This window comes from Actinomyces ihuae, assembly GCF_001457875.1.
GTDB classification, from domain to species: Bacteria; Actinomycetota; Actinomycetes; order Actinomycetales; family Actinomycetaceae; genus Pauljensenia; species Pauljensenia radingae_A.
Map to the genome: position 1 here is coordinate 519,042 of NZ_CZPX01000004.1, position 230,686 is coordinate 749,727.

The 230,686-nt window shown below is 59.2% G+C and carries 200 protein-coding genes, 4 tRNA genes and 1 riboswitch (2 of these 205 only partly in view); of the genes, 121 read left to right on the forward strand and 83 right to left on the reverse strand.

Annotated elements, in window-relative coordinates; all coding sequences use genetic code 11:
- Together BN3002_RS03535 and BN3002_RS03540 are read left to right on the forward strand one after the other, a co-directional pair.
- Nucleotides 1-1,825: the 3' portion of a DEAD/DEAH box helicase gene (locus BN3002_RS03535; protein ID WP_058236618.1), read on the forward strand. It extends 1,337 nt beyond the left edge of the window; only the last 1,825 of its 3,162 coding nucleotides appear in the window; the start codon falls outside the window, past its left edge; it ends in the stop codon at nt 1,823-1,825.
- A gap of 41 nt (nt 1,826-1,866) precedes the next feature.
- Nucleotides 1,867-5,040 (forward strand): error-prone DNA polymerase, encoded by a 3,174-nt coding sequence (locus BN3002_RS03540; protein ID WP_058236619.1) that lies wholly within the window; start codon nt 1,867-1,869, stop codon nt 5,038-5,040.
- Here the strand turns inward: BN3002_RS03540 and BN3002_RS03545 are convergent.
- From BN3002_RS03545 to BN3002_RS03555, 3 genes are all read right to left on the reverse strand, one after another.
- Entirely contained in the window at nt 5,023-6,438 is a 1,416-nt protein-coding gene (locus BN3002_RS03545) for an AI-2E family transporter (RefSeq protein WP_058236620.1), read from the reverse strand. The two genes, BN3002_RS03540 and BN3002_RS03545, sit on opposite strands and share 18 nt — an antisense overlap.
- A complete protein-coding gene (locus BN3002_RS03550; protein WP_058236621.1) occupies nt 6,435-7,094 on the reverse strand; it encodes an HAD hydrolase-like protein in 660 nt (219 codons plus the stop codon). Before BN3002_RS03550 ends, BN3002_RS03545 begins: the two co-directional genes overlap by 4 nt.
- 69 nt (nt 7,095-7,163) lie before the next feature.
- Nucleotides 7,164-7,249 (reverse strand) — tRNA-Leu (locus BN3002_RS03555).
- A gap of 69 nt (nt 7,250-7,318) precedes the next feature.
- On the opposite strand from BN3002_RS03555, the gene BN3002_RS03560 reads away from it, so the two are divergent.
- From BN3002_RS03560 to BN3002_RS03575, 4 genes are read left to right on the forward strand one after another with little or no spacing between them, the layout of a single operon-like run.
- A complete protein-coding gene (locus tag BN3002_RS03560; protein ID WP_227469308.1) occupies nt 7,319-8,092 on the forward strand; it encodes a DsbA family oxidoreductase in 774 nt (257 codons plus the stop codon).
- 24 nt (nt 8,093-8,116) lie between these two features.
- Nucleotides 8,117-9,193: a GNAT family N-acetyltransferase gene (locus BN3002_RS03565; protein ID WP_058236622.1), complete on the forward strand. Its 1,077-nt coding sequence runs from the start codon at nt 8,117-8,119 to the stop codon at nt 9,191-9,193.
- A gap of 42 nt (nt 9,194-9,235) precedes the next feature.
- Nucleotides 9,236-10,333 (forward strand): NAD(P)/FAD-dependent oxidoreductase, encoded by a 1,098-nt coding sequence (locus BN3002_RS03570; RefSeq protein WP_058236623.1) that lies wholly within the window; start codon nt 9,236-9,238, stop codon nt 10,331-10,333.
- Nucleotides 10,334-10,375: 42 nt separating this feature from the next.
- Nucleotides 10,376-10,714, forward strand: coding sequence for a hypothetical protein (locus BN3002_RS03575; protein ID WP_058236624.1), 339 nt, complete (start codon nt 10,376-10,378; stop codon nt 10,712-10,714).
- Here BN3002_RS03575 and BN3002_RS03580 read toward each other — a convergent pair.
- A complete protein-coding gene (locus BN3002_RS03580) occupies nt 10,711-11,655 on the reverse strand; it encodes an aldo/keto reductase (RefSeq protein ID WP_058236625.1) in 945 nt (314 codons plus the stop codon). The genes BN3002_RS03575 and BN3002_RS03580 overlap by 4 nt on opposite strands.
- A 73-nt stretch (nt 11,656-11,728) precedes the next feature.
- On the opposite strand from BN3002_RS03580, the gene BN3002_RS03585 reads away from it, so the two are divergent.
- Nucleotides 11,729-12,580 (forward strand): undecaprenyl-diphosphate phosphatase, encoded by an 852-nt coding sequence (locus BN3002_RS03585; RefSeq protein ID WP_058236626.1) that lies wholly within the window; start codon nt 11,729-11,731, stop codon nt 12,578-12,580.
- A gap of 10 nt (nt 12,581-12,590) precedes the next feature.
- Here BN3002_RS03585 and BN3002_RS03590 read toward each other — a convergent pair whose 3' ends face one another.
- Nucleotides 12,591-13,436 (reverse strand): RecB family exonuclease, encoded by an 846-nt coding sequence (locus tag BN3002_RS03590; protein ID WP_058236627.1) that lies wholly within the window; start codon nt 13,434-13,436, stop codon nt 12,591-12,593.
- Nucleotides 13,437-13,506: 70 nt separating this feature from the next.
- Between BN3002_RS03590 and BN3002_RS03595 the strand changes: the two genes are divergently transcribed.
- The 15 genes from BN3002_RS03595 to BN3002_RS03665 all read left to right on the forward strand — a co-directional run bounded on the left by BN3002_RS03595 (nt 13,507) and on the right by BN3002_RS03665 (nt 28,976).
- Entirely contained in the window at nt 13,507-14,553 is a 1,047-nt protein-coding gene (locus BN3002_RS03595) for a tRNA (adenine-N1)-methyltransferase (RefSeq protein WP_058236628.1), read from the forward strand.
- A 50-nt stretch (nt 14,554-14,603) separates the two neighbouring features.
- Nucleotides 14,604-16,163 carry a proteasome ATPase gene (arc, locus tag BN3002_RS03600; protein WP_058236629.1) on the forward strand — a complete coding sequence of 520 codons (1,560 nt, stop codon included), beginning with the start codon at nt 14,604-14,606 and terminating at the stop codon, nt 16,161-16,163.
- Nucleotides 16,160-17,683, forward strand: a complete 1,524-nt coding sequence (gene dop / locus BN3002_RS03605) for a depupylase/deamidase Dop (RefSeq protein WP_058236630.1) — start codon at nt 16,160-16,162, stop codon at nt 17,681-17,683. The genes arc and dop overlap by 4 nt, the downstream gene beginning before the upstream one ends.
- Before the next feature lie 9 nt (nt 17,684-17,692).
- Nucleotides 17,693-17,872, forward strand: a complete 180-nt coding sequence (locus BN3002_RS03610; protein ID WP_058236631.1) for a ubiquitin-like protein Pup — start codon at nt 17,693-17,695, stop codon at nt 17,870-17,872.
- Between the two features lies 1 nt (nt 17,873).
- The gene (gene pafA / locus BN3002_RS03615) at nt 17,874-19,262 is read left to right on the forward strand and encodes a Pup--protein ligase (RefSeq protein WP_058236632.1); all 1,389 of its coding nucleotides are present in this window, start codon (nt 17,874-17,876) and stop codon (nt 19,260-19,262) included.
- A 4-nt stretch (nt 19,263-19,266) separates the two neighbouring features.
- The gene (locus BN3002_RS03620) at nt 19,267-20,214 is read left to right on the forward strand and encodes an FKBP-type peptidyl-prolyl cis-trans isomerase (protein ID WP_058236633.1); all 948 of its coding nucleotides are present in this window, start codon (nt 19,267-19,269) and stop codon (nt 20,212-20,214) included.
- Nucleotides 20,215-20,256: 42 nt separating this feature from the next.
- On the forward strand, nt 20,257-21,030 hold the full coding sequence (gene hisF / locus BN3002_RS03625; RefSeq protein ID WP_058236634.1) for an imidazole glycerol phosphate synthase subunit HisF: 774 nt from the start codon (nt 20,257-20,259) through the stop codon (nt 21,028-21,030).
- Nucleotides 21,027-21,380, forward strand: coding sequence for a phosphoribosyl-AMP cyclohydrolase (gene hisI / locus BN3002_RS03630; protein ID WP_058236635.1), 354 nt, complete (start codon nt 21,027-21,029; stop codon nt 21,378-21,380). Before hisF ends, hisI begins: the two co-directional genes overlap by 4 nt.
- Nucleotides 21,377-22,930, forward strand: a complete 1,554-nt coding sequence (locus BN3002_RS03635) for a chorismate-binding protein (RefSeq protein WP_058236636.1) — start codon at nt 21,377-21,379, stop codon at nt 22,928-22,930. Before hisI ends, BN3002_RS03635 begins: the two co-directional genes overlap by 4 nt.
- A 76-nt stretch (nt 22,931-23,006) precedes the next feature.
- Nucleotides 23,007-23,861: an indole-3-glycerol phosphate synthase TrpC gene (gene trpC / locus BN3002_RS03640; RefSeq protein WP_058236637.1), complete on the forward strand. Its 855-nt coding sequence runs from the start codon at nt 23,007-23,009 to the stop codon at nt 23,859-23,861.
- Nucleotides 23,862-23,873: 12 nt separating this feature from the next.
- Nucleotides 23,874-25,151: a tryptophan synthase subunit beta gene (gene trpB / locus BN3002_RS03645; RefSeq protein WP_058236638.1), complete on the forward strand. Its 1,278-nt coding sequence runs from the start codon at nt 23,874-23,876 to the stop codon at nt 25,149-25,151.
- Nucleotides 25,148-25,951 carry a tryptophan synthase subunit alpha gene (trpA, locus tag BN3002_RS03650; protein ID WP_058236639.1) on the forward strand — a complete coding sequence of 268 codons (804 nt, stop codon included), beginning with the start codon at nt 25,148-25,150 and terminating at the stop codon, nt 25,949-25,951. Before trpB ends, trpA begins: the two co-directional genes overlap by 4 nt.
- A gap of 18 nt (nt 25,952-25,969) precedes the next feature.
- Entirely contained in the window at nt 25,970-27,004 is a 1,035-nt protein-coding gene (gene lgt, locus BN3002_RS03655) for a prolipoprotein diacylglyceryl transferase (protein WP_058236640.1), read from the forward strand.
- 9 nt (nt 27,005-27,013) lie between these two features.
- Entirely contained in the window at nt 27,014-28,471 is a 1,458-nt protein-coding gene (gene pyk / locus BN3002_RS03660; protein WP_058236641.1) for a pyruvate kinase, read from the forward strand.
- A 280-nt stretch (nt 28,472-28,751) separates the two neighbouring features.
- Complete coding sequence (locus tag BN3002_RS03665; RefSeq protein WP_058236642.1) at nt 28,752-28,976, forward strand: hypothetical protein; 225 nt, start codon at nt 28,752-28,754, stop codon at nt 28,974-28,976.
- A gap of 497 nt (nt 28,977-29,473) precedes the next feature.
- On the opposite strand, the gene BN3002_RS03670 is transcribed toward BN3002_RS03665, so the two are convergent.
- A tRNA-Leu gene (locus BN3002_RS03670) sits at nt 29,474-29,547 on the reverse strand.
- A gap of 65 nt (nt 29,548-29,612) precedes the next feature.
- On the opposite strand from BN3002_RS03670, the gene BN3002_RS03675 reads away from it, so the two are divergent.
- Complete coding sequence (locus tag BN3002_RS03675; protein ID WP_058236643.1) at nt 29,613-30,218, forward strand: ANTAR domain-containing response regulator; 606 nt, start codon at nt 29,613-29,615, stop codon at nt 30,216-30,218.
- A 76-nt stretch (nt 30,219-30,294) separates the two neighbouring features.
- Here BN3002_RS03675 and BN3002_RS03680 read toward each other — a convergent pair whose 3' ends face one another.
- A complete protein-coding gene (locus BN3002_RS03680) occupies nt 30,295-31,152 on the reverse strand; it encodes a YsnF/AvaK domain-containing protein (RefSeq protein WP_058236644.1) in 858 nt (285 codons plus the stop codon).
- A gap of 154 nt (nt 31,153-31,306) precedes the next feature.
- Nucleotides 31,307-31,789, reverse strand: coding sequence for a PaaI family thioesterase (locus BN3002_RS03685; protein WP_257525456.1), 483 nt, complete (start codon nt 31,787-31,789; stop codon nt 31,307-31,309).
- An 18-nt stretch (nt 31,790-31,807) separates the two neighbouring features.
- Here BN3002_RS03685 and polA point away from each other — a divergent pair, with 18 nt between their 5' ends.
- Nucleotides 31,808-34,669 (forward strand): DNA polymerase I, encoded by a 2,862-nt coding sequence (gene polA / locus BN3002_RS03690; protein ID WP_257525457.1) that lies wholly within the window; start codon nt 31,808-31,810, stop codon nt 34,667-34,669.
- Between the two features lie 185 nt (nt 34,670-34,854).
- Nucleotides 34,855-36,312 (forward strand): 30S ribosomal protein S1, encoded by a 1,458-nt coding sequence (rpsA, locus tag BN3002_RS03695; protein ID WP_058236645.1) that lies wholly within the window; start codon nt 34,855-34,857, stop codon nt 36,310-36,312.
- A gap of 83 nt (nt 36,313-36,395) precedes the next feature.
- Here rpsA and BN3002_RS03700 read toward each other — a convergent pair whose 3' ends face one another.
- Together BN3002_RS03700 and BN3002_RS03705 are read right to left on the reverse strand one after the other, a co-directional pair.
- Entirely contained in the window at nt 36,396-37,727 is a 1,332-nt protein-coding gene (locus tag BN3002_RS03700) for an alpha-L-fucosidase (RefSeq protein ID WP_058236646.1), read from the reverse strand.
- Nucleotides 37,728-37,767: 40 nt separating this feature from the next.
- The gene (locus BN3002_RS03705) at nt 37,768-38,934 is read right to left on the reverse strand and encodes an ROK family transcriptional regulator (RefSeq protein WP_141757395.1); all 1,167 of its coding nucleotides are present in this window, start codon (nt 38,932-38,934) and stop codon (nt 37,768-37,770) included.
- 237 nt (nt 38,935-39,171) lie between these two features.
- On the opposite strand from BN3002_RS03705, the gene BN3002_RS03710 reads away from it, so the two are divergent.
- The 7 genes from BN3002_RS03710 to BN3002_RS03740 are packed head-to-tail and all read left to right on the forward strand — an operon-like array spanning nt 39,172 to nt 45,587.
- A complete protein-coding gene (locus BN3002_RS03710) occupies nt 39,172-40,449 on the forward strand; it encodes an ABC transporter substrate-binding protein (protein WP_058236648.1) in 1,278 nt (425 codons plus the stop codon).
- Nucleotides 40,450-40,460: 11 nt separating this feature from the next.
- On the forward strand, nt 40,461-41,378 hold the full coding sequence (locus tag BN3002_RS03715) for a carbohydrate ABC transporter permease (RefSeq protein WP_058236649.1): 918 nt from the start codon (nt 40,461-40,463) through the stop codon (nt 41,376-41,378).
- Complete coding sequence (locus tag BN3002_RS03720) at nt 41,368-42,291, forward strand: carbohydrate ABC transporter permease (RefSeq protein ID WP_058236650.1); 924 nt, start codon at nt 41,368-41,370, stop codon at nt 42,289-42,291. Before BN3002_RS03715 ends, BN3002_RS03720 begins: the two co-directional genes overlap by 11 nt.
- A 26-nt stretch (nt 42,292-42,317) precedes the next feature.
- Nucleotides 42,318-43,775 carry a M81 family metallopeptidase gene (locus BN3002_RS03725; protein ID WP_058236651.1) on the forward strand — a complete coding sequence of 486 codons (1,458 nt, stop codon included), beginning with the start codon at nt 42,318-42,320 and terminating at the stop codon, nt 43,773-43,775.
- Nucleotides 43,776-43,780: 5 nt separating this feature from the next.
- Complete coding sequence (locus tag BN3002_RS03730; RefSeq protein WP_257525470.1) at nt 43,781-44,707, forward strand: ROK family protein; 927 nt, start codon at nt 43,781-43,783, stop codon at nt 44,705-44,707.
- A complete protein-coding gene (locus BN3002_RS03735) occupies nt 44,682-45,377 on the forward strand; it encodes a copper homeostasis protein CutC (protein ID WP_058236653.1) in 696 nt (231 codons plus the stop codon). The genes BN3002_RS03730 and BN3002_RS03735 overlap by 26 nt, the downstream gene beginning before the upstream one ends.
- 9 nt (nt 45,378-45,386) lie before the next feature.
- The gene (locus tag BN3002_RS03740) at nt 45,387-45,587 is read left to right on the forward strand and encodes a DUF6199 family natural product biosynthesis protein (RefSeq protein ID WP_058236654.1); all 201 of its coding nucleotides are present in this window, start codon (nt 45,387-45,389) and stop codon (nt 45,585-45,587) included.
- Nucleotides 45,588-45,591: 4 nt separating this feature from the next.
- On the opposite strand, the gene BN3002_RS03745 is transcribed toward BN3002_RS03740, so the two are convergent.
- Nucleotides 45,592-47,298, reverse strand: coding sequence for an alpha-glucosidase (locus BN3002_RS03745; RefSeq protein WP_082628511.1), 1,707 nt, complete (start codon nt 47,296-47,298; stop codon nt 45,592-45,594).
- Nucleotides 47,299-47,427: 129 nt separating this feature from the next.
- On the opposite strand from BN3002_RS03745, the gene uvrB reads away from it, so the two are divergent.
- From uvrB to BN3002_RS03765, 4 genes are all read left to right on the forward strand, one after another.
- Nucleotides 47,428-49,536 carry an excinuclease ABC subunit UvrB gene (uvrB, locus tag BN3002_RS03750; RefSeq protein ID WP_058236656.1) on the forward strand — a complete coding sequence of 703 codons (2,109 nt, stop codon included), beginning with the start codon at nt 47,428-47,430 and terminating at the stop codon, nt 49,534-49,536.
- Between the two features lie 169 nt (nt 49,537-49,705).
- On the forward strand, nt 49,706-50,809 hold the full coding sequence (locus tag BN3002_RS03755; protein WP_082628512.1) for a TerC family protein: 1,104 nt from the start codon (nt 49,706-49,708) through the stop codon (nt 50,807-50,809).
- Nucleotides 50,809-53,208 carry an HAD-IC family P-type ATPase gene (locus BN3002_RS03760; protein ID WP_058236657.1) on the forward strand — a complete coding sequence of 800 codons (2,400 nt, stop codon included), beginning with the start codon at nt 50,809-50,811 and terminating at the stop codon, nt 53,206-53,208. The genes BN3002_RS03755 and BN3002_RS03760 overlap by 1 nt, the downstream gene beginning before the upstream one ends.
- Before the next feature lie 32 nt (nt 53,209-53,240).
- The gene (locus BN3002_RS03765) at nt 53,241-54,026 is read left to right on the forward strand and encodes an alpha/beta fold hydrolase (protein ID WP_058236658.1); all 786 of its coding nucleotides are present in this window, start codon (nt 53,241-53,243) and stop codon (nt 54,024-54,026) included.
- Between the two features lie 13 nt (nt 54,027-54,039).
- On the opposite strand, the gene BN3002_RS03770 is transcribed toward BN3002_RS03765, so the two are convergent.
- The gene (locus tag BN3002_RS03770; protein WP_058236659.1) at nt 54,040-54,357 is read right to left on the reverse strand and encodes a YciI family protein; all 318 of its coding nucleotides are present in this window, start codon (nt 54,355-54,357) and stop codon (nt 54,040-54,042) included.
- A gap of 116 nt (nt 54,358-54,473) precedes the next feature.
- On the opposite strand from BN3002_RS03770, the gene uvrA reads away from it, so the two are divergent.
- Genes uvrA through BN3002_RS03785 form a run of 3 tightly spaced genes read left to right on the forward strand, consistent with a single transcriptional unit; the run spans nt 54,474 to nt 59,341 of the window.
- On the forward strand, nt 54,474-57,320 hold the full coding sequence (gene uvrA, locus BN3002_RS03775) for an excinuclease ABC subunit UvrA (RefSeq protein WP_058236660.1): 2,847 nt from the start codon (nt 54,474-54,476) through the stop codon (nt 57,318-57,320).
- A 4-nt stretch (nt 57,321-57,324) separates the two neighbouring features.
- The gene (locus BN3002_RS03780; RefSeq protein WP_074026160.1) at nt 57,325-58,311 is read left to right on the forward strand and encodes a Gfo/Idh/MocA family protein; all 987 of its coding nucleotides are present in this window, start codon (nt 57,325-57,327) and stop codon (nt 58,309-58,311) included.
- Nucleotide 58,312: 1 nt separating this feature from the next.
- Nucleotides 58,313-59,341, forward strand: coding sequence for a Gfo/Idh/MocA family protein (locus BN3002_RS03785; protein WP_058236662.1), 1,029 nt, complete (start codon nt 58,313-58,315; stop codon nt 59,339-59,341).
- On the opposite strand, the gene BN3002_RS03790 is transcribed toward BN3002_RS03785, so the two are convergent.
- On the reverse strand, nt 59,338-61,182 hold the full coding sequence (locus BN3002_RS03790) for an AMP-dependent synthetase/ligase (RefSeq protein WP_257525471.1): 1,845 nt from the start codon (nt 61,180-61,182) through the stop codon (nt 59,338-59,340). The two genes, BN3002_RS03785 and BN3002_RS03790, sit on opposite strands and share 4 nt — an antisense overlap.
- A gap of 151 nt (nt 61,183-61,333) precedes the next feature.
- A complete protein-coding gene (glnA, locus tag BN3002_RS03795) occupies nt 61,334-62,758 on the reverse strand; it encodes a type I glutamate--ammonia ligase (protein ID WP_058236663.1) in 1,425 nt (474 codons plus the stop codon).
- A gap of 146 nt (nt 62,759-62,904) precedes the next feature.
- On the opposite strand from glnA, the gene uvrC reads away from it, so the two are divergent.
- The 9 genes from uvrC (at nt 62,905) to secG (ending at nt 72,908) form a co-directional block, all read left to right on the forward strand.
- A complete protein-coding gene (gene uvrC, locus BN3002_RS03800; RefSeq protein WP_058236664.1) occupies nt 62,905-64,929 on the forward strand; it encodes an excinuclease ABC subunit UvrC in 2,025 nt (674 codons plus the stop codon).
- A complete protein-coding gene (gene purT, locus BN3002_RS03805; RefSeq protein ID WP_058236665.1) occupies nt 64,922-66,187 on the forward strand; it encodes a formate-dependent phosphoribosylglycinamide formyltransferase in 1,266 nt (421 codons plus the stop codon). Before uvrC ends, purT begins: the two co-directional genes overlap by 8 nt.
- Complete coding sequence (rapZ, locus tag BN3002_RS03810; protein ID WP_058236666.1) at nt 66,184-67,149, forward strand: RNase adapter RapZ; 966 nt, start codon at nt 66,184-66,186, stop codon at nt 67,147-67,149. The genes purT and rapZ overlap by 4 nt, the downstream gene beginning before the upstream one ends.
- A gap of 2 nt (nt 67,150-67,151) precedes the next feature.
- Entirely contained in the window at nt 67,152-68,159 is a 1,008-nt protein-coding gene (locus BN3002_RS03815; RefSeq protein ID WP_058236667.1) for a gluconeogenesis factor YvcK family protein, read from the forward strand.
- Between the two features lie 43 nt (nt 68,160-68,202).
- Nucleotides 68,203-69,183, forward strand: a complete 981-nt coding sequence (whiA, locus tag BN3002_RS03820) for a DNA-binding protein WhiA (protein WP_058236668.1) — start codon at nt 68,203-68,205, stop codon at nt 69,181-69,183.
- A gap of 191 nt (nt 69,184-69,374) precedes the next feature.
- On the forward strand, nt 69,375-70,382 hold the full coding sequence (gene gap / locus BN3002_RS03825) for a type I glyceraldehyde-3-phosphate dehydrogenase (RefSeq protein ID WP_058236669.1): 1,008 nt from the start codon (nt 69,375-69,377) through the stop codon (nt 70,380-70,382).
- A 133-nt stretch (nt 70,383-70,515) separates the two neighbouring features.
- The gene (locus BN3002_RS03830) at nt 70,516-71,706 is read left to right on the forward strand and encodes a phosphoglycerate kinase (RefSeq protein ID WP_058236670.1); all 1,191 of its coding nucleotides are present in this window, start codon (nt 70,516-70,518) and stop codon (nt 71,704-71,706) included.
- Nucleotides 71,707-71,709: 3 nt separating this feature from the next.
- On the forward strand, nt 71,710-72,489 hold the full coding sequence (tpiA, locus tag BN3002_RS03835) for a triose-phosphate isomerase (RefSeq protein WP_058236671.1): 780 nt from the start codon (nt 71,710-71,712) through the stop codon (nt 72,487-72,489).
- A gap of 167 nt (nt 72,490-72,656) precedes the next feature.
- Nucleotides 72,657-72,908 (forward strand): preprotein translocase subunit SecG, encoded by a 252-nt coding sequence (secG, locus tag BN3002_RS03840; RefSeq protein WP_058236672.1) that lies wholly within the window; start codon nt 72,657-72,659, stop codon nt 72,906-72,908.
- A gap of 111 nt (nt 72,909-73,019) precedes the next feature.
- Here the strand turns inward: secG and pgl are convergent, their stop codons facing one another.
- The 4 genes from pgl to tkt form a co-directional block, all read right to left on the reverse strand.
- Nucleotides 73,020-73,769, reverse strand: coding sequence for a 6-phosphogluconolactonase (gene pgl, locus BN3002_RS03845; RefSeq protein WP_058236673.1), 750 nt, complete (start codon nt 73,767-73,769; stop codon nt 73,020-73,022).
- Nucleotides 73,766-74,716, reverse strand: coding sequence for a glucose-6-phosphate dehydrogenase assembly protein OpcA (locus tag BN3002_RS03850; RefSeq protein ID WP_058236674.1), 951 nt, complete (start codon nt 74,714-74,716; stop codon nt 73,766-73,768). Before BN3002_RS03850 ends, pgl begins: the two co-directional genes overlap by 4 nt.
- Nucleotides 74,713-76,251, reverse strand: coding sequence for a glucose-6-phosphate dehydrogenase (zwf, locus tag BN3002_RS03855; protein WP_082628513.1), 1,539 nt, complete (start codon nt 76,249-76,251; stop codon nt 74,713-74,715). Before zwf ends, BN3002_RS03850 begins: the two co-directional genes overlap by 4 nt.
- A gap of 147 nt (nt 76,252-76,398) precedes the next feature.
- A complete protein-coding gene (gene tkt, locus BN3002_RS03860; RefSeq protein WP_082628514.1) occupies nt 76,399-78,480 on the reverse strand; it encodes a transketolase in 2,082 nt (693 codons plus the stop codon).
- A 150-nt stretch (nt 78,481-78,630) separates the two neighbouring features.
- Here tkt and xerD point away from each other — a divergent pair, with 150 nt between their 5' ends.
- Genes xerD through cmk form a run of 7 tightly spaced genes read left to right on the forward strand, consistent with a single transcriptional unit; the run spans nt 78,631 to nt 84,506 of the window.
- Nucleotides 78,631-79,566 carry a site-specific tyrosine recombinase XerD gene (gene xerD / locus BN3002_RS03865; RefSeq protein WP_257525458.1) on the forward strand — a complete coding sequence of 312 codons (936 nt, stop codon included), beginning with the start codon at nt 78,631-78,633 and terminating at the stop codon, nt 79,564-79,566.
- A gap of 27 nt (nt 79,567-79,593) precedes the next feature.
- Entirely contained in the window at nt 79,594-80,466 is an 873-nt protein-coding gene (locus BN3002_RS03870) for a ParA family protein (protein WP_193600039.1), read from the forward strand.
- Nucleotides 80,450-81,271, forward strand: coding sequence for a segregation and condensation protein A (locus BN3002_RS03875; protein ID WP_257525459.1), 822 nt, complete (start codon nt 80,450-80,452; stop codon nt 81,269-81,271). Before BN3002_RS03870 ends, BN3002_RS03875 begins: the two co-directional genes overlap by 17 nt.
- Nucleotides 81,268-81,849 (forward strand): SMC-Scp complex subunit ScpB, encoded by a 582-nt coding sequence (gene scpB, locus BN3002_RS03880; RefSeq protein WP_058236676.1) that lies wholly within the window; start codon nt 81,268-81,270, stop codon nt 81,847-81,849. The genes BN3002_RS03875 and scpB overlap by 4 nt, the downstream gene beginning before the upstream one ends.
- Nucleotides 81,846-82,595: a pseudouridine synthase gene (locus tag BN3002_RS03885; RefSeq protein WP_058236677.1), complete on the forward strand. Its 750-nt coding sequence runs from the start codon at nt 81,846-81,848 to the stop codon at nt 82,593-82,595. The genes scpB and BN3002_RS03885 overlap by 4 nt, the downstream gene beginning before the upstream one ends.
- Nucleotides 82,595-83,737, forward strand: a complete 1,143-nt coding sequence (locus BN3002_RS03890; protein ID WP_058236678.1) for a prephenate dehydrogenase — start codon at nt 82,595-82,597, stop codon at nt 83,735-83,737. The genes BN3002_RS03885 and BN3002_RS03890 overlap by 1 nt, the downstream gene beginning before the upstream one ends.
- A 10-nt stretch (nt 83,738-83,747) precedes the next feature.
- Complete coding sequence (gene cmk, locus BN3002_RS03895; protein ID WP_058236679.1) at nt 83,748-84,506, forward strand: (d)CMP kinase; 759 nt, start codon at nt 83,748-83,750, stop codon at nt 84,504-84,506.
- Here cmk and rarD read toward each other — a convergent pair.
- Together rarD and BN3002_RS03905 are read right to left on the reverse strand one after the other, a co-directional pair.
- A complete protein-coding gene (rarD, locus tag BN3002_RS03900; protein ID WP_058236680.1) occupies nt 84,458-85,444 on the reverse strand; it encodes an EamA family transporter RarD in 987 nt (328 codons plus the stop codon). The two genes, cmk and rarD, sit on opposite strands and share 49 nt — an antisense overlap.
- Nucleotides 85,445-85,571: 127 nt before the next feature.
- Entirely contained in the window at nt 85,572-86,180 is a 609-nt protein-coding gene (locus tag BN3002_RS03905) for a sugar O-acetyltransferase (protein ID WP_058236681.1), read from the reverse strand.
- Nucleotides 86,181-86,308: 128 nt separating this feature from the next.
- Here BN3002_RS03905 and BN3002_RS03910 point away from each other — a divergent pair.
- Nucleotides 86,309-86,382, forward strand: a tRNA-Pro gene (locus BN3002_RS03910).
- Between the two features lie 172 nt (nt 86,383-86,554).
- On the opposite strand, the gene BN3002_RS03915 is transcribed toward BN3002_RS03910, so the two are convergent.
- Nucleotides 86,555-87,592, reverse strand: a complete 1,038-nt coding sequence (locus BN3002_RS03915; RefSeq protein ID WP_058236682.1) for a DUF2804 domain-containing protein — start codon at nt 87,590-87,592, stop codon at nt 86,555-86,557.
- A 165-nt stretch (nt 87,593-87,757) separates the two neighbouring features.
- Between BN3002_RS03915 and BN3002_RS03920 the strand changes: the two genes are divergently transcribed.
- Both BN3002_RS03920 and BN3002_RS03925 read left to right on the forward strand, forming a co-directional pair.
- Nucleotides 87,758-88,381: a TetR/AcrR family transcriptional regulator gene (locus tag BN3002_RS03920; RefSeq protein WP_257525460.1), complete on the forward strand. Its 624-nt coding sequence runs from the start codon at nt 87,758-87,760 to the stop codon at nt 88,379-88,381.
- Entirely contained in the window at nt 88,365-91,661 is a 3,297-nt protein-coding gene (locus tag BN3002_RS03925; protein WP_058236684.1) for an ABC transporter ATP-binding protein/permease, read from the forward strand. Before BN3002_RS03920 ends, BN3002_RS03925 begins: the two co-directional genes overlap by 17 nt.
- Here BN3002_RS03925 and BN3002_RS03930 read toward each other — a convergent pair.
- The 3 genes from BN3002_RS03930 to BN3002_RS03940 form a co-directional block, all read right to left on the reverse strand.
- Nucleotides 91,648-92,505, reverse strand: a complete 858-nt coding sequence (locus tag BN3002_RS03930; RefSeq protein ID WP_257525461.1) for a hypothetical protein — start codon at nt 92,503-92,505, stop codon at nt 91,648-91,650. The genes BN3002_RS03925 and BN3002_RS03930 overlap by 14 nt on opposite strands.
- Before the next feature lie 74 nt (nt 92,506-92,579).
- Nucleotides 92,580-93,632 carry a D-2-hydroxyacid dehydrogenase gene (locus BN3002_RS03935; protein WP_257525462.1) on the reverse strand — a complete coding sequence of 351 codons (1,053 nt, stop codon included), beginning with the start codon at nt 93,630-93,632 and terminating at the stop codon, nt 92,580-92,582.
- Nucleotides 93,633-93,647: 15 nt separating this feature from the next.
- The gene (locus BN3002_RS03940; RefSeq protein WP_058236687.1) at nt 93,648-94,607 is read right to left on the reverse strand and encodes an acyl-CoA thioesterase; all 960 of its coding nucleotides are present in this window, start codon (nt 94,605-94,607) and stop codon (nt 93,648-93,650) included.
- A 74-nt stretch (nt 94,608-94,681) separates the two neighbouring features.
- On the opposite strand from BN3002_RS03940, the gene BN3002_RS03945 reads away from it, so the two are divergent.
- The 3 genes from BN3002_RS03945 to BN3002_RS03955 all read left to right on the forward strand — a co-directional run bounded on the left by BN3002_RS03945 (nt 94,682) and on the right by BN3002_RS03955 (nt 97,760).
- Nucleotides 94,682-94,975: a PTS sugar transporter subunit IIB gene (locus BN3002_RS03945; RefSeq protein WP_082628516.1), complete on the forward strand. Its 294-nt coding sequence runs from the start codon at nt 94,682-94,684 to the stop codon at nt 94,973-94,975.
- 52 nt (nt 94,976-95,027) lie between these two features.
- The gene (gene malQ, locus BN3002_RS03950; protein ID WP_058236688.1) at nt 95,028-97,202 is read left to right on the forward strand and encodes a 4-alpha-glucanotransferase; all 2,175 of its coding nucleotides are present in this window, start codon (nt 95,028-95,030) and stop codon (nt 97,200-97,202) included.
- Between the two features lie 114 nt (nt 97,203-97,316).
- Nucleotides 97,317-97,760: a Dps family protein gene (locus BN3002_RS03955; protein ID WP_058236689.1), complete on the forward strand. Its 444-nt coding sequence runs from the start codon at nt 97,317-97,319 to the stop codon at nt 97,758-97,760.
- Between the two features lie 26 nt (nt 97,761-97,786).
- On the opposite strand, the gene BN3002_RS03960 is transcribed toward BN3002_RS03955, so the two are convergent.
- The 4 genes from BN3002_RS03960 to BN3002_RS03975 form a co-directional block, all read right to left on the reverse strand.
- Nucleotides 97,787-98,257, reverse strand: coding sequence for a PTS sugar transporter subunit IIA (locus BN3002_RS03960; RefSeq protein ID WP_058236690.1), 471 nt, complete (start codon nt 98,255-98,257; stop codon nt 97,787-97,789).
- A complete protein-coding gene (locus tag BN3002_RS03965; protein ID WP_058236691.1) occupies nt 98,254-98,484 on the reverse strand; it encodes a PTS sugar transporter subunit IIB in 231 nt (76 codons plus the stop codon). Before BN3002_RS03965 ends, BN3002_RS03960 begins: the two co-directional genes overlap by 4 nt.
- Before the next feature lie 163 nt (nt 98,485-98,647).
- Nucleotides 98,648-101,230, reverse strand: a complete 2,583-nt coding sequence (gene pepN / locus BN3002_RS03970; protein ID WP_058236692.1) for an aminopeptidase N — start codon at nt 101,228-101,230, stop codon at nt 98,648-98,650.
- A gap of 143 nt (nt 101,231-101,373) precedes the next feature.
- Nucleotides 101,374-103,386, reverse strand: a complete 2,013-nt coding sequence (locus BN3002_RS03975; protein WP_058236900.1) for a M13 family metallopeptidase — start codon at nt 103,384-103,386, stop codon at nt 101,374-101,376.
- 148 nt (nt 103,387-103,534) lie between these two features.
- Here BN3002_RS03975 and BN3002_RS03980 point away from each other — a divergent pair, with 148 nt between their 5' ends.
- From BN3002_RS03980 to BN3002_RS03995, 4 genes are read left to right on the forward strand one after another with little or no spacing between them, the layout of a single operon-like run.
- Nucleotides 103,535-104,857 (forward strand): glycoside hydrolase family 125 protein, encoded by a 1,323-nt coding sequence (locus BN3002_RS03980; protein ID WP_257525463.1) that lies wholly within the window; start codon nt 103,535-103,537, stop codon nt 104,855-104,857.
- Complete coding sequence (locus tag BN3002_RS03985) at nt 104,850-105,815, forward strand: carbohydrate ABC transporter permease (protein ID WP_082628517.1); 966 nt, start codon at nt 104,850-104,852, stop codon at nt 105,813-105,815. The genes BN3002_RS03980 and BN3002_RS03985 overlap by 8 nt, the downstream gene beginning before the upstream one ends.
- Nucleotides 105,802-106,719, forward strand: a complete 918-nt coding sequence (locus BN3002_RS03990; RefSeq protein WP_058236693.1) for a carbohydrate ABC transporter permease — start codon at nt 105,802-105,804, stop codon at nt 106,717-106,719. Before BN3002_RS03985 ends, BN3002_RS03990 begins: the two co-directional genes overlap by 14 nt.
- Nucleotides 106,720-106,754: 35 nt before the next feature.
- Nucleotides 106,755-108,077, forward strand: a complete 1,323-nt coding sequence (locus BN3002_RS03995) for an ABC transporter substrate-binding protein (RefSeq protein WP_082628518.1) — start codon at nt 106,755-106,757, stop codon at nt 108,075-108,077.
- Nucleotides 108,078-108,150: 73 nt separating this feature from the next.
- Here BN3002_RS03995 and BN3002_RS04000 read toward each other — a convergent pair whose 3' ends face one another.
- From BN3002_RS04000 to BN3002_RS04015, 4 genes are all read right to left on the reverse strand, one after another.
- Nucleotides 108,151-109,236, reverse strand: coding sequence for a substrate-binding domain-containing protein (locus BN3002_RS04000; protein WP_058236695.1), 1,086 nt, complete (start codon nt 109,234-109,236; stop codon nt 108,151-108,153).
- Nucleotides 109,237-109,319: 83 nt separating this feature from the next.
- Nucleotides 109,320-110,858, reverse strand: coding sequence for a glycoside hydrolase family 76 protein (locus BN3002_RS04005; protein ID WP_058236696.1), 1,539 nt, complete (start codon nt 110,856-110,858; stop codon nt 109,320-109,322).
- Nucleotides 110,859-110,979: 121 nt separating this feature from the next.
- Nucleotides 110,980-112,077 carry a GntR family transcriptional regulator gene (locus BN3002_RS04010; protein ID WP_058236697.1) on the reverse strand — a complete coding sequence of 366 codons (1,098 nt, stop codon included), beginning with the start codon at nt 112,075-112,077 and terminating at the stop codon, nt 110,980-110,982.
- Nucleotides 112,078-112,157: 80 nt separating this feature from the next.
- Nucleotides 112,158-112,466, reverse strand: a complete 309-nt coding sequence (locus BN3002_RS04015) for a hypothetical protein (protein ID WP_154955698.1) — start codon at nt 112,464-112,466, stop codon at nt 112,158-112,160.
- Nucleotides 112,467-112,953: 487 nt separating this feature from the next.
- Between BN3002_RS04015 and BN3002_RS04020 the strand changes: the two genes are divergently transcribed.
- The 12 genes from BN3002_RS04020 (at nt 112,954) to BN3002_RS04075 (ending at nt 129,902) form a co-directional block, all read left to right on the forward strand.
- Nucleotides 112,954-113,733: an SDR family oxidoreductase gene (locus BN3002_RS04020; RefSeq protein WP_058236699.1), complete on the forward strand. Its 780-nt coding sequence runs from the start codon at nt 112,954-112,956 to the stop codon at nt 113,731-113,733.
- A gap of 289 nt (nt 113,734-114,022) precedes the next feature.
- Complete coding sequence (gene ileS, locus BN3002_RS04025) at nt 114,023-117,277, forward strand: isoleucine--tRNA ligase (protein ID WP_058236700.1); 3,255 nt, start codon at nt 114,023-114,025, stop codon at nt 117,275-117,277.
- Nucleotides 117,278-117,293: 16 nt separating this feature from the next.
- On the forward strand, nt 117,294-118,958 hold the full coding sequence (locus BN3002_RS04030) for a glutamate ligase domain-containing protein (protein ID WP_058236701.1): 1,665 nt from the start codon (nt 117,294-117,296) through the stop codon (nt 118,956-118,958).
- Nucleotides 118,959-119,044: 86 nt separating this feature from the next.
- Nucleotides 119,045-120,037, forward strand: coding sequence for a dihydroxyacetone kinase subunit DhaK (gene dhaK, locus BN3002_RS04035; protein WP_058236903.1), 993 nt, complete (start codon nt 119,045-119,047; stop codon nt 120,035-120,037).
- Between the two features lie 14 nt (nt 120,038-120,051).
- Complete coding sequence (gene dhaL / locus BN3002_RS04040; protein ID WP_058236702.1) at nt 120,052-120,705, forward strand: dihydroxyacetone kinase subunit DhaL; 654 nt, start codon at nt 120,052-120,054, stop codon at nt 120,703-120,705.
- Nucleotides 120,702-121,412: a dihydroxyacetone kinase phosphoryl donor subunit DhaM gene (gene dhaM, locus BN3002_RS04045; protein WP_058236703.1), complete on the forward strand. Its 711-nt coding sequence runs from the start codon at nt 120,702-120,704 to the stop codon at nt 121,410-121,412. Before dhaL ends, dhaM begins: the two co-directional genes overlap by 4 nt.
- 79 nt (nt 121,413-121,491) lie before the next feature.
- Nucleotides 121,492-121,959 (forward strand): nucleoside-diphosphate kinase, encoded by a 468-nt coding sequence (gene ndk, locus BN3002_RS04050; protein ID WP_058236704.1) that lies wholly within the window; start codon nt 121,492-121,494, stop codon nt 121,957-121,959.
- Between the two features lie 26 nt (nt 121,960-121,985).
- Nucleotides 121,986-125,507, forward strand: coding sequence for a chromosome segregation protein SMC (gene smc, locus BN3002_RS04055; protein WP_058236705.1), 3,522 nt, complete (start codon nt 121,986-121,988; stop codon nt 125,505-125,507).
- A 76-nt stretch (nt 125,508-125,583) separates the two neighbouring features.
- On the forward strand, nt 125,584-125,952 hold the full coding sequence (locus tag BN3002_RS04060) for a hypothetical protein (protein WP_070727205.1): 369 nt from the start codon (nt 125,584-125,586) through the stop codon (nt 125,950-125,952).
- A gap of 18 nt (nt 125,953-125,970) precedes the next feature.
- Nucleotides 125,971-127,125, forward strand: coding sequence for a signal recognition particle-docking protein FtsY (ftsY, locus tag BN3002_RS04065; RefSeq protein WP_058236707.1), 1,155 nt, complete (start codon nt 125,971-125,973; stop codon nt 127,123-127,125).
- A gap of 66 nt (nt 127,126-127,191) precedes the next feature.
- Nucleotides 127,192-128,784 carry a signal recognition particle protein gene (ffh, locus tag BN3002_RS04070; RefSeq protein ID WP_058236708.1) on the forward strand — a complete coding sequence of 531 codons (1,593 nt, stop codon included), beginning with the start codon at nt 127,192-127,194 and terminating at the stop codon, nt 128,782-128,784.
- Between the two features lie 8 nt (nt 128,785-128,792).
- The gene (locus tag BN3002_RS04075; RefSeq protein ID WP_058236709.1) at nt 128,793-129,902 is read left to right on the forward strand and encodes an amidohydrolase family protein; all 1,110 of its coding nucleotides are present in this window, start codon (nt 128,793-128,795) and stop codon (nt 129,900-129,902) included.
- Here BN3002_RS04075 and BN3002_RS04080 read toward each other — a convergent pair.
- Nucleotides 129,858-130,853 (reverse strand): inositol monophosphatase family protein, encoded by a 996-nt coding sequence (locus BN3002_RS04080; protein ID WP_092649102.1) that lies wholly within the window; start codon nt 130,851-130,853, stop codon nt 129,858-129,860. The genes BN3002_RS04075 and BN3002_RS04080 overlap by 45 nt on opposite strands.
- A 262-nt stretch (nt 130,854-131,115) precedes the next feature.
- On the opposite strand from BN3002_RS04080, the gene rpsP reads away from it, so the two are divergent.
- The 12 genes from rpsP (at nt 131,116) to BN3002_RS04140 (ending at nt 140,399) form a co-directional block, all read left to right on the forward strand.
- Nucleotides 131,116-131,643, forward strand: coding sequence for a 30S ribosomal protein S16 (gene rpsP, locus BN3002_RS04085; RefSeq protein WP_058236711.1), 528 nt, complete (start codon nt 131,116-131,118; stop codon nt 131,641-131,643).
- Nucleotides 131,643-131,882: an RNA-binding protein gene (locus BN3002_RS04090; protein WP_058236712.1), complete on the forward strand. Its 240-nt coding sequence runs from the start codon at nt 131,643-131,645 to the stop codon at nt 131,880-131,882. Before rpsP ends, BN3002_RS04090 begins: the two co-directional genes overlap by 1 nt.
- Nucleotides 131,883-131,961: 79 nt before the next feature.
- Nucleotides 131,962-132,471: a ribosome maturation factor RimM gene (gene rimM, locus BN3002_RS04095; RefSeq protein WP_058236713.1), complete on the forward strand. Its 510-nt coding sequence runs from the start codon at nt 131,962-131,964 to the stop codon at nt 132,469-132,471.
- Between the two features lie 4 nt (nt 132,472-132,475).
- Nucleotides 132,476-133,840, forward strand: a complete 1,365-nt coding sequence (gene trmD, locus BN3002_RS04100) for a tRNA (guanosine(37)-N1)-methyltransferase TrmD (protein ID WP_058236714.1) — start codon at nt 132,476-132,478, stop codon at nt 133,838-133,840.
- A 171-nt stretch (nt 133,841-134,011) separates the two neighbouring features.
- Nucleotides 134,012-134,365: a 50S ribosomal protein L19 gene (rplS, locus tag BN3002_RS04105; RefSeq protein WP_058236715.1), complete on the forward strand. Its 354-nt coding sequence runs from the start codon at nt 134,012-134,014 to the stop codon at nt 134,363-134,365.
- 64 nt (nt 134,366-134,429) lie between these two features.
- Nucleotides 134,430-135,158 (forward strand): signal peptidase I, encoded by a 729-nt coding sequence (lepB, locus tag BN3002_RS04110; protein WP_257525464.1) that lies wholly within the window; start codon nt 134,430-134,432, stop codon nt 135,156-135,158.
- Nucleotides 135,158-135,841, forward strand: coding sequence for a ribonuclease HII (gene rnhB, locus BN3002_RS04115; protein ID WP_058236716.1), 684 nt, complete (start codon nt 135,158-135,160; stop codon nt 135,839-135,841). Before lepB ends, rnhB begins: the two co-directional genes overlap by 1 nt.
- A gap of 7 nt (nt 135,842-135,848) precedes the next feature.
- Nucleotides 135,849-136,151, forward strand: coding sequence for a DUF2469 domain-containing protein (locus BN3002_RS04120; protein WP_058236717.1), 303 nt, complete (start codon nt 135,849-135,851; stop codon nt 136,149-136,151).
- 144 nt (nt 136,152-136,295) lie between these two features.
- Nucleotides 136,296-136,736 (forward strand): YraN family protein, encoded by a 441-nt coding sequence (locus tag BN3002_RS04125; protein WP_074026163.1) that lies wholly within the window; start codon nt 136,296-136,298, stop codon nt 136,734-136,736.
- A complete protein-coding gene (locus BN3002_RS04130; RefSeq protein ID WP_058236718.1) occupies nt 136,733-138,310 on the forward strand; it encodes a YifB family Mg chelatase-like AAA ATPase in 1,578 nt (525 codons plus the stop codon). The genes BN3002_RS04125 and BN3002_RS04130 overlap by 4 nt, the downstream gene beginning before the upstream one ends.
- A complete protein-coding gene (gene dprA, locus BN3002_RS04135) occupies nt 138,285-139,457 on the forward strand; it encodes a DNA-processing protein DprA (protein WP_058236719.1) in 1,173 nt (390 codons plus the stop codon). Before BN3002_RS04130 ends, dprA begins: the two co-directional genes overlap by 26 nt.
- Before the next feature lie 9 nt (nt 139,458-139,466).
- Nucleotides 139,467-140,399 carry a tyrosine recombinase XerC gene (locus BN3002_RS04140; RefSeq protein ID WP_058236720.1) on the forward strand — a complete coding sequence of 311 codons (933 nt, stop codon included), beginning with the start codon at nt 139,467-139,469 and terminating at the stop codon, nt 140,397-140,399.
- Nucleotides 140,400-140,408: 9 nt separating this feature from the next.
- Here the strand turns inward: BN3002_RS04140 and BN3002_RS04145 are convergent, their stop codons facing one another.
- Nucleotides 140,409-140,915: a M23 family metallopeptidase gene (locus BN3002_RS04145; protein ID WP_074026184.1), complete on the reverse strand. Its 507-nt coding sequence runs from the start codon at nt 140,913-140,915 to the stop codon at nt 140,409-140,411.
- Between the two features lie 372 nt (nt 140,916-141,287).
- Here BN3002_RS04145 and rpsB point away from each other — a divergent pair, with 372 nt between their 5' ends.
- The 13 genes from rpsB (at nt 141,288) to BN3002_RS04210 (ending at nt 153,995) form a co-directional block, all read left to right on the forward strand.
- Nucleotides 141,288-142,205 (forward strand): 30S ribosomal protein S2, encoded by a 918-nt coding sequence (gene rpsB, locus BN3002_RS04150; RefSeq protein WP_058236721.1) that lies wholly within the window; start codon nt 141,288-141,290, stop codon nt 142,203-142,205.
- Nucleotides 142,206-142,250: 45 nt separating this feature from the next.
- Nucleotides 142,251-143,081: a translation elongation factor Ts gene (gene tsf / locus BN3002_RS04155; RefSeq protein WP_058236722.1), complete on the forward strand. Its 831-nt coding sequence runs from the start codon at nt 142,251-142,253 to the stop codon at nt 143,079-143,081.
- Between the two features lie 60 nt (nt 143,082-143,141).
- On the forward strand, nt 143,142-143,876 hold the full coding sequence (gene pyrH, locus BN3002_RS04160) for a UMP kinase (protein WP_371935764.1): 735 nt from the start codon (nt 143,142-143,144) through the stop codon (nt 143,874-143,876).
- A 2-nt stretch (nt 143,877-143,878) separates the two neighbouring features.
- Nucleotides 143,879-144,436: a ribosome recycling factor gene (gene frr / locus BN3002_RS04165; RefSeq protein WP_058236723.1), complete on the forward strand. Its 558-nt coding sequence runs from the start codon at nt 143,879-143,881 to the stop codon at nt 144,434-144,436.
- Nucleotides 144,436-145,338 carry a phosphatidate cytidylyltransferase gene (locus BN3002_RS04170; protein ID WP_058236724.1) on the forward strand — a complete coding sequence of 301 codons (903 nt, stop codon included), beginning with the start codon at nt 144,436-144,438 and terminating at the stop codon, nt 145,336-145,338. The genes frr and BN3002_RS04170 overlap by 1 nt, the downstream gene beginning before the upstream one ends.
- Entirely contained in the window at nt 145,335-146,567 is a 1,233-nt protein-coding gene (rlmN, locus tag BN3002_RS04175; protein ID WP_058236725.1) for a dual-specificity RNA methyltransferase RlmN, read from the forward strand. Before BN3002_RS04170 ends, rlmN begins: the two co-directional genes overlap by 4 nt.
- On the forward strand, nt 146,560-147,111 hold the full coding sequence (locus BN3002_RS04180; RefSeq protein WP_058236726.1) for a DivIVA domain-containing protein: 552 nt from the start codon (nt 146,560-146,562) through the stop codon (nt 147,109-147,111). Before rlmN ends, BN3002_RS04180 begins: the two co-directional genes overlap by 8 nt.
- Nucleotides 147,111-148,343: a 1-deoxy-D-xylulose-5-phosphate reductoisomerase gene (dxr, locus tag BN3002_RS04185; protein WP_058236727.1), complete on the forward strand. Its 1,233-nt coding sequence runs from the start codon at nt 147,111-147,113 to the stop codon at nt 148,341-148,343. The genes BN3002_RS04180 and dxr overlap by 1 nt, the downstream gene beginning before the upstream one ends.
- A complete protein-coding gene (locus BN3002_RS04190) occupies nt 148,343-149,596 on the forward strand; it encodes a M50 family metallopeptidase (RefSeq protein WP_058236728.1) in 1,254 nt (417 codons plus the stop codon). The genes dxr and BN3002_RS04190 overlap by 1 nt, the downstream gene beginning before the upstream one ends.
- 50 nt (nt 149,597-149,646) lie before the next feature.
- A complete protein-coding gene (ispG, locus tag BN3002_RS04195) occupies nt 149,647-150,810 on the forward strand; it encodes a flavodoxin-dependent (E)-4-hydroxy-3-methylbut-2-enyl-diphosphate synthase (RefSeq protein ID WP_070727237.1) in 1,164 nt (387 codons plus the stop codon).
- Nucleotides 150,811-150,887: 77 nt separating this feature from the next.
- The gene (locus BN3002_RS04200) at nt 150,888-151,760 is read left to right on the forward strand and encodes a carbohydrate ABC transporter permease (RefSeq protein WP_058236729.1); all 873 of its coding nucleotides are present in this window, start codon (nt 150,888-150,890) and stop codon (nt 151,758-151,760) included.
- A complete protein-coding gene (locus BN3002_RS04205; protein WP_058236730.1) occupies nt 151,747-152,601 on the forward strand; it encodes a carbohydrate ABC transporter permease in 855 nt (284 codons plus the stop codon). Before BN3002_RS04200 ends, BN3002_RS04205 begins: the two co-directional genes overlap by 14 nt.
- Nucleotides 152,602-152,630: 29 nt before the next feature.
- Nucleotides 152,631-153,995: an ABC transporter substrate-binding protein gene (locus BN3002_RS04210; RefSeq protein ID WP_070727242.1), complete on the forward strand. Its 1,365-nt coding sequence runs from the start codon at nt 152,631-152,633 to the stop codon at nt 153,993-153,995.
- Between the two features lie 39 nt (nt 153,996-154,034).
- Here BN3002_RS04210 and BN3002_RS04215 read toward each other — a convergent pair whose 3' ends face one another.
- The gene (locus tag BN3002_RS04215) at nt 154,035-155,105 is read right to left on the reverse strand and encodes an aldo/keto reductase (RefSeq protein WP_058236731.1); all 1,071 of its coding nucleotides are present in this window, start codon (nt 155,103-155,105) and stop codon (nt 154,035-154,037) included.
- A gap of 110 nt (nt 155,106-155,215) precedes the next feature.
- Here BN3002_RS04215 and BN3002_RS04220 point away from each other — a divergent pair, with 110 nt between their 5' ends.
- From BN3002_RS04220 to BN3002_RS04230, 3 genes are all read left to right on the forward strand, one after another.
- On the forward strand, nt 155,216-156,991 hold the full coding sequence (locus BN3002_RS04220) for a proline--tRNA ligase (protein ID WP_371935765.1): 1,776 nt from the start codon (nt 155,216-155,218) through the stop codon (nt 156,989-156,991).
- Nucleotides 156,991-157,482 carry a peptide deformylase gene (gene def, locus BN3002_RS04225; RefSeq protein ID WP_058236733.1) on the forward strand — a complete coding sequence of 164 codons (492 nt, stop codon included), beginning with the start codon at nt 156,991-156,993 and terminating at the stop codon, nt 157,480-157,482. The genes BN3002_RS04220 and def overlap by 1 nt, the downstream gene beginning before the upstream one ends.
- A 138-nt stretch (nt 157,483-157,620) precedes the next feature.
- Entirely contained in the window at nt 157,621-158,349 is a 729-nt protein-coding gene (locus BN3002_RS04230) for a class I SAM-dependent methyltransferase (protein WP_157843504.1), read from the forward strand.
- On the opposite strand, the gene BN3002_RS04235 is transcribed toward BN3002_RS04230, so the two are convergent.
- On the reverse strand, nt 158,336-159,091 hold the full coding sequence (locus BN3002_RS04235) for a DUF981 family protein (RefSeq protein ID WP_058236735.1): 756 nt from the start codon (nt 159,089-159,091) through the stop codon (nt 158,336-158,338). The two genes, BN3002_RS04230 and BN3002_RS04235, sit on opposite strands and share 14 nt — an antisense overlap.
- A gap of 213 nt (nt 159,092-159,304) precedes the next feature.
- Between BN3002_RS04235 and BN3002_RS04240 the strand changes: the two genes are divergently transcribed.
- The 5 genes from BN3002_RS04240 to aspA all read left to right on the forward strand — a co-directional run bounded on the left by BN3002_RS04240 (nt 159,305) and on the right by aspA (nt 165,166).
- Complete coding sequence (locus tag BN3002_RS04240) at nt 159,305-159,805, forward strand: DUF3145 domain-containing protein (protein ID WP_058236736.1); 501 nt, start codon at nt 159,305-159,307, stop codon at nt 159,803-159,805.
- Nucleotides 159,806-159,808: 3 nt separating this feature from the next.
- A complete protein-coding gene (locus BN3002_RS04245) occupies nt 159,809-160,126 on the forward strand; it encodes an acyl carrier protein (protein WP_058236737.1) in 318 nt (105 codons plus the stop codon).
- Nucleotides 160,127-160,179: 53 nt separating this feature from the next.
- Entirely contained in the window at nt 160,180-162,894 is a 2,715-nt protein-coding gene (locus BN3002_RS04250; protein WP_082628521.1) for a fumarate reductase/succinate dehydrogenase flavoprotein subunit, read from the forward strand.
- Complete coding sequence (locus BN3002_RS04255; RefSeq protein ID WP_058236738.1) at nt 162,891-163,646, forward strand: succinate dehydrogenase/fumarate reductase iron-sulfur subunit; 756 nt, start codon at nt 162,891-162,893, stop codon at nt 163,644-163,646. The genes BN3002_RS04250 and BN3002_RS04255 overlap by 4 nt, the downstream gene beginning before the upstream one ends.
- A gap of 62 nt (nt 163,647-163,708) precedes the next feature.
- Nucleotides 163,709-165,166 carry an aspartate ammonia-lyase gene (gene aspA, locus BN3002_RS04260; RefSeq protein ID WP_227469364.1) on the forward strand — a complete coding sequence of 486 codons (1,458 nt, stop codon included), beginning with the start codon at nt 163,709-163,711 and terminating at the stop codon, nt 165,164-165,166.
- Between the two features lie 91 nt (nt 165,167-165,257).
- Here the strand turns inward: aspA and aceE are convergent, their stop codons facing one another.
- Entirely contained in the window at nt 165,258-168,008 is a 2,751-nt protein-coding gene (gene aceE / locus BN3002_RS04265; protein WP_058236740.1) for a pyruvate dehydrogenase (acetyl-transferring), homodimeric type, read from the reverse strand.
- A gap of 301 nt (nt 168,009-168,309) precedes the next feature.
- On the opposite strand from aceE, the gene BN3002_RS04270 reads away from it, so the two are divergent.
- Both BN3002_RS04270 and BN3002_RS04275 read left to right on the forward strand, forming a co-directional pair.
- The gene (locus BN3002_RS04270) at nt 168,310-168,711 is read left to right on the forward strand and encodes a DUF3052 family protein (protein ID WP_058236741.1); all 402 of its coding nucleotides are present in this window, start codon (nt 168,310-168,312) and stop codon (nt 168,709-168,711) included.
- 81 nt (nt 168,712-168,792) lie between these two features.
- Nucleotides 168,793-168,866: transfer RNA gene (locus BN3002_RS04275), tRNA-Val, on the forward strand.
- A 3-nt stretch (nt 168,867-168,869) separates the two neighbouring features.
- Here BN3002_RS04275 and BN3002_RS04280 read toward each other — a convergent pair.
- The 4 genes from BN3002_RS04280 to BN3002_RS04295 form a co-directional block, all read right to left on the reverse strand.
- The gene (locus BN3002_RS04280; RefSeq protein ID WP_227469359.1) at nt 168,870-169,745 is read right to left on the reverse strand and encodes a Cof-type HAD-IIB family hydrolase; all 876 of its coding nucleotides are present in this window, start codon (nt 169,743-169,745) and stop codon (nt 168,870-168,872) included.
- Between the two features lie 45 nt (nt 169,746-169,790).
- On the reverse strand, nt 169,791-170,024 hold the full coding sequence (locus BN3002_RS04285; RefSeq protein WP_058236743.1) for a hypothetical protein: 234 nt from the start codon (nt 170,022-170,024) through the stop codon (nt 169,791-169,793).
- 84 nt (nt 170,025-170,108) lie between these two features.
- Nucleotides 170,109-171,569, reverse strand: a complete 1,461-nt coding sequence (gene der / locus BN3002_RS04290; RefSeq protein ID WP_371935766.1) for a ribosome biogenesis GTPase Der — start codon at nt 171,567-171,569, stop codon at nt 170,109-170,111.
- Between the two features lie 5 nt (nt 171,570-171,574).
- A complete protein-coding gene (locus BN3002_RS04295) occupies nt 171,575-173,137 on the reverse strand; it encodes a UDP-N-acetylmuramoyl-L-alanyl-D-glutamate--2,6-diaminopimelate ligase (RefSeq protein WP_058236745.1) in 1,563 nt (520 codons plus the stop codon).
- A gap of 66 nt (nt 173,138-173,203) precedes the next feature.
- Here BN3002_RS04295 and pepN (BN3002_RS04300) point away from each other — a divergent pair, with 66 nt between their 5' ends.
- The 7 genes from pepN (BN3002_RS04300) to BN3002_RS04330 all read left to right on the forward strand — a co-directional run bounded on the left by pepN (BN3002_RS04300) (nt 173,204) and on the right by BN3002_RS04330 (nt 179,647).
- Nucleotides 173,204-175,768 carry an aminopeptidase N gene (gene pepN, locus BN3002_RS04300; RefSeq protein ID WP_058236746.1) on the forward strand — a complete coding sequence of 855 codons (2,565 nt, stop codon included), beginning with the start codon at nt 173,204-173,206 and terminating at the stop codon, nt 175,766-175,768.
- The gene (locus tag BN3002_RS04305) at nt 175,765-176,577 is read left to right on the forward strand and encodes a DUF881 domain-containing protein (RefSeq protein WP_058236747.1); all 813 of its coding nucleotides are present in this window, start codon (nt 175,765-175,767) and stop codon (nt 176,575-176,577) included. Before pepN (BN3002_RS04300) ends, BN3002_RS04305 begins: the two co-directional genes overlap by 4 nt.
- A 2-nt stretch (nt 176,578-176,579) precedes the next feature.
- Nucleotides 176,580-176,912, forward strand: coding sequence for a small basic family protein (locus BN3002_RS04310; protein ID WP_058236748.1), 333 nt, complete (start codon nt 176,580-176,582; stop codon nt 176,910-176,912).
- A 10-nt stretch (nt 176,913-176,922) separates the two neighbouring features.
- Complete coding sequence (locus BN3002_RS04315; RefSeq protein ID WP_058236749.1) at nt 176,923-177,660, forward strand: DUF881 domain-containing protein; 738 nt, start codon at nt 176,923-176,925, stop codon at nt 177,658-177,660.
- Nucleotides 177,661-177,766: 106 nt separating this feature from the next.
- The gene (locus BN3002_RS04320) at nt 177,767-178,204 is read left to right on the forward strand and encodes an FHA domain-containing protein (protein WP_058236910.1); all 438 of its coding nucleotides are present in this window, start codon (nt 177,767-177,769) and stop codon (nt 178,202-178,204) included.
- Nucleotides 178,201-178,968, forward strand: coding sequence for a transcriptional regulator FtsR (ftsR, locus tag BN3002_RS04325; RefSeq protein ID WP_058236750.1), 768 nt, complete (start codon nt 178,201-178,203; stop codon nt 178,966-178,968). The genes BN3002_RS04320 and ftsR overlap by 4 nt, the downstream gene beginning before the upstream one ends.
- Before the next feature lie 154 nt (nt 178,969-179,122).
- A complete protein-coding gene (locus BN3002_RS04330; protein WP_058236911.1) occupies nt 179,123-179,647 on the forward strand; it encodes a MerR family transcriptional regulator in 525 nt (174 codons plus the stop codon).
- 2 nt (nt 179,648-179,649) lie between these two features.
- On the opposite strand, the gene BN3002_RS04335 is transcribed toward BN3002_RS04330, so the two are convergent.
- The 4 genes from BN3002_RS04335 to BN3002_RS04350 are packed head-to-tail and all read right to left on the reverse strand — an operon-like array spanning nt 179,650 to nt 187,499.
- Entirely contained in the window at nt 179,650-182,151 is a 2,502-nt protein-coding gene (locus BN3002_RS04335) for a YhgE/Pip domain-containing protein (protein ID WP_058236751.1), read from the reverse strand.
- A complete protein-coding gene (locus tag BN3002_RS04340) occupies nt 182,152-184,818 on the reverse strand; it encodes an MMPL family transporter (protein ID WP_058236752.1) in 2,667 nt (888 codons plus the stop codon).
- A gap of 36 nt (nt 184,819-184,854) precedes the next feature.
- Nucleotides 184,855-186,375 (reverse strand): Hsp70 family protein, encoded by a 1,521-nt coding sequence (locus BN3002_RS04345; protein WP_058236753.1) that lies wholly within the window; start codon nt 186,373-186,375, stop codon nt 184,855-184,857.
- Between the two features lie 5 nt (nt 186,376-186,380).
- On the reverse strand, nt 186,381-187,499 hold the full coding sequence (locus BN3002_RS04350) for a hypothetical protein (protein ID WP_058236754.1): 1,119 nt from the start codon (nt 187,497-187,499) through the stop codon (nt 186,381-186,383).
- Between the two features lie 137 nt (nt 187,500-187,636).
- Here BN3002_RS04350 and BN3002_RS04355 point away from each other — a divergent pair, with 137 nt between their 5' ends.
- The gene (locus tag BN3002_RS04355; protein WP_058236755.1) at nt 187,637-188,002 is read left to right on the forward strand and encodes an RNA polymerase-binding protein RbpA; all 366 of its coding nucleotides are present in this window, start codon (nt 187,637-187,639) and stop codon (nt 188,000-188,002) included.
- On the opposite strand, the gene lnt is transcribed toward BN3002_RS04355, so the two are convergent.
- The 28 genes from lnt to BN3002_RS04495 form a co-directional block, all read right to left on the reverse strand.
- Nucleotides 187,999-189,570 carry an apolipoprotein N-acyltransferase gene (gene lnt, locus BN3002_RS04360; RefSeq protein WP_058236756.1) on the reverse strand — a complete coding sequence of 524 codons (1,572 nt, stop codon included), beginning with the start codon at nt 189,568-189,570 and terminating at the stop codon, nt 187,999-188,001. The two genes, BN3002_RS04355 and lnt, sit on opposite strands and share 4 nt — an antisense overlap.
- A complete protein-coding gene (locus BN3002_RS04365) occupies nt 189,555-192,314 on the reverse strand; it encodes a DEAD/DEAH box helicase (RefSeq protein ID WP_058236757.1) in 2,760 nt (919 codons plus the stop codon). The genes lnt and BN3002_RS04365 overlap by 16 nt, the downstream gene beginning before the upstream one ends.
- Before the next feature lie 14 nt (nt 192,315-192,328).
- Entirely contained in the window at nt 192,329-193,246 is a 918-nt protein-coding gene (locus tag BN3002_RS04370) for a helix-turn-helix transcriptional regulator (RefSeq protein ID WP_058236758.1), read from the reverse strand.
- The gene (locus BN3002_RS04375; protein WP_058236759.1) at nt 193,239-194,183 is read right to left on the reverse strand and encodes a helix-turn-helix transcriptional regulator; all 945 of its coding nucleotides are present in this window, start codon (nt 194,181-194,183) and stop codon (nt 193,239-193,241) included. Before BN3002_RS04375 ends, BN3002_RS04370 begins: the two co-directional genes overlap by 8 nt.
- A 222-nt stretch (nt 194,184-194,405) precedes the next feature.
- Complete coding sequence (gene hisG / locus BN3002_RS04380) at nt 194,406-195,251, reverse strand: ATP phosphoribosyltransferase (RefSeq protein ID WP_058236760.1); 846 nt, start codon at nt 195,249-195,251, stop codon at nt 194,406-194,408.
- Between the two features lie 32 nt (nt 195,252-195,283).
- On the reverse strand, nt 195,284-195,547 hold the full coding sequence (locus BN3002_RS04385) for a phosphoribosyl-ATP diphosphatase (protein ID WP_058236761.1): 264 nt from the start codon (nt 195,545-195,547) through the stop codon (nt 195,284-195,286).
- Between the two features lie 21 nt (nt 195,548-195,568).
- Nucleotides 195,569-196,612: an ABC transporter substrate-binding protein gene (locus tag BN3002_RS04390; protein ID WP_157843505.1), complete on the reverse strand. Its 1,044-nt coding sequence runs from the start codon at nt 196,610-196,612 to the stop codon at nt 195,569-195,571.
- A 22-nt stretch (nt 196,613-196,634) separates the two neighbouring features.
- The gene (locus BN3002_RS04395) at nt 196,635-197,369 is read right to left on the reverse strand and encodes an ABC transporter permease (RefSeq protein ID WP_058236912.1); all 735 of its coding nucleotides are present in this window, start codon (nt 197,367-197,369) and stop codon (nt 196,635-196,637) included.
- 125 nt (nt 197,370-197,494) lie between these two features.
- Nucleotides 197,495-197,621, reverse strand: a riboswitch (FMN riboswitch).
- Between the two features lie 47 nt (nt 197,622-197,668).
- The gene (gene rpe / locus BN3002_RS04400) at nt 197,669-198,331 is read right to left on the reverse strand and encodes a ribulose-phosphate 3-epimerase (protein WP_058236763.1); all 663 of its coding nucleotides are present in this window, start codon (nt 198,329-198,331) and stop codon (nt 197,669-197,671) included.
- Between the two features lie 4 nt (nt 198,332-198,335).
- Entirely contained in the window at nt 198,336-199,781 is a 1,446-nt protein-coding gene (locus BN3002_RS04405) for a transcription antitermination factor NusB (protein WP_058236764.1), read from the reverse strand.
- A gap of 1 nt (nt 199,782) precedes the next feature.
- The gene (fmt, locus tag BN3002_RS04410; protein WP_058236765.1) at nt 199,783-200,727 is read right to left on the reverse strand and encodes a methionyl-tRNA formyltransferase; all 945 of its coding nucleotides are present in this window, start codon (nt 200,725-200,727) and stop codon (nt 199,783-199,785) included.
- Between the two features lie 9 nt (nt 200,728-200,736).
- Entirely contained in the window at nt 200,737-202,332 is a 1,596-nt protein-coding gene (locus tag BN3002_RS04415; protein WP_058236766.1) for a GTPase family protein, read from the reverse strand.
- Entirely contained in the window at nt 202,332-204,026 is a 1,695-nt protein-coding gene (locus tag BN3002_RS04420; protein ID WP_058236767.1) for a dynamin family protein, read from the reverse strand. Before BN3002_RS04420 ends, BN3002_RS04415 begins: the two co-directional genes overlap by 1 nt.
- Nucleotides 204,027-204,033: 7 nt before the next feature.
- On the reverse strand, nt 204,034-205,380 hold the full coding sequence (gene hisS / locus BN3002_RS04425; RefSeq protein WP_058236768.1) for a histidine--tRNA ligase: 1,347 nt from the start codon (nt 205,378-205,380) through the stop codon (nt 204,034-204,036).
- Nucleotides 205,381-205,412: 32 nt separating this feature from the next.
- A complete protein-coding gene (locus BN3002_RS04430) occupies nt 205,413-206,132 on the reverse strand; it encodes an MBL fold metallo-hydrolase (protein WP_058236769.1) in 720 nt (239 codons plus the stop codon).
- A 3-nt stretch (nt 206,133-206,135) separates the two neighbouring features.
- The gene (locus BN3002_RS04435) at nt 206,136-207,467 is read right to left on the reverse strand and encodes a DUF349 domain-containing protein (RefSeq protein WP_082628523.1); all 1,332 of its coding nucleotides are present in this window, start codon (nt 207,465-207,467) and stop codon (nt 206,136-206,138) included.
- Nucleotides 207,468-207,550: 83 nt separating this feature from the next.
- Complete coding sequence (locus BN3002_RS04440) at nt 207,551-209,884, reverse strand: RelA/SpoT family protein (protein ID WP_307781416.1); 2,334 nt, start codon at nt 209,882-209,884, stop codon at nt 207,551-207,553.
- A 73-nt stretch (nt 209,885-209,957) separates the two neighbouring features.
- Complete coding sequence (locus BN3002_RS04445) at nt 209,958-210,503, reverse strand: adenine phosphoribosyltransferase (protein WP_058236772.1); 546 nt, start codon at nt 210,501-210,503, stop codon at nt 209,958-209,960.
- Entirely contained in the window at nt 210,500-211,606 is a 1,107-nt protein-coding gene (secF, locus tag BN3002_RS04450) for a protein translocase subunit SecF (RefSeq protein ID WP_058236773.1), read from the reverse strand. The genes BN3002_RS04445 and secF overlap by 4 nt, the downstream gene beginning before the upstream one ends.
- On the reverse strand, nt 211,603-213,444 hold the full coding sequence (gene secD / locus BN3002_RS04455; RefSeq protein ID WP_058236774.1) for a protein translocase subunit SecD: 1,842 nt from the start codon (nt 213,442-213,444) through the stop codon (nt 211,603-211,605). The genes secF and secD overlap by 4 nt, the downstream gene beginning before the upstream one ends.
- A 46-nt stretch (nt 213,445-213,490) precedes the next feature.
- Complete coding sequence (locus BN3002_RS04460) at nt 213,491-213,949, reverse strand: preprotein translocase subunit YajC (protein ID WP_070727300.1); 459 nt, start codon at nt 213,947-213,949, stop codon at nt 213,491-213,493.
- A gap of 152 nt (nt 213,950-214,101) precedes the next feature.
- Nucleotides 214,102-215,130 carry a Holliday junction branch migration DNA helicase RuvB gene (gene ruvB / locus BN3002_RS04465; RefSeq protein ID WP_058236775.1) on the reverse strand — a complete coding sequence of 343 codons (1,029 nt, stop codon included), beginning with the start codon at nt 215,128-215,130 and terminating at the stop codon, nt 214,102-214,104.
- A 1-nt stretch (nt 215,131) separates the two neighbouring features.
- On the reverse strand, nt 215,132-215,725 hold the full coding sequence (ruvA, locus tag BN3002_RS04470; RefSeq protein ID WP_058236776.1) for a Holliday junction branch migration protein RuvA: 594 nt from the start codon (nt 215,723-215,725) through the stop codon (nt 215,132-215,134).
- A 35-nt stretch (nt 215,726-215,760) separates the two neighbouring features.
- A complete protein-coding gene (gene ruvC / locus BN3002_RS04475) occupies nt 215,761-216,390 on the reverse strand; it encodes a crossover junction endodeoxyribonuclease RuvC (RefSeq protein ID WP_058236777.1) in 630 nt (209 codons plus the stop codon).
- Entirely contained in the window at nt 216,381-216,974 is a 594-nt protein-coding gene (gene pdxT, locus BN3002_RS04480) for a pyridoxal 5'-phosphate synthase glutaminase subunit PdxT (RefSeq protein WP_058236913.1), read from the reverse strand. The genes ruvC and pdxT overlap by 10 nt, the downstream gene beginning before the upstream one ends.
- A gap of 7 nt (nt 216,975-216,981) precedes the next feature.
- A complete protein-coding gene (gene pdxS / locus BN3002_RS04485; protein ID WP_058236778.1) occupies nt 216,982-217,905 on the reverse strand; it encodes a pyridoxal 5'-phosphate synthase lyase subunit PdxS in 924 nt (307 codons plus the stop codon).
- Nucleotides 217,902-218,666: a YebC/PmpR family DNA-binding transcriptional regulator gene (locus tag BN3002_RS04490; protein ID WP_058236779.1), complete on the reverse strand. Its 765-nt coding sequence runs from the start codon at nt 218,664-218,666 to the stop codon at nt 217,902-217,904. The genes pdxS and BN3002_RS04490 overlap by 4 nt, the downstream gene beginning before the upstream one ends.
- 113 nt (nt 218,667-218,779) lie before the next feature.
- The gene (locus BN3002_RS04495) at nt 218,780-219,274 is read right to left on the reverse strand and encodes a SixA phosphatase family protein (RefSeq protein ID WP_058236780.1); all 495 of its coding nucleotides are present in this window, start codon (nt 219,272-219,274) and stop codon (nt 218,780-218,782) included.
- 35 nt (nt 219,275-219,309) lie between these two features.
- On the opposite strand from BN3002_RS04495, the gene BN3002_RS04500 reads away from it, so the two are divergent.
- A complete protein-coding gene (locus tag BN3002_RS04500; protein ID WP_058236781.1) occupies nt 219,310-219,525 on the forward strand; it encodes a hypothetical protein in 216 nt (71 codons plus the stop codon).
- Nucleotides 219,526-219,551: 26 nt separating this feature from the next.
- Here BN3002_RS04500 and BN3002_RS04505 read toward each other — a convergent pair whose 3' ends face one another.
- From BN3002_RS04505 to carB, 10 genes are all read right to left on the reverse strand, one after another.
- The gene (locus BN3002_RS04505) at nt 219,552-221,162 is read right to left on the reverse strand and encodes an ABC-F family ATP-binding cassette domain-containing protein (RefSeq protein ID WP_058236782.1); all 1,611 of its coding nucleotides are present in this window, start codon (nt 221,160-221,162) and stop codon (nt 219,552-219,554) included.
- 19 nt (nt 221,163-221,181) lie between these two features.
- Nucleotides 221,182-223,179 carry a primosomal protein N' family DNA-binding protein gene (locus BN3002_RS04510; protein WP_058236783.1) on the reverse strand — a complete coding sequence of 666 codons (1,998 nt, stop codon included), beginning with the start codon at nt 223,177-223,179 and terminating at the stop codon, nt 221,182-221,184.
- A gap of 6 nt (nt 223,180-223,185) precedes the next feature.
- The gene (locus BN3002_RS04515; RefSeq protein ID WP_058236784.1) at nt 223,186-223,803 is read right to left on the reverse strand and encodes a vitamin K epoxide reductase family protein; all 618 of its coding nucleotides are present in this window, start codon (nt 223,801-223,803) and stop codon (nt 223,186-223,188) included.
- Nucleotides 223,804-223,807: 4 nt separating this feature from the next.
- A complete protein-coding gene (gene metK, locus BN3002_RS04520; protein ID WP_058236785.1) occupies nt 223,808-225,010 on the reverse strand; it encodes a methionine adenosyltransferase in 1,203 nt (400 codons plus the stop codon).
- On the reverse strand, nt 225,007-226,227 hold the full coding sequence (coaBC, locus tag BN3002_RS04525; RefSeq protein ID WP_058236786.1) for a bifunctional phosphopantothenoylcysteine decarboxylase/phosphopantothenate--cysteine ligase CoaBC: 1,221 nt from the start codon (nt 226,225-226,227) through the stop codon (nt 225,007-225,009). Before coaBC ends, metK begins: the two co-directional genes overlap by 4 nt.
- A gap of 2 nt (nt 226,228-226,229) precedes the next feature.
- Entirely contained in the window at nt 226,230-226,496 is a 267-nt protein-coding gene (rpoZ, locus tag BN3002_RS04530; protein WP_058236787.1) for a DNA-directed RNA polymerase subunit omega, read from the reverse strand.
- A 43-nt stretch (nt 226,497-226,539) separates the two neighbouring features.
- Entirely contained in the window at nt 226,540-227,112 is a 573-nt protein-coding gene (gmk, locus tag BN3002_RS04535; protein WP_082628524.1) for a guanylate kinase, read from the reverse strand.
- Nucleotides 227,113-227,121: 9 nt separating this feature from the next.
- On the reverse strand, nt 227,122-227,433 hold the full coding sequence (mihF, locus tag BN3002_RS04540) for an integration host factor, actinobacterial type (protein ID WP_058236788.1): 312 nt from the start codon (nt 227,431-227,433) through the stop codon (nt 227,122-227,124).
- Between the two features lie 101 nt (nt 227,434-227,534).
- Nucleotides 227,535-228,383 (reverse strand): orotidine-5'-phosphate decarboxylase, encoded by an 849-nt coding sequence (gene pyrF / locus BN3002_RS04545; protein ID WP_058236789.1) that lies wholly within the window; start codon nt 228,381-228,383, stop codon nt 227,535-227,537.
- A protein-coding gene (gene carB / locus BN3002_RS04550) for a carbamoyl-phosphate synthase large subunit (protein ID WP_058236790.1) crosses the window boundary here: on the reverse strand, nt 228,380-230,686 show its 3' portion. Its footprint extends 1,008 nt past the window's final position; the window shows 2,307 of its 3,315 coding nt (coding positions 1,009-3,315); the start codon falls outside the window, past its right edge — the gene reads right to left on this strand; its stop codon occupies nt 228,380-228,382. Before carB ends, pyrF begins: the two co-directional genes overlap by 4 nt.

The following is a 230,686-nucleotide window of genomic DNA, read 5'->3' on the forward strand; positions in this document are numbered from 1 at the left end:
TGTGCGGGCACTGAGCATCAGCAATGAGGAACTGACGATCCACACGGACGCTGAACCGTCCTCATCCACCGACTGGTTTGATGTCCATATACGCATCCGCATCGGTGACAGTGATGTCGCCCTATCTGATGTCCTCACCGCACTTGCCGATGGACGCGATCATATGCTGGTTGAGGGGACGTGGGTCGCCCTCGACAGCGCTCGTATCAACAGGCTGCGCGCCCTGCTCCACAACGCGCAGGAACTGGGCGGCAGCTTCACTGAATCTGACCTGCAGCTATCGAGCATGCATGTGGGGCTGTGGGAAGAATTCGACGACCTGACGGACTCGCTCACCGTGCCCAACTCCCTGCGCCGCGCTATCGACGTGCTTACTGCCCGAGGTGCGCGCGATCCGTTGCCGCTGCCTGACACCCTTAATGCGGATCTTCGGCCCTACCAGGTCGACGGTCATCAGTGGATCACCTCCCACATTCACAACGGATTGGGCGGCATTGTCGCTGACGATATGGGCCTGGGCAAGACCCTGCAAATCCTCGCCTCGATCGCGTCGCAACGCGCTGGTGGCACCGAGCCGCCAGTTTTGGTGGTGGCACCGACCTCCGTCGTCGGCACATGGGTTGAACAGGCCGAACGCTTCCTACCCGAGCTGCGAGTCGTCGACATTACGTCAACCTCCAAACGTCGCGACGAATCACTTGACAGTGCCATCCGCGATGCCGACATCGTCGTCACCACATACACCATTGCGCGCCTGGAATCAGACCAATGGGCAGCGCGCGAATGGGGCGGCCTGGTGATCGACGAAGCGCAGCACGTGAAGAATCCGCGCACTGTCATCCACCGCCTGCTCATGCAGCTGTCCCGGCCGTGGACACTCGCAGTGACCGGTACACCCGTGGAAAATTCCGCAGCGGATCTGTGGGCGCTCGCAGCCCTGGTTGCTCCCGGCTTGTTGCCCGGCTGGAAAACGTTCAGCACACGTATCTTGCGGCCCATTGACGAGGGGGACGTGAACGCCGCCGCAGCGTTGAGCGCAGCGATCCGACCGTTCATCATGCGACGCACCAAGGAAGCAGTGGCACCTGATCTTCCCGCCAAGACTGAAACAACCGTCGGTGTGGAGCTGGGAGTTGAACACCGCCAGATCTACGACCAGTATCTGACGCGCATACGCGTCCAATTGCTCGATCTGCTTGACGACGCTTCACGGCACCGCATCGACATTCTGGCCGCGCTGACGCGACTGCGCCAGCTGGCCCTTGACCCGGCATTGGTCGATGAACACTACCAAGGTATTGGGTCGGCAAAGATCGACGTGCTGGTGGACCACTTGACGCAGATTCTGCCTGCAGGTCACAAGGCTCTGGTGTTCAGCCAGTTCACGTCCTACCTGGCACGAATCCGGGAGGAGCTGAAGCGGCGCTCCATTTCCTGTGTCCAGCTCGACGGTTCAACCCGCAATCGCCGCTCAGTGATTCAACAGTTTCGCGAGGGGGACGCTGACGTGTTCCTCATCTCCCTGAAGGCTGGGGGGACAGGACTGACATTGACGGAAGCGGACTACGTGTTCGTCATGGATCCATGGTGGAACCCGGCCGTGGAAGAACAGGCAGTGGATCGTGCGCACCGCATCGGGCAGGAACGTCCTGTCAGTGTGTACCGTCTGGTCGCCCTCGACACCATTGAACATAAAGTCGTCGAACTGCAGGAACGCAAACGTGAACTTGTGACATCCCTGGTTGATGCGGCTGTTGATCAGAAGGACGCGGGGCAGTGGACGCGCCTTAACGTGGCTGACCTGCGTGCGCTGATCGACGGATAAGACCGCTACAGAATCGAACAGATGTTCGATATAATGGTGGAGTGGTCGAACCTGCTCGTTACGCGGAATTACATGCTCACTGCGCATTCACATTCCTCGACGGCGCCAATACGCCCAGTGAGATGGTCGATGCTGCCTGCGCGCTGAACCTGGAGGCGCTCGCGGTACTGGATGTCGATGGTATGTATTCTGCAATACAGATGGCCACTGCCGGTCGAGCGCGCGGACTGCCGATTGTGTGCGGGGCGGAACTGACCCTGGATCCGCAGCAATTTTCAGCCCAGCCTGGATGGGGATTGATTCCCGGAGCCGAAGAACCCGGCATCCGTCTTCCCATCATCGCCACGAATCCGTGTGGATACACGCAGCTGTGTGCGGCAATGAGTCGGCACACCCTTTCTCATCCAGGTCGGCGCACGCCGATACACATGCTGGACGAACTGGGTGCAGGGGAGTGGATAGTGCTCACCGGCACGTCGCGTGGCCCGCTGCGTCGAGCGCTGCGGGCGGGTGGCATGCCGGCCGCCCGCTCCATGCTGACACGCCTGATCAGTATCTTTGGACGTGACCGCGTCGCCGTCGAAAGCGCGCTGAGCCCCACGGAGCCACCTGAGACTCTGCGTGCACTCAGTGAATTGGCCACAGGTGCCCACGTGCCGCTGGTTGCCACAACGGCCGCGCGATGTGCCACCCCGGCATCCGGGCCCCTCGGTGATGTCCTGGCTGCCACCCGACTGGGAATGTCACTGGAAGAAGCTGAACCGCATCTGCCGGCTTTTCGCTCCTTCCTGCGCAGCGCAGAAGAAATGCTGCTGATGTACCACGACTACCCGGATGCTGTTCGCATGGCGGCTGACATCGGATCTCACGCAAGTTTTGACCTGCGCCTCGTTGCCCCCCAACTGCCTGAAACGAAGGTGCCCGAGGGATTTACGTCCGCGACATGGTTGCGTCATCTGACTGAACAGGGCGCCCTCGAACGTTACGGAACGCGGGCAGACAACCCCCATGCGTGGGAGGTGATTGACCACGAACTGTCCATCATCGAACGCATGGATTTTCCGGGATATTTCCTGATCGTCAAAGAAATCGTTGACTTTTGTGCCTCCCGCAACATCCTGTGCCAGGGACGAGGATCAGCCGCCAATTCAGCCGTATGTTTCGCCCTCGGCATCACTGCGGTTGACGCGGTGCGTCACTCAATGCTTTTTGAACGCTTCTTGTCGCCTGGACGTTCCGGCCCTCCTGATATCGATGTCGACATCGAGGCAGGGCGGCGCGAAGAAGTCATCCAACATGTCTACGAGCACTATGGGCGTGAACGCGCCGCACAGGTTGCCACCGTCATCACCTACAGGCACCGCTCAGCGATCCATGATGCTGCTCGCGCATGCGGATATGCCGCCGGTGTTGCGACGAAGTGGAGCAAGAGCGAGGGCGACCCGCCCCCTGATCAGGTCACTCGAATCGCACAGAAAATGTCCGACCTTCCGCGTCACATGGGAATCCACACCGGAGGAATGGTGCTCACACGCACACCGGTCAGTCATATCTGCCCCGTGCAGTGGGGAGCCATGGAGGGCCGTTCCGTTCTCCAGTGGGACAAGGACGACTGCGCTGATGCCGGACTGGTGAAATTCGACTTGCTGGGATTAGGAATGCTCACCGCCATTCGCCGGGCATTCGACTGGCTGGGGGAGCGCGGCATTACCGGCAGGAACGGGCGCGCGCTGGGACTGCATAATCTGACAGAAGAGGATCCACGTGTCTACGACCTGCTGTGCGCAGCTGACACGGTGGGAGTGTTTCAGGTGGAGTCGCGCGCGCAGATGAATACATTGCCACGCCTTCGGCCGCGCTGCTTCTACGACATTGTGGTGGAGGTGGCGCTGATCAGACCTGGCCCCATCCAGGGGCAGGCAGTGAATCCGTATCTGCGTCGAAGACAGGGCGCAGAAGCGGTGACGTATCTGCACCCGCTGCTCAAGCCTGCGTTGGAAAAGACTCTGGGTGTTCCGCTGTTTCAAGAACAGCTCATGCGCATCGCGCAGGATGCGGCAGGTTTCACCGCGGCGCAAGCTGACCGCTTGCGCAAGGCGATGGGGTCGAAGCGTTCACTCAAACAGATGGACATGCTCAAACCTCCGCTGATGGAAGGAATGCGTCAACGCGGAATCTCTGAGCAATGCGCACACAGGATTTTTGATCAACTCCGAGGCTTCGCATCGTTCGGTTTTCCTGAGTCGCACTCCTTTTCCTTCGCTCACATCGTCTACGCGTCAGCCTGGCTGAAAGTGCACTACCCGGAGTTCTTCTACGCAGGTATCCTGTCCAGTCAGCCTATGGGGTTTTATTCTCCGGATAGCCTGATCCACGACGCGCGGCGTCACGGCGTAGCAGTTGCTCGGGCCGATGTGCAGTTTTCTGACGTATCCGCATGCGTCCAGCCCTACGACCCGGCTGTTGAGCGATGTGCAAACGAACGCGTTGAACTGGACATGGATGACGATGCCATGATTCGGATCGGGCTGGAATCGATACGCGGACTGGGGGAGGGTGCCCACCGCATCGTCGATGCGCGAGCTGACGGTCCGTTTTCCAGTATGAGTGACGTGGCGCAGCGTGCTCACCTCACCGAGCGCCAGGTGGAAGCATGCGCGCGAGCCGGTGCTTTCGATTCGCTGGCAATCAGCAGAAGAGACGCACTGTGGGGTGCCGAGCGAGTGGCAGAAGAACACGCGTATCAGCCGTATATTCCCGGTATCGAGGTGGGCACGACGCCAGGGAACCTGCCGCAGATGAGCGATGTTGACCAGATGCGCGCCGACTATCAGGCCACCGGCCTGACCGTGGCAGAACATCCGCTGGCCCTGATCCGCTCATTCCTTGATGATCGCGGCGTCGTGAAAGCGCGTGACCTGATGGAGAAAGGTGACGATGGGTCCATCGCGTCAGTCGCTGGTATTGTCACGCACCGCCAACGTCCCCACACAGCGCGCGGCCTGATTTTCGTGTCTTTAGAAGACGAAAGCGGGTTTGCCAACATTGTGTGCTCACCGGGACTGTGGACGCGTTATCGCACCACCGCCACGACAGCGCAGGCGCTGATCGTCAGTGGCACTGTCGAAAGAGGCGAGGGTGTCGTCATGATCCGGGCACATTCGCTCAAAGAGCTGCACATGCCGATGCGCGTCCGATCACGAGACTTCCGCTGAAGCCTCGGTTTTCTGGCCGTCAGCCTCGGATTCGCCGTCGCCGCGGTTGCGGAAAAAACGCACAATTCTGGTGCCGATCTTGTTCTCGTGCTCTTCCTCAACGTCGGGCGCATTGCGGCGTTCAGGCAACGGATCTTCGATCGGTGCATCACGCTCATACAGTTCAGAGAAGACAGACCAGATCACGCCGATAATCGGGATCGCGATGACGGCACCCAGCAGGCCGGCCGTGAGTGTACCGACGGTGACGCCGACACCGACAACCACCGGGTGCAAAGACACCTGCTTGCCCATGATGAGGGGCTGGAGGACGTGACCTTCGAGCTGGCCGATGCCGGCGATGCCGAGGCCAACGATGGCGGCCTGCATCAAACCGCCGCTTGCAGCAGCCACGATCATCGCAATGATCATCGCTGCGGGCGCACCAATCAGGGGAATGAAGGCACCAATGAACACCAGGACGCCCAATGCGGGCGCAACCGGTACGCCCAGGATCTGCAGGAAGATCCCTGCCAACAGACCATCGGTCGCGGCCACGATCATCGTGCCGCGCGCGTAGCCCGAGAAAGTGTCCCATCCTGCCAGAGCTGCGCGATGGATAGGCTCACGCCTGCGTGCCGGTGTGACATCCAGGAACCAGCGCCACATTTTTTCTCCCGACAGCAGGAAGAAGATCGTGATGAACAAGCCCAGTGCGGCGATTGTGAACGTGATGGCAGCGGCTGAGACATTTGACAGGAGGTCGGATGCCAGCCTGCTCCAGTTTTGCTGGACGTATTGCTGGCCTTTGGCGATCATGTCGTTCATCCATGCGGACACATCCTGCGGCGTGACCTTGATGTCGAATGGCAGGGAGGACAGGAAATCGGAGATCACATCCAGACCGCGTGAGAACTGATTGGCCAGCCTCGTCCACTGTCCCATCACGGAGTTGACGACCAATGCCATCAAACCTGCGAAGATGCCGAAGAATCCCAGCAATGTCAGAACCACTGACAGGCCACGCGGAATGAAGCGCGAAAGGAAATTGACCACGGGATTGAGAATCGCAGTGACCACCAGTGCGACGAAAACAGCGATGAAGACCGGGGTGACGCGTGCCAGAGCATAGACGACGGCGGCGACGATGATCATGATGCCGATCAGGGCCCACGCTGCCAGGCCGGATTTACGCAGCCAGTCAGGAAGCTCAGGTCGCTTCACGGCAGTATTGGCCCGCGAATGCTTGGTCGGAGGTGAGGAGACGCGTCGCCGTCGGGGTGTGTGATATGAGGCAGGGTGCGCCGGCGTGGATGTGCGCGTCGTGGCCGGCACCTGAGTGACGTGCGGAGAACGTACGAACCGGCTCAGGTTCTGCTTCAGATTGCCGAACTTTGAGGTGCGTGATGAATCAGTCATGAGTGATCTCCCATCAGCAGCTGGCGCAGTTCGTCGGCATCGTGGGCAACTGCCAGTGCCTGATCGAACTCGCCAGGATGCGAATAGCCCCAGCCTGCCCCGATCGCCGGCAGACCGACTTCCAGAGCACCTTCCACGTCCCATGAACGGTCACCTACCACGACGGGGCGAGAAATGTCGAGGCCTTTTTCCTCCAGGCGCTTCAGTGCATCGCGGATCACATGAGCTTTCGAATAGGCGGGATCTGGGATGGCTCCCGCAATGACATCGATGAAGCGATCAAAACCCAGATGAACCATCTGGTCGCGCGCCATGTATTCCTGTTTTGAGGTAGCCGTAGCCAAGGCGTATCCGGCGGCATGCAAATCTTCCAGAAGCTGTCCAATGCCGGGATACGGTTCTGGCTGAAGGAACAGTTCACGATAGTAGTGACGGTAGATGGTGGCAGCATTGTCAGCCTGCTCAGCATCCATCCCCAGATCCATGAAGGAGTCCCACAACGGTGGGCCGACGTATTTCCCCAGCTCATCGCGTGAACGAGACGGATAGTTCAAGTGTGCAAGTGTGCGTTGGAACGAGTCGATAACGACACTTGCCGAATCGACAATTGTGCCGTCCACGTCGAAAAGTACACAGGTCCAGCGAGAAGTTTCCACGTCTCTACTGTAGAGCAGAGTTAAAAATAATCGCGACACCGCAAGGTGTCGCGACCATTCTGCTCATTGTGCGCGGAGGGGGACTTGAACCCCCACCCTCTAAAGCGAGGACTAGCACCTCAAGCTAGCGCGTCTGCCTATTCCGCCACCCGCGCAACGCTCAATGAGAGCGGATAGAACTTTAACACGACAATGGTACCTGTCGGCAAATCGAAACGTCCAATATGAACGAGCGACACGTCACATTTGCTCATGAGTTAGGTGACAAAGGCCCGGGCACCCTGACAATCGAGCAAAGTTATGAGACAGTTGCCAACATGCACATCGACATTTGGTCTGACGTGGCATGCCCGTGGTGCTATCTGGGTCTTCACCACCTGCGCACGGCCCTGGGCTCATTCGAGCATGCTGACGAGGTTGAGATTCGACTTCACGCCTACTTCCTTGACCCTGACTTAGCAGAACCGTTGGAGCTATCTCAAAGCGAATACCTGACAGCACATCGTGGAATGTCAGAAGAAGATGCAGACAAGAGCCTGGCTCAATTCACTGAGTTGGGGATGGCTGAGGACATCACCTTCAACTTCGAAACGATGGTGGTGGCGCCCACCTCGAACGCACACCGGCTCCTCGCCGCAGCCTACGAACACGACCTTGCGCACGACACGCTGACAGGTGCGAATACCACTCAGCTTGCTCTGGCTGAAGCGCTTGATCGTGCCCACTTCGAAATGGGTCAGGACGTCTCCGATCCGGAGGTGTTGATTCAGTGTGCGAAGCGAGTCGGTATGTCAGCAGAAGATGTGGTGGCCGCCCTCGCTGATGAGCAGCGAGCAGCAGATGTAGTTTCCGACTACCAGATCGCCGTTGAAATGGGTGTTGAGTCGGTTCCCACCATGCTCATCGATCAGAAGTTTGTGATCCAGGGCGCACAGAATGCGCAGGCCTTGGGGACTATGCTGGCGACCGCGTGGGAACACACTCACGCTGAAGCCTGAAGCGATCATCCAAAGGAGGATTCAATGTCGCTCGCTCCCTTCACGGTCACCGGCGCGCGCATCTCCCTGGTGCCACTAGCTTGTGACGATGCCAACGATATCTACCGTCTGTGCCAGGACCCTGCCATCATGCAGTGGACGACGGTTCCCTCGCCATATTCGCGTGACCAGGCCAGGGAATTCGTTGAAAAAGTCGCGAACGCTGGCTGGGAGAAGAACGAACCACACTGGGCGATCCGCACCGTGGCCACCAACACGCTCGTGGGCACCCTGTCGATGCGGATTCAATCCGAGGACGGGACGCTCGATGTGGGCTACTGGGTAGGCGCCGACAGCCGTGGATCAGGCTACGCTACCGAAGCACTTATCCTGGCTGCGCGCGTCGCATTCGATACGCTGAACGCGCCGCGCCTCGTGTGGCGCTCACGGGTCGGCAACTGGCCATCGTGGCGCGTGGCGTGGCGACTGGGCTTCCACGCAGGCAAACGAGGGCGGCAAGTCGAAAACGACAAGGGTGAAGAAATCTGGGAAGCATTCCTTGAACCAGATGACACGATGGAGCCTGCTGCACCGTGGGACGGGCCGGCTGCACCCGCACCGGTGATGGGGCGGCACAGTGGCACCTCGCACACACCGGGCCGCAGCACGCGTAGCCCCCAGGAACTGGTCAGCGAGTTCCACTCGACCTACCACATGCCCAACCGTGTGGCAGACGGCGGGGAACCCACACTGGACTACGACCGTGTCATGATGCGCATGAGCCTGATCGCTGAGGAATTCAGCGAACTGATTGGAGCCATGTGGGGACCTGACGCGAGGACACTCATCGAGCAGGCCTATCAGCAGGCAGCTGAAGGCGATCATGCCACCTCGGATATCGTCGAGACCGCTGACGCTTTGGCCGACCTGGTCTACGTCATCTACGGGATGGCACTGGAATCAGGCATCGACCTGGATGCGGTCCTGGAAGAAGTTCAGGCATCGAACCTGTCCAAACTCATGCCGGATGGGTCGGTGAAGCGTCGTGAGGACGGAAAAGTTCTGAAGGGACCGAACTTTTTCCCACCCAATATTGCTCGCGTGCTCCACCTGGACGACTGACACGTGAGATGATGGCATCATCATCAACGAAGGAGATCAACTGTGACCAAAGTGGTAGTTGTCGGCGGTGGGTACGGTGGTGTCACCGTCGCGAAAGGACTGGATCCAGTCGCTGACGTGATCCTCATTGAGCAGAAGGACCAATTCGTTCACCACGCGGCCGCACTTCGGGCAGCAGTCGACGAGGTGTGGGAGCACGCCATTTTCATGCCGTACTCGAACCTGCTGAAGAATGGGCAGGTGATCCAGGGCGTCGTCTCGTCAGTGACGGGGACGACGGTGCATGTCTTTGGACACGACCCCATCGAAGCGGACTACGTGATCCTGGCAAGTGGATCAACGTATCCGTTCCCCGCAAAGTACTCCTCCTCGAAAGCGACTGTGGCGAAAGCGCGCCTTGAACAGCTCCACGACGCACTGACATCGGCCGGCTCGGTCATGTTGGTAGGCGGAGGCACCGTCGGCATTGAGATGACAGGTGAGTTGGCCAGCGCGTTCCCTGATCTGGAGATCATTCTGGTTGAATCCGGTGACTCCATTCTGTCCACGCCCGGCTACACGCAGGAGCTTCGCGACGCGATCACGGAACAGCTCGACGAACTGGGTGTGCGCGTGGTGACAGGCTCCCCGCTGGCATATTTGCCGCCGATTCAGGCCGGCCAGCTAGGACGCTTCAGTGTTCAGACGCATAACGGTGACCAGATCGAGGCAGATATATGGTTCCAGTGCTACGGCGCGACAGCGAACTCCGGATACCTGGCGGGAACGGAATACGAAGAACTACTTCACCCGAACGGAACAATTCGTGTTGATCCCACGCTGCAGGTCAAGGGACACTCCAACGTGTACGCCATTGGTGATATCACCGACGTGCGTGAATCCAAGCGCGCAGATGCGGCACGTCAGCAAGCCCGAGTTGTCATTGCCAATATCACGCATCAACTGGAAGGCGGAGAGCCCGATATCTCCTACCAACCCACCAAGGAGTGGGTCATCTTGCCGCTCGGGCCGTCGATGGGTGCATCGCAGCTGATCGACGCAGACGGGAATATGCGTATCCTCGGTGCAGAACAGACAGCGGAGATCAAGGGCACTGATCTGATGGTTTCCGTTATCCGCTCGCAACTGAATCTTCCCTGAATTGAGCACGTCAATTTAGGCGTGAACAGGTAGGCTGGGAGCATGACACAAGATCCTCGCGACGCGCTGAACTTACTCATCGCAGCATTTGAGCACCACTTTGATGTCGTCCAGGGCGGCACAGCCGCGTCGGATGCCGTCATTTCGCAGGCAGAAGAACGCCTCCGTGATGCGTTCTTCACCTACGACGACGTTCTCTTCACACGATTCGACGCTGAACTGCCGTTCGACATTCTGGATGAAGATGATGACGACGACGATGATGACGACTATGAGGACGACGGCGAAGACGAAGATGATGACGATGACAGCTTCGACGGCTTCGACGATGACGAGTACGACCAGATCGACCTGGACGACGATAACGACGAGGACGACTAATCTACGCGCGGATCAGATACTTCGCTGAGTACCGTTCGGATCTGCTCAGGAAGTGGATCCTGACATTCGAGCAGCTGATCGAGCTGTCGGACCGTGCGCGGACCGACGATCGCGCTTGCCACACCCTCAGCGTCACGCACCCATGCCAACGCCACATCCATACTCGTGCGATCAAGCCCCTGAGCAGCGCGTTCGAGGGCGTTGACCGTGCCAGACAAAGCAGGATCCAGGTAGCGTTCAACGGTATAACGCAAGTGCGGTGACGCGGCGCGTGAATCTGGGGGAGTGGCATGACGATACTTCCCGGTCAGGACGCCGCACGCCAGTGGCGAATGCGCCAGGATTCCCATCCCGGCTGAGCGTGCCGGTGCAAACACCTGAGACTCGAGGCCGCGATCCAGCAGTGACCAGGCATCTTCCAACGCAACCACAGGCATCCCCGCCAGGGCCGCCCTCGTCGATGCTGATGCCGCCGTCCACGCCGACGCGTGAGCGATCCCTACGTAGCGCGCACGACCCGAACGCCAGGCGACCTCCAGCGCGGACAGTGTTTCGTCGACCGGAATGTGCGGCGTGAACTCCGCGAGCCACAGGTCAACGAAATCGGTGTGCCACCGGGCCAGCGCATCGTCCAGACTGGCGAGCATGTCGCCGCGCGCCGCACTGGCACGCCACTTAGTGGACGCATCCAGGTGTGCGCCCCCTCGAAGTGCGATCACGAGCTGATTGCGACTGACTGTGCTGATGAGCGACCCGAGGACGTCCACCGCCGCGCCGTCTCCGTGCGTTGGTGCAATTTCGATCAGGTTCCCACCGGCATCGACAAAATGGCGCAGCATGTCTTCAGCTTCGTGCTCATCGGTGTCGCGGCCCCACGTGAGTGTGCCGAGTCCAACATCAGAGACGCTCAGGCCCGAACGGCCGCAAAAACGAGTGCGCATACTGTAACCGTAGTGTGGTGGTGACCGGGTGGCGCGGTAGGGGAATCGGCGTGGTGCCCGTACAGTAGGCCTCATGAGTTGGCTTGATGCAATCATCCTGGGGCTGGTTCAGGGCCTCACGGAGTTTCTTCCTATTTCCTCATCTGCTCACCTGCGCATTGTGGGAGAGCTGATCGGACAGGCAGATCCGGGAGCTGCCTTCACCGCGATCACGCAGATCGGAACTGAAACCGCAGTGCTGGTGTTCTTCTGGAAAGACATCGTGAGGATCGTGTCGAAATGGGCGCGTTCCCTTCCCGTAGTCGGCCCCGCCAAGCGCGTCAGCGGTGCCGATCCCGATGCGCGCATGGGGTGGATGATCATCGTCGGATCCCTGCCGATCGGAATCCTTGGACTGCTGCTCGAAGATTGGATCGACACATCATTCCGTAACCTGTGGATCACGGTGGCCATGCTTGTTTTCTTCGGTCTGCTGCTCGGCACGGCTGATCGCTTGGGGCGCAGGGAACTCACCCTTGACCGCATGAGCTGGCGCGATGCCATTGCTTACGGCTTTGCTCAGGCGATGGCTCTCATTCCCGGCGTCTCCCGTTCAGGTGGCACCATCACGATGGGGCGCGCGCTGGGCTACACGAGAGAAGCCGCAGCGCGCTACTCATTCCTGTTGGCCATGCCCGCCGTCTTCGCATCGGGGTTCTACAAGATGGCCAAGGTGATCGGCGGTGGTGACATTGTTGCGGTCGGACCGACGATCCTGGCCACGCTCATCGCTTTCGGCGTGGGATACGTGGTGATCATGTGGTTCCTCAAGTTGATCTCCACCCGCTCGTTCAGCCCCTTCGTCGTGTACCGCCTGGGTCTGGCCACCCTCGTCGCGATCCTGCTGCTGACCGGCGTCCTGACGCCCGGGGGAGTCGCAGCCTGACGAGAGTGACTTACTGACTCGCACGCATGGACAGTACACGCTCGATGCCTTCTTCAGGAATATCGGGCACCTGACCGCCAAAGATGGGGCACATGGACTGCACGTGGCACCAGTTGCACAGCGGGTTTTTTGTCGGAACAAAACGACGTTGGCGAGCCGCGCTTTCGATGCGCTCCCACAGCTGTGCCACATCGGCGCGAATGTCCACCATGTCGGCGTCGGTGGGGTCCAAGGTGAGAACCTGACCGGACTTGATGTACACCAACTGCGTGCGGGCCGGAAGTTCGCGTGTGAGCTGAAGCAGCAATGCGTAGAAGCGCATCTGGTAGAGAGCTTCGTCCTGGAAACGTGGACTGGGAGCCTTGCCTGTCTTGTAGTCCACAACGCGCAGCTGGCCTGTGGGAGCCTGATCGATGCGGTCGATGAATCCGCGCAGACGAATGCCTTCGGGCATCACCACAGTGATCAGTTCTTCACGTCCAACCGGTTCAAGCCACCGTGGATCCTCGATATGGAAGTACTGCTCGATTACGGTTCGCACGTCACGCATCCATGACTGCAAATCCTCTTCAGAATCGAACAGATCCATCACTGTATGATCGTTGCTGCGTAACACTTCCCATTGCGGGGCAACCAGTTCCTGAGCATGCTCAGGGGTGCGATCGTGCTGCGGCACGTTGAAGAGATGCTCGAGGACAGCGTGTACGAGGGTGCCCATCGCCGTGGCACGTGTGGCGGGCGAGGGAATGCGATCCACAACCAACAGACGGAACTTGAGAGGGCATTTCATGAAATCGCGGGCGCGCGACACCGACAGTGCTGGCGCCCACTGTTCAGACGATGATGAAGACGGCATGTGCCTACCGTAACGCCGCGCACCGGCATCTGCGTGCTCGCCTGCTCCGGTTGTGGATACAATCCCAGCGATGAGTACTCATAGTGAACTAGGTCAGGAAAACCGGCGCGGGCCACTGCGCGAAGGCGATCGGGTGCAGGTACGCGACCCAAAGGGACGATTCCACACCATCACGCTGGTGGCGGGCGGACGCTTCCAAACCAATCGCGGGTGGCTCGATCACGACGCCGTGATCGGTCAGCCCGACGGCCAGGTGATCACCACGCCTGAAGGACGCTCATTTCAGGTGCTGCGACCCCTGCAAAGCGACTACGTCATGTCGATGCCGCGCGGCGCAACGGTGATCTACCCCAAAGACACCGGCACCATCATTCATATGGGGGACATTTTCCCCGGCGCACGCGTAGTGGAAGCAGGTGTGGGATCAGGTGCATTGACACTGGCACTGCTCAACGCGGTAGGCGAACACGGCCACCTCCACTCAGTGGAACGCCGCGAAGGCTTTGCGGACATTGCGCGCGCCAATGTGGATCTCTGGTTCGGCTCTCACCACCCCGCGTGGACCCTGGAAGTAGGCGAGGTGGCTGATGTGCTCAATCGATGCGAGGCGCATAGCGTGGATCGCATCGTCTTCGACATGCTGGCCCCGTGGGAAAACCTTCAAGCCGTGGAACACGCATTGAACTACGGAGGAGTATTGACGTGCTACGTCGCCACAGTGACCCAGATGTCCCGTCTGGTCGAAGACATCCGCGCATGCGAACGATTCACAGAGCCACTGGCGTGGGAAACGATGCAGCGCGAGTGGCATCTCGAAGGGCTGGCCGTGCGTCCCGAACACCGCATGGTGGCCCATACCGGCTTTCTGGTCACCACGCGTCTGCTGGCACCGCACACCCGTCCGCAAACCGCCCAACGCCGCCCCGCTCCGGCTGCTGAAGGACAGGGTGGAATGTGGGACGACGAGGATGGGTGGACACCCTCGTCAATCGGGCAGCGAGTGCCCAGTGACAAGAAAGTACGGCGAGTGCGTCGTGACGCAACTGCGCGCAGCGAACATTGGGTGGGAGAAACATTACAGACCACGGTTCGGAAGGATCTGGAGGAATCCCACTGATCGTCATAGTGTTGAATGACCACTAAAACTGACTCGCGAGGAGGGTACGAGTGAGCACGTCTGCCGACCAACAGACCGTTGACGCGTTGCGGCGATCTGTCGCTTCTTTGGAAGAGAAGAACGAACGCCTCTCACGTGCCCTGTCGACGGCCCGCGGACAGCTTGTCCAACTCAACGAGAAAATCCACCGCTCTCAGCAGCCTCCACACACATTCGTCTCAGTTCTCGCGGTCGATACCGCCGCGCGTCAGATCGATGCGATGGTGGGCACCAAACGCATGCGCCTGACCGTTGACTCCAGTGTTGACCTGTCAACGGTGGCCGTCGGACAGCTGGTACGCCTCAACGAGAACATGGTCGTGGTGGGTGTGGACCACTTCGAGCGCACCGGGACACTGACATCGGTGCTGGAAGTACTGGGCGCCGATCGCGTATTGGTGTCCCTGGAAGGCGGCGCGGAACAGGTTCTGACGCTGGCCGGACCACTGCGGCACGGAAGCGTACGGGCAGGCGATTCCGTCATGGCGAATCTGCGCGCCGGTCAGGCCATCGAACGCGTCACCCGCTCGGATGTCGAGCAGCTGCTCACCCCGCAGATCCCGGACGTCACCTACGATGACATCGGCGGACTGGATCAGCAGTTGGCCAGTGTGCGTGACTCGATCGAGATGCCGCTGCGTCACCCGCAGCTTTACCGCGATTACGGCTTGCGTCCGCCCAAAGGCATCCTGCTGTACGGGCCGCCAGGTTCGGGTAAAACACTCATTGCCAAAGCAGTGGCAAACGCCTTGTCGCAGACCGAATCAGGCGTGCGCGGCCACTTCCTGTCTATCAAGGGCCCCGAACTGCTCAACAAATTCGTGGGGGAGACGGAGCGCCAGATTCGGGCAATTTTCTCCCGTGCTCGTGCACTGGCGGCAACCGGGATCCCTGTTGTCGTGTTCTTCGATGAGATGGAAGCTCTGTTCCGCACGCGCGGCGCAGGTATCTCCTCTGACGTGGAAACCATGATTGTCCCGCAGCTTCTGGCTGAAATGGACGGAGTGGAAGCCCTCGACAATGTCATCATCATTGGCGCATCCAACCGAGCCGACATGATCGACCCTGCTGTACTGCGGCCCGGACGCCTCGACGTGCGTATACGCATCGACCGACCCGACCGGACGGGCGCGCGCGACATCTTCACGAAGTATCTGACCACGCACGTCCCGATTGCAGCGAGCGAGATTTCCCGCTATGGGAGCCACGAGGAGGCCCTCAATCAGATGATCGACGCCGCCGTGGAGCGTCTGTATGCACGCGATCAGTCCACTGCACTGTTCCACGCGACGCTGACCTCAGGCGCGCAGACGACGCTGTACCTGAGTGACATCGTTTCAGGCGCATTGATCGCCTCGAGCGTGGAGCGAGCCAAGAAACACGCTATCCGCGCCACGCTTGGCGGGAGCGAGCAGGGGCTGAGTCAGGAACACGTGCTGCGCGGCGTGGAAGAAGAGATGCGCGAATCAATGGAGCTGGCTGCTACGTCTTCGCCAGTGGACTGGGCACGCACCGTGGGAGTGCGTGATGATATTCAATCCGTGACCCCCATTCAAGGAGATCCACAATGAGCGTCCACCGCATCATGGGCACCGAAACAGAATTCGGTGTCTATCAGCCAGGCAACCCGTGGGCAAATGCGGTCGCACTGTCCACGCAGGCAGTCGCTGCAGGCGGACAGCTGTCGCGCGAGGGCGACCCTGTTGGATGGGATTACACGGGTGAGGATCCGCTCAATGATCTGCGCGGTATGCGCCTGTCCCGTGCCGCAGCCGACCCGTCACTGTTGACCGATGATCCCTACCACCTGGCACCGTCAGGGGGCGTGGAAGCGTTGGAACGCCCCAGTGACAGTGAGCGCGCACTGCCAACCCCGACGGTGGCGGTGCTGACCAACGGTGCGCGCCTGTACGTCGACCACGCACATCCGGAGTATTCCGCACCTGAAACCTCGTCACCGCGCGAAGCAGTGCTGTGGGACAGGGCCGGTGATGAGATTGCGCGCCGAATCATGGCACATATCGATGCCAGCTCGGAGGTGCCGCTCGTCCTGGTCAAGAACAATACCGACGGTAAAGGTGCGGCCTACGGCACTCATGAGAACTACCAGGTGGAGCGTTCAGTTGATCTGGATGACCTGATCCGCGGCCTCATCCCATTCATGGTGACGCGCCCCGTCACCTGTGGTTCGGGTCGGGTCGGGCTGGGTCAAAAGTCACAGGCTCCCGGCTTCCAGCTCTCGCAGCGCGCTGACTTCGTGGAAAACGAGGTCGGCCTGGAAACCACTTTCAATCGCCCGATCATCAATACGCGCGACGAACCTCATGCCAATCCCGCACGGTTCCGTCGCCTGCATGTCATCGGAGGCGATGCCAGCCTCTTCGACATCTCGGCCTACCTCAAGATGGGGACGACCTCGATTGTCCTGTGGGCCATTGAACAGGGCACGTCGATGCACTGGGATGGACTGAGCATTGACGATCCGGTGCAGGAAACATGGAACGTCAGTCACGACCCGACGCTGAGCCACAAAGTTCCGATCGCTGCCGGACGCGCACTGAATGCCGTTGATATTCAGCAGATCTACCTGGATCTGGTGCTCGAAACACTCGACGAGACTGGCCAGAATCCGGATGAGGACACACGCGACCTGCTTGACACCTGGCAGCGAGTCCTGGACGGTCTGCGCACCGACATGTTCTCGGTGGCCAGCGACGTTGAATGGGTGGCAAAATACCAGCTTTTCGATCGCCAGCGTGAGCGGCTGAACACCGACTGGGCCGACCCACGTCTGGCGGCAATGGATCTGCAATGGGCGGACCTGCGAGAAGAACGCTCCCTGGTGAGCCGCCTCGACCGTGCGGGACGAGTCCGCAGACTCTTCACACCTGACGACGTGATCCGTGCGGCCGATACGCCGCCGCAGTCAACCCGCGCCAGAGTACGCGGACACGCTGTTGCCTCGATGCCGAACGTCGTTCGGGCATCATGGACATCAGTGGTAGTCGACGACCCCGAACACAACCGCCTGGTCCGCATCTCACTGCCTGACGCATCTGATACCACAACCGACATCTCTGACCTTGTCTAAGGAGCATCCATGGTTCAGTCACACACACATTCACCTCACTCAGACCCGCTCGACGAGGACGACGCCCAGGCCGGGCAGGTTCAGGCGAACACCGATTCCCTCGATGACCTGCTGGATGACATCGACACCGTCCTGGAAGAAAACGCGCAAAGCTTCGTTCAGGGCTTCGTGCAGAAGGGCGGCCAATAAAGTGAGGCGCCGAGTCGTCGGAATCGAAACGGAATACGGGCTGACCGCAGCTTCTACCACCTCCGCGCCCTCACCAGTGGATGCGGATCAGGCGGCGCGGTACCTGTTCGCCCCGCTCATTGACCAGGGACGTTCCTCGAACCTGTTCCTGCGCAACGGCGGGCGCCTGTACCTCGACGTCGGCTCACACCCCGAATATGCGACAGCCGAATGCGACCTGCTGGAGGACCTCCTGGCCCAAAATCGTGCAGGTGACCTTCTACTGGCTGACCTCGCCTCTCGCGCAGACGAGCAGCTCCAGTCCGAGGGCGTCCCAGCCCGACTCCACCTGTTTCGCAACAACGTGGACTCCCAGGGAAACTCCTACGGCTGCCACGAGAACTATCTGCTGCACCGCCGACGTGACTTCAGAGAAGTCGCGGACGCCCTCGTCGCATTCTTCATCACCCGACAAATCGTCGTCGGAGCTGGACATATCCGCACCATTTCAGGACGCAGCACGTACGTCTTTTCCCAACGTGCAGACCAGATGTGGGACGCAGTTTCGGCAGCAACCACTCGTTCGCGCCCAATCATCAACACGCGCGACGAACCACTGGCAGATTCAGGCTCCTACCGGCGTATGCATGTGATCGTGGGGGATACGAACGTGTCCGAGCCGACAACCGCCCTGAAGGTCGGGGCAACCGAGCTGCTGCTGAGCGCGGTCGAAGATGGTGTGAAGCTGGCAGACCTGGCGCTGGCCGATCCCATGTCGGCTATTCGCTCCATCAACGCGGACCTGACGGGACAGGCACCTATCCCATTGGCCTCGGGAACATCCATGTCACCTGTGGCAATCCAGCGGGAAATCCGGCGCAGGATCCTCGACCACACGGACACCAGCGCCCTCGATCCCATGCACACCTACGTTCTGGACCTGTGGAAGCGTGGACTGGATGCGATCGAATCAGGAGACTGGTCCGGCGTCGAGACCGAACTGGATGTGGCAATCAAGCGCCGCCTGCTGCGCCAGTACTGTGAACGCCGCTCAGTGCCGCTGTCCGACACGCGCGTGGCGCGCCTGGAGCTCAGCTACCACGACATCACGGCGACAGGCCTGCGTGACCGCATGGAAGGCGGCGGATTGATGCGCCGGCTTATCGCGGCCGACCAGGTGTCAGGCGCAGTCACCACGCCTCCTGCCACAACGAGGGCGTCCCTGCGCGGCCGGATCATCGGTGCAGCACAGGACGCGCGCCGGGATCTGTCGGTCGACTGGGTGCACGTGCGGCTCGGAGATATTTCAGCCACACCACTGACACTCAATGACCCGCTCTCGAACGAGGATGCGCGAGTGGATGCGCTGATCGAGCACATTAACCAGTCAGCTCCTGACTTGCCGGCGTGATCACATGACACTGTCTTCGCGCAGAACGGTTGCCACAGTGACTGTGCTGGTGGTCGTCGTCCTCATCATGGTCGGGTGGTGGACCCTGGGGCGCAGCAGCTCACCTGACGTGGTGCAGAGCGCTGATGACGCACAGTCAGTGGGCAATCAGGTTGAAGTATTCGGTAACCACGGCGCCATACCGACTGTGACCATTCACGGTACCTTGACGGTGACGGCACCTTTCGTGAGAACGATTATCGAGGGGCAAGGACGGGAAATTACCGAGGGGTCGCCCGTGATCGCCGCGATCACACCGTTTGACGGAGACACGGGGGAAGTCATCACTGCCGACGGGCAGCCCGCGATCTTTACGGAGCGTGCAACGAGTGACGAACTGGATGCCACGCTGGTTCAGGCCCTGATCGGGTCTCGCGAAGGGACGCGCCTCCTGTTCGTCAGACCACTGACACCGGCGGCGGATAAGGACGGGGAGACACTTGCCGGAACGACCCCTGCGCAGCCGCGCATTGAAATTGACGTCGTCGATGTGATCTCCTCGACTGCTACTGGCACACCGATTGATCCCGAACCAACCCAGCCATTCAGCGTCGAATTCGCAGAAGATGGCTTCAAGGTCACTCACACGGGGGAGGCCCCCAGCCAGATCGTCATCGCCCCACATATCAAAGGCGACGGTCCTCAGGTCGGGCCCGATGACCGGGTCCTGGTGCAATACGTGATTGCGGGGTGGAACAATCCGGACAAGCGTCGATCAACGTGGAACGACGGAATGCCGGAACGGTTGGACATGGCGACCATCATGCCGGGCCTGCAGCAGGGGCTGGTCGATCAAAGAGTCGGCTCACGCCTGGCGATCACCATTCCTCCTGATCTGGCCGAAGGTGACGACACGCTGTGCGTCCTGGTCGATATCCTTGCCACCTACCCGCCGTCGTCATCCACTTCCTGAGCCGGTGTCAACCAAGTGCGTGCACATGGCTACGATGGAAGCATGTCAGTGACCTGCCGAATCATTCCATGCCTGGACGTCAACGCCGGACGCGTCGTTAAAGGTGTCAACTTCGCAGATTTGAAAGATGCGGGCGATCCTGTTGAGCGTGCCCGTCACTACAGCGACGAGGGCGCTGATGAAATCACTTTGCTGGACGTATCCGCCTCGACCGAGCAGCGCTCGACAATGCTCGATGTCGTCTCTGCCGCTGCGAGTCAGATTTTTGTGCCGCTCACTGTCGGTGGCGGTGTACGCAGTGTGGACGACGTGTCACGCCTGCTGGACTGCGGAGCCGACAAAGTTTCAGTCAATACGGCGGCGATCGCTGACCCGAGCCTGATCGAACGGGTCGCCTCACGCTATGGCGACCAGATCATCGTGCTGTCCCTGGACGCACGGCGCACGCCCGAGGGTGTCTCAACGACCTCCGGATTCGAAGTCACGACACACGGTGGAACGCGCTCAACCGGCATCGACGCGGTCGAGTGGGCAAACCGGGTCGCCGAACTGGGAGCAGGCGAAATCCTGTTGAACTCGATGGACGCAGACGGGGTTCAGGGCGGATTCGACCTGGAAATGCTCGGCGAGATTCGATCCACAGTGTCCATTCCTCTGATCGCTTCGGGCGGGGCCGGCACAACTGACGATTTCGTTCAGGCAGCTCAGGCAGGTGCGGACGCAGTTCTGGCTGCCTCAGTGTTCCACTTCGGTACCTTGACGATCACGCAGGTCAAGGATGCGATGGCGCGTGCCGGAATCGCGGTGCGACTGTGAACCGGTCGGCTGAGAACCTCGATCCGCGCATCGCGCATCGACTGAAGCGAAATGAGCAAGGTCTCGTGGCAGTCATCGTCCAGCAATACGACACTGACGAAGTTCTGATGCTGGCATGGATGGACGACGAAGCACTGCGACGCACACTGGAAAGCAGGCGTGCGACCTACTGGTCACGTTCCCGTCAGGAGTACTGGCGCAAAGGCGACACGTCAGGACACGTGCAGCACGTCAAGAGCATTCAGATTGACTGCGACGGGGATGCTCTGTTGATGAAAGTCGATCAGATCGGTGCTGCGTGCCATACGGGGACACATTCATGTTTTGAAGCGGGAGGAACAATTCAATGACACGTCACGCCACTGACCTGCCTCTGGGACAGATATGGCCATCGCGCGAAGAGTTCCATGAGCTGGCGGCCAACCGACGGCTCATTCCCGTGGCACGGAAAGTCCTGGCGCCCGATATTACACCGGTGGGCCTGTACCGCCACCTGTGCGGCTCGAAGCCGGGGACGTACCTGTTTGAATCAGCCGAACACGACGGCAGGTGGGGACGCTGGTCATTCATTGGAGTGGATTCCGCCTCGTCAGTGATCACCCGTGATGGCGTCACGTCCTGGCAGGGGGTGTGCCCGAGGGGCGCAATGGAGACCGGATCATTTCGCGAGGTGATGCACTCGGCTCTCGAGGTGCTGCGAGCTGATCCCATCGAAGGTCTGCCACCCTTGACGGGCGCTTTTGTCGGCTCGATTGGCTGGGCAATGGCCCGCGAATGGGAGCCGAGCATCACGATGTCGGCTCCGCGCGAGATGGACGTACCGGATGCATCGCTCATTTTGGCGCGCGACGTGGCTGCTATCGATCACAGTGACGGCTCACTGTGGCTGGTGTCGAATGCGTGGAACATGGATGGTACCGATGAACGAGTCGACTGGGCGTATGACGAAGCGTGCCGTCGAGTGGGCGACATGTGTCATCGCCTGGAATCCAGCATGAATCCAGCTGTATGGGTCAGTGCATCCCCCTCGTCGGATGATCTGGCGATCCAGCACCGCACACCGCAGGACGATTTTGAACAATCCGTCAGGGATGCGAAAGAGGCGATCGGGCGAGGCGACGCTTTCCAGATTGTGCTGTCGCAACGCATGGATGTGTCCACCCAGGCGGATGCGCTGGACGTGTACTCGGTGCTGCGCACCCTCAATCCTTCGCCGTATCTGTACCTGCTGCGCCTGCCCGATGGCGTGGGCGGTGACTTCGACGTGGTGGGTTCCTCGCCTGAAACACTGGTGCGTACGCAGGGACAGCGCGTGTGGACCTATCCGATTGCCGGGTCACGCCCACGCGGAGCGAACGGGAGCGAGGACCACGACCTGGCCGTAGACCTGCTGAAGGATCCGAAGGAGCTGGCCGAACACGCCATGCTGGTGGACCTGGCGCGCAACGACCTGTCGAGAGTCTGCAGGCCTGAATCGGTGGAAGTGTCTACGCTGATGGAAATCAAGCGCTACTCCCATATTCAACACATTTCCTCCACCGTTACGGGCATCGTGAACGAGGGGGTGGACGCGCTGGATTGCTTGGTGGCAACGTTCCCGGCCGGAACACTGTCAGGTGCGCCCAAGACGCGCGCCATTCAACTGATCGACGAGCTTGAACCGTGTGCGCGCGGCGTGTACGGGGGAGTGGTCGGCTATTTTGACCTGGGCGGCGACACAGATTTTGCGATCGCGATCCGCACGGCATGCCTGAAAGACGGCCGCGCCAGCGTGCAGGCGGGAGCTGGAATTGTGGCTGATTCGGTTGAACACACGGAGTATGTGGAGACCCGTAATAAAGCGGCCGCGGCACTGGCATCCGTACTGACCGCAGCGAAGCTGACGGGGGACCTGGACTGAGCCCATCATGTGAGCCAATTGGGGAAAACACCCTGACTTTGGTTAGCATCACAGTAGGCAACGGTGAGGAGGAGCGATGGCAACAGTCCTCGATGGGATCATCGCGGGAGTGCTGGAAGATCTGCGTGAGCGGGAAGCACGCGTGCCGATGGATGACATCAAGAAGCGTGCGCAACGCTGCGCCGACGCGAAGAACGCGGTGTCAGCACTGCGCAGCAGTGGTGCCGTCTCGCTGATCGCGGAGGTCAAGCGGTCCTCGCCCTCGAAGGGCGCGCTGGCGCATATCGACGATCCGGCAGCACTGGCCCACATCTACGAGGCGAACGGTGCGGCTGCAATCTCGGTGCTTACTGAACAGCGTCGCTTCTCGGGGTCACTGTCCGATCTTGACTCAGTGCGCGCAGCAGTCGATATCCCTGTGCTGCGCAAGGATTTCATTGTCACCCCGTATCAGGTCCATGAAGCGCGCGCTCACGGCGCTGACATTGTGCTGCTGATTGTTGCCGCACTTGAACAGCCGGCGTTGGTGTCGCTGCTGGAACGAACGGAATCACTGGGAATGACGGCGCTGGTCGAGGCGCATTCGCGTCTGGAAGTGCTGCGGGCGCTCGATGCCGGAGCGCGCGTCATTGGCGTGAACGCACGCGACCTGACCACCCTGGATGTCGATCCAACTGTTGTCGAGCAGGTGATCGATGTCATCCCGCCCGACGTGATCGCTGTAGCCGAATCCGGTGTGCGCGATCGCCACGACGTCATCCAGTACGCCAACTGGGGCGCTGATGCTGTGCTGGTCGGAGAAGCACTGGTAACGTCCGGTGATCCAGCGACCGCCGTCAGCGATATCGTCAGCGCCGGCCAGCATCCGGCACTGCTCACCGATAGAAAAGCTCGCGTGCGCATGGCACGCAATGAATCATCTGACGAGTAAGGAGGAGTCGGCATGTCGAGTACCGCATCGCCGCGCTCGGACGACCTGAGAGGCCCGTATTTTGGAGCCTTCGGTGGTCGTTTCGTGGCCGAATCGCTGATGGCTGCACTGGAAGAACTTGATGAAACGTGGCAGCGTCTGTGGCATGATGACGGTTTCCAGAAACGACTCCATGACCTGTTCGTCAACTATGCCGGACGCCCCTCATTGTTGACCGAAGCATCGCGCTTTGCTGCCGATCTGGGGGGAATCCGAGTCTTCCTCAAGCGCGAGGACCTTAACCATACCGGATCCCACAAGATCAACAACGTGCTGGGACAGGCGTTGCTCACACAGGAACTGGGCAAGACCCGTATCATCGCTGAGACCGGAGCCGGACAGCATGGCGTTGCCACCGCAACGGCCGCGGCGCTGCTGGGCCTGGACTGCACGATCTATATGGGCGCGGAAGACACCGAACGTCAGGCACTCAACGTAGCCCGCATGCAGATGCTCGGCGCGGAAGTCATTGGTGTGACTCAGGGGTCTCAAACGCTCAAGGACGCCATTAACGAAGCGTTCCGTGACTGGGTGACGAATGTGGAGACCACGAACTACATTTTCGGCACTGCTGCAGGTCCGCACCCGTTCCCCAGCCTCGTCCGTGACCTCCAACGCGTCATTGGTGACGAAGCCCGCGAGCAGATCCTGGAGCGCGAGGGGCGCCTGCCGGATGCCGTGACCGCGTGCGTGGGCGGTGGTTCAAATGCGATTGGATCCTTCACTGCTTTTATCGATGATGAGGACGTCGAGCTGATCGGATGTGAAGCCGGAGGCGACGGCATCGAGACCGGTCGCCACGCTGCATCGATTTCAGCGAACGAAGTCGGTGTTCTGCACGGTGCGCGCACATTCGTGCTGCAGGAACGCGACGGGCAGACCAAGGCCTCCCATTCGATTTCTGCGGGCCTGGACTACCCGGGTGTGGGACCCGAACATGCATGGCTGGCCCGTTCCGGACGAGCACGCTACATTGCGATTGACGACACGCACGCCATGGACGCATTCGTGCGCCTGTGTCGCACCGAAGGTATCATTCCCGCCATCGAATCGGCACACGCACTTGCAGGGGCAATTCAGTGGGCCCACGAGCGACTCGAAGCAGGACCGATCGAAAAAGGCAAGGAACCCATTATCGTGGTGTGCCTGTCTGGGCGCGGCGATAAGGACGTGACAACCGCTTCGAAGTGGTTCGGCCTGGGTGAACCCACATACCAGAACATTGATCCGAGCAGGGAGGCCGACAAATGATGCACAGCGCAGATGCGATTGATCGCGCCAATAATGCCGGGCACGCCGCCCTGATCGGATATTTGCCCGTCGGTTTCCCCACTGTGGAAGACTCGGTGCGTGCAGCGAAAGTGCTGGCAGATAACGGCGTTGATGTCCTTGAATTTGGTTTCCCGTATTCCGACCCTGGGATGGATGGCCCCACGATCCAGCGCGCAACCGTGGCCGCCCTCGAACATGGAACACACCTGGAGGACCTGCTGGAAGCGACCAGGGAAGTCGTGGACTATGGTCTGACCACCGTGTGCATGACGTACTGGAACCCGGTCGAATGGTACGGCGTGAACCATTTTGCCCGTGACTTTGCCCAAGCCGGCGGATCAGGCCTGATCACGCCGGACCTGCCACCCGACGAAGGCGAGCAATGGGAAAATGCAGCTCGCGAAAATGACCTGGAATGCATCTACCTGGTGGCACCGTCGTCAACTCGCACGCGTTTGGAACTAATCAGTTCCCACGCACGCGGATGGGTGTACGCCGCGTCAACGATGGGCGTGACAGGGGCGCGATCCTCGGTCGACACTCACGCGCGCGAACTGGTCGCACGCACGCGTGAAGCCGGTGCCGAACGCGTGTGTGTGGGTCTGGGCGTTTCCAGCGGCACGCAGGCACATGAAATAGGCTCCTACGCCGATGGCGTTATTGTGGGTTCTGCACTTGTGCGCACACTTTTTGACGAGGACAGGGAACAGGCTTTCGAAGCGCTCGGAACTCTGGCCCGTGAACTCAGTGATGGCGTTAAGAACTCACGAACTGTCTAACCGGAAGGCGCGGTGACGATGAACGATCTGACTGTGGCAAGCTCACTGATTGGCTCAGCGATACCGTCTCCGCCGCAGGGAGCGTGGAACATTGGTCCACTGACCATCCATATGTACGGCATCCTCATTATGGTGGGGATGGTCGCTGCAGTGTGGATCACCGGCCGGCGGTACGAGCGGCGCGGTGGCGTGGCCGACTTCATGTACGAAATTGCGTTGTGGGCGATCCCGCTGGGAATCATCGGAGCGCGAATCTACCACGTGGTGTCCTCACCTGATGCCTACTTCGGCCCCAACGGCAATCCCATTGACGCGTTCAAAATCTGGAATGGCGGTCTTGGAATCTGGGGCGGCGTAGCTCTGGGCGCTGTTGGTGCCTACATTGCGCTGCGACGCGCCGGCCAACGAATGGGACCTCTGGCTGACTCCATTGCACCGGCCCTCCTGGTGGCACAGGCAATAGGCCGGTGGGGGAATTGGTTTAACCAGGAACTGTTCGGCGCGCCGACGACACTACCGTGGGGGCTGCAGGTCGACGCGGCTCACATGCCTGTCCAGTATGCCGCCGGCACGCTCTTTCACCCGACATTTCTCTATGAATGCCTGTGGAATTTGGTTATTGCCGCACTGATCGTGTGGGTGGATCGGCGCGCACGGTTCGCTTCAGGTCAGGTCTTCGGGCTGTATCTGATGGGATACACGCTCGGGCGTGTGTGGATCGAGATGCTCCGCGTTGACGAAGCGCAGCACATTCTGGGGCTGCGTCTGAACGTGTGGACATCGATCGCGGTCTTCCTCGCGGGCCTGGCCGTTTTCTGCGTGGCAGGACGCCTCGGCAGGTCAACGACTGTCAGCGAAGACGAGCATGAGCACCTGCGGGCACACCTGGGCCTCGACAAGTCGGATGGCGCAGATAATGAAGCCGACGAATCTTTAGATGAAGAGGATGTATCGAAACTCGCGGACGAATCGGGCAGCGCGCAGGGCGCGAAAAACGTCTTTGAAAGCGTCGAAGCCGGTGAGGGTTCCCCTGAATCGAGATCGGCACTGTAGAGTAAGAGTATGCGTCGAGCAAAAATCGTGTGTACGTTAGGCCCAGCCACTGAATCTGCCGAACAAGTACAGGCACTCGTGGACGCGGGCATGGATGTGGCCCGTATCAACTGCTCACACGGAACTCACGAAGGACACGAACGTGTCATTGAGCGTGTGCGTCGTGCAGCGATGACGTCGGGCCGGGCCGTAGCTGTTCTTGCGGACCTCCAGGGCCCGAAGATTCGTCTGCAGACATTCAAGGACGGCCCGCAGTTCCTTGAGATGGGAGACACCTTCACGATCACGACTGAAGATGTCGAGGGCACCAAGGAACGCGTCGGCACGACGTTCAAAGGCCTGCCGGGGGATTGTCGTCCTGGTGACCGTCTCCTGATCGACGATGGAAACGTCGCCGTGCGTGTCATGAAAGTAACGGACACCGACGTAACCACCAAGGTAGAGGTCCCCGGATTTGTGTCCGATCACAAGGGCCTGAACCTTCCGGGTGTTGCGGTGTCAGTGCCGGCGCTGTCGGAAAAGGACCGCGATGACCTGCGGTGGGCACTGAGGATCGGTGCGGACTTTATTGCGTTGTCCTTTGTGCGCAACGCCCGCGACATTGACGAAGTGCACGCGATCATGGACGAGGAAGGCCGCAGGCGCCCTGTCATCGCGAAGATTGAAAAGCCGCAGGCGGTTGAGGTGCTCGAGGAGGTCGTCGACGCCTTCGATGGCATCATGGTGGCGCGCGGTGACCTGGGTGTGGAGATGCCGCTTGAAGCTGTGCCGCTGGTTCAAAAGCGCGCCATTGAGTTGGCACGCCGGGCAGCCAAGCCGGTTATCGTTGCGACCCAGGTACTGGAGTCGATGATCAAGAACCCGCGTCCGACCAGGGCTGAGGCATCGGACTGTGCGAACGCGATCCTTGACGGTGCTGATGCCGTCATGCTGTCGGGTGAAACGTCGATTGGTCAGTATCCGATCGAGGCTGTACGCACGATGGCACGCATTGTGGAGAACATCGAAGAAAACGGTGGTGAGCGCATCGCGCCGTTGGGTGGTTTCATCGCAGACCGCTCGGCCGTGATCTCCCAGGCCGCCGTGTCAGTGGGAGAGAAGCTCGATACGAAGTTCCTGGTGACCTTCACGCAGGCAGGAATGACGGCGCGCTATATGGCGCGTCTGCGTAGCCCTATCCCAATGCTGGCTTTCACGCCGCTCGAAGAGACACGCAGGCAGTTGGCACTGACGTGGGGAGTGCAGACCTACCGTGTGCCCTCGGTGATGCACACCGATGACATGGTCTGGCAGGTCGATCAAATCTCACAGACAGCCGGGCTGTGTAAGCAGGGTGACCAGCTGGTCATCGTGGCCGGTATGCCGCCGGGCGTGTCGGGCTCGTCGAACCTGATTCGTGTTCACTCAGTGGGTGACGATATTGATTACTCCATTGGTGGCCGAGTCGGAATGCTGGGCAGACAGTAGATGATCGCGTCGAGCCGTCAGCATCAACGGCGATGCTGCGGGGAGGACGTTTTCTCTAACGGCCGCCGAGGCTTATTCTCACGCGACCCGATGATGTGTTATCGTTGACGTGGATGCAAACTGTCAACCTGGTGTTGAGAGTTGCGCTGATATGACTTCACACTTTCCACCTGATGAGGGGTGGGCGAGTGTGATTGAGAACTGAATGCCTGACGGGGCGGCCTGTGCGCAAAGAGTACATACCCCGTTATGGCGTGAGGAAGAAGAAGAGGATAGAAATATGACAATTGAAGATCGCAATGCAAAGACCGTGTCAGTCCATGACCGGAATTCGGATCGGCAGGCAAACAACGTTCTGCTTGATCAACTTTCCAATGCGGTACGCCCGTGGTTTGCTGATTTCACGAACGGCGACGTACGTCGCGCCATCGAGGCTCTGCGTGTGCCTGCCAGCCGCATCGCTGCAGCAGACTTTCTGGGTCTTGAACTCATTGAAGCTGCATAAGGGAAAGCTACCACAGACGCAGTGTTGGGGGTCGGCCACATGTGGCCGACCCCCAACACTATCCCATCAACACAGTGCGAGTCCTTCGAAAACAGAGCCCCTTCCTTCAGATCCCCGAGCGTAACGGCCAGTCGCACCAGCACGTGTCGTGCTTCATGTTCTGTCCGGCTCGGATAGCTTGAGCATAAGAAACGATTCTTGGGAGATACTTCATTCCACCTGTCAGTTTGCTGGGAATGAGACCAGGCGCAGCGGTTGTGTTCCATTGGTCCACGGCGCTGCCCTGCTTCTCGGCCGTATCGAGTGAGATCTTTCTTGCTTCGGGGGTGAAAAGACATTCACATTGTCGTAGCCTGCTGCAAAACTTTTTCCATCCCATTACGAGCGGATACTGCAGTGAAACACAGCTCAGAAGGGTGATTCCAACTGGTGTGATAAACGCACCCCAAACGCCCTCGTCGAGGGAGTTTTCAGCCGAATAATGCCGAATACTTCTGTACCCCGGGTGGGATTCGAACCCACAACAAGCCGGGTTTGAGCCGACCGCCTCTGCCAATTGGGCTACCAGGGCACACGCGAACGTGCTCATCAAGGATAAGATATTTATTGATCAGACACCAATTGAAGGAATTTCAGATGAGCACAGACGAAAACAAGCCGCGAAAAGTGTTAGTAGCTGAAGACGAATCCCTGATCCGCCTTGATATTGTCGAGACGCTGACCGCAGCAGGTTTCGACGTCGTCGCAGAGGCAAGTGACGGAGAAGAGGCTGTTCGGCTGGCACTGGAGCCCGACAACGAGGATGACACTCCTGATCTGTGTGTGATGGATGTCAAGATGCCCAAAATGGATGGCATCACAGCTGCAGAGAAGATTCTGCGAGAGCTCTCCTGCGCTGTTGTCATGCTGACTGCCTTTTCACAAAAAGAACTGGTCGAACGTGCGCGCGACGCAGGAGCTATGGCGTACGTCGTGAAGCCTTTCAGCCCTGCCGACCTGATTCCCGCAGTTGAAATCGCCCTGTCCCGTCACCGTGAAATCGAGTCACTGGAAGAAGAAATCTCCGACATGTCGGAGCGTTTCGAGACGCGCAAGCGCGTTGACCGCGCCAAGGGACTCCTGATGGAAAAGATGGACATGACTGAGCCTGAGGCGTTCCGATGGATCCAGAAGACGTCCATGGATCGTCGCCTGTCCATGCGTGAGGTCGCAGACGCAGTGATCGATCAGGTGGATGACTGAGACTGCTTGAGATATGTGTATGCGGGTCTTGCACGAAGTTGCAAGACCCGCATTGTTGAGTGAGAGTCGCGCTCAATCAGTCGAGACGCTCTTCGCCGTCGACGTTGCTTTCAATGCGCTCCTTCTTGAGGTCTTCTGACACGGTCTGCGTGTCCTGAACGGTTTGCGTCTCGAGTGACACGCGCTCAACAGGCACGCTCTCCTTGGAGACAACGACACGGTCCTCATGCAGGGTCACGGAAGCAGCACCCTCGGAGATGTCCTGGCCATCCAGGTTCTTTGCCTCTTCCTCACTGATGGGGGTGCGAACCACACGTACTTCCTCGCGCTCGACGGGAACCTCGACAGTCTCGGTTTCGGTGACGACCGTCTTGCGGAGCTGAGCTTCACCAGTCGCGACGCGTTCCTTGGCAACGTTGAGCTGTTCTTCGGAACGAATGATTTCGCCTTGGTCTGCTTCGTCGTGGATCGGCTCCTGGTCAGCCAGGTGACGAGCCTCAGCGGCGCGATCCTCCTCGTGAACTTCCTCGTCTGCCACAGGCGCAACGGGGGCGGCGGCAGGAACGTCTGATTCCGGTGCAGTGCGCGGAGCTTGGTCCTCGATCGGTGCTGCACCATCGGCCAGAGAACCGACACCGTAGTGGCGGTACAGTGTGTCCTGATCCTCAGGAGTCAGGTGACCTTCATCAGCGAGGTCAGGCGCATCCTTGATGCGATCCTTTTCAAACGCGAGGTGCAGGCCTTCCTCGTCGAGGCGGTATCCACGCAGTGGGACAAGGCTGGAGCCCATGCCAAAGAGGCCGTGAGCAACTTCGATGAAATCGGGCTCACCCGTCGCATCGTTGGTAAATACCTGCTTCACGTCGCCCAGCTTGTCGCCGTTGGAGTCGAAAGCTATTGCGTTGGCAAGTTCTTCGATTGAGTGTGTGGTCATGACAATGTCCTCTCAATTGGAGTTTAGGTAGGTGTGACGTAAGTCCCTATCCCAAAAATGAGATTAACAGTGTCTGTGGCATTCGTCTCAGTGAACTCAAGAGGTGTAGACCGCGTAATTTCGTCGCTTTTGTCAGTCTCGCTAAAGTTCGAGGTCAGCGTCGCTTCAGCACACGATTGGAAATACGTGCGGTTCCGATGAGGCGTTCATCTCCATCGGTGATCGAGACCAGATGAACCGTTGATGAGCCACCCAGATGGGCCGCACGGGTCGTCGCCGTAATCGGCCCCTTGGTGCCTGCTCGAAGATGCGAGATGGACAGCTCCACGCCCACCACGTAGGCATCCGGGCCGCCCACACTGTAGGCATGTGCTCCCGCCGCAAGCGATCCCGCTGTCTCAGCCAGAGCCGCCGATGCGCCGCCATGCAGGATTCCGATTCGCTGCGTATTGCCCTCAAGCGGCATTGTGATCGACGTGCAGTCAGGGCCATACTGTGTCACTTCCATGCCCATCGCTTCCATCAGCGTCCCTGGCCAATGCTGACCCACCATCGTCGGCCCATAGTCACTGTGAGATTCCTGATGGTCATCAGATTGATGTGAATGTGTGTCATTGGCGTGATTCGTCTCGCTCATACCTCTAGGGTGTCATGTGTGGACGGAAAACTGCTGATTATTGATGGACATTCGATGGCCTACCGCGCGTTTTACGCGATGCGTTCGGGTAATTTCCAGACCTCGACCGGTCAGGACACCAGTGCTGTGTTCGGATTTATCCGCATGCTCACGAAGATCCTCAAGGATGAGAATCCGACACGTGTCGCTGTTGCCTTCGACGTCTCGCGTCATTCGTTCCGCACGGATAAGTACCCGGAGTACAAAGGCACGCGCGATGAGACCCCTCCTGAATTTCACGGACAGGTTGATCTGATCGACGCGTTCCTGGAAGCCATGGGTATCTGCCGTCTGCGCAAAGACAATATAGAGGCTGACGACATTCTGGCCACCCTTGCACATACTGCGTCTCAACAGGGGCTGGATGTTGTCGTGGCATCAGGTGACCGCGACGCCTTCCAGATGGCGAACGAACACGTCACGATTCTGTACCCCGGTCAGTCGATGTCGGACCTGCGTCGCATGACACCGGAAGCCATTGAGGAGAAGTACGGCGTGCCGCCTCAGCGTTACCCGGAGCTTGCCGCGCTGGTGGGGGAGACCGCCGACAATCTGCCAGGAGTGCCTGGCGTCGGCCCCAAGACCGCTGCCACGTGGATTAACAGATTCGACGGACTGGAAAATGTCCTGGCTCGCGCAGATGAGATCGGTGGCAAACGCGGAACAGATCTGCGCGCCCATATCGATGACGTGCGCCGCAACCGCTCGCTGAACCGCCTGCTCACTGACGTTGATCTGGGAATCACCCTCGATGACCTTTACCGTCGTCCCACCGAGCATTCAGAGGCGATGAGTCTGTGCGACAGCCTTGAATTCGGACCCGGCACGCGCCGCGAGATCGTCTCGGTCGCATCGATCGCACTCAACCCCTCTGCTCCGGACGCCCTCGTCAATTCCGGGGGCAGCACGGCCGACGAGGGTGGCGCGGAAGAATCACTCATCCTTGATGACGTGGAAATTATCCGAGCCGATGCGAACACGAATGTCCAGCAGGTCCTTGCAACCTTTGAGGCAGAGACGTCAGTGGGAATCTGGTGCGAAGGCGTCGCGAACCCGCCCCTGCCTGACCTGGAACATCTTGCGATCGCGAGCGGCATGAAGGTACTCCTCATTGATGCTCGAGAGGTCACCACCGAGCAGACGGCTCAGTGCACGCAATGGCTGGCGCACCTGACACGACCCCTGATTGCCCATGACCTCAAAACACTGGTGCATATGATGCGCGCCTGGGACGTGGAGACCCTGCCGGTGACCTTCGACGTTGCATTGGGCGCCTACTTGCTGCGGCCCGAGCAGCGCTCCTACGCGATCGACGATCTGGCTGAGCAGTATCTGGGCGTGCACATCACGGCCCTAGAAGAGGAAGAATCCGGTCAGCAGATGCTGGATCTGGACGGTGAATCGGAGGAGAAACAGGCTGCGGCGCGTAGACAGATGGCGCAGCGCGCAGCCGTCCTGCCGTATGTGGCTGATGCTCTCAGGCGGGCGATGAATGATGATGAACGAACATTGCTTGACGATGTGGAACAGCCTGTCGCGCGCATGCTGGAACGCATGGAACACGTGGGGATCGCGATTGACAGTGAGGAACTCGACCTGCAACGTCAGGAGCTGTCGAAAGCTGTTGAAGGTGCTGCGCAACGCGCCTATGACGCAATCGGCCACACGGTGAACCTGTCGAGCCCCAAGCAGCTCCAGCAGGTCCTGTTTGATGAACTCGATATGCCCAGGACCAAGAAGACGAAGACGGGGTACACGACGAATGCGGAAGCGCTGGAGACACTGTTCGCGAAGACGCGCCACCCGTTCCTGGAGCATTTGCTCACGCACCGCGACCGCATCAAGCTGTCCCAGATGACGCAGTCCCTGCACAGCGCGATTGCTGATGACGGCAGGATTCACACGACGTTTTCTCAGATTGCGACTGCCACGGGGCGGCTCGCCTCGTCGGAACCGAACCTGCAGAATATCCCCGCGCGCACACCCGACGGCATGCGCATCCGGCACGCGTTCGTTGCAGGGGAGGGGTGGCAGTCCCTGATGAGCGTGGACTATTCGCAGATCGAGATGCGCATCATGGCGCACCTGTCCAACGATGAAGGACTGATTGACGCATTCAACTCGGGTGAGGATTTGCACCGCACGATGGCGTCGATGGTGTTCGACACGCCTGTCGATCAGGTGACATCCGAGCAGCGTTCGCGCATCAAGGCCACCTCCTACGGTCTGGCCTACGGGCTGTCATCGTACGGTCTGTCTGCGCAGCTCGGAATCGGTGTGCCGGAGGCGGCGGAGCTGCGCGAACGCTACTTTGAGCGTTTCGGCGGCGTGCGTGACTACCTGGACGGCATCGTGGAGCAGGCCCAGAAGGATGGCTTTACCCAGACAATGTTCGGTCGTCGCCGCTACCTGCCCGATCTCATCTCCGACAACCGTCAGCGCCGTGAAATAGCCAAGCGTGCCGCACTGAACGCGCCGATCCAGGGATCGGCAGCCGACATCATCAAGATCGCGATGGTTGGAGTCGACAGTGCCTTGCGCGACGAGAAACTACGCTCGCGCATACTGCTGCAGATTCACGATGAATTGATTCTTGAAATAGCCGAGGGAGAAGCTGTGCACGTGGAAGAGCTGGTACGTGAGAACATGGCCTATCCTCCATTGCCGCATGGCCTGCAGACTGCTCGCGCCCCGCAATCCGATGACGATGGCGATGTGGAACCCACCGGCCAGGAGGAAGCCACCGACCATACGCGCGCCGAACACCCGGTGCTGGCGCTGCGCGTGCCGCTGGATGTAGCGGTGGGGATCGGCCATTCATGGAAAGAAGCTGCTCACTAAGTGCACCAGTTGTGAGATTGGTCAAATATGTCACTGCTCACACATCTTTTCAGGAGCTGAGGGTAGATCTTTGATCCTGAACTGGTAAACTTTCTCGGGTGTGTGTCAGTTGCCTTCGCGGTGACTGACGGACACACTCAATTTTGTCCATCTACTAGATCGTCCGTTTCGGAGTACATAACTACATGACCACCAGCACCGAGCAGCCGAGCATCTCTACGCCTCAGGTTGCAGTGAACGACATTGGGTCTGAAGAAGACCTGCTCGCCGCCATCGACAAGACCATCAAATACTTCAACGATGGGGACATTGTCGAGGGAACAGTCGTCAAGATTGACCACGATGAGGTCCTCCTCGACATCGGCTACAAGACCGAAGGAGTCATCCTTTCACGCGAATTATCCATCAAGCATGACGTCGATCCTGATGACGTCGTCGCGGTGGGTGATCAGATCGAAGCTTTGGTACTCCAGAAGGAAGACAAGGACGGCCGCCTGCTTCTGTCGAAGAAGCGCGCACAGTACGAACGCGCATGGGGCCAGATCGAAAAGGTCAAGGAAGAAGAAGGTGTAGTCACCGGCACTGTCATCGAGGTCGTCAAGGGCGGCCTGATCCTCGACATCGGCCTGCGCGGCTTCCTGCCCGCATCCCTGGTTGAGATGCGTCGCGTGCGTGACCTGCAGCCCTACATCGGCCGCGAGCTTGAAGCCAAGATCATCGAGCTCGACAAGAACCGCAACAACGTGGTCCTGTCGCGCCGCGCATGGCTCGAGCAGACGCAGTCCGAGGTTCGCACCAACTTCCTCAACACCCTGCAGAAGGGACAGGTCCGCAACGGCACCGTCTCCTCGATCGTCAACTTCGGCGCATTCGTCGACCTGGGTGGCGTGGACGGCCTGGTGCACGTCTCCGAACTGTCCTGGAAGCACATCGATCACCCGTCAGAGGTTGTCGAGGTCGGCCAGGAAGTCACCGTCGAGGTCCTCGACGTCGACATGGACCGCGAACGCGTCTCCCTGTCCCTGAAGGCCACCCAGGAAGATCCGTGGCAGGCATTCGCCCGTACCCACGCAATCGGCCAGGTTGTGCCCGGTAAGGTCACCAAGCTCGTTCCGTTCGGTGCGTTTGTGCGCGTCGAGGACGGAATCGAAGGCCTTGTCCATATCTCCGAGCTCGCCCAGCGCCACGTTGAGATGCCGGAGCAGGTCGTCAAGGTCGGTGAAGAGGTCTTCGTCAAGGTCATTGATATTGACCTGGAACGTCGCCGCATCTCGCTGTCGCTTAAGCAGGCCAACGAGGGCGTCGACCCGAAATCGGAAGACTTCGATCCGTCACTGTACGGAATGGCTGCCGAATACGACGAAAACGGCAACTACAAGTACCCTGAAGGCTTCGATCCGGAAACCCAGGAATGGATGGAAGGATACGACGAGCAGCGCGAGGCCTGGGAAGCCCAGTACGCCGAAGCGCACGCCCGTTGGGAAGCCCACCGTGCCCAGGTTGCCAAGGCGCTGGAAGAAGACGCAGAGGCTGCTCCGTCAGTCGAGGAACAGGCGTCCTACTCCTCGCCGGTTGACAACTCCGGCACGTTGGCATCGGATGAGGCACTCGCCGCTCTGCGCGAGAAGCTGACGAACAACTGATGCTGATGCGGTAAGAAGCTGCACGAAAGATCCCGACTCGCGAAGCGAGTCGGGATCTTTCTATATGACAGCGACGGTGGTGCCTACTTCATGCGCACTGCGCACACCGCGAGGGAACCTGAACGTAGGCTGTCCGGAATCTGTACCGCGAGACCGTTGCGCTCAGCCGGTGACGAATTACCGAGCCAGCGAACAGACGCATCGCTCGGGCACCCTGACGGAATCTCAACGTCGCTGCGCTGAGAAGGATCCACGAAGATGAAGAGTTCACCATCATTGCGCGTGTAGCGTTGCGAGGCTTTCCTACTGTCAGCATCGATAAAGACGCGCGTGCCGTAGATCGCCTCGCCGTTCGTCTTCAACCACTGTCCCAGGCCGCGCAGCGAGTTTTGCTGGAGCTCCGGGATCGTGCCATCGGCGCGTGGTCCGACATTGATGAGCAGATTGCCGTTCTTGGAGACAGTGTCGACGAGAAGATCAATCAGGGCTGGTGCCGACAGGGTGTTGTTCTCGTCTTCATTGGTGTTGTAGCCGAATGAATGCCCCAGACCACGTGTTGCTTCCCACGGCTCGGGGATCACTGAGTCGATGATGCTGTACTCGCGCGTCAGGTAGCCATGGTAGGGAATACCCCAACGATCGTTCACGACACCATCGGGAACAGTCGAGAAGTATTTGCGGAAAAGCGAGGCCAGAGCGTAATCCTCATTCGATTTTCCGCTGTCGGGCCATTCGATGTCGTTCCAGAGAATGTCGGGATGGAAGCGGTCAATCAGCTCGCGCAGCTGATCGGCCGCGTAGCGCGCAAATTCAGGGTCATTGCGACGGTAGACGAACAGATCTCTGTCCGATTCGATCGGCGGGAAATGCGCAACGTGCCAGTCATGGGCGCCCGAGAAGTAAACGCCGAACTTGAGTTTCGCCTCGCGCGCACTGTCATGAAACTCCTGAATGATGTCGCGCTGGGGGCCTCGCTGCGCGGCTGAGAAGTTCGTGGTGTCCGTGTTCCACAGGCAGAAACCGTCGTGGTGCTTGGTTGTGGGAACGAGGTAGCGCGCACCTGCCTCAACGAAAAGATCCACCATCGCGCGCGGATCGAACTTCTCCGCGTGCCACATGTGCGCAAAATCCTCGTAGGAGGTTCCGATTCCGTACTTCTTGTTGTGGCGAATATGCGCCGGGCTGTGCGGAATCCGCACTGTATTGGCATACCACTCGGCGTAGGAATGCATTGCGTATTCGTCATCGGGCTGTACGCCTTCTTCAGGCAGCGATGCCCAGGCGGGAACAGAGTAGAGACCCCAGTGAACGAAAATGCCGAGTTTGGCATCCTGGAACCAGTCGGGCACATCGCGTTGTGGGTAGGTTGGCTCAGGAGAGAAAACCGGGCCGGTGCGATGTTCGAAATTAATCATGGACACTATCCTTTGTCATTTGTTGATTTCTTCGGTGGTCTTAATGAATGAGGTCAGGAAGATGAAAGACGGTATCTCGAATCAGCTCAAAGCCGCCGTAGATACCGGCGTCAGCGCCCAGAGTTGCCTGCGATATCAGCAAGTTGCGAGTGACGAGGGGGTGGCATCCGCCGTACAGCTCACTGCGTATGGAGGCGATGAAGATCTCCAGCGTGGAAAGCCTGCCGCCGACAAACAGTGCATTAGGATTGGCAAAACCGACCACGCTGCACAGAACTTCACCGAGCGCGCGACCGGCATCGCGTATCAAAGTGGTCGCCGCTGAATCACCCTCGTGCGCACGCGCGACAAGTTCGGGTAGCGAGGTGATCGACATCCCGTTGGCGCGTGCACGCTCCACGAGGGCGACTCCAGAGGCGATCGTTTCGAGGCACCCGATATTTCCGCATCCACACGGCCGGTCAGTACTGCGATGGGAGCGCACGTGTGAAATGTCACCTGCCATGCCGGAGGCGCCGTGATAGATCTTTCCGTCCACCACGATGCCGCTGCCGATGGCGGCACCAGCTTTAACGGTAATGGAGCGCTCGATTTCCGGATGGTGACGGGCTTCGCCCAATGCCATGAGGTTCGCGTCGTTCTCGACCGCGACGGGCACATCGATGTGAGATTCCATCCATTCGCGAATAGGGAAGTGAGTCCACCCTGCCATGCGTGCCCCGACGTCGATGCGTTGGAGTTCCTGGTTCACAGGTGCCGGAACGCCAAGGCTGATGCCACGAAGCGTCGCGTCAAGGTCGACGTCCAGATCGGCCCCTGTAAGTGAGTCAAGGGCGCTGGACAGAACATCCCGGGGCGGTAAAGACAGGTCAAGAGACGCTTCCCACGAGGCCAGAAGGTTCCCTTGCGTGTCGAACACTCCGAAGCGAACATGGGCGCCGCCCATGTCAATGGCGGCGAACGTGCTGGGGGTGCCAGCCGTCTCAAGAACCTGAGGACGCCTGCCACCTTTGGACTTACCCGCTCCGGCCTCACGTAACACGTTGTTCTCGAGAAGTGCCTGCACTCGCACCGAAACGGTAGAAGGCGATAACTTAAGGAGAGTCGAGAGGTCTGAACGTGTCGTCGCAGAACCACTTGCAACCGCTTCGATAATCATCGCATCAGTTGTGCTTGTCTCCTGTGGAGTAAATGTCTGGTTCGTCAAGAGGACGCTTCTTTCGGTTTGAAGGATCGGACAGCGGGACTACGTCATCGATTTGTTACCTGTCTGGTTCGAATTTTACTAGAAAGTCATATATAGTTCTATTGGAAACGATGATAGTTTCTTCGATGCCGTTAAAAGAAGGCTGAAGTATCGTTGACGACGCGAAGACTTCTTGGAATCAGCATCTCGATACACAGGTCAAGTCCTATGTGGGACTCACCGAAGAAAGGTCTCTTAATGCAATCTCTACAGAAAAAAGCAGCAGCGGCGCTACTTGCTACAGGTATGACATGTTCCCTCGTTGCATGTTCTGGGGGCGGTGACAACGCATCGGCATCTGGGAATGGATCAGGCGGATCGATCACATGGGATATGTGGGGCGGCTCCGACGATGATCTGGACTGGATTAGCCAAACTGCCGACATCGTCCGCAAACAGAATCCGGATATTGAGCTGAAAACACAGACCGCTTCATGGGGCGACTACTTCACCAAGCTCACCTCGAACATGTCGTCAGGAAACCTGGCGTGCATCACCTCAATGAACGGGCAGAAGCTGTCGGGCTTCTATCAGGCACTGTCACCGCTGACAGATGAAGACCTTGAAAAAGCAGGTATCAAGAAAGAGGACTTCACCGACGGAGCCCTCGACATCATGACCTTCAACGACAACCTGTACGGCATTCCCTACGACGTGTCAGCGATGATGGTCTTCTACAACAAGGACATGTTCGCTCAAACCGGTGCGAAGGAACCGACCCTGGACTGGACCTTCGACGACTTCAATGAAGCTGTGAAGAAGACCACGACCGACCAGCACAAGGGCTTCGGTATCGGCATGGGTGAATTCCAATGGATGGCACTGCCGATCGCACTGTCCGGCACCCAGCCTGTGACCGCTGATGGCAACATCGACCTGACGAACCCTGACTTCGTCAAGGCCGCTGAATGGTATGCCGACCTTGTTCTGACGGAAAAGGTTGCCGATCCGGTCCCGTCAGCATCTGAAGCTGGCTGGGGCGAAGAACAGTACCAGAACGGCAACGTTGCAATGGCTGTGGACGGCACCTGGAACGCCTACGGCTACTTCAACAACGAAGCAGGCTTCAAGGCCGGCGCAACACGTCTTCCTCAGGGAGACAACGGATCTCTGGGCCTTATCCTTGGCTCCGGTTTCGGTATCTCGGCCAACTGTGACAACCGTGACGCCGCACTGAAGGTACTGGGCTCACTGGTGTCGAAGGAAGCACAGGACCTCCTGAGCTCCTCGGGCCGTTCTTACCCCTCACGTATCGAATCTCAGGCGCAGTACTTCGATTCCTTCGATGAAGCTGTCCGGGAAGAAGTGAAGGCCGCATTCGACGCTGCATTCAAGGATCAGCAGGGTCAGAACTCCGCCCCTGTGTGGTCGCAGGTTAACAACTACATTCAGCCCAACCTCGTGTCGGTCTACACTGGCCAGACGCCAATGTCTCAGATGCTTGAGCAAGCTCAGGCACAATTTGGCAATAAGTGAGGTTGACCGCAATGACCGCACAACCTGCCGTCACGAATCGGCGGAGTTCACTGCGGAAGATTGAGTCCCGTCAAGCGCTGGGCTTTGTCAGCCCAGCGCTTGCGGGCCTCTGCCTCTTCACAGTCGTTCCCGTCGTCCTGTCGGTCGTGATGAGTCTGTTCAACTGGCCAGCCTTTGGCGAACGGACCTTCATTGGCCTTGAGAATTATCGCAACCTGCTGTCAGGTCAAAATCCTGACTTCTATCCTGCTCTGCGAAATTCCATCATCTTCACGGTTACCTACGTACCTGTCAACATCGTTGTCGCACTGACGCTGTCACTGCTCCTCGGCCCGAGAATCAAGGGACGCAACGCTTTCCGCGTTCTCTTCTTCATTCCGGTCGTCACGCCAATGGTTGCCAACGTCCTGGTCTGGAAGATGCTGCTCCAGCCTCAGGGTCTCTTCAACGGCATAGCGGTATCAGTATTCGGTTTCCAACTGCCGAACTTCCTTGCTGATCCCGTATGGGCAATGGTCATGATCGTTGTCATGTCGGTATGGCAGGGCGTGGGCTACAACATGCTGATCTTCTCAGCAGCACTCGAGCAGCTTCCCGAACCCGTTATCGAGGCAGCACGCCTCGACGGAGCCAAGGGAGCGCAGATGCTCTTCCGCGTCATCCTTCCCATGATGTCGCCGTCAATTTTCTTCGCTGCAGTCATGACGATCATCACCTCACTTCAGGTCTTCGTCCAGCCGCAGATGCTCACCGGTGGTGGGCCTGGAAACGCAACGCTGCCGCTGGTCATGTTCATCTACAACCAGGGCTTCAAGTTCCAGCAGCTCGGTGTTGCAGCTGCCGGCGCATGGATTCTGTTCATTCTGGTCATCCTGGTCACAGCTTTCCAGTTCAAGGCTCAAAAGAGGTGGGTCCACTATGAGTACTGATGTCGCAACAACCACGGCACCCCAGAAGGGGACACAGAAAAAGCAGGTTGCCAACAGGCACAGTCAGCCCGGACTTCTGGGCGGTGAACCCTCGCGCGTCAAGGACATCGTGGCAAATGCGACCGTATGGCTCGCAGCCATCCTCTTTGCGTCCCCACTGATCTACGCATTCTTCTCATCACTGAAGTCGAAGGACGAGATTTTCTCGATGCCCCCGACTTTGGTTGGTGAGAAGCTGCGGTGGAGCAATTACCTCGAAGTTTTCACCTACGGCCCGTTCCTGACCTACATTAAGAACTCCTTCATCGTCTCAATCGCAGGAACGCTGCTGGTGCTGTTCGTATCCGCGACAGCCGGTTACGCATTCAGTCGACTGCGCTGGCGCGGGCGAGAACTCGTCTTCGTCCTGTTCCTCGGAACCATGATGGTTCCGCAGGAAGTTCTGGTCGTTCCGATGTTCACCGTGATGAAATGGTTTGGCTGGGTTGACACCTATCAGGCATTGATCTTCCCATTCGCATTCGGCGCATTTGGCACATTCCTGATGCGTCAGTTCATGCGCGGTATCCCATTCGAACTGGAAGAAGCGGCACGTGTTGATGGTGCCGGTCCGATCCGCACGTTCGTTCAGATCATTCTTCCTTTGACCAAGTCGGCAATCGCCGTGCTGGCGGTCTTCACATTTATGTCTTTCTGGAACTCATACCTGTGGCCGCTGATTGTGACCGTCGACTACTCGCGCTTGGGAACTTTGCCAATTGGTCTTGCCTCGTTCTCAAGCCAGACCGGGACGCGATGGGATCTGCAGATTGCTGCAGCGATTATTTCAATGATCCCGACAACAGTCCTGGTCATGATTCTTCAGAAACACCTGATTAAAGGTATCGCCATGTCCGGCATGGGTGGTCGCTAAACAGAACTGGTGAAATAGGAAAAAACATGACTCTTCCGCGAATAGCAATTTGTGGGCTCCACATCGAGTCCTCGACTTTTACCCCATACGTTTCAACTGAAAAGGATTTCCAGGTCAGCCGTGGTGACGAGCTGCTCGCACGTTACACGTGGATGGACGAGGACTGGGCGCGCCAGGTCGAATGGATCCCGATCCTTCACGCCCGCGCACTGCCGGGCGGCCAGGTGCTGCGTTCAGACTACGAAGCCTGGCGGCAGGAAATAGTTGACGGCTTAACCGCCGTTGCACCTGTCGACGCAGTCTTCTTCGACATCCACGGCGCCATGACCGCTCAGGGATACGACGATACCGAGGGTGACCTGATCACAGCCGTCCGTGCAGTTGTCGGAGATAAACCCCTGATCTCGACCTCCATGGATCTGCACGGAAACGTGTCCCGAGCCCTGTTCGCAGGATGCGATCTGCTCACCTGCTACAGGATGGCACCCCATGAGGATGCGTTCGAATCGCGCAAGCGAGCAGCGGTGAACCTAGTGGAACGACTGGTCAGTGGCAAAGGCAGGCCGGCTAAGGCACTGGTTCACGTGCCGGTGCTGCTGCCTGGTGAGAAGACATCGACACGTATTGAACCAGCCAAGTCGCTGTATGCCATGATTCCGGAGGTTGAAAAGCGTCCCGGTATTCTTGACGCGGCAATCTGGGTCGGATTCGCATGGGCGGATCAGCCACGCTGCCAGGGGGCCGTTGTGGTCACAGGCGATGACGCTGAGGACGTGAAGGCTCAGGCTCTGCGTCTGGCTCAGCATTTCTGGGATGTACGCGATCAGTTCGAATTCGTTGCACCCGTGGGGACCATGAGCGAGTGCCTTGAGCACGCCCTCGACGCTCCGCGTCCGTTCTTCATTTCGGATTCCGGAGACAACCCCGGTGCCGGCGGTGCTGATGACTGCACTGCGGCGCTGTCGGAGCTCCTGGAGTGGGCACCGGTAAAGGATGAGGCGCTCAACGTTCTGTATGCATCGCTGGTTGATCCGAATGCCGTGAAGATGGCGGATCAGGCCGGTGAAGGGGCACAGGTCGATGTTGAGCTGGGCGCGCACATCGATACGCGTGAACCCGGACCGCAAAAGGTCCACGCGACAGTGCTCCGAGTAATCGACGATCCGGAGGGTGGTCGCACCTGTGCGTTGAAGATCAATAGCCTGACTGTCATTGTGACCTCTCAGCGCATGCAATACCATTCTCGCGTGCAATATGAGCGACTGGGGCTGTCGATCGATGATCCCGATGTCGTGGTAGTCAAGATCGGCTACCTGGAACCGGATCTGTACAAGGCGCAGGCCGACTGGATGATGGCACTGACTCCAGGCGGAGTTGATCAGGATCTGATTCGTCTGGGACATCGCCGCATTGACCGACCGATGTTCCCATTCGATGAGGATGTGACCGACGCCAAACTGGACGTAGAGGTGTTTATCTCTTGAACACCGTGGTTGCGGGGGTTGATGTTGGCGGTACGTCCATCAAGTCATTCCTGGTGGACTCAGCTGGACACGTCACCGATGCTGTACACCTGGACACGCGTCCGGGCAACGTGGTCGAACAAGCGTGCCACGTCGCCCGGACCATCGTGGACAAGTGGCCAGAGGTCGCCGGAATCGGTGTCATCACACCTGGTGTGGTGGACGAAGAGGCCGGCGTTATCAAGTATGCGTCTAACCTCGAACTGAAGAACGTGAACCTTGCCCAGCGCATGCAGGAAGCATGCTTACGGCCGGTGCGCCTCGGACATGACGGGCGGGCAGCAGGATTGGCTGAAGGTCTCCTGGGCGCTGGCCAGGGCGCACCCACCTTCATCATGGTTCCCATCGGCACCGGCATTTCGGCAGCCATCTGCCACGGTAACCGACCGTGGGCAGGTGATGCCTTCAGCGCCGGAGAAGTTGGCCACACGCCGGTCATTCCGAATGGTGAAACATGCACGTGCGGACAGCGAGGCTGCACGGAGGTGTACGCATCAGCAAAAGCCATCGCGCGACGCTTCACGCAGAAGACCGGCAAAGAGGCAACAGCTCGCACGGTAGAGGATCTGCTGGGAATCGACCCCATTGCAGATGAAGTATGGGATACCGCCACTTACGCGCTGGCCCTGTGCTTCGCGCACCTCACCTTCGCCCTCGACCCCACCCGCTTCGTTGTCGGCGGGGGCCTGTCCAACGCCGGTGAGACGTTGCTGGAACCGGTGCGCCGTCACCTGCGTGACCTGATGGCGTGGCGAACACCTCCCGAAATTGTGACGGCCCGCCTGGGCGCAGAGGCAGGGAAGTGGGGAGCCGCGATCCTGGGTGCCCAGGCTGCGAACCGGCAGATGTGGAACGACTGGAAGATCAATGACGGTTATCGAGTTATGTGTTGAAGACACTGAGGGAGTGCAGATTGCCTCACAGATGGGCATCGACAGAGTCGAACTGTGCGATGACCTGAGCTGCGGAGGCCTGACTCCTTCTGATCGAGTGGTGGACAGCGCGCTCAGCGTCGCACCGTCAGGCGGGATGCAGGTGCTGATCCGCCCCCGTCCCGGCACATTCGTGATGCCCTCCGGTGAGGAACGCGACATTGCCGAGGCGATGCGACGCCTGCGTGAACGCACCGACCACACCGACATACCGGTGGGTTTTGTCGTCGGTGGGCTGACCAGTGACCACGAGATCGATCAGGATGTGCTGTTACTGTGGCGCGACGCGGCCGGGGAGAGACCACTGACTTTCCACCGTGCCTTCGACACCGTGCAGGATATGGACCGAAGCCTCGACCAGCTTATTTGTGCGGGATTCGATCGAGTGCTTACCACCGGCGGTGATGCGTCTGTGGTCAACGTGGAGAATATTCGCCACCTGACAGACCGCGCAGCTGGAGAGATGATCATCCTCGTGTCGGGCGGTTTGCGCTCGCACAATGTCGCCTCCGTGATCCATAGCACCGGAGCGACTGAAGTGCATATGCGTGCTCCGGCACAGCAGCCAGGACGCACCGATCCTGACGAGGCGCAGCGAATCGTCGCTGTGGTTCGCGGGCAGAATTTGTAAAATCACCTTATGTTGTGGTTTTTCGTCGTCCTTTTTGGCGCCCTTGGCCTCCTGATGGTCATCCGCCCGCAGATCATCTGGAAGCTTCTGGTACGCGGCACGCAAGCATCGGAACAGCCCGCCCCCTCGCGAGCACTGATCTCTCAGCGCATCGCCGGGGTCGGGCTGATTCTCGTGGCCGTTTACCTGGGCAGCACCCTGGTCGGGTGAGCACTTAAGCTGGGTGGATCACCCACCGGACTTCCCACGGGGCCAGAGCCGCGTACTCCCAGTCATCCCCGTTGTCGTGACGACGGTTCGACAAGATCACGTCGCCGTCGGGGACAGCGCAGGCAATGGAATGCGAGGACATATTCGCCACCGCATCGAGCACCTGGCCGCCCAGGGTGCGCCGCACCCACCACATCGATGGATCATCTGGCTCGACCAGCTCGAAGTCACCCTCGACCAGAATCGGATACTCCTTGCGCAGCGCGATCATCGCGCGGTAGAACTCGAACGTGGAGCCTGCCTGATCAACCTGTGCCTGCGCGTTGACCGTCTCATAATTCGGGTTCACCGGCAGCCACGGTTCACCGGTCGTGAATCCGGCGTTCTCGGTCGCATCCCACTGCATCGGGGTGCGGGCATTGTCGCGGCTCATCTTCACGATCGCCGGCCACACTGCCTGAGGATCCTGGCCGTCGAGGGTGACTGACTGGCGCCACTGACCAATCGTTTCCACATCCTTGAACTGGTCGATACCGGACCACGGGTAGTTCGACATGCCGATCTCTTCGCCTTCGAACACGAACGGTGTGCCCGGGTGAGCGTGCAGCATCGCGCCCCATGCGGTGGCTGAATGGTAGCGGTGATTCTCCTCATCGCCATAGCGCGACAGGGGACGCGGCTGATCGTGGTTCGACAGGTACAGGGAGTTCCAGCCCTTTCCAGCCAGTTCCTGCGACCAGCGCGCAAGGTTGCGCTTCATGTCAGGCAAATGCAGATCGCGAATGTGGTACTTGTCCCCGTCAGCACTGTCCAGCCCCATGTGCTCGAACTGGAAGATCATATCCAACTCGCGGCGCGCCGGATCAGAGGTCAAAATCGCATCATGGGGTGTGGCACCCGGTGTCTCACCGACGGTGAAGAACACGCGGTCGGGATAGCGGTCGAACACCTCGCGGTGCATTTGCTGGATGTACTCGTGGAAGTGCGGGCCGAAAGCGGCCGATGTGATAGAGCCTTCGCCAGGCTGGTCGAATCCTTCAGGCTTGGAAATCAGGTTGATGACGTCCATGCGGAAGCCGTCAACGCCTCGGTCAAGCCACCAGCACATCATCTCGAAGATCGCCTGGCGCAGCTGAGGGTTGTCCCAGTTCAAATCCGGCTGCTCAGGCGCAAACAGGTGCAGGTAGTATTGCTGGGAGGCTTCGTGCCACGTCCATGACGGGCCGTTAAATGCCGCAGTCCAGTCGTTAGGCTCATCACCGCGGCGCTGCCCTGCCGGCACCTCGTGGGCGGTTGCTCCCGGGCGCGGGTCGCGCCAGATGTACCAGTCGCGCTTGTCTGATGCGGGGTCGAGCGCCTCCTGGAACCAGGGGTGCCGGTTGGAGGTGTGATTAACTACAAGATCCATGATCAGGCGCATGCCGTGAGAATGCAGCTGCGCGATCAGCTCATCAAGATCATCGAGGGTACCGAACATCGGATCAACATCCTGATAATCCGCAATATCGTATCCCATGTCGGCCATAGGGGAGCGGTACAGGGGAGACAGCCACACGATGTCAACACCGAGTTTCTTCAGATACGGCACCCGCGATGTAATGCCGGGAATGTCACCGATGCCGTCACCGTTGGAGTCTTGAAAAGACCGAGGATAGATCTGGTAAACAGTCGAGGACTTCCACCATTGGGGCTGATCAGCAGTATGTGTCACAGTAATCCACCTTCATCGAAGACAACTCTGGTCTTATGGCGCATGCAGGCACTCATATAGATATGAGTCTAGGACACTTGCTCCATGGGCGGGAAGCGGTAGCAGTCTGCAGCGACTACGGTGGGACGTATGAGCGGGCAACGAATCTTACGCCAGGAACATCCTTTCGAAGTGATCGCGGAGTATTCCCCTTCAGGCGACCAGCCACACGCGATTCGTGAGCTTGCCGAACGCATCAACGGTGGGGAACAACATGTCGTGCTGTTGGGCGCGACCGGCACCGGCAAGACGGCAACGGCCGCGTGGCTCATCGAACAAATTCAGCGTCCCGCCCTGATCATGGAGCCCAACAAGACGCTGGCCGCTCAGCTCACCGCCGAGTTCCGCGAATTCCTGCCCAGGAACGCGGTCGAATACTTCGTGTCGTACTACGACTACTACCAGCCTGAAGCATACGTGCCTCAGACAGACACCTATATTGAAAAAGACTCCTCCATTAATGACGAGGTTGAACGCCTGCGACATTCGGCAACCAACTCATTGCTGACGCGTCGGGACACGGTTGTGGTCTCGTCGGTGTCCTGCATTTACGGCCTGGGCACGCCTGAAGAATACGTGGCACGTATGGTGGATTTGCAGCGAGGAATGGTCATTGACCGCGACGATTTGCTGCGCGCCTTCGTGGATATGCAGTACGTGCGCAACGACATGTCATTCACCCGCGGCACGTTCCGTGTGCGCGGGGACACCATCGAGATCATCCCGGTGTACGAGGAACTCGCTATCCGCATCGAAATGTTCGGTGATGAAATCGACCAGCTCGCCGTATTGCACCCGCTGACAGGTGACGTAATACGTGACGTTGACCAGGTCTACCTGTTTCCGGCCTCTCACTATGTCGCTGGCGAAGAGCGTATGAAGCGTGCGATCAAGTCGATTGAGGATGAACTGGCCGAACGCCTCGAATGGTTCGAATCTCAGGGCAAACTTCTCGAAGCGCAGCGACTGCGCATGCGCACAACCTATGATCTGGAAATGCTCAAGGAAGTCGGCACCTGCTCGGGTGTGGAGAACTATTCACGCCATATTGACGGTCGCGGCCCCGGCACGCCGCCGCACACTCTCCTGGATTATTTCCCGGACGATTTCCTGCTCATTATCGATGAATCTCACGTCACGGTTCCGCAGATCGGTGCCATGTTCGAGGGCGACATGTCGCGTAAGCGCACCCTCGTCGATCATGGTTTCCGTCTTCCCTCGGCAATGGACAACCGGCCACTGAAGTGGGATGAATTTGTTGAGCGCATCGGGCAGACCATGTATCTGTCGGCCACACCCGGCCCCTACGAGCTCGAGCGTTGCGACGGAGTTGTTGAACAGATCATTCGCCCAACTGGCCTGGTCGATCCGAAGGTGATTGTGAAGCCTACCTCGGGACAGATTGATGACCTGCTCGAAGAAGTCCGGGTGCGTGTGGAACGCAATGAGCGCGTCCTCGTCACCACATTGACCAAAAAAATGGCAGAAGACCTCACCACGTATCTGGCCGAACGCTCCGTTCGCGTCGAATATCTGCACTCGGATGTCGACACGTTGCGCCGCGTGGAACTGTTGCGGGAACTGCGTCAGGGCAAGTTCGACGTCCTTGTCGGGATCAACCTGCTTCGAGAAGGCCTCGACCTGCCCGAAGTATCGCTCGTGTCCATTCTGGATGCGGACAAGGAAGGGTTCCTGCGCTCAACGCGTTCCCTCATTCAGACGATTGGCCGCGCAGCCCGTAACGTGTCGGGCGAGGTTCACATGTACGCCGACAACATCACCGATTCGATGCGTGCGGCGATTGAGGAAACCGAAAGGCGCAGAGCCAAGCAGATTGCCTATAACGAAAAACATCACATTGATCCGACACCTCTGCGCAAGAAGATCGCTGACGTGACAGACATGCTCGCACGCGAGGACATTGACACGGAATCACTGCTGGAAGGTGGGTACCGTCAGGAACGCTCCGGCAAGCCCATCGGACATGCCCGAGCCAGCGACGACGTGTTGCGCCACGCCAGGGATACCCGTGAACGACTGGGACTTCAGGCTGAAGCTGAACTGGCGCAGCTCATTGACGACCTGTCAGCGCAGATGCATGCGGCGGCAGGCGATCTTCAGTTCGAGCTGGCCGCCCGGCTGCGTGACGAGGTGGCGGATCTCAAACGTGAGCTTCGACAGATGAAGGAAGCAAACTGATTCCGGGGCGTCTGAACGCGGTAGTATGAGATCCACGAGGGGAGTAATCCTTTAACCCGGTATCGTCATCTCGGGACGCTACGTGCGCGCAGCGAACCCGGTACCGAGGCCTGTCGCAGACAGGCGGACCAGACCTCGGCTGTATCACCCCGAACACGGAAGGTTTTACGTGGACGTTCACGCGCTCGGCTGGGTCGGCCTAGGCCTCGTCGTCATTGTGCTTATTTCTATCGACATCATCGGTCATGTCCGTACACCGCACGCCCCCACCATGAAAGAGGCGGCATTGTGGACTGTGGGCTACGTTTCTCTCGCGATGCTATTCGGAATCGGGATCTGGGCGATTTATGGCGGCCAGTATGCCGGAGAGTTCTACGGCGGCTGGATCACCGAATGGTCCCTGTCGCTCGACAACTTGTTCGTCTTTGTCATCATTATGAATTCGTTTAGAGTGCCGCGAGAATATCAGCAAAAAGCGCTGCTCAGCGGCATCATCATTGCGCTCATCATGCGCCTGATCTTCATCCTGATCGGTGCCGCACTGATTGAGCGCTTCTCCTGGGTCTTCTTTATCTTCGGTGCATGGCTGCTATGGACGGCATACTCTCAGGCACGCCAGGGGACCGGCGGAGACGAGGAAGAATCCGAACAGGGTGAAAACGGGTTCATCCGCCTCGTGCGCCGCATCGTTCCCGTCACCGACGGGTATTACTCGGACCGGTTCCTCTATCGCCATGGCGGAAGGACTGCTGTGACACCGCTGCTGCTGGTGGTCCTCGCTCTGGGGTCAGCCGACCTCATGTTTGCGTTTGACTCCATTCCGGCAATCTTCGGCCTCACGAAAGAGCCGTACCTGGTCTTCGCGTGCAACGCCTTCGCCCTGCTGGGCCTGCGTCAGCTCTACTTCCTGATCGACGGACTGCTTGATCGTCTCGTGTACCTTCACTACGGCCTGGCCGTCATTCTTGGCTTCATCGGCGTGAAGCTCATTTTGCACGCCCTGCATGAGAACACGTTGCCGTTCATTAACGGTGGACAGGGCTTCGAAAGCGTCCCCGAGGTGGGCACACCGCTCTCACTTGCCGTCATCGCCGGAACGCTGATCATCACGGTGATTGCCTCGATCCTGAAGTCACGCCACTCAAACGCCCAGCGGGCACCTCAGCCGATTAATCGCAGTGCCAAGGCCGAGCAGGATGCGGCACGCTTCTCGGTGCGTGAGGTCGCTGACTCCGACGAGCAGCATACTGAGCCGCGTCCGTCAGTGGACTGATGCCAGTACCCGGGCCATCCGGCCTCACGGCCGCGCAAGTGGAAGAACGCACCCGTCAGGGTGAGGTCAACCATCACCATACGAAGACGTCCCGCTCGCTCGGATCAATAGCGCGAGCGAATGTTTTCACCCTGTTCAACACGATCCTTACCACCGCAATTGTTGTGGTACTGATTGTGGGGGACTGGCGGGACGCAGTGTTCGGCGGCGTGATGGTACTCAACGCCATCATCGGTATCGCGGCGGAATACCGCGCGAAGAAAACGCTCGATTCTCTGGCGATTGTCGACGCGCCGCATTCGCTGGTGTGGCGGGATGGTGAAGAGCGCGAGGTCCTGTCGGAAGACGTGGTACGCGGCGACATCATCGAGCTGCGCCTGGGGGACCAGGTTCCCGTCGATGGAATCGTGCAGTCTTCCCACAGCCTCGACATTGACGAATCTTTGTTGACGGGCGAATCCGTACCGATCAGAAAAAAGCAGGGTGACCGCGTCCTGGCCGGCACCGCCGTCGTCTCAGGCGGCGGCCTTATCGAAGCCACTGTTGTCGGCAACGCCGTTTACGCCCACACACTCACTGAACAGGTCCGCCGGTTCACGCGCACCACCTCCGAGATTCAGCAGGGCATTAACCGCGTCCTGCGGGTCATTTCGTGGCTGATTGTGCCCGTCACCGCGCTGATCGTATGGTCGCAGATCCGCCTCGATCCACTCAGTGGTGGATGGCGGCACGCACTCGTCCTGGCGGTCGCGGCAGTTGTCGGTATGATCCCGCAGGGCCTGGTTCTGCTGACCTCCATGAACTTCGCCCTCGGCGCGGCAACACTGGCACGGCGCAAAGTCCTCGTCAATGAGCTTCCCGCGGTGGAAGTCCTCGCGCGTGTGGATGCCCTTTGCGTTGACAAAACGGGAACGCTGACCACTGGCGGAGTGAGCGTCGATTCCATGATTCCCCTAGGCGCGGGTGACAGCGGTGACCGAATTGACGAGGGTGCCGTCCGCGCACTGTTGACACTCAATGCTTCCACACACAACGCAACTGCGGAAGCGATCGTTGCTCATCTGAAGGCGCAGGCACTCGAGGTGGAGCCAGCTGACCTGTCTGCCAACTGGAGCGTCCCATTCAATTCGACACGCAAATGGTCGGGATTCAGTGATGGAGAGCAGGCCTGGGTGCTGGGCGCTCCGGAAATGACGGTGACTGACGCGAATGTGCTGGATCACGTCACGCGCGTTGCCGACCAGGGACTTCGCGTTGTGGTGCTCAGCTGTGCGCCGGCAGCGCCCTCGTTAATGGGGGAGGAACTGCCGCAGGGACTTCAGCCGAACACGCTGATCGTCCTGCGTGAACAGATCCGCCCCGACGCTGCTGACACAATGGAGTATTTCCGTCGGCAGGGCGTGCGGGTACGTGTGATATCAGGTGACAATCCCGCGACTGTGCAGGCTATTGCGAACGTGGCCTCATTGCGTGAGGACCAAGCGACGATTCGCGGGATTGATGCGCGCACCCTGCCTGAGGACATGGACAGCGACGCGTTCGTGCAGGCCGTGATGGATCATGATGTGTTCGGACGTGTCACTCCGGAGCAGAAACGCGCAATGGTGCGGGCATTACAGTCTCGCGGGCATACTGTCGCGATGACGGGTGACGGCGTCAATGACGCACTTGCCCTGAAAGATGCCGACCTGGGAATCGCGATGGGCAGCGGTGCCCGCGCCACGAAAGCGGTGGCGCAGATCGTGCTGGTCGATGGAGCGTTTGCAGCTCTGCCAGGGGTCGTCGCTGAAGGGCGGCGCATCATGGCGAATATGGAACGTGTCTCCGCGCTCTTCCTGGCCAAGACGGTCTACGCCAGCCTCATTGCCGTCATCTGTGCCCTTGCCGCCTGGCACTACCCGTTCCTGCCCCGTCACTTCACTTACATTGATGCGCTGACCATCGGAATCCCGGCATTCTTCATCGCGCTGGGACCGAACAGGCGACGATACGTCAGCGGATATTTGAAGCGCGTGCTCGGCCTGGCCGTTCCATCAGGGTGCGTGTTGGCTGCAGCTGCGTTGATTGCGTACTGGATGGTGGGCGTAGGACAAGTGGAGGGCCAAACCGCTGCCGCGTTGTCGTTGATGTGTGGTGCACTGTGGCTCCTGTCCATTACCGCACGCCCGGTCAATTCGTGGCGCGCCGGACTGATTGCATTCATGCTGACCTGCGCTGTCGCGGGAATATTCATCCCATTCGTCCGCAATTTCTTTGCGCTGGAGTGGCCGGCAGCGCACGACGGATGGGTGATCCTCGCGTGCGGCCTCACCGCCTGTATCCTCATCGAAGCGGCGCATCGCGCATACTCATTGCGCCACCAGCGAAAGGCTGAAACGGACGGTGCGCCACTAGACTGACAGTGCGGAGATACCACGTGAAGGAGTTGAAGATGACTGCATGGAAGCTGCCGCTGACGATCCTGGGAAACGAGGATGCTCCGGCGTTGGTGCTGGGACATTCACTGGGATCAAGCCACGACATGTGGGAGAGCGTCATCCCCTTGATTCGCGACGATTTTTATATTGTCCTCTACGATCTGCCCGGGCACGGGGGAACACCGATTGCTCCGGTCGACCGTGAACTGAAGATGACCGACATTGTGGAAGCATTGCTTGGCGCGTTGGATGATCACGGCGTCGATACGTTTCATTGCGCCGGACTGTCACTGGGTGGCATGGTCGCCATGGCTACTGCAATCACACATCCTCAGCGGGTGCGCAGCCTCACCGTCATGAGTGCCGGGCCGATCAATGGTCAGCCTGATCAGTGGTACGACAAAGCTGGGGCTGTGCGTCGCGACGGCACAGCAAGCCTGGTGGACGCAACGTTCGAGCGCTGGTTCATGCCTGAATTTGCTTCGGGGGAGGGTGCTGACCGCGTTGAGGCGATTCGCAGGATCTTCGAAAACTGTGATGACGAGGGATACGCGCAGTGCTGCGAGGTCCTCGCCAGTACGGACATGCGTGGCGACGTTGCGAGCATCCACACTCCAACCCTCCTGATCAGCGCTGAAGAGGACGGTTCACTGAACTGGGCGGGCGCTGACGAACTGGCCCGCACCATCCGCAGTGGAGGGGCGACTGTGCAGGTGGCACGCATCCCTCAGGCGCGGCATATGAGCGCCGTTGAGAAGCCGGAGCTGGTGGCTCGGGCTCTCAAAGGGCTGGTCGACTAGAGGCAGCCGAAATCTACGAGTACGGGAACTTCGTGTCGAATTCTTCGGCCAGGCTGCCGATGGTCGGTTCCCACTGCATGATGCGCCGATCAATGATGAACCCCTGAACGTAGAACGGATCATCCTCGAGGATCTTCAGCGCCACATTGGCGGACTCTGCCTTCAAGATGATGAGGGCACCCTCATGCATCGCATCGCGGAGCCAACCTGAGGACAGCAGAACATCTTTCGCATACAGATCCCGCAGGAAACGGCGGTGCGCCGGGCGGAAATCCTGCGTCAGAGAATTCAACTTGGTGTCATACGTGTACTCAACGACATAGATACGCATAGGTCAATTATCCCAGCATTGCGATCGCGGCGCGCCTGAATGCATGAACAGATCCTGCGCACCCACCCACATGGAACAGATGTGCGAGAATCGCGCCGGAGCCGTAGGATCGAGGGGTGTCAGACCAGTTGATCGTGCGCGGAGCGCGCCAGCACAACCTCAAAAGCGTCAACCTCGAGTTACCTCGCGACGCGATGATCGTCTTTTCCGGCCTGTCCGGCTCCGGAAAGTCATCCCTCGCATTCGATACCATTTTTGCCGAGGGGCAGCGCCGCTACGTTGAATCCCTGTCGTCATATGCGCGCCAGTTCCTCGGTCAGATGGACAAACCTGACGTTGACTTCATCGAAGGCCTCTCTCCGGCAGTGTCCATCGATCAGAAATCCACCTCACGTAACCCGCGATCAACGGTGGGCACGATCACTGAAATCCACGACTACCTGCGTCTTTTGTTCGCACGGGCGGGCACTGCGCACTGTCCGACGTGTGGCGCTGAAATCACCGCCCAGACCCCGCAGCAGATCGTGGACAGTGTGCGCTCGATGGAGGAGGGCACCCGCTTCCAGGTCCTCGCACCCGTCGTGCGTGGCCGCAAGGGTGAGTACCGCGAATTACTTGACGATCTGCGCGCTGCCGGCTATTCACGCGCATTGATTGACGGTGAAGTGGTGCGTTTGGAGAACGCGCCGACCCTTGAGAAGAAGCTGAAACACACCATCGAAGTCGTCATCGACCGACTGGTGGTGCGCGACGGTATGAAGCAGCGTCTGACTGACTCGGTAGAAACAGCGCTGGGGCTGTCGGAAGGCCTGGTCGTCATTGACGTCGTGGATCTGGACGCGGACGATCCGAACAGGCGGCGCCGCTACTCTGAAAAGCGCGCCTGCCCGAACGACCATCCACTTGCACTTGAAGAGATCGAGCCTCGCACATTCTCATTCAACGCTCCTTACGGTGCATGTCCTGAATGTATGGGAATCGGCTCGCGGCTGGAAGTCGACCCTGACCTCGTCGTTCCCGACGAAGAACTGTCCCTTGAGGATGGGGCTGTCGCACCGTGGAGCCGCAACGTTAAGTATCACGTACGCTTGCTGAAATCCCTCGGTAAGGAGCTCGGCTTTTCGACCAGGACTGCGTGGAAGGAGCTGCCCAGTGAGGCGCGCCAGGCGATCCTGTACGGCAAAGACTACGAAGTGAAAGTCAAGTTCCGTAACAGGTGGGGGCGCGAGCGTTCCTACACGACTGGCTTCGAAGGCGCTGTCAACTACATCGAACGCAAGCGTGAGGAAACTGAGTCGGATCGAACGTTGGAACGCCTGGAAGCGTACATGCGTGAGGTGCCATGTCCCGTGTGTCAGGGTGCCCGCCTGAAGCCGGAAGTGCTGGCTGTGCGCATCGGTGGCCTGAACATTGCCGAGGTGTCGAACCTGTCGATTGCTGATCTCGAGCGTTTCATGAGTGAGCTCGAGCTCGACCAGCGACAGCAGTTCATTGCGCGCCCCATTTTGCAGGAAATCATCGCCCGCTTGAAGTTTCTCAACGATGTGGGGTTGACGTACCTGACATTGTCAAGGGCGGCCGGAACCCTTTCCGGTGGTGAAGCTCAGCGTATCCGGCTGGCCACCCAGATCGGGTCGGGACTGGTCGGGGTTCTCTACGTCTTGGATGAGCCATCTATTGGCCTGCATCAACGTGATAACCAGCGCCTGATCGCCACCCTGAAGCGCCTTCGCGACCTCGGCAACACGCTGATCGTTGTCGAACATGACGAAGAAACGATTGAATCGGCCGACTGGGTCGTGGACATTGGACCGGGTGCCGGAGAAAACGGCGGATGGGTCGTGTACTCCGGAAGCGTGGAGGAGTTGAAGAAGAATCGGAACTCGTTGACAGGGGAGTACCTGTCGGGGCGCCGGTCCATTGCCATTCCAACCGAACGCAGGCCGGTGGACCGCTCCCGCGTCATCACAGTGAAAGGCGCGCGTGAAAACAACCTCGATAACCTCACCGTGTCATTCCCTCTCGGAGTGTTCATCGCCGTGACGGGCGTGTCAGGATCGGGCAAATCCACTCTGGTTAACCAGATTCTGTATCGGTCCCTCGCATCCCGCCTCAATGGGGCGCGCATGGTTCCGGGACGCCACCGCGCGATCACCGGTCTGGATCACCTCGACAAGGTGATCCATGTGGACCAGTCACCCATTGGACGCACTCCGCGTTCGAATCCGGCCACTTACACCGGGGTGTGGGATCTGATTCGCCAGCTTTTCGCACAAACGCATGAAGCCAAGGTTCGCGGCTACATGCCGGGACGTTTCTCCTTCAATGTCAAGGGCGGCAGGTGCGAAGCCTGCAAGGGCGACGGCACGATTCGCATTGAAATGAACTTCCTGCCCGACGTGTATGTGCCGTGCGAGGTGTGTCACGGCAAGCGGTACAACAGGGAGACACTGGAAGTCCACTACAAGGGCAAGACAGTGGCAGATGTTCTGGATATGTCCATCTCGGAAGCGGCGGAGTTCTTCCAGTCGCTGCCGCGTATCGCTCGTCATCTCAACACGCTCGTCGAGGTTGGCCTGGGGTACGTGCGGCTGGGACAGGCCGCCACGACACTGTCCGGTGGCGAAGCTCAGCGTGTAAAACTGGCGTCCGAACTGCAGCGACGCTCCTCAGGACGATCAGTGTATGTTCTGGACGAGCCGACGACGGGTCTGCATAGCGAAGACATTCGCAAGCTCTTGATGGTGTTGCAGACACTGGTTGATAAAGGCAATACGGTCATCGTGATTGAGCACAACCTGGATGTCATCAAGTGCGCGGATTGGATCATTGACATGGGCCCTGAAGGGGGATCCGGTGGTGGTCAGGTCGTGGCTGAGGGCACACCTGAAGATGTTGCCGCCGTCGATGAATCATTCACTGGTCAGTATTTAAGAAAAATTCTCGACTTCAGCGTAGAGTAGATCTATGAGTGGTGACCGGCGCATAACAGTAGGTTTGGTCGGAGCTGGCGGCATTGCGCGATCCCACATGTCAGCGTGGCGGTCACTCGGCGTTGACATCCTCGTCTATTCGAAGGAAGACGCCAACGAGCTGTGCGCGGAGTTCTCCACCGGACGCGTCGTTGCCACGCTCGAGAACCTGGTCGCACAATCCCAGGTGATCGATGTCCTGACACCAACATACGCACACGAGGAAGCTGTGCGCGCCGGTCTGGACGCCGGGCGCCAGGTCATCTGTGAAAAACCGCTGGCACTGGACGCGCCGACAGCACAGCAGCTGCTTGAATTGTCACGCGCACGCGACAACGCACTGTACGTCGCGCATGTCGTGCGGTATTTCCCGGAATATGCCACCCTCCACGATGCCGTCTCCAGCGGATATATCGGCCGCCCGGCGGTAGCACGTCTGAACCGGACCGGCACGTTCCCGCAATGGGCCTCGTGGTTCGCTGACGAGGAAAAATCCGGTGGAATTGTCGATGATCTCATGATCCATGACCTTGATATTGCCCGATGGGTGCTGGGAGAGGTACGCAGCGTGTATGCAACACTGCGCCATGCCACTGCTCCCGATGGACGGCGCGTGAGCGTTGCTCAGGCGACATTGCGTCATGAGGACGAAGCGATCTCGAATGTGCGCGCGACGTGGGGGCCGGTGGGCACACCATTTCGCACTTCATTCTATGTTGCGGGAACCGACGGGTGTCTGGAGCACGATTCAACAGCTCACCCACCTCTGCAGGTCCGCAGCGACGCACCAACTGACGTATCAATGCTGCCGACCACATCAGGATCCCCGGCCGACCCCTACTACGCAGAACTGAGCGAGTTCATGGAGTCCATGTCCACCGGCTCAACGCCGAGGGTGAGTGCAGAAGACGCGGTCGAAGCGCTGAAGCTGGCAGACGCGGTTCGCCTGTCAGCCCATCGCGATGCGGTAGTGGAGTTGTGAGATGAAAACCATACGTATCGGATTGTTGTCGTTCGCACACATGCATGCCGAGGGATACGCCACAGCCCTCATGGGCATGGACGGCGTCGAATTGATGTGCACCGACCCGGATTCACACAGGGCAGGACGCCCCAGCCCTGCATGGCGCGGCAGAAAAGGAGCCCGCGCGCTCGGTGTGCCCTACGTCGACACGTGTGAGGAGTTAGAGCAATGGGGGCCAGACGCAGTGATCGTCTGCTCCGAAAATACCGAACACAGGCGCATGGTCGAATGGGCGGCTGAGCGTGGATATCACGTCCTGTGTGAGAAACCGATCGCCACCAGTCATGACGATGCTGTCGCCATGTGGGATGCATGCCGTCAGGCAGGAGTCTTCCTGATGACCGCTTATCCGGTGCGTTTTTCAACAGCGTGCCGAGAACTCAAGACGCGAGTTGATCACGGCCAGTTGGGCGATCTGGTGGGCTTCGCCGGCTCGAATAACGGGAAAATCCCCAGTGGTGGCCGCACCTGGTTCACTGATCCGGATCAGGCCGGTGGCGGTGCCCTCGTCGACCATGTCGTCCACATCGCTGACATTCTGGACATGCTGCTCGACGGTGAACAGGCATCATCCGTGTGGGCTGCCGATAACCGGATTCTGGGCGCAGATAATCCCGACGTTCATGTAGAGACCAGCGGACTCGTCACGGTGCGCTATCCGTCAGGTCTGGTCGGCACAATTGACTGTTCATGGAGCATGCCGGAAGCGGCGCCAACATGGGGTGGCCTTGCCCTCGACATTATCGGCACAAGAGGTACCGCGCGTTTCGCCCCCTTGGATGCGCGGGTGTCTGGTGCCGTCTGTGGGCAAGCCGCATGGCTGGGATACGGTGAAGATATGGATGGCGTCATGCTGCGCACGTTCACTGACGCTGTGCGCACCGGTCACACACCTCAGCCGGACGCAGCATCGGCTATCCGGTCACTGGACATCATGCTGGCAGCACAGCAATCGGCACGCAGGGGTGCGGTAGTCCACCTCAACTAGCGCCGCAGCCAGGACCGCAGTTTCCTGCTCACCGTGGACGCAGGTCTCGCGTGCGGCTGACGTGCACGTACAGTCGCATTACGCTCGGCCAGGCCTTCCTCGTACAGGGCATCAACTTCCTGTGCGTAATCCTTCAGCACTTTCGAGCGACGAAGTTTCAACGAGGGGGTCAGGTACCCGTCCTCAACGGTAAACACGGTGTCGACGAGGCGGAAGCGACGAATCGACTCGGCTCGCGAAACAGCGCGGTTGGCTCTGTCGATGGCCCGCTGCAAAGAATGCTGGACTTCCGGCATGCGCATTGCAACCGAGGGATCAACAACTGGCAGATTATGTGCGACCAGCCAGTTGGCGAGCATATCTGAATCGAGGGTGATGAGTGCACCAATGTAGGGCCGATTATCGCCCACTACGATCACATGTCCGATCAGCGGATGTGTCTGAAGCTGTTCTTCGAGTACCTCGGGCGACACGTTCTTGCCACCGGCCGTTACCAGGAGTTCCTTGCGGCGCCCCGTAATCGACAGGTGACCAGTGTGCGGGTCAATCGTTCCTAGATCGCCCGTGTGGAACCACCCATCCTCAAACGATTCAGCAGTCTCATCAGGCAAGTTGTGATAGCCGGTTGAAACAGATACGCCGCGCACCAGAATTTCACCGTGCTCGGAGATCTTGATTTCGTTTCCGGGAACAACACTGCCGACCGTGTTAAACGGCGTGTAATCGGCATGCTGCACGGCGATCGGGCCGGTTGTCTCGGTCAGCCCGTAGCCCTGAACCAACGTGAGATCGAGGCCTGAGAAGAACTCAGCAAGTTCCGGTGCCAGGGGCGCGCCACCGGAAATAATCAGCTCAATATTGGGACCCAATGCCGCCTGGATCTTGCGCAACGCCAAAGCCGTCGCGATCCCATGATTGAGTCTCAGCGACAGGGGAGTGCTTGTTTCCGAGCGCTCTGCACGTGCATACAGGCGAGACTGTTTGGCCGACCACTGGAAGATACGCAGCTTTGTGCCCTTCGCCGCCTTTGCTGACGCCGCGCTGTAAACCTTTTCAAGGACGCGAGGCACCGCCAGAAGGATCGATGGTTTAAAGGCCTGAATGTCGGGAAGCAGGTTCTTGATGTTTGGTGAGAAAGCAAGTCGCCCTCGGCCGGCCACGAAGGCATGCATGACCAGGCGCGCCAGGACGTGCGCGACTGGGAGGAACAACAGGAGGCGTGAGTTCTCGTTGTACTGGTACTGCGGCAGGACTTGCCCCAGACCCAGCGTCGTGCCGACGAAGTTGTGATGCGTCAGCTCGACACCTTTCGGGGTGCCGGTCGTGCCCGACGTGTAGACCAGAGTGGCCAGAGAATCACCACGTACATCGCGGAAACGCTCCTCAACCTTGTCCGGCACGATGCGGCCCGCCGCGCGCGCCAGGTTACGCATTGCTCCGCGATCGAGGGAATGGATCGACTCGACGCATTCGGGGCGAACAGTTTCCACCAGATCCGCCTGCTGCACGGTTGCCGTGATGACGTGTCGGATATGGGCATCGGTGAGGATGCGCTCGATCTGTGCGGTTGAATCCGATTCGTAGATGGGCACAACTACGCCGCCCACAGTCATCACTGCCAGGTCAAGGACCAGCCAGTCAAAACTGGTGGGAGACAAAATCGCCACCCGTTCACCGGCCTCCAGACCCCACGCAAGAAAACCTCGTGCGATTACCTCGACGCGATCCAGCAAGTCAGACGCGGTGATGGGAAGCATTGCGCCCACCGAGGAGCGATCTTCAACCACGACATCAAAGGGGAACTCGTCGGCACGCTTGCGCAGCATTGCTGGAATCGTCATCAATGGATCCACCGGCTGGGTGAGGTCAGCTCGATATACGGTCTGATCTCGGTCAGGCATTGTGATTCCCTTTCACGTGGACAGTCATGATGGACGACGGGGCGGCCATCATCTATGTTTCAGACAAGCTTACCGCAGGTGGGCGAGCACCTTACACGTTGAAGTACATGTCGAACTCTGCCGGGTGCGGGTAGGCACGCATCGGCGCGATCTCGTTGGCGGTCTTGTACTCAATCCACGTGTCAATCAAATCCTGCGTAAAGACGTCGTTTTCTGTCAGGAAGTCTGAATCGGCACGCAGGTGATCCAACGCCGCTTCAAGAGAGTGAGGCAGCTTGGCGATATCGGTGTATTCCTGCGGAGGCAAGTCGTACAGATCCTTATCGATGGGGGCGGCAGGCTCCACGCGGTTGCGAATACCGTCCAGGCCGGCCATCAGGCACGCCGAGAAGGACAGGTACGGGTTCGCTGACGGGTCAGGTACGCGGTACTCGACGCGCTTGGCTTTCGGTGAGGTTCCTGACACCGGAATTCGGATACACGCCGACCTGTTGCGCGCCGAATAAACGAGGTTGACCGGCGCTTCGAAGCCCGGCATGAGTCGACGGTAGGAGTTAATCGACGGGTTCGTAAAGGCGAGCAGGGCGGGCGCGTGCTCCAACAGGCCTCCGATGAACCAGCGCGCCAGGTCGGACAGAGAACCATATCCTCGTTCGTCATAGAACAGCGGGTCGCCGTCTTTCCACAGGGACAGGTGGGTGTGCATGCCAGAGCCGTTGTCACCGAAGAGCGGCTTAGGCATGAACGTGGCGGTCTTGCCGCATTCCCACGCGGAGTTGCGCACAATGTACTTGAACTTCATCATGTCGTCGGCGGCCTGGCACAGAGGCGCAAAACGGTAGTTGATCTCATGCTGGCCGCCTGCACCGACCTCGTGGTGCGCGCGCTCAATGACGAGGCCCGCTTCAGCAAGATTGTGTGTCATGTGGTCACGAACATCAGCAAACATATCTATCGGGGAAACCGGCGCGTACCCGCCTTTCAGTGGCGTCTTGTAGCCCAGGTTCATGCCGTCCTCGTTGCGCGCGGTGTTCCAGTAGGCATCATCGCTGTCCAGTCGGAACATGCTGTGGTGAGGCTCGACTTTGTACTGCACGCTGTCAAACATGTAGAACTCGGCTTCAGCGCCGATGAAGCACGTATCGGCAATGCCGGTCGACTTCAGGTAGGCCTCAGCTTTTTGCGCCACCTGCCGCGGATCGCGGGAGAACGGTTCAGAGGTGAACGGATCAACGACCGAAAAGACGACGACCAGTGTCTTGGCAGCGCGGAAAGGGTCGACGTAGGCGGTGGTGATGTCGGGGACGAGCTTCATATCGGACTCGTGAATCGCGGAAAAGCCGCGCACAGATGAACCGTCGAACATCAGGCCGTCTGACAACGCGCCGTCGATGAACTCATTGGGAGGAACAATCATGTGTTGCTGAATGCCGAAAAGATCGCAGTAGCGTACATCGATGAATTCAATCTCTTCACGCGTGATGAAGTCGACTATTTCTTTCTCGCTGGTGAACATTCGTGTGCCCCTTCCGGGTCGATTCATGAGATCACGGCAGTCGCCATGTCTGAGTGTACTCATTTGAACGCCCGCACTCACATCGCGTCCGTCCTGCGTCGTGCCGTTCAATTGGCGCCGTCGCTGCCGGAAGCTAGGCTAAAGGAATGGCGAAGTTGGATCAGTGGCGCCCTCGGACGAGCGACATTCCCACGCAGCCGGGAGTGTACCGATTTCGTGACGACCAGGGCCGCGTCATCTATGTCGGTAAAGCGAAAAACCTTCGCAACCGGCTGACCAACTATTTTCAGGATCCTCAGGTTCTGCACCCGCGCACCCGCCACATGGTTGCAACAGCTGCCAGCGTGCAGTGGACAGTTGTGTCCAACGAGATCGAGGCGCTCTCCCTGGAATTCACGTGGATCAAGGAATTCGACCCGCGATTCAACGTGATGTATCGCGATGACAAGTCCTATCCGTACCTTGCGGTGACGATGTCAGAAAAGTTTCCGCGCGTCCATATCACGCGGCAGTCACGCAGAAAAGGCACACGCTATTTTGGCCCCTACACGCAAGTGTGGGCGATCCGCGAAACCATCGACATGCTGCTGCGAGTTTTCCCTGTCAGAACATGTTCACCTGGTGTCTTCAAACGCTACCAGGCGCAGTGCAGGCCGTGTCTGCTGGGCGATATTGGCAAATGCTCTGCGCCGTGTGCCGGGCGCATCAGTGCCGACGCTCATCGCGAACTTGCGCAGAACCTGTGCGAGTTCATGCAGGGCAAGGCTGCGCCAGTCATTCGCTCCCTTGAGGCGCAGATGAAGCAGGCTGCCGCCGAACTCGACTTTGAGAAAGCCGCCAGGCTGCGTGACGATTTGAAAGCCATAACGACGGTGCTGGAGCGTAACACGATGGTCCTCGAGGACGGAACCGACGCTGACGTATTCGCCCTGGCGTGTGATGAACTGGACGCTGCCGTGTATGTCTTCCACGTGAGGGGAGGTCGCGTACGAGGCACACGCGGGTGGGTAGTGGACCGCGTCGACGATGCGAGCGAGGCAGATCTGATGAGCGCTCTGCTCGAGCAAGTCTACGGAGACGTTCCTCGCGCCGAACAGCCTTTACGAGGGCGGCCGCGCGGCCAGGCTGAAGCTCGATCCGTGGACGATGTGGCACATACTCCGACATCAACGCTTCCCCGGGAAGTTCTGGTGTCAGTGGAGCCTGCGGATCGCGACGCCCTGGAGAAGTGGCTCACCACGTTGCGCGGTGCGCGTGTGCGTGTGCGTGTGCCTCAGCGCGGAACCGCGGCTTCCTTGATGAAAACGGTGCAGGAAAACGCGCAGCAGTCGCTGGTTCTTCACCGCACGAAACGTGCCAGTGACCTCACCCAGCGGTCCCGGGCGCTCGAAGAACTGGCTGAGAACCTCGGCCTGGAAGCAGCACCGCTGCGTATCGAGTGCTACGACATTTCCCACACAGCCGGTCAGCAGCAGGTTGCTTCGATGGTGGTATTTGAAGATGGTGCCCCGCGTAAGTCGGACTACCGCACGTTTAACATCCGACCGCGCTCCGACGGCACACCGCCTGACGATACGGCGGCAATGACGCAGGTATTGCAGCGGCGCTTCACCCGCCTGCTGGCGGAAGAGGCCGGCATCGAAGGTGAAGACGATGATGGTGTGGAGTTCGCTACTGGGCCGATCGATCCGCACACGGGACGCCCTCGTCGATTTTCCTACCGGCCGGATCTTGTGGTGGTTGACGGCGCACTGGCGCAGGTGAACGCGGCCGAAAAGGCTTTAACGGGGGTGGGGGTTGACCTGCCGGTTGTAGGACTGGCCAAACGTCTGGAGGAAGTGTGGGTGCCTGGTGATGAGTTTCCACTGATTTTGCCTCGCACCTCGGCTGCTCTGTATTTGCTGCAGTATTTGCGCGATGAATCTCACCGTTTTGCGATTACGCACCATCGGCGTCGACGCACGAAAGCGCAGACGCGGTCTGTCCTGGACGGAATTGAGGGACTGGGGCCCGTACGTCAAAAAGCGTTGCTGGCTCATTTCGGCTCGGTGAAGCGCCTGCGGGCTGCCAGCGCTGAGCAGATTGAACAAGTCCAGGGTATCGGACCAGCATTGGCCGCTACTATTGTGGAATCGCTTGGCACTGACCGTGAGGAGACTCGCAATGACTGAATCGACGTCGCCCCTTCCTACACCGCTTCCGGCGCGGGTATTGCTGCTGGGATCGGGGGAACTGGGGCGTGAACTGACGATTTCGCTCAAGCGCCTGGGCGCCCATGTGACTGCGGTCGATGCCTATGCGCATGCTCCCGCGATGCAGGTTGCGGATGACTATCGTGTGATCGACATGAGCGATCCGGACTCTTTGCGTGACGTGCTCAGCAGCGTGCACGTTGACCTGATTGTGCCCGAACTGGAAGCAATTGCCACGCACGTGCTGGCCGAATTTGAACAGGCTGGGAGCGCACGCGTCGTTCCGAACGCGTTCGCGGTGCAGGCAACGATGGATCGCGAACGCATACGGAGCGTGGCGAGTGCTGTTCCAGGAGTGCGCACATCGAAGTTTCGCTTCGCATCCAGTGTCGACGAGGTGCGCAGCGCGCTGGAATATACGGGCGTACCGGCCTTCATTAAACCCACGATGTCCTCGTCGGGACATGGACAGTCGCGAGTTGAATCCGTTGACGAGGCTGAATCGGCGTGGACATGTGCCCAGGACGATGCGCGGGCCACCACAGGGCGCGTCATCGTTGAGGAGGGCGTGACATTCGACTGTGAAATCACTCTGCTCACCGTGCGGTGGTGGGACGACGAGGCAGGCGAGGTTCGAACCAGCGTGTGTGAACCGATCGGTCACCGGCAGGTCAGCGGTGACTACGTCGAATCGTGGCAAAGCGCCGACATTTCACCACGTGCACGTGAGCGAGCTGAGGAGATGGCTGTTGCCGTCACCGACGCTCTGGCAGAGCACGGGGCGGAGCCATGTCTGGGACTGTTTGGAGTGGAGTTCTTCATTCAGGGCGATGACGTGTGGTTCTCCGAGTTGTCACCGCGCCCACATGACACCGGCATGGTGACCATGATGACGCAGGACCAATCTGAATTCGACATTCATGCTCGCGCGATCCTTGGCCTGCCCGTCGACACGACGATGCGCCGCACTGGAGCATCTGCAGTTGTGAAGGCGCCACGAGCGTTTTCCCTTGCTGGTTACGAGGGTGTCGCCCGCGCGCTACGTGACGGAGGAGATTTGAGAATCTTCTCGAAATCCGCCACGCGTGCCGGCCGCAGGCTGGCGGTGGCGCTGGCATGGGGCGACTCGGTGCCGGAGGCACGTGAACGTGCTCAGGCGATTGCGAGCGACGTGACGGTAGTCGAACGTGATGACTCAGCACAAAATACCGATGAAGATGGCATCCTAGTTTCATGACGACAACGCACAACAGTGACGACGTGGATCCGCTGACAGTTCCTCAGGGCATTCCACTGCTAGATCGTGACACGCCTCCGCCGGAAGAAGCGGAGGAGGACACGAACGAAGTCCTCATTATCACCGGCCGTTCAGGTGCTGGCCGCTCTCAGGCTGCACGTGCATTAGAGGACCTCGACTGGTACGTGGTCGATAATCTGCCTCCCTCGATGCTGCCGGCACTGGTCGGCATGATGTCTCCACGCGGAGGTGCGGGCGTACACCGCCTGGCCGCCGTGGTAGATGTGCGCTCAGGCGCCTTTTTCGCTGACTTGACATCCACACTGGAAAAGATGCGCGACAGCGGAATCATGTACCGCCTCATTTTCCTGGAAGCCAACGAACCGACACTGGTGCGCCGATATGAGTCGAACAGGAGGCCGCACCCTCTTCAAGGGGACGGGACACTACTGGACGGCATCACACGTGAAATGGAGTTGTTGGCACCGCTGCGCGAACACGCGGATGAAGTGATCGATACGTCCGCTATGTCAGTGCATGACCTGTCGCGACACATCCGCGACGTCATTGCAGGGGAAGGAGAGCGTCCCCTGCAGCTCACAGTTGAATCTTTCGGATTCAAGTACGGACTGCCGCTGGATGCCGACCATGTCGTGGACGTCCGCTTCCTGAAGAACCCGTACTGGGTGGGGGAGCTGCGCCACTTGACGGGGCGCGACGAACCGGTCGCACAGTATGTGCTCGATCAGCCCGGAGCTCGCGAATTTGCTGAGAATTATGTTGACCTGCTGCTGCCCATCATGGAGGGCTATGTCAGTGAGCTGAAGCCTTTTGTGACGATTGCCGTCGGGTGCACAGGTGGTCGGCACCGGTCGGTCGCGATCGCAGAACTGATCGCTCAGCGTTTCCGTAGCCACCAATTGACGGTGCGAGTCCTTCACCGCGACATAGGCAGGGACTGATTATGGCGGGATATCTGGATGCAGAAGGATGGGCACAGCGCGGTGAATCCGGCTCACGTGTCGTTGCTTTGGGGGGTGGACACGGACTGTCCGCAACCCTGCGGGCTCTGCGACACATCACGCATCAGCTCACAGCGATCGCCACAGTAGCCGACGACGGGGGATCCTCAGGACGTCTGCGTTCTGAAACAGATCTTCTACCTCCAGGAGATCTGCGAATGGCTCTGGCCAGTTTGTGTGAGGAAACCGAATGGGGACTGACCTGGCGCGATGTGATGCAGCTGCGTCTGCGTACCAACGGGCCATTGAATGGCCATGCCCTTGGGAACCTGCTGATTTCCGGCCTGTGGCAGCTTCTGGGCGACCCCGTTGAGGGTTTGGAATGGGTCGGCCGGCTCCTGGGCGCTCAGGGCCGGGTCCTGCCGATGGCATCAGTTCCACTGGACATTGAAGCCGATATGGAAAACGAAGGCGAGCTGTACACGGTACGGGGCCAGTCACGCGTCGCCGTCGCGCCCGGACGTGTGCGCCACGTGCGCCTTATCCCTGAGGATCCGCCCGTCCCAGAGGCTGCAATGCACGCCATCCAGGAAGCTGAATGGGTCGTGCTCGGTCCAGGGTCGTGGTACACCTCGTTAATTCCGCACCTGCTGGTTTCACAGTTGCACCGGGCACTGGTCACAACAGATGCCCACAGGGCACTGGTCCTGAATCTGGCCCGCCAGCGTGGTGAAACAGACACGATGAGCGCTGCCGATCACGTGCGCGTCCTACGCGACCATGCACCTGATCTCAAGCTGGACGTTGTCATTGCCGACCCGACTGCCACGGATGATATTGATACGCTCATTCAGGCAGCGCAGGACGTGGGCGCTCGAGTCATGTTGCGCCAGGTGCGAACGGGCGACGGGAAGCCCCATCATGATCCGTTGCGTCTGGCTGCGGCTCTGCGAGATGCATTCGATGGATTCATGGGAGAGGTGGGACGATCGGAACCGTGGTTAGCATGAGCAGTTGTCATCAAGGCGCTCTACACGACACGAGGAGGCGATCATGTCTTTAACGATGGACATGAAAGAGGAGCTTGCTCACCTGGTTCCTGCACGTCAATCGACAATGGCAGCCGAGGCTGCTGTGATGCTCCGATTTGCCGGAGGTCTGCACCTCGTGTCTGGTCGAATTATCATCGAGGCTGAACTGGATTCCCCACTTGTCGCTCGACGCCTGCGAGCCTTCCTCACGTCGCTGTACGGTACGGAATCATCTGTCGTTGTCGTGTCAGGTGGTGCGCTGCGTCGCGGTGACCGATACGTGGTGCGCGTCGTCAAGGAAGCAGACGCCCTGGCACGCGTGACAGGACTGGTCGATCAACTGGGACGCCCGGTCAGAGGCTTGGCACCGCACCTGGTCAGCGCCGGAAAAGACGAAGCAGCAGCAGGATGGCGAGGAGCCTTTCTGGCACGAGGATCCCTGCTGGAACCGGGTCGATCAACGTCGATGGAAGTGACCTGTCCCGGCCCTGAAGCGGCAATGGCCCTTGTCGGGTGTGCACGACGACTGGGAGCGACGGGGAAGTCGCGCGAAATCCGCGGAGCTGATCGGGTTGTCATCCGGGAGGCGGACTCGATTTCCACGCTCATCAATGCGATGGGTGCCGTCAAGACGTTTGAGGTGTGGAAAGAACGCCGCGAACGTCGCGAAGCGCGAGGCAGCGCCAACCGCCTGGCCAACTTTGATGATGCGAACCTTCGGCGCTCGGCTCGTGCGGCAGTAGCCGCAGGTGCCAGGGTTCGACGTGCCTTTGAGATTCTGGGCGACTCCGTGCCGCCGCATCTGCGTGAGGCGGGCGAACTGCGCATCCAATACCGCCAGGCTTCATTGGAAGAACTGGGTAAGCACATTGATCCACCCTTGACTAAGGACGCCGTGGCGGGGCGCATCCGTAGACTGCTGGCAATGGCCGATAAGGCTGCACACGAGCAGGGGATACCGGACACTGAGTCTGCACTCACGCTCGAAATGTTCGATGATTAGAAGTGTCACGAACAGCCTGTTCGCTTGACGCAAACTTCTTGTAGGCCATTCGACCCTGACTAAATGGCCTATGGGGTGTACATTGAAGAGTGCTTGAACCGCAGAAGTCTGCGGGCTGGATTGTGGTACCGAGCCCTATCCGGTTGCACGAAATACGTGCCCCTTTATGGGGTACAAGCAGGAGGACTATAGTGACCATCCGCGTTGGAATCAACGGCTTCGGCCGCATCGGCCGCAACTTCTTCCGTGCCGCTCGTCAGCAGGGTGCGGATTTTGAAATCGTGGCAGTAAACGATCTGACCGATAACAAGACCCTCGCTCACTTGCTCAAGTTTGACTCCATCACGGGTCGTCTTGACGCAGAGGTGACCTACGACGAGGAGTCAATCTCCGTCGATGGAAAGAAGATTGTTGCTCTCGAAGAGCGCGATCCGGCCAACCTGCCGTGGAAGGACCTCGGCGTAGATGTCGTCGTCGAGTCCACCGGATTCTTTACAGACGGTGAGAAGGCAAAGGCCCACATCGAAGCCGGTGCCAAGAAGGTAATCATCTCCGCGCCTGGCAAGAACGTTGACGCCACATTCGTCATGGGCGTGAACAGCGACGACTACGACAACGAGAAGCACAACATCGTGTCGAACGCCTCGTGCACCACCAACTGCCTTGCTCCTCTGGCCAAGGTTCTCGATGAGGCTTTCGGAATCGATAGCGGCCTCATGGTGACCGTGCACGCCTACACCGGCGATCAGCGCATCCACGACGCACCGCACAAGGATCTGCGTCGCGCCCGCGCAGCAGCTCTGAACATCGTCCCGACCTCGACCGGTGCAGCCCGCGCCGTGTCCCTGGTTCTTCCTCAGCTGAAGGGCCGTCTGGACGGCTACGCAATGCGCGTCCCGGTTCCGACCGGCTCCGTCGTCGACCTCACCTTCATCCCGAAGAAGGAAGGCGTCACCGCCGAAGACGTGAACGCAGCATGCAAGGCAGCCTCGACCGGCGAATTTGCCGAAGCGTTCAAGTACTCCGAGGATGAACTGGTTTCGACCGACATCACCGGCGATCCCCACACCTCCATCTTCGACTCGAAGCTGACCAAGGTCATTGACAACCAGATCAAGGTTGTCTCCTGGTACGACAACGAATGGGGCTACTCCAACAGCCTCGTTCGCCTGACCTCGAAGGTCGCGGCCGCGCTCTGAGCACGACGTTAGAATGAGGAGAGGCGCCCGCATGCATATCTCTGCGTGCGGGCGCCTTTTCCATGGTGGCTTAACGAGCCGCCCCCATCGACGAATTTGACATACCCTGCACTGCACAATCAAGGGAGGTTCAATGAGGACCATAGAAACATTGGGTGACCTGCGCGGCAAGCGCGTCCTCGTCCGCTCGGACTTCAATGTCCCGATCAAGGACGGCGAAATCACCGACGACGGACGTATCCGGGCAGCTCTACCGACACTGAACAAGCTTGTTGACGAAGGAGCACGCATCCTCGTCATGGCACACATGGGTCGACCGAAAGGCGAAGTGAAGCCTGAATTCTCACTCAAGCCCGTTGCCGCACGTCTGGCAGAGCTGATCGATGCCCCCGTCAGCCTCGCAGAGGACACAACGGGCCCCTCGGCACACGAGGCGGCAGAAAAGATCAAGGACGGCGAGATCGTCCTGCTGGAGAATGTTCGATTCGACCCCCGCGAAACCTCGAAGGATGACGCGGAGCGTGAAGCCTTCGCCAAGGAAATGGCTGAACTGGCCGACGCATTCGTCTCCGACGGATTCGGCGTAGTCCACCGCAAGCAGGCATCCGTATACGACATCGCCAAGCTCCTGCCCTCCGCAGCCGGCCTCCTGGTCGTCAAGGAAATTGAATCCCTGTCACGCGTGACAGGCGATCCTGAGCGTCCCTACGCCGTTGTGCTGGGAGGCTCGAAAGTCTCCGACAAGCTCGGCGTCATCGAGAACCTGCTGACCAAGGCCGATATGCTGCTCATCGGCGGTGGCATGTCGTTCACCTTCCTGGCCGCGAAAGGCTACGAGGTGGGCAAGTCCCTGCTCGAGGAAGATCAGATCGATACAGTCAAGGAATACATCGACGAGGCCGACAAGCGCGGCGTCAAGCTGGTTCTCCCAGTCGACGTCGTTGCGGCGCCCGAATTCAAGGCTGACGCGCCGGCAACGGTTGTTGACGCCGACAAGATGCCCGCCGACCAGATGGGTCTGGACATCGGTCCGAAGTCCGGCGAATTGTTCGCACAGACACTGGCCGAGGCCAAGACTGTGGCGTGGAACGGCCCGATGGGCGTATTCGAGTTCGAGGCATTCGCAGAGGGCACCCGCGCCGTGGCGCAGGCACTGTCATCAGGCTCAATGTTCTCGGTGGTCGGTGGCGGCGACTCGGCAGCGGCCATTCGTCAACTCGGATTCGACGAATCCACTTTCTCTCACATTTCCACAGGCGGTGGAGCGTCCCTCGAACTCCTCGAAGGCAAGACTCTGCCCGGTATCGCAGTTCTGGAGGACTGAAACATGGCACGTACACCTTTGATGGCCGGAAACTGGAAGATGAACCTCAACCACCTTGAGGCTGTTCATTTGGTCCAGGGCCTCGCAATGGCGTTGGATGACGCGAATTTCACCTATGACGACGTTGAAGTTGTGGTCATCCCACCGTTTACCGATATCCGCTCCGTTCAGACTGTCGTTGAGGGTGACAACCTCAAGATCAAGTACGGCGCGCAGGACATCTCAACGCACGAATCCGGCGCATACACCGGTGAAGTGTCAGCTGAAATGCTCGCCAAGCTGGGTGTCAGCTATGTTGTCGTCGGCCACTCCGAACGTCGCGAATACCACGGCGAAAGCGATGCATTGGTGGGCGAGAAGGCCCGCGTTGCACTGGCAGCCGGGATGACCCCGATCATCTGCTGCGGTGAGGGCCTCGAGGTCCGCAAGGAAGGCCGTCACGTCGAGCACGTCCTGGCTCAGATCGACGGTGCACTCGATGGGATGGACGCCGAGCAGGCTGCCAAGATCGTCATTGCCTACGAGCCCATCTGGGCGATCGGCACCGGCGAGGTTGCGACACCTGAAGATGCCCAGGAGGTGTGCGGTGCGATCCGCGCACGTCTGGCAGAGCTGTACACACCGGAACTGGCTGACAGCGTCCGCGTTCTGTACGGCGGCTCCGTGAAGTCGACGAACGTTGCTGACATTATGGCTCAGCCTGATGTTGACGGCGGACTGGTCGGCGGCGCCTCTCTGAAGGCGGAGGAGTTCTCGAAGATCGCTCTGTACAAGAACGCCTGATCGGCTCGCGCCGGTCTTCTGTTAGTTTGCCTGGCGCGCCCTACTCAGGACGGCCAGGCGAACTGCGGCAGAGATGTGAGGTAACGCGCCGCGCGCCCAACTGGTGTTGGACGGCCTTATGCCACTACACTGCCTACTGTTATCCCCAGCATGTGAATGGAAAACCAGTGACTGCTCTGAAAATAATCCTTGTCGTACTGACCGTTTTGGCCAGCATCCTGCTTGTATTGACAGTGCTGATGCACAAAGGGCGCGGCGGCGGCCTGTCAGATATGTTCGGCGGCGGCATTTCCACCACTGCGGGATCATCAGGCGTGGCAGAACGTAACCTGAATCGCATTACCTTGGCAATTCTGATCGTGTGGGTGGTGTGCATCGTAGCCTACGCGCTCCTGACCAAGATCACGGTCGCCAGCTAAGATACGGCCTTACGCTCAAGCTTTCGGTAATCGCACGTGAGACGTGAACGTCCCACGTGCGATTTCTCTATTGACTGTGCGCGCAGTGGACTGAGACCACGACCCGGTGATTCAGCGAATTTCCAGGCCGCGCGCCGAATCCGTATCAAGCCAGAACGTGGTTCGATCGCGTGGAAGACCGGCAATCGGCCGGTCCTGCTCGTGTGCGGCGTACACCAGTGCCTCCGTGAGCGCATCAGCCTTCGAATCACCGGGCGCGACAACCCAGATATCACGGGCACTGGCAATAGTCGACATCGGCAGCGACAGCCTCAACGGCGGCATTTTCGGTGAATCGCGCACGACCAGAACAGGCGCGCCATCAGCTTCGTGCGCGCGGCCCGGGAAGAGGGAGGCAATGTGCCCATCCGGTCCCATCCCGATCAGCGCAAAGTCAAGCACCCCGTCACCGATATCTGAGCGCCACAGATCTGCATAGTCCTCAGCCGCCTGATCGAGTCCCTGACCGCGGTCGGAGGGCATGGGGCGCAGCTGAATGCCGGGCAGTTGCGCGAACAGCGCGGATACGGCCTGCTGGTCATTACGCTCGGAGTGGGTGGCCTGAACGAAGCGTTCATCGACCCACCACACTCGAATATGCGACCAGTCGGCATCGAGGTCGTCCTCGTCAGCGATGATCGAAGCGAGATCGGCGAGAACGTCGTGCACGACGCCGCCTGCGATAGCCCACTGGAAGGGACGGTCAGCGCTGTGTTCACGTGCGCCGTGCACGAGGATTGGCAACAATTCGCGCGCAACAGCGCTGGCCAGATTCTTACGGTCAGAAGCGGTGACGATACGGGGCAGGGGAGAAGAAGTCATGACTGGCCTTTGCACTCGCGATGCACATCGTGCAGGAAATTGCCGATCACGTGCTGATACATGAGGTCAGGATCCAAGCGTCTGAGTTCTTCCATCACGCAGTCCTGAATACTGCGCCGCGGAAGACTAACCGCAACAGGATCAAGACCCGAACGCTTGACATGCGCGACAGACGAGCCGGCAGGGCGCGTTAACGAGGCTTCCTCGGCATCATCAAACGTGAAGTGCACACCCGTAATGGTTTGAGCTGTCGGATCGGTGTCGACGCGCGAGGGAATACCCATCACATCGGCAAGCCACGCTGCCACTAAATACGACGAAGGATGAGTGTGGTGGCCGCGAACGGTCACAGCAGTGGGTACCGACTTGAACCCTTCGACCATTGTGGCGATCAGTGCGCGCCACAACGTGACGCCAGACCACGCCAAGTCAGTGTCCCCCGGGGTGTACACCTCGGACAGGCGCAACAGTGTATCGATGGGCGTATCGGTCTCCCGTGAATCCGAAATGCGACGCACGGCCAGTCGCCCCAGCGGATGCTCGGCAGGATTTTCAGGCGGTATGCTGGGCCAGAACGTCACCACCGGCGTATCGGCCAGTAACAGCGGCATAACCAGGGTATCCAGATCCTGACCAGCGTCGCCGCGAGGCTCCAGGACGATGACTTCAGACGGCCCCTCGTCCTTGCCCATGCGAATCTGTGCATTGACCCGCGGGGAGCTGGAGCGTTCTGCCTGCACCGGCTCCACCACCACGATGACGCGGCAGGGATGCTCGTGAGAAGCAGCTTGCGAAATTTCAATCGCATGGTCGACGTCGATCAGGTCGTCCACCACGACGATCAGCGTTAACACACGGCCCAGCGCCGAAGCCCCCTGTTCCTGGCGAATCTGCAGAAGCTGTGAGGCGATATCGAGGGCAGATGTGTCTTTGAGGGTGATAATCACGGCAACCTCCAAGCGCGGCCGGAGCGGGCGAGCATCTGGTGAGCTGATTCAGGTCCCCATGTTCCGGGACGATACTGGTCGGGAAGGCCCTGTTGCGTCCAGAAATCCAGCACCGGATCGAGGATTCTCCACGAGGCCTCAACCTCATCCTGATCGGGGAACAGTGGCGCGGAACCGACCAGCGCATCAAGAATCAGGCGCTCGTAGGCTTCTGGGGAATCTTCAGTGAACGCGTGACCGTAGCCAAAATCCATCGTCACGTCACGCACCTGCATTTCTGTTGCGGGGACCTTCGCACCGAAACGAATCGTCATTCCCTCATCGGGCTGGATACGGATGACGAGGACATTGTGCCCGGTTTCTCCCATCTCAAAGTGCTGGAACGGGACGTGCGAGGCACGTTTGAAGACAACTGCAATCTCCGTGACGCGTTTGCCCAGGCGCTTGCCCGTTCGCAGATAGAACGGAACACCGGCCCACCGGCGCGTATCCACGTGCAATGTCAATGCGGCATATGTTTCGGTGTGCGAATCGGCGGGAATATTGTCCTCTTCGAGATATCCCTTAACATATTGGCCGGCTTGCCAGCCGGATTGATATTGACCGCGCGCTGTTGAGGTCGCCAGATCCTCGGGAAGACGAATAGCGGACAGGACCTTCTGCTTTTCAGCCCTGAGCGCCTCAGGCGACAAGTTGATGGGCTCCTCCATCGCGGTGAGCGCCACGAGCTGAAGCAGATGGTTCTGGATGACGTCCCGCGCCGCGCCGATACCGTCGTAATAGCCGGCACGAGTACCGATGCCGATATCCTCCGCCATCGTGATCTGCACGTGATCCACATAGTGCGCATTCCACAGCGGTTCGAACATCGTGTTGGCGAAACGCATCGCCAGAATATTCTGAACGGTTTCCTTGCCCAGGTAGTGGTCGATACGGAACACGTCCTGCTCATCGAAGACGCGCGAGACTGCGTCCGACAGTTCGCGGGCAGATTCGAGGTCGTGACCGAATGGCTTTTCGATGATCACCCGGCGCCACTCACTATCCTGACGCTCGTTCAGACCAGTGTTCGCTAGGTGCTGACAGACAACCGGGAACCACTTGGGGGGAATGGACAAGTAGAAGGCGTGATTACCGCCGGTGCCGCGGGATTCATCAAGTTCACGCACCGTCCGCGCCAACTCCTCGTATGCGTCAGTGTCGTCGAATGAGCCGGACACGAAGCGCAAGCCGGATGCAAAATGCTTCCACGTTCCCTCGTCGAACCCTGTTCGAGAGTGCTGCTCAATGGAGGTGCGCACGAAATCTTCAAAATCTTCACGATCCCACTCACGTCTGCCGAATCCGGTCAGCGCGAACGCAGGGTTGAGGAGGCCGCGGTGTGCCAGGTCGTAGATAGCGGGCAGCAACTTCGTGCGCGCCAGATCGCCGGTAATGCCGAAAACGACCAGGCCGCAAGGAGGCGCAATTCGGGGCAGCCTCCGATCCATGGAGCTTCGTATCTGCATCGTCGCGTCATCCGATGAAGGGTCCATGCACACTCCTCAATCGATCATGTGTCAGGTCACCATCGTATCGAGATCGCCGTGATTCAGCTTGTCATGCTCACGACATGATCGACGCGGGGCTTCGGCCATGTGCCGTCACCCCGCGCCGATACCTCATGTCAGCAAAAAGCAGTCTTACTTCGCTGCAGCATCCAGTGATTCGTGAGCAGCGCTCACCACTGCCTCAGCTGTGAAGCCGAACTCCTCGAACAGGCGGGCGCCATCAGCTGACTCACCGAAGTGCTCGATGCACACGGCTCGGCCTGCGTCGCCGATCCAGCGGTGCCACGGCATCGCAATGCCAGCCTCGACGGAGACGCGGGCACGCACACTGCTGGGCAGGACCGATTCCTTGTAATCCTCGTCCTGCTCGTCGAACCATTCCATGCAGGGAACCGACACGACGCGCACGCTGCGACCTTCTTCGCGCAACGTGGCAGCAGCGTCAAGGGCGATTGACACCTCAGAACCCGATGCCAGGAGGATGACATCCGGATCGCCGTCACAGCTCAGCACATAGGCGCCGCGATCCAGGCCCTCCGCAGCGGCCAGGCCGGCCTCGTCGCCGCGGGCAGGGTTTGGCAGACCCTGACGCGACAAGATCAGCGCGGCGGGGTGCTGACGTTCCAGGATCGACTTCCATGCCTGAGCCGTTTCTGCAGCATCCGCCGGGCGTACAACCGCGAGGTTCGGGATCGCGCGGCAGGCTGCCAGATGCTCGATGGGCTGGTGCGTCGGGCCGTCTTCGCCCACACCGATCGAATCGTGGGTCCACACGTAGGTCACGGGCAGATCCATGATGGACGCCAGGCGCACCGCACCGCGCATGAAATCCGAAAAGACGAAGAATGTCGCACCGTACACGCGGGTGAGGTGATCGGCGGCAATACCGTTCATCACGGCACCCATGCCGAACTCGCGTACACCGAAGTGCAGGTTACGGCCAAACGGGTTGCCCGGGAACTTCTCAGAGGAGCGATCCTCGGGAAGGAATGACGGGTAGCCGTCCATGTAGGTGTTGTTCGATCCTGCCAGATCAGCGGAACCGCCCCACAGTTCAGGCAAAACGTCCTTGATGGCATTGAGTACCTGACCGGAGGCTGCGCGGGTGGCCAGTGCTTTGCCTTCTTCGAACACGGGCAGGGCTGATTCCCACCCATCCGGAAGGCCGCCCGCCAAAACACGGTCCAGCATCGCTGCGCGTTCAGGCTGGGCCTCACGCCACGCGTTGAAACGCTCATCCCACTGCTCACGTGCCTCACGTGCGCGCTTCGCGGTGGCTTCCCGCACTGCCTTGACGGCTTCTTCATCGGCGGCAAACATCGCCTCTGGATCAAAGCCGAGCGCTTCCTTCAGGCCGCGCAGCGCTTCATCCCCCAGCTTGGATCCGTGGATCCCGCCGGTGTTCTGCTTCTTCGGAGTCGGCCAGCCGATGATGGTCCGCAGCGCAATGATGGAGGGACGGTCGGTGACCTTCTCAGCTTCATTCAGTGCATGATCCAGGGCCTGGATGTCTTCGACGTAGGAGCCATCATCCTTGAGCCAGTCAACGCGCTGGACATGCCAGCCGTAGGATTCGTAGCGCGCCAGAACGTCCTCGTTAAACGCGATATTTGTGTCGTCTTCAATCGAGATGTGGTTGTCATCGTAAATAACCGTCAGGTTGCCCAGGCGCTGCGTTCCGGCCAGTGAGGCAGCCTCAGACTGGACGCCTTCCTGCATGCAACCGTCACCGGCAATGACGTACACGTTGTGATCGAAGACGGATTCACCCATCGGTGTTTCCGGATCATACAGGCCGTGGCTGCGGCGAGCCGACATGGCGAAACCGACGGCCGCACCGATGCCGGTACCCAGCGGTCCAGTGGTCACTTCCACGCCCTTGGTGTGCTTGAATTCGGGGTGACCGGGCGTCTTTGACTTGAACGTGCGCAGTGACTTCAGATCCTCCAGTTCCAAGTCCATGCCAGCCAGATACAGCTGCACATACTGTGTCAGCGATGAATGGCCTGCTGACAGGACGAAACGGTCGCGGCCCAGCCAATGCTGGTCAGTTGGGTCAAACTTCATATGGTGCTGGTAGAGCAGATATGCGGCAGGTGCCAGCGAAATAGCGGTGCCTGGGTGGCCATTGCCCACTTTCTCCACGGCATCGGCTGCTAGCACGCGGGCAGTCGCAACTGCTCGATCATCGATTGAGTCCCACTTCAATGTCACAACATCCTCCAGAATTTCTGCGCCCCAACGTTGAGCGACGCAGGTCAGAACAATACTGATATTGGCTGCAGGATTAGTCTACGTGAATACTGCGACCCCTGACGAGGACTTTCAGCCGCGCACCTGGGCCTGATCGTCTAGCATTCACACGTGGACGCTTTGGACAGTATTGCCGAGGATTGGCTGAGCTACCTGCAGGTGGAAAAAGGCGCATCGGTGCACACGGTGACGAATTATCGCCGGGACATCGAGGGCTATATTCGGGCCTTGCACCAGCGTGGGGTCACGGATCTGAAGGCGGTCACCCCCGACAACGTCGCAGATTATCTGTCCGCCCTGTCCCATCCTCACGGTAAAACGGCACCGAAGGCTCCCTCGTCAATTGCGCGCGCACTGGCAGCGATTCGAGGGTTTCATCGTTTCGCGATCCGTGAAAAATACGGTGCGGTCGACCCGACGCAGGATGTGCACTCACCGCAAATGGGGGAGCGCCTGCCCAAAGCCCTCAGTATTGACGAGGTGACACGCCTGCTGGATATGGCGGCGCGCGACGACTCGGCGCGCGGCATTCGAGACCATGCGCTGCTCGAAGTCCTCTACGCCACCGGGGCACGCGTGTCAGAGGCTTTGGCAATGGCTGTCGATGACATCGACCTGGATGAGGAACTACCGGTCGTGCGTCTGTTCGGCAAGGGACGCAAGGAACGCCTGGTACCGGTGGGACACGCTGCACGTCAGGCAGTGGGCAATTATCTGGTGCGTGCTCGCCCGGAGCTTGCCTCCCGAGGACGAGGCGATTCGCATTTGTTCCTGAATTTACGAGGGCGACCCATGTCGCGCCAATCGGCGTGGGAATCGATTCAACGGGTCGCTCGTGAGGCCGGCCTGGAATCGAAAGTATCGCCCCACACTCTGCGTCATTCCTTTGCCACGCATCTGCTGGAGGGTGGAGCGAGCGTGCGTGACGTGCAGGAACTGCTCGGACATGCCAGCGTTCAGACCACGCAGATCTATACCCGGTTGACGGCGACGACGCTGCGTGAAGTGTACCGATCCGCTCATCCACGTGCCCAGCTGCGCAACTGACGCGGCACAATGAACTAGGCTAAGAGCGTGACTCATGATGATCAACCTGCATTGGTAACGGATTTGGGTGGCACCACCAACGAGGAAGAAGATTTCCCTGTTCCTGAGCCGCTCAAAGGGCACGGCCCTGCACGCATTATTGCCATGTGCAACCAGAAGGGCGGCGTCGGTAAGACCACGACGACCATCAACCTGGGTGCCGCGCTTGCTGAATACGGCAGGCGTGTGCTGATCGTCGACTTTGATCCGCAAGGTGCCGCATCGGTGGGTCTGGGCATCAATGCCCTGGAACTGGACCAGACGATTTACACGCTGCTGATGGCGTCCAAACCGGATGCACATACGGCGATCGTGCCCACGGCGGTGGACAATCTTGACGTCCTGCCGGCGAATATCGACCTGTCTGCTGCGGAAGTCCAACTGGTCAACGAAGTGGCGCGCGAATCCGCTCTTGCACGTGTGCTGCGTTCGGTGGCTGATGAATACGACGTCATCCTCATTGACTGCCAGCCGTCACTGGGCCTGCTGACCGTGAACGCGTTGAGCGCTTCCCACGGCGTGATCGTGCCGGTAGAGGCTGAGTTTTTTGCCCTGCGAGGTGTGGCGCTACTGGTCGAGACCATTGAGACGGTGCGTGACCGGATCAACCCGCGGCTGAACATTGACGGAATCGTGGCCACGATGGTCGATACCCGCACGCTGCACACGCGTGAGGTTCTGGAGCGGCTCAGTGAAGCATTCGGTGACCTGGTGTTTTCGACCAGGATCCGTCGCACGGTGAAATTCCCTGACGCGTCGGTGGCGACTGAACCGATCACCACGTATGCACCAACGCATCCTGGAGCGCAAGCGTACCGCCGCCTGGCTCGAGAAGTGGTTGCTCGTGGTGGCGTCGCCTGAGATCATTGACGAAGGGACCATCGATCAATTTCGAGTCACACTGGACGTATTCGAAGGTCCCTTTGATCTGCTGCTGCAGCTGATTTCACGCAAGCGCCTCGACATTACCGAGGTCGCCTTGGCAGAAGTGACCGACGAGTTCATCGCTCACATGAGCGCATTCCCGGACCTGTCACGCACCACGGAATTCCTCGTCGTGGCGGCCACGCTGCTTAACATGAAGGCGGCACACCTTCTCCCGCGTGACGTCGATGAAACAGATGTCGACCTGGAAGATCTGGAAGCACGCGACCTGCTGTTTTCGCGCCTGCTGCAATACCGGGCATTCAAAATGGCCGCCGGTAGCATCGCTTCACGACTGGGAAATTTCGACGGGTCATACGCCCGGGACGTCGCACTGGAACCGCATTTCGCTGCACTGCTGCCTGAACTGGTGTGGACCATTAGTGCCGAAGATCTTGCGCGCCTAGCGGCCGATGCGCTCAGCAACCGCCCACCTGCTGTGCAGATCGCCCACCTGCACGACCCGGTGATCCCGGTCGCCACGCAGGTTCCGATCCTCATGAATAAACTGCGCGCCCAGCCGGTGATGACGTTCCACGCGCTCATCGCAGATGCTGAGAGCACAGCTGTCGTGGTGTCGCGGTTTCTGGCGGTCCTGGAACTTTTCCGCCGCACTATTATTGAGTTTGATCAGGCCGAAGCACTGGGCGAACTGACGGTGAAATGGAACGGAACCACATTGGACGAGGTGCCGATCGATGACTACGAGGGGGAGACGCCCTCGTCAATGGAGGAACAATGAGTGAGCCGTCCGACGCGCTGTACTGCGCACTGGAAGCGATCTTGATGGTCGCCGACGCACCCGTCAGTGCCGCTCAACTCGCTGATGCGTTAGACACTGATGAAGATGATGTGACCACCGCGCTGGAACACCTCGCCCACGAGTATGCGGGCCGAATCCCCGGCACGAGGGCGCGTGGATTCGAACTGCGCCACGCCGCTGGAGGGTGGCGCATCTATTCCTCATCTCAGTGGGCATCCATGGTGGGCCGCTTCATCGTCGGCTCCGAATCATCCAAACTCAGTCAGGCCGCATTGGAAACACTGGCGGTGGTGGCATACCGCCAGCCGGTGACGCGGGCGCGAATCTCACACATTCGAGGCGTGAATGTTGACTCGGTTGTGCGTACGCTGGTGGCACGCGGGTTGATTGAAGAAGTGGGGCTGGCGCCGTCAGGTGCCCGAATGTACGGGACAACTGACATGTTCCTGGAGCGCATGGGGATGAACTCTCTGGACGAGCTGGTGCCCTTGGCACCCTACCTGCCCGAAAGCGACGAGCTTGACGAATTGGCTCATGACATGGAGGAGACACTGTGAGAAACGATCCACACGTACAAGGTGGAATTCGGCTGCAAAAGGTCTTGTCTCAAGCAGGAATCGCCTCGCGGCGCGCTGCCGAAGAGCTGATCCGCGAGGGACGCGTGAGCGTGGACGGCCATGTAGTAACTGCGATGGGCACTCGTGTCGACCCCGGCCATCAGGTCATCCACGTAGACGGCGATCTGGTGATCACAGACGAGTCGAAACACATCGTCATGGCGCTGAACAAGCCGGTCGGCATGGTCTCAACGATGGATGACCCTGAGGGGCGTCCCTGTCTGACCGACATCATTGGAGACTACCCGGAGCGCCTCTATCACGTCGGACGCCTGGACATTGATACGTCAGGACTGTTGCTGTTGACCAATGACGGTGAGTTGGCCAACCGTTTGACACATCCGAGCTATGAGGTGCCCAAGACATACGTGGCGCGCGTCCACGGTGAGGTCAAGCCTCAGGTGCGCAAGCAGCTGCTCAAAGGAATTGAACTCGAAGACGGTCCGATTGCCGTTGACGGTTTCAGGGTTGTTGAAACCTTCGGCGACATCACGGCTGTTGAGATCCGCGTGCACGAGGGGCGCAACCGTCTGGTGCGTCGACTCATGGATGCGGTCGGCTTCCCAGTGCGCGAACTGGTACGCACCGAGTTCGGCCCTATTCGCCTCGAGCGCCTGCAACCAGGCACGACGCGCCGCGTGAAGGGGAACATGCTCGTCGGCCTGTACTCCTGCGTAGGCCTGTAATGGCAGGCGCAGTCGGGACGCATGGCCCAGTTCTGATTATTGGATCTGGTCTGTTGGGCGCCTCCCTCGGCCTGGCGTTGAGCAGGGGAGGGATCGACGTATTTCTCAGCGATGCATCTCCCACCTCTGAGCAGCTTGCCGTTGACATGGGAGCGGGCCGAGCCCTGCAGACGGTGAGGACCGCCGAGCCGCGCCTTGTCGTCGTTGCCACCCCACCTGACGTGGCAGGGGAGTGCGTGGTGCGCGCTTTGCAGGACTACCCTGAAGCCGTTGTCACGGACGTGGCGTCCGTTAAGAGCGCCGTGCAGCAGGAGGTCCTGGAGCTGGCCACATCCACAGGTGATGCCACGTTGGCAGCGCGATACGTTGGTTCGCACCCGATGGCAGGTCGTGAACGCTCCGGCGCGGGGGCGGCAGATCCCGACCTGTTTATCGGCAGGCCCTGGGTGGTGGTCGCGCACGAGGCCTCATCGAACAAGGCGATCGTCGCGGTCCGCACGTTGGCGACAGATGTTGGGGCGGTTGTTGTGCAGCTGGATGCTTCCACCCATGATCATGCAGTTGCTCTGGTGTCTCATGTGCCGCAATTGGTGTCCTCGCTGCTTGCCGCGCGCTTGGCGGACGCGCCCAGTGAAGCATTGTCCCTGGCTGGCCAGGGATTGCGTGATACGACCAGGATTGCAGCGTCGGACCCTCGGTTGTGGACCGTCATCCTGGCTGGCAACGCTGGTCCAATCACGCAGGTTTTGGATGCACTCAGTGACGATTTAAACGCCCTTCGCGAGCATCTGCATCGCGCCGCCCAAGGCGGTCCGCTGACGGGTGGATCGGTCGGTGCGGTAAACCGCGTCATGGAAGCAGGCAACCGTGGAGTCGAACGTATTCCGGGCAAGCACGGTGGCGTTCCTGTCCATTTCGCCGAGGTTGAGGTTCTGGTGCCAGATGAGCCTGGCGAGCTTGGGCACCTGTTTACGGAACTGGGGTCGATCGGCGTGAACATTGAAGACTTCACGGTTGACCATGCTGCCCGCCAGCGGGTTGGTGTGGCTCGCATCATGGTGGATCCGACGCGTGCGCGTGAGGCGGAGGTCGAGTTGGTTAAACGCGGATGGCGCATTATTGCGCATGCGAGTACAGAGTAGGAGCAGTGTGATGGGCGACCAGGACGCACCAGTTGTTACAGATTTCGATGCAGCGTTGCGTGAGGGAATTGAACGTGTCGGCGTCACGGTTGCCATCGACGGCAGCGCAGGGTCTGGAAAATCAACTGTCTCCAGACGCGTGGCGTCGCGCGTGGGCATCGGATACCTCGACACGGGTGCGATGTATCGTGCGCTCACGTGGTTCGCCCTGGAATCTGGGGTGGACCTGGCTGACCGTCACGCAGTCACGGCTGCAGCAGACCAAATGCCGCTTCGTATGGACTCTGATCCACACGATCCCCACTTCTTCATGGGGGAACGGGAGATTACCCTCGATATCCGCACGCCCCGGATCTCTGGCGTGGTGTCCCAGGTGGCAACCAATATGGAAGTGCGTCACTGGATGGCGCGTGAGCAGCGCCGCCGCATGATGGAAGCACGCGCAAACGGTCACGGTATGGTCGCTGAGGGCCGTGACATCACAACGGTGGTGTGCCCGGATGCCGATGTCAGGGTGCTGCTGAGTGCCGACCCCGAAGCACGGCTGCGCAGGCGGACACTGGAACTGTATGGTCGTGTGGATGCGGAGGCTTTGGAAGCAACGCGTGCACAGGTCCAGGGGCGCGACGCCGCGGATTCAACAGTGTCGGAGTTCATGACACCGGCGGCCGGTGTGACGCCGATCGACACCTCTGATCTGACAATTGATCAAGTGGTCGATCAGTTGGTTGAGTTGATCGACCGGGATGTGCGATCGCGCCTGAAGTGACGGGAACGCGGCGACTTTCTGCGGCGACGTTTGATCCATGGACGAGCTGGGAAGGCACGCCAGCGTTCACGGTGCACAATTGCCAACAGGCCGTCCACACCCAACAGGCCAACAGCGGTGTAGATTCCGATATACAAGATGATTTCGCCAGGACTGATGCGCTCTCCAGCTGCCATAGCGAGCAGGGAGACCAGGACGGGTTCGACGTAGGTCATCAACCCGAACACACTGTACGGCAGCATCCGCGCAGACAATGCGTACACGATCATGGCGACCACTGAGACAGCGCCGATCAGCAGAATGATCCAGATCAGTCGGGGATTTTCTCGTGGGACATTGACGCCACCGCGCGCCAGTGCGAACCATAGTGCCAGTGGAGAGGCGAGGATCATTTCCCACGTGAGCGCGGAGACACCCTCGGTATGGAAATACTTATGAACCATGAAGTACAGGGGGTATCCCAGAGCGACGATGAGAGCGACCCACCCGAGCTGCCCTGTCGAGACGACCTGATAGATGACGGCGCATCCGGCCAGTACAGCCGCAAGAGCCGAGAGGGGACTCATGCGTTCCTTGTACACGAAACGCCCCGCCAACACCATAACAACCGGCATGAGGAAGTATCCCAGTGCCAGTTCAAGCGTCCTGCCCATTTGTGGTGCCCACCCAAAAAGCAGCATTTGCACTGCCAGCATGGGCGCGCAAAAGGCGTAGCTGAGCAGTCGAGATGGGTTCTCCCGTACGATCTGTATCTCACGCACGAGGGAGCGTCCGCGACCGCTCACGATGAAAGTGAGGATGATTCCGGGTACCGTCAGCATGATGCGCCAGCCCCACAACTGTGTGCCGCTCAATGGCGGCGTAAATTTGGCGACATACGTGAAAGCGGCGAACGTGACGGATGCCAATAAGGACACACCGATGCCAACCTTATTCATGCCAGTGGACTCCTCAAACCAAGACGCGCGACCATTCCCGCTATGGAGTCTAGGGACAACAGCGGCGAATTGGCAGGGCACGCGTCGACATGTGATGTACAGATCGTTTGTGCTGGAAATATGGGGTCTATTCCAGGCGGGTATCCTCCGGATCGAGGTGTTTCACTACGCGTGCAGGTGTCCCCACTGCGACGACATTCGCCGGCAGATCTCGCGTCACAACCGAACCGGCACCAACAACTGTGTTATCGCCAATTGTCACTCCTGGACACACGATGACACCGCCTCCGAGCCAAACATTGTCGCCCAGTCGGATGGAGCGCGCGGCCTCTAGTTTGTCGCGCCGAGGAATGGGTGCCAGTGGGTGAATGGGCGTCAGGAGTTGAACGTTCGGGCCAATTTGACAGTCATCACCGATGTAGATGGCGGCAACGTCGAGGGCAACCAGATTCATATTGATGAATGTGCGGTCACCGACATGCAGGTTCTCACCATAGTCGACGCTCAGAGGCGGCTTAATGTAGGAACCTGCGCCAAACGAGCCGAGTAATTCGCACAAAATCTCACGTGCCTGTGCGTTACCCGCAATGATCGCGAGGCGATACTGCTCAGATAGCTCAATGGCTTTCTGGGCGATTCGAGCGTTCTCCGGATCGTCGCCAATATAGAAGTCTTCATCAAGCATACGTTGGCGGTTCGTACGCGAATCGTTGGCAAAGTAATCTGGCGATGACATGAGTGGAGCCTATCGAACGGTGCGGGGCTGAACAAGACACCGCGCGATGTGATCGGCATCAAGTCGGTCAACTTGGAAAGGACTGCTTTCGTGAGCTAAAGTAGTCAGGTCGCCGTGACGGCGAACTTCGGGCTGTGGCGCAGCTTGGTAGCGCACTTGACTGGGGGTCAAGGGGTCGTGGGTTCAAATCCCGCCAGCCCGACAATTTTTCCCGGAAATTGCAGGTTTCCGGGTTTTTCTTGTCGTGGATTGTGCTCATACGTGCGTCAATGGGCTCCGAGCCACTAACGTGGAATAAGAGCCGCTTGGTGCGAGAATGCTTTTGATCAGTAAGGATCGGTGAACTGACCGACTGGCCTAGATCGACGAATGAGTCAGTAGCGGTTGTGGACGTCCTCGGCAAAACACACGATATTGCGCAGTTCGAGGTCTGTGCCATCGTCGAGTACGACGTGTCCGCTCATGCGCCCGAAAATCTGGTGCTGCTCGGTGGCGACAGGGCCAACCGACATGCTCGCGCTGCGATCGATGATCGGCTCAAAGACTGTTTCGAAGCGGTGGTCGCTAGACGTGAATTGCCACGGATCGGTGTAGGAATGAGGTATCTGGAATAACACGTCATCAAGTTTGTGCGCGACGCCATCATAAAATATGACGTTTTCGCTGGCGGCCGAGGTATCGCCGAAACCATAACCGATGTTGAATCCGAAGGGAACGCCGTCGATGCGTGCATTCCCTGAACCCCAGTACCAGCGATTGTCGTAGGTCCACACCCCGCGCCCCCAGTCAAGGGTGCAAAAATCCGTTGCCGCATCGAAGTCGACGCGGCGCGAACCCCATGTTGCGCTTCCACGAACCGGCATACAGTTGACCTTCTGGTTGTAGTAGAAGGCACGGGGATCTTCAGCCCAGGGCGTGGCAATCACCAGTGAATCCATGCCCGGTTGCTCCATGGTCAGCACGCACTTGAAGTCCTCACTCTCGCTGAAGTTCTTCATGTGGCAGCGAATCTTTCGACCTGTAGAAGTCGTCTCGAAGCGTATCCGGACGCGAGAATTGACAAACTGGCTTACCCCTGCAGTGGAGGAGTGGGGAAGTTTGAGCCGTCCCATGGGCAGAGGTATCAGAACGGTTTCAGTGTGTTCACTTGGAGCAGTCAGATCCACCCACGACACCGACACCATGCCGAAGTAGCCGCCGTCGCACACAGTGAAGGCAAGGGCGGTGGTATCTGTGAGCGCAATGTAGTAGTCCCATTCCTTGATGCGCCACCGGGGAGCAGCGATTGCCTGCCGGTCGTAGGCCAGTAGAGGGGAGCGTGCCCAGCCCGGTTCTCGCACCGTACCGTCAGGCGTAAGCAGCGGTCCTGAAGCGGTGATTTCATGATTGCGCGTATCGACAGGGGGAGTCATTCGTTCAGTCTATGCAGTGCGCGTCGCGCGTGCGGATAAACGAGCCTGCAAGGAGAGGCTGCCCACATTCGGAACGCTCACTATGCGTGGAGCGCACTGCACTCATAACATGAACCTAGATTCACCTTCACCGACATGATCACGACATGGAAGAGAAACCACATCATGCACACGGCAGCGTCAACTATTGACGAGGGCGGCCCGACCCGTTCGGACGCGCGCCTGAATCTGCAGCGCATCTTGTCAACGGCCGGTGAACAGATCAAGAAACACGGTCCAGGTGTTTCCATGAAACAGATCGCGAGGGAAGCCGGAGTGGCAGTTGGAACGCTTTACCGGCATTTCCCGACAAAAGAGGCGCTTGTCCGCGCCGTTGCAGTGCAGGCTCTGACCCATCTATGTGATCTCTTCACTGAGACTGCCAAGCGTGTCGCAGATGGCCAGGTCCGTGGGGGAGACGCCCTGTCCCATCTGCTCTCTGTGATTGTGACTGAGGCGGCCGGCAACGGCGCCAACCGGCAGGCAGTTGCCGAATATCTCCAATCTTTTTCAGATCTACGCGATCGGGAAATCGCCCACACACGTGAAAGAATTGTTCACAACCTCACTGAAATCATTGACGCCGGGCGCCGCGACCACTCGCTGCGTACCGACTTCATGGTCAAGGATTTCGGCATCCTGCTGTGCAGCGCCCCCATCGCTTTCGACCACTCCATCCGCTCGCGCTGGCTCGAATTGGTCAGCACCGGCCTGATGCCCCAGGAGGCAGACAATGCTTCAGCTCAATAACGTCACCAAGTCCTACACGACAGGCGACTTGACGCAGCAGGCGCTCGACGATGTCTCAATTGAGTTCCGCGACAACGAATTCGTCGCGATCCTGGGTCCGTCGGGTTCAGGCAAGACGACGCTACTCAACATTGTCGGCGGCCTGGATCATTACGACAGTGGCTCCATCATCGTTGACGATGTTGACACATCCACCTATTCCGACCACGACTGGGACACGTACCGCAATAACCGGATCGGCTTCGTTTTTCAAAGCTACAACCTCATCACACACCAGAGCGTGCTCGCTAACGTGGAGTTGGCGTTGACCCTGTCCGGTGTCTCCCGTTCCGATCGGCGTCAACGCGCTTTGGCAGCGCTTCGCGATGTCGGCCTCGAGGAGCACGCCCACAAACGCCCCAACCAGCTGTCAGGCGGCCAGATGCAGCGCGTGGCCATCGCCCGTGCATTGGTCAACGACCCGGAGATTGTTCTGGCTGACGAGCCGACAGGCGCCCTGGACTCGGTGACGAGCGAACAGATCATGCATCTGCTCACCGGCATTGCACAAGACCGCCTGGTGATTATGGTGACGCACAATCCCGACCTTGCTGACCGATACGCAACCCGCATCGTGACACTCAAGGACGGCACAGTATCGGACGACTCCAACCCGATTGAGGAGCATACTCGCAGTCAGATCACTCAAAGTAGCGAGAATGCGAAGACCTCGATGGGGTTCCTCACCGCTCTGGGACTGTCCTTCAACAACTTGATGACCAAGAAGGGCCGTACCCTGATGACATCCTTCGCCGGCAGTATCGGCATCATTGGGATTGCATTGATTTTGGCTCTTGCCAACGGCGTGAACAGTTATATCAAGAACGTCGAGGAAGACACGCTCTCCGTCTATCCTCTCCAGATCTTCAACCAGGGACTGAACATGTCGTCCATGCTCGAGGCGTCCGCGGAAATGTCAGAAAAATCAGACAGCGCGGACAGTGTGCAGAGTGGACACGTGGGCGAAATGCCGATGGTGACCAACATGTTCAAAACGGTTGACTCAAATGATCTGACCGCGCTCAAGAGATACCTGGATTCCGATCCAGACAACCTCGATCAGTACGCCCGCTCCATCGAGTATCGCTACAACCTCAGGCCTCAGATTTTTGCGGACGATATGGAATCGGGGCCACGCCAGGTCAACCCGGACACAACTTTCGCTTCCCTCGGCATCGGCGCAGGCACCACCTCGAATGCCTTCATGAACCAGGCGATGAACACTGACGTATTCAACGAACTGGGCGACGACCTCTCCCTCATCGAGCAACAGTACGACATGGTTGCCGGTCACTGGCCAACGGAATCGAACGAGGCGCTGGCCGTCCTCACTCCCTCAGGAAAGATGAGCGACTTCGCGCTGTACGCGCTCGGACTGCGCGATCCGGAAGAACTCAAGACAATGGTGGCACAATTCGCCAACCAGGAAGACATTGATGCTCCTGATGACCCAATCGACGTCAGCTACGACGACATCATGAATGTCACATTCAAGGTCGTGAACGCTGCCGACTACTACGTCTATGAGGAGACGCACAAGGTGTGGACCGATAAGCGCAAGGATCAGGATTTTGTGTCCGGTCTGGTCGACAAGGGGAAGGATCTGCGAGTTGTCGGCATCGTGCAGCCCGCTGAATCAGTCACGGCCACAGCCCTGCAACCCGGCATCTACTACACGTCGAGCCTGGTCAGGGACCTGATGGACGAGGCGGCCGGCTCCGACGTGGTCGCCGCACAACTGGACCAGCAGTCAGTCAATATTCTCACGGGGCGTACCTTTGCCGATGAACAGAACAATCCGCGCAACAGCGGGGTGGATTTCAAGTCATTGATCAGCGTGGACCGGGACGCCCTGGCCGAGGCGTTCACATTTGACGAATCGCAGCTGGCAATCGATCCGTCGGCACTGAACCTGAACCTGAATATGCCGGGACTGACTATTGACCCGTCGATGCTGCCGACTCTCAGTATCGAGGACATGCTCGGATCAGTGGACATGAGCTCACTGATGGACGGTATTGACATTGAGCGCGCGATGGCCAGCGTGGACTGGCAGAACCTGGGCATGGATGCGGCTAGTGCGATCGAGCCTGAACGCTTGAACTCACTGGTCGAGCAGGTGATGACAGGCTACTTCCAGTACTGCATGGTGCATGGGCTCGACGCCAGCGACGTGGCAAGGAACTTCGCCGTCTTCCTCGACTCGGAGGAGGGAAAGGCATTGCTCGCCCAGAACGAGGACAACCTGAACGGAACACAGGCCGATCTGAGCGGCGTGGCGGACTCGGCCATTGGGCAGATCAGCGAGTCGATCGGGCAACAGATGGACGAACAGATGGCAGCTCAAGGCCCGGCCCTCGCTGAGCAGATGAATGCCGCCATGAGTGCCTACATGAACGACGCCATGACGGCTGTGTCGGACCAGATTTCAGCGCAGGTGGGCTCCATCCTCGAAAATTCAATTGGCACTGCCATCTCCAACCAGATGAGCCAGCTCAGTCAGAACATGTCGGCAGCGATGGAAATTGACGAGGACGCTCTAGCTCGCGCCTTTAACTTCAACATGGATGAGAAGGAACTGAGCGAGCTGATCGCTCAAATGATGATGACCGAGCCAACTTCATACGATGCGAATCTGTCGAAGATGGGGTATGCCGATCCGGCCAGTCCCTCACGTATCGACATTTTCCCGGCGGATTTTGAATCCAAGGGTGAAATCATCACCATTCTGGATAGCTACAACGAGCAGCAACGAGCCGACGGACATGAGGAAAAGGTCATCCACTACAGTGACCTGGTTGGCACGCTTATGTCATCGGTGACCACCATCATCAACGTGGTGAGTTACGTGCTGATCGCATTTGTGGCGATTTCACTGATTGTCTCGTCCATCATGATCGGCGTGATCACCTATATTTCGGTGCTCGAACGCAAGAAAGAGATCGGCATTCTGCGCGCCATCGGCGCATCCAAGCGGGATATTCGTCGCGTATTCAATGCGGAAACCCTGATCGTGGGTCTGGTTGCGGGCCTGCTGGGTATCGGCATCTCCGCGCTGCTGACCATACCGGCCAACCTCATTGTGGGCGCGAACTTCGGGATCTATAATGTGGCGATCCTGCCGGTGGGTGCGGCAGCGATACTGGTGGCGATCTCCATGTTCCTGACCTTCATTGCAGGCTTGATCCCGTCCTCAGCAGCCTCACGTAAGGACCCGGTGGAAGCACTCAGGAGTGAATAGCGGTCAGGACTTCGATGCACTGATCGCACTGGTCAGGCGTCATCACCAGCGGTAGGCACAGCAGGTCGCTCGGCCACTCGAGCCGGCTGCTGGCGGGGCGATCCCAATGAATTGGTCCGACAATGCCGCGCGAATACAGTGCGTCGGCCGCCTTGCCGGCGTGATTGGTGCGCACAACGAGGGGAGCGCACACGCCCTCATTGACTACTGTGCACCCCGGTGGCAGACCCACTTCCACTCGTGTGCGCGTGCGGCGCACATCTGCACGGAGCCCGGCCATATCGACCGCTTCCAGCGCCGTCATAGCGTCCTGAGACGGCGACACCGGCGTCCACAGCTCATCTGCCAGATCCTCAACGGCTTCAAACGTTGCAACCGACGGAGTGGAAAGAAACTGTTGGCGAGCTCGCGTCAGCGCATTGTCAGCCTCGCTTCGTCGAGAGGGCTGGTCGACCGTGCCATCGACCCACGCGATCTCCGGAATCGACAGGAGCTTGCGGGCAGAAACAAGTTCCATGTCAGCGGCGCACACCGAATCGCACAGCATACTGTGGGTTCTGTCTGCAACAACTCGGACACCGCGCCCGCGTGTTTCACCGAGTACATCGCTGAGCGCGCGCGAGGGCTGACAGCCGAAAGTCTCGCAGTAGAACACCACTGTTTCGTCAGCTGAGCACTTGGCAAGGGCTCGTTCAAGATCTGCGGGATCCATCATCACCGGATCGCACGCCACCTGTTCGATGCGCATGCCTTCCAATTGCCACGGCACGATCATCGTCAGGCAGGCATAGGTCGGAACAATGACAGTACGGCGCCCCTCGCGAACCATCTGGCGTGCTATCAAAGCGATGGCCTGACGGCCCAGAGCTGTGAAAGTCCGGGGCCTACGTGGTGGAGGGGCGTGCATGGGTCGGGGTGCTAGTAAAACTCGATGGTGTTGACAACGTTGCGGAGCGGACGACCATCCAGGAAGCGCACCGCATTGTCCATGAAGAGTTCAACGATACGCTCTCCTTCATGCGTTGAGAGCGCAGCCGTGTGAGGACTGATCAGGACACGGGGATGATCCCACAGGGCAGAGCCATCCTGAAGAGGTTCGGTCTCCGTTACGTCAAGTGCAGCAAAAGCGACGCGTTGTCCATTCAGGGCATCGACGAGGGCGTCCTCGTCAATCACCGTTCCTCGACCCACATTGACCAGGATCATCCCCGGTTTCATTGACGCGAACGCGGCGGCGTCAATCATATGGCGGGTGGCTGATGTGCCAGGCAGAGTGATCACCAGGCCATCGCACTGACCCAGAGCATCGTGCAGGTCATCCATCGCGATGAGCCGTTCCACGCCTTCGACCGGTGTGCCCGAACGCGAGGTTGCCCATACGGTCGCACCGAGAGCGTGAAGGCGGTGCGCGACAACGCGGCCGATGCCACCTGTGCCCATGATCAGAATGGTCATTTCAGATAAGTGGCGCATCGGGTAGCGGTCAGGCCAGTGGTGCGCGCGTTGATCAGAGTGCAGCCGGGGCAGATCTTTCGCGCCGGCGAGAAGGCCAAACAGTGCGAACTCAGCGAGCGTCGTGCCGTGCACACCTGCGCTGGTGGTGAAGGTGACGCGCTGGAGGTCATCTTCAGACAGGCCGGCAGCCTTGACTTGTGCGCCGCCTCCGGCAGCCATTGTGTGCACCCAGCGAAGTCTCGGGTTGTGTTCGACGACCTCGCGCAGCAGGCGAGCGGAGGAATCAGGAATACCCAGAAGAATGTCAGCGTGGGTGAGCATCTGGACGTACTCGGCGTGCTCTTGGTCGGTGCGGGTGACGCTCGTGTCGCCACCCCAGTCACCGACCCAGCGCTGAGGCAGCAGCAAATGGGGGCGGTAATCCACCAGCAAGCGCGGATCGCACTGCATGAGTGGTTCAACCAGGTCAGAGGGCAGCGGCGTGGCGACCGCAATGGTCAGGGCAGAGATGCTCATATTGGACTCCATTTCTTAAGCAGGTGCGACCGTGGCCCTGTCGCCATCCATGAACTCCCATCGGCCTGAGCCATGCACACCGCCGCGTGGCACACGCATCATGCCCTGCTGGTTGGCATCGGCAACGAGCCTGCCGTTGGAGGAGAAAATCTGCATATGGGTCAGGACTCTACCGTTATTGACACTGGTGCACGTGCCGTCAAAAAGCAGCCAGTCGTTGATATCAACATCGTGATGGAACCACATGGCGTGGTCCAGGGAAGCGGCCGACAAACCTGGAGTCATCCAGCACAATGAGGTGGCGCGCATGGCTGGTTCCAACATGACTTGGTCGACGACGTATGCCAGAAGCGCGCGGTGAATGAGCTGACTGACCTGGGAGGGGATCGGAGAGCGCGGACGCATCCAAAGCTGCTGGCGATTCGTGGGGTGAGGGTCGGGTTTGACATACAAACTGTCCTGGACATGACGAACATCGAATGCAGCAGTCTTGCCGAGGAATCGGCCCACTGGGTGATTCATCATGCGGAAGAGCTCCAATGCTGAGTCGCAGGAATCGGGGCCGGGCACATCCGGCGCTTCAATCTCGTATGTCAGACTGGATTCAGGGCTCTGGAAGGATGCGGCGAGTGTGAGAATTTCGCGTTCAGACTGCCTGCATGTCACGGAACGCGACGAAAAGGAACGGCCATTGCGCAAACGGTTGACGTGCAGTGTAAATGGAGCTTGCGGGTCGCCGCCGCGCAGAAAGTAGGCATGGAAGGAGTGGGGAAGCCGATCGTCCTGGTCAATGGTGGCCATTGACGCCAGCAACGACTGTGCGATGACCTGTCCTCCGTATACGCGCCTCACCTGCGGCAGGGAGTGAGCAGTGAAGGTGTCCTCGTGCTCGGCATCTTCGGTCAATCGCAGAATACGCAGGACAGATGCCACGGGCTCATCGGTGGTCAACGGTACGTCGATCGGTGTCGTCATAATTCTATTGTCCGTTCATGCGGCGTTTTGTGCACAGCAGGTGCGCATCGTGGGCAATCTTCTACGATGGACACATGGTGCACAAAAATCGTCAGGCAGGCGTGGATCGCGAATGGACAGCTGAGCCATCCTTGCCGCAACGATGCCGGGAAATACTTCAGGGGCTGGGCGGATGCGACAACGTTGTCGATCTTGAACCGTGCGCATTGAGAATCCGCGTGCAGGTCCGCGACCAAGATAGCATCGATGAACACCTACTGAGACAACCGCCGGTTATCGCGGTGGTGCGCTCAGGCGATGTCGTGCAGCTGGTCACTGGAATAGATGCGGAACGTGTGATGGGCGAACTGCGTCAACTGTGTTCATGACGTGTACGATCGGTAGCAGTACCGCTGTGGATGAGATGAGTCGGAGACCTTCATGGATCTAGCTGCACCAGCACACACCGAGATTGACCTGCTGCGCTCGGTGGCCGAAGCCAATGGAGTGGCGACGCACTTTTGGGATTGGTATGGCAACCTTGTTGACGTCGAAGCCGCATCTTTGCTGAAGGTTCTACACGCACTGGGATTGCCTCTCGATGAGGATTCCACCGTCCAGGACCTTCAACGCGCTGTTGAATTCACTGAGGATCAACACTGGTCCACGATCCTGCCTGACTGCACCGTTGTGCGCGAGCATTGCACCCGGGACGTACCCGTTCACGTGCCGCACGGCCGCAGGGTGACAGTCAGCTACGAACTCGAAAGTGGCGAGGGGGGACAGTGCCCCCAGCTCGACCGATGGGTGCCGCCACGTCAGATTGACGATCAGCTAGTGGGACGTGCAACGTTCGAAATCCCAGCCTCACTGCCATTGGGATGGCACCACCTTGTCGCAACCGTTGAGGGCGGAACAGTGTATTCCGCGCCGCTGATCGTCGTTCCCGACCGAATCGATCCACCTGCGCTGACGCAGTCCGATCAGCAGTGGGGCACCTCCGCGCAGTTTTATTCGGTACGTTCTGCCTCCTCGTGGGGTATCGGCGACACCGCGGATCTGCAGGACATCGTGTCGGTCAGTGCTGCGCACGGTGCGCAGTTTGTGCTGATTAACCCCGTTCACGCGTGTGCGCCCATCTCGCCATTGGAGAACTCGCCCTATCTGCCGGTGACACGCAGGTGGGTGAACCCGCTGTACATTCATCCTGAATCGCTGCCGGAATATGCGCAGTTGTCTGAACGGGACCGCAGCCGAGTTAATGCTCTGCGCGAGGAATCTTGGGGCGCATCACGCACGGATCTGATTGACCGTGACACTTCCTGGCGGGCGAAGGTTCAGGCACTCGCAATCCTCCATGCGCAACCCATGCGCCCATCGCGCCGCGCACAGTTCCTCCGTTTCACGAACGAAGGAGGCGATGCGCTGGCGGACTTTTCCTTGTGGTGCGCGCTCATCGAATCGTCCGGGTCGTTTGTGGCAGGCGATCTGGAGCGCGACGATAAGCCCTTGATTCCTGAGATGCTCACTGATACTGATCAGATTGAGCGCGCACGCTTTGAACTGGCTGACCGCATCGACTTTTATTCATGGTGTCAGTGGGTCGCCCTCGAACAGTTGCGAGATTCGCAGACCTTGGCCACCGAACTGGGCATGAGCATCGGCATTATGGCTGACCTGGCCGTTGGCGTTCACCCGAAAGGCTCCGACGTGTGGGCCACGCCGACGTTGTTTGCACCGGGAATGACGGTGGGAGCACCGCCGGATATGTATTCTCAGCAAGGCCAAAACTGGTCGCAGCCTCCGTGGTCTCCACGTGAGCTGGCGCGGTGCGGGTACCAACCGCTGCGCGACATGATTCGAACCGTGCTGTCCCACGCCGGAGCGGTGCGCATTGACCACATCATGGGATTGTTCAGACTGTGGTGGATTCCCGAGGGAGAGCCAGCTTCGCATGGAACATACGTGTCCTGCGACCACGAAGCGATGGTTGGCGTGCTGCTGCTTGAAGCCCAGCGCGCCGGAGCAGTGCTGATCGGTGAGGACCTTGGCACGGTTGAACCGTGGGTGCGCGGCTACCTCAATGATCGAGGAATCCTGGGAACATCGGTGCTGTGGTTCGAAAAGGAGGACTCTGGCTGGCCGCTGCATGCGGATCAATACCGGCGCGACGTTCTTGCGACAGTGAACACTCATGATCTGCCACCCACTTCGGGATACCTTGACGGCGTGCAGACCACGCTGCGTGACCAGTTGGGCTTACTGGTCGATCCTGTTGATGTGGTGCGCGCGGGGGAGGAAATCGAGCGCGAACGCATGCTGGTGCGTCTGCGCGAATACGGATTGCTGGACTCGCCAGAGCCCAGCAAGGAAGAAATCGTCACAGCTTTGCATCGCTTCATTACGATGACACCTTCGCGTCTGGTGGGTGTGGCATTGGTGGACGCTGTGGGAGATATCCGCCCTCAGAATCTACCCGGCACCAATACGGAATACCCGAACTGGTGTGTCCCGCTGTGCGATGGTTCGGGCAGGGAAGTCAGTACTGAGCGCCTGGCATCCGACCATCACATGACTGAACTGTTCGATGTGGTCAACGAGGCGTTGCCCAAGTAGGAGCGTTCGCGTTCGTACCGTCTTTGTCTGGCAGCGAACGTGGCAGCGGAAGTCTTTCAAATGAGGGTGCGCCCTTGTATGTTAGAAGAGTCACTGAGCAGAAAGGACTCCAAAATGGCTGAACAACTCGTGATCGATGCGCTCCAGCGCGCACTGGTGGACCTGACCGACCTGTCATTGCAGGCAAAGCAGTACCACTGGAATATTCAAGGCGATCGTTTCCGCGCTCTTCACCTGGCGCTCGATGAGATCGTCGATCAGGTACGTGAAGACCTCGACGAGGTTGCCGAACGTATTTCGACCCTGGGTGGTACTCCCGATGGCCGCGCCGCCACGGTTGCCAGGGACTCCGGAATCGGTGACGTGGCTGAAGGCACCATTTCGGTTGCCGACGCCTACAAGCAGATGGAAAGCAAGCTGATGGCTGCATCCGAGCGCATCAAGTCGGATCTTGAAAAGGTCGATGATGCCGATTCACTCAGTGGCGACATCCTGGTCGGTGCTGCACGCGGACTCGAAAAGCAGGCGTGGTTCCTGCGCGCCGCGATCGAGAAGTAACGTAACAGGCGCTCATCACCGCACGTTCAGGCGGGGAGAATTTCAAACAGGAAATCTCCCGCTTGGACGTGCGTTCCATATTCAGCGTGTGACCCGATCATCGCGTCCGAACTGTCCATGACAATGACGGGGGTGGTCAGGTCGAAACCACCGTCGACAAGATGCGCGGGCCTCCATGAAACAACTGGCTGAGCGGTCTCTACAGTGCTGTGGTCACCCTCGACGACCATGAATGACGAGGTGTCGGCCTTGACGGTATCGAGCCCCACGTGAACCAGAACAGCGGGGCCGTCGGCTGACCGGACGACAAATGCGTGGGGGAGAGCCTTAATGATTGTTCCCGCGATCGGACTGACCACGTCTGAGTGCCCATGCGCGGTCAAGGTATCGGGAATAATTGCCAGACCTGAGCCGACGATTTTCTCTGCGAAGACGGGGTCATTCACGTCAGATAAGGGAATCACTTGCCCAGCAAGTGGAGCAAGTACACGGGTCACTTGAGTTTCTCAATCTCCTCAACGATGCTGTCAGCCTGCGGCCCCATGACAACCTGGATGGACGTTCCCACCGACACGACACCAAAGGCGCCCGCATTCTTCAGGGCATCCTCATCCACGAGCTCTTCGTCACCAACCGAAACACGGATGCGGGTGATGCAGGCTTCGAGATCCTTGATATTGTCCCAACCGCCTAATGCTCCCAGTATTTGTTCTGCCTGGCCCATGGGGAACTCCTCTGAACGTCCTGTGTACTGATGCACTTACTCGAAGATTAACACGCACCAGCTGTTTACGGCCGGGCAACTGGCCGCTATGCAGACAAAATGTCGGTAGGGCTCATGATGGAGCCCTACCGACACTCGGTCGTTCAATCCGGAAGAGGAAGGGTTAGATGTCCGCTTTCTGTGCCGCCGTCATGCGCTCAACAACCGCGACGCGTTCACGAATAATACGCGTGAGTGCGGCAGAGACATCAGGATGATCGTTCATCCACTGGCGACCGCGTTCAGCCAAGTCGAGCCCATCAACGTAGCCTGCCAAGGCGGTCGGGAACATCAAAGTGACGATGTCCTCGGCCATGTGGAAGGTGAACTCTGACCAGACCTTTTCGATCGAGGCGAAATAGTCGTCGACAAAGGCGGTGTAAGTATCCGGTGCAGTGTGTGCCTGAGCCCAGAAACCGGAGACCAGTGCCCAGCGCGTATCGTTCGCGATTGACACGTTGTGCATGACTTCGTCCCACACGCGAGCCTTCACTTGCGGGTCTGGAACCGCTGCGCGAGCCTGAGCTGCGCGCTGCCGGCCTGTCATCGTGTCATCCGCCTGCTCACGTTCGGCAATATCTGCCTCTGAGGCGTGTCCGGTTCGGACCTGAGCGGTGAGCAAATCCCACATCACATCGACATCGAGATCAAGGCCGGACAAGGTCTGCTCGCCTGTGTACAGAGCCTTGATAGCACCCACCTGATCGTCGGTCACTGCGTGGCGGGCTGCCGCCTGGATCAGGATCTGCTGCTGGTCACTGCCGGACGCTGCCGAACGGGCCTGCAGGAGCAGGCGGCTGCCGACCATCGCTTGCGCGTCGGCACGATCAGCAGGAGCAACATAGCTCGACACTGCGGTGGCAATGTGTGCCAACGTCAGACGCAGCATCGACATATTGTTCTCGACGGGCAGCGCAGCAAGCGCCAGGTCGATGAAAGCGCGCGCAGGCATCGTGGCATCGCGCGTCATATCCCATGCAGAAGCCAGGATCACATTGCGCAGCAGAGAATCGGTGCACCGCGTGATATTTTCAGTGGCGAACGCAAGGGAGCGATCATCGAGGCGGATCTTCGCATAAGCCAGATCGCCATCATTAATAACAATGAGGTCGGGGCGAGGCTGGCCGACGACACTGCTGACCTCGGTCAGCTCACCGTCGACATCGAGCTCCTCGTGGAAAACCTGCTCAACAGGTGTCGTTCGGTTCGAGCCGGAATCATCCTGTGCGGCAGAACGCGAATAGCCTGCCACTGCTAGGCGGTGAGGACGCAGCGAGGAACCCGGCGTGAACGGCTCTTGGCGGATTGCCAGTCGGGTCATGCGGTCTTCGTCATCTGTTTCGACGACCGTGCTCAACGTGGTGATGCCCGCTTCTTCGAGCCATACGCGGGACCAATGGTCAAGGTCGCGTCCGGATGCTGCTTCGAGTTCGCCCAAAAGGTCATCCAGCGTTGCATTGTCGTAGGAGTGCTTGGTCAAATACTCGTGCAGCCCGGCGAAGAACTCGTCACGGCCGACGTAGGAGACTAGCTGACGAAGAACGGATGCACCCTTGGCGTAAGTGATGCCATCGAAGTTCACTTCCACGTCAGCAAGGTCGCGAATCTCAGCCTTGATCGGGTGGGTCGTGGGCATCTGGTCTTGACGCATACCCCAGTCTTTACGGGACATAAAGCCGGTCCAGGCGTCGGTGTATTCGGTTCCTTCTGCCAGGCAGTAGTGAGACATGAACTCAGCGAAAGACTCGTTGAGCCACAGGTCATTCCACCACTTCATGGTGACCAGATCACCGAACCACATATGAGCCAGTTCGTGCAGGATCGTATTGGCACGCTTCTCCAGGTCATCGTGGGTAGGGCGTGCACGGAAGATGTACTGATCGCGGAAGGTAATGCATCCGGCATTTTCCATCGCGCCTGCATTGTATTCGGGAACGAAAATCTGGTCGTACTTGGTGAAGGGGTAGGGGATGCCGTAGTTGGCTTCATAGAATGCAAAGCCCTTGCGGGTGACGTCGATGACGCGGTCGGCGTCCAGGAATTCGCGCAACGAGGCGCGGCACCACACACCGAGCGGAATTTCGCGCCCATCACTGCTGGTCAGAGAATCAGTGACACCCTCGTACGGTCCGGCAATGATCGCCGTGATGTAGGTGGAAATACGCTGAGTTTCCTCAAAGTGATAGGTCCATTTTCCATCGCGTTCTTCCGGTGAGGGTGTGACGGAGTTGGAGAACACTTTCCACCCTTGCGGAACTGTCACGGTGAAGGTAAATGTTGCCTTGAGATCGGGCTGCTCGAAGGTTGCGAAGACTCGTCGGGCATCGGGAACTTCAAACTGCGAGTAGCAGTACGCCTTGTTATCAGCGGGGTCAACAAAGCGGTGCAGTCCCTCGCCGGTGTGCATGTACTGGCAGTCCGCGTCGACGATGAGCGTATTGGACTGAGCCAGTTCCTGCAGGTCGATGCGGTTGTCCTGATGTGCTCCGACTGACACGTCGCGTCCATTCAGCGTGATGGAATGGACATTGTTGGAGACCAGATCAACGAACGTTGAGGCGCCTTCAGTGGCATCAAACGTCAAGGTGGTGCGGGAGCGGAAGTCAGTGTCACCGCACGTCAAATCCAGTTCAACGTCATAGTGGTGAACTGAGATTATGCGTGCCCGCTCAGCCGCTTCATCACGCGTGAGGTTAAGACCCGGCATTGAGTAGCCTTTCTCATGTAACTCAGGGATAGCGCAACAAGCGCATATGACAGTTCTTAGTCTTTCACTAATTGGACCCAAACGCCTAAGTGAGAGGCCACAAATGGCGTCGAATGCGTAAGAGGTTACATTTCAGGGGGCTGCTACGACCAGATTTCCACCGTCTGACTCGGATCTAACCACATGCCGTCCGACTCCGTGACATCGAATGTTGTCGCAAATTCCGGAAAATTGCGAAGCACCTGGTTGCATCGAAATTCTGCCGGCGAATGAGGGTCAATAACGAGCATCTGCTGGGCGAACTCGTCGCGCGACTTGGATCGCCAGATTCGAGCCCATGAGTAGAAGAATCGCTGCGGCCCGGTCAGGCCGTCGATAACGGGCGCATCTTCAGGGCGATCAATGCCCTGATCGCGAAGCGAAGCACACCACGCCCTCCACGCGATTGCCAGACCACCCAGATCTCCGATATTTTCACCGATGGTTAAGGCGCCGTTGACGTGTACCTCGGCGGGAGCTGCTTCTAGCTGGCGGGGGACAAGAGCCTCGTATTGTTCGATGAGGTGGTGCGTGCGCGATTCAAATTCGTTGCGATCTTCATCAGTCCACCAGTTACGCAGTGCGCCGTCTGCGTCGTAGCGCGATCCCTGGTCATCGAAACCATGTCCGATTTCGTGGCCAATGACGGCACCGATTGCACCGAAGTTCACTGCGGCATCAGCATCTGGATCAAAGAAGGGAGGCTGCAGGATAGCGGCGGGGAATACGATCTCGTTGAGTGACGGGTTGTAGTAGGCGTTCACCGTTTGAGGCGTCATAAACCATTCGTCGCGGTCCACCGGCCGTGACAGCTTGGCCCATTCATAGTCCAGTTCATATGCGTCTGCCTTGCGCACGTTGTCCACCAGTGACGCATTCTCATCAAGATCGAGACCTGAATAGTCACGCCATGTGTCGGGGTAGGCAATCTTGGGATTGAAGGTATCGAGCTTTGCCAGCGCCTTGGTGCGCGTCTCCTCGCTCATCCAGCTCAGTGTGGAAATAGACGTACGGTAGGCCTCCAACAGGCGTTGGACGAGTGCTTCCATCTGTTCCTTATAGTCAGCGGGGAAGTGTCGCTGAATATACAGGCGTCCCAGGGCGTCACCCAGTGTGCCCTCCACCAGGCCCAAACCGCGCTTCCATCGCTGTCGGAGTTCTTCGGTGCCGGCAAGCGTGCGTGAGTAGAAATCGAAATTGGCTTCAACGAACTCGTGTGACAGCAGTGAAGCGTGGGCGCTGATGATCTTGCGGCTCTGCCACAGTTTGAGTGTGCGCAGGTCCTCCGATGCCCACATCGACGCCGCGGTGGCCAGGTAATCAGGCTGATTGACGTTGACATTCGCGATTGATTCGAGTTGAAGGCCAACCTGTTGCGCCCAGTTACGCCAGTCGAAACCGGAATTGTCGTCAATGAGTTCCGAGACGGTGCGAGGGTTGGTTGTCTTGTGAGGATCTCGGTTTGTGACGGAATCCCAGTGGTGTGCGGCTAAGCGTGTCTCCCAGTCCATGACGCGCTGAGCGCATGAAGCAGCGTCGCCCTCGTCGTCGCCAATGTGGGCGAGGGTAAACAGGCGCTCAATGTGAGAGCAGTAGGCTTGGCGGATTGGCTCGTACTGGTCTTCGCGATAGAAGGATTCGTCCGGAAGACCCAAACCGGCCTGCTGGAAGTAGAGCATGTAGCGTGAGGTGTCATCGGTGTCGGTGTTGACGTAAGGCACAAAAAACGTGGAGATGCCTCCGCGCATGAGCTGGCCGCTGAGTGTGGCGAGCTCGTCGTGGGATGTCGTGGCGGCTACCGCCTTGAGCAGTGGAATGATGGGGGAGGCGCCCTGTTCCTCAATGCTGTCCTCATCCATGAATTGGCGGTACATGATGGCGATCTTGTGAGCTTCCGGATCGTCGATCTGTCCGGCCAGCGCATCCTCAACAATTGCGCGTCCACGTTTTTCCGACAGATCGCGCAGCGTGTAGAAGGCGCCATCGATGGGGCGGTCAGCTGGAATGTTGTGGTCCGCGAGCCAGGCTCCATTCACATGGCCGTAGAAGTCATCCTGCGGGCGAACGCTGGGATCGGTCAGGGACTGGTCGAGGACGTGTGCAAGAAGTTCAGTCATGTCTGACACTGTACGTGCCGACAGTGTGATGATCCAGTGCCAGAAGCTGCGGCGCCCATCAAATAAGTATATGCAATACATAACTTGTGTTCATAATGGTATTAGCTCTATACTGATTGATGTCATCACACAAGTGAGGGAGAGCATAGTGGCTCGAGCAGATTCGACGTGGATGGAGCACATCATTGCCACCGTGAAGGAGCGCGTTGATGCGCGCGTTGGCGAGGTTTTTGAGGACTGTTTCGTCAACACCATCAGTTCGACAATTGAGCGTTACGACGACGGCAGCGCATTCGTTCTGACCGGTGACATTCCGGCGATGTGGTTGCGCGATTCCACATGGCAGATGATTCCGTACGTGCATTTCTCCGGTGATTACCCCGAGATTGCCGAGCTGATCGGTGGGGTGCTCCAACGTCAGTTGATGTATATCGATATGGATCCGTACGCAAACGCCTTCAATGCCGAGCCCAACGGCGCCGGCCATCATGACGATCTCACCGAGATGAGCCCGTGGATCTGGGAACGCAAGTACGAGGTTGACTCTTTGAGCGCTCCCTTGTTCCTGGCTGGTCATCTGTGGGACCGAACCCATGAGGACGCGCATCTGGGTGGCCTGGAGAAGGCTCTGGAAACAGTCGTCGATGTCTTTGCACGCGAACAACGTCACGAAACATCTGACTACCGTTTTGAACGCCCCGGCGCTCAGGTAGCGACCGAAACTCTGTCTCACGGTGGAAAAGGCGCTCCGGTGGGATACACCGGAATGACGTGGAGCGGATTCCGTCCCAGTGACGATGCGAACAGCTACGGATATAACGTTCCGGGCAATGCATTTGCTGTGGTTGTTCTGCGAACGGCGGCCAGGGTTCTTGAACAGATGAATGCTGCAACTGGCGCCACTTCAAGCCCGGTTATTTCTCGGGCTCGTGACCTTGCTGACCAGATCAGCGCCGGTATCTACGAGCACGGCGTCATTGATCATCCGCAGTGGGGGAAGGTATTTGCCTATGAAGTAGATGGTCTGGGACAGACTTTGATCATGGATGACGCCAACATGCCCAGCTTGTTGTCGCTTCCGTATATTGGCTTCCTCGAAGCGGATGATCCAATTTACCTCAACACTCGAGCCATGGTGCTCTCCGATACCAACCCGTTCTACTTCAACGGGTCGCGTGCGCAGGGAATTGGCAGCCCTCACACGCCGCACGAGTACATCTGGCCAATCGCATTGGCGGTGCAGGCACTGACAAGTACGTCAGCTCACGAAGTTGACCAGATAATCGACACTCTGATTCACACGACGGGCGGAACTGGCCTGATGCATGAATCTTTCCATAAGGATGACGATGCCCTGTTTACCCGTGAGTGGTTCTCGTGGGCAAACGCCATGTTCTGCGAGTTGGTTCTGGCCTACTGCTCGCTTACCCAGTCGAACGATATTTCGAGAAAGGAGGCAAGCAATGGATGAGGCTCAGACAACGCAGGCAACCGTTTCTGCCAAAGAAGACGCGCCGACGCGCAAGAAAAAGGACAGAGGAGCCAATCGCGATCTCAAAGCTGCTTTGGCGTTCATGGCTCCCGCAATCTGCGGTTTCAGCATTTTTGTTGTCTACCCGCTCATCAGCGCAGCCTATTTATCACTGACCCGGTACAACGGAATCACCCCGCCGAAATTTGTGGGTCTGAAGAACTTTATCCGAATGTTCACCGCTGATCCGTCGTTCCTGAAGACGCTGTCGGCAACTGGATATCTGGTTCTTCTTTACGTACCCGCATCGATGGCACTCGGACTTGCGCTGGCTGTCTTTGTCAACGTCAGGCTCCCAGCCGTATCCGTGATCCGAACAATCTTGTACTTGCCGGCAGTTCTTCCCATCGTCGCCACGGTCACGCTGTGGAAATTCATCTTTGACCCGCAAGTCGGTCTGGCTAACCAGGTGCTGGGATTCTTTGGAATTCCACCAATTGCATGGCTGAGTAATGAGCACACAGCGATGCCGTCGATTGTGATCGTCATGCTGTGGGGCGTAGGGTCAACAATGATCATCCTGCTCGCAGCATTGCAGGCAGTGCCCAACGAAATCTACGAGGCAGCCAAAGTTGATGGTGCGGGACCATTCCGCATCTTCTTTTCGATCACTCTGCCGTCGATTGTCCCGATCCTGATTCTCCAGTTCGTCATGCAGATGAACGGTGCTATGCAGACCTTCGTTCAGCCGCAGATCCTCACCGGCGGTGGCCCCAGCTGGGCGACAAATACGCTCATGCTGTCGATCTACAACCACGGTTTCCCGCCGCTGGGACGAGTTCCGGAACTGGGATACGCGACCGCTCAGGTGTGGATTCTGTTCTTCCTGATCATTATCTGCCTGGCTTTCGCAGCTCGATTCACCAAAGCCTGGAGGTACGACGATGTCCAAGTCTGAGCTGGTTGAAGCACCTGAACTCGTGACAAGTGTTGCGAAGAAGCCTCGGCGCGCACAACTCAAGAAGCGTCCTGGGCGTGCGGTGATGTGGTATGCATGCGCAATTGTCGCATGCTCCACGATGCTGCTTCCGCTGTTGTGGATGATCACGATCTCGCTGAAGTCGAATTCCACTGTTTTCGAAGTTCCACCTTCATTCCTCCCGGATGAATGGGTCTGGTCCAACTTCATCGAAGGCCCACGAATCATCAAGTTCCCACGCCTGTTCGTCAATACGCTGATCATTTCCCTGCTCAGCACCTTCGGCGGCGTTCTGACCTCGATGATGGCTGGCTACGCGCTGGCACGCCTGCGCTTCAAGGGCCGCAGAGTGTTCTTCTACATCTTTGTTGGTTCCATGCTGCTGCCCGGAATAGTTGGCATCATCCCCTTGTTCCAGCTGTTCAGGGACATCGGATGGTATGACACGTGGTTCCCGCTGATCGTGCCTGCATTCCTAGGTGGTAACCCACTCTTCATCTTCCTGGCTCGCCAGTACTTCCTAGCGATTCCCATGCAGATTGATGAATCTGCAAAGGTCGATGGAGCAGGACACATTCGAATCTTCTTCTCGATCATGTTGCCCATGACGAAGCCGGCGTGGATCGCAATGGTCATCATGGCCTTCCAGGGAGCATGGAACGATTACCTCAATCCACTCATCTACCTGAACTCCACTGACAAGTGGACACTGGCGCTGGGCATGTCATCATTTGTGTCCGGTTTCGCCAGTGAAGCTCCGGACTGGTCGAAGTACATGGCAACCAACCTGTTGTACATGCTTCCACCTCTTCTGATCTTCCTCTTCGCTCAGCGTTACTTCATTGAAGGCTTGAGCGCCCTCGGAAACACATCTCAAAAGTAGAAGTCCAATCACAGGAAATATGAAAGGAGTCGACGATGACAATCCGACGCACAGGACGGAGGATGGCCGCTGTCGGCACAGCCATCGCTCTTCCACTCACCATGGTTGCCTGCAGCTCAGGAGGCAGTGAATCCGGCGAAAGTGGTGAACCGCCTGCATCAGCTGAAGGCACCGTCAACTACATGACGTGGGAATCCATCGAAACCAACAACTTGTTCGACAAGATCGTGGCAGAAAAGTGGGACAACCCGGACATCACAATCAACCGTGTTGACGCACCTTCCGGCGACTACTCGCAGAAACTTGGTTCACTGGCTCAGGCCCAGAAACTGCCCGATATCTTCTGGTGCGGTAACGATACTGAGCAGCAGTACACTCAGATGGGAATTCTGACGGACTGGACCGACAAGATTGCGTCCGACTTCAAGGAAGGCGAGCTGGGCTTCCTCGATACGTGGAAGACTCCCGAGAACGGTATTGGCGGCCTGCCCTCACTGATTAACGTCACAGGTATCTGGTACAACCAGACGCTGTTTGAAGAAAACAACGTTCCTCTGCCCACGCAGGACTGGACGTGGGATGACCTCTACTCAGCTGCCGCCGCTTTGAAGGGTGCCGGCGGGTCAACCTACCCGCTGCTCCTTGATGGCCTGACCAGCACGAGTGGCCCGGTCGCGATGGGACAGTACGCGATGTCAGCAGGTGGCCAACCGTTTGTTGACGATGTCAACAATCCGACGAAAGCCGTGGCCGATGACAAATTCATGGAGGGCCTCGACAAGCTGGTGAAGGCCATTGGAGACGGCCTGGTGAATCCTCCGGACTTCAACCTGGACAACTCCACCTCACTGTTTGCTGCAGGCTCGCAGCCGATGATGTCGAGCGGCCAGTGGTTGGCTCAGTCATTCGGTAACGATGCGAAGGGCTTTGAGTGGGGATGGGCGCCGCTACCCAGCCAGTCCACTCCTGCCACGTTCTACGATGCAATCGGCATGTGCACACCTCAGAGCACGGCCAACGCTGATGATACGTGGGAAGTTGCCAAGTTCCTCGAAACTGAAGTGATTCCGGAAGTTATGGCACAAACACCCGTTGCACCTCCGGCATACGAGCCCGGACGTCAGGGCTATCTGGATTCGATCAAGGATCTTGCCGGCTCGACGATCTCAGACACCCTGGAATACTCACTGGGCATTGAGAACACCACAGGCGTTCGCCTGACAACCACGTGGGCATCGCAGGCCGGCGACCTCGCGGTTCAGATCTGGACGCCGATCCTCAAGGGTGAAAAGCCAATCGAGGAAGTGTCCGAATACGTTGACGGCGTCAACCAGTTCATCGAAACTGGCGGTCAGTAAACGTCACGAGATAAGAGCCTCCGGAGTTCGCTCCGGAGGCTCTTTCTTTGTCCTGTGCGTGGCGCCGGTTCAATTAGATCGGACGAACAGAGTCACCCGGTACGAGAGTGGTAGGGAGCACAATCTTGTCAGCAGTTGCCCCGCCATCGATTTGCTGCAACGTCACATCCAGCGCGCGCGCCCCGATCGCTTCTTGCTGCTGAGCAATGTGTGTCAGCTGTAGCGTGGAGCCCAGAGTTTCGGAAGGTTGCTCGTCAAAGCACACGAGCGACAGGTCGCGGGGAATGGACTTGCCGAGGTTGGCTAACGCTTCTTCAAGGAGCACCGCGATAGCGAATTCACATGCAACCGCAGATGTGACTTCAGGGTGGTCGCGAAGGAACGACCCGATACGCTTGATATCGTCCTTCCGTGTTCCTGCGTTGCCTGGCGTCGTGGACGTGATCTGATCGCATGCGAGCGATTCATCCAAAGCGACATCGTTGATAGCATGGGCAGCCACCCACCCGTGGTGACGGTCGGCATTCGAGGTCAGTGACCTGCTGGCACCAAAGAGAGCTATGTGGCGGTGCCCGGCTTCAATCAGACATGTGGTGGCCTGGATGCCGGCATTCATGTGATCCGATGTGACTGCGGCTACAGGAATCGAGTCGTAGCGTCGGTCGATGATGGTCAGCGGATATTCGGCGCTGACAAGTTTGAGTACCGATGAATCAATCATCTGCGAGCTGGATGGCAGCAGGATCAGGCCACGGGCTCCTGCGCCCAGCGCGCGTTTAATCGCCTCGCGCTCTTTCTTGGTGTCGCCGCCGGTCCGCATCAACATGATGTGCGCACTGTCCTGAGCGCGGTCGAGGACACCCTCGACAATGCGGGTGCCGAATGCATCGTTGAAGCTGGTCATAATGAGAGCCACGACGGGATCTTTGGTGGCGGGGGAGACCTGCTGAGGTGATTGTGCGATGACCGTCGTGCCGACGCGCGGGCGTCGACGAACAAAGCCATCATCTCGAAGCATGCTGAGAGCGCGCCGAATCGTAATGGAGGAAACTTCGTACTTGTCGCGCAGCGCCGATTCTCGTGGAAGCGTGGAACCTATGGGAATCTCTCCGCTTTCAATTGCGGCCCGTAGATCGTCATAGACGCGTTGATACAGCACTGCTGCGCGCTCCCTTCACGAAAGGTGACAGGCCAGTGACGCGCGAAGAGCGCCGTCACCAGCCTGCCGTAATTTTGCGTTGACTAGCCCTTCTCGATCGTGATCGAGTCGATGTTGGCATAGTTCGTTGCAACGAGCCGATCAAACTTCAGCTCGACAGTATTTGTCCCGGGTACCAGCAGTACGGGGATTGACACGGTCTGCCAGTCCTGCCATCCGTCGGTGGCAGGCATCTGTGCACTGACAGCGGGGAAACCGTTGACCAGAACGGCTCGCGCAGCGTCGCCATTTCCTGCTGCATAGCGAATATTCAGGCGGTGCAGTCCGCCCCACTTCGACTGGAAGGCAACTGTGGCTGATGTGTCGACCGAGTTCCACCCGGCCAGGTAGCCGCGGCCTGTGTATTCACCATTGGCCTCAGTGTCGATGCCATCGTGGGCGCCGTTTTCGATTTCAACTGTGCCGACTTCAGGAAACGGAACGTGAGTGAAACCAGGTTGCGCTTGATGGACGATGGACACTGCAGATGCGGCGCTCACTGACGCGCGTGCTTCCGTGGTGAGCAGGGGAGCCTTGAAGGCCCAGTCTGTCCATCCGATCGAGTTCAGGCCAGTGTTTTGAGCCGCGGCCCTGGCGTTGACACTGAGGAAGTTCTCATAGGAGTCATCGCCGGTGACGTTGATGTAGTCCCGCAGGTGGCGGGTGAAAATCGCCTTGAACGCCTGGCCGTCGCCGCCCCGCTCGCCGGTGAAGATGCCGCCAATGGTCAGATTCTCGATTGCCCAGTCAAATGCTGCGCGAGCCTCGTTGAGGTATTTTTCATCATTGGTGATCTGGTACAGGCGGGTAGCCGCTCCAGCAAAAGCGCCGTTGTTGTAGGTGAAGTCCCAGGAGTTGACGACGCCGTCCTCTTTGATGTTGTCTTTCAGGTGTCCGCCGTTAAAGAAGATTTCTTCAAGGAAAGCGATCAGACGCTGTGCAGTGTCCTTGTACGCGCTGTCACCAGTGGCCATGTACAGTTCAGCTGCAATCCAGGCAGCCGTTCCATTGGTTGCAACGTTCTTCTCATTGCGGTAGGGGTTGCCGACATTGGTGTTCTTCCACCAGATGCCGCCTCCGAAATGGTCATCTTCGAACTGTGAGATGAAGTCGAAGATCGATACGGCTTCTGTCAGATATTTGTCATCACCGGTGAGTTTCCATGCGCGGAGGGCGCCCTGTGCCCACCAGCCCATGTCGTCGTTGAAATCGTTGCGTGAAAAGTCAGGGTAGAAGGCTCGCCAGCCGTCAAAGACCTGATCAATCATCTGTCGCGACTGGTCATCGCCCACCCGCTCGTAACGATCCATCACGGTGTTCCACAGCTGAGCTTCCCACCAGTAATCGGTGTACAGACCGTTCCTGGGGCCGGCATGGTGTCCGGCGTGAACGTGGTGGTCTGAATAGGTATAGAAGTACTGGGCTTCTGGATCCCAGTATTTGTCGACAAAGGCGTTCCACATTTTCGTGGCCTTGTCGGGGATTGACGGCGCAGCCTGCGTAGGCGCACTCACGCAGAAAACGGCGAGAAGCGCTGCGATAATCGGTGCCGTCAGGAAGCGGGCGATCTTGCGTATTCTCATTGTTCATCCTCGAATCAATGCGTATTTGGAGATCATGATGATTGATCGAAATATGTACAATATACAGTGACACTGATCCTGCGGCATGTCAAGGGCGTCGGCAAAATTGCCGCGTTGAGAATTAGTCGTTCAAGTGAGCGACTGTCTCGCCTTCCACCAGCGTCAACGGTAAAGATATCTTCTCTGTGGATGCACCTTCGCGAATCTGCTGGATCGTCGTTTCAACAGCCAGTCGGCCCAGTTCCTCCTGCTCCTGCTTCATATGCGTGAAGTGTGACAGCGTGTGGTCGAAACCCGCTGGACGGTGATCAAAGCAGATAATGGACTTATCCTCGGGAATACGCAGACTCATGTCGTCGAGGGTGTCACGCAGGATAAGCGCAATATTGTATTCGCACGCGACGAACGCAGTGACTTCCGGGTGCTGCTCAATAAAGGCGCGCAGCTGGACCTGATCGTCTTCCACCGACACGTTCGTGCCCGGTGTGGTCGAACGAATCTCGTGATAGGACAGTGACTGATCCAAGCTGATATGGCGCAGTGCGTGTGCCTTAACCCAGCCGGAGTGGCGATCGGCATTGGATGTAACTGTTCGCGGCGCACCGATAATGGCAACATGGCGGTGACCTGCATCAAAGAGATACTCCGTTGCAGTAATAGCGCCTGCCTCGTGGTCCGAACTCACCGCAGCCACCGGAATCGTCTGGTAATGGCGGTCAAGGATCGTTAACGGGAAATGCTCTCCGATAAGCTTGAGGACAACCGGATTGATCATCTCGGAAATGAGCGGCATCAGGATAATGCCCTGCACGCCGGCCCGGATCACTGATTGAATCGCTTCGGTTTCGCGGCCAGCCTCGCCTCGCGTCAATTTGACGATCAGATTCGCGGTCCCAAAAGACGCCTCAAATGCTCCGGTCAGAATATGCGCACCGAACGCTTCGTCGAAATTCGTGACAATCAGGCCGATCAGCGGTTCTTTCTGCCCTTCGCGAGGACGGGTTGGAGTATTCGACACGACCGTGGTCCCGATGCGAGGCTGACGCGTGATGAAGCCGTCCTCGCGCAGCATGTCCAGTGCGCGGCGAATGGTGATGGAACTGACGGAATAGTGTTCGCGCAGCTGAGCCTCGCGGGGAAGGCGTGAGCCGATCTTCAGATCACCACGGACGATGCGGTTCCGAATGTCATCGTAGACCCGTTGATATAAAGCACTCACGGAGCGTCCTATCCCGTTGATTCTAAAAAGTATTCTTATTCAGTATAGCGAGCTACAGGAAGACCCTTTGAAGGTTGGCTCTATTCTAGCTCACTGCCGCTGCGAACAGGCCATTCGCGAGGCGCAACCAACGGGACACATAGAGCGAATACCAGGGGTACGACTGCACTGATCAAAAGGGCAGCACGCAGTCCTGACCCGCCATCGTCAGGTAAAATCCGCGCGACCGGCTCGAAGAAACCGGACGAGGCTAATGTCCCTTTGGGCACACCGACGCCTTGCTCGGCAAAGAAGGAAGACCACTGCACCATCGTCAGTTCAGCAGCTCCGCCGGTCATCATCAACACCAGCGCAATGAGGAAAGCGGGCATCCCGAGTAGTGATTTCACGGGTGTGCGATCCTCATCGGCCACAGTGGGCGGCAAGGGGACACGCAGGAAGAGCAGAAGATTCACGGCAGGAATGACCGCCCACAGCAGTGGCAGCAGTGACTACTACTGCGTGCCGATAAGCGAGATGAGAGCTGTCGTACGGATCGGACGCAACCTGGGGGAGTACCGCCAGTAGCACAAGGCCGACCGTCGCTGCCGTGTGGGCGCATACCATAGGCGGCCTGTAGCCGACCTTGTCCACGATGAACATCGCGATGAAATCAATGAGCAATTGGATGCAGAAGTTAAACGATGACAGGATTCCCAGTTGTGCGACGGAAGTATCGAGCTACTCGTTAAAGATGACAAAGAGCAGGGGAGCCAGGGTGTTGATGACCGCCTAAACAACGTACCCCGTGTAACAGGCACGCACAGTGGCCCGCTCACTGACTTGACGCGATGCCATCGGACCTCGTTTCGCGTCCAGAGAGACCATAATGGAGTTATGACAACTTCACCATCTGCAGGCCGGCCCGCGCGCCGCGCAATCGTGACGGGCGCATCCAGTGGCATCGGACAGGAAACAGTTCGCCAGCTTCGTGACCGTAACTGGGAGATCATTGCTGTTGCCAGACGCGGTGACCGTCTGAAAGATCTTGCACACGAATGCGGATGCATTCCCTTCGCTGCAGACCTGGTGGATGAAGGCCAGGTTGACGCTCTGGCCAGGTTCGCTGACGAGAAAGGTGCGGTGGATGCCCTCGTCAATTGTGCTGGAGGGGCCAGAGGGGTTGAAACGATCGCTGACGCCGTTGTGGACAAGTGGCAGCACATGTTCGACATCAATGTGAAGACCACGCTGCAACTGACCCGGGCACTGCTGCCACAGATGCGTCAGCGCGGCGGCGACATCGTCTTCCTGACATCGACAGCCGCCCATGACACCTATCCCGGCGGGGGAGGATATGTGGCCGCCAAACACGCCGAACGTATCATTGCCAATACTCTGCGCATTGAATTAGTAGGCGAGCCGGTACGGATCATTGAGATCGCACCTGGCATGGTCAAAACGGAGGAATTCTCCCTGCGTCGCCTGGAGTCACAGGAAGCCGCCGATTCGGTGTACGAGGGCGTCGCGGAGCCACTGACAGCTGCTGACATTGCAGATGCGATTGTATGGACCCTGACCAGGCCCTCGCATGTCAACATCGATTCGATGATTATCCGCCCACGCGCCCAAGCCAGCAATACGCTTGTCGCCCGCGAAACAGACGGGTCGAATTAGGGCAAACGCCACATGGACGCGCATGAGCCTTGCGCCTCAAGTCGGCTACTATTGGCAGTGGCGATGATCCGACCCGGAAATTCCGGGATATCAGCGGGGAGTCTTCTGGAAGAACGAGGCTTCGGCCTTCAGTAGAACCGGACGGGTGGGCCCGACACAGCCCCAAACGAGTGGTCGCTCGGGGATCCTGATAACGGAGCGCGAGCGTCAAACGGGGTGGTACCGCGGAAGCTGGCGACGCCAGGATCCGTCCCTGTATTGCTACGCAGGAGACGAAACGAGGACCATCATGGCGCAGGGACATTACCCTCTGAACGGGAACACCCATCCAACCGGTAACCCCTCTTTCCCAGATATGGAAGAGGCGACTCTCAAGTACTGGGATGAGCACGATATTTTCGCCAAGTCCGTCAATGAGCGTGCTGCGGGCAATCGCGGCGACAATGAATTCGTCTTCTATGATGGTCCGCCCTTTGCCAACGGCCTGCCACACTACGGCCACCTGTTGACCGGCTATATCAAGGACATCGTCGGCCGCTACCAGACGATGCTGGGGCATCGCGTGGAGCGACGCTTCGGATGGGATACACACGGCCTGCCCGCCGAACTGGAAGCACAGCGCCTGCTCGGTATCGACGACGTCTCCGAAATCACCAAACCAGGCGGACTGGGCATCGAAAAGTTCAACGCTGAATGCCGATCCTCCGTCCTGCGCTACACGGATGAATGGCAGGACTACGTGACGCGCCAGGCACGCTGGGTCGACTTCGACGACGACTACAAGACTCTTGACATCACCTACATGGAATCGGTGCTGTGGGCGTTCAAGACGCTGTATGACAAGGGTTTGGCATATGAGGGATACCGCGTGCTGCCGTACTGCTGGCACGATCGCACCCCGCTGTCGAACCACGAACTGAAGATGGATGACGACGTCTATCAGGACCGCACCGACCAGTCAGTCACCGTCGGCTTACGCATGGAAAGCGGCGAGCTGGCCCTGATCTGGACAACAACCCCGTGGACACTGCCTTCCAATCTCGCCATCACTGTTGGGCCGGACATCGAATACGTTACGGTTGTTCCTCAGGAAGGCGAACTGGCGGGTGAACGCGTCATCATCGCGCATGACTTGCTGGCGTCCTACAGCAAGGAACTGGGCGAAGGTCCGACGATCGAAGCCACCTATCCTGGCTCTGAGCTGGTCGGACGGCGCTATGCACCGATTTTTGACTACTTCGATACCGATGAACGCCGCGCTGAAGGCCAGACGCCCGGACCGAACGCATGGACCATCATCGCTGGCGACTTCGTCACCACTGAGGACGGCACCGGCCTGGTGCACACAGCACCGGCATTTGGTGAAGACGACATGATCGCCTGTCAGGAAGTCGGCATCAGGCCTGTCGTCCCTGTCGATGAGGCAGGATGCTTCACCTTTGAGGTGCCCGACTACGAAGGCGTGCAGGTGTTCGACGCGAACAAACTCGTGCTGGCTCACCTGCGCGAACAATCAGGGCCCATCGCACGTCGCCCTGAAGAGGTGCGTGCGAAGATGGTGCGTCAATCCTCATTCACCCATTCCTACCCACACTGCTGGCGCTGCCGTAAACCGTTGATCTACAAGGCGGTCAGTTCATGGTTCGTCAAGGTCAGTGCTTTCCGTGACCGAATGGCGGAGCTCAACCAGCAGATCACATGGGTACCTGAGCACACCAAGGACGGGATCTTCGGAAACTGGCTGGCCGGCGCCCGCGACTGGTCCATTTCGCGTAACCGCTTCTGGGGTGCGCCGATCCCCGTGTGGGTCTCAGATAATCCGGAATACCCCCGCGTTGACGTCTACGGCTCGATTGCGGACCTCGAAGCTGATTTTGGGGTCGAGGTCACCGATCTGCACCGCCCATTCATCGACACGCTGACACGACCAAACCCCGACGACCCGACCGGCACATCCACAATGCACCGCATCAGCGATGTGTTCGACTGCTGGTTCGAGTCGGGCTCCATGCCGTACGCCCAGGTGCACTACCCGTTTGAAAACCGCGACTGGTTCGAAAGCCACTACCCGGGCGACTTTATTGTCGAGTACATCGGGCAGACCCGCGGCTGGTTCTACACACTTCATGTTCTGGCCACCGCACTGTTTGACCGGCCCGCATTCACGCACTGCGTCTCCCACGGAATCGTGCTGGGCGACGATGGCCGTAAGATGAGCAAGTCCTTGCGCAACTTCCCGGACGTCAACCGCGTCTTCGATGAGTACGGGTCCGACGCGATGCGGTGGTTCCTCATGAGCTCACCGGTTGTGCGCGGCGGCAACCTCATTGTTCACGAGGGTGGCATCCGCGACACGGTGCGCCAGATCCTGCTTCCCCTGTGGAATGCCTACCACTTCCTCGCCCTGTACGCAGGTGCGTCCGATCATGGCAATGGATATGTGGCTGAGCCGCTGGCCTTGGACGATCCGAAAGTGCTTGACGGCCTCGACGTCATGGATCGCTACCTGCTGGCACGCACCCAGTCACTGGCTGACGCTGTTCACACCGCTTTGGATGCGTACGATATCGGCACGGCGTGTTCACTGGTTCAGGATCATATGGATGTTCTGACGAACTGGTATGTGCGCACTCAGCGTCAGCGCTTCTGGGATGAAGATGCGCGCGCATGTGACACATTGTCATCAGCCCTGGTGACCCTGTGCGAGGTTACCGCCCCGTTGTTGCCCCTGCTGACCGAGGAAATCTGGCGGGCACTCACAGGTGGAGAATCGGTCCACTTGCAGGACTGGCCGACAATGCCCGAGGCAGTGCGCAACGACGAACTGGTCGCCGTGATGGATGCAGTGCGTCAGGCCGTATCAGGTGCTCACGCATTGCGCAAGACGCATAATCTGCGCGTGCGCCAGCCTCTGCGTCAGCTTTCCGTCGTCTCGGAGGCGGCGCCCTCCCTTGAACCCTTCGCTTCTCTCATTGCCAGTGAAGTGAACGTCAAGAACGTCACTTTAGTGGATCCGGATCACTCGGGTCTGAAAGTGACGACGCAACTGGCATTGAATCCTCGCGAATTCGCCCCCGAGGTCCGTAAGGTCACCTCTCAGCTTTTCGCAGCCCACAAGCAGGGGCAGTGGGAGCTGGACGAATCAGGTCAGACTGTGACGTTCCCCAACGTCGAGGTGGGCGGGCAGCCCGTTCAACTGGGCGAGGGACAGTTCTCTGTGTCGACTACCGTCGAAGCATCAGAAGGTGAGGTTGCATCCGTTCTGGCTGACGGCACAGTGGTCGTCCTCGACACGGACATCACCGCCGAACTTGCTGCCGAGGGATACGCGCGCGACGTCATCCGCATCGTACAGGACGAGCGCAAGCGAGAGGATCTGAATATTTCAGACCGCATCGACCTGGAGCTGACCGTGCCAGAGGAACACGTGGCGGATGCGGAAACGCATCGAGACATGATCGCGCACGAAACACTGTCGCTGTCCGTTTCCATCGTTCCAGGCGATACGCTGGCAGCGCACGTCAGCGTGCACGCAGATAACTGAAGGAGAACCCTGTTCCATGAGTGACCATCCCGCCTTCTTTGGCTCCGACGAGGAACCCAGCGGCATTCCTGCGGATTTGCTGCCCTACCTTGAGGCTGCAGATGAGCCATCTGAGGCAGACCGTCAGGCCGAACAGGCTCGTCAGGAAGCCGAAGAAGCGGCGGATCGGGCAGACCGGGAACGAACCGAGGCATTGCGTGCACTGGTAGAGAATTCGCTCCTGCTCGGACCCGATCCGTCGATCCTGGCTGAAATCGAATCAGATGAGGACGAGGACGGGACACCCTCGGACGAAGAAGATCACGAACGCATGCTCGACGACGCGCAGCAGGCTGCCCAGGAACGCGCGGAAGTGGCACGCATCTACGAATCAATTGTGGCGCGCGCCCCGGAACACAAAGTCCAACCCAGCCTGGAGCGCGTGCGGAGCGTGATGGATATTCTGGGCGATCCCCACACGTCTTACCCGAGCGTGCATATCACGGGCACGAACGGCAAAACGACAACTGCACGCATGATGGATGCTCTGCTGGGAGCGCTGGGCCTGCGCACGGGCCGTTTCACGTCGCCGCACCTGCTGGACGTTCGCGAACGCATCTGCCTGGACGGTGAGCCCATCTCGCACCGGGCCTTCATTGATGCCTACCACGATGTGCAGCCCTATATCGACATGGTTGACCACAGCTCGATCGAGCAGGGTGGCCCGACACTGTCGTTCTTCGAAGTTTTCACTGTCATGGCGTTGGCTGCATTCGCAGACTATCCGGTCGACGCGGCTGTGGTGGAAGTCGGTATGGGAGGCACGTGGGATTCCACCAACGTGGTGGACGGTCAGGTCGGTGTCATTATGCCGATCGACGTTGATCACCAAAAGTGGCTGGGCAAGACGGTCACGGACATTGCCCATGAAAAGGCCGGCATCATCAAACCCGGCCAGATCACTGTTGTTGCCCACCAGCGTGACGAGGTGCTCGAGATTCTGCGCGAGCGCGCCGACCAGGTGGGTGCGCGCCTCCTGGTGGAGGGCACAGACTTTGAGGTCGTGACTCGTGAAAGGGCAGTAGGCGGGCAGCTCATGTCACTGCGCACTCCGCATGCGATGTACACCGATATTTTCCTTCCCCTTCATGGCGAGCACCAGGCGCACAATGCCGCGGCCGCTTTGGCAGGTGTGGAAGCGTTCATCGGTGAGCGCGCATTGGACGCGCAGGTGGTCGAGCAGGCATTCGGTGCAGTGACATCACCGGGCAGGCTGCAGGTCGTGCGACGCTCACCCATGATCATCGTGGATGGAGCCCACAACCCGGCAGGTGCGCGTACCGTTCGCGCCGCCATCGACGATCTCGGTCTGGCTCACGTGGTCGGCGTGTTCGCGGCGATGGCGGATAAGGACGTGGACACGATGCTCGGCGAAGTTGAACCCGTGATGGACGAGCTGATCGTCACCCAGATGGATTCTGAGCGGGCGATGGAACTCGACGACGTGCAGGCCATTGCTGAGGATGTCTTCGATGATACGAGGGTGAGTCGGATTCCTGACATCGCCGAAGCAATAGCGGAAGCTGCCACCCGTGTGGAAACACGCGCTGAGCCGGGTGAAAATGTGGCCGTCATCGTGTTCGGCTCGATTGTACTGGCAGGGCAGGCCACGCAGATCGTCTCCCAGGCTAACGGCCGCTGACTTCCACGAGTGTCGCCGTTTCCGTGGTTAAAATCCATGAAGGATGGCACCATGGATGTGAGATTGATTGGTTCAAGGAGGCACTGGTGAAAAAACTGGTCAACGACGTTCATCAAGTAGTTGAGCAGGCTCTGCAAGGCTTCGGTGGTGTGTACGCCGACCTCGTCACCGTCCATACGAATCCAGCCTATGTCACTCGTGCACAGGCGAAGGATCAGGGGAAGGTTGCCATCGTCTCTGGTGGTGGGTCGGGCCACGAACCATTACATGCGGGATACGTTGGGAAAGGCATGCTGGATGCCGCTGTGCCCGGTGCCGTGTTCACGTCACCGACACCTGACCCGATCGCGCAGGCCGCATTGGCTGTCGAACGCGGAGCGGGCGTGCTGTTCATCGTCAAGAACTACACGGGCGATGTCCTCAACTTTGAAACCGCTGCCGAACTGGTGCAGATGGACGACATCGACGTTGCCACCGTTACCGTCAATGATGATGTCGCAGTGGAGGACTCGCTTTATACAGCCGGACGACGGGGCGTGGCAGGCACGGTTCTAGTGGAGAAGATCGCTGGCGCAGCAGCCGAACGCGGAGACGATCTGGACACTGTCACCCGCATCGCTCAGCACGTGATCGACAATGTCCGATCGATGGGATTGGCACTGGGGCCCTGCACCGTGCCACATGCAGGACGCCCGTCCTTTGAACTGGGTGACAACGAGATTGAACTGGGGATCGGAATCCACGGCGAACCGGGATACCGGCGCGGTCAGATGGAAACTGCGGACACGCTGACTGAGGAACTTTACGACAAGGTTCGCTCCGATCTGGCCCTCGAAGCAGGCGAATCCGTGATTGCGCTGGTCAACGGCATGGGCGGAACCCCGCTCAGCGAGCTGTACATTGTGTACCGTCACGTGGCCGAATTGCTGCAGCGTGACGGAATCAATCTGGCACGCAGCCTTGTCGGTGACTACGTGACGTCACTGGAAATGCCGGGTGTTTCGGTTACCCTATTACGGGCGGACAACGACATCGTGGAGCTTTTCGATGCTCCCGTATGCACGCCGGCCTGGAAATGACATCAGGAGCATAGATGAGTGAGACGCTAAACGAGCAGTGGATCCGCGAATGGATGATGACTGCTGTGCACACGATCGCAGACAACAGAGAATATCTGATTGACCTGGATCGACACATCGGGGATGGCGACCACGGTGAGAATATGGATCGCGGTTTCAGTGCCGTTCGCGACGCGATGGAGTCCGATGACCATGCGCACGAAGCTGCAGCGGCCCTGCTCAAAACAGTTGCGAAGACCCTGATGTCCACGGTTGGCGGAGCTGCCGGCCCACTGTATGGCACAGCGTTCCTGCGCGCATCACAGGCACTGACAGGACAGGAAATCTCCGCCCGGGACGTGGTGGCCATGTTCGACGCAGCATTGGAAGGCATCCAGGCCCGAGGCAAGGCAGAAGAAGGCGAAAAGACGATGGTCGATGCGTGGGCACCGGCCGCTCGCGCCGCTCATGATGCTGCCAAAGTGGAGCGCCCGATCTGCGAGATTCTCGAGGCCGCCGCGCGCGCTGCCGAAGAAGGCGTTGAAGCCACGATCGACATGCAGGCCACGAAGGGGCGCGCATCATATCTGGGGCCGCGCTCAGTAGGCCACCGCGATCCTGGAGCCGCCTCCTCAGCGATGATTATTCGAGCTGCGGCTAAGGGCGCAAAGTCGGTGGATAACCGATGAGCTCAAGAGTCGCCCTCGTAATCGTGTCCCACAGTGACCTCCTGGCGAGGGGCGTGCGGGAAGTAGCAGAGCAGATGGCACCCGACGTGCACATCGAATGCGCGGGGGGAATGCAGGACGGCTCGCTGGGCACCTCCTACGACAAGGTTGCCTCTGCGATTACCCGCGCACTCGGAGCAATCGAGACCGGCCATGACGGTGCAGGCGTCGTGTGTCTGACCGACATGGGCTCAGCAGATCTGACCGTGGAATCCGTCCAGGAAATGGAAGACTTCGAGGCGTTGGAACACGCGCATGCTCCACTCGTTGAAGGCACCATTGCTGCTGCGATCAGTGCGCAATCAGGCAGTAGTCGCAGTGAGGTGCGCGCCGCAGCTGAACGGGCTGGCGCTCCTGACACGCCGCGTTCTGCCGCCTCCCCGGTGGGACGCGTCGTGATTCACGAAAACGAAGACACCGCTGACCACGTTGTGACGGCAACTGCGCGAGTGGCCGACCCGGTAGGGCTCCATGCGCGTCCGGCTGCATTGTTGGCTCGCTTAGCTGGCTCATTCGATGCAGAAGTATTCGTCAACGGAGCCGATGCAGGGTCAGCGTTGGAAGTGATGGCGCTGGGAGTGCGTCAGGGTGACATTGTGCAGCTGCGTGCCACAGGACCGCAGGCACAGGAAGCAATAGATGCACTGGTCGACAAGCTCGAAGAGTGACTGCATAATAATGTAGGTCTTTTGACCTAGTGGCCGAAAGGCTGCATGAAGTGCACGATCATCTACGAGGGGGAATGCTATGTCGGCACACGAACGCACAGACGGCTCCCATGAACGCACACTGGTGCTGGTCAAGCCTGATGGATACAGGCGAGGATTGACAGGCGAAGTGCTGCGACGGATTGAATCAAAGGGATACAAGCTGGTTGGTCTGAAAGTTCAGCAAGCCTCTGAAGAATTGCTTCAGGAACATTACCATGAACACCGCCATCGCCATTTCTACCCTGCATTGATCGAATTCATGTCGTCTGGACCGCTCGTGGCTGCCGTTGTCGAAGGGACACGCGTTGTCGACGGAGTGCGCCGACTAATCGGCTCAACCGACCCGACTGACGCCGAGCCAGGAACAATCCGTGGCGACTTGGGCCGCGCGTGGGGACGCGCAACCGCGGAAAATATCGTGCACGGATCAGATTCGCCGCACTCTGCCCAACGCGAGATTGCCCTGTGGTTCCCGGAGCTTGCCGACGATGCAATGCACGCTTAACTGCCTTTTTACGTATTCTTAAAGACGTGCACCTGAAAAATTTAACGTTACGAGGCTTTAAATCCTTTGCTTCGGCGACAACGCTGCGTTTAGAACCCGGCATCACGTGTGTAGTCGGCCCGAACGGGTCGGGCAAATCGAACGTCGTCGATGCTCTTGCCTGGGTCATGGGCGAACAAGGTGCCAAAACGTTGCGCGGTGGACAGATGGCGGACATCATCTTCGCCGGAACATCCTCGCGAGCACCGTTGGGGCGTGCTCAAGTTGATCTGACCATCGACAACACCGATCGGGCCCTGCCCATCGACTACTCAGAAGTGACGATCTCGCGCACATTGTTCCGCGGTGGGGGATCAGAGTATGCCATCAACGGCACCCCAGCGCGCCTGCTCGATGTTCAGGAACTCCTGTCCGACACGGGTATGGGCAGGCAGATGCATGTCATCGTGGGTCAGGGACAACTCGATCAGATCCTTTCGTCAACACCTGAGGAACGTCGAGGTTTCATCGAAGAAGCCGCCGGTGTTCTCAAGCATCGCCGACGTAAGGAACGCGCCCTGCGCAAGCTTGAGCAAATGGATCAGAATCTGGTGAGGGTCCTCGACCTCACGCAGGAAATCCACCGCCAGCTTGGCCCACTGGCACGCCAGGCTGCAACGGCCCGCCGTGCACAATCGATACAGGCTCGTGTTCGTGACGCAAAGGCACGCCTGATTGCAGATGAGATCGTTGACCTTCGCGACCGCCTGAATGCGCACGACGAATCCGACCAGGTGCGTACCCAGAAGACTCAGGAATTGCGTGTTCACGCGCGCGAGCTGACAGAAAGTATTCAACTTTGTGAACAGCGCGAACGCGAAGCCGATCCGCGTTTGACTGAGGCGAATACCGCTTGGCGTGACCTCACTGCGATCGGGGAGTCCTTGCGCGCAACAGTTCTGATGGCCCGCGACAAGATTGCCTCCCTCGAACGTCCACTTGATGCGCCCTCCGGTGACGATCCTGACGAACTGGACAGGCGTGCCGATGAGGCCAGTGCCGAGGACGCCGAGCTTCTGCGCACAGTAGAAGAGTGCCGACGGCGCCTGCAGGAGGCTATCAGTGCTCGTGAGGAGGCGGAGCAGCGTGATGAAGAAGCCCACGGGACGCTGTCCGGCATCACGCGCCAGATAGCGGATCGACGTGAGAAGATCGCACGTCTGACAGGCGACGTCGAATCTGCGCGCTCACGCCTCGTAGCTGCCGAAGCTGAGGAAAATCGAGCAGAAGAACTGGTGCGCGCCGCGCGCAAACGTCAGGAGGAAGCCGAGAAAGCCCTCCGAAAGACGCCTGCTCCCGATGGCGAGGGTAGCGAAGACACTGCTGCGCGCAACCACTCGCAGGCTTCCGTCAAACGCGATGAAGCCCGAAGTCAGGTTGACGCTTTGGTGGCGCGTGAGCGGGAAGCACGCGCCGAGCGAGCCAGGTGGGAGTCGCGCCGTGACACGTTGGCTGAGCAGCTCGCACCCGACGACGCAACTTCGACATTGGCAGGCCGCTCCGGTGTCCTCGGAACGGTCCCTGAAGCCTTGACCATTGAGCCGGGCTGGGAAGATGCCATTGCCGCAGCACTGTTCCCACTGGCTGATGCCGCGATCGTCGACGGAACGGCGAACGGAATAGACTGCCTGCGTCACGCCCGCGAACACCAACAAGGACAGATGCGCATGATGCGCGCCGGTGACGGCGACGGCAATAACGAGGTGGAACCGCAGCCACGTGGTCCCCTTCCGTCTGGAGCGCGCTGGGCGCTGGACGTCATCACCCACGCGCACTCGGTTTCGCGCAGCGTCACGAAGCTGCTCGAAAGCGTCGTCGTGTGCCGGGATCTCGACGAAGTGCAGGACTTGCTGGAGCATCCCGACGTTCGAACAGTGGTCACGTCCAACGGTGATGTTGTCACGGGGGAGTCACTGATCGGATCTGGCCACTCCACTTCCTCGGTGTTGAGTGTGCGCGCTCAGTACGAACAGGCCGTTGAGGGAGCGCGCCACGCCCTCGATGACGAACAGAAGGCCTCTGAACAGCTGGTTCACGCAAATAAGGTACTCGATCAGGCGATCCGCGCTGCCAACGAAGCGCTCAAAGCCTTGCGTGCCCAGGACTCGCAGCGCGCAAAGCTCGCTGAAGCATACGCGCGCGCCCAGTCGGCAGCCAAGGCTGCTCAGGCAGAGACACAAAGGTGCGAGGCGACCGCACGTAAAGTCGCCGAGCATGTTCAATGGGCACGCAGCCAGGTGGATACCGCCGACGAGCGGCTGAGCACCTCCAAAGACATGGAACCGGCTCCCGACGCTGAGCCGGCTCAACAGAGAGCAGGCGAAGCCGCGCGCATAGCCCGCGAAGCTCGCGAACATGAGACGGCCACGCGTCTGGAACTTCGCACCAATGAAGAACGGTCGAGACAAAGCGGAGGAAGGGCTCGAGCTCTCAGGCAGGCAGCAGCGCGCAGCCGTGAGGAGCGCAGCCGATACGCCCAACGTGAGGACCAGCGCCGGCGCAAGCTGCTCATTGCCCAACGCGTTGCCGAACAGGCTCAGTACGGCGTGGACGTTGCCGCTCGAATCGTTGAGCACTGGGAACACCTGCGCGCCGAAGCTGAATCACTGCGTCAGCAGTCAAGCCATGAGCGCATCGAATTGCGCGCCGCGCTCGATGCCGTCAATGCTGAAATTGCCGAGATCACCGGCCTGGCACACCAGGACGAAATCGCACGTGCACAGACCATGATGCGCTTGGAACAGGCGACCGCCCGGTCGATGGAGGAACTCAGCCTGGAAGCTGACCAGCTCATCGAAGAATTCGGCCCCCATAACCTCGTGCCGGATTTTTCAGGCGAGGGCGACCCGACTGCCTTTTCGCGCCCCGAACAGGAAAAGGCACTGGCGGCTGCTGAACGTGACCTGGCAAAACTTGGCCGCGTGAACCCACTGGCACTGGAGGAACACGAAGCACTGTCCAAGCGCCACGAATTCCTGGTTTCCCAGGTCAATGATCTGAAATCGTCGAAAGCCGATTTGCTGCATATCATTGACGACGTCGATCGCCTGGTCGAAGACGCATTCACCACCGCGTTTAACGACACGCGCGAACAGTTTGCCCACACCTTCGAGGTCCTTTTCCCCAACGGCGAGGGCAACCTGACGCTGACGGATCCAGATTCGATGCTGACAACGGGCATCGAGATCGAAGCCAGGCCGGCGGGCAAGAAGGTCAAGCGCCTGTCACTGCTGTCCGGCGGAGAACGCTCCCTGGCAGCTCTGGCATTCCTCATCGCCATCTTCAAGGCGCGTCCCTCACCGTTCTATGTCATGGACGAGGTTGAGGCCGCCCTCGACGATGTGAACCTGACGCGATTGCTCGAAATCTTCCGGGAGCTGCAGGAAGAAAGCCAGCTGATTGTTATCACCCACCAGAAACGCACGATGGAAATCGCTGATGCGCTCTACGGCGTGACGATGCGTGACGGGGTCACAACCGTCGTCTCGCAGCGCCTGGCAGATGCTTAGGAGATCACAGATAACAAATTGAGCATGTGCGGCGTTTACTGTGGCTCTCGCTGGCGTCACACATGACAATGAAGACATGTTTGGTTCTCTTGTGGTCATCGTGCTGACAACGTTGGTTGTTGTGGCTCTGGCAGGAGGCGTCCTGGCAAGCTTGGCCTTGTCACGCCGAGGCGCCCAATCATGGCAGTCTCTTTGGAAAGACCAGTCGAAACGCTGGGCTGACCCGGCGCGAACAGATGAGGACGCGGATATCGATCCTCAGCTTGTCAGCCTGGACACGATGCTCCGGAGCAATGGGCGAGACGGCTCGGCGTATGTCGATGCGACCGACCTGCCTGGATATGAACGCCTCGAGGATGCAGCAGTACGTGTCGAAGAGGCGGCCACACGCATGGAGGCTGCATCGCGGCGCGGACGCGTGCGTAAAATGCAACTCACGCATTAAATAGGCCATGATAGGACTATGAACACTTTCACCGATTTTGTGACAAGTCCGATCGGTCTGGTATGCCTGTTGGTTCTCGTTGCCCTTGTGGGCGTGGGAATCTGGTGGGGCGTACGAGGACGACAGTCCAGCCCCGAACTTGAAGAACGCCGCACACCCACTATTGAGAGCGGTCAGACCACTGCGGCTCCTGACGTTGAGACGCAACCGCGTACCGAAACCCCTGAATCCGTTCCCTCCCGCATGCAGCGTCTGCGCGGACGCCTCGCGCAGTCTGGCGCTATCGGACATGCGCTCCTTTCAGTTCTCTCGCGCGCGCAGCTCAACGCGGCAGACTGGGAAGAGATCGAAGATTCACTTCTGATGGCCGACCTGGGATTGCCGGCCACCGAAGAACTCATGGAGCGGCTGCGCACCCGCGTCAAGGTTGAGGGACATTCAGATGCCGAGTCAGCCCGCACGATTGTACGCGAAGAGCTTCTGGCACTGGTCGACCCGACTATGGATCGTTCCCTGCATTGCGAGCCGCACATTGATGAAAACGGCACCAAGGTCAGTGCGTCTGTGCTGGTGATCGGCGTCAATGGAACAGGTAAGACGACGACGATTGGCAAACTGGCCCGGTTGCTTGTTGCACAGGACAAGACAGTCCTGCTCGGTGCTGCTGATACATTCCGCGCCGCAGCGGCTGACCAGCTGGAGACGTGGGGCAACCGCGTGGGGGTTGACGTGGTCCGATCCGACCGTGAAGGCGCCGATCCCGCATCCGTCGCTTTTGATGCCGTACACCGCGGTGTCGACGACGGCGTTGACGTCGTGATTGTGGACACGGCGGGCCGACTGCAGAACAAGTCAGGTCTGATGGATGAGCTCGGGAAAGTCAAGCGCGTCATGGAACGTGTCAGTCCCGTTGACGAGGTCCTCCTGGTCCTCGATGCGACGACCGGCCAAAACGGTATGCGCCAGGCGGAAATTTTCGCAGAAGTGGCTGGAGTGACAGGAATCGTCCTGACGAAGCTGGATGGCACCGCAAAGGGCGGAATCGTGGTGTCGGTCCAAAGGGAACTCGGAGTTCCTGTCAAGCTGGTGGGGCTGGGAGAGGGCGTCGACGATCTGGCGCCCTTCGATGCCGAGTCATTCATTCAGGCAATTGTGGGACAGCCTGCCACGTAAGCACACGGCGCCGTGGGTGCGCTAGTGTAAGACCATTGCGTCCACATCGGAGAAGGAAGGGATCCAGTGTTCTCCAACCTGTCAGATCGTCTCACTGAATCGTTCAAACAACTTCGCGGGCACGGTATTCTCAGCGAATCTGACGTTGATGAAACAGTCAGTCAGATCCGACGCGCCCTGATTGACGCTGACGTTGCCCTTCCTGTCGTCCGCGAATTTACCGCCGCAGTGCGTGAACGCGCTTACGGAGCGACCCGCTCACAGGGTCTGAACCCCAGTCAGCAGGTTGTGCGTATCGTGCGCGACCAGCTGGTCGAAACCCTCGGCGGCGAAACGCGTGAACTCCACTTCGCTGACCGGGGGCCGACCGTGTTCATGCTGGCCGGCCTTCAGGGTGCCGGTAAGACAACCCTTGCCGGCAAGCTCGGCAAGTGGCTGACGGAAGAAGGCAAGAAGGTCATGCTGATTGCATCGGACCTTCAGCGCCCAAATGCCGTCCAGCAGCTGCAAGTTCTGGGCGAGCGTGCCGGAGTCAAGGTCTGGGCTCCGGAGCCGGGGAACGGAGTCGGTGATCCTGTCTACGTGGCGCGAACCGGCGTCAACTACGCCATCAACAATGGTTTCGACGTGGCAATCGTCGATACCGCTGGGCGCCTCGGTGTTGACCGGGAAATGATGGATCAGGCAATCGCGATTCGTGACGCCGTCAATCCGCACGAAATCATGTTCGTCCTGGACGCAATGGTTGGCCAGGATGCCGTGCAGACATCGACCGCGTTCAGGGATGGCGTCGGCTTTACCGGTGTCGTCTTGTCGAAACTTGACGGCGATGCCCGAGGCGGCGCTGCGCTGTCCGTACGCGGCGTGACCGGTGCGCCGATCCTCTTTGCCTCAACGGGCGAAGGCCTTGACGATTTTGAACGATTCCACGCAGACCGCATGGCCGGCCGAATTCTTGATATGGGTGACGTTCTGACCCTGATCGAGCAGGCCGAAAAGAAGATGGATCAGGAGGAAGCCGAGAAGGTCGCTGAGAAGGCCATGAGTGGCCAGCTCACCCTCGAAGACTTCCTCAACCAGCTCCAGCAGGTCCGCAAACTCGGATCCATGCGCAAGGTTCTGGGAATGATTCCGGGAATGGCGCAGATGAAGGACCAGCTCGCCAACTTCGATGAGTCAGAAGTCAACCGTGTCGAAGCAATCGTCCGTTCCATGACGCCCGCCGAACGCAACGACGTCAAGATTCTCAACGGATCGCGCCGTGCCCGTATTGCCCGCGGTTCAGGTACCACGGTGACGGAAGTCAACGCACTGGTCAAGCGCTTCGAAGCAGCCCGCGAGATGATGGGTCAAATGGGCGCTGCCGGCGGCTTCCCCGGAATGGGGAATATGCCGGGACATGGTGGCCGCGCCAAACAGCGTGAAGATGCACGCCGTGCCAAGGCTCAGCGTGCGCGCGTAAAGAAGAAGGCGCGTTCAGGAAACCCAGCTAAGCGTCGCCAGCAGGAACTCGAAGCAATGCTTCCAGCCAGTGAACGCAGGAACAATGCGTCCTCGTCGGGTAGCGCATTCGGCATTGGTCAGGGCCAGGGCGCTGCCCAGCGCCCCTCTATGGACCAACTCCCCGAGGATATTCAGCGCATGCTCAACGGATTCTGACGGATATCATGCGCCTGACAGGAACAGCTCTGTGGCGTCCCTCCTCAGACGGGTCGCAGCCCGCCGCATGGACGCAAGGCTCCTGGTCGATTTGTGACGGCAGAATCTCCACGGCCGCGCAGCCTCCGGCCGCGGATGAAGAGGAACTGATCGGGTGGATCATTCCCGGCCTCGTTGACGTGCATTGTCACATTGGCCTGGGTCCTCACGGTCCTGTCGATCAGGAAACACAGATTCGGCAGGCTCAAGCAGACCGTGACAGCGGAGTTTTGCTCATGCGTGACTGCGGCAGTCCTGTCGATACGTCGCATATTCAACACGATCCCACATTGCCGCACTTGATCCGCTGCGGCACACACCTGTCACGCCCTAAACGCTACATTCGTGGCATTTCGCGCGAACTGGCCACGCCCTCGCAACTGCCTGAAGCGGTCGCACAGGAAGCGGCCCGCTCGGATGGATGGGTCAAAATCGTGGGGGACTGGATCGACCGCAGTGAAGGATCAGAATCGGATCTGCGCCCCCTGTGGCCAGGTGAGGTCCTGCGTGACGCAGTTGCCGCCGCGCACGAATCTGGCGCGCGCCTGACCGCTCACACGTTTTCTCACGCAGCAATCGATGATCTGCTGGCAGCCGGCGTCGACGGAATCGAACACGGTTCCGGTATGGACGATGATCAGCTCAGTGAGGCCAGACGGCAAGGTGTTGTCATCACACCCACGCTCTGCCAAATCGAACTCTTCGAATCCTTCGCGCAGGCTGCCGACGGCAAGTTCGCGCGCTACGCGCAGACCATGCGCACGCTTTACGAGGGACGACACGACCATTATGAGCGCCTCTTCGATTCAGGAGTCCACCTGCTTCCCGGAACAGATGCCGGCGGCTACCAGGATCACGGATCCCTTCCAGCAGAACTTGCCCGATGGCACACGGCAGGCATGCCGCCAGCCAAGATTCTCGACATCGCGACCTGGCAGGCTCGCGACGCCCTCGGCTATCCCAGTCTGTACGATGGCGCGCCAGCTGACTGCGTGGTCTACGAGGCTGATCCTCGTGCAGACATTACCGAACTGTCACGACCGGTCGCCGTCATCTTGGGCGGGACGCGCGTCGCCTGAGCGCCGGCTGTCAGCCTGGTGAAGAAGCTCCTGGAGGACGGGGGCCTCCATCGAGCCGACCCACGCTGCCACGCCTGGACGCACTCCGTCGGGAAGATCAGTGCCCATCGGGGCATTCACGACGTTCCCGCCTGCCACCTTGACCATGTGGATACCGGCTGCCACATCCCACGGCTTCATCGTCCCGGCCAGCATTGCACCAGCCCTTCCAGACGCGACCATCGCCAGGTCGAGGGCTGCGGCACCTGGCCGACGAACAGCCTGATATGTTGACGCTAGGCGAGTGTATTCTTCAGCTGAACCGGCAGGATCGTTAATGAATGAATGCAGTGACGGGTGATATGACAGCACGACCGCGTCTCGCTCGCTCGTGGGACCCTGGGCGTGAATGTCGATGTCTTCCCCGTCAGTGCGCAGCCACGCATGAGTGAGATCAGCGAGGAACAGGTGATCCATGATCGGAGCATTGATTGCTCCAGCAACGACTGCGCCGTCCAGCTCAGCAGCGATTGACGTGTTGAAATAAGGCATTCCGGCTGCGAAATTCGCCGTCCCGTCGATGGGGTCGACGATCCACCTGACGCGCTCAGCCAGCGACATACAGCGGCGCCTGGCACCCTGAACCAGGGGGGATGTGGGAAATTCGAAGTCCTCGGTGAACTCCTCGGTCGGCCCGTCGAATTTTCGGGGCAGGGTGCGTTCACCAGTTTCCTCACCCAGTACGCGTGAGCCCGGAACAAAATAGCCCAGGAGAACATGCAGCGCAGATTCCACGCGCTTGTCATGTACAGTGACCGGATCGTGGTGGTCAGCTTTGAAGTCAACGGATTCAACGTGGCTGACAGCGCGCCGCAGATAGCTGGCCACGGCGCGCGCTGCAGCCCCCGCCAGGATCGCCAGGTCGTGAGCAATGCGCTCATCATCATTCGTGACGTCACCATGTGTGCTCATAAGGCTATTGTGGTGTTTCACCCACTGAATTTCCACTTCTCGTGAGCCCTCGTCGTGATCGATCACACGCCAGGAAACAGAGGATGAGAGGAACAAGATCTGGGAATTGAGACCGATGCGTGGCACAATGGAGTGCTGTACCCGGTCGAGGGTTGGTCCCTCTCACCACTCGAGACTGTGTCCAGGATCTATCGTGACATCGTGTTTCCCACCGATACCATGTGCGATCCAACCCGAGTTAGAAACAGGAGTGACCACACAAGTGGCAGTTCGTATTCGTTTGAAGCGCATTGGTAGGATCCATGCGCCCTTCTACCGCGTCGTTGTCGTTGACCAGCGTAAGAAGCGCGATGGTCAGGTCATTGAAGAGGTCGGCATCTATGATCCGACCCGCGACCCCTCTATCATTAAGATCGACTCCGAGCGCGCGCAGTACTGGCTTTCAGTGGGTGCGCAGCCCTCGAACACGGTGCGTAACCTGCTCGTGCTGACCGGTGACATTGCCAAGTTCAACGGCAAGAAGGACGCCGTCTCGCGCGTCAAGGTCGCTGAGACCGATCAGTCAGCAGAAGCCGAAAAGGCCATTAAGGCCGCTGAGGAAGATGCTGAAAAGCGTAAGGCCAAGGTTGCAGCTGAAAAGGAAAAGGCCGAGGCTGAAGCCAAGGCTCAGGCCTCGGCTGAAGCAGCCGAGGCAGCCGAAGCTAAAACCGACGCCCCAGCCGAAGAATCCGCAGAAGAACCGGCTGCCGAGGCAGCCGAGGCTCCAGCTGAGGAAAAGGACGCTGAGTAATGCTGGCCGATGCCTTGGAACACCTTGTCAGCGGAATTGTCGACAATCCTGACGATGTGCGTGTCACGCGGCGGTCGATCCGGCGCGGGCAGCTGCTGGAAGTTCGGGTTAACCCGGATGATCTGGGTCGCGTGATCGGCCGGTCGGGTCGCACCGCACGCGCACTGCGCGCCGTGATGAACGGCCTGTCGACTCGCGGCTCCGTCAGGGTTGACGTGATTGATACTGACCAGGAGTAACAGCGCCAAGGCTGTATATGGCATAGGTGTGGGGTCCGCTCAACATGAGCCGGACCCCACAATACCGTGAGGAGCAAAGATGCAGCTCAGAGCGGCAGTGGTGGGGACGGCCCACGGCCTGAAGGGCGAAGTGTACGTGACAGTCACGACGGACCGGCCCCAGGCGCTGGCTCCCGGCACCACTGTGCACACCTCTCACAGCGAATACAGCACTTTGACGATGCGATCTTTGCGTGCACACAAAGACCGCGTCCTGGCGGGCTTCGAAGAGATTTCCACCCGCGAACAGGCTGAGGACCTGCGCGGCACGGAATTAATGGTGGATGCCCTCGATGAGGATGACGCGTGGTATCCCCACCAGCTCACCGGACTGGAAGCCGTCACTTTGCTGGGCGAACACCTGGGAACAGTCACCGGTATGCAGCCCGGAGCTGCGCAAGATCTCATCATTGTCGATGCCGATGGCCGGGAAGTACTGGTGCCATTTGTCAGCGCCCTGGTACCGGAAGTCAACGTCGACGAGGGAACCATGACGATTGATCCGATCCCGGGTCTGTTCGACGATAACTACGACATGGACGGAGAATAGCGGCGTGCGAATTGATCTGCTCACCATCTTCCCGCACTACTTTGACGTCCTGGACCTGTCCCTTCTGGGCAAGGCCCAGGACGCGGGTCTACTCGACATTCACACCCATGATCTGCGTCAATGGACAACGGATCGTCATCGCACTGTCGATGACGCGCCGTACGGCGGGGGAGCAGGAATGGTGATGCGGCCCGACGTGTGGGGCCGCGGCATCGACCAGGTTCTGAGTGTCGACCTGGCTGATTCCCACTCTGACTCCGCCCGAAGAGTCCTCGCGATTCCGACCCCGTCCGGCACGCCGCTGGATCAGCGCCGTGTGGAAAAACTTGCCGAAGTCGACCAGATCATCCTTGCCTGCGGACGATATGAAGGTATCGATCAACGCGTTGCCGACTTCTACCGCGAGCAGGAAGTGGAAGTCCTCGAATACTCCATCGGCGACTACATCCTCAATGGCGGCGAGGCCGCAGCACTCGTCCTGATCGAATCCGTGTCACGACTGCTCGAGGGTGTCCTCGGCAATCCTGAATCTCTTGACGAAGAATCCTATGGGCCCGATGGTCTGATCGAATATCCTGTGTATACCAGGCCCAGATCGTGGCGCGGCATTGACGTGCCCGACGTGCTCACCAGCGGCAACCACGCCGAGATTGACCGGTGGCGCCGTGATCGATCACTGGTCAGAACTGCTCACCGTCGGCCCGACCTCATTGATCGGCTCGATGCACAATGCCTGTCAACCCGCGACAAGGAAGTGCTGGCCGGTGCCGGCACGATCATCACCCCCAGGCGACGCGATGTCATGATACGGCTGGCGCGTGAAGGGGAAGCAGAGGCTCTTTCTGAGCTTGCAGCCAACACGTTCCCACTGGCATGTCCGGACTACGTCAGTCAGGACGATATTGCAGCCTTCATTGGGGAAAGCCTGTCTCCCAGCGAATTTGAACGCATGCTCGCGTCCCCGTCCGTCTACCGGATCCTGGTCGCGCAGTTGCGCGGTGCTTCATCGGAGCTGATCGGCTACACCCTGACTATTCTGTCCGGGCCCGACGGAATGCCTACCCAGATGGTGCGGCCTGGGAAGCTTGAGCTAGGGGCGGCATATCTGTCCAAATGCTACGTGAGAGAATTCTGGCAGGGGTCAGGTGTGGCCGGAGCGATGATCGAGCGTGCGGTCGCAGATGTGGAAGCTCAGGGGCGCAACTCACAGATTGCCCTGGGAACCTCGATCGCCAATAAACGCGCGCAGACGTTCTACAAGCGTCATGGTTTCTCAGTTGCCGGCAGGCGCACGTTCATGGTGGGGGAGAAAGCCAATATCGATGACGTATTCGTGCGTAACATCACGCCGCGATCACGCCACGAATAGCTCACAGGACTTGGGAAGCACCCGATTCTTGTGGCACACTAGAACGTCAGATCAGCTGGGCGTAGCCTGCCGCGGGGGGAGCGCCAGAAAGCACGATCTGCTCAAGAATTGCGGACCAAGATCCGCCGTATAAACGGGACTGACCTGCGGCAGAAACGTTGAGGAGTAAAAATGCAGAAACTGGATGCTGTTGATGCACCGTCATTGCGCGATAACATTCCGGTTTTCCGTGCTGGAGACTCGGTGAAGGTTCACGTACGAGTCGTTGAAGGTAACCGTAGCCGTATTCAGGTCTTCCAGGGGATCGTTATTGCACGCCGTGGTCACGGCGTGTCCGAGACGTTCACCGTCCGAAAGATCTCATTCGGTGTCGGCGTTGAGCGTACCTTCCCGATCCACACGCCTACCATTGACCACATTGAGGTCACTTCCCGCGGTAATGTGCGCCGCGCGAAGCTGTACTACCTGCGTGATCGTCATGGCAAGGCGGCGCGTGTGCGCGAGCACCGCGAGTTCACTGAGTGAACGAGACTCACGAGCGCCCGGTACCTCCACGGTACCGGGCCTCAGTTTCAGAGGAAGTCAACGCGTGAACTACCAACCGATCCAGCACAGGAAGCGCTACCACGACTCCGACCAGGATGACTCTTTGCAGAAGAAGTCAAGCGGTTTCTCATGGTTGAAAGAGTGCGTCATCATCGTGGTGGGTGCACTCGTCCTGTCCACCGTCATTCGCGCTTTTATTTTCCAGATGTTCTGGATTCCCTCGCCCTCGATGCGTTCCACGCTCGTCGAAAATGACCGCATCGTCGTCTCACGAATTTCGGCCTTCCGAGGCGATATCGAGCGCGGTGACGTGATCGTGTTCAACGATGCAAAAGGATGGCTTCCTCGCGCAGAATCAGAAGGTGCAGGGAGAATCCTGCGTTCGGTGGGAGAATTTATCGGCATCCTCCCAGCCAACGGCGAACAGACGCTGGTCAAGCGCGTCATCGGAGTAGGCGGAGACCGTGTCCAATGCTGTACCGCGAACGGCGCACTCACCGTCAATGGCCAGGAGATCACCGAACCGTACATTCCTGCAGGCGAACCAGCATCGCGTATGGAATTCGACGTCACCGTCCCCGAAGGATCAGTGTGGGTGATGGGGGACAATCGCCCGAATTCCGCTGACTCACGTTTCCATATGAACCCGCTCGAGAACGCATTCATTGACACTGACGAGATCGTCGGCCGCGCAACGATGGTGCTGTGGCCCCTCGGTCACTGGAGCTGGCTAGGCGATCGTGATGTTTTCTCAGCCGTCAAAGATTCGTGATGCGTCAGCTTCGCCGCTTTGCCACACGTGACGTCGAGTGCGAATTGCTGCAGTCGTATCCCACCGTTTTAGGTGTGGACGAAGTGGGACGCGGCGCAATTGCTGGTCCCGTTGCCGTGGGAGTCGCCCTCGTGACTGAAAAATCGGGACCTGCTCCTGTTGGACTTGCAGACTCAAAGATGCTCTCTGCGCGCGCTCGAGAAGAGCTCGTTGACCCTATTCACCAGTGGGTCGCCGCCTCGGCAGTCGGCATGGCCAGCCCCGCAGAAATTGACGAGGGTGGCATCATCGGCGCTTTAAGATTGGCAGCATCGCGGGCGATTGAAGCGGTGAGAGGGGATGGAGCCACTATCGGGGTGACGTTACTTGATGGTGTTCATAACTGGCTCGCTGCAGATCTTCTCGGTGTTTCTCCCGTCGGCACTGACGTTTCCATCATGACGCGCGTGCATGGAGATGCAGAATGTGCAGTCATTGCCGCTGCGTCCGTTCTGGCGAAGGTGGAGCGAGACAGATTGATGTGCTCGTTGGAGGATCCAGGATACGACTGGATTCACAACAAAGGGTACGCGTCGCGCACCCATATTGACGCCCTGAGCCGCATGGGTGCGTGTGACCAGCATCGGCGTTCGTGGAAACTTCCCGGCGTGGAGCCCAGCACGAATTTGACGAACAGGGCATGATGATACCGTGAGCGCAGATGATCTGGAAGGCTACGAGAATAGCCTCGAACTTGACCTGTTTCGTGAGTACCGCGACGTGATCGGACTGTTTTCGTACGTGGTGGAAACCGAGCGACGCTTCTATCTGTGCAACAAGGTTGATGTGCAGGCCCGACCGATGGGCGGCGACGTTTTCTTCGAGCTCACGTTGACTGATGCATGGGTGTGGGACATTTACCGCTCTTCTCGCTTCGTGAAGTCAGTGCGGGTCATTACGTATAAGGATGTCAACGTCGAAGAGCTGTCGAAGCCTGAGCTTGACATTCCGTAGGTCCTACGACCTGTTCAAATAGCTCTATCCACAGGATTTTTCCCGGAAGAGATCCTTCCACAGATGCCGTGTGTACAGGCATCGCATCCACAGATACTGAAGCCGCGATAGCCACTGACTCGACCTCGTTGGCATGGTTGCACTATGACAGCAACCGACGAACGCATCGACTGGCGAGGCACACTGGGCCGCGCCGGAGAAGACTGCGCTTCCCGCGTCGTACAGGAGTGTGGATACGAGGTCCTCGCACGTAACTGGAGAAACGGGACTCGCGGCGAGATTGACCTCATTGCGCGTAGCGGCACGAGGATGACCACCTTTATTGAAGTGAAAACGCGTATTGGTGACAGGTTCGGCAGTGGCCTCGAAGCCGTGACACACGTTAAGTTCACGCGCATCGCGCAGGCAGCGGCCGCATGGTGCGCGGCCAACCGGCCGGAAGCGCCGATCAGATTTGATGTGGTCTCAATCGAGGTCAGCCCCAGCCGGGCAGCATGCTTGAGTCGCGCACTTGAGAGCGGCCACGGCGCTCAATGGCTGCGTCGCAATGCGGATATCACCTGGTGTCAGGGCATTCAGCTATGAGTGGGCAGACGGCCTCGATCCGCACGATTGCGTTGATCGGCATGGATGGTCACATAGTCAATGTGGAGACATCTGTCGCGAACGGTGTGGTCTCATTTACTCTGGTCGGTTTACCGGACGCGTCTTTGCGTGAATCCAAGGACCGTGTGCGCTCCGCACTCAGTGCCTGCGGGCTGGGCCTTCCCAACCAGCGCGTCACCGTCAACCTGTCACCGGCCGGCCTACCCAAGTCAGGATCAGGGTTTGATTTGGCGATCGCACTGTCTGTTCTGCTGGCCAGTGGACAGATCCCGCCCGACGCTGTGGTGGACACGCTTTTCTTGGGCGAACTGGGTCTGGATGGGTCGCTGCGGCCTCCGCCTGGCCTTCTCGCAGCTGTCATAGGTGCTGCACGAGGCGGCACCACCGATATCGTGGTCCCAGCAGCAAGTGTCGCTCAGGCGGCGCTGGTGCCGGGTGTATCCGTCCACGGCTACGAGCATCTGGCGGATTTAGTCGAATCTGTTGGCGGCATTGCCCAGCGCAGCGGAAGCGTAGGCTTCTCCCATCCTTCCGAGGGCGAGTGCGATCACTACAGTTCCAGCGCGCAGTGTCCGTCCTTACTTGATTTGAGCGATGTACGAGGCCAGTCTTATGCCCGGACAGGCCTTGAGATCGCCGCAGCAGGGGGACACCACATCATGTTGATAGGGGAGCCAGGAGCCGGAAAGACCATGCTTGCGCGCGCGTTGCCGACCATCCTGCCACCTTTGGATACTGACACATCACTCACGACGACCGCGCTGCACTGTCTGGCGCAGGCGTGGAGCGCAGAGCACGGACTGATCACTCAGCCTCCGATCGAAGCTCCACACCACTCGGCATCGATGCCGGCCCTCGTGGGTGGGGGACAATCAGTGGGGCGACCAGGCGCCATCTCCCTTGCACATGGGGGAGTGCTGTTTCTTGATGAAGCTGCTGAGTTTGCCCCCTCAGTGATGGATGCCTTACGTGAACCGTTGGAAAACGGTGTGATGACGATTCACCGCTCGCGCGCAACCGTCACGTTCCCGGCATCTTTTCAGCTCGTCTTGGCGACCAACCCGTGCCCCTGTGGTAACCGGAACTCCAAGCATGCTCGATGCACATGTACCTCCATGCAGCAGCGCCGCTACTTGTCGCGCCTGTCTGGACCGCTTCTTGATCGTGTCGACATTCAATTGAATGTGTCCAGACCTACCGCGGGAGACTTCGCGATGGATACGGGGGAGACTTCGGCATGCGTTCGCGAGCGTGTGGAGGAGGCCCGCCAGCGACAACGCCGCCGCTTCGAGGGGACACCCTGGAGACTCAACCGAGAAGTTCCTGGCTCCGTCCTGCGGCGGGATTTCATGCCCGACGAGGCAATCGCATGCGCAATGTCGCGCGCAGTGGATTGCGGCTCACTGTCAATGCGCGGCGCGGACAAAGTCCTGCGAGTGGCATGGACGATCGCTGATCTGGCAGGTCACAACCATCCCACCATGAATGACTTCACGATGGCGTATTCACTTCGAACAGGAGAAGATTATGACGATCCCCCTACTGCCCGATGAGCATCATATTGCTGCCTGGTGGTCCAGTGTGATCGAACCGGGTGACGTGTACGCCCATGCGCTTCGCCTCGCTCTGGGCGATGATGAGGCGATCGCCTGGGTGTGTGCAGACACGCCGGGCAGCTTGCCACTTGCACTTGAGCGAACTGCGCAGGGAATTCCTCGGGATTGGGAGACTGTCTGGAAGCGCTGGCATCCACGAGCCGTGGTCGCCGACCCGGCCGGGGACCTTGAATGGATTGAACGCGTCGGTGGTCAGCTGCTGATTCCGAGCGATAGCAAATGGCCTGAGGCTTTGAACGACTTGGAACACGAGCGGCCGGTGTGCCTATGGGTGCGAGGCCACCTGCTCGATCGCCCTACCGTCGCCATTGTCGGATCACGAGCCTGCACCCGGGTTGGTGAGAAGACTGCTGCCGACATGGGATACGAGCTGGCGTCCAAAGGTATGTGCGTGGTGTCCGGAGGCGCGTTCGGCATTGACATCGCAGCACATAGGGGAGCACTCGCCTCGCCTCCGGGCCCCACTATTGCCGTGATGGCTGGCGGACTCGAACGGCCGTATCCCGTAGCACACCGTCAACTTTTTGACGAGATAGTCAGCCATGAGGCGGGTGCGCTGATGAGTGAGGTACCGCCACGGTGGCGCCCTGCACGCTGGCGTTTTCTCACGCGTAACCGCGTTATCGCGGCGTTGGCACAAGCGACCATCGTCGTTGAAGCCGATCAACGATCCGGAGCGCTGGCAACAGCGCGGCGCGCCATGGAGCTGGGACGGCACGTCGGAGCTATTCCAGGCCCTGTTACATCAGCAATGTCACGAGGCTGCCATCGGTTGATTCGTGAGGGCGGCACGCTGATCCGCGACAGCGCAGATGTTATTGAGATGGTCAGCACCCTTGACCTGAACATCGGAAACACAGAACCGCTCTTCGACCAGCCTCAATCACCCGACCACGGCATCGACGCCCTGCCTTGCCACCAGCGCAGAGTGTGGGAAGCGCTGCCCAGGCGCGCCGCTTCCAGCGTGGATGCCATAACCGTCACGGCAGGGATGAGCATAGAGGATGTGATGAGCGCATTGGGCGCTCTCGAGCTTGCAGGGCTCGCAGCGCACACACACGGTCGGTGGAAGCGCACCGCGTAAAATAGGCGCGTGAGTGATGCTAGGACACAACCGGTACGGGAGCTCATCGACGTGTGGATTGATGAGCTCGCGCACTCGCGTGGCCTGTCAGCCAACACTGCGCGCGCCTATCGAACTGACCTGAATGAGTTTGCAGATTTTCTGGACCAGCGCATCGCAAACGGCACCACACTGGACCAGGCAGTGACCACCAGCTCGATTCGTCAGTGGCTCGCCCACATGGCCAATGATGGGATGAGTCGGGCGACCCTGGCTCGACGCATCGCCTCCATCCGCGGATTCACCAGCTGGGCGCACCATCACGGGCATCTGAGCGCAGACCCCGCCCTTCTCGTCACCGCACCTTCGCGTGACCAGCGCCTACCACATGTCCTCGACATTCAGGCGGCGCGCGCACTCATGGACTATGCACGTCAGGAAGCGCGCGACGGCGATCCGGTCCATATCCGTGACTGGGCAATGGTGGAAACCCTCTATTCGACCGGCATACGCGTCTCCGAGCTATGCGGTTTGGATCTGGGGTCCTTCGCATTCGACCGGCAATGCCTGAGAGTACTCGGCAAGGGCAACAAGGAACGCGTTGTTCCCCTGGGCGATCCGGCAGCTCAGGCACTGCATATGTGGTTGGACCGTGGTCGCGTCGCCCTCGTCGATGCGCGCGTGACAACGAACGCCGCATTTTTGGGTGAGCACGGCAAACGTATCGACCCGCGTGTTGTTCGAGCTCGCCTGCATCGACTGGCAGCCAGGGCAGGTGTGCGGGACGTCGCGCCGCACGCGTTGCGCCACAGCGCCGCCACGCATCTTCTTGAAGGCGGCGCCGACCTGCGCGTTGTTCAGGAAATCCTGGGGCACTCATCATTGCAGACCACGCAGCGCTACACGCATGTCGATGCTGCGCGTCTGTCGGCGATCTACCGTCAGGCACATCCGCGTGCGTGACCCCTAGCGTCACTCCCACGGCTTCAAGACAATCGGTCCAACGAGGAATCTGAGCGGGTCATGGTAGGTCCGGGGGCCAGACTTCACGCCCCAATGCAAAGCGCCGGGGGAGTGGCCACTGGCAACATGGCCGATCACATCACCCTTGCGAACCTCATCGCCGGGCGTTACCGTGGCTTCAACCGGCTCGAACGTTGAACGCACCGATCCGTGCGACACAGAGACCACCGGCCGATCGACAATGACGCCTGCCACCACAACTGTGCCGTCCGCTGGCGCGTAAACCGGTGAGCCGACCAGCACATCCAGATCGACCCCTCGATGTCCCGGCAGCCAATTGTGCTTTAGGTCGTCGAAAGCGCGTGCGACCGGCACAGGATCTCCACTGGGCCATAACCACGGCTCGCGCGCATCGCTCAGTGGCTGCGCTGCACCCGCCCATGCGGCGACCGATACGGATAGCGCCCCTGCGAGCATGCATAGCACCCGACCCGCGCTTTGACCTCTTACTCTCATGCCGACACTGTCACCTACCTGTGCTTTGCACGCAATCGCTTGCCGCGCTCCTGTGGACACGTTGACGCGACGCATCTACCTGTGGACACGTTTTGAAACGGACGTTTAGGGACGGGCTTCACAGTTCCGGAAGGTGGAGATGCCCACCACGTGGACTACAATGTGGGGAGCGTCCGCATCAGCGGGCGACTTCGCGTGTCATTTCCGCACTCGAGTTTTCACACGAAAATTGACGAGGGTGGGGCGCGGATGCCACGGTCCCTACGGGGCGGCATCCGGTCATGGCACCAGGGTCGGCATAATGCCGATAACAACCGAGAACCGGTACGCATCTGCGTGCCCCGACCTGCGCATTGCGCAGAAAGGACGATCATGGCAGTCGTCACCATGCGCCAGCTGTTGGAATCTGGCGTTCACTTTGGCCATCAGACCCGTCGCTGGAACCCGAAGATGAAGCGCTTCATCCTCACGGAACGCAACGGCATCTACATCATTGACCTTCAGCAGACAATCGCTGACATCGACATTGCATACGACTTCGTGAAGGAAACCGTTGCTCATGGAGGCAACATTTTGTTCGTCGGCACGAAGAAGCAGGGCCAGGAAGCTATTGCAGAGCAGGCCTCACGTGTTGGCATGCCGTATGTCAACCACCGTTGGCTCGGCGGTATGCTGACCAACTTCTCCACCGTTTCCAAGCGCCTGCAGCGTCTGAAGGAACTCGAGCAGATCGATTTCGAGGATGTCGCATCCTCCGGACACACCAAGCGCGAGCTGCTCATGATGAGCCGCGAAAAGGACAAGCTTGCCCGTACCCTTGGTGGTATCCGCGACATGTCCTCCCTGCCGTCAGCGCTGTGGATCGTTGATCCCACGAAGGAGCACCTGGCAGTGGCAGAGGCTCAGAAGCTCAACATCCCGATCGTTGCCATCCTCGACACCAACGCTGATCCTGACGAGGTCGACTACCGCATCCCCGGTAACGATGATGCGATCCGCGCCGTGTCCCTGCTGACCCGCGTAATTGCTGATGCAGCAGCCGAAGGCCTCCTCGCACGCAACTCGCGCCGCCAGAAGGATGCTGAAGCTGACGACAGCACCGAGGGCGAACAGTCCGAACCGCTGGCAGAATGGGAACGCGAGCTGCTTGAGGGCAACAAGCCTGCTGAAGAAGCAACCAAGGACAAGGCTGAAGAAAAGGCCGACGACAAGGCTGAAGAAAAGGCCGAAAAAGCCGCACCCGCGTCAGAAGAAGCATCCGAGAAAGAAACCTCAGCTGACGCTCAGTGAGAGCTTCAGCAGACCACTACACTTTTTGCGAAAGGACTGACAGCAATGGCGAATTTCACCGCTGCTGACGTCAAGGCTCTGCGTGAACAGACCGGCGCAGGCATGATGGACGTCAAGAAGGCACTGACCGAAGCTGACGGCGACCAGGCCAAAGCTCTTGAAATCATCCGACTCAAGGGCCTCAAGTCCCTGTCCAAGCGCGAAGACCGTGTTGCCTCGGCTGGACTGCTTGTCGGCACCGTTGTCGATGACAAGGCCGGCATCCTGGTTGAGGTCAACTCTGAGACCGACTTCGTTGCCAAGAACCAGAAGTTCATTGACTTCGCCCATTCGGTTCTCGAATCGGCAGTCAACTCCGGCGCAGCCACCCTCGAGGATCTTTTGGCTGCTTCCCATGAGGAAGGAACCGTGCAGGATGCGCTCAACACGATGGGCGCCGTGATCGGCGAAAAGCTTGAGATTCGCCGTATCGTCCGTCTCGAAGGCGAACTGGTCACCCTGTACCTGCACCAGACCAGCCCTGACCTACCTGCGCAGGTCGGCGTTCTCGTCTCCACTGACGAAGCTGGCCGCGAGATTGCACACGACGTTGCTATGCACATCGCTGCCTACCAGCCGACGTACCTTGACCGCGACCACGTTCCGGCCGATGTACTGGCACAGGAGCGCTCGACTCTCGAGAAGATCACGCTGCAGGAAGGCAAGCCTGAGAACATCGTTCCCAAGATCGTTGAAGGCCGCCTGAACGCATACTTCAAGGACAACTGCCTGGTTGACCAGGAGTACGCTCGTGACCCCTCCAAGACCGTTGGACAGGTTCTCAAGGAAGCCGGCGCAACTCTGACCGACTTCGTTCGTCTCCACGTCGGAGCCTAAACAGTAGCCATGATGGCCCCGCCCACACGGACGGGGCCATCATCACAATAAGGAGAGTGCATGGCGATGTCTCAGCGCCGAGTATTACTGAAACTGTCAGGAGAAGCATTCGGCGGTGGCAAAGTAGGTCTCGACCCTACCGTCGTCAGACAGATTGCCGAACAGGTCGCGCAGGCAGTTCACCAGGGCATCCAGGTCGCCATTGTGGTGGGCGGGGGCAACTTCTTCCGAGGTGCCGAATTGTCACGCTCTGGACTGGACCGTGCACGCGCCGACTATATGGGGATGCTCGGTACTGTCATGAATGCCCTGGCATTGCAAGACTTCATCGAACAGGCTGGCGTCGCCAGTCGTGTGCAGACCGCCATCTCCATGCAACAGGTCGCTGAGCCCTATATTCCGCTGCGCGCCATTCGTCACATGGAAAAGGGCCGCGTGGTCGTCTTCGGTGCTGGTGCCGGAATGCCGTACTTTTCGACCGACACTGTCTCCGCTCAGCGCGCACTGGAAACCCACTGCGACGAACTGCTCGTCGCGAAGAATGGGGTCGACGGTGTTTACGATGACGACCCGCGTTCCAATCCGAATGCCCGTCGCTTCGATTTTCTGACATACTCGGATGCACTGGCTCGCGGCTTGAAAGTTGTAGATGCTGCCGCATTTGCTCTGAGTCGTGACAACGGACTGACCATGCGCGTGTTTGGAATGTCCGAACCAGGAAACATCACTAAGGCACTGATGGGCGAATCAATCGGTACGCTAGTGACTGCAACACCTTCAGATGACGAGGAGTAAACGTGATTGATGATGTTCTGCTCGAAGCAGAAGACAAAATGGACAGCGCCATCGAAGTGGCGAAGGAAGACTTCGGCAATATTCGCACTGGACGCGCCAACGTCGGCATGTTCCAGCAGATCATGGTGGACTATTACGGCGCACCCACACCGATGCAACAGCTGGCCTCGTTTCAGATTCCCGAGGCGCGCACCGTCCTGATCTCTCCTTATGATCGCAATTCGACCGCAGAGATCATGCGCGCTATCCGCGAATCTGACCTGGGTGTCAACCCCTCGGACGACGGCAACGTCATCCGTGTGGTGCTGCCATCGCTCACCGAGGAGCGTCGCCGCGACTATGTCAAGCAGGCTAAGACCAAGGCTGAAGAAGCTCGCGTGTCCGTGCGCGCTGTGCGACGCAAGGCCATGGATCAGCTCAACAAGATGAAGAAAGACGGAGACGCTGGGGAAGACGAGATCGAACGCGCGGAAAAGTCTTTGGAAAACACGACCCGCGAACACGTCAGCCAGATCGACGAGCTTCTCGAATCGAAGGAAAGCGAACTGCTGACGATCTGATGGCACACGCCTCGACACGCACCATCATCACACAGGTTTTTCGTCCAGGGCCCACCCAGGATCACAAACCTCTGTCAGTGTCCGGACGCGCCGGACGTAACCTTCCAGCTGCGATCGCGACGGCAATCGTCCTCATCACGATTGTCGGCGTAGCTGTCGCTATTGGCCGGTGGGCCGTCACCGCAGTCGTATGCGTGATGTCCTTGGTCGCCATCTGGGAACTGGCCGCTGCTGTGCGCCGTGACGGCATTATCGTCCCGACTGCACCCCTGTATGTCGGTGCTGTTGCGATGATCGTCTGCGCCCGCCAGGGCGGGATTGGAGTAAGCGCCGGAATTCTGGCTCTGACTGTTGCCATCGCCAGCGCATGGCGTCTGCTCGACCCCGACGGTGACCGCCCGCACGGACGAGACCTCGTCTACACGGCTTTTATCGCCGTATACGTACCGTTCTTTGCCTCATTCGTTGCCACAATGATCTCGGGTCAGTCTTGGCGCTGGGTTCTGGTGATGTACCTGGCGGTGACCTGCTCGAACGATCTGGGCGGCTGGGCCTGCGGTGTTCTCGTCGGCCGTCACCCGATGGCTCCGCGCATCTCTCCCAAGAAGTCGTGGGAAGGTTTTATTGGTTCGGTCGCCATGTGTATGGCTGTGGCAGCGTGTTTCATTGTGCCTCTCGGCGGACGCTGGTGGTGGGGTCTGGTTGTGGGTCCGCTCATTGCTGTGGCTGCCACCGTGGGTGATCTGACCGAATCCATGCTCAAACGCGACGTGGGACTGAAGGATATGTCGGGTATCCTGCCAGGCCACGGCGGAATGATGGATCGCCTCGATTCAGTGCTGATGTGCGCCCCGGTCTTCACGTTCATTGTCAGCTATGCATTGCCGGGGACACTGCTATGAGCACCCGAGAAGTACGCCCCACCGATCAGGCACCGGAAGGCGCGACGCATCCTGATGCCAAGCCGGTCCTGTCTTTCACCGCGCGCCGTCGCGGCAAGGCGCCGCGTCACCTCGTTGACCTGGACCTTGCTGAACGTAAGGAAGCTGTGGCAGCGGTTGGTATTCCTGCGTTCAGAGCCGATCAGCTGTCGCGCCACTATTTTGAGCACATGCTCGGTGACACTGCGCAGATGACGGATCTTCCTGCATCACTGCGTCCGAAGCTGGGGGAGGAACTCTTCCCGAAGCTCCTGACGGAAGTCACAGCGCAGCACGCTGACAAGGGCCAGACGATTAAGACTCTGTGGGAGCTTTTCGACGGCGCCCGCGTCGAATCGGTTCTCATGCGCTACCCTCACCGCACGACGCTGTGCCTGTCTTCTCAGGCCGGCTGCGGGATGGCGTGCCCGTTCTGCGCGACCGGGCAGATGGGGCTGACACGCAACCTATCCACCGGTGAGATGGTCGAACAGGTGCGCGTCGCCCGCTTGGCATGTGCCCGAGGCGACATTGGTGATGGGCCGACACACCTGACTAACGTCGTTTTCATGGGGATGGGGGAGCCGCTTGCCAACTGGCGTCACCTGGTGGGCACGCTGCACCGACTCGTGCGCGATGTGCCTAAGGGATTCGGCATGTCCGCCCGTAACATCACCGTCTCAACTGTCGGCCTGGTTCCTGCGATCGACAAGCTGTCAGGCTTGGGAATCCCGGTGACACTGGCAGTGTCCCTGCATGCACCCGACGATGACCTGCGCGATGACCTCATTCCGATTAATTCACGCTGGAAGGTCGGTGAACTCCTGGATGCTGCGAGGCGGTATTTCATGGCGACCGGCAGGCGCGTGTCAATCGAATACGCGTTGATTCGCGATATGAACGATCAGCCGTGGCGCGCGCAGCTCCTCGCTGATGAGCTCAATAAACGAGGGCGCACGTGGGCCCATGTCAATCCCATTCCGCTTAACCCCACGCCCGGGTCCATCTGGACGGCATCGACACAATCCGCCCAAAATGAATTTGTTGACACGTTACGTCGTGCAGGGATTTCGACCACGATACGTGATACACGTGGATCCGACATTGATGGGGCGTGTGGTCAACTCGCAACCGCCGTCGAGAAGGTAAGCTCATCTCGTAAGAAGCGGCCCGTCCCGGTTCACATCGAACGCAGGAGTGAGAATGAGTGACTCTTTTCCGAAAGTGAGTGTCTTCAAGCGCGGTTACGACCCGAAGCTCGTTGACGAATTCTTCACCGAAGCGCGCAGTGCTTACGAGGGCGGTGTTCCTGCAGAACAATTCAGCGCCGAGCAAGTCCGCCAGGCGACCTTCCTGCTCAAACGCGGCGGATACGCGTGTGAAGCAGTGGATGCTGCGATGAGCCGTCTGGAAGATGCGTTCATTCAGCGTGACCGTGCCGACCATATTGCCGTCAACGGCGAATCCGCTTGGTATGAACGCGTGGCAGACCGTGCAACGACTCTGTACCCCCGCATGCTTCGCCCACGAGGGGAGCGCTTCTCCCATCCTGCATCCGGCCGAGGCTACAACGCACAGGAAGTGGACGATCTTCTGGACCGCTTGGCTGACTATTTCGATGACCGCGGTGAAGTCACTGTCGAGGACGTACGCCTGGCAACGTTCCGTGATGCAAAAGGCACGAAGGCCTATTCTGAAGGGCCTGTGGATGCCTACCTGGGGCGCGCCGTTGAGATCCTCCTCGCTGTCAACTGATGCACACCGATCCTTTTGTGCGCGATGTCGTAATCCTCGGGTCCACCGGGTCGATCGGCACGCAGGCCCTTGATGTCATCGAACGCCACGAAGAGGCGTTCCGGGTGCGCGCGCTGGCAGCAGGTGGCAGCAACATTGACCTGTTCGCCCGTCAAATCAGGTATTTTCGCCCCGAACGCGTCGCCCTCGCCCAGCCCGTAGCACACCAGCTTGCCGCTGCCTTGGACGAGATGGGTACTGCGCGTCCAGACATTGCCGAGGGCGCCGACGCCGTCGCACAGCTTGCCGGAGCTTACCCCAAGGCCACAGTCCTCAACGGGATCACAGGCCAAGCCGGCCTGGAATCCACACTGGCCGCGCTGACCGCCGGATCCACGTTGGCACTGGCTAACAAAGAGTCCCTCGTTGTCGGTGGCTCCCTCGTCCGGAAAGCAATGCAGCGCCCCGGGCAGATCATTCCCGTCGACTCGGAGCATTGCGCGATCGCACAGGCCCTCAGCTCGGGGATCCATGAGAAGGGTCTAACGGCGCCGCGAGTGACCGGCCGAAGCGAAGTTGCCGAACTGGTGCTCACCGCCTCAGGAGGCCCATTCCGCGGGCGCACCCGCGCTGAACTGGCACACGTCACCGCGCAGCAGGCTCTGGCTCACCCGACGTGGGCAATGGGGCCGGTGGTGACGATTAACTCATCAACCTTGATGAACAAGGGGCTGGAGCTGATTGAGGCGCATCTGCTCTTCGATATAGCGCCTGAAAGCATTATTCCCGTCGTTCACCCACAGTCGATCGTGCACTCGATGGTGACGTGGCGTGATGGCGCCACCATTGCTCAGGCCAGTCCGCCTGATATGCGCCTGCCGATCGGCTGGGCACTGTCGTACCCGGAAAGGCTAGGCGACATCGCCCAGCCGCTGACGTGGTCAGCATCGCAGTCATGGACCTTTGAACCCGTTGATTCTGATACGTTTTCCGCTCTTGACCTGGCTCGCCAGGCCGTGGCCGCTTCACCGACGCACCCGGCCGTATTAAACGCCGCCAATGAAGTCATGGTCGATGCATTCTTGCGCGGCCAGGTGCGGTGGCTCGACATTGTGGACACTGTTGGGGCTGTCCTTGACGCGCACGAGGGCGTCAGCGATCCAACACTGGATGATATCCATGAGGCCGAACGGTGGGCTGCTGACCGTGCCCGTGCCGTAGCGGGTCTGGGATCTGAACGAGGGGACCACTAGTGGCGGGAGCCGTTGGCATTATCGTCGTCATCATTGGGCTTCTGCTCTCGGTTGCCTTGCACGAGATCGGTCACATGGTGCCAGCCAAACGCTTTGGAGCTGCCGTCAGTGAGTATTCCGTTGGTTTCGGGCCGGTAATCGCTCAACGCACTTGGCGCGGTACGCGCTACGTGATTCGGTGGATTCTGCTGGGAGGCTACGTGCGCATCCTGGGCATGCTGCCTCCCGCGCGGCCTGGCACACGCACGCACCGCGGCTCGAAGCTTACTTTGGCCGAACAGGCACGTCGCCAGTCCGCCGAGGAAATGATTGACGAGGGTGCAACCGGCATTCCGTTCTATCAGCTGTCTGTGCTGCAGAAAATCACTGTCATGATGGGCGGACCGGTTATGAACCTGCTGATCAGTGCTGTTCTGACGGCAGTGGCACTGATGGGAATTGGCATTCCGACCGCATCCCTGACACTGGCGGACGCGCCACAGACCATCACGATGCGCGACGGGGAAGAATTCCCCGGCCCTGCCTATCAGGCCGGGATCCGCGCAGGCGACACGGTGCGTTCCTGGGGTGACACGTCGGTTCACCAGTGGGATGATCTGGTCGGCGCGATCACGCACACAGGATCTGAACCCACCGCCGTGACAATTGAACGCGACGGCGTGGAGCAGACGATGACCGTGACGGCCCACCAGGTGTCTGATGGCTCGTATATCACCGGAATTGTTGCCGGGGTGGAGCGACGCTCAGCTCAGGTTTCAACCGTGGGCAGTGTGTGGGCACAGATGGGTATCGGCACAGCGGCAATTGTGGTCAAGCTCCCTGTGGCAGTGTGGAATGTCGTGGAGTCTCTTGTCACGGGCAAGGACCGTGGCGAGGACTCTGTCATGTCTGTTGTGGGGGTGGGTCGCGTCGCGGCTGAAGTCTCCTCCAGCGCAGCGCACGACGCACAATCAGGTGGAACGGATTTTGCCGGTGCTGCTGGAACGCTGCTGATGCTGCTTGCTTCACTGAATATGGCGTTGTTCGTGTTCAATCTGATTCCGCTGCTACCGCTCGACGGCGGCCACATCGCAGGCGCCCTGTTCGAGGGGACCCGTCGCATGTGGGCGCGCCTTCGCAATCGTCCAGATCCCGGACCGGTTGACACGGCGCGTATGCTGCCTGTGACCTACGCTGTGATGCTGATTCTGGTGGTTATGACGATTGTGCTGGTGATTGCCGACATTGTTGTCCCTGTCACGTTGCCCCTGTGAGATCGTCGTTAATCGCTGCCAACTGCCATGCTTCGGGAGATAATGAGCCCATGAGCCAGCCAATTGCATTGGGAATGCCCTCCACTGCGGATGTGGGATTTCCTCGGAAGAAGACTCGTCGCATCCACGTAGGGTCAGTCCCTGTGGGGGGCGGCGCGCCGATTTCTGTTCAGTCCATGACCACCACGAAGACGCATGACATCGGGGCGACACTTCAGCAGATCGCGGAGCTGACTGCAGCTGGGTGCGACATTGTGCGTGTGGCATGTCCGACTGATAAGGACGCTGCTGCGCTCAAAGTAATCGCGCAGCAATCCACCATCCCTGTTATTGCGGACATCCATTTCCAGCCCAAGTACGTGTTCGCGGCAATCGAGGCGGGATGTGGGGCAGTACGTGTCAATCCAGGCAATATTCGTCGGTTCGACGATCAGATCGAGGCCATCACTCAGGCTGCTACAGAACACGGGACCTCGATCCGCATCGGTGTCAACGCCGGCTCGCTGGACAAACGTATGTATGAAAAGTTCGGCGGCCCAACCGCTGAAGCTTTGGCTGAATCAGCTGTCTGGGAAGCCTCGCTGTTTGAGCAATACGACTTCCACGACTTCAAGATTTCTGTCAAGCACCACGATCCTGTCACGATGATCCGTGCCTATGAGCTCTTGTCCGAACGAGGGGACTGGCCGCTCCACTTGGGTGTCACGGAAGCTGGACCGGCCTTCCAGGGCACCATCAAGTCGGCTACCGCCTTTGGCGCCCTGTTGCGTGAGGGCATCGGTGACACGATCCGCGTGTCCTTGTCGGCACCGCCCGTCGAGGAAGTCAAGGTTGGCATTCAAATTCTGCAGTCAATGGGGCTGCGCGAGCGCACACTGGAAATCGTGTCATGCCCGTCATGCGGCCGCGCGCAGGTCGATGTGTATTCCCTGGCTAACAGTGTGACTGAGGGGCTGAAGGATTTGACGGTTCCCCTGCGCGTCGCCGTCATGGGATGCGTCGTGAACGGACCAGGTGAAGCACGCGAAGCCGACCTGGGTGTGGCATCCGGCAACGGGAAAGGCAAGATCTTCATCAAGGGTGAAGTGGTCGAAACAGTGCCGGAAGATCAGATTGTTGAAACACTGATTCGCCGCGCAAACCTGCTCGCCGAAGAAATGGGCCTTGAAGAAGGCGACGGTCACGTCGAGGTCATCCCTGCCGGAGCACGGTGATCACCGTGAGGTGCGCGTCGAGCGGGGATATTGTGTACCGTTGAAAGATAGCCTGGAAGTGCGGAAGGGAGCGGCTCGTGGGTAGTAATCGCCTGGGTCGAACCGTGACAGGTTATGCGCTCTTGGTGCCCAGTTTGATCGGTGTGCTCGTTTTCCTTCTGGCACCCATCGGCATTGTGATCTGGCTGAGCTTTCAGCGCTGGGATTTGATCGCACCGCGCCAATTCGTCGGATTCGACAACTGGGTATCTGTCCTTACCGGACCTGACCTGGTGAACTCCCTGATCGTCACTGCACTCCTGGTGCTGTTGGTAATTCCCATTCAGACACTCCTCGGCCTGCTGATGGCTGCTCTCATGGTGAAAGGACTACCAGGCTCGGGAGTGTTCCGCGTTATCTACGTCATCCCGTGGGTGTGTGCGCCACTGGCTCTGGGCATCGTGTGGAAGTGGATTTTTGCCCCCACCGGCGGTGCCCTGAACGCACTGATCGGCGCCCGGGTCGAATGGCTGACCGATCCGACATTAGCCCTGCCAGCAGTCGCATTCGTATCCATCTGGTCCCAGGTCGGCTACGTCGCCCTGTTTTTTATGGCCGGTCTGGCAGCGATACCAGAAGACATCATTGAGGCAGCGCGCGTCGATGGAGCATCCGACACGCGCATCTTCTGGTCAATCAAGGTGCCCCTCATCCGCCCGACGATGTTCTTCGTACTGGTTACGTCCACCATTTCCGTCTTCCAAATGTTCGACCAGATTTTCGCGCTGACCGAGGGCGGCCCGGCCAAGCGGACAGAGGTACTGTCCTACCGGATCTACAACCTGGCGTTCACGAACTTTGATCTGGGCAGAGCGTCGGTGACGGCGTTGGTTCTCTTCGTCATCCTGGTGGCAATCACGCTGATTCAGAATCGCTACTTTTCCCGGAGGATGACCTATGAGTACTCCTAGGAAGCGTGGCGTTGCCGCGGTGTGGACGAACACCCTTGTCTACGCAATCTTGGTCATCGGTGCGGTTCTGGTTCTGGCACCGTTCGCGTTGTCTGTCATGACGTCGTTGAAGACACCAAGGCAGTTCGCTACCTCGTCGCCTCTTGAACCTCCCGCACCGCCGACTCTGGACAACTTCACGAACCTGTTTGCAGGTGGAACGAAGGTCGACTTCAGCCGCGCCTTCGGCGTAACGTTCGCCGTCGTGATAGTTGTCCTTGTGGGCCAACTTCTTTTTTCCATCATGGCCGCCTATGCTTTCGCGCGTATCAGTTTTCCTGGTCGTGACGCCGTCTTCTGGGTGTATCTGGCTACGCTCATGGTGCCGCAGGTCGTCACGATCGTTCCGCTGTATCTGATGATGGCGCAAAGTGGGCTGCGCAATACGTTCTGGGCATTGGTGCTGCCGTATGTCTTCGGCTCCCCGTATGCGATCTTCCTGCTTCGTGAGTATTTCCGCTCCATTCCTCAGGACCTGATCGACGCAGCGCGCCTCGATGGTGCTGGAACTATCCGAGTATTGACTCGGATTGTCGTGCCTATGTCCCGCCCGATTATCGCAACTCTTGCGTTGATCACGGTAGTGACGCACTGGAACAACTTCATGTGGCCGTTGATTGTGACAACCGGCCAGGACTGGGCAGTGATCACCGTGGCGACCTCGAGCCTGCAGTCCCAATACACCAATAACTGGACGCTGGTCATGGCTGCCACCACGATTGCAATGGCACCGTTGATCCTCATATTTGCGCTCTTCAATCGTCGTATTGTCGATTCCATTGCGATCACGAGCTTTAAGTAGACCCCACCACAACACGAAAGGATGAAGCGATGACACATCTGCGAAAGCCGCTTCTTGCAGGAATTCTGGGCATGGCATTGGCTCTGGCTGCCTGCAGCTCAGGAGGATCCGGTCAAAGCGGCGAAAGCGGGGGGACCGCTTCGAATTCAGGAGCTGCCACCACTGTGACCTTGAGGCTGTGGGACGAGGGGGCCGCCGGCGCCTACGAAGAATCACTCGCTGCATTTCACGAACAGAATCCTGACATAGCTGTGGAGATTTCCGTCGTCCCGTGGAGCGACTACTTCACCAAGTTGCGCACGGATATCGCTGCCGGCTCGATGGATGACCTGTTCTGGATTAACAACTCGTCCTACACGTCCTACGCCAAGAGCGGCAACATGGTCAATATCGACGAGGCATTGGGCGCCGAAGCGCGCGACCAGTGGGATGCCAATGTTGTCAAGGCCTTCACCCTCGATGACACATTGTGGGGCGTGCCGCAGCTGTCGGACGCTGGAATTGCGCTGTACTACAACAAGACTCTCCTCGATGAAGCTGGCGTGACACCGGACGACCTCGCCAATGCGAAATGGTCACCGCAGGGCGGCGACGACACGCTGATCAACCTGCTCAAGAAGCTCACGAAGGATGACAGCGGCAATACTGCTGATTCAACCGACTTCAACGCAGATTCGATCAGCCAGTACGGCTACAACGCGGCTCAGGATCTCCAGGCAATCATGCTGCCCTTTATTGGCTCCAACGGCGGCACGTTCCAGAACGGTGACCAATTCACCTTCTCTGACGCCAGGACCACACAGGCCATGCAGTACGTTGTCGACCTGATTACCAAGGAACACGTGGCTCCCTCGGCAGCCGATACGAACATGGACGGAGAATTCACTCGTAACCAGTTCCTCCAGGGCAACATGGCGATCTTCCAGTCCGGCCTGTACAACTTGGCCACCATTGCGGAAAGTGCCGATTTTGAGTGGGGGACAGCGCTTCTGCCGGAGGGTCCCGCAGGCCGTGTCTCTGTCACCAACGGCATCGTCGTTGCGGGCAATGCGAAGAGTGAGAACCCCGAGGCTGTTGCCGAGGTTCTGGAGTGGCTCGGTTCCCAGGAAGGCAACGAATATATCGGAAAGAACGGCACGAATCTGCCTGCGGTCACAGCGGCGCAGCAGGTCTACTTCGATTTTTGGAAGGACAAGGGGATCGACATTCAACCGTTCTTCGACGTTGTCGCCGATGGTGCGCCCACCATTGATCCGCCTGTAGGCGACAACTTCACGGCCGCGTCAGCCGCGTACACCGAAGTCCTTAACGAGGTCTTTCAGGGACGCGTTCCCGTCGCTGAGGGTATGAAGACAGCGGACGAGAAGGCGAACGCCGCCATGAACGGCGAATAAGACGTCTACCGCTTGCGCGGCCGTGAGGCAGTCGGTGCCTCACGGCCGCGTTTCAGTTGCGCCCCACCATTGGTTGATGCCTGAATCCACCGCATGCACGTCGATGGCCTGCAGTTCCTCGTCGCTGAAGTCAGTGGCATCGAGTGCTCCGAGAGAATTCGACAATTGCTCCACGCTGGAAGCTCCGACCAATGCGGTGGTCACGGTGCGCGCTCCCTGATCTCGCAGCACCCACGCGATAGCCATTTGAGCCAGATCCTGTCCACGCTCATGAGCTATATCGTTGAGGGCGCGAATGTGATCGAGCGTCTCATCGGTGAAGAATTCGCGCGAAACTTTACCCACGCCGAGCCGTGAATTCTCAGGAATGCCGTCCAGGTACTTGTCGGTGAGCATTCCCTGCGCCAGAGGAGAAAACGCGATGACGCCCATCTTCTGTTCAGCGGCAGTATCCAGCAGCGAGGGCTCGCCTTCTTCAACCCATCTGTTCAGCATCGAGTACGACGGCTGATGAATCACGAGGGGAACGCCGAGTTCACGCATGATCGACTGCGCCTGAATGGTTGCGTGCGCGCTGTAGGACGAAATCCCGACGTAGCGTGCTTTGCCCGATGCCACAGCATCACGCAGCGCCATCATCGATTCTTCCAGGCGCGTTTCGCCTTCAGGACGATGGTGGTAGAAGATGTCCACGTAATCGAGCCCCATACGGGTCAATGACTCATCCAGAGATGACAACAAGTAGTTGCGGGAGCCGCCCTGGCCATAGGGACCTTCCCACATCTCCCATCCCGCTTTCGTTGAAATGACGAGCTCGTGGCGATGTGCCCGCAAATCCTTCGCGAAGATCCTCCCGAAGTTCTCTTCCGTGCTCCCCGCTGGAGGACCGTAGTTATTGGCTATGTCGAAGTGGTAAATACCGTGATCGAATGCGAAGCGAATAATGTCACGCTGTGTCTGGAACGGGCGGTCGTCACCGAAGTTGTGCCACAGTCCCAGTGCAATGCGAGGGAGCTGCAAACCTGAGTCCGCGCAACGCGCGGTCGGCATGGTCGAATAACGGTCCGTCGAAGGCAGCCAGGGAGTACCGGTTGGAAGAAAATTCATCATGGTTCTATTGTCTCGTGCTGCTGGTCGCCTCGCTTGGATTCCGACATCTCAGGGACAGGATCTGACAGGAAGCGCAGTGGTGAACTAATCTGGAAGACGTGCTGAAAACTATGTCATCTTTCTTTGTCCGCACGTTGCGTGAAGATCCCGCCGACGCGGAAGTCACCTCTCATAAGCTCCTGGTGCGCGCTGGTTACATTCGTCGTGCCGCACCCGGTATCTACACGTGGCTCCCGTTGGGCCTGCGAGTGGTGCGCAAGGTGGAGCAGGTTGTGCGTGAGGAAATGGACAGGATCGGTGCGCAGGAAGTGCTGTTCCCAGCTCTGCTTCCAGCCGACCCGTACAAGCAGTCCCACCGCTGGGAGGAATACGGCCCTACGCTCTTCAAACTGCGTGACCGCAAAGAGGGGGACTATCTGCTTGCCCCCACTCACGAAGAGATGTTTACCCTGCTGGTCAAGGATATGTACTCCTCGTACAAAGATCTTCCCGTCACGCTGTACCAGATTCAGACCAAGTACCGTGACGAGGCTCGTCCTCGCGCCGGTCTGATCCGCGGACGCGAATTTATCATGAAAGATGCCTACTCTTTCGACCTTGACGATGACGGGCTGGATGCCTCCTACGACCTGGAACGTTCGGCATACGAAGCGATCTTCAAACGTCTGGACCTTGAATACGTCATCTGTTCGGCAATGTCCGGCGCAATGGGCGGATCACGCTCTGAAGAGTTCCTGCATCCGTGCACGATTGGCGAAGATACATTTGTTCGCTCTGCAGGTGGGTATGCGGCCAACGCGGAAGCTGTCAAGACACCGGCACCGGACCCGCTGCCAATCGAAGGTCAGCGCCAGGCAGTTGTCTATCCGACGCCGGATTCCACGACGATCGACGCACTCGTGACGTTCGCGAACGACGAGCATCCGCGTGAGGATCGCCCGTGGGAAGCATCCGACACATTGAAGAACGTGGTAGTGGCGTTGACGCATCCTGACGACACGCGTGAAGTCGTGGTGATCGGTGTGCCAGGTGACCGAGAAGTCGATATGAAGCGCCTAGAGGCCGCTGTTTCACCGGCGCGTGTTGAGATCGCGACCGGCGAGGATCTGGCGCAGCATCCGGAGCTGGTCGCCGGTTACATCGGCCCCGACGTCCTAGGCCCCAATGCACGGGGCATTGAACACCCTGTGCGCTACCTGCTCGATCCGCGCATCGTGGATGGCACGTCGTGGATCACAGGCGCCAATGAGGTCGAACGGCACGTCTTTGGCCTTGTCAAGGGGCGTGACTTTACTGCAGATGGCTGGATCGAAGCGGCCGAGGTACGCGAGGGCGACCCCGCACCTGACGGCTCCGGTCCGTTGCACCTGGAACGCGGCATCGAAATCGGCCATATTTTCCAGTTGGGACGCAAGTACGCCGAGGCGTTGGGCCTGACCGTTCTGGATGAGAACGGCAAATCCCGCATCGTCACGATGGGCTCCTACGGTATCGGCGTGTCTCGCGTGATGGCGGCCTTGGCTGAATCGACCAGCGATGAGAAGGGCTTGTCATGGCCCGCACACATCGCACCCTTCGATGTTCATGTCCTCGCCACGGGCAAGGGCGAGGAGATCTTCACGACGGCGCGCGATTTGGCCACTCAGTTGGATGCTGCAGGTCTCGATGTGCTCTACGATGACCGTCCGAAGATGTCGGCAGGCGTCAAGTTTGCTGACAGTGAGTTGATCGGCATTCCGATCACCCTCGTCGTTGGGCGTGGCCTGACTGACGGTGTCGTGGAAATCCGTACGAGAGCGACAGGTGAGCGCCATGAAGTTCCCGTGGACGAAGCGCTCATGCGTGTCAGTGAACTTCATCAAGACCTAATGAATCAGGGGCAATAATGGCAATTCGTGACATTCGCATAATCGGAGATCCCATCCTGCGTACGCCGTGCGAGGAGATCACGACGATTGATGACCACGTGAAGATGCTGGTCGAAGATTTGCTTGAGGGCGTTGATATGGACGGGCGTGCGGGTCTCGCGGCCAACCAGATCGGCGTTGGTCTGCGTGCGTTCTCGTGGAACATCGATGGGGAAGTGGGCTACATCCTGAACCCCCGGATCGTCGAGTTGTCCAAGGACGAATATCAGGATGGCGATGAGGGTTGTCTGTCAGTTCCTGACTTGTTCTTCCCAACTGAGCGTGCCTGGTATGCCCGTGCCGAGGGGATTGACCTGGATGGCAAGCCAGTTGTCGTCGAAGGCGAGGAGCTGATGGGTCGGTGTATTCAACACGAATGCGACCACCTGGACGGCAAGATTTACATTGATCGCCTTGACCGCAAGAACCGTAAGGAAGCGATGCGCGCGATCCGCAAGATGGGTCTGTAGCTGATGCGTGAGCACGGTGACGCACTCTGCCTCAATCACGCCTTCTGGCAGGAGCAGGCATCACGTCACGCTCAGTCACCGTTTTACGACGTTAACACTCTGGTGAACGATCGCGCGAAGATTCCTGAGGCTATACGCTTGGATCGACCGTACCTGGAGGGCGCTGGCATCGAGGGCGGCGACGTCATCCACCTTCAATGCCATATCGGCACCGACACTGTAGGACTGGCACGCTTGGGGGCGCACCGTCTGGTTGGCCTTGATTTTTCCGAAGAATCCCTGGAGATTGCACGCGGCATTGCCGACCGAGCAGGCCTCCACATCGACTACGTGTGCTCGGATGTTTTGTCTGCCCATGAGGCGGTAGAGGAACGCTTCGACATTGTGTACACCTCGGAGGGTGCCCTTGCATGGGTGCCTGACATACGCCGGTGGGCTCATGTTGTCGCTTCCTTGCTGAAACCAGGCGGCACTCTGGTTGTACGTGACGTGCATCCTCTTGTGGGAACGTTGAAGGACCCGGTGCAATGTGACGCCCTCGAACTTCATTTCCCGTACTTTGAAACCCGTGAGGGAATCACATGGGACGACGACTCAAGCGAAGCCGACTACGCAGGCTCTTCTGTGACCCCAGGCAAGAACGCGACGGTGGAGTGGAACCACTCACTTGGGCAGATTGTCAATGCGCTCAGTGACGAGGGCGTCTTTGTTAAACGCCTTGACGAGATTGATGAGTTATTCTTCCCGATGTCGCCCGATATGAAACGGTGCGGACCCAGCAGCTGGAAGCTACCGGAATCCGCACCGACATGTGCCCTTCCTCTGTCATTCAGAATCGTGGCAACTGCAGATCTCACATCGTGTTGACGATCAGACCGATGTGCGTGTAGAAGTTCAGGCATCCGAATAGGCCGATTGCAACGCCGCATGCCAGCCACAGCCACATGACAGCGTTAAGAATGCCGCCTCCACGCGATTCAGATGTGCCTTCTTTATCAGCGCGGAACACGCCGATTGGGAACAGGACGCAGCCCAAACCGATGACAAAGAAGAACAGTGACATGAAGATCGCTTCGAACCACGGCCACTGTGCAAACCAACCGGAAATGGGCTCCTGCGGGGGAGCGGTGAAGAGTCGGTACATCACGCCGGCGAAGGCGATGCCCCACAGTCCCAATCCCAGTCCGCCGGCGAAAATCGACAGCGGCTTTGCGGCGTGGAGCAGTTCGCTCAGAGCCTTCTGTGAACGGGCAATGTGGTCACGCTGCTTCCAGAGATAGAAGCACGCGAACAGTAAGAGTGATCCAAAGCCCAGGCAGGTTTCACCGAAGATCACATTGTCGTAGGCGAAACCGCCAGCGGCCAGCGGCCACGTCGTCGTCATGTGCAAGCCGGTGGTTGTCAAGATCAAGCCAAGAGCACCGAACGCCATGGCGTATCCGTCGACCCGCACGGCAGTCTTGCCGGAGTTCGAGCGAACTTCCCTGAAGAACATCGCAAGCCCGATGAGCGCTGCACCGGCTGCGACTGCCATTAACGTGTTGTAGGTCGGCATGCTCGGCCAATCGATCATGCCGGGGCTTTCGACACCTCTGAAAAAGTCGTCCATCTATTCTTTTCTTTCCTCGACCCATGTCTCCACACAAAATGGAGCCGCGCCGTCTGCGCAGTGGGGACACTACGATGCTAACAGGCTTTCACGGCGTGGCACTGGAATAGTCGGCGTAGACGCGTCATAATGGGTGTAACGCCACGAATCAGCGTGTCTGTTTCCGGTTGAGAACGTAGGGGAAGACGATTCTCACGCGAAATGGAGGTCACGATGAGTAGGTCTTACACCCGTGGTGTACTTTTCGTGCACTCAACTCCGCCAGCGCTGTGTCCACACATCGAGTGGGCCGTTGGAACAGCGCTCGGACAGGAAGTGCACCTGCAGTGGACTGATCAGGATGCTGCACCCGGGATGGTACGCTCCGAATTCTCATGGGTAGGCCAGACCGGGTCTGGCGCCCGACTCGCGTCGGCACTTCGCGGCTGGGAACACCTGCGTTACGAAGTCACCGAGGAAGCCACCGCGATCACTGACGGTGGCCGCTGGTCTCACACGCCGTCACTGGGCATCTTCCACGCCCAAATGGACACGGCAGGCAACGTTGTCGTGCCGGAAGGAAGGATTCGCGCAGCCCTCGACGAATCACATTCCCCGACAGAGATGATCGACAAACTCAATCTTGCGCTCGGACAGGCGTGGGATGATGAGCTCGAACCATTCCGCTATGCCGGTGCCGGAGCTCCGGTGCGCTGGCTCAACCGCGTGGGGTAAGACATGGGATCGATCGGCGACCAGCTTGGCATCGACTTGACCGAACTCCTCGACATGGACGAACCGCCTCAGAGCGATCAGGAGGACAACGATACGGTCGGTGAAGCCGTCATGAACGCACTGCTGGAAGAAACCTCCATCGAACCAGACCGGATGCGCGCAGACCTGACACTCGAAGGTGACCTCGACCTGGACACCCTCGGACGCTACTCTGTGATCAGCCAAATCGAGCACGAACTCGGCATCACCTTGATCGACCGGGACGTGGATGCACTCACAACGGTCGAGGACCTGCTCAACCTAGCTCGCTCGACGTCCTGAACCGCACACGAGCCCTCCCGAACCCGATAGGCTGGATATGAGGAGGATCGGACATGACGATCAACGGCACGTTGACGCCCACCGCGCGGCGCGTCACGATTCCAACATGGGTGTGCAAAGTCGTCATGGCAATCACAGGCCTGATCATGGCGGCGTTCGTCTTCATCCACATGGTCGGCAACGTCAAGATCCTGACCGATCCTGCTCAGATGGATCACTATGCGCAGTGGCTGCGCACGATCGGTGAACCGGCTCTTCCGTATGGGTCCGTTTTGTGGATCCTGCGCGTGATCTTACTGTCGTGTGTTCTGCTGCATATCTGTGGCGCACTCATCTTGTGGCGCCGCGGCGCGTTGACCCACACGCCCGGTGTGCGCAGGCTGAAGCATCGCGGCTGGGCTGCAAAGCTCATGCTTCCGACCGGACTTGTCCTCATTGCCTTTATCGTGATCCATATCCTTGACCTCACCATTGGCACAGTGGTCGAATCGGCCGCTTTCCGCCATCCCGACTCTCGTTTCTACGCCGCTGCCAATGTGGTGGCATCGATGAGCAGGCCTGTCATGTTCGCGGCATATGTCATCGCCCTTATTGCGATAGGCCTTCACCTCAGCCACGGCATTGAGCGAGCCTGGCAGGATCTCGGTGGGCGCTCACCACGTATCGGCACCGTTGTGCGCATCGCTGGCTATGCGATCGCTTTGGCAGTTGTGATCGGAGACCTCACCGTCATCGCCGCTTCGCACATGGGAGCGATCAGCGTCGCCCTCGCGCTTCCGCTCGCTGCCGGACGCACGCATCTGCGCATTGACGAGGGCGCCCCTGTTGACGCCCATGAACCTGAAGTCGAACCCGAACGCATGTGGGACGAATTTGTCTCCCACGCGCGCCTCGTCTCACCCGGGAACAGGCGTACATTCAGGGTGGTTGTTGTGGGGACCGGTCTGGCGGGCGCCAGTGCCGCAGCGGCTCTGGCTGAACTGGGCTTTGGGGTAGATGCGATCACAACTCTGGATACGCCGCGACGCTCCCATTCAGTGGCAGCTCAAGGCGGTATCAATGCGGCGCGGGCACGACGAGTCGACTCGGACAGCGTGCAGCGGTTCGTCACCGACACGATTAAGGGCGGTGATTTCCGCGCCAGAGAGTCTGAAGTATGGAGACTGGGTATTGAATCGGCGCGCGTCATCGACCACATGAACGCGCTGGGTGTGCCGTTCGCCCGAGAATATGGCGGATCGTTATCCACACGATCATTTGGCGGCGTGCAGGTTTCGCGAACGTACTACTCGCGAGGGCAGACGGGCCAGCAACTTCAGGTGGCAGCGTCCTCGTCCCTCATGCGTCAGGTGGCTGCAGGCCGCGTGACGTTATGGGTGCGCCACGAAATGCTCGACGTCGTCGTTGCTGACGGCCGGGCCGCCGGTGTGATCACGCGTGACATGATCACCGGACGCACCCGCTTCCATCCCGCACACGCAGTTGTGATTGCCACAGGCGGATACGGCAACGTCTACTACTATTCGACGCTGGCAAAGAACTGCTCGACAACAGGCATATGGCGAGCTCACCGTGCCGGCGCCGCCCTCGCTTCACCGAGCATGATCCAATTCCACCCCACCGCATTACCTGTCTCATTCCCGTGGCAATCCAAGACCACGCTCATGAGCGAATCTCTGCGTAACGACGGACGCATCTGGGTGCCACGCAGCCCTGGCGATGACCGAGACCCGAACACCATTCCCGAAGAGGAACGCGACTACTACCTGGAGCGCAAGTACCCCGCGTTTGGAAACCTCACGCCTCGCGACATTGCCTCTCGCGCTGCGCGCGAGCAGATCGAATCGGGGCATGGGGTCGGTCCCGAACGAAACAGCGTGTACCTGGATTTTAGGGACGCACTGGAGCGGGTGGGCCGACGCGTCATCGCTGAGCGCTACGGCAACCTCCTTGACATGTACCTCGATGCAACAGGGGAGGACCCCTACACTCGCCCCATGCGCATCGCTCCCGGCGCGCATTTCACAATGGGTGGCTTGTGGGTCGACTTCCGCCTCATGACCACCATCCCGGGACTGTTTGCAGCCGGCGAGGCGAACGCGGCCTACCACGGGGCCAACCGTCTGGGAGCCAATTCCTTGCTTGCCGCCTGCGTCGATGGTGCTTTCACAATCCCGCGCACAGTACCCGACTATTTGGCAGGCATTTTAGGCCAGGAGTTGCTCTCCGTCGATGATTCCCGCGTGATCGCTGCCCGTGAGGGGGTCGAATCGCGACTGCAGGGCCTGCTCCACATCGATGGAGCTACTCCGACGGACAGTTTTGCCCGCAAGTTGGGCGATATCATGTACCAGGGGTGCGGCGTTGTGCGCAGTAAGGAGAGCCTGGAGGCTGCGCTCAGCGACATCGACGCACTCCAACAGCGCATGGGTGCCGACCTGCGTGTCAGTGGCGAGACAGGACACTTCAACACCGACTTGGTTGCAGCTGCCAGGCTTCAGGACAGCATTCAGATGGCCACACTCATGTGTGTGGACGCGTGGCATCGCGAGGAATCCTGCGGCGCGCACTTCAGAAGTGAATACCAGACGGAGCAGGGGGAGGCGCAGCGCCGCGACGACCAGTGGATGAACGTATCCGCCTGGACCACTGACGGGTGGCATGACCTGAGGACAGATGGCGCAGCTCCCTTGGCAATTACCTGCACTCACCACGCCGAAGAGCTGACGTTTACTACCGTCCCCCTGGCAACGAGGAACTACCAATGAAACTGATCGTCGACGTGTGGCGGCAAAAAGCCCCGGAAGCTGTCGGAACATTCCACTCCTACGAACTGGACGGGTGCGATGAACGCATGTCGATTCTGGAGCTCCTCGATCACCTCAACCGCAACCTGAGTTCCCGCGGCGTCGAGCCGGTTGCGTTTGATTCGGATTGCCGCGAAGGAATCTGCGGTGCATGCGGCATTCAAGTTGATGGAAGGCCCCACGGATTCAGTGAGAATCTGCCGGCTTGCATGCAGAGGGTCGGCGCTCATGCCGATGGCACGCATGTGCGCCTGGAACCGTTGCGATCGGGCGCCTTTCCAGTGATCCGTGACCTTGTGGTAGATCGCAGTGTCCTCGACCGGATCACGATGGCGGGAGGATTTGCTTCCGTTGATACCGGTCTGGCTCCTGATGCGGACGCGATTCCGATTCGTCATCAAGATGCCGAAGGTGCACTTGACCTGGCCGCGTGTATCGGCTGCGGCGCGTGTGTTGCGGCGTGTCCGAACGGCTCAGCCGCGTTGTATGCGGGTGCACGGATGGGTCACCTGGCAGCGTTGAACATTCCGGGGTTGGAGCGGGCAGAGCGTGCCCGGCGCATGAATGAGGCGATGGATCAGTACTTTGGCTCGTGTTCTGGCTACGGCGAATGCATCAGAGTGTGTCCTGCGAATATTCCTTTCGACGTTGTTGCCGTTGCCTCACATGAACGTCTCAGGGCACTATGGTCGAGGTGGCCTCAGCCTCGCTAAAGCACCACTACTATAGACATTGAGATGAGATGCCCGACGATGGGCTGACATGAACGGAGGATATTGTGGGAAATCGGTCCGAAGAAGATCTTTTGGGAAGTCGCGACGTTCCGCAGGAAGCCTACTGGGGTATCCACTCCTTGCGCGCGCAGGAAAACTACCAGATTTCCGGTAGGACGATCAATGAAGTGCCTGAGCTGATTCGGGCATTCGCTCAGGTCAAGAAAGCCGCCGCGCTGGCGAATAAGGATTTGCGAGTGCTCAAGCCCGCCACGGCAGATGCAATTGTGCAGGCCTGCGATGCCATCATCGACGAGGGCGCGTGCCTCGACCAGTTCCCGATCGACCAGTTCCAGGGTGGTGCGGGCACATCGGTGAATATGAACGCCAACGAGGTGATCGCCAATCTCGCTCTCGAGATGACCGGTCAGGAGCGAGGGCGCTATGATCTGATTAATCCCAACGACGATGTCAACCACTCCCAGTCCACCAACGACACGTATCCCACAGCTTTTCGACTGGCCGCCTACGAGAAGGTCGACCAGCTGCGGCACGCCGTGAATGATCTGGCCGACGCGTTTGAGCGCCTCGGTGCCCGCTATCAGCATGTCCTCACTATGGGGCGCACACAGTTGCAGGATGCCGTCCCCATGACGATTGGTCAGGAAATGACCGCGTTCGGCGTGACTTTGCGTGAAGAGGACCCACGTCTGGTCAACGTAGCCAACCTGCTTCTGGAAACAAACCTGGGCGCCACTGCGATTGGCACTGGGCTCAATACGCCTCCGGGCTACCAGAAGGCAGTGGTCGCTCATCTGCGTGAGATCACGGGCCTGGACGTGACAGCCTCCGAAGACTTGATCGAAGCGACATCGGATGCCGGGGCGTATATCTCCATGCATGCCACGATGAAGCGCACCGCTGGCAAGCTGTCCAAGATCTGCAACGACCTGCGTCTGCTCTCATCGGGTCCGCGAGCCGGCTTGAACGAGATCAACCTTCCGCAAAGGGCTGCCGGATCCTCAATCATGCCCGCGAAGGTCAACCCGGTGATACCCGAGGTGGTCAACCAAGTCTGCTTCAAAGTCATCGGCAACGATGTGACGGTCACGATGGCAGCCGAGGCCGGCCAGCTTCAGCTCAACGTCATGGAACCGGTGATCGCCCAGTGCATGTTTGAATCGGCCACGTTGCTCACCCACGCATGTGACACGCTGCGTGAAAAGTGTGTGGACGGTATCACCGTCAACGAAGAAAACTGCCGAAACATGGTGATGAATTCGATCGGTATCGTCACCTATTTCAACGATGTCATCGGGCATCATGCCGGTGACGTGGTGGGTAAACGAGCTGCGGCAGAAAACAAGAACGTCGGTGATCTGATCGTTGAGATGGGCTTCCTGTCTCAGGAACAGGTCGATGAGATCCTGTCTCCGGAGAACCTGGCGAACCCGCAGTATCGTGGCGCCAAGATCAGCGATGATCCTGAAACCCCCAAGCAGGCGTCAAGTAAGCACTAGCGCGTAATTCTGCCAATTGCAGACACACGAAGACGCCCTCGTCACTCTCACTGAGTAGCGATGAGGGCGTCTCCACGTCTGCGTTCACATCTTATTCGTCTGAAGCTGCAGCCTCATCGGCACCGATGCGCACATTGTGCAGCTGGTACTTCTCGATGGCCTGTTCGACGACTGCGCGGTCAACCTGGTTTTGATCGGCCAGTGCCTGCAGCGTGCGCACCACCATTGATTCTGCATCGATGTGGAAGTAGCGTCGTGCTGCGCGGCGCGTGTCGGAGATGCCGAAGCCGTCTGCGCCCAACGTGTACAGGTAGCCGGGAACCCACGGACGGATCTGATCAATGATCAGGGCATCGTAATCGGACGTGCCAATGAAGGGGCCTTCAGAGCCCGACAACTTGGTTGTCAGGTAGGCGTAGCGCGGATCCTCATTCGGATGCAGGAAGTTGTGCTCGTCAGCTTCCACGCCATCGCGACGCAGTTCGTTCCATGACGTCACCGACCACACGGCGGCGTCCACGCCCCAGTCCTCGGCCAGGAGCTTGCGGGCCTCACGTGCCCACGGCACCGCCACACCTGATGCCAAAAGCTGAGCCTTCGGGCCCTGCCCTGTATGGTCATCAACCTTGTAGATGCCCTTGATAATGCCGTCCACGTCCACATTTTCAGGTTTTGCGGGCTGATGAATCGGCTCGTTGTACACCGTCAGGTAATACATGACATTCGGGTCACGCGTATCCGAGGGATCGTGCTCGCAGAACATGCGCTTAATGCCATCCCACATGATGTAACGGATTTCGTAGGCGTAGGCGGGGTCGTACAGCACGAAACCGTGGTTGGCTGCACCCAGGATCGGGGAATGGCCGTCCAAATGCTGAAGACCCTCGCCGGTCAGGGTGGTACGTCCAGCTGTCGCGCCCACGACGAAGCCACGAGTCAGCTGGTCGGCAGCAGCCCAGAACTGGTCGCCGGTGCGCTGGAAACCGAACATCGAGTAGAAGATGTAGAACGGAATCATCGGCAGGTTGTGCGTCGCATACGAGGTGCCCACGACCTGCAAGGCAGCCGCAGATCCAGCCTCGGTAATACCGGTGTGCATCACCTGCCCCTGTTCGGATTCCTTGTAGGACAGCATCATGTCCGCGTCCACGGCAGTGTAATTCTGACCGTGCGTGTTGAAGATCCTGGCTGACGGGAAGATAGCGTCCAGACCGAACGTGCGTGCCTCATCGGGAATGATCGGCACGATGTGCCGACCAATATTCTTATCACGAAGCAGGTCTTTGAGCAGTCGGACCAGTGCCATTGTCGTGGCCACTTCGAGTTTTCCTGAGCCCTTCGACAAAGCCTCGAACGGCTTCATCGCAGGTTCAGGCAGGTGTGCATCGTCATGGGCACGACGCTCAGGCAGGTATCCGCCCAGCTTCTCCCGACGCTCCTTCATGTACAGCAACGCAGGATCGTCTGCCGGTGGCATGTAATACGGCGGCTTGTACGGATCTTTCTCGAGCTCCTCGTCGCTGATCGGGATCTGCAGACGGTCACGCAGCGCCTTCGCATCCTCCAGAGTCAGCTTCTTCATCTGGTGCGTCGAGTTGCGTCCTGCAAAATGCGTGCCGAGCGCGTATCCCTTAATGGTGTGCGCCAGGATGACGGTAGGCTGTCCGGTGTGCTCCATCGCAGCCTTGTAGGCGGCGTACACCTTGCGGTAGTCATGGCCACCTCGGCCCAGAGCCCAGATCTGCTCATCGGTCCAGTCCTTCACGAGCGCCTTGGTTCGCGGATCACGTCCGAAGAAGTGTTCACGAACGTATGCACCATCTTTGGCCTTGAACGTCTGGTAGTCACCGTCGAGGGTCTCATCCATCAGGTGAACGAGGGCATTGTCCTTATCTGCTGCCAGCAACTGATCCCAGCCGCGTCCCCAGATCACCTTGATGACGTTCCAGCCGGCGCCCTTGAAGAAGGCTTCGAGTTCCTGAATGATCTTGCCATTGCCACGTACAGGCCCGTCGAGGCGCTGCAAGTTGGCGTTGACGACGAAGGTGAGGTTATCCAGGCCCTGCTGTGCGGCGAGCTGCAGCATGCCGCGCGCTTCCGGCTCGTCCATCTCGCCGTCACCCAGGAATGCCCAGGTGTGCTGCTGAGAAGTGTCCTTGATGCCGCGCAACTGTAGGTAGCGGTCAAACCACGCCTGGTAGATTGCCTCGGCCGGTCCAAGTCCCAGTGACACGGTGGGGTATTCCCAAAAGTTGGGCATTTGGCGTGGGTGGGGGTAGGAAGGTAGTCCGCCGTCCACACTGACCTGCTGACGGAATCCGTCCATCTCTTCTTCGGTCAGGCGGCCTTCGAGGAATGCGCGTGCGTAAGGGCCGGGGGAGGCGTGTCCCTGGAAGAAGATGTGGTCGCCGCCGCCCGGGTGGTCTTTGCCGCGGAAGAAGTGGTTGAGACCCACTTCGTACAGGGTAGCGACTGATGCGTAAGAGGAGATGTGGCCGCCTACTCCGACACCGGGGCGCTGAGCGCGCGTGACCTGAACGGCGGCATTCCACCTGATCCAGCGGCGGTACTGACGCTCCATCGCTTCATCGCCGGGGAAGTAGGGTTCCTGGTCAACGGGGATCGTGTTGACGTAGGGCGTGGTGTATTCCTGAGGCAGCTGCACATCGCGTTTGCGAGCCTCGTCCATCATGTGCAGCAGGATGTAGCGTGCGCGAGGTCCGCCTTTTTCATCGATCAGGCTGGTGAGCGAGTCGATCCATTCCTGGGTTTCGTCAGGATCGTTGTCCGGAATTTGACTGAGCAATCCGTTGATGACGGGATGCTTTTGGTTTGTGCTCACAGATACCCCTTTTTATCTCGTGCTGACAGACCTGTAGGTCGCCAATGTCCTGGTGGTTCTATTCTCACCCGAAAGTCCCAGATTTGCGACTTCTTTAGGGCTTAAGACCCATGAGAATCGCCTCAATTTTGATTCATTGACGAGGGTGACGCCTTCCGACCGTACTCGCAGGTCCCGTCAAGCCACATCGGCGGCGACTTTCGGCGCAAATATTCTTCCCAGGTGCAGATCTGCTCTACTATAGTGCCGTTAGATAGTTCACGAGCCCAGCGGGTTCGCGTGTGGAAGGTGGTTACACAACGTGGCGATCAGCCTCGGATTCACCCAAAATCAGGTTGTCCAGGAATTCTACGTAGACGATGACAGCGATGAAGCTGTTCGCGATGCTGTTGCACGCGAGACTGGTCACGAACTGGTCGATGTCGATTATGGCGACGTTGTCGACGGCGCACTGGTATGGTGGCGCGCTGACGACGCTGAAGAGGAAGACCTCGGTGACGTTCTGGTCGATGTTGCGTCAAACCTTGACGACGGCGGCATGATCTGGGTTCTTTTCCCCAAGCCTTCTGATCCGAACACTGTGCCCGTGGCGGACATTGCCGAAGCAGCCAGTGTGGCAGGTCTTCATTCTACGTCCGCGTTCTCAATGGGGGACACGTGGACCGGAATCTGCGTCACGGCTCGTCCGCGCGCACACCGGTAAGACATCTCACGCACGTCTCAAGTGCGTCTGCGTACCTGTGTGCGTTAAAGTATCCCTCGTGCCACGTCAGTGGCACGTGTCGGGCCTGTAGCTCAGTTGGCCAGAGCGCTGCGTTTACACCGCAGAGGTCGTCGGTTCGAGACCGGCCGGGCCCACCGTTAAAGCGCCAGTAGCGCGCGTACCACAGTCATGACACCGTGATCAATATTTGACGGCGCGCGGTATCGGGCTCGTGCTGTCACATCCGGATGAGCGTTAGCCATCGCGTACGAATAGTCGGCATGGTCGAAGAGCTCCAGGTCGTTCAGGAAGTCGCCAAACACAACCGTGTGCTCCGGACCGATCCCCAGCGATTCCTGCAGGGCAGTCAACCCTCGTCCTTTATTCGCCACAGGATTCATCATATCGACCCAGTGGCGCGAAGATTCTGCCACCTGATGCGATTGACGCAAGTGGGGAACCTGATCATCAACGAAGGCAGAAATATCCGTGAAGTCATACGTTGCGAGTTTCAGGACGTTATCGTGCGCCGCGGCCTGCTTCAAGTCGTCGACGACTTCCAGTTGTGCATAGTATTTGTGGGCTTCAGCGTAAAACTCGGCATCTGTGCGTTCAACGTACGCGCTGTTCTGCCCGCACACGACCAGACCGAGGTTGTAGCTTCCGTCAGAGCTCACACGCCGCGTCACATCGATCATTTCATTGACTGTCGGCATGTCGATGCAAGTGGTCGACACAACCTGCCCGTGGAACGTGACGATGGAGCCATTTTCAGCAATGTAGGAGTGACCGGCGTCTGTGCCGGAAAACATGGTGTCGAGGGTGGCGAGCTGACGGCCTGACGCGGGCACGAACGCAATGTCACGTACAGCCAGTTCATGCATGAGCGGCCAGAACTCGTCCGGTAGATTCGAGTTGCCATCCAGCAGCGTCCCGTCCATGTCGCTGGCGATCAGTCGAATGTCAATTGGCCCATCGGGCAGTGTCATCATGGGCGTATCGTTCACGTCGGCTCTCCGTTCTTGTCCGGTCATGACTGTATCATCGACCGGCCTCCCGCACGGGTCACCCTCGTCAATTCACTCCTTCATGCGCGTTGCGTGACGACGCTGCACATAGCAGATCGACAGATAGATGCCATACATGCCGAAAACAACAGTCAGGACGACAAACCAGCGCCAAGTCAGGTAGGCCATCAGAGCCCAAAAAGCGGCGAACGCAAACGTCCATATAACCTGCGCACCCAGTGGCAGCTTCTTCGTCGCCAAGAGAGGCGCGACGGGCAGTTGATTCGAATTTTCGCGTCGAGACATGGCATCCTCACCTAGTAGCGAATGAAAGGTACGTTATCCGCCTGTTCGACCGAAGTCAAGAGTAAATAGAGCATCGCCCTGAGTTTATTTCCTGCGCCGCTCCCGCACGCGCACAGATATCTGAACGGGGGAGCCGGCGAAACCGAAGTCCTCACGCAGACGCCTCTCAATGAAACGTCGATATCCGGGGTCGAGGAAACCGGTCGTGAAGAGCACGAAGCGTGGGGGAGCGGATGACACCTGCGTTCCGAACAGGATCCTGGGCTGTTTGCCACCGCGCAGCGGATGCGGGTGTGCGGCCACAAGCTGCCCCAGAAAAGCGTTCAGCTTACCTGTCGAGATTCGTGTTTCCCACCCGGCAAGAGCCGTATCCAACGCCTGCACGATTCTGTTCGTATGCCACGTCGTTGCCGCCGAAATATTGATGCGCGGCGCCCACGCGACCTGCACGAGTTCGCGTTCGAGTTCAGATTTGAGTTCCTTTTGGCGTTCCTCGTCCACCAGGTCCCACTTGTTGTTGACGATCACGAGTGCCCGCCCGGCATCAACAACCTGCTGCACGACGCGCACGTCCTGCTCGGTCAATACTTCCGAGGCATCAAAAAGGACGAGGGCGACCTCGGCTTTTTCAATCGCAGCCTGTGTTCTGATCGACGCGTAGAAATCAGCTCCCGTTGTTCGGTGCATTTTGCGGCGCACACCGGCCGTATCCACAAATTGCCACTGGCGGTCGCCCAAAGTGACGATCTCATCGACCGGGTCACGCGTAGTGCCAGCTGTTGAGTCTACGACGACGCGCTCATGTCCAACGAGCGCATTGAGCAGTGAGGACTTGCCGACGTTCGGTCGTCCCACCAGAGCCACGCGGCGAATGTTGGGATCGCGTGGTTGACCGGCTCGTGCCGAGCGCTCAGGGAGAACTGCCAGCACTCGATCCAGCAGGTCACCCGTGCCTCGACCGTGCAAAGCGGAGATGGCGTATGGTTCGCCCATACCCAAACCCCACAGGTAGGCAGCGTCTGCTTCCTGCATGGCGGAATCCACCTTGTTAGCCGCCAGAATGACCGGCTTGCCGCTGCGGCGCAGCAACTCCACGATACGTTCATCAGTGGTGGTAATTCCCACCGTCGCGTCGACCACCAGCAGCACTGCATCTGACAGGTCGATCGCCACCTCGGCCTGGTCGGCCACATTGCGATCCAGTCCGCGCACGTCGACTTCCCAGCCGCCCGTGTCAACGACGAGGAATTCGCGACCAGCCCATTCGGCCTGGTAGGTGACACGGTCACGTGTGACACCCGGCGTGTCCTGCACAACCGCTTCGCGACGCCCCAGGATACGGTTCACCAGCGTGGACTTGCCGACGTTGGGTCGCCCGATCACAGCAAGGACCGGTAAGCCGTCCATCTCAGTGCTGGAGGGCAGGTCGCCCTCGTGATCGTCAAGGATCTGCAAGTCGGATTCACTGAGCTCATAGTTGTCCAGTGACGACCGCATCGAGCGTGCGCGGGCTTCACCTGTGTCAATATCCTGCTCTTCGCTCACGTTTGTCATCCTCGCTTGCGGGGTTCACTGTATTCCAGCACTTCGCGTGCAACCGGCACGTCATTGTATCGGTGATAGACATGATCTATCTCCTGATACCACTCGGCACCCTTCCCGGTGATCAGGACGATGTCATTCGCACTGGCGTCCTGAATCGCGCACCGTACCGCATCCCGGCGGCACGTTGTAACCTCCGTGACGTTGGTCAGGTCGGGACGCACGTTGCGGATTCCCTCCATCAGCTCGGCGCGAATTGCCGCCGCGTCCTCGGTTCGGGGGTTCTCATCTGTCACCCACAACACGTCCGCGTGTCTCGCCGCAACTTCAGCCAGCGGTATGCGTTTGGAGGCATCCCGGTCACCGTCCGTGCCAAAGACCAGGACGACGCGGCCGCCAGCCAGTTCGCGCGCATCCTTGAGAATCCATTCCAGAGCTTCGGGGGTGTGCGCGTAATCAACGATCACGAGCGGCTGATCGTCACAGTCCGGATTGATTTTCTCCATACGCCCAGGAACCTGCGGTGCCCGCTCGAGGGCAGTGACCGCCTGATCTGAATCCGCACCCACTGCCGTCGCCGCTGCGATTGCCACAGCGCAGTTTTGCACGTTCACTTCTCCGAGTACCGGGCTGTGAACCTGGTGGGTGTGCCCCGCCGGATCGGTCAGGGAGAAAACGGTTTGTGCGGTCTGCGGATCCGGATGAATATCACTGACGTGCCAGTCTGCCTGTTGCGAGCTCAAGGCCGCAACAGTCGTGATCGGGATCGTGGCCTCACGTGCCAGTCGCTGGCCCCATTCATCGTCCACGCACACGATTCCACGCAGGGCATGCTCGGGCGTGAACAGGGATGCTTTGGCCTGGAAGTAGTGCTCCATGTCGTGATAGAAGTCCAGGTGATCGTGCTGCAGATTCGTAAAAATGGCGACGTCAAAGACAATGCCGTCAACACGATTCAAGCTCAATGCATGAGAGGACACTTCGATGACCGCATTGTCAGCGCCTTGTTGCTGTGCGCAGGCAAGAAAGCGATGCAGGACCGGTGCCTCGTTCGTGGTGCGCGTCGCCAAGATCGTCATGTCACCGATGCGGGTTTCCACGGTGCCGCACAGCGCAGGAACATCGTGTATGGCGCCCAACGCGGCGCTGACCAGATAGGTTGTGGTGGTCTTTCCGTTTGTGCCGGTCACTGCTGCGGTCGTCAGTGACTGATCGGGGTTTCCGACCACTCGTGCAGATACGAACGCTGCCGCCTGGCGAGGGTCGTCGACAACTGCAATAGGGACGCTCGCGCCACTGTCACGCAGGATCCGCGCACCTTTCTCATCAGTGATGACGCCGGCCGCGCCAGCCTCAAGCGCACCTGCGGCAAATTCGGCGCCGTGGTGGGAGTATCCGGGGATTGCCACGAACACCCATCCGGCATCAATGTCGCTGGAAGAGACCGTCACGCCAGTGACGGGACAGTTGGCCTTGTCTTCATTCACCCATTGATGAACATCGAGGTCGCGGACCAGTTCACGAAAAGTAATCGCTGATGTGCGAGGACGCAGTTCATTAATGGTAGTCATGGCGCACACTTTACTACTCGGGCGCGCCCCAATGCCTCAACTCGCGCGCGCTCTTACAATCGAGACATGTTTAACCTCACGCGATCCCAGGCACGTCAGCGTGCTCAGACAGTCTCAGTGTCCCACATTGACGTGACGGTGGATCTGACGCGTGCAGGTGATCTTGACGAGACACATTATCCTGTCACCTCTGTGTTCACAATGACGCTCAACCGTCCCTCAACATTTGTTGACGTGGTGGGAACGGTGGACGAGGTTCTGGTCGATGACGCTCCGCATGCGTTCCACCATGACGGATCTCGCCTTGACCTTGATGACCTTCCAATATCACGTCCGATCACGCTCACCGTGCGCGCCCACTGCAGCTTTTCACGCACAGGGGAGGGGCTCCACCGCTATCTCGATCCTGAAGATCACCGCATCTACCTGTACACACAGTTTGAGCCCACCGATGCGCGCAGGGCCTGGCCGTGTATGGATCAGCCCGATATCAAGCCGCGCTGGACCTTCCACGTCCTCGCGCCGAAAGAATGGACTGTCACGTCCAACGGCATCGACACACCGACGGATGCCGGCACCTTCATTCGGCACGACTTTTCCACCACACCACCTCTGTCCTCCTACATCACCGCAGTTGTTGCAGGCCAGTGGGCCGTAGTTGACGGCGGTACCTGGGAAGGTGGAGCCGGCGACGGCACACATGTCGCGATCCCGCTGCGTCTGATGTGTCGCGCCGCCCTCGCGCCTTTCATGGACGACGACGATATTCTGACTGTCACCCGACAGGGCCTCAACTTTTATCATCAGCACTACGGTGTGACATTTCCGTGGGGATCCTACGATCAGGTGTTCGTGCCTGAATACAACCTTGGCGCAATGGAGAATCCCGGGTGCGTCACGTTCAACGAACATCTCCTGTCGCGCGACACCCCCACATTCGCGCAGCGTCAGCACCGTGCCAACACGATCCTTCACGAAATGTGCCACATGTGGTTCGGTGATCTCGTCACGCCCGCATGGTGGGATGACCTGTGGCTCAAAGAATCCTTTGCTGACCACCAGGGCACCAACACGGCTGCTCACGCCACCGCCTACACAGGGGAGTGGACGTCATTCGCCATTGGCCGCAAAGCCTGGGCCTACGAGCAGGACCAGTATCCAACCACCCACCCCATCGCTGCAGATATCCCGGACGTGGAGGCAGCCAAGAACAATTTCGACGGCATCACCTACGCCAAGGGTGCAGCCGTTCTCAGACAACTGTTCGCCGCCCTTGGTGAGGACGCGTTTTTTGCCGGTGCACGACTCTACTTCACCCGCCACGCCAACGGTGCGACGAAGCTGACCGACCTTCTGAAAGCCCTGGAAGAAACGTCCGGGAAGGATCTGACTGAGTGGAGCAGGCTATGGCTGGAAACCAGCGGCCCATCCAGGCTCTCCGTCGACGTGCAATTCGACCATTCGGGCCGTCTTTCCCGCTTCGACCTGGTCCAGGACCGCCTCGTTCGTCCACACACACTTGAGGTATCCACGTGGGCGATTGACGAGGGAGCCCTGAGGCGCACCCACACCTATAGCCTGCATACTGAGGCCGCCCGTATCCGCATCACAGACGACACACTTTCACGCGGGGAATGCGATTTGATCGTGTTGAACGACCACGATCTAACGTATGCGATCTGCAGGTTTGATGCGCACAGCGCGGACACGGCATTGGCTTACATCGGAACCTGCCCTGATCCGCTCACGCGCGCCGTTGTGTGGGCGAACCTATGGAATATGGTGCGCGATGGGCTCATGCGCGCAGACCGCTATGTTCGCGCAGTACTCACGCAGGCACTCACCGAAGATCACGACGCGGTTGTGGACAGACTGCTGTCCAGTGTTCAGTACGCCATCGCGCATTACTGCCCGCGCTCACAACGTGCAGCATTGCACGAACAGGTCGTCGCCACTGCACTCGACATCCTCTCACACACCACTACCGTGGACCACCAGCGTCTGTGGCTCGGAGCGTTGCTCAGCTCAGCACCCTGGTGCCCCTTGTCACCTGCAGCGACCAGCACGATCACAGCCGTGGCGGGCCGGCACAGTATTCATGGACTGGAAATCGGTCCCGAACTTGCCTGGCGTGCACGCCGCGCGCTTGCTGCGCGCGGCGATGTCGACCGCGCTCGCCTCGACCAGTGGCTGGACAACGAACGCACAGGGGAGACTACCATTTTCCACGCTCGCGCTGTGGCTGCTCTGCCCACAGCCACTATCCGTGAACAGTCATGGAAACGAGTTCTCACCGGGGACATTTCCAACGAGGAAACCTCAGCGATCCTCTTCGGCCTGGCGGAGTCCACGTGGGAGGGCGATGAGCTCGACCGTGAGTTCTTCGCGCACCTCGCTGATTTTTGGGCCACCCACTCCATCGGCATGGGTATTCGCTTCGTGCGTGCTGGCGCTCCACATCACGTCGACTGCGATGATCCGGATGCGGTAGCCACCCTCGTCAATGAATATGAACAATGGCTGGAGGGCAATACGGATGCACCTGCTGCCCTGCGACGGCTCGTAATCGAGAACTTTGACGACGTTCAGCGTGCTCAACGCGTCCAGGAACTTTGGGAGGAGACGCTATGAGCACTGCCTCGCCCCGAAAGGACCCTGCCGCATCGATGTCGCAGCTCAACCAGCTTCTTCGCAATCCGCTCGATGCTGCCTACCACGCATACGCAGCCGATCCGAATGCCCGCCGATCCGGCCCGGCAATGCGCGTCCTCGTCATCATCATGGCGATCGCGCTGGGGATCGCCTCCGGAATCGCAGTGCGATACTTACGCGCCCCCGCTGATACGACAGTGCGAAACTCATTGACCTCGCGCATCGAAACCGTCCAGACGCAGGTTGACTCGCTCAGCCAGGAAGTGTCCGACCTGTCCTCCACGATGCGCTCAGCTGCCGATATCGCCCCGACATCTGCACCGCAACTGGAGGCAAGCGTGGCGATGGCCAGCGCGGCTCACTCCGTGCACGGACCGGGTCTGACTGTTGCCCTCAGCGACGCCACAGATTCCAAAACTGAACGACCCCAGGCGGTTGTGCGCGATCAGGACTTGCGAATGGTGGTCAATGCCATGTGGGCGGGCGGAGCTGAAGCCATTGACGTCAACGGCATTCGCATCGGGTCGGGCACCTTCATCCGCACCGCAGGTTCAACGATCCTGGTCAACACCACGGCCATCCAGTCTCCCTACGTCATCAATGCCATCGGAGACGGGTCGGATCTGTCGGTGGCACTGGTGCGTGGCGGCACCGGTGATTATCTGTCTACCGCCCAGTCAGCTCGAGGTATACAGATCACGACACGGGCCGCAAACTCCATTGAGATGCAGGGCGTTGATCAGCGCTCGACGCGCTACGCTGAAACTCGAGATGGTGCTGGAGGCTAAACATGATTGCTGTCCTTGGACTGATTGCAGGAATCGTCATTGGATTCATGGTCGATCCCACGATCCCGGTGTGGATTCAGCCATTCCTTCCCGTTGCCGTTGTCGCTGGGCTTGACGCTCTTTTCGGCGCCGGGCGCGCGTGGCTCGAAGGTGTCTTCTCCGACCGTGTCTTCATCATGTCGTTCTTCTGGAATGTCCTCGTAGCCTGTCTGTTGGTATTCCTAGGACAGCAGCTCGGCGTCGGATCCGCCATGACGACCGCTGTCGTCGTCGTTCTCGGTATCCGTATCTTCTCCAACGCCGCGTCCATCCGTCGTCTTATTTTCAAGGCGTAGGTGCACGACAATGGCACGTAATTCTGCGAACAAACCCCAGATATCGCGCGGTTCACGGCTGCGAGAGGCTCTTTTGGCCAGTCCGAGGCCGATCCATATTCTTCTTGTCGTCATCTGCATGATGCTCGGTATCGCATTGGTAACTCAGGTGCGCGCCCAGCGTGCCGACCCGCTCGACCAGATGACCGAGCAAGACCTGGTGGTGCTGCTCGATGAGCTGTCTGGACGCGAGGAAACACTGCGCGGCGAGAAGGCTGAGCTCGAGTCTGAGCTGGCTGACCTGGAGAATGCTGTCTCCCAGCAGCAGGCTGCCGACGAAGCGGCCCGCAAGAGTGTCGAGCAGGCACGTATCAATGCCGGAACGGTCCCTGTTGAAGGCGAAGGCCTCACCATGATCGTTACCGATCCGCAGGGAGGTGTCAATGCAGTCCAGTTCGTCATGACCCTTGGGGAACTGCGCAACGCCGGAGCTGAAGCTGTGAGCATCAACGGTATCCGTGCCAACGCGCAGACCTGGTTTTCCATGTCGGATGTGGGCATCATCATGAACGGTCAGGTGATCCACTCGCCCTACCAGTGGAAAGTGATTGGAGATTCGGACACGATTGCCACTGCACTGGAGATTTCTGCAGGTGCGGCTTGGCAGATGCGTTCCAAGAATGCGGACGTGGAGATCATCAAATCCCAGCAAGTCGTGATCGATGAAGTTGCTCCTACTCCGATCCCTCAATATGCGGCAGAAAAATAGAGGCGTGACATAATTGTTATCAATGAAACAGCAATGCGCCGGCGTACCTTTTTTGCGTACACTGGGGTGCATCTGAATTCCGGTGTACTCGCGGAAGAGGGAAATGATGGAAGATCACAGTGACTTTGACCCGACGGCAACCTCGGTCTTCGGCCTGCCAGGCTCGGAGGAAGAAGAGGAAACTGCTCAACCGCTGCCGTTGTCTGCTCGCGACCGCGAGGCAGTCGAGGCCCTTCCTGCCGGTTCCGCACTGCTCATCGTTCAGCGTGGCCCGAACTCCGGTGCGCGCTTCCTGCTCGATCCAGGCACAACTAACGCCGGACGCTCACCCAAGTCGGACATTTTTCTTGACGACGTGACTGTGTCCCGCAAACATTGCCAGTTCATCGCACAGGACGGTGGCTACATTGTCCGCGATTCAGGCTCCCTGAACGGCACTTATGTCAATCGTGAACGTGTCGATGAGGCACATCTGCAAGAAGGCGATGAAGTCCAGATCGGCAAGTACCGCATGACCTACCAGCCGTCCCCGCAGCAGGCATGAACACTGCCCACGCATACGCACTCGAGGAGAATCCACAACAGGGACAGTGGCCACGTGGCTTGAGTGCAGAGCCGACAATGGCCATCGGCCAGGTCACAGAAGCTCTGCAAAAAGAGTTCCCCACCGTCTCAGTGTCAAAGATTCGTTTTCTGGAGGATCAGGGACTCATCTGTCCGAGCCGTACGAGTGCGGGTTACCGAAAGTTTTCCGAGTCCGACCGTGAGCGACTGCGCTATATCCTGCGGCGCCAGCGCGATTCCTATTCGCCCCTCAATGCCATTCGCGATGAGCTGCGGGCATTGGACGCCGGCCATGACGTGGATCCTGCTCCGAGCGCACGCATTGTTGCTTCCGATGGGGAAGTGGTTGTCCCTGCGAACCAGTCAACGATTTCCACGCGTGACTTGGCTGATCTGACAGGCGCCACTGTCGAGACTCTTGAACGCTACACTGCACTCGGATTGATCGCTCCAGACATTGCTGGCTATTTTCCATCTCGCACGGTTCACGTCGTGCACCTGCTGGTGGCCCTTGAAGCTGAGGGCATGAATGCGAGGATCTTGCGTTCTGTGCGCACAGGTGCCGAGCGCAGTGCGGATGTGATTGATCAAGTCGTGTCCTCACAGCTGTCACGCCAACGCGCCACCGATCGTGAGCGTGCACACGCACGCTCAATGGAATTTGGTGAAAAGCTCGCTGACCTGCACCGGGAACTATTGCGCATTTCATTGTCGAGGCTCAACGGCGACTCACCTTCAAGTTGAACTTGAGGCTCGCCGTTTGAATTGTTGACCGACGACCGTTCGGGAATTAGCGTTAGAGAGTACACACAGTGAGCCCATCCAGTGGCTAAGAGTCCGAGGAGCATACGTGAGCGCGAATCCGGCTGATTCAGTAGCCCCACAACCACGACAGGCCATGCTCTTCGGCGACCCTCTTGAAGGCCTCAACGAAGACGAAACCGGCTATCGCGGCCCGGTTGCGTGCTCCGCGGCCGGCATCACCTACCGTCAGCTCGACTACTGGGCTCGCACAGGGTTACTGCAGCCTTCGGTGCGCGCTGCGCGTGGATCCGGTTCACAGCGCTTGTACTCATTTCGCGACATCCTCGTCCTGAAAGTCGTCAAGAAGCTCCTTGACGCCGGCGTGTCACTCCAGCAAGTCCGCCAGGCAGTCACGCAGCTCGGTAACCGTGGAATCGATGACCTCGCGTCGATCACGCTGATGAGTGACGGCGCATCCGTGTATGAATGCACGTCATCCGATGAGGTGATTGACTTGCTCCAAGGCGGACAGGGCGTGTTCGGTATCGCAGTGGGGCGCGTGTGGCGCGAAGTTGAAGGCTCCCTGGCTGAACTGCCAGTCGAGCGGCGCGACGAAGATGACACGGTTATTGACGATCTAGCTGAACGCCGTCGCCGCAGGCACCGTTCCGTTTCCTAAGTTCACATCGGAACAACGTTCAACGCTTCGCGAACCTTCTCGGGCGAGAGCGTTCGGCGCTGCGTAACCGCCACCGCCGAACCAATGAAGCTCACCAGGCCCCATCCGATCAGCGACAGGAGCGGGGGCACCCACGAGGATCCCACACCCAGAACGCTGGTCTGCAGGCCTCCGGCAAGTTCTCCCAACGGCAGCAGCGCGTTCATTGTAGATAAGGCGTCAGGTGAATCCTGGTAGGGCATCAGCCCGATGAGGGCAACGACCTGCAATGTGAAGAACAGGAGCGAGACGACACGCCCGATCCGGGCACCGCACACTGCCAATAGCATCTGGTGGACCAGGACTGCCACAATTGCGCCGACTATGATCAGTGCACCTGTACCAGCGAGACTGACAGGAAAGACCTTGAACAGCAGCGCTACACAGATCACGCCCAGCACGGAGATTGCCACTACGCCGGACGGGGCGCGCAGCGAATCAATGACCGCCCGAACTGCACCAACTGGACGAGCCAAGACGCGACCGCGAAGGCCCGGCATCATCAAGAATGCACCAAACGCACTGATCCAGATCAGGACTGCAGCGGTAAACGGGAAAGCTGTTCCGATGGTGCTCTGCGTCGTGGCATCCTGCTCTGTTTGCACCGGACGCATCGCCATGGACACAATCCGAGTGCGTTCCGCATCTGAGTAGACGGGGATTTGCGAGACGCCCTCGTCCAGGCCATCCGCGAGCTGGGACGATCCGTCGCGTAGCTGGTCGATGCCTGTGGAAAGCTGATCGGCTCCGTTTCCGAGCTGTCCGAGTCCGTCTGCCAGTTGGCTGGAGCCGTCAGCCGCTCCCTGGGCTCCGTCGTTGAGCTGGCTAATGCCACCCGAGAAGCGACCCACTCCAGCCGACAACTGTTCCAGCCCGTCGGCAAGGCGATCGGCTCCGGTGACCAGTCCAGGCTGGCCTTCTGTGCCGTCAAATCCGCCCTGAAGCTGATGCACCCCATCCTGAAGTTGCGTGATGCCCTGAACGAGGCCTATCGTCGAGTCTGTTCCATTGATGCCATCCGCCATTTGACGCGCTGCACTGGCAAGCTGTTGGGATCCTGTGGCCAGTTGGCTCACCCCTGCGAGTAAACCATCCGGACCGACAATCTGGGCGATGTACTCGTTGTAGTGGTCAACGAAATGTTGCGCGTCGGCAAGGCCGTCCGCGAATTCGTCACTGGAAATCTTCGCCAGGAAATCGTCGAGGGCAGCGAGGGAATCGGTTGCAACCGTGGGCAGGCCATCAATGAAAGGCACAATCAACTGCCCAAACTCCTTCATATCGGCACAGTATTGTGGGAACGTTTCAGCGGGGCATCGATCGATAAGGCCGAGCAGCGAGCTACGTAGCTCGTTAATGACATCCTGATCGGTCATGATTGGTTCAAGCCTGCTGAGCACATCGCGCGCATCCCGAGCCACCTGTTTCATCACATCGACAATTTGCTGAAGATCGATGGTGATCGTTGGCAGGTCAGCAGGATCGAAATCCTCGGGAATGAGGGCACGGATCGTGTCCAACCCGTTGTCAAGTCGCGCGATACCGTCGGCCAGCTGTTCGGTTCCTTCTGCCAGCTGGAGTGAGCCACTGGCCAGCCCCGGCGTCGTACCGTTTCCCAGGATGCCGTCCGCCAGCTGGTCGACGCCGCCGGTCAGACCGGGGGAGGAGGCTGATCCGGCGATTCCGTCGCGCATCTGGTGGATGCCGCCTGACAGTTGTTCCGCACCGGCATGGAGCTGTCCGATACCGCCCGAAAATCCTGCCACACCGCTCTCCAGTGCTGCCGTGCCGTCGGCAAGTTGGGCAAGTCCTCCGGCAAGTTCATAGGTGCCATCCGTGCTCTGGTGGACGCCGTCGGCCAGCTGATGGGCACCCTGTCCCAAGGACCCGATACCGGAATCGAGTTGCCTGGCTCCGTCTGCAGCTGCTCCCAGCTGGTCTTTCAGCTGGTCGAATCCCAGATAGACACCGTTGAGAACCTGCGTGCCCAGCGTCTGGCCCAAGGATCGCGCGGCGGCTTCCGTCACCGCATGGGCCAGTTCGTTCATCATAGGTGCAGTCGCATCAGAACTGGTCAGTGAGACAATGCCGGGATTTGCGTCAGTTTGCCCGATCGTTGCCACCGCTGTCGAGAAGTTTTCCGGAATGGTCACGATTGCAGCAACGTCACCGTTCTTAATTGCGTCGTGCGCACTGTTGACCTGCATCAGCTCCCATTGGAACGTTGCGGTTCCATCGTGCGGTTTGAGCAGTTCGGCGGACAGTTGGCGTCCGAAAGGGACAAATTGGGTTGAGCCGTCGGGCAGCGTCATTTCCGCGCCCTTGTCCAGGTTTACGATCGCCGCTTTCAGGCGTGTAATGTCCGAGCCTGTACTGTTTCCACCGATTGACCACATGGACAACGCGGCGAGCAAGATCGGTACGATGACGGCGACCAGCAATAGGCGTGCATCTCGTAATCGCATTTATGCGTCGCCTCCAACCTTGACGGTCCGTGTGATCACAAAGCCACTGTTGCCGGCCTGAGGTCCCACAATCAGTGCACCTTCTTGTTCCACTGTCGCACTGATGAGCTGGTCTCGCACCTGTTCGGTTACCGGGCAGTCCACGAGTACCAGGTTCTTGTCCGACTCTTCAGCATCCGACGCAATCATGTGGGCCCATGAGGCTCGCAACATGATCGGAATGTTAGCGCGCATCCAGCTGGATCGATCGCGCGCGTCGTTATCGCGCACCACGATAATTCCCTGGTCAGCGCGGATAAGGCCCGCAGCCGCGCACATGAGTGTGCGCACCTGGCTGGGTGGCCCGTCCAGTTGGATGACCTCACCGGGCCAGACAATCAGCTCATCGCACGAGGCCACGGTCTGGCCACCCTCGTTAATGCGGACATCTTCCATGCGCAAGATTGCCGGTCCGTTGACACGTTTCCACTCCATGTGATCGCTGAGGTGATCCATAGCGACGCCCTCGACGTCGACGTGAGGCACCACCCGGTCCAGTGCGCGCGGAAAACGCCAGGCTCGCTTACCAAGCACCATCATGACCGCTGGAATGAGCGTCATGCGCACGATGAATGCGTCAATAGCAACGCCAACCGCCAGCGCCAGTGCGATGGGCTGGACGTAGAAGGAACCTGAGGGAATGAATCCGAAGAAAACCGACACCATGATCAGCGCTGCAGCCACCACAACAGGTGCGGAGGAGGCGAATCCCTTCTTGACTGCCTGCCGTGCATCCTCGCCGTGAGTCCAGTACTCGCGCATGCGGGTGACGAGGAAGACCTGGTAGTCCATCGCCAGGCCAAAGAGCACACCCAACGCCATGATCGGCATGAAGCAGATGACCGGCCCGGTATTGGAGATGCGCAGCGGTCCGGTGAACCATCCCCACGAGAAGATCATGGACGTGACGCCGAATGCTGCGCCGATCGACAGGAGGTATCCGATCGTTGCGATCAGCGGCACCCACAGTGACCTGAAGACTACTGTCAGCACAATCAACGCCAGCCCCACCACCAGTGAGGCAAACGGCACCAGCGCATCCGTCAGGCGAGCGGTCACATCCATTCTGGCGGCAACCATGCCGGTCACATGAATATCCTCGACGCCCAGTTCACGCTCCCACGTGTCGGCAGCTTCGCGCAGGTTCTCCAGTGCTTTTTCGGTTGCAGGATCGTTCGACGCGGCCTCGGGGATCGCAATGACGGCAGCAAGGTCAGCGTTCCTGTTCGGGGTGGCTATCTGAATTGACCTGATGCCATCAACCTGTTCAACCCGGTCGGCAAGTTCATCGACCAGACCGAGCGGGTCCTCAGACTGGATGATGCCACCGATGATCAGCAGGGGAGCGTTGGCTCCGTCTCCGAATTCGTTCGCCACCAGCTCGTATGTGTCCCGTGCGGGAGTGCCCACCGGCTCGGTTCCATTGTCGGGAAGGGACAGGCGCAGATCTTTGGCAGGAATGACGACGGCGGACAGGAAAACCAGGACGACAGCGATCGTGATCCACGGGCGGGCAGTGATCACTGATACCCACCATTGGGAAGCACTCTGCTTCGAGTGCTTCGCTGCATGTCTGCGAGTCTCTTCCTGACCGGAGCGCCGCGATGCGCGTGCGTGGCGTGGGCGCAGTCGCTCACCCATCAAACCCATCAGAGCCGGGATGGCCGTCACCGCAATCACAGCGGACACGGCCACAGCGGCCGCGGCACATAGACCCATCACTGCCAGGAAGGGGATGCCGGAGACGATCAGACCGCATAGTGCGATCACAACGGTGATGGCGGCGAAGATTACGGCACCACCTGATGTCGCATTGGCCATCGCAATGGAATCAACGACGTTCCAGCCGTGAGCCAGCTGGGAACGATGGCGGGAGACGATAAAAAGACAGTAGTCAATGCCGACCGCCAGACCGATCATGATCGCCAGCGTGGGAGTAGTGGTGGAAATGTCCACCCACTGCGCAACAATGAGTACACCTGTCATCGCGATGCTCACGCCGAGCAGTCCGGTGATCACGGGCAGGACTGCAGGCAGCAGTGCGCGGAAGGTGATCGCAAGGATGATGAGCGCAATGGCCACACCAGCCAGTTCAAGAGGGGAGAGGGGCACTGATGTTAGCTGGTAGATCTGGCCTCCGACCGATGCCGGCATCCCGGCCTTGGTGCTGTCGGCAGCGACCGTTTCGATAGTGTCCAGTGCGCCGTCGTCATCTTGCCCGAGCGCCAGGTCAAGTTGGACGTTGATCAGCGCGAATCGTCCGTCCGTACTGATTGTGGGAGTGCGCAGCAGTTCTGACCACGGGTCGGCTGCCTGAGTGACGTGAGGGACGGCGCTCAACTGATGGACGACGCGCTGCACCTGGTCGCGGTGTGTCTCGATGGGGTGGTCATCAGGAGATTCCACGATGACCTGTGCGGTCAGTCCGGCCAGTTCGGGGAATCGTTCCGAAATAATGTCGAGGCCGTCTTGGGCCTCTGTGCCGGGAATCTTGAAATCATTGGACAGTTGCGGGCCTGCCTGCCACACCCCGATTCCGCCAATCAGCAGGACGGCAATCCACACGAGGAGCGTGCGGATCCCGTGGCGCGCGCAGGCGGCACCTAACTGACGCAGAAAAGTAGACACATTACATTGTCTAACGTTTGAGGAGCTCCTGCAGTGTTATTTACTTCCCAGTGATTGCGAGACAGTGTAACCCGTGTCGCAGTCGGTGATGGCGACGTGAACGATACCGTGCCGATCCACCGTGTACTTTTCTTCGATTAAGGGTCCGTCCTCCGTGCGGCGCACACTCACGGCATGGGGGTCGAGGGCGTCGCCCATATCCTGCAGTTCGCGGGCGAAGGGGAAAATCAGCTCGCCATACGGCAAGACGTCGCCTCGCGGCACGCCCTGGTCGTCGGTTGCAGTGTATTCAACGAAGCGGAACCACCCGATATTGTGAGCGGCACGGTAGCGACGCGTGACGCTGACGGAGTCCTGTGTGGAGACTCTCAGGTGAGCATCCAGCAGAGGATCAAACGACACCATCTGCCCTGACTGCATTTCGCGGAATACGCCGACTCCACGTGAAAGCTGTTCACGCAGGGTGAAGCCGGACTCGGGATCAGCTGCGATGGCCAGGCCGATCGCGGTTGATGCTGCGGTGTGAGGGGAGCGGTGGACACGTCGCCCGAAGCGGCGTCGCAGTTCGCGCAGGACGTGCGGCAGTTGGGACCCACCACCCACGACGTACAATCCCGCAACGTGGGGTCCCAGTTCCTCTCCGCCTTCTGAATCAATGGCGAGCAGCGGCTTCATTGTTTCGACGGTGGAATCGATCAGGTCGATGCAGTGAGCATAGAAGTCCGCGACCGGCACTGTTACATCGCGTGCGCCCACCGTCAATGAGATTCGCCTGGTCTGAGGTGTCAGTGCTTCCTTTGCGTCGCGTGCCTGTTCGAGCAGGTCGTCCATATCGGAGTCGCTCAGATCGGCAGAGGTTGCGCCGGCTGCGGCCAGTGCGCACTGGGCGAGTACCTGATCAAAGTCGTCCCCGCCGAGCAGGTTATTGCCGTGTGATCCGAGGATCTCGTGAGAGGTTCCTTCCACGCTGACCAGTGAGGCGTCGAAGGTTCCGCCACCGAGGTCATATACGAGGATCTGTTGCCGGTTGGTCGATAGCGAAGCGCGATGTCGACTGGTGTATTCGAAGCCTGCTGCTGACGGCTCGTTGATCATGGCAAGAGTGGTGAAGCCGGCTGCCCGGAATGCTTCCAGCGTCAGGAAACGTTGTGCCGAGTAGGCGTGGGCGGGAATACCGATGACGGCTTCCAGTGGTTCTTCGTCTGGGATCTGACTCACTGACGAGTTCGTGCGAATTTCGTGGGCCACGTAGGTGAGGAACTCGGTCAGGAGCGTCAGGACGTTGATGTCGCGGCGGTCAACCCGCACCGTTGTTTCGCTTGTGACAGCTGGATCGGAGATCAGGCGTTTGAAGGAGCGCAGATGCGGAGCACCCTGGCGCGCCAGTTCCACCGCGTCGAAGCCGTAGACGCGATGGTCACCGTCAAGCGCCATGAGGGAGGGGATGTATTCACACACGTCGTCGTCGACGTCACTGAAAGCTACAATAGGGTAGTTGCCTCGATCAGCTGCCGCAACAGTGGTGCGTGTCGTACCGAAATCTACTCCGAGTCTCATATTTCCTACTGTAGTAGTTGATCGGCAGAATTCGAGCGACGCCACATGATGATCACCGACATTGACACCGATAGGTAGGCGGCGATCGCCAGGATGAAGAATTGGTTGGTGTAGGAGGCAAGCGAGTTGACCACAACGAGGTCAATGCCTACCGCCGCGAAGGCGATGCCGAATGGAATCTTGATGGAGGAGCGCTTCGGGAGCATCATGACTCCTGCAACCACGGCAAGCGCACCCGCGATAACGCCGCCGATGACAGCTGCGATTGACAATGTGCCCGTCCAGCCGTCTTGTGTCACATCGGGAACGACCTGGTCGAGCATGGCATGTCCCGACGCGTACGACACGAGGGCAGTCACGGCGCGTGCGACGTCTCCGATCGCCTGAATGAAGAGCATAACGGCTGCGACGCTCTGGAAGCGAGACGTGGGAACGTTTCTAACCCAGCGTGTCAGGCGTGTGCCGGCGTCAGATCCATCTCCGGGCAGATCATTTGCCAAGTCACTGAGCGCGTCGATGAGCAGGTGCTGTGAAGGAGAGGGGTTGAGGTTTCGGGCTTTGTCCAGGTGTTGTGCCATCTGAGCGCGGCGCATAGCCGGAAGGGTGCGATCCACACTCTGTTCGGCAATGTCGAGGGCCAGGTGCAGGTGCGCGGCAGCAGTACTGCGGCTTAGTCGTTGGAGAGCAAGCGCCCCACCAGCTAGCAACACCAAGAACACGTAAATAATGGTTGCGGCAAGAGGAAAGAAATAGTCATTATCTTGTGTGATGAATTTACCGACCTCGTCCACGAATAATCCGGCACCGACGCCACCGAGGATCGCACCTGCCCAGGACGCCCAGGAATTCGTCAATATCATCGCGCCGATCAAGCCAATAATGAGCAGCAAGCCGCCCCAGATCGCATGAGCAATGTGGAACACTTCGCCGCCAACTTGGGGATAACCAGTCAGAGCAAGGTATGCGCGTGTCACAGCGATCGTCAGCGCGCACACCACGCCAAAGACCACAACAAGCGCGGGCGCGTCGGATTTAAAGTAGGGACGCAGTGACAGACCGCGCGGCTGGGTTGTCCCTCGCGTGCGCTGACGTTGAGCGTGGACCGAGCTGCTGACCTCGGGCATGAAGATTTCCTTTCGCCAAGTGAGAGGGGATTTCACAATTTCCCAAATCTGACATAATGTACATTATCGGATTGTGGTGGAGCGTGCGAACCTCTATCAGTTACAATATTCGAGCTCGCACGCATTTAGGAGGATTCATGGCTGATCGCGCCCTTCGCGGTATGCAAATTGGTGCAAAATCGATGGAATCAGAAGAAGGTGTCATCTTCGCCGACCGAGCGACTGCAACATACCTGTGCTCCAACGGCCATAAATTCCAGATTCCATTTTCCACCGAAGCGAATCCTCCGGCGACGTGGGAATGCAAATGCGGCGCCACCGCTGAAATTATCGGCGAAGAAGGCGAAGAGGAAGAACAGAAACCAGCCAAACCGGTTCGCACGCACTGGGATATGCTGCGCGAGCGCCGATCCCTTGAAGAACTCGACGTTGTCCTGAACGAGCAGCTCGAACTGCTGCGCTCGGGCCGTTTGCGTCCAGAAGGCGCCTACCGAAAGAATTAACGTCGCCGCACGCTGATGAGTGCGCGCACCACGGCGCAGATGGTGACAACTCCCCCTCCACACATTATTCCGACTGACGGAATTATGCCGAGTCTGGCTGCCCACGTCAGTGATGTACGCAACGGCAGCTGCGCCACCATGTGATCTGCAGTCTGTTTCACTGTCTGGCGCACGATCGTGCCATCAGGGCGCACAATCATCGAGACACCATTGGTGGAGGCCTGGATTCCCGATCGGCCGTACTCCATTGCTCGAAAACGCAGCATCTGAGCCTGCTGAGTGGACTCAGCTGAATACCGAAAATGGTAGTTATTCGTTGGAATGGCAATGATCTGACCGCCTCGATCCACACCGTCTCGAATCAGATCCTCATAAGCCACCTCGAAGCAGATTCCCATCACGAAAGGCACCTCGCGCCCATCGTTGAGCGTCACGGACAGCAGGCTCGGATTATCGACCGCAACCATGTCGACGTTGACCTGAGCTGCCTCGGTAGCCAGTTTTGAAATAAAGGAGCGCCACGGAATGTATTCACCAAACGGCACGGGGTGCTGCTTACCGTAAAGCTGATCGCTCAGACCCGAATCCGGGTACCACCAGCCAACCAGATTCGTGCGCGTATTGTCCTGACTGTCATACCCGTTGAAGCCGACCAGAATCGGAACGCCGAGCGCATCGACTGCTTCATCGACCAGGTTCGCTACGCCTGAATTGGCACGAGGATCGCGATCGGCTGCCGTCTCACCCCACACAGCCACATCCACCGCGTCGCCTTCCTCGGCCATTCGCAGCGTTTCGCGCGTGTGATTGCCAGTAACTTTCAGCGGCACGCTGTACGTCGCATTGCCCGGGATTTCAACGTTGCCCTGGACGACACCCACGCGAATCGATCCGGCTTCCTGCGCATTCGGTAGTGTGATCGCCAGCGGCAGGCACGCCAGCGCAGCCGCCAGCACCAGCATCAACGGTCTGTTCCACCAGTGCTCATCCGAGCGCGTTCTCAGGAGCGAAAATGTGCGCCGCAGCAGCACTGCGAGCATCATAGTGACTGCACTGACCAGCACTTCCCCACCCCACGGCGCGAGCTTTCCCCACGGAGCATCGACCATCGCATACGCCGTCTTGCCCCACGGGAAACCGCCAAATGGCACGGTTGAACGCAGCTGTTCGACCGCGACCCACAGAACGGCCCACGACAATGTCTGTCCCCACCAGGTGCGCACCCACACCAGTGCCCTGCTGATCGCAGCGCACCACGCCCAGATGCACAATGCAATGATCTGCGTGGCTGACAGTGTCACCCACGGCAACCAGCCGCCTGTTGCGATGGATGACCAGTGGATGTGCGGTAGCCAGAAAAGCGCGCCGACCAACGTTGCGTACCACATGCCTCGTCCAGTCGACGACCGATCGACGAGGGCGACTAGAAATGCCAGCCCGATGACGAAAAGCGGCCACCATCCCACATCCGGGAATGCCGCCCACAGACATACGCCGCTGATCGCGGCACACGGATAATCCAGCCATCTGCGCCGCGGGGGAAGTTTCAGTTTCAAACGGTCGACCATTCCACCACTCCATGTACGAGCATCCGTCGAGCGTCCCGGGCGCGTGTGGCCAGGCCACCCTGATCAACGTGCGAGAGCTGGTCGAGCAGATCCATCACCTGTCGCACCCAGCGCACAAAATCGCCGCCCGACAGGTCAGCTACTTGCAGTGCAGTGGTCAGCGACGCACCGTGCGCCCACGCATGCATAGCACCGACCAGCGAGATATCCGGCGGAGGAGTGGGTGTAGCTCCCGCAGACGTTTCTGCCTGCTGGATCTCCTGGCTGGCACGCCACGTTGCATCCAGTGCACGAGCGATCGCTGAATTGGCGCCACCAGGAATTGACGTGTCGGGATTGTTTTCCGCACGCGCCTCATACACGCAGGTGGAGACCACCGCTGCCAATTCAGCCGGATCTAGGTCGTCCCACGCCCCACATCGCACGGCGTGAACGACCAACAGATCCCGCTCACCAAACACGCGTCGCAGCTGTTGTCCCGCCGTTGTCACACGGTCGCCGTCAAGGAAGCCGAGGGATTCGAGCACCGCACACACACGGTCAAACTCCTTCGCGACCGTGTCGGTGCGCTCATTGATACGTTCAACCGTTCGCAGGTACTCCTTGCGAGCACGTGCCCATTCATGCCCCATCGCTGCATGCGACTCGCGCTGCGGGCAACGGTGAACCGGATGGTGACGAATTTCGTCTCTCATATATGCAATAGTGGGATCGTCACGGTGGGCTGACCGACGCGGTGCATCCAGTGCGCCTGAGCGTACACGGCGGCGAATTTCGCCGGCCACCTTCTCGCGCACCACACGTTTGCGCAGGTCACGTCCCATCGGGATTTTCATACTTCCAACCACGGCAAAGGCACGCATTTTCTGCGAAATAATCACATCGTGAATCTTCATATCCGTGCCGATTACGTCGATTCGCGGTGCTCGCCCCTCGTCGGCAGGCCGGATCACCACCCCATAGCGGGTCGCTCGCCCGGGCTGGTAGGCGACGATATCTCCGCGGCGCGCCCGGCGCAGATCCTTTTCCATGTCCTGCCGCACTACTGCCGACCGCGCCCTCGCCGAGGATTTCTCCAAACCGGACAGCTCTTCACGCAACTGGAAGTACTCCAGGGCATCGCCGTATTCACACTTGACGTGCGAGGCGACCTCATCCATATGTTTCTTCACCCGCGCAGCTTCGCGCGCAAATTCGACGACTCCGCGGTCGGCCTGGAACTGGGCGAATGAGGACTCGAGCACTTCGCGCGTCGACGCGCGAGAGGACCGTGCCAGCAGGTTCACCACCATGTTGTACGTTGGTCTGAAGGCACTGATCAGCGGGTAGGTTCGTTTCGACGCGAGCGATGCAACCTCTTCAGGCTCAACGCGTCCCTGGTAAAGCACCACTGCGTGGCCCTCACGGTCAATGCTGCGCCTGCCGGCACGTCCCGTCAACTGCGTGTACTCCCCCGCCGACAGTTGAACGTGCGCAACGCCGTTCCACTTCTGCAAGGATTCGATGACAACTGTCCGGGCGGGCATGTTGATTCCCAGCGCCAGCGTCTCGGTGGCATAGACCGCTTTAATTAAACCGCGAGTAAATAACCGTTCCACGGTCTCCTTCATGACGGGAAGCATTCCGGCATGGTGAGCCGCTATCCCTCGCTCCAGAGCGCTCGCCCATCGATGCAGCCCCAGCACGACATGGTCAGTGACAGGAATCTGCTCCATTGCCTCATCGACCGCATCCCTGATCTGGCGCGCTTCTTCCGGAGTTGTCAGCACCAACGGTGAGGCAGCTACCTGCTGTACCGCATCGTCACACGCAGCCCGAGAAAAGATGAACACAATTGCCGGCAGCAGGTGGGCCCGCTGCAGTGTCATCAGCACGCCGGCTCGACTTTCGCGGCGCTGCAGCCTGCCTCGTCGATTATGCTGCAAACCTCGGCCACTACCCGGTTGCGAGCTGCGGGCAATTTCATACCTGAGCTGCGGATTCACACCCGCCCGGCGGCTCGACCCCGGCGCGTACAGATCAAACAGGTGCGAATTGGCAATCATGTGCTGGTACAGGGGAACGGGGCGTTTTTCGGAGACGATCACGCGGCACGTACCACGCACCTGCTGCATCCACGCGCCGAACTCTTCGGCATTCGACACTGTGGCCGACAGCGCAATCACACTGACACGCTGCGGCAGGTGGATCATCACTTCTTCCCACACCGGGCCGCGGAAACGGTCAGCCAGGTAGTGAACCTCGTCCATGACTACGTGCGTCAGATCATCGAGCGGCGCACCCGCATAAATCATGTTCCGTAGAACCTCAGTGGTCATCACGACCACTGGAGCACCCGGATTGATGGACGTATCACCGGTGAGTAGACCCACCGATTCTGCCCCGAACCGCTTTTGGAAATCCATGAACTTCTGGTTGGACAGGGCTTTGATCGGGGTGGTGTAAAACGCGCGGGTTCCACGCTCAACAGCCAGATAGGTGGCGAATTCGCCGACAACAGTCTTTCCTGCTCCGGTCGGCGCGGCCACCAGCACAGACTCGCCACCCTCAACAGCTTCAAGCGCTTCCCACTGAAAATCATCAAGCGAAAACCCAAGCGAGTCGGCAAATGCACTGCGCGCACTCGAATCGACGGCGCGCTGAGCCTTGGCAGCCTCGAAGCGTTCAGCCGGACTCATCTGATCCATTTCGCGGGTTGGTTCGCCTTCCTCGCGGACGCGGCGGCGGCGTCTTTTCGGTGACATGCTCGCTTACTCCCCTACTTCCCCATCGCCCACACGTTGCGGGCCCGGCGCGCCACGCGCGCAGCACGTTCTTTCCATTCGGAGGGCTCAACCTGCACAACATGTGGGGCAATGTCGATCAGGAAGTGAGTCACCCATTCCTCGTCCCACACTGGCACATCGACACTGAATTCGCTGCCCGAGTCACTCACGACGCTCAGCGGCACGGCGTCAAGAATCCATCGTGCCTCGCTCGTACACGTCATACGCACCATTGCCGAGGGGGACCCATCCGCTGCTGCAGGGTGTGTCACTGGCTGATCGCTGACGCTGATATCGCGCATACGGTCTATCCGAAATGTCCGCTCAGCTGCAGCGTCGTGATCCCAGCCGGTCACTGTCCAGCCGGTTTCGAAACGCTTGATGTTCCACGGGTCAATGGTGCGCTCGCGGTCATGGCCGTCATGCGGGTAGGTGAATCTCACCGCTACTTGGGCAGACAGCGCGCTCAAAATGTCATCGATTCGGGCCTGGTCGCTTCCGGAGGGCGAATAGGCCAGGGATTCTTCAAAGGTCTGCGCGTCACGTGTCACCGCCAGCGCCGTGTGCATGACGTGATCGTGCAGGTCAGGACCCAGGATCGGTGTGAGGGCCTGCAACCCCACAATGATCAGTGCTGCTTCCTCTTCGGTCAGCCTGGGCGGGACGTCTGCGCCGAGCGTCGAATGCATGGCGACGCGTTCTTCACGCGCGTACAGATCCCAGTCAATTTCCAGCGAGGCCCCCGGCAGGGAGTCGCGCACACTGCCCAGCACTTCGATGTCGCGTTGGACCTGCTTGCGTGTGCGACCAAAGTGCTCGGCAATGTCGTTGACCAAGGATCCAGGATGATCACCGATCCAGGCGACCAGTGACAGCAAACGTGCGGCGGCTACTTCTGTGCGTTCAGGCATCGTCACTCCCCCAGCCAGCAGCGGCGTCCAGTCGCGTCATGATCGCTTCGCGCAGCCATTCAGGTGAACGCACCACTACGTGTGAAACGTGTGCGAGGATCGCGCTTATCCATTCGCTGCGTTCGGCGGCCTGTCCGCGATACAGCATCCATCCGTCAGCAACACTCACCTCGCCCTCGCAGCTGCGGGCGCCCTCGGCACGGCACATATCTCGCACTGCCTGCGCCTGTCCGTCTTGAATTGCCAGGGTGGGCGAAACCATGAGGCGTTCGAATGGGTCGCGCAAATTGTCCGGGATAGGGCCGGCGTCTCCGGGTTCTCCCAGCAGCGTGACGCCTGACGTTATGCGGGAGGTACGGAAGAGCCGTGGTTCGTCGCAATCCAAATCCAATCCCCACGCGTACAGGCCGCGTCCTCGCATGATGATGCGCCACGGTTCGATTGCGCGCTCTGAAACGCGGGTGGATTCGTACATGAATGTGATCGGTTGGCGGTTGCGGATCGCGGTGAGAATATCGACGATCATGTGAGCGCCCGACAATCCGACGCTGAGCGGTGCACACGGTTTTCCTGCACCATCGCTGAGGGCACGCAGTTTCGTGGTCAGCATTGCGCCGCGCTCGGCTCCATCCTGCTCGTTCCACGCGCCCAACGCCATGTTGATCAGCGCGCCGTCCACTGCGTCGAACGTGGCGCGACGGTCAGCAAATGAGTCCGGCGAAATCGCATATCGCTCTCCGTGACGGCCGGGCGTGACGGTCATGATGATGCCAATGTCACGAAGAGCGTCCTTGTCGCGTTGGAAGGCGGAACTGAAGGCTTCTTCTGACAGATTTCGATAGCCTTCCAGCCTCCAGATCTGATCGCGTGTGCGCCCCACATCGGACGTGAGTAACTCAAAGAACGTGTTGAGAACGCGGACGTTCGTTGATGACATACTCACTGTTTCAGCCTAGCGGATTGAGTCGCGCCGACATGACGTGGCGGATGGCGTGTGCAGGGTGCGGGGCGCGCGTGAACCGTATGAACGATATCCCCATTCGAACACCCCGTGGGGCGCTGCGATCTGAACCATATGGTTCCCTATCAGATCGGCGGGCTGCCCGGGCACACCAATATGGGCACCCTCGGGCCCCTGCCGTGGCCGGATCGACGCTGTTCAGATACGTGAAGCAGCCAGTTTGGTCACGATGATGGCGCGCGCGCCCTCCGCGTAGAGACGGTCCATCACCGAGTTGATGTTCTCTGCCTTCACCATGACGCGCACGGCGAGCCACTCGGTATTCATCAGGGGCGAAATGGTTGGGGAATTCAGGCCCGGCGTAATCGCAATCGCGGCGTTCAGGTCGCGCTCACGCACGTTGTAGTCGACCAAGACATACGAGCGTGCAACCAGGACGCCTTCCAGGCGTCGGTCGAGCGTCGCAAGCGCTGCGTTATCCCGCATGTCCTCACGGGCAATCAGCAGGGCCTCCGATTGCATCAGAGGGTCACCGAACACTTCCAGGCCGGCTGCGCGAAGCGTACCACCTGTTTCGACGACATCCGCGATCAGGTCGGCAACGCCCAGACGAACTGAGGATTCCACTGCACCGTCAAGGTGGACAACTTCGGCATCGATACCGGCCTCATTCAAGTAGTCTCGCACGAGTTTGTCATAAGAGGTCGCAATGCGGCGCCCGTGTATGTCCTCCAGTGACGTGAACTCACCGGCTGGTCCCGCGAAGCGGAAGGTTGAGCGGGCAAATCCGAGCGCCCGATGCTCCACCGCGCCCGAAGGCGAATCGCGCAGCAAGTCACGCCCGGTGATACCGACGTGAATCGTGCCATGACCAACGTGGACCGCAATATCGCGCGGACGCAAGAAGAAAAACTCGACATCGTTCGCGTGGTCGCTGATCACCAGTTCACGGCCGCGGCGGTGCAGCTGATAGCCCGCCTCGGTGAGCATCGTGATAGCAGGTTCGGACAGTGAGCCCTTGTTGGGCACGGCAATTCGTAGCATGGTGAGTCCTTCGCAGGTGCGGTGCTGTGAGCTTACAGGTGCTTGTAGACGTCTTCGAGCGTCAAGCCCTTCTTGATCATCATGACCTGAGCATGATAGAGCAGCTGAGAGATTTCGAGCGCCAGGTCGTCGTCGGTTTCATATTCGGCTGCCATCCACACTTCAGCCGCTTCCTCGACGACCTTTTTGCCGATGGCGTGGACGCCGCGGTCAAGTTCAGCGACCGTTCCAGATCCCTCAGGACGTGTCTGGGCCTTCTCGGTCAGTTCTGCAAACAGTTCATCAAATGTAGTCACACGATCACATTACTCGAGCAATCAGCGGCTTGCGAACTCGTTCGTCACCGCGGCGTCAACATCGGGAGCCTGCGTGAGCACACCTGCAGTGTCATACAGGAATTGTCCCATCTTGTTCCATCTGTCGAGATCCTGCTTGCCGCTGGCGGCTCCGTTCCCTGTCGTCATCAGCTTGATCGTGGCTTCGAGTACTGCTCGGGCACCCTCGAACGATGCCGGATCGTTCAGCGTGTCATCGTATTTCTTCGTCACCTCCAGAGCGTGCTGAGGATTGTCGGTCGCTCGTTCAATCCCCTGCGTCGTACCGTCCACGATGGCACGCGCCGCATCAGGATGTGCGTCAACCCATTCGCGGGTGCTCACCAGCGTGGCGGACACCAACGGTAAAGCGTCTTGGTCGACGTCAAGGGCGCGCACCTTCATACCATCGAGCCCGAAACGGACCATCTCGTTGTTCGTGAAGACGACGACTGCGTCGACCTGGCCAGCCGCCAGGGCAGCCTGCTGCGTGAAGCCGATCGACACGACGTTGACATCCTGCGTGCTCAACCCAGCGTTGTTCAGGATTGCGAGCAGGCCCAGCCAGTTGGAACCGAATTCGCCGGGGATACCGATACTGTGTCCGCGCAGGTCGTCAATGGAGTCAATGTCGGATTCTTCTGGGACGGCGACAACCACCGGGTAGGTGTGGTAGTAGGAGCCAATGGCAACCACATCCATTCCCTGATCACGAGCCTGCAGTACCTCATCACCCGAGGCAAGCACGACATCTTCTTCACCGGCTGTCAGAGCGGTGAACAGTCCTTCATCGGCGCCGTGATGGCGCAGTGTGACGTTCGCTCCCGCATTTGCGTATACCGCGTCTTCCTCGGCAATGTATGTGGGTGCGAACTGGACGTTGGGAATGTAAGTCAGCCCGAGCGTGACGTCAGTGGGCTCCTGCAAGTCAACTTCGCTTTGGGCATTAGCGGCCGGCGAGGGCGACTCGGAGGAGCTGCAGCCACATAAGGTCACAGCGCTCGCCGCTACCACTAGTGTTGTCAAAGCGCGTATGCCACGTGCCATCAGTAATCCTTCTTTCATCTTGTCAACTGCGGTTATACCGCTTTTCAATCCGGTAGATAACGATGTAAATGCTCATTGCCAACACGCAGAGCACAATGATGGAGACGAACATTCCGGGCGTGTCCATGTTCTGGCGTTGCTGGACAAGAATGCCGCCCATACCGTTGCCCCCCATGACCATCTCCCCCACCACGGCACCGGTCACCGACAGGGTGAAACCGTTGCGCAGGCCAGCCAGGATTGATGGTGCTGCCATTGGAGCTTCAATTTGGCGCAGCATTATCCACCCTGACGCGCCGTCCAGTGAAGCAGCTTCCAGCACGTCCTGGTCAAGGTGACGCAGTCCGACAACGGTGGACACGAGGATCGGGAAAAAGACCACGATCGCGCACAGGGCAATCACTGGGGCCAGGCCGAAGCCGACCCACAGGACCAGCAGGGGTGCCAGTGCGATCGCGGGGATCGCCTGGGTTGCACCCAGGAACGGTTCGACTGCTGCGCGGAACCAATTCACTTTGTAGATCGCGTACGCCAGTGGCAACGCCACAAGGGCACCTGTCGCACAGCCGAGCACTGCTTCGCCTGCGGTGATCAGCACTCGTTGCCACATCCAGGGCTGTGTGAGCAATACCTGTGCTCGCTGGAAGACTTGTGCGGGGCTGGGCAGTCGCCACGGTTCGAGTGAAAAAACAGTGGTGGCCAACGCCCATACGGTCATGATCAGCAGGAGGAAAATGAGGGGTGCGCACACGTTCATCACGCTGCTGATTCCTCGAGCGCCGCGTCGCTGGCTCTGGCTGGTTGCCACCTGTTCGTGTCCTCCGCGCACCGGGGGCTCACGCAGCACAAATGACGAGCGCGTCCGAACGCGCGGTCACGCTTCCTGTGCTCCTCCCATCCGGACTTTCACCGTCGGTACCGGAGTTTCACCGGTTCAGCCACGCGTATGAACGCGCGGGTCGCGGACTCTCACCGCCGGTTCGGACTTACACCGACCCCGGAGCATGTGGCAATTATGGCACGCCAACTGGGAAAAGGAAAACTAGATTCCTCAGCTCAGTGACAGTGCGAACCGGCAAGTTCGCGCAACGTCGCAATCTCCGTGTATGCATCCTCTGCCTTGAAAATCGCCGACCCGGCAACGAAGTTCGTGGCACCAGCCTGTGCGCACTGTTCAATCGTCTGGCGTGACACGCCACCGTCAACCTGAATCGACACGGGCAGGTCAGCCGACCTAATCGCATCACGAGTGCGGCGAATCTTGGGCAGCATTGACTCAAGGAACTTCTGACCACCGAATCCCGGCTCGACCGTCATGATGAGGATCATGTCGAATTCGGACAAGATATCGACGAATGGTGCAATGTCAGTTGCCGGGCGCAGCCCCAGGCCCACACGCGCACCCTGGTGTCGGATCTCGCGCGCAAGCCGAATCGGTGCCGCTGCAGCTTCGACATGGAATGTCACCGACTCACAGCCAGCCTCAGCGTAGGCCGGCGCCCACCGGTCAGGATCCTCGATCATCAGGTGCGCGTCCACCGGCAGGATGCCGGTCTTCACGCAGGCTTCTACAACCGGAAGGCCCCACGTCAGGTTGGGCACAAAGTGATTGTCCATCACGTCAACGTGAGCAATGTCAGCTGAGGAAATCGATTCGAGCTGGCCATGCAGATCAGCAATATCGCAATTGAGAATCGACGGCGAAATAGTCAGATGCATGCTCTCAGGATACCCGTTTCATCAGAGCCATAAACATCGCATCGGTGTCATCACGATGCGGCCACAACTGCAGGGTCGGTCCGTCAGCGCTCAACGGCTCAGGCGAGATACCCGCAGCAACCGGCACAGCATCGATCAGTTCCACGCGTCCCGACTCGCTCAGGCGTCGGACCTGGTCAACAGTTTCCGCACGATGCGGCGAACAGGTGACATACGCAACCACTCCCCCAACGCGAACCAGATCAACAGCCCGGTCCAATAAGTCACGTTGAAGCGCAACCAGAACCGCCAGGTCCCCCTCGGACCTGTGCCAGCGTGACTCCGGGCGACGGCGAAGTGACCCCAGGCCCGTACATGGCGCGTCGACCAGGACGCGATCGAATGAGCCAAGCTGCCACGGTGTTCCCTGCCCGCCGAGCGTGCGCCCATCAGCGGAAATGACCTCGACGTTGGTCAGGCGGGCCGTTGCGCGCTCAACGAGGCGTGCGCGGTGAGTGTGGACTTCGTTTGCCAACAGGTGTGCCCCTCGCTCGGCTCCCTCAGCCGCCAGCAGCGCGGCCTTCCCGCCCGGACCAGCGCACAGGTCAAGCCATGCGGTGTCCGACCCTTCGATCGGCGCGGCGGCAGTGACGAGGGCGGCCAGCTGGGAACCTTCATCCTGCGCACCGGCCAGTCCGCGTCGAACAGAGCCGATGCGTGCCGGGTCGCCCGACTCCAGGACAACAGCAAGCGGCGAACGCGTGCCGGGAGCTACCCGCGTGTGGCATGCATCAATCGCTTCATCAGCCAGGTCCTCCACGTCAATCAGACCCGGGCGGGCAACTAGAGTCACCAGTGGTGCCTCATTATTGGCAGCCAGTGTTTCTTCCAGCTCATCCTTGGAGCAGCCATGAGCTGTCAGGGCGTCGCCCAGTGCCGAAACAATCCAGGTCGGGTGTGAATAACGCACAGCCAGGCGTTCGACCGGATTCTCGATTGCGTCAATGTCCGCGTCGATCTGATCAGCGCCGGTGCGGATAATGGAGCGCAAAACAGCATTGACCATCTTCGCCGGACCGTCAGTGAGGACTTCGCGAGCAAGGTCAACGGTTGCGGCGACGGCCGCATGGTCCGGCACGCGCATGTTGAGGATCTGGTGGGCTCCCATGCGAAGCACCGTGCGCAACGATGGATCGAGCTGGTCGACCGGACGTGTCGAATGGGCGTTGATGATCCAGTCGAGGCGGCCCTGTGCGCGCGTTGTGCCGTAGACCAGTTCAGCGGTAAATGCCGCATCACGCCCGTCGAAGGATGCGAAGTCCTCTTTCGCAGCGCGCAGAGCTTTAGGTAGTGCAAGGTTCGCGAACGCGCCGTCCTGCTCGATCAAATCAAGGACCTCAAACGCGACGAGCCGGGCAGGGTCAACGTTGCGTTTCGCCCGATAACCATCCGCATATCGTCCTGTTGCCATCTCACTCCTCCGTTGCCATAACGCCGACACGTTCCTCGCCGCTGAGGCGTGCCCCACGCGCCCAGGCCGCTGCGTCCATCCAGCCTTTACCTGCTGGTGCGACCTGGCCCAGTCTGACGCACGCGTCAGCGCACCCGACCATGACCTCATGCTTTGTCACCTGCAGCAGACCTGTGCCGAGTGTGGGCTGATCGGTGGGCTCGGCCCCCGCAATCTTGAGACGTTTGCCGTCAGGCAGAACAGTCCATGCACCTGGGTTCGGAGTGAAGGCGCGGATGTGACGCGACACCTCTGCCGCGCTCTGGGTGAAATCAATGAATCCCTGGGCGGGGGTGAGCATGTGAGCATAGGTGACACCATCTGTATCCTGCACGTGTGCTGATGCGCGTCCGTCAGCCAGTGCATCCACCGTGGCCACCATCTGGTCGGCTCCGAGACGTCCCATTCGTTCCAGCAGTTCCCCGGCAGTTTCAGACGGGTCGATCGTGACCGGCAGGCGCGAAAAAACCGGCCCGGTGTCCAGGCCGTCTTCCAGCTGGAAGATACTCGACGCCGTTCGAGCATCACCCGACCAAATCGCATACTGGACCGGGGCAGCTCCGCGCCAGCGCGGCAAATCCGAGAAGTGCAGGTTAACCCACCCCAACCGCGGCATTGTTAAGACAGCAGGCGGAATGATCGCGCCGAATGCAACAACGACGCCAAGGTCGGCGTCATAAGCATCAATGTCGTGCTGAAGCGACGGATCGGTAAAACGTGACGACTCGATCAGCTCGAGGCCATGGTCAGCCGCGTATTGCGCGACAGGTGATGGGAAGGTTTTCTTGCCTCTGCCCCGTCGAGCCGGCGGACGAGTGATGACCGCGACCACGTCATGTTTCGAATCGTTCAACGCCGACAGGGTGGGCACAGCGACGTCAGGAGTTCCAGCAAAAATAATGCGCACAGCTATATTCTAGTGGGTTCGCGAGGCGGCAGCATTCAGGTGCTTCACGATGTCAGCCTGACGTTCGCATTCAGCTACGAGGGGCCCGCTGACACTCTGTTCGATGACTTCGCTGATCGACCGAGTCAAGCGTGAGTGTGCCCGGCGGCGAGCACGGGCTGCTCCTATGCGCACGCCTATCCACGACAGCAGAGCCACGATTACCGTCAGGGCCAGCCCTCCAAGAACGCACCAGGTGGGAATGGGCAGTCCGCGCCACATCGGCACGTCCCACTGGATCATGAGGAACTGGTCGGCCCCACGCACCGCCAGGATCCACAACACTCCGACCAGTGCCATCAGCCATCCGATGCCTTGGAGGATCGCGCTCGCACGCCACCAGGTACGTCGTTCTTGCAGGCCAAAATCGGTTCCGGCAACAGCCTGGTCGAGCCGTGTGGTGACGCTTTCGGCACGTTCGCGGGCTAGTTCACGTACGCGGCGCTGCCACACCTGCGGTCTGCCGTGCGCAATCTGCCCGGCAATGGTTCGCACGCCAGAATTCAATTTGGCACGGGCGACGGGTGTTGCTTCGGGCACAGATGACACTGATGATTCCGCGCTTTCCAGATGGAGGCGTGCCAGCGGGTCGGATTTGAATCGGGCAAGCAGACGGAACGGAAGCCAGCCGCACACTTTCTGAGCACGGTGACGATACCCCGCATCAACAGCTGACGTCACGTGTCCCACACCTGCAGCGCCCGCTGCAACATTAACCAGCTGTAAGGTCAGGTTCTTCGGCACCTTCGGCAGTTCAGCAGTTTCAATCTCCAGGTCCCGGCGCGCCACATCAACGGCTTCATCCAGGACGGCGCCAACACGTTCAGCCTGCTGACGCACAATACGTGCGCGCTCAGAGATCATCGAGCGAACCGCATCAATGCCCTCCCCTGTCACCGACGAGGCACCCACCAGCTTCATGCCGGCTGCCTGATCAGCTTCCAGGAGACGACAAATGTCCGCTTCGATCTGGCTACGATCAGTCGGCGAGAGCTGGTCGACGTGCGTGAGCACCATACACGCCGGCGCACCGTAGGCAGCGAAACGCGCAATCCACTGCGAATGGATAACGTGGTCGGCATACTTTTGCGGATCAACGACCCATACGATCAGGTCAACGCGGGACGCAAGACGCTCGGTGAGCGCCACATTGTCCTGCTGGATAGAGTCGATATCAGGCAGATCAACCAGGGCCACACTTTCCGGAAGGCCGGCGCCCGACGGGATCATGACCTGCTCGCGCACGCCCATCCATTCGACCAGTTCAGGTGCACGCGTGCCCGCGCCGATAGCGGCCAGAGCCTGTGTGGTGGTGGGACGGCGTACGCCAACCTGCGCGATGTCGTGCCCCAGGATCGCGTTAAAAAGCGACGACTTGCCTGACCCGGTTGCTCCCACGAACGCAACCACGGTCGTGTCAGGATCGAGCCCTGTGCGTTCGTGTGCGCGCAGCAAGCAATCCGCGACGCGGTCCACGCATTCATTGGACACATCCGGTCCGGCTAGCTCCATAGCGGAGGCAATATGATCCACGCGTTCGGCAGGGTTGGAGAGACCACGGGTCATTATCCGGCTCCTACCGACCATTGTTGGCTCGCCTGCGCAATCGCCTCGGTCAGGCGCGCGTAGTCACCTGCTTCGGGCAGAGCGTCGCGCGCCGGCTGCAGGATTTGGGCGATCTCCTGATCGGCTGCCTCCACGAGGTTGCGGTGCGCCTTCTTGGCCATGTCACGCACCGCCTGGTCGCCGAAAATCGCTTCGAGCAGTTTGTGCGCCACGGCCGCGGTTGCACCAGCTACACCCACTTCAGCTCCGGTCAGTCCACCCGTTGACGCAAAAATGACGATCATCAGCGCCACGCCCACCACGTTGACACCAATGGCCATCATCTGGGCTCCGGCGCGCTTGGACTGGCCCTCGCTGCGCACCATCGCAAGCAGTTCGCGCTGCCATTGATTCGCGACGCGCTGAGCACGCTCGGACGGATCCAACGCCGTCATGATTGACGAGGGCGACGCGCCTACCAGTGCCGGATCAGTGCGCGACAGCTCGGCCACCTGGTCACTCACGTCAGCAAATTCATCTGCCAGCAAGCTGGTCAAGCCAGCTTCAATGGCATCTTCAACAGGTTCGGACGGGGTCGGGCGCCCTCGAAAGAAGGCAGAAATGCGGTCACGCAGACGCGAAATGCCTCGCGACAGTATGCGCGTGAAATCTGCTGCGCCGACAACTTCCTGCCAGCGGGCCAGCACCTCACCACGCAGCAGCGTGCCGTCGGCAGTGCCCTGGCGGACACGACGCCCGGCAGCCTCCCCGATCCGGTCTATACGCTCCACAGTTGCCTCAACGGCGCCGCGTTCCTCGTCGAGAGCCTGGCTGACTGCGCCGGCCGATTCGATCACCTCTCGCACCGATCCGCGGATCGCCTGCTGAGCCAGTTCGCTGCGGCGTTCGGCGTCTGCACCCAGTGCGTGTAGTCGGTCAACGAGCGGCTGGACGGCATCGCGGGGCAGCAAGCCGTCCTCGAGCGCCTGTTCATCGATAGCGAGCACCGGGGCGTTGCCAAGGCCGCGCTCGGACAATAATGCATTCAGGTCGGCCGCAACCTCCTGGGTTGCCCCAGGCGGAATGCGGTTGAGGACGATCACCGTCTCGATGCCGCGACTTCCGGCCTCTTCGAGCACCTGCCACGGCACGGCATCCGCGTAGCGGGCCGCAGTCGTGACGAAAATCCACAGGTCAGCCGCGTCGAGCAGTTGACGAGCCAAGGCACGATTGTCGTCCACGACCGAATCAAGATCAGGTGCATCGATAACGCCGACACCGTGGGGAATGGCTTCGAGGGCGCGCACACGTAGCGAGTGAGGATGTGATTCGCGCTCAGGATCAGCATCCGCCTCTTCACGCCTGCGCGTCAGGGAGGTGAGAATCCGGTTCGAGTCGAACCACATGGCATCGCTGGGATTGTGCAGCAGGAGCGGGTCGCGTGTCGTGGGACGTACGGCTGACGACGCCGACACTGCGTACCCAACCATCGTGTTGACCAGGGTGGATTTCCCGGCCCCCGTAGATCCGCCGATCACGCACAGAATGGGTGCCTGGGCATGTTCGAGGCGCGGGATCACATGATCGTCGAGGCGCCGCAGGGCTCGAGCCTGTTCACTACGTGCACGGCGGGCTGACGGCGTTTCGACATTGATCGACACGTCCGCCAACGCATCACGCATTTCACGCGCACTGTGCAGTGGTGAACGCTCCATAGTCAGCCTAGTCCTCCTGTGTGGCCGACGCGATGCGCGGATGCATATCCTCTGCCGGAGGCATCCATGTCTCGCAATCGGCTTCGACCTGGTCACCCGATCGAATGTCCTTGACAGTGTCACCTTCCGAGGCGCCCGGGAACCAGACGAATGGTATTCCTAATCGATCAGCGTAGCGGATCTGTTTGCCGAATTTGGCCGCTGTAGGCGCAACATCGGTGGGAATACCGCGTGAACGCAGGGTCGCTGCGATCCGGTTGGAGTGCCCGCGGTCTTCCTCGTTCATGACGGCGACGACCACCGCGGCCGGTGAGGTACGCGTGGCGGTCACCATTGGCTGCGCGATCATGCGGGAGACGAGACGAGAGACACCAATGGACAGCCCGACGCCCGGGTAGCTACGTTTGCCGTCCGATGCCAGAGAATCGTAGCGCCCACCTGAGCAGATCGATCCCAGTGACGGGTGTTCGGTCAGCACTGTTTCGTAGACCGATCCAGTGTAGTAGTCCAGTCCGCGCGCAATCTTCAAGTCAGCAAAGACAGCGCCGGGCATGCGCTCATGAGCGTCACTAATCAGCGCACACAGCTCATCCAGCCCCTCGCGCAAAATGTCGTTGGACAGTTCCAACGCGTCAATACCCTCGCGAAGCTCGGCCACATCATCGGTGTGGATCTGCGCCATTGTCAGCAGGGTGCGTGCCTGGTCGCCTGAGATTCCGGCTTCTGCCAGTTCCTCGGTCACACCCTCGGGCCCAATCTTGTCCAGCTTGTCCAAACCGCGCAGCGCTGCGTCAACGTCGCCAACTCCGAGCGCTTCGCATACGCCCTGAACGACCTTGCGGTTGTTGGCCAGGATCTTGAACGGGCCGATGGGCAGTGAGGACAGTGCTTCGGCCATCACGAGCGGCAGGTCGACCTCGAAGTGGAACGGCAATGCACCGTTGCCGACGATGTCGATATCGGCCTGAGTGAATTCGCGGAAACGTCCTTCCTGCGGACGTTCGCCGCGCCAGACTTTTTGAATCTGGTAGCGCTTGAACGGAAAATGCAGGTCGTTGACGTTATCCAGGACGTATCGGGCCAGCGGAACGGTCAGGTCGAAGTGCAGTCCGATCCTGCGGTCCTTATCGGTGTGTTCGCCTTTCTCGAGTCCCTGGAGACGTTCAAGCAGGTACACCTCTTTGGAGGTTTCCCCTTTGGACAGCAGCGAGTCGAGGGTTTCGACGGCTCGGGTTTCAATGTTGGAAAACCCGTGGAGTTCGAACACATGACGCAGCGAATCGAGCACATGCAGCTCGATCAGCCGGCCCTCAACGCTCCATTCGGGAAATCCAGACAATTTTGTCCGTGCCATCGTATGTGTCCTTCGATTCTTTTACTCTGTGTCTAGCCTTCGCGTCGTGCGCGCGCAACGTACTGATTGGTCTGAAGTTCGTGTGCCCACGTCGTCAGTGGCCCGTGCCCCGGGATCATGACCGTTCGCGGATCAATGGCGTTGGCCATGGTGCGAAGCGTATGTTTCATTTGGCGTTCGTCTCCACCGGGCAGGTCGGTGCGTCCAACCGACCCGGCAAAGATCACGTCAGCACTCAGCGCCCACGGAATTGGATCGTCATGCTGCCACAGGATTGTGCCCTCGTGGTCCGCGATATTGACGTCGCACTCCCCCAGGAACAATGCCGACCCCTCTGTGTGGCCTGGCGCAGGAAGCATCTGCAGCCAGATGCCGGGCTGGATTTCGAACGTGTCAGAAGGCACGTCGCGCAGATCTTCCGGCTTGTGCCACGTCAGGTCCATGCCGCTCGGTTTCATCGGCAGATACGACATCGGGTCATCCATGCGGTATCTGTCAGGACCAGGGATCCACACCGGTGCGGGCGCGTCAGGTGCCCATGAGGCCACCTCGTGAGCATCCCAGACATGATCAGGATGACCGTGAGTGCACAGAACGGCGCCCACCTGAGCATCAGCGCGATCCAGTGCCCCGCGGATCTGGTCGCACACACCTGCCGACGGGTCAACCACTACGACGTTCGCTTCTGCGTCGGGCTGAAGCACGATGCAGTTAGCCCCGAAAAACGGGGTCGGTATGACAGTGATGAGCACGCGTCACTCCATTGACGAGCGGATCTGATCCAACCACGCAGTCTTCGTTGCCAGTGTTTCGCGCAACGACTGTACCTGATCGGAATTTCCGGCGCTTTCGGCCTTCTCGATGTCGGCTTTCAGTCGGTCGAGCTGTTCTTCCAGCTGCCCCAGCATGCCTTCGGCGCGGGCACGTGTCTCCGGGTTCGAGCGCTTCCACTCGCGTTCTTCAGCCTGGCGCACCGCATCCTCCACGGCGCGCATCCGGCCTTCAACCTGGCCGACGTGGGCCGATGGCACGCGGCCAATCTCATCCCACTGGTCCTGGATGGCGCGCAAACGAGGCTTGACAGCGTCCATGTCTTCGATCGGCAAGAGCGCCTCGGCCTGCTCCAGCAGCGCTTCCTTGGCCTTGAGGTTTTCTTCAGATTCGGCATCTGCTGCTTCATCCTTGGCGCGGCGCGCATCGAAGAACACCTGCTGCGCTGTCCTGAAACGTGCCCACAACGCATCGTCTTCCTTGCGAGACGCGCGAGGCGCTGCCTTCCAGCGATCCATCAGGTCCCGGTAGGCCGACGAGGTTGGCCCCCAGTCCGTTGAATTCTGAAGGGCTTCAGCTTCAGCAATCAGCCCTTCCTTCACGCGACGCGCCTCAGTCTGCTTCTGGTCAAGTGCCGAGAAGAACTGGCGACGATGACGGTCAAAAACAGTGCGTGCACTGGAAAAACGCTTCCAGAGCTCATCTTCGGTGGATTTGTCCAAGCGTGGCCCCTTGCGCTGTAAAGTCTTCCACTCTTCAAGCAAGTCACGCAGTGCCTGTCCTGAATGCTTCCAGTGGGTGCGTTCTGGGTCCTGTTGAGAAATTTCTTCGGCCCGCTCGACCACGCTGGTGCGATCTGCAATGGCCTGTTCGCGAGCAGCCTGGCGCTCGGCCTTGGCTTGAACCTTGCGCTCCTCACCAGCCTGAGCGGCCTTGTCGACGCGCTCACGCAACGCGGGTAGGTCACCGATTGCTGCCGGCTCCGCAACGGCCTCACGCAGCGTGGCTACGGTTTGGTCGATGTCGCGTGCCCCCAGGTGAGGCAGACGGTCTTCAAAAAGGCGGATCGTGGCTTCCAAGTCGCTGTAGCGCCGCTCGTACAGTTCGAACGGGTTGTCCGGAGCGCCCTCCGGGTAGGATCCGATGAGGCGTTCGCTCTCACCGTCAGTGACGTAGATATTTCCTTCAGTGTCCATTCGCCCGAACTCGGTACGAGCAGGTTCGGATGCGGTTTCCGGGGAGCCAGTGGATGGCTGCTGTGGATTAGGCGAGATAGTCACGATCTTCCTTCTCGGGACGTGGATGGACCGATCCATCCGTGCGCGGTTATGTGTCTTGACTGACACTTCCTTATCCTACGCAAAATCACGCTCGAGGGGCGAACTGTCGGTCTCCTCGTTCACGATTCGTCTGCACGGGATTCACGCGCACGTTTCCGGGTGCCCGTCACGCGACGCGCCTCAAAAACACCATCAACACGTCTGAGAGCAGATAAAACGGCGTTCAGATGTGCCATGTCCGCAAGTTCGAATGTGAAGCGCGTAGAGGCCACCTGGTCAGCCGACGTCGACATTGATCCGGTCAGAATATTGACCGAATAATCCGACAGGACCTTCGTCAGATCCGACAGCAATCCAGCCCGATCCAGTGAACGCAATTCAATTTGGACGCGGTACTGCGCGTTCGAACGGTTCGTATCCCACGAGACATCAATGAGACGTTCAGGGTGGAGCTCTTCCAGACGGGCTGCGTTCAAACAGTCACTGTGGTGGACGGAAACACCTTGCCCACGTGTGATGAACCCCATAATCGGGTCGCCGGGCACCGGCGAACAGCATCGGGCCAGCTTCACCCAGATGTCATTGGAACTCATTCCAGACACCACGATGCCCACATCCGAGGTCGCCTTGCGTGTGCGCGTATCGCCTGGTGTGATGCCTTCAGCAAGCGTCTCTTCAGTGCCGGCTCCCCCGCCCAGGTTCTCCACCAGTTTGGACACGACATTGTGGGCAGACAGGTGGTTCTCTCCTACTGCCGCGTACAGACCCGACACGTCCTGGTAACCCAGGTCAGTTGCCACCGACAGGATCGATTCATGATTCATCAGGCGCTGCAGAGGCAGGTTCTGTTTGCGCATCGCGCGCGCCAGTGCTTCCTTGCCGGCTTCGATGGCTCCCTCACGGCGTTCGCGCGAGAACCACGATTTGATTTTCGATCGTGCACGAGGGGACGCCACAAATGCCAACCAGTCATGAGACGGGCCGGCCTTTTCTGACTTCGAGGTGATGATTTCACACGTGTCGCCCGATTCCAGCTGCGTATCAAGAGGAACGAGGCGGGCGTTGACGCGTGCACCGACAGTGTGATGGCCGACCTCGGTGTGGACGGCGTAGGCAAAGTCGACGGGTGTGGCGTGTGCAGGCAGCACGACAACTTCGCCTCGCGGGGTGAACACGTAGACTTCTTCGCCGGCAATTTCGTAGCGCAGCGAGTCGAGGAACTCTTCCGGGTCACCTGTTTCCCGTTCCATTTCCACCAGAGCGCGCAACCAATTCATTTGCTCATTGGTGCTCATTGCGTCGGACGTGCCCGATGTTGCGTTCGGGTTCTCCTTGTACTTCCAGTGAGCGGCTACGCCATTTTCGGCACGCTCGTGCATCTCATATGTACGTATCTGGATTTCCACCGGCTTGCCGCCCGGCCCGACCACCGTCGTGTGCAGCGATTCGTAGAAGTTGAACTTCGGCATGGCGATGTAATCCTTGAACCTGCCCGGAATCGGATTCCACCTGCCGTGCATTGCGCCCAAAACGGCGTAACAGTCTTTGACACTGTCAACAAGGACTCGCACCGCCACCAGATCGAAAATCTCATCGAACGCTTTGCCGCGCACAATCATCTTCTGGTAAATCGAATAGTGGTTCTTCGGGCGCCCGCCGACCGTTCCGCGAATTCCGGCGCGCCGCAGATCCTCTTCGATCTGCGCGATCACGTCACGCAGATAGGTTTCGCGGCGCGGTGTGCGCTGTTGAACAAGCCGGTCAATCTCTTCGTAGATTTCCGGCAGCATCGTCTTGAATGACAGCTCTTCAAGCTCCCACTTGATCGTGTTCATGCCCAGGCGGTGGGCAAGCGGCGCATAAATCTCCAGCGTCTCTTTCGCCTTGCGTTTGGCGGATTCAGGCGAGACGTACTTCCACGTGCGCGCATTGTGCAGGCGATCTGCAAGCTTGATCAGCAGCACGCGGATATCCCGACTCATCGCCACGATCATCTTGCGCAGTGTCTCGGACTGGGCTGCGGTGCCATAGCGGATCTTGTCGAGCTTGGTGACACCGTCGACCAGCAGTGCGATTGACTCACCAAAGTCAGCGGTGAGCTGCTCAACCGTGTAATCCGTGTCCTCAACCGTGTCATGCAGCAGCGCCGCCACCAGCGTTGGCGTCGTCATGCCCATTTCAGCCAGAATCGTCGCCACTGCGACGGGATGAGTGATGTACGGTTCGCCAGATGCGCGTTTTTGGCCTCTGTGGTGAACTTCAGCCGTCTCATAGGCACGCTCGATAATTGAGATATCTGCTTTCGGGTGGTTGGCGCGCAAGGCACGCACCAATGGTTCAATCTCAGGTGCGGTCGTGCGCCCTCGCGAACCAAACCAGACCAGTCCCGACCGCACAAAGGACCCTGCCGACGGCGCTTTCGGCCTGCTCGGTGGTTTAGTTCTCTCACTCACACAGTCATCATAGGCTCAGGCGCGCCCCCACGTGTGAGGAAGCGCGCCTGAGCTGGAAAGTTACCGGGTGATGTCAGACAGACAGTGCCACTGCAGACTGCACATCCAGGCCCTCAAGCTTGTCTCGGCCCTTCAATTCCGTCAGTTCCAGGAGGACCGCCACACCTGCAACCTCGGCCTTGCACTGCTCAAGCAGATTCACCGAGGCACGTGCCGTGCCGCCGGTCGCCAGCACGTCGTCAATGATCAGGACGCGTTGTCCCTCTACGACAGAGTCCGGGCGAAGCTCCATGCGAGCGATGCCGTATTCGATGGAGTAATCCTCACCGATCACCGGTCCGGGCAGTTTGCCGGCCTTACGAATCGTGATCATACCGATGCCCATACGTGTCGCCATCGGTGCAGCCAGGACGAAGCCTCGTGACTCCAGGCCTGCGATAGCGTCAATGCGTCCCTCGTAGTGCTCGCAGAGCAGATTGATAGTTTCCTGGAACGCCGGGCCGTTGGCCAGCAGCGGTGTGATGTCGTGGAAGAGGACGCCTTCCTGCGGGAAACCGGGGACGTCACGCATATTGTCGACGACCAGTTTCTTGATGCGCGTTCCGAGTTCTTCTGTCATTTGCGCTTACGCTTCTTTCGTTGAGGTTGAGCATCATTGCCAAGACGGTGCCCAGGGATGACCGGTCGCGCCGCCACAGCGTGTGCCTGAACACTGTCGGATGTTGGGGCGTGGTCACCCTCGTCAGTCGAATCGATTGAGCGTTGCCTGGCGACGATGGTGTTGTGTTCACGGGCGCGTGAGCGACGCTCCTCCAGCATGACCAACAGCGGCGAGGCGATAAATATCGACGAGTAGGTACCCACAATCATTCCGACGAACAGTGCCAGAGCAATATCCGTTAGCGTGCCCGCACCCAGAAGAACAGTACCGATCACGAGGATCGCTCCCACCGGCAGAAGTGCGACAACGGAAGTGTTAATGGAACGCACCATCGTCTGGTTGACGGCGAGATTGACCAGTTCGCCATATGTGTAGCGCTTCTGCTCCCACACGTTCTTCGTCAGGCCGCGCACGTTGTCGAAAACGACCACCGTGTCATACAGGGAGTATCCCAAAATGGTCAGGAAGCCAATGACGGTTGCAGGCGAGACTTCGACTCGAGTGATCGCGAAGAACGCGACGGTCAGGGCCACGTCGTGCAGCAGAGCCGTCATAGCAGAGATTGACATGGTCCACGAGCGGAAGTACACCGTCATCAAGGCGGTGATGACCGCCAGGAAGATGACCAGAGACTGCAGTGCCTTCCCGGTAACGTCTTTACCCCATGACGGGCCGATCGACGAGGACTGGACATCATCTGCGGATATATCGTATGCCTCTGCCAGCGCGTCGCGAACTTGCGCTGTCTGGTTGGGGTCCAGTGACGGTGTCTGGACGCGGATACCGTTCTGACCCAGATTCGACACGCGCACGTCGGTCACGCCCGCGGATTTGGCTGCATCATATGCAAGCTGCTGTTCACTTTGGCTAATGCCGATCATGGAGAATTGCGAACCACCGGTGAATTCGATGGATTGACGCAATCCCAGCACTGACACGAGGAGCGCACAGACAACCAGCGTGATGCCGGCCGCGTACACGAAAATCTTGCGGTTCGGGACGATCCGATAGGATTTCTCGCCCGCATACAGGGCGTTTCCCCACTGGGCGTAACTTCTCATCGTGCTTCCTCCTGCTTAGCCGCAGCGGCTTGTTCTCGGCGCTGCTCAGCAAGCGATTTACGGGTGCCGACCGCTGTGCTCCCCGATGGCGTTGATACTGACTTCGTCTTGCGCACATCAGTGCGTGCACGCGCCGCGTAGATGGCACTGGACTTTGCACCGAGGTGTTCGGGATCCAAACCGGACAGCTTGTGGCCTTCACCGAAAAATGGGATGCGGATGAGCAGCTCCATCATCGGGTGCGTGAAGAAGAAGATCACCGCAAGGTCAACCACCGTCGTCACGCCCAATGTGAAGGCGAATCCCTGCAGGCCACCCACCGCGAGCATGTACAGCACCACGGCGGCCACGAGGTTCACCGCGTCCGAAATCATGATGGTGCGTTTGGCCCGCTCCCATCCTTCGTCGACGGCTGCCACGAGCGGGCGACCGTCACGCACCTCGTCGCGGATGCGTTCGAAGTAGACGATGAACGAGTCAGCGGTGACGCCAACTGCAACGATCAGGCCAACTACGCCAGGCAGTGAGAGGCGATATTCCATCAGCCATGACAGCAACGTGATGACCAGGTAGGTGATCACGCCCGCCATCAGGAGTGAACCGATCGAGATGATCGACAGGCCTCGGTACTGCCAGATCATGAACAGGACAACCAGGATCAGACCGATCAGACCGGCCCACAGACCCTTGGCCAGGTGATCGGATCCGAGCGTTGCAGAGATCTGCTGCTCGGACTGGACGGTGAAGTCCAATGGCAGTGAACCGAAGTTCAGCTGATTGGCCAGTGCCTTGGCACTGGTTGGCGTGAAATTACCGCTGATCTTGGCATGACCGTCAGTGATTGCTGCATTCATCGACGGTGAGGTAATCACCCTATTGTCAAGGACGACTGCGAAGCGGTTACGCGTGGGATCAGAATTCTGGAAGCCGACCAGACGAGTTGACGCTTCCTTGAATGCTTTGGTACCGACTGAGTCGAATTCGAGGCTCACAACCCACTCGCCTGTTGCCTGCCCCGTCTGGTTGTAGTCCATTGCGGCCTGGGCTGAATTCAGGTTCTCACCTTTGACATCGATCGGGCCAAGCAGGAATTTTTGGGTTCCGTCAACCGAGCACGTGGCATAAGGCTTGTCGGGATCACCGGGAGTGGTCTGGGTGCGTGCCTCAGTCGACATGCAGTCCAGGGTCAGGAAGTCGAACACGACCTGCTCGGTCATCCATGCCGAGTCCGAGTTGTTCTCCGGTGTGGTCGCCGGCTCGGTGCTCAGTTTCCCATCCTTATCCTGGTCGGCAGCCTGGCGGGCCTCATCCTCGGACATGGCCGTGGAGACAAGGGTTTGCGACTGCGGCTGGTCGGCTGCATCTCCAGACTGCGCGCTGCCGGCTCCCGACTGGCCGGAATCGCCGCTTTGAGCCGCTTCCAGTTGTTGCCTGGGTGCAACTGCGGCACCGACCTGCAGCACTGGACGGAAGTCCATCTGAGAAGATGAGCGGATCAGATTCAGCGTCTCCTCTGAGGGACGGCCAGGCAGCGAGACCACAATGTTGTTCGAACCCATTGAGGTGATTTCCGATTCGGAGACACCCGAGGCGTCCACGCGGTTACGGATAATGTTGATCGCCTCAGTGATGTCCTCATCAGTAATATTGCGGTCGTCTTCGCCTGTCGTATTCGGCGTCAGAATCAGCTGGGTTCCACCTTCGAGGTCCAGAGCCAGCTTCGGATGGAGTGTTGCACCTTGAGTTGCGCGTCCGATCAGCAGTGCTGCGATGCCGATAGCGACCACAACAAAGAGCGCGACAAGTGTGCGCACCGGGCGACGTTTCTTATTAGCCACAGTGATGGAGTCCTTGGTCAATGAAGTCGATGAATGGATGAATGAATTAGATGACGGGCGGAATATCGTCCTTGTTGCGGTTCTTGTCCCGCTTATCCTCGTCCTCAAGATCCGCTGCGAGCGTGTCGCCCTCGTTCACTGACGAGGGTGTCTCAGGTTCGATGGGATCATACCCAAGTACAGCAGGCTCATCTTCTTCCTCGGAAATGGCTTCTTCGATGTGATCAGCTGATTCCGTGGCGAAAGGTGGCTCGCCGACTTCGCGGATGACGGAACGTTCCCAGTAAGTTTCGGTGCCGTCCGACGTTTCCAGGATGACGATGTCGCCATCCTGATCCACGTAGCGTCCCCAGAACCCTACGGCGGTCTTCACCCATGCACCGGGCACCATCTGTTCGCTGATGATCCGTTGCTGTTCTTCCTGCTGTTTCGCCATTTTCTTGCGAGCGCGTGATGAGAACCAAAACATCACAATCAGCATCAACAACAGCGGCAGCCAAAGCATTAACGAGCCGGTACCTTGCACGGGGAAACCTCTTCATCCTCGACAAATCTACGTATATGACAGCACCGTGACAGTACACGGCGCCCGTTGCAGTCTACCTGTTCGTCTTCTCGATCGCGACGAACGGCGTCACTGTGCGTGCTACCTCACGTTTAAATCAGCGTGTCCTGATCGCTCGGAGGGGTCAGATTCAGGTGTGACCACGCTTTCGGTGTAGCTGCACGGCCGCGTGGGGTGCGAACAATGAACCCCTGCCTCATCAGGTACGGTTCAGTGACAGTTTCAACGGTTTCAGCTTCTTCGCCCACGGTGATAGCCAACGTGGACAGCCCCACCGGCCCTCCGCCAAAGCGCACGCACAGTGCTTCGAGGACGGCGCGATCCAGTCGGTCCAGTCCCGACTGGTCCACTTCAAACAATGCCAGTGCTTCACGCGCCGATTCCAGTGTGGGTGTTCCGTCCCCATGCACCTGCGCGTAGTCAAGTACGCGGCGCAACAGACGGTTTGCGATACGTGGCGTGCCGCGTGAACGGGAGGCGATTTCATGGGCTGCCTCATCGCTGACCGACACTCCCAGTAGCCCTGCCGACCGGTTGATGACCTGAACCAGGTCCTCTGTCTCGTAGAACTCCAGGTGCCCAGTGAAGCCGAAGCGGTCGCGCAGCGGTGCAGGCAGCAGCCCGGCACGCGTGGTCGCGCCCACCACTGTAAACGGTGGCAGCGTCAGCGGAATCGACGTGGCGCCCGGACCTTTGCCAACGACCACGTCGACACGGAAGTCTTCCATCGCCAGGTAGAGCATTTCTTCAGCGGTGCGTGCCAGGCGGTGAATCTCGTCGATAAAGAGGATGTCACCTTCCTGCAGGCCAGACAGGATCGCGGCGAGGTCGCCAGCGTGCTGGATCGCAGGTCCGGAGGTCAGGCGCAGTGAGGATCCCATCTCCTGCGCAATGATCATCGCCAGGGTTGTCTTTCCCAGTCCAGGCGGTCCGGCCAGGAGCACGTGGTCGGGTGTGACAGAGCGACCGATCGCTGCTTTCAACACCAGTTCGAGCTGTGTGCGCACGCGCGGCTGACCCACGAATTCGCTGAGGTGTTTCGGACGGAGAGCAGCTTCAGCTGCGCGCTCCAGTTCCGTCGCATCTGGCGCGACAATGCGCGGAGACAGGTCGTCGTCCATCTCATCCACGGGTGCCTCCCAGCTTGATCAGTGATGCGCGCAGAAGGTCGGATGCCCCCATCCCCTGCCCGGCAAGTGAGTTGACTGCTTTTCGGGCAATCGCCTGTGTCCAGCCGAGCTGTACCAGTGCAGCGGTGACTTCCTCGGTCACTTCATCACTGTCGGGTTCGCTGGGTACATCTTCAGCGTGTGCAGCGGGCCCCAGCTTGTTTCCAATTTCAAGGACGATCCGATCAGCAAGTTTTGGCCCCACTCCGGGGATCTTCCTGATTTGTGCGCTGTCTTTTTGGGCGAGGGCGTCGCGCAGCTGGTCGGGTGTGAGAACTGCCAACGCCGCCAGGGCGATGCGCGGTCCCACTCCGGAGACGGTGCGGATCACGGTGAACACGTCTTTCTCGTCACGCGTCGGGAAGCCGAACAAAGCGATCGCATCTTCCTTGACATCCATGACGATGTGGAGCGTGACCTCATTGCCACGGATCAGGCTGTGCGCCGTTGGTGGAGTGACCTTGACGGCCCATCCAATTCCACCGTTGACCACAGTGACTTCATCCAGGCCGATGTGCTCAACCGTTCCAGTCAGCAGTGCGATCACCGTTATTCCCCCTCGCTACGAACATCTGTTCCATCTTAGCGGCGATGCCAGCGCGGATCGACCGCACCCGTGCGGTGTTGCGTCGCCTGAGCTTCTGCCCAGATCTGCTGAGCCCGTGTCATGGTGCCCTTGGAGGAGACTTTGCCTGACAGGGACACGGTAATCTGAGAATCATCCCCCGCGCCGAGCAAGCCTGAGCCTCGCCAGGCGTGACAGATTGCAATTGCAAGGGCGTCAGCCGCGTCTGCTGGCTTCGGCGGAGTATCGAGGCGGAGGATGCGAGCCACCATGTGCTGCACCTGCGCTTTCCCGGCGGTGCCAGAACCGGTGATCGCTGCTTTGACTTCTGACGGTGTATGGACTGCCATTGGCAGACGTGCCTGCCCGACACATGACATGGCCACGCCCATCACCTGCATTGTGGTGGTTACTGACTGAAGGTTGTCCTGTGCGAAAACCCGTTCAATGGCCACCACTTCAGGCTGAAAGGTCTCAATGGTGTGCCGGATCTCCTGGGCAATGGATGCGAGGCGAAAATGGGTGGCCAGACTGGTTTTGGTTCTGGCCACGCCGACGTGAACCAGCGCCGCTGCGCGTGACGCATCAACATCCACCACTCCGATTCCGCATCGGGTGATGCCCGGGTCAATCCCCATTACGCGCATTGGTCAACCATCTGCACGAAGAGAGAATGGATCCGGTTGTCTCCCCCAATTTCAGGGTGGAATGATGTCGCAAGGCAGTGCTCGTTACGCAGTGCGACAATCGGCCCGTCAGCTTTGTTGTCGGCACGCGCCATGACGCGAACAGATTCTCCGACCGTATCGACCCATGGAGCGCGAATGAACAATGCCCGAAATGGCGTGTCAAATCCATCCACCTCCAGGTCTTCTTCATGGGAGTCGACCTGCCGGCCAAATGCGTTACGTCTGACAGTCATGTCCATTGCGCCCAATGCGATCTGGTCGCTGCGCCCGTCAAGAATAGTGCTGGCCAGCATAATCATGCCGGCACAAGTCCCCCACATCGGCATTTTCTGATCCACAGCCCCATGCAGCCCTTCGTCCATACCTGTGGCATGCATGAGGATAGACATGGCGGTTGACTCCCCACCGGGAATAACCAGGCCGTCGATCTGTGTCAACTGGTCAGGGTGGCGCACATACACAGCGCGGGCGCCGGATTCTTCCAGCGCCCGCACATGTTCTGAGATATCACCTTGAAGCGCGAGTACGCCTATGGTTCTCACGCTGGTGTCACCATCCGCGCTCAGCCAGGCGGTGATCAACCGGCAAATCGTCGACGTTGATGCCGACCATCGCTTCCCCCAGTCCGCGTGAGACTTCCGCAATGGTGTCAGGATCGTTGTAAGCCGCTGTTGCGCGCACAATCGCGCTCGCGCGCTTAGCCGGATCACCGGACTTGAAGATACCGGATCCAACGAAGACACCCTCGGCACCCAGCTGCATCATCATCGCGGCATCCGCAGGAGTGGCGATGCCGCCGGCGGTGAACAGGACGACAGGCAGGCGGCCTTCTCGTGCCACCTCTGCGACCAGTTCATACGGTGCCTGCAGTTCTTTCGCTGCCACATACAGCTCGTCTTCTGGCAGCGACGTCAGGTGCTGAATCTGGTCACGGATCTTGCGCATATGCGTCGTCGCGTTCGACACGTCACCGGTGCCGGCCTCGCCTTTGGAGCGGATCATGGCCGCGCCTTCACTGATGCGGCGCAGAGCCTCACCCAGGTTGGTCGCACCGCACACGAACGGCACGGTGAACTTCCACTTGTCAATGTGGTGCGAGTAGTCAGCCGGGGTCAGCACCTCGGATTCGTCAATGTAATCGACGCCGAGGGACTGGAGCACCTGCGCTTCCACGAAGTGTCCGATGCGGGCTTTGGCCATGACGGGGATGGAGACGGCGTCAATGATGCCGTCGATCAGATCCGGGTCTGACATGCGGGCCACGCCGCCCTGGGCGCGGATATCCGCGGGGACGCGTTCGAGTGCCATGACGGCCACGGCACCGGCGTCTTCAGCAACCTTCGCCTGCTCAGGGGTGACGACGTCCATAATGACGCCGCCTTTGAGCATTTGCGCCATTCCACGCTTGACGCGGTCAGTTCCGACCTGGCGTCCTTCGTCGGTGGGTGTGGCAGCAGAGGGATTTTCGCTCATTCCTCCTCCTGTTCGAGTTGAGCGCGAACTTCATCGCTCAGTGACATGTTGTGGTAGACGTTCTGCACGTCATCAGAATCTTCGAGGGCGTCCACGACACGCATAACCTTGGTGGCACCTTCAACGTCGAGTTCCACCTGTGTCGAGGCAACGAACTGCGCCTCAGCAGAGTTGTAGTCAATTCCTGCATCCTGCAGCGCGGTGCGCACCGCGACCACCTCGGTCGGCTCACAGGAAATGACGAAGACGTCTCCTTGCTGGGCGACATCTTCGGCACCTGCATCGAGTACGGCTTCCATGATGGAATCCTCATCCACACCGTCGGCCTCCGGCACCTCGACGATTCCGCGACGGGAAAAGAGGTAGGACACCGAGCCGGGGTCAGCCAGGTTGCCACCGGAACGGGTAAATGCCAGGCGTACATCTGATGCCGCGCGGTTGCGGTTATCGGTCAGACATTCGACCAGAATCGCAACACCTGCGGGACCGTAGCCTTCGTACATGATGGTTTCGTACTCAGCGCCACCGGCTTCTGCACCGGAGCCACGCTTGACAGCGCGATCAATGTTGTCGGCCGGAACGGAGTTCTTCTTCGCCTTCTGGATGGCGTCATACAGCGTGGGATTACCTGCGGGATCTCCTCCACCTGTGCGGGCTGCCACCTCAATGTTCTTGACGAGCCTGGCGAAGAGTTTTCCACGCTTGGCGTCGATGGCTGCTTTCTTATGCTTTGTGGTTGCCCACTTGGAGTGTCCGGACATGAATTCTCCCCTTGGGTATGGTCTAGTACGCGTATAGTGTAGCGCCCTGATCCCAGTACGGGCGCCTGGTGCACAGTATGAGAACCGTTGAGGTAAGTGTTTTCACACTTTCGTCACGCTGGTTCGCGAAAAACTTCCATTTCGCACGAGTTCTCGGCCAGCTGCGACCAATTGCCCTCGAAAGTGAGGACGACGGCGGTACCCGTGGGAACACCCCAACGGACTTTTTCCTTACAGGATCGGCGTGCCCCCAGCGATGCCGCCATTGCTGAAATAGCTGGCTCGTGGCCGACCATCATGACTGAGGTGACTGACGCGGGCAGGCTCCGCGCCTTGTCGAGCAGACTGTCAGCGCCGGCCAGATACAGTTCGTCATCAACTGAGGTGGTGCGCACCTCGATCGACGTGTGGAGCTGCACCGCCGTTTCCTGTGTACGCACGGCGGGCGATGTCAGTGACAGATCAACGTGGTCAATCAGGCGTGAGACTCGTCGTCCCAGTCGCCGAGCCTGCTCAACACCTTCTGGAGTCAGCGGCCTTTGACGGTCACCGGAGCTGCTCGAACCGGCAGCAGCGTGACGTACCAGGATAAGCGTTCGTGTCGTCATAGTATCTACAATAGCGAGGATCGAGGAGGGATTGGATGGCACTGGCACCCGGGCCAGAGGATTTGGCGTGTTCAGCACGCGGATGCAGCCGTAAGGCTGAGGTTGCAATCATCTGGTCAAATCCGGCCATTCACACTGGCCGATCCAAGACATGGCTGGCGTGTCGTGATCATCGCGACTCGCTCCAGCAATACCTGGCCTACCGAGATTTTCCCACCCGTGTCATCCCAATTAACGAGGTCGACTCTTAGCGTCCGACCACGTTAACCTGCAGTTTCTAGGTAAGTGTGACCAGGTCCAGGTACGACTCATCCCACAGATCCTCATCGGCGTCAGGCAGCACCAGCACGCGGTCCGGGTTGAGCGCCTCGACCGCGCCGGGATCGTGCGTGACCAGGACGACGGCGCCCTCATAGGTGCGCAGCGCGTTGAGAATCTCCTCGCGAGAGGCTGGATCAAGGTTGTTCGTCGGCTCATCCAACAGCAGCACATTTGCTGCAGAGACGACCAGCGTCGCAAGGGCCAGGCGCGTCTTCTCTCCGCCGGATAGTACGCGCGCCGGCTTATCGATGTCGTCCTCGCCAAACAGGAACTGCCCCAGCACGTTGCGAACGTGCGTGGTGTCCAGGTCAGGAGCTGCGTGCGCCATGTTGTCATACACTGTGGCGTCCATGTCCAGGAAGTCGTGTTCCTGGGCGTAGTAGCCAAGTTTGAGGCCATGCCCACTGATGACTTGCCCCAGATCAGGCTCTTCCACGCCGGCCAGCAGGCGCAGCAGCGTCGTCTTACCAGCACCGTTCAGACCCAGGATCACCACACGCGAGCCGCGGTCAATTGCCAGATCCACACCAGTGAAAACTTCCAACGAGCCGTAGGATTTCGACAGGCCCTCTCCTGACAGTGGCACGCGTCCGCATGGCGCAGGTTCGGGGAAACGCAAACGCGCAACCTTTTCATGCTGGATTTCCTGACCAGCCTGCTCAACCAGTTCATCGGCGCGGCGCAGCATCTGCTGTGCCGCAACAGCCTTCGTTGCCTTCGCGCGCATCTTTTCGCCCTGCGCACGCAGCTGTTCAGCTTTCTTGAGCGCGTTGGCGCGTTCGCGGCGGTGACGGCGTTCATCCTCGTCGCGTTGACGCAGGTAGGCAGACCATCCGAGGTGGTAGACATCCAGTGCCGTGCGGTTCGCGTCCAGATAGAACACGGAGTTGACCGTGTCATCCAGCAATTTGACGTCGTGGCTGATCACCATGAATCCGCCGGAGTATGCGCGCAGCCAATCGCGCAGCCACAGGATTGAATCGTGATCAAGGTGGTTGGTCGGCTCATCCAGCAGCAAAATATCAGCCTCTGAGAAAAGCACCCGAGCCAGTTCGACGCGGCGTCGCTGACCACCGGACAACGTGTCGAGGCTTTGCTCCAACACGCGATCGTCTAATCCCAGTGAATGAGCGATCTGCGATGCCTGAGCATTGGCAGCCCACCCTCCGGCATTCGTGAAACGCTGGTCGAGCTTGACGTAACGCTCCATCGCCCGCTGTTGGCGCTCCCCTTCCAGGGTGGACATTTCATGCTCAGCTTTGCGGATCTTCTCTATGAGGGTGTCGATACCTCGAACGGAGATGATGCGCTCACGCCCCGTCATCTTCTGGTCGCCAATATGGGTGTCCTGTGCCAGGTATCCGATGGTGCCGCTGCGACGCACGTGCCCAGTAAACTCAGCGGCACCGTGATCGCTCTCCCCTGCTAAGAGGCGCATCATAGTGGTCTTGCCGGCACCGTTTCTGCCAACCAAACCGATACGCATCCCGCGGTCAATCCTGAAGGTGGCGTTCGAGATCAGTACGCGTGCACCGATCCGAAGCGAAAAGTCCTGCACAGAAATCACCTATCGAGTCTAAGCGGTGTCAGAACAACTCGGGAGGATTGACTTCCATTCTCACAGGTGCCAGCTTGTGGGCTGAGCGGTGCTGCCGCACCTGTGTCAGCTGGTCAAGCAGCGTATTTGTGTGCGAAATCGGCGTGCGGACAAGAGTGCGGATGTGCTGGTCGGGCTCATGTTCCGGCATAGCGAGGGAGAGCTGGGCACTATCAGCTGCACGACGTGTGGGCGCCTGTTCGATCGGAACTGTGCCGAGCAGCTCCGCATCTGAAAGACTTGCCACAATCGCGTGAACGTCAGGTGCAGGCCCGTCGAGGGCAACGATTGTCGTAAAGGGGAAGAATCCTACAGAACGACGTTCTGCCAGCTGATCGGCAGCAACTCTGACCGGATCCCACCGCACGAGGGCCTGACCCAGTGTCGGATCTGACAGACCGACAACGATGGCAGGGTGTGCGGGCGCTACACGTGACAATGCTCCGAACCAGCGGCGCATGGCTTCCTCGTATGCCCACAGTTCAGGGCGTGCGGCTGTTGTATCGGCATCGAGGATAACGGCTGCCTCATAACCGCCATCGAGGGTAGGTTCTGCGCCGGGTGTTGCCACCACGATTCGTGAATCCGTCGGACGCAGTGTGTCGATCCGATGGTCTGCAGAAGAGACCACTAGTGGCAATCCCGGTAAAGCTCGAGCCAGTTCCTCTGCCGTGCGTTCAGAGCCGATCTGGCGTGCGCGCACCGCGTGCGCTGCGCAATGCGGGCACGTGAACGCCGACGCATCCCACTGACACCATTGGCACACAATCTGGCGATCGCCTCGCATCGCCAATGGGCCGTGGCATCTTTGACATCGCGCCGTCCGATGACACTGTGCGCAAGCAATAACCGGCACATAGCCGCGTCGTGGCACCTGAATCAGGACATGCCCGCTCTGCGCACTTTCCCGGATAAAGCGCTGTACGCTGGTCGGAATATTACCTGCCGATGGGCCTTCCCTGGCCGCGTCAAAGTCATCGAGGACACGTACGCGCGGCGCATGTTCGCGCAGCGCGTGGCGCAGCGGTGTGAGCGGCACTGCCCATGAGGAATTGACCAGCATATGCGATTTCACCGACCGTGCCAGGCTTGCGCTGAGCAGGTCGACCCCTTCCAGGTGGGCACGCGCGATCGCAACATCGAGCGCGCTTGCGCGTGGAGACCGCTCCTCGGTTAAACGGTCATCACCGTCATCCCACACGATGATTGCTCCCAGATCCTTCACTGGTGTCCACACAGCTGATCGTGTTCCCACCAGGATGGTCAGTTCTCCGGCTAGTGCGCGCAGATGAACGGCAAATCGATGAGCTGCCGAATCATCCGACCCGACCGTCTCAACACAGTCGGTACCGACGATCAGGGCGATCTGCGCAGCGATTCGATCCACCTGTTCACGCGTGGCGGCCACCACGATGACAGGGGCGCGCGCCGAGCGGATTGCCACAACGGTTGCCAGCTGGCGTATCCAGTCATGAGGCACGACCTGCCAGACGATCCGCCCTGGCGCAGTCGGGTCCCCCTCGTACCACGACAGGAATTCCGTATCCATTGAGATTGGCGAGGGCGCCGCGCAGTCTCGGTGTGCAGCGAGGACGTTTTTTTCACTGCGTGCATGCCGCGCCGGGATCGCCAGTGAGAGCACCTGTGAGGTGGTCGCCAGATGTTTATGCGCAATGTAGCGCGCCAGTGTCAGCGTGGATTCGTTGAGCACCGGAGTGCGTGAAACAACGGACTGGATGGGTGACAGGGCGCGGTGCTGCGGTACGGTCTCCCGACCCACAACCCACCCTCGTTGGCGTGTACCGGCCAATGCAACGCGCACGGTGCAACCGACAGTTACTGCAGAGTCAAGTTCGGGTGGGACGGCGTAATCAAGCGGATGATCGAGGTGCGCCAAGTCGACGTCGACCAGAACGTGCGCGACAGTCAGTGGGTCACGGAAATCCTCACGTGGCGGTGGTTCGAAGCCCGGCAGGTATGACTCCATTGCGTCTCACGCAATGAGCTCCGGGCCGTACTTAAGGACGATCAGTGCGGCGATGATGACAAGGATACCGCCCGTGATCCACCAGTCCGTGCCCGAGGCTATGAGGGAGCGAATGCTGGCACTTGAGGGCAGCGTTTCGCGGACCAGGCAGATACGCGTCATGGTGGCGAAGATCAGCAGTGATGACACGAACACCACCAGGCACCACGGGCACAATACCTGGATGACAACGTAGGACTGGTAGAACAGCCATAGTGCGCTCGCCAGACCGCCGGCGGCGAGGACTTCCGCACCGATGAGGAACAGACGTGACAGGCGCGAGCCGCTGAGAAGGGCGCATGCGATAGTGAACACCGCTGCGCCAAAGGCGATTCCGAAAAATGCGTTGGGGAATCCCAGGACGCGGGCCTGCGGTGTCAATGCGACTGCCGAGCATGACAGTGCATCGCTGACATCGCATCCGAAGCGGCTGTTCTGGTCACCTGCAAGGATCCAGGCTTCCACGGACAGGACGAATGAGGCGATCAGGGCTAGAGCCGACATAATGGCCAGCACCACGGCGCTTCGCATCATCCACGCACGCGAGGGAGCATGGTCGAGATCGAAATCGTCCTGGTCCGCCATAGTCTTAGCCTTTCAGTGCTGCGCGCAGATCCTCTATGCGGGTCACGTCTTCCCACGGGAATCCCGGTCGCCCGAAGTGGCCGTACACTGAGGTCTCCTTGTAGATCGGGCGCAAGAGATCGAGGTCCTCGATCATACCTGCTGGGCGCAGGTCGAACACGTCGGTGATTGCGCGCGCGATGGTCGCATCGTCTACCTGCCCCGTATCGAAGGTGTCGACGTACAGACCTACCGGGTGTGCGCGGCCGATGGCGTAAGCCACCTGAACTTCGCAGCGTTTCGCGATGCCTGTTGCAACGATGTGCTTGGCAATCCAGCGCAGCGTGTAGGAAGCTGAGCGGTCAACTTTCGATGGATCCTTACCTGAGAACGCGCCACCTCCGTGCCGCGCCATTCCGCCGTAAGTATCGACGATGATCTTGCGTCCGGTCAGGCCTGCGTCGGCAGCTGGTCCGCCGTACACGAACCGTCCCGATGGATTCACGAGGATTTCGGCGTCTTTCCAGGACACGTTGAGACCTGATTCGTCCAGCACTGGTTCGATGACATGGCGGCGCACTTGCCGAGTCAGGTCTGCCAATGTGAGTGCCTCGTCGTGCTGGGTGGACACAACGATCGTCTCGATACTGACGGGCGTGTGGTTCTCGTCGTATCCGAAGGTCACCTGCGTCTTGCCATCAGGGCGCAGACCGTCGATGGTGCCGTCGTGTCGAACCTGTGCGAGGCGATGAGACAGCTTGTGTGCCGTCCAGATCGGGGCAGGCATCAGATCCGGTGTCTCATCGGATGCATATCCGAACATGAGGCCTTGGTCGCCGGCGCCCTGAAGTTCGCGAGGGTCAGCTGTATCAGCCCCTTCACGTGCTTCAAGAGAACGTTCCACTCCCCCGGCAATGTCCGGGCTCTGCTGGCCGATCGACACGGAGACACCGCAAGAGGCGCCGTCGAATCCAATTCGCGACGAGGTGTATCCGATGCGGCAGATTTCCTCGCGAACGATCTGCGGAATTTCCACGTAGGCGCGGTCCGTGGTTACTTCACCCATGACATGCACCTGGCCGGTGGTGGCGAAAACCTCGATCGCGGCACGTGCATGTGGGTCTTGTTCGAGCAATGCATCAAGGATTGAATCCGCGATGCGGTCACAGACTTTGTCTGGATGACCTTCAGTTACTGATTCCGAAGTAAAAAGTCGAAGCGATGTCACCGGGTTATCTTACCTATCCTCTGTGCGACCTCATCGATGATGCCGGCCGCAATTGTTACCTTCGATCCGCTGACTGTTTTCACGGGCTGTCCCTCGCGATCAACCAGCACGACCTGAGATTCCACGTCACCGAATCCCTGTCCGTTCCCTACGGCGTTAATAGCCAGCAGGTCGGCTGCCTTTCGCCGAGCTTTGTCGGCACCACGCTCGAGCACAACCTGAGGCGAGCCGGTTTCGGCGGCAAAGCCGACAAGCACCGGTGGACGCTGGAGCGAGTGGGCAACCGACGCCAGAATGTCGGTGGTGCGTTCAAGCTCGATGGCAGGCGCATCCTGAGTCGACGGATCTTTCTTGATCTTGTCGTCGGCAACGTGGATGGGTCTGAAATCTGCCACCGCAGCTGCCATGATCGCAATGTCCGTTGTCGCGATGCGGTCAGTGACTGCCTGATACATCTCAGCGGCTGTCGGGGCCGGGATGACGGTAATTCCGTGCGGAATCAGGTGATCGTCGATGTTGGCGGCAACCAGGGTCACGTCTGCCCCGCGTCGACGCGCTTCAGCTGCCAATGCGCATCCTTGCCGGCCGGATGAGCGATTGCCAATAAAACGAACGGGATCGATCGGTTCCTGGGTACCGCCAGCCGTAATGAGGACGCTGCGTCCGGCAAGGTCCCCCTCGTGCGGCTCGAGAGCTTCAAGGACGCGTTCCGTGATGATGAGCGGATCAGGCAGACGGCCTGTGCCGCTGTCTCCTGAGCTCAGCGGACCGTCATCCGGTTCGATAATGATCATGCCACGCGTGCGCAGTGTCTGGATGTTGTCCTGAGTTGCGGCGTTAGTCCACATCGCACTGTGCATGGCGGGTGCCAGAATGACAGGCGTATCGCGATGCGCAGCCAGCACAACGGTGGTGAGCAGATCGTTTGCCATGCCCGCTGCCAGGCGTGCAATGAGATCTGCCGTGGCAGGTGCAATCACAATGGCCTGCGCGTGGCGGGCAATCTCGACGTGCTCGGTTGCTCCACCGTCAAATACGCTGGTTGTGACGGCCTGCCCACTGAGCGCATGCCACGTGGTATCACCGACAAAGTGGGTGGCAGCCTGAGTGGGGATGACTCTCACTGCATAATCGTGGTGCTGGAGTTCGCGTACTACGCGGGTCACCTTGTACGCAGCAATGCCGCCGCCAACTCCGACGACGACCAGTGGCTTCACGGTTAGGCCTCAGGCGCAGATTCGAGCGTCAGCTTGCCTTCGTTGATTTCGCGCAGTGCAATTGACAGCGGTTTATCGTCGGGATCACTTTCCACTACGGGTCCGACGAACTGCACCATGTTCTGCTCGAGTTGGAGCTGGTAGGTGTTGATCTGCCGGGCGCGCTTTGCCGCGAAGATCACCAGCGCATACTTGGAGTCGACGTGGTTCAGAAGGTCGTCGATCGGCGGGTTGGTGATGCCTTCAGGCTGGGCAACAATTCCGGACATGGGACCTCTTCTCATGTAAATCTGGCTAATTAGCTTGTCCAGTCTACTCCAGCCCCATCAAGACGGCTAGGTCCGTCACGGCCTGGTCAAGGTCGTCATTGATCACAATTGCGTCGAATTCGTGAGCTGCGTCAAGTTCGGCTCGCGCGGTGGTCAGGCGCCGCTCCTGCTCCTCGAGCGTTTCGGTGCCGCGTTCAGTGAGGCGTCGTTTCAGTTCGTCCCACGAGGGAGGCGCCAGGAAGATGAAATGCGCTTGAGGCATGGAAGCACGAACCTGTCGTGCGCCTGCCACGTCAATTTCGAGAAGAACGCTCTTTCCTTCTGACAGCCATTGTTCAACCGGCTTGCGAGGAGTGCCATATCGATGTGCGCCGTGTACCAATGCCCATTCGAGCATCTGTCCGTCATTGACCAGGCGATCGAATTCGTCGTCGCTCACAAAGAAGTAGTGCGTGCCATTGATTTCACCTGGGCGCGGTGCACGGGTGGTGGCTGATACGGACAGTGCGATCTCGGGATGGCGGCTCAGGAGGGAGTGCACAACGGTTCCCTTACCGACCGCCGTCGGCCCAACCAGAACAGTAAGACGGGGCTCATGAAGTTTCATGAGCCCCATCTTGCCACGTCATCCGAATTTCTTGAGTAATTCTTCCCGTTGAACAGGTCCGAGACCTCGCACACGCCGAGTGGGCGCAATACCGATGTCTGCCATCAACTTTGCAGCGGTATTGGTTCCAACGCGCGGAAGAGACTCCAGTAGGGACGTCACCTTCATCTTTGCGACTGCCTCATCAGACTCAGCCAAGTCAAAAACTTCACTCAATGTCATGGATCGAGACTTCAGCGCGGTTTTAATTTCAGCACGCCTGCGCCTCGCCTGCGTGGCTTTCTCCAGTGCAGCTGATCGCTGTTCCGGAGTGAGTTTAGGTAGTGCCACGCCGCTCACCTCCCTTAATTGTGACATGTGTTACTCACGCTTTAAGTATGGCCCCAAAGCGCCACTTACGAGGGAATTCGAGGCGTGTCATCAACTCCGTGTCACTGGAACCTCAAAGAGTCACAGATCTCCTTCACGACACCAACCAAACGGTCTTTTTCCGGACCGCAGCGTAAGATCTGCCTGGACGAAGACGCCAGCACTCGATCGACAGCACGTCCAAAAACATCTCTGACCTGTTCCGATCCGGCACCCTGCGCGCCAACTCCTGGAGACAGGATTGGACCTGTGAAATCCTCAATGTTGATGTGCAGGTCGGTTAACGCCGACTGAATCGTTGCTCCAATCACCAAACCAAACGGACCGATGTGTTGGAAATCACATTTTGTGTTGAGGGTGTTGACCTCGCTGATGATAAGCCCTGCAACGCTGTGAGCATTGTCCACCGTCGCATGCTGAATGCCGTGACCATCGGGATTCGATGTCAGGGCCAGTGTGAACACACCATGTCCGGATTGTTGTGCCTGCTCGTAGGCAGGTGCCAGCGCTCCGACACCCAGATATGGACTGACGGTCAGTGCATCGCCGGCAAGCGGTGACCCCTCCCCCAGATATGCTGCCGCATACGCATCCATCGTGGATCCGATGTCACCACGCTTCGCATCCACAATGCATACCGCATCCGTGTCGCCGCAGCGGGCGATCACTTCTTCCAGGACAGCTACGCCGGCAGAGCCGTACTGCTCGAACAGTGCACTTTGGGGTTTAAAGGCAGCAACATGATCGCCCAGGGCATCAACAACCAGCATCGAAAATTCGCGCACGCCCTGCGCGCTGCGTTCCAGCCCCCACTGATCAAGCAGCGCCGGATGGGGATCAATGCCCACACACAGCGGGCCTCGCTGGCGCATCAGATCCCACAGACGATCACCAAAACCTGCTGTGCTCACTTGTCTTCACCGCTCTCGTTTCCATGCGCACGCAACTCATCCCATCGCTGAAGTGAACACACGTCATATGTGCCACCCAAGCGCACGTCGATTGCCTGAACAGCGGCACTGAATGCCTGCAGCGTCGTGATGATCGTGCGGTTGTTTGCGGTTGCCTCTGCTCGAATCATGAAGCCATCCTGGCGATGCGCCGAACGCTGGGGCGTGTTCACCACCATGTCGACAAATCCGTCACGAATCAGGTCAATAATGGTCGGTTCCCCGTCGGGGCCAGGACCGTCAGAACCCTTGCGCACAATGTGCGCATCCACGCCGTTGCGCCTCAGAACTGAGGCAGTGCCTTCCGTTGCCAAGATGTGGAAACCCAATTCAGCCAGACGCACGACCGGCAGAATCATGGCACGCTTATCACCGTCAGCAACCGAAATAAACACTGTGCCATCCGTTGGCAACTCGCCGTACGCGCCAGTTTGAGACTTGGCGTAGGCTGCCGGGAAACGCCAGTCAATTCCCATCACTTCACCGGTCGACCGCATCTCCGGACCCAGAATTGTGTCCACTACCCCGCCGTCAGCGCGGCGGAATCGTGAGAACGGCAATACCGCTTCCTTCACGGCAATGGGAGCATTCATATTGATGATCCGAGAGTCAACAGCGGGCAGGACACCCTCGTCGACGAGCTGCCGGATCGATGCGCCGACCTGGATGCGGGCTGCCGCCTGCGCCAGCGGAACGCCTGTCGCCTTCGATGCAAACGGCACCGTACGCGAGGCACGCGGGTTGGCCTCGATCACGTACAGAACGTTCGACATGAGCGCGAACTGGACGTTGATCAGGCCGCGCACTCCGATCTGGCTGGCGAGTGCTTCCGTCGAAGCTGTAATGCGGGCAACTTCCCGCTCCGACAGTGACATGGGTGGCAGCACACACGCCGAATCGCCCGAGTGGACGCCCGCTTCCTCGATGTGTTCCATCACTGCGCCCATGAACAACTCGGTGCCGTCGTAGAGCGCATCAACGTCAATTTCAATGGCGTCGTCAAGGAACCGATCGATCAGGAGCGGACCTGAGGTGAACAGCTCGTCAATGTCGGGGCGGTCGAGGTAGGCGCGCAGGGCGTCCGCATCGTTAATGACCGCCATTCCGCGCCCGCCAAGCACGAACGAGGGGCGCACCAGGACCGGGTATCCAACCGCCTGCGCCACACCCAAAGCCTGCGCCGGCGTGTGCGCAATATCGTGGGCAGGTGCGGGCAGCTCCACCTCGCTGAGAATATGACCAAAGGCTTCGCGATCCTCCGCCAGCGCAATCGACGAGGGCGTAGTTCCCAGAATCGGCACACCTGCCGCTTCTAAGTCGGAGGCCAGTGACAGTGGCGTTTGTCCACCCAGCTGGACCAACACACCCTTAACGGGACCAGCCTCGCATTCTGCCCGGTAGATTTCAATGACGTCTTCCAGGGTCAGCGGCTCGAAATAGAGACGATCTGAGATGTCATAATCGGTCGACACAGTCTCTGGGTTGCAGTTGACCATAATCGTGTCGTAGGTATCCTGCAGTGCGAATGCTGCGTGCACACACGAGTAATCGAACTCAAGACCCTGACCAATTCGGTTCGGCCCAGCACCCAGAATCATCACTGCTTCGCGACTGCGTGGAGTAACTTCCGTTTCCTCATCGTAGGAGGAGTAATGGTACGGGGTGCGTGCCGCGAATTCGGCTGCGCACGTGTCGACTGTCTTGAACACCGGGTGGATGTTGAAGGCGTGGCGAACCTGGCGCACAGTTTCTTCGGTCAGGCTACGCAATACCGCGATCTGTCGATCCGAAAAGCCGTGCCGCTTGGCCGCGGTGAGCACGTCCGGAGTCAGCGCCGGCGCGTTCCTGACGCTGCGGGCGACCTCGTTGATCAGCATGATCTGGTCGATGAACCACGGGTCAATGCCGGTTGCTTCGCATACCTGTTCCAGGGTTGCACCCCCGCGCAGGGCTTGTTGGACCTGAACGAATCGGTGCTCGGTCGGGGTGGCGATGCGGGTGAGCAGGTCCTCGACATCTGCCGGTGTTGGATCGGCGCCGTCCCAGTGGAACTGCACGCCCGTCTTGTCGAGGGACCGTAGCGCCTTATTGAGGGCTTCGGTGAAGTTGCGCCCAATCGCCATTGCTTCGCCCACGGCCTTCATGGATGTCGTCAGCGTCTCATCGGCTTCAGGGAACTTCTCGAAAGTGAATCGTGGAACCTTCACCACCACGTAGTCCAACGTCGGTTCAAACGAGGCCGGCGTGGAGCCTGTAATGTCGTT

Excerpts from the sequence above, each read along its gene's own strand:
- BN3002_RS03545 (WP_058236620.1), bottom strand. The coding sequence starts at position 6,438 with ATGACTGATTCATCACGCACCTCAAAGTTCGGCAATCTGAAGCAGAAC.
- BN3002_RS03560 (WP_227469308.1), top strand. The coding sequence starts at position 7,319 with ATGAACGAGCGACACGTCACATTTGCTCATGAGTTAGGTGACAAAGGC.
- BN3002_RS03565 (WP_058236622.1), top strand. The coding sequence starts at position 8,117 with ATGTCGCTCGCTCCCTTCACGGTCACCGGCGCGCGCATCTCCCTGGTG.
- BN3002_RS03575 (WP_058236624.1), top strand. The coding sequence starts at position 10,376 with ATGACACAAGATCCTCGCGACGCGCTGAACTTACTCATCGCAGCATTT.
- BN3002_RS03580 (WP_058236625.1), bottom strand. The coding sequence starts at position 11,655 with ATGCGCACTCGTTTTTGCGGCCGTTCGGGCCTGAGCGTCTCTGATGTT.
- BN3002_RS03585 (WP_058236626.1), top strand. The coding sequence starts at position 11,729 with ATGAGTTGGCTTGATGCAATCATCCTGGGGCTGGTTCAGGGCCTCACG.
- BN3002_RS03590 (WP_058236627.1), bottom strand. The coding sequence starts at position 13,436 with ATGCCGTCTTCATCATCGTCTGAACAGTGGGCGCCAGCACTGTCGGTG.
- BN3002_RS03595 (WP_058236628.1), top strand. The coding sequence starts at position 13,507 with ATGAGTACTCATAGTGAACTAGGTCAGGAAAACCGGCGCGGGCCACTG.
- dop (WP_058236630.1), top strand. The coding sequence starts at position 16,160 with ATGAGCGTCCACCGCATCATGGGCACCGAAACAGAATTCGGTGTCTAT.
- BN3002_RS03610 (WP_058236631.1), top strand. The coding sequence starts at position 17,693 with ATGGTTCAGTCACACACACATTCACCTCACTCAGACCCGCTCGACGAG.
- BN3002_RS03620 (WP_058236633.1), top strand. The coding sequence starts at position 19,267 with ATGACACTGTCTTCGCGCAGAACGGTTGCCACAGTGACTGTGCTGGTG.
- hisF (WP_058236634.1), top strand. The coding sequence starts at position 20,257 with ATGTCAGTGACCTGCCGAATCATTCCATGCCTGGACGTCAACGCCGGA.
- BN3002_RS03635 (WP_058236636.1), top strand. The coding sequence starts at position 21,377 with ATGACACGTCACGCCACTGACCTGCCTCTGGGACAGATATGGCCATCG.
- trpC (WP_058236637.1), top strand. The coding sequence starts at position 23,007 with ATGGCAACAGTCCTCGATGGGATCATCGCGGGAGTGCTGGAAGATCTG.
- trpB (WP_058236638.1), top strand. The coding sequence starts at position 23,874 with ATGTCGAGTACCGCATCGCCGCGCTCGGACGACCTGAGAGGCCCGTAT.
- trpA (WP_058236639.1), top strand. The coding sequence starts at position 25,148 with ATGATGCACAGCGCAGATGCGATTGATCGCGCCAATAATGCCGGGCAC.
- lgt (WP_058236640.1), top strand. The coding sequence starts at position 25,970 with ATGAACGATCTGACTGTGGCAAGCTCACTGATTGGCTCAGCGATACCG.
- pyk (WP_058236641.1), top strand. The coding sequence starts at position 27,014 with ATGCGTCGAGCAAAAATCGTGTGTACGTTAGGCCCAGCCACTGAATCT.
- BN3002_RS03665 (WP_058236642.1), top strand. The coding sequence starts at position 28,752 with ATGACAATTGAAGATCGCAATGCAAAGACCGTGTCAGTCCATGACCGG.
- BN3002_RS03675 (WP_058236643.1), top strand. The coding sequence starts at position 29,613 with ATGAGCACAGACGAAAACAAGCCGCGAAAAGTGTTAGTAGCTGAAGAC.
- BN3002_RS03680 (WP_058236644.1), bottom strand. The coding sequence starts at position 31,152 with ATGACCACACACTCAATCGAAGAACTTGCCAACGCAATAGCTTTCGAC.
- BN3002_RS03685 (WP_257525456.1), bottom strand. The coding sequence starts at position 31,789 with ATGAGCGAGACGAATCACGCCAATGACACACATTCACATCAATCTGAT.
- rpsA (WP_058236645.1), top strand. The coding sequence starts at position 34,855 with ATGACCACCAGCACCGAGCAGCCGAGCATCTCTACGCCTCAGGTTGCA.
- BN3002_RS03700 (WP_058236646.1), bottom strand. The coding sequence starts at position 37,727 with ATGATTAATTTCGAACATCGCACCGGCCCGGTTTTCTCTCCTGAGCCA.
- BN3002_RS03710 (WP_058236648.1), top strand. The coding sequence starts at position 39,172 with ATGCAATCTCTACAGAAAAAAGCAGCAGCGGCGCTACTTGCTACAGGT.
- BN3002_RS03715 (WP_058236649.1), top strand. The coding sequence starts at position 40,461 with ATGACCGCACAACCTGCCGTCACGAATCGGCGGAGTTCACTGCGGAAG.
- BN3002_RS03720 (WP_058236650.1), top strand. The coding sequence starts at position 41,368 with ATGAGTACTGATGTCGCAACAACCACGGCACCCCAGAAGGGGACACAG.
- BN3002_RS03725 (WP_058236651.1), top strand. The coding sequence starts at position 42,318 with ATGACTCTTCCGCGAATAGCAATTTGTGGGCTCCACATCGAGTCCTCG.
- BN3002_RS03735 (WP_058236653.1), top strand. The coding sequence starts at position 44,682 with ATGACGGTTATCGAGTTATGTGTTGAAGACACTGAGGGAGTGCAGATT.
- BN3002_RS03740 (WP_058236654.1), top strand. The coding sequence starts at position 45,387 with ATGTTGTGGTTTTTCGTCGTCCTTTTTGGCGCCCTTGGCCTCCTGATG.
- uvrB (WP_058236656.1), top strand. The coding sequence starts at position 47,428 with ATGAGCGGGCAACGAATCTTACGCCAGGAACATCCTTTCGAAGTGATC.
- BN3002_RS03760 (WP_058236657.1), top strand. The coding sequence starts at position 50,809 with ATGCCAGTACCCGGGCCATCCGGCCTCACGGCCGCGCAAGTGGAAGAA.
- BN3002_RS03765 (WP_058236658.1), top strand. The coding sequence starts at position 53,241 with ATGACTGCATGGAAGCTGCCGCTGACGATCCTGGGAAACGAGGATGCT.
- BN3002_RS03770 (WP_058236659.1), bottom strand. The coding sequence starts at position 54,357 with ATGCGTATCTATGTCGTTGAGTACACGTATGACACCAAGTTGAATTCT.
- BN3002_RS03780 (WP_074026160.1), top strand. The coding sequence starts at position 57,325 with ATGAGTGGTGACCGGCGCATAACAGTAGGTTTGGTCGGAGCTGGCGGC.
- BN3002_RS03785 (WP_058236662.1), top strand. The coding sequence starts at position 58,313 with ATGAAAACCATACGTATCGGATTGTTGTCGTTCGCACACATGCATGCC.
- BN3002_RS03790 (WP_257525471.1), bottom strand. The coding sequence starts at position 61,182 with ATGACGATTCCAGCAATGCTGCGCAAGCGTGCCGACGAGTTCCCCTTT.
- glnA (WP_058236663.1), bottom strand. The coding sequence starts at position 62,758 with ATGTTCACCAGCGAGAAAGAAATAGTCGACTTCATCACGCGTGAAGAG.
- uvrC (WP_058236664.1), top strand. The coding sequence starts at position 62,905 with ATGGCGAAGTTGGATCAGTGGCGCCCTCGGACGAGCGACATTCCCACG.
- purT (WP_058236665.1), top strand. The coding sequence starts at position 64,922 with ATGACTGAATCGACGTCGCCCCTTCCTACACCGCTTCCGGCGCGGGTA.
- rapZ (WP_058236666.1), top strand. The coding sequence starts at position 66,184 with ATGACGACAACGCACAACAGTGACGACGTGGATCCGCTGACAGTTCCT.
- BN3002_RS03815 (WP_058236667.1), top strand. The coding sequence starts at position 67,152 with ATGGCGGGATATCTGGATGCAGAAGGATGGGCACAGCGCGGTGAATCC.
- whiA (WP_058236668.1), top strand. The coding sequence starts at position 68,203 with ATGTCTTTAACGATGGACATGAAAGAGGAGCTTGCTCACCTGGTTCCT.
- BN3002_RS03830 (WP_058236670.1), top strand. The coding sequence starts at position 70,516 with ATGAGGACCATAGAAACATTGGGTGACCTGCGCGGCAAGCGCGTCCTC.
- tpiA (WP_058236671.1), top strand. The coding sequence starts at position 71,710 with ATGGCACGTACACCTTTGATGGCCGGAAACTGGAAGATGAACCTCAAC.
- pgl (WP_058236673.1), bottom strand. The coding sequence starts at position 73,769 with ATGACTTCTTCTCCCCTGCCCCGTATCGTCACCGCTTCTGACCGTAAG.
- zwf (WP_082628513.1), bottom strand. The coding sequence starts at position 76,251 with ATGGACCCTTCATCGGATGACGCGACGATGCAGATACGAAGCTCCATG.
- scpB (WP_058236676.1), top strand. The coding sequence starts at position 81,268 with ATGAGTGAGCCGTCCGACGCGCTGTACTGCGCACTGGAAGCGATCTTG.
- BN3002_RS03890 (WP_058236678.1), top strand. The coding sequence starts at position 82,595 with ATGGCAGGCGCAGTCGGGACGCATGGCCCAGTTCTGATTATTGGATCT.
- cmk (WP_058236679.1), top strand. The coding sequence starts at position 83,748 with ATGGGCGACCAGGACGCACCAGTTGTTACAGATTTCGATGCAGCGTTG.
- rarD (WP_058236680.1), bottom strand. The coding sequence starts at position 85,444 with ATGAATAAGGTTGGCATCGGTGTGTCCTTATTGGCATCCGTCACGTTC.
- BN3002_RS03905 (WP_058236681.1), bottom strand. The coding sequence starts at position 86,180 with ATGTCATCGCCAGATTACTTTGCCAACGATTCGCGTACGAACCGCCAA.
- BN3002_RS03915 (WP_058236682.1), bottom strand. The coding sequence starts at position 87,592 with ATGACTCCCCCTGTCGATACGCGCAATCATGAAATCACCGCTTCAGGA.
- BN3002_RS03920 (WP_257525460.1), top strand. The coding sequence starts at position 87,758 with ATGCACACGGCAGCGTCAACTATTGACGAGGGCGGCCCGACCCGTTCG.
- BN3002_RS03925 (WP_058236684.1), top strand. The coding sequence starts at position 88,365 with ATGCTTCAGCTCAATAACGTCACCAAGTCCTACACGACAGGCGACTTG.
- BN3002_RS03935 (WP_257525462.1), bottom strand. The coding sequence starts at position 93,632 with ATGAGCATCTCTGCCCTGACCATTGCGGTCGCCACGCCGCTGCCCTCT.
- BN3002_RS03940 (WP_058236687.1), bottom strand. The coding sequence starts at position 94,607 with ATGACGACACCGATCGACGTACCGTTGACCACCGATGAGCCCGTGGCA.
- BN3002_RS03945 (WP_082628516.1), top strand. The coding sequence starts at position 94,682 with ATGGTGCACAAAAATCGTCAGGCAGGCGTGGATCGCGAATGGACAGCT.
- malQ (WP_058236688.1), top strand. The coding sequence starts at position 95,028 with ATGGATCTAGCTGCACCAGCACACACCGAGATTGACCTGCTGCGCTCG.
- BN3002_RS03955 (WP_058236689.1), top strand. The coding sequence starts at position 97,317 with ATGGCTGAACAACTCGTGATCGATGCGCTCCAGCGCGCACTGGTGGAC.
- BN3002_RS03965 (WP_058236691.1), bottom strand. The coding sequence starts at position 98,484 with ATGGGCCAGGCAGAACAAATACTGGGAGCATTAGGCGGTTGGGACAAT.
- pepN (WP_058236692.1), bottom strand. The coding sequence starts at position 101,230 with ATGCCGGGTCTTAACCTCACGCGTGATGAAGCGGCTGAGCGGGCACGC.
- BN3002_RS03975 (WP_058236900.1), bottom strand. The coding sequence starts at position 103,386 with ATGACTGAACTTCTTGCACACGTCCTCGACCAGTCCCTGACCGATCCC.
- BN3002_RS03985 (WP_082628517.1), top strand. The coding sequence starts at position 104,850 with ATGGATGAGGCTCAGACAACGCAGGCAACCGTTTCTGCCAAAGAAGAC.
- BN3002_RS03990 (WP_058236693.1), top strand. The coding sequence starts at position 105,802 with ATGTCCAAGTCTGAGCTGGTTGAAGCACCTGAACTCGTGACAAGTGTT.
- BN3002_RS03995 (WP_082628518.1), top strand. The coding sequence starts at position 106,755 with ATGACAATCCGACGCACAGGACGGAGGATGGCCGCTGTCGGCACAGCC.
- BN3002_RS04005 (WP_058236696.1), bottom strand. The coding sequence starts at position 110,858 with ATGAGAATACGCAAGATCGCCCGCTTCCTGACGGCACCGATTATCGCA.
- BN3002_RS04020 (WP_058236699.1), top strand. The coding sequence starts at position 112,954 with ATGACAACTTCACCATCTGCAGGCCGGCCCGCGCGCCGCGCAATCGTG.
- ileS (WP_058236700.1), top strand. The coding sequence starts at position 114,023 with ATGGCGCAGGGACATTACCCTCTGAACGGGAACACCCATCCAACCGGT.
- BN3002_RS04030 (WP_058236701.1), top strand. The coding sequence starts at position 117,294 with ATGAGTGACCATCCCGCCTTCTTTGGCTCCGACGAGGAACCCAGCGGC.
- dhaL (WP_058236702.1), top strand. The coding sequence starts at position 120,052 with ATGAGTGAGACGCTAAACGAGCAGTGGATCCGCGAATGGATGATGACT.
- dhaM (WP_058236703.1), top strand. The coding sequence starts at position 120,702 with ATGAGCTCAAGAGTCGCCCTCGTAATCGTGTCCCACAGTGACCTCCTG.
- ndk (WP_058236704.1), top strand. The coding sequence starts at position 121,492 with ATGTCGGCACACGAACGCACAGACGGCTCCCATGAACGCACACTGGTG.
- BN3002_RS04060 (WP_070727205.1), top strand. The coding sequence starts at position 125,584 with ATGTTTGGTTCTCTTGTGGTCATCGTGCTGACAACGTTGGTTGTTGTG.
- ftsY (WP_058236707.1), top strand. The coding sequence starts at position 125,971 with ATGAACACTTTCACCGATTTTGTGACAAGTCCGATCGGTCTGGTATGC.
- BN3002_RS04075 (WP_058236709.1), top strand. The coding sequence starts at position 128,793 with ATGCGCCTGACAGGAACAGCTCTGTGGCGTCCCTCCTCAGACGGGTCG.
- BN3002_RS04080 (WP_092649102.1), bottom strand. The coding sequence starts at position 130,853 with ATGAGCACACATGGTGACGTCACGAATGATGATGAGCGCATTGCTCAC.
- BN3002_RS04090 (WP_058236712.1), top strand. The coding sequence starts at position 131,643 with ATGCTGGCCGATGCCTTGGAACACCTTGTCAGCGGAATTGTCGACAAT.
- rimM (WP_058236713.1), top strand. The coding sequence starts at position 131,962 with ATGCAGCTCAGAGCGGCAGTGGTGGGGACGGCCCACGGCCTGAAGGGC.
- rplS (WP_058236715.1), top strand. The coding sequence starts at position 134,012 with ATGCAGAAACTGGATGCTGTTGATGCACCGTCATTGCGCGATAACATT.
- rnhB (WP_058236716.1), top strand. The coding sequence starts at position 135,158 with ATGCGTCAGCTTCGCCGCTTTGCCACACGTGACGTCGAGTGCGAATTG.
- BN3002_RS04125 (WP_074026163.1), top strand. The coding sequence starts at position 136,296 with ATGACAGCAACCGACGAACGCATCGACTGGCGAGGCACACTGGGCCGC.
- BN3002_RS04130 (WP_058236718.1), top strand. The coding sequence starts at position 136,733 with ATGAGTGGGCAGACGGCCTCGATCCGCACGATTGCGTTGATCGGCATG.
- dprA (WP_058236719.1), top strand. The coding sequence starts at position 138,285 with ATGACGATCCCCCTACTGCCCGATGAGCATCATATTGCTGCCTGGTGG.
- BN3002_RS04145 (WP_074026184.1), bottom strand. The coding sequence starts at position 140,915 with ATGAGAGTAAGAGGTCAAAGCGCGGGTCGGGTGCTATGCATGCTCGCA.
- rpsB (WP_058236721.1), top strand. The coding sequence starts at position 141,288 with ATGGCAGTCGTCACCATGCGCCAGCTGTTGGAATCTGGCGTTCACTTT.
- tsf (WP_058236722.1), top strand. The coding sequence starts at position 142,251 with ATGGCGAATTTCACCGCTGCTGACGTCAAGGCTCTGCGTGAACAGACC.
- pyrH (WP_371935764.1), top strand. The coding sequence starts at position 143,142 with ATGGCGATGTCTCAGCGCCGAGTATTACTGAAACTGTCAGGAGAAGCA.
- BN3002_RS04170 (WP_058236724.1), top strand. The coding sequence starts at position 144,436 with ATGGCACACGCCTCGACACGCACCATCATCACACAGGTTTTTCGTCCA.
- rlmN (WP_058236725.1), top strand. The coding sequence starts at position 145,335 with ATGAGCACCCGAGAAGTACGCCCCACCGATCAGGCACCGGAAGGCGCG.
- BN3002_RS04180 (WP_058236726.1), top strand. The coding sequence starts at position 146,560 with ATGAGTGACTCTTTTCCGAAAGTGAGTGTCTTCAAGCGCGGTTACGAC.
- dxr (WP_058236727.1), top strand. The coding sequence starts at position 147,111 with ATGCACACCGATCCTTTTGTGCGCGATGTCGTAATCCTCGGGTCCACC.
- ispG (WP_070727237.1), top strand. The coding sequence starts at position 149,647 with ATGAGCCAGCCAATTGCATTGGGAATGCCCTCCACTGCGGATGTGGGA.
- BN3002_RS04205 (WP_058236730.1), top strand. The coding sequence starts at position 151,747 with ATGAGTACTCCTAGGAAGCGTGGCGTTGCCGCGGTGTGGACGAACACC.
- BN3002_RS04210 (WP_070727242.1), top strand. The coding sequence starts at position 152,631 with ATGACACATCTGCGAAAGCCGCTTCTTGCAGGAATTCTGGGCATGGCA.
- BN3002_RS04215 (WP_058236731.1), bottom strand. The coding sequence starts at position 155,105 with ATGATGAATTTTCTTCCAACCGGTACTCCCTGGCTGCCTTCGACGGAC.
- BN3002_RS04220 (WP_371935765.1), top strand. The coding sequence starts at position 155,216 with ATGTCATCTTTCTTTGTCCGCACGTTGCGTGAAGATCCCGCCGACGCG.
- def (WP_058236733.1), top strand. The coding sequence starts at position 156,991 with ATGGCAATTCGTGACATTCGCATAATCGGAGATCCCATCCTGCGTACG.
- BN3002_RS04235 (WP_058236735.1), bottom strand. The coding sequence starts at position 159,091 with ATGGACGACTTTTTCAGAGGTGTCGAAAGCCCCGGCATGATCGATTGG.
- BN3002_RS04240 (WP_058236736.1), top strand. The coding sequence starts at position 159,305 with ATGAGTAGGTCTTACACCCGTGGTGTACTTTTCGTGCACTCAACTCCG.
- BN3002_RS04245 (WP_058236737.1), top strand. The coding sequence starts at position 159,809 with ATGGGATCGATCGGCGACCAGCTTGGCATCGACTTGACCGAACTCCTC.
- BN3002_RS04250 (WP_082628521.1), top strand. The coding sequence starts at position 160,180 with ATGACGATCAACGGCACGTTGACGCCCACCGCGCGGCGCGTCACGATT.
- BN3002_RS04255 (WP_058236738.1), top strand. The coding sequence starts at position 162,891 with ATGAAACTGATCGTCGACGTGTGGCGGCAAAAAGCCCCGGAAGCTGTC.
- BN3002_RS04280 (WP_227469359.1), bottom strand. The coding sequence starts at position 169,745 with ATGACCGGACAAGAACGGAGAGCCGACGTGAACGATACGCCCATGATG.
- BN3002_RS04285 (WP_058236743.1), bottom strand. The coding sequence starts at position 170,024 with ATGTCTCGACGCGAAAATTCGAATCAACTGCCCGTCGCGCCTCTCTTG.
- BN3002_RS04295 (WP_058236745.1), bottom strand. The coding sequence starts at position 173,137 with ATGACTACCATTAATGAACTGCGTCCTCGCACATCAGCGATTACTTTT.
- pepN (WP_058236746.1), top strand. The coding sequence starts at position 173,204 with ATGTTTAACCTCACGCGATCCCAGGCACGTCAGCGTGCTCAGACAGTC.
- BN3002_RS04305 (WP_058236747.1), top strand. The coding sequence starts at position 175,765 with ATGAGCACTGCCTCGCCCCGAAAGGACCCTGCCGCATCGATGTCGCAG.
- BN3002_RS04310 (WP_058236748.1), top strand. The coding sequence starts at position 176,580 with ATGATTGCTGTCCTTGGACTGATTGCAGGAATCGTCATTGGATTCATG.
- BN3002_RS04315 (WP_058236749.1), top strand. The coding sequence starts at position 176,923 with ATGGCACGTAATTCTGCGAACAAACCCCAGATATCGCGCGGTTCACGG.
- BN3002_RS04320 (WP_058236910.1), top strand. The coding sequence starts at position 177,767 with ATGGAAGATCACAGTGACTTTGACCCGACGGCAACCTCGGTCTTCGGC.
- ftsR (WP_058236750.1), top strand. The coding sequence starts at position 178,201 with ATGAACACTGCCCACGCATACGCACTCGAGGAGAATCCACAACAGGGA.
- BN3002_RS04330 (WP_058236911.1), top strand. The coding sequence starts at position 179,123 with ATGCTCTTCGGCGACCCTCTTGAAGGCCTCAACGAAGACGAAACCGGC.
- BN3002_RS04335 (WP_058236751.1), bottom strand. The coding sequence starts at position 182,151 with ATGCGATTACGAGATGCACGCCTATTGCTGGTCGCCGTCATCGTACCG.
- BN3002_RS04345 (WP_058236753.1), bottom strand. The coding sequence starts at position 186,375 with ATGAGACTCGGAGTAGATTTCGGTACGACACGCACCACTGTTGCGGCA.
- BN3002_RS04350 (WP_058236754.1), bottom strand. The coding sequence starts at position 187,499 with ATGCCCGAGGTCAGCAGCTCGGTCCACGCTCAACGTCAGCGCACGCGA.
- BN3002_RS04355 (WP_058236755.1), top strand. The coding sequence starts at position 187,637 with ATGGCTGATCGCGCCCTTCGCGGTATGCAAATTGGTGCAAAATCGATG.
- lnt (WP_058236756.1), bottom strand. The coding sequence starts at position 189,570 with ATGGTCGACCGTTTGAAACTGAAACTTCCCCCGCGGCGCAGATGGCTG.
- BN3002_RS04365 (WP_058236757.1), bottom strand. The coding sequence starts at position 192,314 with ATGTCACCGAAAAGACGCCGCCGCCGCGTCCGCGAGGAAGGCGAACCA.
- BN3002_RS04370 (WP_058236758.1), bottom strand. The coding sequence starts at position 193,246 with ATGCCTGAACGCACAGAAGTAGCCGCCGCACGTTTGCTGTCACTGGTC.
- BN3002_RS04375 (WP_058236759.1), bottom strand. The coding sequence starts at position 194,183 with ATGTCATCAACGAACGTCCGCGTTCTCAACACGTTCTTTGAGTTACTC.
- hisG (WP_058236760.1), bottom strand. The coding sequence starts at position 195,251 with ATGCTACGAATTGCCGTGCCCAACAAGGGCTCACTGTCCGAACCTGCT.
- BN3002_RS04390 (WP_157843505.1), bottom strand. The coding sequence starts at position 196,612 with ATGGCACGTGGCATACGCGCTTTGACAACACTAGTGGTAGCGGCGAGC.
- BN3002_RS04395 (WP_058236912.1), bottom strand. The coding sequence starts at position 197,369 with ATGAACGTGTGCGCACCCCTCATTTTCCTCCTGCTGATCATGACCGTA.
- rpe (WP_058236763.1), bottom strand. The coding sequence starts at position 198,331 with ATGCATCTGACTATTTCGCCGTCGATTCTCAATTGCGATATTGCTGAT.
- BN3002_RS04405 (WP_058236764.1), bottom strand. The coding sequence starts at position 199,781 with ATGGCAACAGGACGATATGCGGATGGTTATCGGGCGAAACGCAACGTT.
- BN3002_RS04415 (WP_058236766.1), bottom strand. The coding sequence starts at position 202,332 with ATGACCCGTGGTCTCTCCAACCCTGCCGAACGCGTGGATCATATTGCC.
- BN3002_RS04420 (WP_058236767.1), bottom strand. The coding sequence starts at position 204,026 with ATGGAGCGTTCACCACTGCACAGTGCGCGTGAAATGCGTGATGCGTTG.
- hisS (WP_058236768.1), bottom strand. The coding sequence starts at position 205,380 with ATGGCACGGACAAAATTGTCTGGATTTCCCGAATGGAGCGTTGAGGGC.
- BN3002_RS04435 (WP_082628523.1), bottom strand. The coding sequence starts at position 207,467 with ATGGATCGGTCCATCCACGTCCCGAGAAGGAAGATCGTGACTATCTCG.
- BN3002_RS04445 (WP_058236772.1), bottom strand. The coding sequence starts at position 210,503 with ATGACAGAAGAACTCGGAACGCGCATCAAGAAACTGGTCGTCGACAAT.
- secF (WP_058236773.1), bottom strand. The coding sequence starts at position 211,606 with ATGAGAAGTTACGCCCAGTGGGGAAACGCCCTGTATGCGGGCGAGAAA.
- BN3002_RS04460 (WP_070727300.1), bottom strand. The coding sequence starts at position 213,949 with ATGCTTTGGCTGCCGCTGTTGTTGATGCTGATTGTGATGTTTTGGTTC.
- ruvB (WP_058236775.1), bottom strand. The coding sequence starts at position 215,130 with ATGGACGACGACCTGTCTCCGCGCATTGTCGCGCCAGATGCGACGGAA.
- ruvC (WP_058236777.1), bottom strand. The coding sequence starts at position 216,390 with ATGCGCGTAATGGGGATTGACCCGGGCATCACCCGATGCGGAATCGGA.
- pdxS (WP_058236778.1), bottom strand. The coding sequence starts at position 217,905 with ATGAGCGAAAATCCCTCTGCTGCCACACCCACCGACGAAGGACGCCAG.
- BN3002_RS04490 (WP_058236779.1), bottom strand. The coding sequence starts at position 218,666 with ATGTCCGGACACTCCAAGTGGGCAACCACAAAGCATAAGAAAGCAGCC.
- BN3002_RS04495 (WP_058236780.1), bottom strand. The coding sequence starts at position 219,274 with ATGACGACACGAACGCTTATCCTGGTACGTCACGCTGCTGCCGGTTCG.
- BN3002_RS04500 (WP_058236781.1), top strand. The coding sequence starts at position 219,310 with ATGGCACTGGCACCCGGGCCAGAGGATTTGGCGTGTTCAGCACGCGGA.
- BN3002_RS04510 (WP_058236783.1), bottom strand. The coding sequence starts at position 223,179 with ATGGAGTCATACCTGCCGGGCTTCGAACCACCGCCACGTGAGGATTTC.
- BN3002_RS04515 (WP_058236784.1), bottom strand. The coding sequence starts at position 223,803 with ATGGCGGACCAGGACGATTTCGATCTCGACCATGCTCCCTCGCGTGCG.
- rpoZ (WP_058236787.1), bottom strand. The coding sequence starts at position 226,496 with ATGTCCGGAATTGTTGCCCAGCCTGAAGGCATCACCAACCCGCCGATC.
- gmk (WP_082628524.1), bottom strand. The coding sequence starts at position 227,112 with ATGGGGCTCATGAAACTTCATGAGCCCCGTCTTACTGTTCTGGTTGGG.